Raw genomic sequence first — 230686 nt, 5'->3', positions numbered from 1 at the left:
CCAGGCGTATTTACGTTCGTTTGAACCTACTATCATAGGAAACCAGTTATGGCCAAATTCATGGTTAATTACACCCCACAATCTTTGGTTTTTACTCTTATAACTGCAGAATACAATCCCGGGATATTCCATGCCGCTAACCTGAGCCCCAACATTGGTAGCCACCGGATAGCTGTAGGGATACCATTCTTCGGAATATAATTCGATAGATTTTTTAACAAATTCGGTAGATCTTCCGTAAGCATTTTTTCCGGAACTTTCTACCGGATAAACTGATTGGGCAAGTGCTTTTTTTCCTTTTGGAAGTTTGATTCGTGCAGCATCCCAGATAAAGGCCTTTGAAGCGGCCCAGGCCACGTCACGACTTTGCTGCATTTTAAAATGCCAGGTGAGCATTCCTTTACCGTTCCCCTTCACATGTTGGTCATCCCTGATATCTTGAATAGAACGAATCGTTACAGTGGTATCACTTTTCCGGGCTTTCTCCAGCTGATTTCTTTCATTTTCGGTTAATACCTCTTTTGGGTTCTGCAGTTCTCCCGAACCTACCACTACCATATTGGCCGGCACGGTAATTTGGTAATCAAAATCGCCGTATTCAAGATAAAATTCACCGGTTCCAAGGTAAGGAAGAGTATTCCATCCATCCACCTCATCCAGAACTTCCATTCGAGGATACCATTGAGCGATAGTGTAGATCCAACCGTTTTTAGTATTTACCCTTCCCATACGGTCTTTTCCGTGCTCCGGGATCACAAAAGAATAGTCAATACTGATCTCCATTTCTTCGCCCTTGGCCTCCAGGGCTTCCGGGAGGCGTATTTGCATTCTGGTATCGTTCACTATGTAATCAGCTTTTAATGACTTTTTGCCCATTTTAATACTGACGTTATTAAGATCATATCCCTTAGTGAAAGTATGTACTCCATTGCGGTCTTCAGCAGGATACAGAGCGGAACCCCTGGAATCTTTTTTAAATGTGTTTTGATCGAGTTGTAGCCACAGAAAATCTAAATTATAGGGGCTGTTGTTAATGTAGGTAATGGTCATTTTTCCTTTAACAACTTGATTTATGGTGTCAAGGGTCGCCTCAATTTTATAATTCGCCCTGTTCTGCCAGTATTCAGGTCCGGGAATACCCGTAGCACTATGAAAGGCGGTAACCTGTCCCCTCATAAATAGAGGGCTGAAGACTTCATATTTGTCAAAAGTTGAATTTTGAGAGTTGTTTCGTGTTTGTTCCTGTTCCTGAGCCTTCATTGTAATTCCGCTCAAAAGGATCAGGAGAGTGAAAACTCGCATCAAAAATTTCATAAAAAGAAGAGATTTAAAATATGGATCGTAAAAATAACTTTAATATTTTAAAATTCTATAGATTAAGCACTGCATCCTGTAATCGAAGAAAAGATTCCTCTCAAAAATCTTTATTACCGAAGGATTTTCTTTAAGAGTTTTTTTCAATTTAAGTCTTTTCTGAAAAAATAATCCTCCTGAAATATTTCAGTTTTTTTTGGCAATTCCCTGACTTTTTTGGTGATGGAGCAGCGGGCTTCAAGAAATCTTAAGAATTATATTCCAGAAGTTTCAGGTCTTTTCCATCAAATTCGGCGTAAGTGTAGTGATTTATCCAATCGCCGGTATTGATGTAAATGGAATTTTCGCCAAGTTTAATTTCCAGCGGAAGATGCCTGTGACCAAAAAGAAAATAATCATAATGCCGGGATTCAAGTTTCCTTTTGCAGTATTGGATCAAAAATTCTTTGTCCTCGCCCAGAAACTCCATGTCTTCTTCGCCAGAGATCATTTTATTTTTTACCGAAAAATACTGGGCCAGCGGAACGCCAAGATCGGGATGAAGCCATCGATAAAGCCATTGGGAAAACGGATTGGTAAAAACTTTCTTCATCCGTTTATAGCCTTTATCACCTGGTCCGAGACCATCACCGTGCCCAATGAGGAATTTTTTAGAGTTGAATTCATATTCCTGAGGTGCATGATAAACGGGAATATTCAGTTCTTTTTCAAAATAATCGTTCATCCACAGGTCGTGGTTTCCCACAAAGAAATAAACAGGAATTCCTGAATCTTTAATTTCGGCCAGTTTCCCAAGCGTGCGTACAAAACCCTTTGGAACCACATGCTTATATTCAAACCAAAAGTCGAAAAGATCACCCAGTAGAAAAATGGCAGCGGCATCTTTTTTTATTTCATCCAGCCATTTAACAAAAATCACCTCACGATCTCGGCTGGCTTCCATAGTGGGAGCTCCTAAATGGTTATCGCTGGAAAAATAGACTTTTTTGCCTTCGGGTATCTTCATGGACAATGAATTCGGGATAAAGATAAAAGATTTCCCTGAATGGGCTTTAAGCAATTAGCCTTAAGCGAAAGCTAAAAGAGAGACTTCACAGGTTCTTGCCAGTCTTAAATTTTATGAGAAGCAGAGTCTTTCTTCTTGGCAGAGGGCTTGGATATTCTTTAAAAAAGATTCTGAAAATAGTTTAGGATGGCTTATAAATTCAACAGGATGAGCTAAGATATGAGATTTCTCACTTCGTTCGAAATGACTTGCAAGAACATACAGCTTTTAGCTTTAGTTATCAATCGCGTACCATTCGGCAAAGGAAGTGTCGGTTTCCTGAAGTTTTAACGAATGGAGCTTAATATGGGAAGGCAGGTGTTTATTGATCTTTTTTGCAAAATCAATGACCATATTTTCACTGGTGGGCTGGTAATCGACCAAAATCACATCATGACCACGATCTTTTAATTCTCTGGCGAGCTCAAGGTGTGGTGTATTCCTGTTGAAAACGGTTGCATGATCAAATTTGTCAACAATTTCTGATTTTACGATCTTTTTCAGGTCTCCAAAATCGATCACCATTCCAAATTTCACATTTTCGATATCGGTGATCGGTTCTCCTATTACCGTGACGCTGAGTTTATAGGAGTGGCCGTGTACATTTCGGCATTTTCCGTCATAGCCGTAAAGGGCATGTCCCGTTTCAAAAGAAAATTGTTTGGTGATCCTGATCTTGCTCATTTTACTCGTAATTTGAGTACAAAGATAATTGAAAAAATATGGCTGATATTTTAACATCAGCGATTTGATTTCTGATCTATATTTGCGAAATTTTCACCGTATGACTGAAACTCCTGAACTTTACGAACAGCTCGAATATGACGTGAACCCGCTTTATGAGAAGATCATTTCTGATCTAATTGAAAAGAAGTACAGCGTAATCGATCATTTTTTTGAACAGAACGAGGTAGCCCTCCTGCGAGATAGTCTGCTTGAGAAATATGAGGAAGATAACTTCAAGAAAGCCGCTATTGGCAATTTCACCAATGAGATCATAGAAAAATCTATTCGCGGAGATTTTATCCTCTGGATCAACGAGGAAGAAAAAGGAGAAGCCGAAAAACTGTTTTTCAATAAGGTAAATTCCCTGGTGGAATATCTGAATAGAACCTGTTTTATGGGAATTCTCACTAAAGAATTCCATTATGCGCTATATCCCAAAGGCACTTTTTATAAACGCCATCTGGATACTTTTCAGAATGATGGCCGGCGAAAGCTTTCGATCGTTTGTTACCTCAATTCAGAAGACTGGAAACCTGAAAACGGAGGCGAGCTTACTATTTATTTTGATGATAACGGAAGGGAAGATCAAGTGAATTTATATCCTTTTCCTGGCAGGTTGGTGATCTTCGAAAGCCAGGAGCTGGAGCATGAAGTAAAGGCTGTGGAAGTTCCCAGACTGAGCATTACAGGATGGCTTAAAACCAGGTAGTTATTTTTTTGATTTTCGGTAGATAAAAATACCAATCAGGATTAAGGCGATTATCAGCCAGAGCCCCATTCCATTTAAAAAACTGAAGAACGGTCACATATGTTCCTAAAGTTTTGGTAGTGAAGATACGGACCTCCGATCTTGTTTTTCTTTACTTGATTTCTATAAGGTTTCTTTTAAGTGAATAGACGCAAGGCAAAAATGCGATGTTAACCACTCGCAAAATTATTTCGTCGCTAAATATTCTCTTGCTGTAAGTACAGGTAATCTTGAATTTTTAAAATCTTTCTTATTTCTCGTGATTATTATATCCACGCCATTTTCAATTGCAGAATAATATTGCAGTCCATCCTCAAAATCAGAAAAACTTTCGTCACTTAAAGCGAGTTCGGTTATTTTATCATCAAGACTAAGAACTTCTACCAGCACCTTGAATTTCCTTAAAATTTCTCGTGCTTCTTTTGGAGATTTTAATTTTGTAAGAATGTAATTAGTGTTTGCAAAAGTTAAAGATGAAATTGTAAGTTGAAGTTGTTTTTTATCCGCTTGGGAGAATAAATTTGCCGCATCATCATAAAAATCCTTTCTTCCTGAGAGCAGATCTATGACAATATTAGTGTCAATCAATATTCTTTTCATTTATATTTCTCGATTAAATATTGAGTGTATTCTTCTTTTTCATCAAAATCATCATCTATTGAAATAACTCCGCTTAGGCTTTTAACCAATGGCGTAATCTCGCTTTTTTTCTCTTCTTTTTTTGTTAGCGAACCCAGGTATGATTCTATCAATTTTGATAAGCTAATATTATTTGATTTTGCATAATGTTTCGCAGATTCAATAATGTTACTGTTTAAACTTAAAGTGAGCTTTTTATCCATCGCCGATATGTTTTACGTGTAAATATAAATAATCATTACGTAATTTTTAAGCTAAATCTTGATTTTTACTTATGCCTCGCTCAAAATATCGCTATTCATTATTATTTTTATCCAGGTAGCGTTTTCGGTAACTGTAGCGTGCAAAAAAGAATATAAAAATAACCAGGGCAAGACCCAGCAGGTACCAAAAATTATCCTGCAGAAAATGTTCGATCGTCCAGCCCCATTCCTCATTGGGTGTTGCCGGTTTGTCCTGTGGTAATTCTGGTTGTTGTAAAGTCATGGTTTAATTTTTAAGGTTTTTCGAAGGATAATAAGTGCTATTATTCCGATGAGTAAGCCAAGGAACAGGAAAAGATTATCCATTAGAAAATTACCCAATTCTGCCCACATTCCTTCTATTTTTTGAATTTTTCGAGTGCCTTTTTGGTAAAATCGGAAAGCACAAGTTCACCTGAAATTGCTGCATTTTTCAACAGTAACTCACTCCAGTGATAGGTTCCTTGCCAGAAGACCTTTTTCATTTCATATAAAGCTTCTGGATTGTAAGAGGCAAGTTTTTCGGTAAATAATTCTAACTCTTTATCAAGTTCAGAAATATTTTCGAGAACTTTTGCGTACAATCCTTTTTCCTGTGCCCAGTAAGCATTTTTCCATTCATGGGCTGCCAGGCTCAGCTCAGCAAGTGCGGCAACACCAATTTTTCGTTCTACCGCAGGCGCAATAACAAAAGGTCCGATCCCGATACTTAGTTCGGAGAGTTTGATCGCTGCTGCTTCTGTGGCCATGGCATAATCACATGCGGCGATAAGGCCTACGCCACCGCCAACAGTTTTTCCCTGGATCCTGCCAATGATCAGTTTTTTACATTTCCGCATGGCATTGATCACATTCGCGAATCCCGAAAAGAAAAGTTTTCCCGCCTGCATATTGTCGATAGCCACCAGCTCATTAAAAGAAGCACCTGCACAAAAAGCTTTTTCGCCTTCCGATCTTAAGAGAATGATCTTTGCTGAATCTTCATCGGAAAGCTTTGAAATTTCCTTTTCCAGCCTTTCCAGTAAAACGGCTGGAAATGAATTACTCGCCGGATGGCCGAATTCTATGGTGGCAATGCCATTTTCAATATGAGTATATAAACTGCCGTCTTCGCGGTTGGTCATAATGATGTTTTTCTCAAAGTTAAGGATTAAGGCTTAAAGCGGGCATGTACTTAACAGATTCTAAACGTCCTTATGCAGATATTTTCTTCGGAAATAAATGACCAGCGTACTGCTTCTTATAAGCATCCAAACAAAAAATGCGATCCAAATTCCGTATAATTTGAGACCGAAGTAATCTGAAATGAGCAGGGCAGGGGTGAAGCCGAGAAAATTAGCAACTAAAAGCACATTCCGAAGGTATTTTGCTTCGCCCAGTCCTTTAAAAATACCATCGAACATAAAAGCAATCGCATTCACGGGTTGCATGAGAAGAACAATCCAGAAAACTGATGAAAAAAGCACTAAAACGGAAGCTTCCTTATTGAAAATTAAGCCAATCTGGTTATAAAGAACTGCACAAACAGCCATAAGGATCAATGCGATCAATACCGCATATTTGCTGATCCTTTTGCTTAATTCCCAAAGATTCTTGTAATCTTTCGCACCCAGTAATTTCCCGCCAATGGCGTTTCCCGCGTTGGCATAACCATCGATAAAAAAACTGAAAAACAGCCAGATATTCATCAAAATGCTCTGGGCGGCGATATAATTTTTCCCATAATCTGTCGCGTAAGCATTGGCAAGGTAAATGGCAAAATTAAGCGCTGCCGTTCGAACAAAGAGGTTTGCGGCCATGAGCAGCAGTCCTTTCATTCGTGGATTTATATTCCAACTCAGTTTTAAGTGAAAAGGGGTCTTTTTAAAAAAGAACCAGAAAGCCATTACCAGCATGACGCCCTGAGCGGTAAGACTTGCATAAGCAGCACCTTTGAGGTGCATGGGCGGAATGATCCCTTCAACTCCATACACCAGCAAATAGTCCAAGGCGACGTTAACTGCTGCACCGGTGAGGCTGCATTTCATGGCCCAAAGCGTATTCTGGAGTCCGCGAAAAACTCCGAAAATGGCAAAAGTGACAAGTGTAAGCGGATAGCCTAAGGCCCTTATCTGGTAGTAATCTTCAGAATATTTCAGAATGAGACCTTCCGCATTATAGGCGCTGAAAATTGCGCGTGCAAAATAGGCTGTGACGGCATAGATAACCAGGCTAAAAAGGAAATTAAAGGCAATTGCCTGGGGAATAAGCGTTTTTACCGCATGAAGGCGATTTGCGCCAAGATGCTGGGAAACTATCGCTGAAATGGCAGTTTTCGTCTGCGCTACGATCCAGATGATGGCTGAAAGAAAGGAACCAACAATTCCTGCCGCTGCGAGGGCCTCAATAGAATGCTCGTCAACATTTCCAATTACGGCAATATCGGTAAGGGAGATCAGCGGTTCTGCGATACCCGCGATGATAGCCGGAATAGCAATTCGATTGATATTTTTAAAACTGGTTGAATTATCCAATTTCCTTCAAATGAAAGGCAAATATAGAGGGATTCCTATAAAAATTAACCCTCAGTTTTTGTAATTGAGTTAGTAAAGGAGTTAATGAATCATTAAAACTTTCATTTTCAAGGTGGGAAAAATTTTATAATTATTAATTTAGCATGATTACAAATTTATCAGGCGCTACATTTACTGCCAGAGAACTCTACCTAAAGCACTTACTAAAAGCCTTAGATGCCATTTGTTTTAGTCTGGAAGTAAAAGACAGATAATTTTTACTAACCTATTTACCAGAATTAGATAGGGCTTCACCTATGGCAGATTATACGGCAAACCATCTCCTTCTTGATGATCATCCATTATTTTTTAATGTGAGTATTATGGATTATAAAAATGAGATAAAGAACCATGACCTAACTGGTTCAGGAAAAATTTATCTATGCTTTCTATATGGTGGTTTTTCCAAAATTAATTCCGACGGTTTTCAGCCAGAGCTGCCGAAGGTAAATATACAGCCGGTTGAAAATCACTTTTCTATGAGTGTTGATCCTGGAGCAAGATTGATTACAATGGGCATAAAGAGGCCGCAGTATTGGTACAATATAACTAAGCTAAAACTATCCAAAAAGAGTAAACCTCATTATAATTTTTATCGTGCAGTTCCTCCAGATATTCTGGATCCCCTTTATAAAGATTTTGAGGAAATGGAGAGTCCAAAAAAAATCCTTCGACGTATGGACAACACCCTCAAAGATTTTTACGGTGAATGGGGGAATAAGACTCCTATTGATGAACTTATTAATGAGATTTTAGAGAGGCATGGTAGAATTTCAATAAAAGAGATACTTGAAAAGTACCCAATAGCTCGCAGTACCCTCAATGCTTATTTCGACAAGTATATAGGTATAGCCCCGAAATTTTATATTAGGCTTATTCAATTCAATTATATTTTAAGAGAACATTTTATATATAAAAAATGCCTGGCAGATATTATTAGAGACTGGGAGTTTTATGATTATTCTCATTTTAAAAAAGATATGATGTTATTTACCGGTGTGTCGCCAACAAATGTTGAAGAGTTTCAAAATGATTCTATTAAAGGTTATTTTAATATTGATAGTCTTTTTAAAAAGATCAATTATGGGTAAGAATTGTTAAAAAAAGGACTTTTAAGGAATTCAAAATATTTACATATTTCAGAAAATTTGTTACATTTGCTGCCGCATGGGGGATTAGCTCAGCTGGCTAGAGCGCTTGCATGGCATGCAAGAGGTCATCGGTTCGACTCCGATATTCTCCACAAAAAAACCACCGATGAAAATCGGTGGTTTTTGTTTTTCAAATAGTGTTTAAAGTATTACTATAATTCCCCCATTTCCATCACTCGGAGGATTAGTGCTGGAATCACAATCTTTTGCAGGATCTGTTGCTCCAGGATGTACGCTACTATCATTATCATTACAGTCTGTGTTGTTTGTTACATAATCCTGCGGTTGTGAGCAGGCTTGTTTTGAAATGTCAGGATTACCGTAACCATCCCCATCTTTGTCATAATAGTAAGTGACTGGATTGGTGCAACCACCCCCGGAATTAGTACCCCCTCCGGCAACAGTGTTAGGATCACAATCCTTATCAGGATCTGTTGAGCTAGGTTTTATGGTTGGGTCACCATCATTACAATCCCCATCATATTCGGCATATCCCTCTGGAGCTTGAGAGTTACAGCTTTGTATAGAGCTTGATGTGCCAAAGCCATCGCCATCATTGTCCTGGTAGTAGGTGTATGGACTTGAACACGTGGTAGGGTCACAGTCTTTATCAAGATCTGTTGCGCCAGGATATGCGTCTGCATCATCGTCATTACAATCCCCTGGATCTGCCGCGTAACCTTTAGGAGCTTCAGAAGCGCAACTTTCAATATTGGTGTCTGCTGAATCAACACCAAATCCATCGCCGTCTCCATCATAATAATAGGTGGTTTTATCAAAACCTTCGTCAATGGCTCCATCACAGTCATTATCGATGCCATCACAAATTTCTTCGGCATCAGGGTTTACAAGCTTGTTGTGGTCATCACAATCATCGGCATTGTCAACATAACCTTCGGGAGTCTCACAAGCTTTTTTTGTATTTTCCGGGTCACCAAAGCCATCTACATCACTATCGAGGTAATGGATAGTCTCAGGATTTAGGTCAGGGTTTGTATCATCACAATCCCCCATTTCACCATAGCCGCATTCATTATCGGGCACATAGCCATCGTCATCCTGATCGTCCAGGCGTACATCACCATGATCAAGATGATCCTGTAATGCTTTGTCTGGTATTGTGAGAATCAGGTAGCTGTCATCTTCCTCGGAATAATGGCAAACAATCAAATCTTTTGGTTTGTCTGGTTTGTCTGGTTTGCCCGGAACATGGGCAGATGCATCATAATTTTCAACAGGCATCTGATCAATGGATTCCTTCTGGCAGGAAACTGCAGCAAATACTAATAAAAAAAGAAACACATAATTCTTCATAAGAATAATTTTAAGTTAGAAATTTTTTTGAATGAATTTTCAACCTAACGCTGGTAAGGTCGCGATGTAAGAATCAATATAAGTTAGGGAAGCTGTAATATTAATCTACATAGGTGAGGTACTCCTTGTACGCGATCATTGAAAACATTAGTTTCTAATTCAGAGAAAAAAACTAAGGATATTACGTAAAAAAGGATATGTAAAAATTTACATAATAGATTAACTGTTAATTAATTATGATGAATTACACTTAAAATAATGAATTATCTAATCATCTGAATCACTATCTCCGTATTCATCCCATAATTTTTTAGAATCGGTCTTTAAAAAATTAATGGTTTTGTCAAGTACATAATTGAATTCTTTCGGCAGGCTTTCCTTTTCCCAGGGATGTTTCGTCCCGAAAACATGGTCGGCGTTTTCTACCAGCAATAATTTGGGAGCGGGGCTCCATTCGAAAAGATTTCCGGCTTCGCCAATAGAAACACTGGTATCACTGCTGCCGTGGGCAATTAAATGCGGAATTTCCAGTTTTTTAGCCGATTTTTTAATATTCAGTCTTTCCCGGTTCTCCCTGAAGTTCTTATAAAACTGATAATGATGCGGCAGTTGCTGTTTGTTGCGGGAATTGGTAATATACTGCACTCCTTTTTTCTCCCAGGCCTCGAGCTTTTTACCTTCCGGAAAGCGCGATCCAAAATCGGATACCGAAGCGAAGGTGATGAGTTTATTTATCCTTTTTTCCTCGGAAGCCTTAATTACACAAATTCCGCCTCCTCTGGAATGACCAATGAGGTTTATATCGCTTACATCAACCTGCTGGGCGAATTTAAAATTGGGAAGAAGTATCCAGTCGATCACTGTTTGAAGATCATCGAGTTCTATAGTGTAATTATTATCGCCAAAAGCTTCAATATTTAAAAATTCTGTAGGATTTTCAGGGGTAGTGCCGTTATGGCTGAAGTTGAACTTCAGAAAAAAGAAACCTTCGTCGGCAAAACGTTCACCCATGATCTCCCATGCGCCCCAGTCTTTAAAACCTTTATAACCGTGGCAGAAGATAATTACAGGTTTGGGTTTCCCATTGTCTTTGAAAATTAGATCAACGAGGATGGGTTTATCACGCTTTCCATCGATGACGATGTTCTTTTCTTTAGAAATTTCCATAGCTTTTTTTAATTTCTTTCTCTATAAAGGGGATTTCGGGATCACAGATCTCGCAAATTAATTTTTTTACCTCTTCTCTGAAAACCGCGAGTGTTTCCTGAGTGATCAGACTGTCTTTTTTGCGGCTTCCCTTCTCTTTTTCAGCAAATTTCAAGAATCCGTTTTTTAGATTCTTAAAGGAAATAATTCCGGCTTCGGCCGGGAATTTAAGGTCTTTGCTTTCCGCAAGCAAGTTCACATAAGTTAAAACCTGAAAACATTTGGAGTATTTGTCATAATCTTTTGTTATTTCCGCCCACTCATCAATGGCGAGTTCGTATTCTATAACTTTTCCGGTTTTATAATCGATCACTGTGGGAATACCGTTGAGTAATTCGTAGCGATCTACTTTGCCGCGAAGATAAACCGGAAAATCCAGTTTTTCTACTGGAAGAGGTATTCGAAGATCTTTTTCTATCTGTATAATTTGGATCTCATCACCTTGCAGAAGGCGTTGTTGTTCAAATTTTAAGAAATTCTGAATATACCTTCGGGCCACTTCATAAATGAGCAAATTCTTCCCTTTATTAAGCCCAGAAGGACTATAAGTTTTGGCAAATTCCTCACTCACTTTTTTATCAAGTTCTCTTCGGAAAGAATTTATATCTTCTGATCTTAGATTTCTTCCTTCCAGCGGTAAATAAAAAGCTTCAAGCGTGTTATGAACCACCGTCCCGAGGGTATTGTATGCAACGGTTTCTTCAACTTCTTCCTGGTCTCTGATTCCCAAAATGTATTGAACATAAAAATCTAAAGGATTCCGAATATAAGAAGTCAAAGCGGAGGGCGAGAATCCCGAAGAGGCGAGCGACTTTATTTTTTCAAGGATTTCAGGAGTCTTATGAATTTCTTTTAACTGTTTTTCGAATTTTGGAACCTGCGGACTCACAAATTGACTTTCTAAATGATGCTTCTCCTGCTTTTCGACCAGAAGCTGGGTGATAAATCGGCTTTTTTCTCCGGAATTTAATCCTTCAACTTCAGTGTTATATAGTAAATAAACATTTTTTGCACGTTGAAGAAGCCGGTAGAAATGATAAGTATAAACCGCGTCTTTTTCAAGGTAAGTGGGAAGACCTTCCTGCTTTTTTAGATCGTAGGGAATAAAAGAACTTTCAGATTTTCCTGCGGGTAAAACTCCTTCATTTAATGAAGAAATGATCACTGTTTCAAAATCAAGAGCACGTGATTCCAACATTCCCATCAGCTGCAAACCTTTAAAAGGGCGGCCCTGAAAATCCAAAGTTTCGGTAGAAACAAGTTCTTTATAAAACCCGAAAAGAGTCCTCAGATTTTTAATATGGGGGTATTGTGAAGTAAGGTTCTGAAGTTTATTAAAAAGCCTATGAAAATGATAAAGGAATTCGAGTCCAAGTTTATCGTTTTTGCTTTTCAGGTCTTCCTTTATTTCATAAATTATCTTCTGAAGTGATTCCAGAAATTCAGGTACATTTTCCTTTTTTGGTTTGAAGCAGGCGTTTATGAGTATTTGGAGATCTTCAGAAAAAATTCCACAGATTTTATCAAAACTGAGATATACAAGATTTCCGGAATGAATTTCCCTGGTTAGCTGAGTTCCATATTCTTTTAATAGAGGCTGGATACAGGGATTATCTGTAATTGCCAGAACATCTTTATAATAGTAATTTCCTGTCCCGGAAGTATGTAATAAGAAGAGACTTTCAAATAGGGAATTTACCGGCGAATTCTTAACCGGGAATCCCATGGTAATATTCAATTCCTGTAATTGCGGCGGAAGGCTGTTCAACACCGGTAACAATAATTCTTCTTCTCCCAGCACTACGGCGGTATTTTCAAGTGTAGTTTGGTCAAAACCTCCCAGTAATTCTCCTATATATTTTGCCTGGCCAATGTTTTTAGGCACTCCCGTGATCTGAATATTTTTTGCTTTTGCGTATTGATTTCCAAAATTTTTAAATGGCTTGTTTTGGTAATATTCCCAGTCTTTGAGATATTTTCTTATAAAAATGGAAGCAGCATGAGACTGGTCATTATAAAATATTTCATCGAGGTCCCAAAAAACTTCTGCCTGTTCTTTTTTTAAGAGGAAATGAATAATTTCCTGTTCAGAACTATTGAGGGCATTAAAACCTATAAAAACAAAATGCCGGTTATTCTTTTTTGCGTATTGTTGAATTTTTTCAGCAGCTATGCGGTAAATCAATCCCTGGTAAGCAAGCCCATTTTCCAGCAGATTTTCCCTAAGAGTTTCATAATACTCGGGAAGTTTTTTCCAAAAATGAAGATATTTTTCTATCAATTCGGTTCGTTCCGGGCGTAGATACCAGTGTTTTATATCCTGTATCCCCGATAAATAATCGAAAAACGGCCTGTAATCTATTAGATAGCGATCAATTTCATTAAAATCATGAAGTAGATTCTGTGCCCAGCCGGAAAAAGTTTCGAAATCTTCGCGTTCCCCCTCAGGGGTAATTTTTGTGTAAGCCTCGTAAAACTCAAACAGGCTAATGGTATTATCGATAAGCTGAAGTTCACTAATCTGCTCGGTGAATTCTTCAATACTCAATACTTCGGGTGCGAAAAGGCTGGTTTCCGAAATTTTGGCCAGTTCGTTTAATAGAAATGCTCCCGCCCTTTTACTGGGAAGGACAAAAACCATTTCAGACAAAGGCATTGATGAAGTTTTCCTTAAATTCTCAAGTGTTTCCCTGATAAATGTAATCATGGGCCTAAAATAAAAAACGCCCCGCAAAGCGGAGCGTTTTAAGAGGGTTTTTACAACTCCTAATTACATATTTTTCTTTGTTGCAGAATCTTTCATCTCTTTGTCTTTATCTAAAGAGATTTCCACACGTCGGTTCTCCTGTCTACCAGCAGCAGTACTGTTAGTAGCGATAGGTTGTGTTTCACCATAACCTTCAGAGGTCAATCTATTAGAAGGTACTCCATGTTGTTGCAACCATTGTTTCACAGAAGCTGCACGCTCTCTGGAAAGCTTCATATTATAAGAATCACTACCAACACTATCAGTATGACCTTCTATATGGAAGACAGTTTGTGGATATTCTTTCATAATGTCCACGATTGATTGAAGAGCATCTTCAGATTCTTTACGGATAGTTGCTTTGTTGAAGTCGAAAAGAACAGTTTTTGAATATTCATTCAATTCTTTCATTACTTCAGCAGTTGGTTCTGGACATCCATTTGTAGATGCAGGACCAGCCTGTTCTGGACATTCGTCGTCTTTGTCAAGCACACCATCGCCATCACTATCAGGCCATGGGCATCCGTTATTATCTGCAGGACCAGCTTCATCTGGACAATTATCTTCGCTATCTTTTACTCCGTCACCATCAGCATCAGGACAACCGTTCATTGCGGCGATACCAGCTTCATTTGGACACTCATCGTCAGGATCTGCAATTCCATCACCGTCAGAATCCGGACATCCGTTAAATTCAGCTAAACCAGCTTCGTTCGGACAGGCATCCTTACGGTCTTCAATTCCATCGCCATCAGAATCTGGGCATCCGTTAAACTCTGCAAGACCTGGTTCTTCCGGACATTCATCGTCTTTATCATAAATACCATCCCCATCGGTATCAGTTCCACCAAAAACAAATTTAATTCCTGCAGAATGTTGAAAATGAGAGGCATTATCGGTATCAAAAATGTGTTTGTATTTTGATTCAATAGTTAAGGCAAGGTTATCTGAAAACCAGAAATTAAACCCTAATTGACCATTTAAAGTTGCGGCATCAAGATTTGAAATATTACTTCCAGCACTACTTTCTCCAATCCAGGTATAACCTCCGCCAACACCAAGATAAGGATCAAACCATCCATCGTTTAAAAGTGCTCTTAAGCTATAATCGAGAGATAAATCTGCGCTGTAATAAGAAAGATCTGAGAGTGATTGGTCGCCATATTTGTCAATTTTATTTATGGTTCCAGATAATTCTCCAACAAATCCGGCACCAATATAACGTGATACCGCAATTTTAGATAAGGCAGGTAAAATGTTCCAATGATCATTAGTATTAAAGTAATCTTCAAAGTTACCGCCAAGAGGGGCGTCTCCTCCTGTTGGATAGAAATCTACAGCATTAGCTCCTATAGTAATGGCCCAGGGATTATTTGCATCCTGTGCCTGTACAGAAGTATAGCCTGCTATAAGAAATAGAGCTAATACAATTTTGCTAAGATGTTTCATATTTAATAGTTTAGTTTTAAGTGTTAATCGTTAACAAAAGTATGCTGTTAGTGCATATTAACAAAGACAAAAATAATAAAGTTTTCTTAATTGCTGGGGCTTTTCGTTGGTTTAAACCTCATTTTAGTAACTGAAAATCAAAATAATTACGAATATTTTATTAATATTTATCTCCTTCCAGATTATGAAATTACTTTAAGTTCTCGCCCAACCTTTTTAAATGCCTCTATTGCTTTGTCAAGATGTTCTTTTTCGTGTGCAGCCGAAAGTTGCACTCTTATCCTTGCTTTTCCTTTGGGAACAACCGGATAAAAGAACCCGATAACGTAGATCCCTTCTTCCAGTAACATGTCGGCCATTTGTTGCGAGAGCTTTGCATCATGCAGCATTACCGGAACAATGGCTGCCTGTCCATCAATGATCTCAAATCCTGCATCTTTGATTCCTTTTTTAAAATAAGCCGTATTCTCCTTCAGTTTATTCCGAAGGCTACTATCTGTTTTTAGCATATCAAAAACCTTAATTGAAGCACCAACAATTGCCGGTGCCAGAGAATTGGAAAAAAGATAAGGTCTTGAACGCTGCCTTAAAATCTCTATAATTTCCTTTTTTGCAGTAGTATAACCCCCCATAGCTCCACCTAATGCCTTTCCTAATGTACCGGTGATTATATCTATTCGATCAAGCACTTTCTTTTCCTCAAGAGTACCAATACCATTTTCCCCTATAAATCCTGTTGCATGGCATTCATCAATCATTACCAAAGCGTCATATTTATCAGCGAGATCACAAATTTTATCTAGTGGCGCTACCAGACCATCCATAGAAAAAACGCCATCGGTTACAATAATTTTAAATCGGGCGCCATTTTCATCGGCTGCCTGTAATTGCTTTTCCAGATCGGCCATATTCCCATTTTCATACCTGTATCTTGCAGCTTTACAGAGACGCACTCCATCGATAATAGATGCATGGTTCAGGGAATCGGAAATGATGGCGTCTTCAGCGGTAAATAAAGGTTCGAAAATTCCTCCGTTCGCATCAAAAGCCGCCGCGTAAAGGATGGTATCCTCAGTGCGGTAAAATTCGGCGATCTTTTTTTCCAGTTCTTTATGAATATCCTGTGTTCCGCAGATAAATCTCACGCTGGACATTCCGAATCCATGAGTGTCCAGGGTGTCTTTTGCTGCCTGGATTACTTCAGGATGAGAAGAAAGCCCCAGGTAGTTATTCGCGCAGAAATTGATCACTTCCTGTCCGGTGGAAATTTTGATCACAGCGCCTTGCGGACTCGTTATAATCCTTTCTTTTTTATAGAGGCCAGCCTCTTTAATTTCTTCAATTTCCTTTTGTAAATGTTCTTTTATTGCTCCGTACATGATGTTTTTTTTACAAAGTTAATTTTCTTTTACGATTCTTATAATTACAGGATCATGAGTATAAACCAGCAAACACTGGTCAATTTCGAAGTTCATCTCTTTTAGCACACTGGCATATCCCAAAATTTGCTTCTCGTGATCATCTACAAAGCCTCCGGTTTTATAATCTATAATAGTGACTTTTTTTCCGCGGAAATTTAAGCGGTCAGGACGCAGCCTTTCACCATTTGGACTGATAATTTCCCGCTCATTAAAATTTTCTGAATCTTTTGAGTAATAATGAGAAAGCTGAGTGTGATTGATAATTTTTGAAACAATAGTCGAAATTTCCTGTCTTGACGCTTCCATTATAAGTCCGTTTACCACTGCCCAATCCATGGCAGCTTCAAGATCTTCTGAATGATCTATTTTTGAAAGTACCTCATGAATGATTTCCCCTTTTTCAATGGCTTCCTGCTGTGTACTATCCCATAAAGCCCCAGCACGGGTCACAATATTCACGGCCTGGTTCTGAACGGCAGAAGAATAAAAAGTCTCTGCTAATCTTACATTTTCTTTCTGTTCTTTTTGTTGTTTTGGACCTTCCTTCATCCCGAATTCAACCTTCCTTTTTTGGGAATCAGGTTTTTCCCTGTTCGCAAATTCCAAAAGCATATCAGGAATATTCGGATTTTTCTTCGGTTTTTCATTGTAATTACTTAATACATACAGTCTTTCCGACGCACGGGTGCAGGCAACATAAAAAACATTCAGGGTATCCAATTCGTTCTGACAAACCAATTGTGTATATGCCTGGGCCGCATCATCATCCCAGTTCAGCATTTTTGAGGAAGCATTTACATAAGCAATGGGAATGAGTTCGTCTTCACAATTTAGCCAAAGACAGTCTTTTCGAGTGTCCTGAAGATCTGAATTTGCAAAAGGATAAATCACCACTGGAAATTCGAGTCCTTTAGATTTATGTATGGTCATGATCTGAACAGCTCCCGAAGATTCTGGCGTTACGATACTGAGTTTATGCTTTTTCTGCTCCCATTTTTCAAGAAGAGAACTGTATGCGGAAGAATGTTTTTGAGAAACTTCAAAAACGAAATCCAAAAAGAATTGCAGATAAGCATCGGGTTTTTCTACAAGCTTAAAACTGCGAATAATATATTCCACACCTTCATACAAAGACTGCCTTTTCAGGAATTCGGGATCAAAATGAATTTCATATTCCTCTAACCACTCGTAAAAACTGCGTCCTGTTTTTTCTATATTCTGAAGAAAACTCTCGAAAATCGCTTCCTCTTTTAAATATTTTGAAGAGAGATAATCGAAAACTTCAAATTTCAGTAATCTATCTTCTTCTTTAAGCAATAGGGAAAGCACCGAAATAATAAAATTCACTTCTGCTGAATTTTTCAAAAGCAATGTCTCCGAAGAAACCACAGAGATTTCATGCTGACTCAGAAATTCAGCCACAAGCGCTCCCTGGTCACGCGTGCGGGTTAGGATGCAAATATCGCCGCGGTCAAAACCATCATTATCCAGCTCGAGAATAGATTCCAGGATTTGCTGAGGATATTTTTCGGTCTCTTCCTCCTTGCTGGCAGCTTCTATAAATTCAATATTTACATAACCGAAATCTCCAGTTTTGGGAGTTTGTCTGGAATTTTTGAAGAGCTCGGCATAAGCGGGAAAACTTATTTTTTCTGAAGCATAAGCAAAAAACGAGTTGTTGAAATTGACAATTGTTGAGCCGCTTCTGTAATTATCGGGAAGATTTACCACATTTGCATCTATCTGGAAAGGATTGATTTGGTTACTGCTCAGGCCAATTAATTGTTCTGCTCTTCCTCCGCGCCAGCGATAGATGCTTTGTTTCGCGTCCCCAACAAGTGTGAGGCCGGCATTCTCTTCTTTTCCGGAAAGGTTATGATCGATAAGCGGAATAAGATTTTCCCACTGCATCACTGATGTATCCTGAAATTCGTCAATAAAATAATGACGATATCTTTCACCCAGGCGTTCATAGATGAAGGGTGCAGGTTGATCTTTGACCTGTTCACTGATCTTTGGGTTAAATTCGGAGATCAGCATCATATTTCTTTCTTTTTTAATCGCGTCGATCTCTTTATTGATCTCATTCAGAAGTGATAACTGAACAAGATTTCTGCCTATTTCCTGATAATATTCCGCCTTGTAATAAAGTTTTTTCGCCTGATCGAATAATTCTGAAATTTTTGGCTGAAGGGCATCCAGTAGAATTTGTTTCTCTTTATCAACTCTTTTAGGATAGAGAGGCTTATCGTTAAGATTTTCTATCCATTTTGCATCAAATTTCAGTTCGTCCCCATTTTTCAGTTTTTTAAAATGTGTAACGAGGTATTTGCCGCTAAAATCACTGTCATCCAGGCTGTTTTCCCTCATAATTTCAAAGAATTCATCAGCGGTTTCCCTAATGGCTTCTTTTGTGGCGCGGAGTTTCTTATTCAGGTTAATTTCATATTCCCTGAAATCATCGAGCGTTTTTTCCTTTAAAACAGCTATGGCTCTCTGATTATTTTCATTGGTAAGCAGCTTCGAAATAATAAAAAGGTCACGACTAATATCCCAGCTTTTGTCATCATCGGTCTTGTTAAGGGTAAAATCGAGAAGTACCGAAGTCAATTTTTTATCACTCCCGGCTTTACTGATAAGACTGTCTACGGCTTCAGCAAGTATTTCATCAGTCTCCAGTTCAACCTCGAAATTCATTGGGATCCCCAGGTCGCGGGCAAAAGTACGAAGAACGCGATGAGTAAAACCATCAATGGTTGAGATCTCAAAAGCGGCGTAATTGTGAATAATGCTTTTAAGGATTTCAGCCGATTTCTTCCTGATCTCTTCAGGACTCAGCGAGGTTTCTTTTAAAATTTCGTTTAAAAGCGGATTATTTATAGCTGAGGTTTCTTTGTTTCTGAAAATAAGAAGAGAATCCAATATCCTTTTTTTCATTTCGCCCACCGCTTTATTGGTAAAGGTGATCGCGAGAATATTTTTATAAGAATCGGTTCTTTCCGAAGTAAAAAGAAGGGAGAGGTATTCCTTCACCAGGGTAAAAGTCTTGCCAGAACCTGCTGAAGCATTGTAAATATTAAAGGAGGTCTTCAAAAATGCTGAATTTTGCTGCTTATTTCTTTTTTTGCAATTTAATTAAAATGGAACCGGAAATCCCCTGTCTTTTAAGGATTTTATAACACTAAATAGTTTACAGGAAAGACCTGAATGTCTAACTTTGATAGAGTTTAAGTACTAATCATTAAAAATATAGAATATTATGTCTTTTGAGTTACCGAAATTAAAATATGCGTTTGACGCACTAGAGCCACATATCGATGCCAGAACCATGGAAATTCACCATGATAAGCACCACGGTGGTTACACTAAAAAGCTAAATGCAGCTATCGAAGGTACAGATATGGATGGAAAAAATATCGAGAATATTTTACACAATCTTGATATGTCTAACAGCGCCGTTCGTAATAATGGGGGTGGATATTATAACCACAGTCTTTTTTGGGAAATAATGTCTCCTAATGGCGGTGGAAAACCGGAAGGTGAACTTGCTGAAGCTATAGATAAAGAATTTGGTTCTTTTGAGGCATTCAAAGATGAATTTTCTAAAGCTGCTGCAGGACAATTTGGTTCCGGATGGGCCTGGCTTTGTGTTCATAAAGGAGGAAAATTAGATATTTGTTCCACTCCAAACCAGGATAACCCGATTATGCCTGAAGTTGGTTGCGGCGGTACTCCTATCCTCGGACTGGATGTTTGGGAACATGCATATTATCTACATTATCAAAATAAACGTCCTGAGTATATAGATGCATTTTTTAATGTTATAAACTGGAAAGAAGTTTCCAGCAGATATGCTAAAGCGAAATAATTTTTAATTTCTTGATATGGAAAGCCCCGCCGATTGCGGGGTTTTTTATTTGGCTGAATTTAAAACAATAAAAAAAGGTGGAATGTGATTCCACCTTTTTTTGCCCCAAATCTACCATGAACTTAACCTACTTATGCTATGGTCTTATAAAGATAGAAAGAAAGATCTTAGGATAATGAATTTTTAGATGAAAGGCTCGAAAATTAGTTAAACGGTTGATTATCTGTTTTTGGAATAAAATAAAACCAGATTTCCTTCTACGGAAAATAAAAAAAGGCGGAATATGATTCCACCTTTTTTTGCCCCAAATCTACCATGAACTTAACCTACTTATGTTATGGCAATACTAATGTAGATAGAAAAAACCTACACGCAAAGATTTTTAGATAAACTACCTAATTAATAGATGAAAAACATGAATTAATAGGCGCGGTCCTTTTTACCCTCATAGAAATTCATAAAAGCACGGTTTACCACGCGATTTCCTCCCGGAGTAGGATAATCTCCTGTAAAATACCAGTCACCCAGATTTTTAGGGCAGGCTTTATGCAAATTCTCAACACTTTGGTAGATCACCTTTACTTCAGCCTTTACCGAGTCCTCACTGAGTAAAGCAGCTATTTTATCAGATATTTGTTCATCGGTATAGGGCTCATAAATTTCTTTCACAAAATTCTGAACATCACTATCATCAAGGTCCACCTGCTTCTTACATTTCTCATAAACTTTTTCTACTATATCATAAGATCCTTCTTCTTTATGAAGTTCAAGAGCAGCCCGAAAAGCAACGAGGTCTTCCAGCCTTGCCATATCGATTCCGTAACAATCGGGATATCGAATTTGTGGAGCCGAAGAAACAACCACTATCTTTTTCGGATTAAGTCGATCCATCATTTTGATGATACTCTTTTTAAGAGTAGTCCCACGAACGATACTGTCATCAATGATCACAAGATTGTCATCGGGCTTTACAACTCCGTATGTTACATCATATACATGCGCCACGAGATCATCGCGGCTGCTATCTTCTGTGATGAAAGTTCGCAGTTTTACGTCTTTTATGGCGATTTTTTCGGTACGAAGCCGGTAAGATAAAATTTCCTTCAGGCGTTCATCAGTAAGGCTATCCTTTTCAGCAAGGATCGCTTCATTTTTTTGTTTATTAAGCTCATCCTGAGCGGCTTCGACCATTCCGTAAAAAGAAGTTTCAGCTGTATTGGGTATAAATGAGAAAACCGTCTTCACTGTATCGTGCTTGATGCTCTTTAACACCTCGGGCATTAGAAACCTTCCCAGATTTTTTCTTTCCTGGTAAATTTCAGCATCGCTTCCGCGTGAAAAATAAATTCGCTCAAAAGAACAGGCTTTTCTTTCCAGCGGCTCAATGATCTTTTTAATAGAGGTATCACCATTTTTTTTCGTGATGATAGCATGTCCCGGATCTAATTCGGTCACGGCTTCAAAAGGAACATTGAACACAGTTTGGATCACAGGCCTTTCTGAAGCTACCACCACCACTTCATCATCTTTATAATAATAGGCGGGCCTTATTCCTGCAGGATCGCGCAGGACAAAAGAATCACCATGGCCCATTAAACCGGCCATTGCATAACCGCCGTCCCAGATCTTTGATGATTTCCGAAGTATTTTGGCAACATTTAATTTTTCAGCAATTATTGGCGAAGCCTGGACCTTGGAATATCCTTCCTTTTTCAGTTTTTTGTAGAGCTTGCGAACTTCATCGTCAAGAAAATGTCCGATTTTCTCCATTACCGTGACAGTATCCGCTCTTTCCTTTGGATGCTGGCCAAGTTCTACCAAATTATTGAACAACCTGTTAACATTGGTCATGTTGAAATTACCGGCAACGATAAGGTTCCGGTGCATCCAGTTATTTTGTCTTAGAAAAGGATGCACGCTTTCGATACTATTCTTTCCGAAGGTGCCGTAGCGTACATGACCCAAAAGCACCTCGCCGAGATAGGGAATATTCTTTTTCTGAAGTTCTGTATTATCGGCATATTCAGGATGTTCTTTGATCTCATCATTAACCCGCTGATTGATCTGCTCAAAAATATCCTGAATAGGTTGCGCCTGATTCGAGCGAATCCTGCTGATATACCGTTCACCAGGAACTGTATTAAGTTTGATGCTGGCAAAACCCGCACCATCCTGACCCCGGTTGTGCTGTTTTTCCATCATTAGGTACATCTTATTGACCCCGTAAAACGCGCTTCCGTATTTCTCTTTATAAAAATCCAGAGGTTTAAGAAGTCTGATAAGGGCAATTCCGCATTCGTGTTTTAAAGCATCGCTCATTGTAGTGGGTTCCTTTTTGGGAATTTATAATATTGGTCACAAAAAAAGCCCCGTAATTACAGGGCAATAAATTTTAATCTATATGTGTTTGATACTGCGTTAACTTCCTGAACTCGGCCAGCCTTTCATTCACCTGTTTTCTGTCAAGTTTCTGCATACGCTCGGTACCGAATTTTTCCACACAGAAGGAGGCAAGGTTTGAACCGTAAATAATAGCGCTCTTCATATTTTCGAAGGTCACGTCATTGGTATATGCAAGATAACCTATAAAACCTCCAGCAAACGTGTCCCCGGCGCCGGTTGGGTCAAAAACTTCTTCCAGCGGAAGAGCGGGTGCAAAGAAAATTTGATCCCCGCGGAATAACAATGCTCCGTGCTCCCCTTTTTTTATTACCACATATTTAGGCCCCATTTCTTCTATTTTTCGTGCTGCTTTTACCAAAGAGTGTTCACCTGAAAGTTGTCTGGCTTCCTCGTCATTAATGGTGATCACATCTACCCGCTCAATCACTTTTTTTAAATCTTCCAGGGTATTGTCCATCCAGAAATTCATGGTGTCCAGCACCACAAGTTTAGGATCTTCGATCTGGTCGAGGACGCTAAGCTGGACAAGCGGATGCAGATTTCCCAGCATTACATATTCGGCATTTTTATAGTCTTTAGGAACCAGAGGCTGAAAATCGGAAAGAACGTTCAGCTGTGTTTCAAGCGTATCACGGGTATTTAAATCGTTATGATAACGGCCGCTCCAGAAAAAGGTTTTCCCACCTTTGACTATCTCCACACCGTCTATATTTATATTATTTTTTTTAAGTAATTCAAGATAAGAATCGGGAAAATCTTCCCCAACTATAGAGACCACCGCACTGTCAATATTGAAATTTGCTGCAGAAAGGCCAATATAAGTGGCCGCACCACCAAGAATTTTATCGGTTTTTCCAAAGGGAGTTTCAATAGCATCAAAGGCAACAGTACCTACAATCAGTAATTTGCTCATAATTGGTTTTAAAAAATATGCTGCAAATATACAGTTTGTTTTTCAAGAGCTAAACCCTTTAACGAATGAGTAATTCTTAACCCGAATATCCTGTATCGGGCAGGAGCTTTTTATTTTTTGAAGCCGCTACCGCCAATGCATCGCAACGTTCGTTCTGCGGATGTTCGTTATGTCCCTTTATCCACTGAAATTTCACCTGATGATTTCGATATTCCTTTAAAAAAGCCCTCCAGAGATCAGCATTTTTGCGATTGACGAAATTTTTTTTCTCCCAGCCGAAAACCCATCCTTTAGAAACTGCATCGGCTACATATTTTGAATCGGTGAAAACCACAGCCTGAATACCCGGTTTTTTCAGTTTTCGCAATGCTTCGATAACGGCCAAAAGTTCCATACGGTTATTCGTTGTATGGCTGAAGCCCTTTGAAAATTCCTTTTTATAAGGTTTTCCCACCCATTCCATCACGATTCCGTAACCTCCGGGACCGGGATTTCCTCTTGCGGCACCATCGGTATATATGTGTACAATTGGTTGTTCCACTATTTTTCGTCGAGAATTTTTTCGATTACCTCCGGGAAATGTTTGTATTCGAGTTGGTGGATTTTCTGCGCAAGGCTATCGGGAGTATCGGTATTTTCTAGTTGGGTGGTTGCCTGGAAAATGATTTCTCCTTTATCATATTCTTCATTAACATAATGAATACTAATGCCGCTTTCCTTTTCTTTATTGGCGATCACTGCTTCATGTACATTAGAACCATACATTCCTTTTCCACCGTATGCCGGAAGTAGAGCCGGATGAATATTGACAATTTTCCCGGCGAACTGCTGAAGGAATTTTTTCGGCAATAGCCATAAAAAGCCTGCCAGCACGATTAGGTCGGGCTTCATGTCTCTCACGACATTCAGTACCTCATGTGAATTATAAAGGGCATCACGATCAAAATGAAGCGCTTTGACGTCCAGATCATAAGCGCGTTTTAATGCACCGGCCGTTCGGCGATTGGAAAAAACGGCAATTACCCTGGCTTTATCTGAATTTTGAAAATATTTTATGATATTTTCGGCATTGGTTCCAGAGCCGGAAGCAAATATCACAATCTTCTTAAAATGGTCGCGGGGTTTGTTACTCAAAATAAGGCTCTTAACAATTATTAGGAAGTAAAATTAATCGGTTTCAATGAATTTGTGTAAATTACAAACACATTTTCTGAGTAAAAATCGGTTTTAAAATAAAGTTTTTTATTTTTGCCACCTAATCAAAATTAAAATAAAAAATTATGTCAGACATTGCATCAAGAGTAAAAGCTATCATCGTTGACAAATTAGGAGTTGACGAGAACGAAGTTGTAAATGAAGCCAGCTTCACCAACGACTTGGGTGCTGATTCACTAGACACAGTAGAATTGATCATGGAGTTTGAAAAGGAATTTGATATCCAGATCCCAGACGATCAGGCTGAAAACATTGCTACTGTTGGTCAGGCAATTTCATATATCGAAGACGCAAAAAAATAAAAATTAAAAACACCATATGGAGTTAAAGCGAGTTGTAGTTACAGGCCTTGGAGCCTTAACCCCAATTGGTAATAATCTTGAAGAATATTGGGAGGGACTGGTAAATGGAAAAAGTGGTAGTGCTCCTATCACTTATTTTGATGCCGAAAAGTTCAAGACTAAATTCGCTTGTGAACTCAAAAATTTCGATCCTCTTGACTACTTTGACCGCAAGGAAGTAAGAAGGCTTGATAGGTTTGCTCAGTATGCTATTGTATCTTCAGATGAAGCTATAAAAGATTCTGGGATAGATCTAAATACAGTCGATAAATACCGTGTAGGAGTGATCTGGGGTGCCGGAATAGGTGGTCTGGAAACTTTCCAGGACGAAGTGATCAATTTTGCGCAAGGGGATGGTTCTCCAAGATTTAATCCGTTTTTCATTCCTAAAATGATCGCTGATATTGCCCCTGGCAACATTTCGATTCGTCACGGGTTCATGGGAGCGAATTATACCACGGTTTCTGCATGTGCTTCTTCAGCCAATGCGATGATAGACGCCCTGAACAATATTCGTTTGGGATACAGCGACGTCATTGTTTCCGGCGGATCAGAGGCGGCTGTGACCCAGGCGGGAATGGGAGGTTTTAATGCAATGCATGCCCTTTCCACCAGGAATGAAAGTCCGGCAACTGCATCAAGACCTTTCGATGCCACCCGCGATGGGTTTGTGCTGGGGGAAGGCGGAGGCGCCCTTATTCTTGAAGAGTACGAGCATGCCAAAGCCAGAGGCGCGAAAATATATGCTGAATTGCTGGGAGGAGGATTATCATCTGATGCCTACCATATGACAGCGCCACATCCCGAAGGAGACGGTGTGGTTGCGGTGATGAAGAATTGTCTTCGAAATGCCGGATTGAAACCGGAAGATATTGATGCGATTAATACGCATGGAACCTCTACTCCATTGGGAGATGTCGCTGAATTGAAGGCGATTTCAAAAGTTTTCGGGGAACATGCCAAACACATTAATATTAATTCCACTAAATCCATGACCGGGCATTTACTGGGAGCAGCAGGAGCCATTGAAGCGATTGCCGCTATCCTTTCCATAAGGCGGGGAATTGTTCCTCCTACCATTAATCACGAGCATGTTGATGAGAATATAGATCCGGAACTAAATCTTACGCTAAATAAAGCGCAGAAGAGGGATGTAAAAATTGCGATGAGCAATACATTCGGTTTTGGAGGTCATAATGCCTGTGTTGTATTTAAAAAATTCGACGAATAATCTTTTTATGAGTGTTATTCGCAACATATTAAATTCCCGCTCTTCTAAAGGCGGGAATTTTTTTAATGTGGTCACCCAGATCCTCGGGTTCAAACCAAAAAACATTGCACATTATAAAAGAGCCTTCACTCATCGTTCTCTTAATCGAAAAGATGAAGAGGGAAATGCCATTAATTTTGAAAGAATGGAATTTTTGGGAGATGCAATGCTAAGTGCAGTGGTTGCGTCCCATTTATTTAAGGCGGTTCCTGGAGGAAATGAAGGCTATCTTACAAAAATGAGGTCAAAGGTGGTAAGTCGGAAACACCTTAACGAACTGGGAAAGGATCTCGGATTGATCGACCATATTGAAACCAATATCGCCAAAGATCAGTTTGGGGTTAATATTCATGGGAACCTTTTCGAGGCTTTGGTGGGCGCCATTTATCTCGACCGTGGCTACAAATACTGCCGAAGGTTTATTTATGACCGTGTAATAGATCCTTATGTAGATATTGAACAACTGGAAGGAAAAGTGATCAGCTATAAAAGCCTCCTTATAGAATGGTGCCAGAAGGAGAAAAAAGAGTTCGATTATGAAGTATATGAAGATACAGGAAATGATGAACTCAAACATTTTGCAGTAAAACTGCGAATCGATAAACGTGTAGTTGCGAAAGCACGCGCTACTTCGAAGAAAAAAGCGGAAGAGAAAGCCTCGAAAAGAGCTTATTATGCCCTGCAGAATAAAATTCAATAATTGATAATTTAAGGAAAAACTATAACGTTTTCGTAAAATATTACGGATTTTACGCTGCTTTTATAGTCTTTTTATTAATCAAATAGTATCTTTAGACTTTAAGATAAATGTTTATGCAATCGCATAAAATGCTGCTTGAAGTTGAAGAAGAACCATTTAGTCTCATCGCCATTTACGCTTCTATGGAAGGATTTAAAATGGCCTATCTTTTGAACAAGGTTCTGAAAATTCACCTGGAAAGAGAAAGGGAAGATGTAGATTTTAATTTTGATGATTATCGCGCTGCCTTTCCTCTTTACACTTTTAAAGAAGCCAGGACGCAATGTTCTTTTCACCTGGTAGCTAATAAATTCAAGGGCGAGCCTAAGAAAATAGTCAGTTCCGGGTCTTTATTTGATGAAGAGGAAATTAGTCCAAAGGAAGTATATTTAATTCCAGAATATAAAAAGGTAGATTATTTCCTTAAAATCGGTGAAGAAATAGAAGGTAAAGCTTTTTCCAGAATGCTTACAAAAATTGGAAAAATTCCCCAGGTCCAGGCTGCTTATGCGATCGAGCCAGAACTTTTAAAATCCAAACAAAATCTAATATTCGAATAAATGCCTACCAACAAAAAAACGAAAATTGTTGCCACTCTTGGTCCAGCGACCAGTACTAAAGATATCCTAAGGCGTATGCTGCAGGAAGGAGTGAACGTTTTCAGAATAAATTTTTCTCATGCCAATTACGATGATGTAAAGGAGCGAATTCGCATGATCCGTGAATTAAATAAAGAAGACGGATTTAATGCGGCAATCCTTGCTGACCTCCAGGGTCCTAAGCTCAGGGTTGGGGTAATGAAGGAAGAAGTAGTGGTTAATGAAGGAGATGAAATAATTTTCGCCACTGGTAAAGAATTCAAGGGAACCGCCAAAAGAGTCTATATGAACTATGACTCTTTTCCAGGTGATGTTCAGGCCGGGGAACGAATCCTTCTGGATGACGGAAAACTTATCTTTGAAGTGGTTAGCACCAACAAAAAAGACGAGGTTAAAACTAAAGTTATTCAGGGAGGGCCGTTAAAATCAAAAAAAGGGGTTAACCTTCCGAATACCAGTATTTCCCTGCCTGCACTAACAGAAAAGGACATAAAAGACGCGATCTTTGCCTGTGAGATGGATGTCGACTGGATGGCGCTTTCTTTTGTAAGACACGCCCAGGATCTTATAGAACTTCAAAACCTTATTAAAGAACATACGCAGTACAAAATCCCAATTATTGCCAAAATAGAAAAACCCGAAGGAGTCGCAAATATCGATAAGATTGTTGCCTATTGCGACGGACTTATGGTAGCTCGCGGTGATCTGGGAGTTGAAATTCCTGCTCAGGAAGTTCCACTTATTCAGAAAAAACTTGTACTTACGGCTAAAAAAGCGAGAATTCCGGTGATCATTGCTACCCAGATGATGGAAACCATGATCACCAGCCTCACACCCACCAGGGCAGAGGTAAACGATGTGGCCAACTCGGTGATGGATGGTGCTGACGCCGTGATGCTGAGTGGTGAAACCTCTGTGGGGCAATATCCTGTTCAGGTGATTCAAAAAATGTCACAAATTCTCGAAAGTGTGGAAAGTTCTCCGCTTATCAAAGTGCCACATGAACCACCTCATGTTCGCACCAAACGCTATATCACTAAAGCGGTTTGTTATCACGCCGCCCATATGGCCAATGAGATCAAGGCCAAGGCCATCTGTACACTAACAAATAGCGGTTACACGGCTTTCCAGATTTCGGCATGGCGACCAGAGGCTCATATCCTGGTATTTACTTCAAATATGAGGATCCTCAATCAGCTAAGCCTGCTATGGGGAGTAAAAGCTTTTTACTACGATAAGTTCGTGAGTACCGACGAAACCATTGAAGATATCAACAGGATGGCTAAAGAAACCCGTTTTGTAGAAGCCGGGGATTACACCATCAACCTGGCTGCGATGCCAATTACTGCAAAAGGAATGGTGAATACTCTTAGAGTTTCTGAAATAGAATAAGAGTGAAAAATCATTAAGAAGAGGCGGTCTGAAAAATCAAGATAACGTCATCCTGAATTTATTTCAGAATCTTAACTAATTGAAAATCCATAAGAAGCTGAATCAAGTTCAGCTTGACGAAAAAAGGTCTTTTTAGACAGCCTCTTTTTTATACAAAAAATTTAGTCGGTTTTAGAATTTGAATCTGAGCTGTACAGAAATTTCCTTTTTTTCTTCTTCTTTTTCGCCCTTTTCGGTATTAAGATTGGAAAGTGAAATTCCCAGGAGCCTCACAGAATCCTTCATTTTCTCCTGGTAAAGTAATTCCCGCGCTATTTCCAGGATAAGTTCCTTACTGGCGATGTAATTATTTATCGTTTTACTGCGGGTCTGGAGGGTGAAATCGCTATATTTTATCTTCAGGGTTACTGTTTTTCCTGCCACTTTGCTCTTCTTTAGCCTTTTTTCAATCTCTTCGGAAATATTTTCCAGGCGGTCGATCATAAAGATTTCTGAGGAAATATTTTCGCTGAAAGTTCTCTCTGCGCCCAGTGATTTCCTGATGCGATGAGGTTTAACTTCACTTAGGTGAATTCCTCGCACGACATTATAAAAGTGAGCGCCGCTCTTACCGAAATGTTCGGTTAAGAATTCTTCCGATTTTTCTTTCAGATCCTTTCCGCTGAAAATTCCCAGGCGGTACATTTTTTCGGCCGTCACCTTGCCTACACCATAAAATTTACGAATGTCCAGATTTTCAAGAAATTCAATTACTTCTTCCGGAGCAACTGTTTTTTGTCCGTTCGGCTTATTGATATCACTGGCGACTTTCGCGATAAATTTATTGATGGAAATTCCCGCAGAGGCATTCAGCCCTGTCTTTTCCTTTATCTTTTCCCGGATTTCCCGAGCAATGAGCGTCGCACTGGGATTTCCTTTTTTATTTTCTGTGACATCGAGGTAGGCTTCGTCCAGCGAAAGAGGCTCAACCAGATCGGTATATTCAAGAAAAATCTTCCTGATTTGTTGGGAGATCTCCTTATATCGCTCAAATCTTGGTTTTACGAAGATCAATTCCGCACAGTTTCTTTTCGCGATCACGCTGCTCATGGCGCTACGAACTCCAAATTTCCTGGCCTCATAACTAGCCGCACTTACAACTCCACGTTGTGAACTTCCGCCAACTGCCACTGGTTTCCCGCGCAATTCCGGATTATCGAGTTGTTCTACTGAAGCGTAGAAGGCATCCATATCTATATGTATGATCTTTCGGGTATGCTCCACACGGCAAAGTTACATCCAAAAAGAATTTTAAAGACTATTGAGTTAAAAATGGTATTTTTAGGAGGCGAAAAATTTTATTAAAAAAAGGTGGAATAGTATCTAAACGATGAAAAGCAGGACGAAGTCAGCAATAATTTTAGGAGCAACTGGTCTTACCGGCGGTACGCTTTTGCAACGACTGCTAAAAGATGATCGCTACCATAAGATCAAGGTTTTCACTCGAAACCATCTAAATACTAAAAGTGAAAAACTGGAAGAATACTTAATAGATCTTTTCGAACTTGAAAAATTCCGCGACCTTTTTACTGCTGATGAGGTTTTTTGTTGCGTGGGCAGCACACAGAAAAAAACGCCTGATAAAGATACTTACCGTAAAGTAGATTATGGAATTCCGGCTACAGCGGCCACACTCTGCAAACAGAATAAAATCCCTATTTTCATGGTGATTTCGGCTATGGGAGCCAATGAGAACAGCAGTATATTCTACAACAGGACCAAAGGTGAAATGGAAGGTGCTGTTCTTGATAAGAAAATAGATAAAACGCATATTCTTCGTCCGGTATTAATAGGAGGAGAGCGAGAAGATAGCCGGCCAATGGAAAAGGCTTTTAAAAAGATCATGAATTTGATCAATCCTTTACTTAAAGGAAAATTTAGAAAATATCAAAGTATTCATCCTGACGAAATTGTGGAAACCATGATTTATCTCGCGAATAACTCCTATAAATCGGTAATTCTGGAATCAGATGAAATAAAAGACGTGGCTCAAAACGCGAAAAGATGAATGAAATAGAGCGAAAATTTCTGGTAAAATCAGATAAATTCAAGGAAGAAGCACAAAAAAAAATTTCCATTCAGCAGGCCTATTTAAATACCGATCCCGCAAGAACCATCAGAGTACGAACCACCGGAGATAAGGCTTATTTAACGATTAAAGGAAAATCGAATAAAAGCGGAACTTCTCGTTTTGAATGGGAAAAGGAAATTCCTCTGGAGGAAGCTAAAGAATTGCTTAAAATCTGTGAGCCGGGTAAAATTGTGAAAGAAAGATACCTGGTTTCTTCAGGCAGGCATACTTTTGAAGTGGATGTTTTTTTGGAAGCACTCGAAGGTTTAATAATTGCCGAAGTCGAACTTCAGGACGAAAATGATGAATTTGAGATTCCTTCCTGGCTGGGAAAAGAAGTAACCGGAGATGTAAATTATTATAATTCGAGGCTGGTTGAAAAAGCTGCCCAAAAAGGATAAAATTATGTCCGAGCTTTTATTATCTGGATTAGATCATTTTTCTGCAAGACGCCGGACTGTCGCCATAACTGATCTCCGTTTTTGAAAAGGATCATTGTGGGGACTCCTCTTACCTGGAATTTACTCGCCAGCTGCTGATTTTTATCCACATCAATTTTTACAATTTTGAGGCTGTCACCCATTTCAGCTTTAACCTCTTTCAATATGGGCCCGAGCATTTTACAGGGTCCGCACCAGTCTGCAGAAAAATCTACAAGTACAGGCTTATCACTATTGATAATTTCATTAAAACTACTTTTCATAGCAGTGAATTTACCTATAAAAATAAGAAGAAATTTTCCTGTTTTTTAAAAGGAAAACATAAAATATGTCTGCAATTTCCAACTTTAAAGATCCTTTTTAGAAGAACCTTTTATTGCTTTTTGTGGTGAAAAAATCTTTTCCGGTACTAACTGAATTATACTGAAAAATTTAACTTTCAAATTCCTTGAAAAAAACCAGCCCTACATTTCAGTTTAAGGCTGGTTTTATCAACAACTAACTAAAAAACTATAAAGGTTTTATTGCCATCCACCACCAAGAGCTTCATAAAGCTTAACCATAGCCTTAAGTTGATTAAAGCGTGCATTGGTGAGCTCCAGCCTTGAATTCAAAGCATTTTGTCTTGCAGTAAGTACTTCAAGATAATTGGCGAGACCATTATTTAGAAGTTCCTGAGAATAATCTGTTGCCAGCGAATAGGCATTAAATTCTTTTTGTTTAACCACAATTTTTTCGGTTGCCGTTTTATACGAATGAAGGGCATCTGAAACTTCTTTAGAAGCAATAAGGATGGTTTTTCTAAAATTCAGCCTTGCCTGCTCCTGTTGTGATTGTGCAACTTCATATTGGGTTCTAATCTTTCTTCCGTTAAGGATAGGCTGGGCTAGGTTTCCGATAATCGTCGCGAAAAGAGAATTTGTATTGACAAGGGTAGCAGGATCGAGCGATTGCAAACCGGCAGTGGCAGAGATGCTCAGGCTTGGATAGAAATTCGTCCTCGCTAGGTTTGTGAGCTGGAAAGCATTCATAAAATTGTATTCGGCTGCGATAACATCAGGCCTATTTCTCAAAAGCTCAACAGGAACCCCAACGTTGAGATTGGTTGTTATTTCCTGTTCGGAGAGATCTGTTCTTACAATATTATTCGGAGCCTCACCCAGAAGTATTGAAAATGCATTTTCAAGCTGGTAACGCTGATCTTTCAGGTCTAATAAAATTCCCTGTGCATTGTATAACTGGGCTTCTGTTTGCTGTACGCCAACTTCGGTAACATTTCCGGCTTCTTTCAAAGCTTTGGTAGTTTCCAGGCTACTTGCACGGGTATCGATGGTCTCTTCGGTAATGCGAATTTGTTCATCCAGTGCCAGCAACTGGTAATAAGTAGTAGCAATATCCGCGATCAATCTTGTTTTCACGGCCTGATGAGCGGCCACAGTTTGCAGGGCTCTTGCCTGGTATGCTTTTTTCTGGCTGGTGATCTTTCCCCAGATATCGGCTTCCCAGGAAAGGTTGGCATTTATCTCATATTGATCCAGTGAACTGAAAAAATTTCCAAACTGGCTATTTGGGGCAAGTTCCTGGTGCGTGTATCTGGCATTGGTATTCAATGTTGGCAAATAACCCGCTTTTCCCTGTTTTACATAGGCTTCGGCAGCAATTATCTGCTGTAAGGCCACTCTAATATCAATATTATTCTGAAGGCCTTTCTCAATATAATCCTGAAGTATAGGATCATTGAACATTTCTCTCCATGAAACATTCGCCATATTAAGACTATCGGCAGGTAAATTATCAGAGCGGTAATATTCCTGCTTTACCACATCGGGCTGCTTATAATCTTTGGCGACGAAACATGACTGCAGGCTCAGGAGTCCGGCAATGGCAAAAATGGCTTTATATCTAAGTGCTGATCTCATTTCAGTTTTCGCTATTAATTTTTTTTCCAATTTTTTCCTGAAGCCACTGAAATACTATAAAAAGTATGGGAATTACAAATATTCCAAAGACGGTTCCTATAAGAAGACCTCCGGCGGCGCCTGTTCCTATAGAACGGTTACCTTCCGCGCCAACTCCATTTGCCAGGACCAGAGGCAGAAGGCCCAGTATAAATGCGAAAGAGGTCATAAGTATAGGTCTTAATCGTACACTAGCTCCTTCTATTGCTGCTTTGGTAATAGACATACCTTCCTGCCTTCGCTGCCTGGCAAATTCGACGATCAAAATCGCGTTTTTAGCCAGGAGTCCAATAAGCATGATGAGGGCGATCTGGAAATATATGTTATTTTGGAGGCCGGCTGCCCAGGTGCAGAGATAAGCGCCTGCAACCCCTATTGGCAAAGAAAAGATCACCGAAAATGGCAACAGGTAACTTTCATATTGGGCGGCAAGTAAGAAATAAACAAAGACAATACTGAGCAGGAAAATAATACCGGCCTGACCTGCCGTTGCAATTTCTTCGCGGGTAAGGCCAGAAAATTCCACATCGAAACCGGCCGGAAGATCCTTCGCGACCCTTCGTATGGCGTCGATGGTTCCTCCTGAACTTTTTCCGGCTGCAGCCGTTCCGTTTATGGTTATGGCGGTGAAAAGATTAAATCGTGAAATGGTTTGAGGTCCGTAGGTCCTGTTTAAAGAGACGAACTGGGAAATAGGAGTCATATCTCCTCCAGATGTTTTTACATACATACTGTTTAGGCTTTGCTTATCTACGCGATCTTCAGGTAGAGCCTGAACAAAAACCCTGTACTGCTTGCCAAAGCGACTGAAATTAGCCGTGTAATAACCTCCTACATAACCCTGAAGTACAGAAAGGATATCTTTTACAGAAACTCCGGCTTCTTTCGCTTTTGGAACATCAATATCTATTTGCAATTGTGGATAATTGGTACTGAAAGGATTTGAAGCATAAGCAACTTCTGGTTGTTGAATGAGATTGCCCACAAATTGATTGGCAGTGGCATCCAGCTCTTCCAGGGTGTGGGCACCACGATCGATCAGTTGCATCTCAAATCCGTCTGCACTACCAAACCCGGGGACACTTGGTGGAGAAAAATAGATGATCTTTGCATCACTTATAGCTGCCGATTTCCTATTCAATTTAGCGATGATACTATCAATTGAAGTTTCATCGGTCTCCCGTTCTTTCCAGTCATCCAGGATAATAAAGCCCATTGCATAAGAACTTCCTGAGCCGGAGAAAAAGTTACCTCCGGCTCTGACCGAAGCGGTACGAACTCCTTTAACATCCTGAGCAAGATCGTATAATTGCTGTGTTACCTCGTAAGATCGGTCAAGAGAGGAACCTGGTGGTAACTCTGCATTTACAAAAATTACCCCTCGATCTTCAGAAGGGACAAAACCAGAAGGAATTTCTTTGTTCGTCCAGTAGATCGCAAGGCCGGCAATGATCAAAATAAGCAGGCTTATCCATCGGTGTTTGGTGAGGAATCCCAGGGATTGGGTATATTTATTTCGTGTCGCCGCAAAACCCGCTTCAAAAGCAGAATGAAACCTTTGAAAGAAATTCTTCTTTTTGTCTTCCTCTTTTTTGGGTTTCAGAAAAACAGCGCAAAGGGCAGGACTCAGAGTTAGCGCATTTACAGCGGAAATTAAAATGGCAATGATCAGGGTTACCCCGAATTGCTCATAAAAAACTCCTGCAGGGCCCTGAATAAAAGTAATAGGAATAAATACTGCCGCCATGACCAGAGTAATGGAAACGATCGCGCCGGCAATTTCGCTCATTGCAGAAATAGAGGCTTTGCGGGCACTTTTGGCTCCTTCTTCCAGTTTCGCATGAACGGCTTCAACCACCACGATCGCATCATCTACAACAATACCGATTGCCAGAACTAAAGCGAAAAGGGTCAAGAGGTTAATAGAATAACCCAGTACCTTAAGGAAAAAGAACGTTCCGATGATAGAAACAGGCACCGCAATTGCCGGAATAATTGTCGATTTGAAATCCTGCAGGAAAATGAAAACCACGAGAAATACAAGTAAAAAAGCTTCAAAAAGTGTAGTTTTAACCTTATCCATAGAAGCGGTAAGGAACTTGTTGGTATCATAATTAATGATATAATCCATTCCTTCGGGAAAATCCTTTTTTAGCTCGTTCAGTTTATCATAGACCTTTTCGATAATTTCCTGCGCATTGGAACCAGGCGTTTGAAACACCCCAAAACTTAAGGCCGGATAGCCTTTAGACCTTGAAAGGGAAGAATAAGACTGTGCGCCCAATTCAACTCTTCCCACATCTTTCACTCTTAAAAACTCACCGTTGCTCTGGGTCTTAATGATTATATTTTCATATTGTTCAGCGGTACTGTAACGTCCGCTGTATTTTAAGACATACTCAAAAGATTCTCCGGAATTCTGGCCAAGGGCACCAGCAGCTGCTTCGAGGCTCTGTTCCCCAATGGCGTTAATCACTTCACCTGGTACAAGGCCGTAATTGGCCATTTTCGCAGGATCAAGCCATACTCGCATGGCATAATCTTTTCCTCCAAACACATTCACATTCCCAACCCCATTAATCCGTTGAAGTTCAGGTTTTACGTTTATATTCAAATAATTCTGAATAAAAACATCATCATAATCAGGGTTTTCAGAATAAAGACTGGCATAAAGAAGAGCAGAATTCTGAGCTTTTACAGTAGTAACCCCTGCACGAATCACTTCAGCAGGAAGCACTGAATTGGCTCTTGCCACACGATTCTGAACATTCACCGCTGCAATATCAGCGTCATATCCCTGCTCAAAGAAAACCTGAATGCTGGCGCTACCATTATTACTGGCACTGGAGGTAATATATTTCATTCCTTCCACTCCGTTTATTTCCTCTTCAATAGGGATGATCACACTTTGTATAAGTGTTTCGGCATTCGCACCGGGATAGGTCGCGTTTACCTGTACCGTTGGAGGAGCGATATCGGGATATTGGGTAACGGGGAGCTGGCTAAGACCCAGTAGACCCAGAATCACAATAATGATGGAAATTACAGTAGAAAGTACGGGGCGTTCTATAAATGTCTTTAACATGCTCTATTATTTGAAAACAGTATCAAATGATCCAGTGATACTATCAAGGCTCACTTCGCGAGGATTGATCTTCATTCCGGGACGCACCTTGTTAACGCCATTGGCAAGGATTAATTCGCCTTCCTGGACTCCGTCATTTTCTTTTACCACGTATAGATTTTTCACCTCTCCTTTCACCTGGATAGCTTTAGAAGTTAGGGTGTCGGCCTGCACTTTGTAAACAAAGGTTTGCCCCTGGCGTTCAAAAGTTGAAAGGCTTGGCACGACAAGCGCATTTTCAAAAGTATGGGGGACTTTAATAGTTCCGCTGCTACCATTTCTAAGGAGTCCGTTATTCTCAAATTTTGCCCTGAAATTGACTGTTCCCGTTTGTTGGTCAATGCTGCCCGAAACGGTTTCTATAGTTCCTTCTTTTTCATATTCCCGGGAATTTGCCATTAAAAGCTTCACTTTGGGCATATTCTGGATTTTTTCTGAAATGTTATCACCTTCGGCATTCTGCATGAAATCAAGGAAATCTTTTTCGTTCATCGAAAAATTCGCATAAACATCTTCTATTGAGGAAACAGTGGTCAAAGGGATTTGATCCTGCGGACTAACCAGTGCACCCTTTCTATAATTGATTTTTCCCACAACGCCATCAACGGGACTTTTAATATTGGAATACCCAATATTTGCAACAATACTATTGTAGTTGCTTTTTGCCTGCTGGAGCTTTGCTTTGGCAGTTTCAAGCTGCACCTCGCTGATAATGTTCTTTTCTACCAGGGGTTTTAGCTTATTGACCTCCACCTGCGCAGCATTAACATTTGCTTTTGCCGCTGCCGCATCCTGAGAAAGCGATTCGGTTTCCAGTTTGAAAAGGATTTGGCCTTTTTTAACTTCCTCGCCTTCTTCCACAAGAACATCTGTGATATAACCGGGAACTTTTGCCCGAACGCCGCTATTTACGGTTCCTTCAATAGATGCCGGATAAGAATTATAAGTAGTGACAGTCTTTCGCGGAATTTTAAGAACAGGATATGTAGGCGCCTGTCCCTGATTACCTGAACTTTCGTTGTTGTTACAGGCCAGTAATAGTGCTAAAAAACTTATTAAAGGAATGATCCTGATTAATTTCATCTTTTGGTCGATTAATTAATTGCCAGGCATTTTTGCGATGGCGGTTTCTAAATTCTTCTTTTGCGCCCGGAGATAGTTTCCATAATGATTGGTAAAATCTTTATTCTTCTGAAACTTCTCAGGATTGTTTTCTTTATTGTATTGGGTCAGTTCTTCAAACAGCTCCAGTTCTTTCTGGATTTTTTGAAGATGATCCTGTAATCTCATTTTCACATACTGCTTACTCGCTCTGAAATAGCGCCTTCGCTCGCCTGTTTTGGTAAAATATTCAGCACGGTTTAACTTTAATAACAAATTGAGCTGAGTAGAGACTGAACTTTTACTGGCTCCCGTAATCTGCACGATTTCTTCGAAAGTATGGCCTTCATTGGGCGAAAGTATCATGATCACATTGATCCTTGCGGCAAGAGGCGTTAAGTCATGTGTTTGTTCAAACAAGACTCCTATCTCCTCTATCAGCTTCTTCTTTTTCTCGGGACATCCCCTCATCATCTGAAAAATTGAGCTGCAAATATACAATGGGTTCGGTAAACACCGAACCAAACAAACCTAAAATTTATGATAAATCCGTTCCTTTTTTCTTAGACTGAATTAACTCAAAAGGTTTAAAAATTATCAGAAAAAAGAATTTTCTTCGAATAGAATCTGCTCTTAAACCGAATTTGAGCAGAATATTATTTGCTGTAAATGCCTATTTTAAGCTCCCCATTTTTATTCATCGTGGCACGGTACATTCCGGCTGTGTTGAATTCCATCACCACATTTCCATCATGATCAATAGCGACTATTCCTCCATCACCACCCAGTGCTGGTAATTTTTCCTGAATTACCTCATGAGCAGCTTGCTGAAGAGAGACTCCTTTGTATTCCATCAGGGCAGAAATATCATAAGCGACCACTCCACGGATAAAATATTCACCCCAGCCTGTTGAAGAAACGGCGCAGGTTTTATTATTGGCATAAGTTCCTGCTCCAATAATTGGGGAATCGCCAATACGGTTGTACTTTTTATTGCTCATGCCTCCCGTTGAGGTTCCCGCTGCCAGGTTACCGTCTTTATCAAGAGCGGCGCAACCAACGGTCCCAAATTTTTCATCTTTGATAAACGGATCGTAAAAGGCAGTTTTGTTATTTTTTTCCTTTTCCTCCCTTTCGCGGGCTCTTTCCATTGCCTTATAGCGTTTTTCGGTGTAGAAATAACTGGGATCTACCAGTTCCAGGCCCTGTTCTTTTGCAAATTGTTCTGCTCCTCTTCCTGATAAAAGCACATGGTCTGAATTCACCATCACCTGGTAAGCGAGGTTAATAGGATTCTTAACATTGGTTACTCCGGCCACCGCTCCGGCATTCAAAGTCTGGCCGTCCATAATAGAAGCGTCGAGTTCATTTTTACCTTCATTGGTAAAAACGGCGCCTTTAGCCGAATTAAAAAGCGGACTGTCTTCCATGACATTTATGGTACGCTTTACAGCTTCCACAGAGCTTCCGCCATTAGCAAGAATTTCATAGCCTGTTCTTATTGCCTCTTCAAGTTTAGCCCTGTAAGCCTGTTCCATAGAGTCACTCATATTTTCTTTCAATATAGTCCCAGCACCTCCATGAATAACGATCCCAAAATTTGGAATGCTGTCCTGCTCGGTTTGGGAAGTTGATTTTTCAGCGGAAATCTCCGTTTTACTTTCGGTGTCATTACAGGCGAAAAACGCGACTAGACTAAATAGAAGAAGAAGTTTTTTCATGTTTTTGGTAATTTGGAAGGGAAAGTTAAAGAAATTTCCGGTATTCCAGCCGAAGCGCTTTTTTGGAACTTTAGCAGGATATTTACTGCCGTATGGCGCATATTGCTTAATTTTAAGCTATAAATCAGAAAATTATGGCAGTCAACAAACCATTCAATTTAAATAAATGGATCGAGCAGAACAGGGAAAGCTTAAAACCGCCTGTTGGAAATCGTAATCTTTACAAAGAGTCAGGGGATTATATCGTTATGATCGTGGCCGGCCCAAATGCTCGAAAAGACTATCACTATAATGAAACCGAGGAGTTATTTTATCAACTGGAAGGGAATATAGAAGTTTATATTCAGGAAGACGGCGAGAAAAAGACCATGAAACTTGGACCCGGGGATATGTATCTTAATCCGGCCAAAATTCCTCATTCTCCAGTACGCCACGACGGTTCTATTGGCCTGGTGGTAGAGCGAAAGCGTATTAATGAAAAAGGAAAAGACGGCCTCATCTGGTACTGCGATAATTGCAATCATAAACTTCACGAGGTTTATTTTCCGCTTCAGGATATAGAAACCGATTTCCTAAAGCATTTTAGGGAATTTTATACCAATAAGAACCTCAGAACCTGTGATAATTGCGGGGAAGTCATGCCGGTGGATCCAAGATTTACTGCCGTCGAGGAATAGCGATTTATTTTTTCTATTTTCGCAAGAACTACACAAAATAACAGATAAAAACGCAATTTAATGAGTAAAATCGCTGAAGAATTCGGGATTCAACAAGCCCTGAAAGATCTAGGTTTAAATGAAATTAATAACGGGACTTCCACTGGAACAGATTGGTTTGGAAATGGTGATATTATCGAATCTTATTCTCCTGTAGATGGAGCTTTGGTGGGAAAAGTGAAAGCCACGACCAAAGACGATTATGAAAAAGTGATCACCACCGCCGAAAAAGGGTTTAAAGAATGGAGAACCTGGCCTTCACCAAAAAGAGGGGAAGTGGTTCGCCAGTTCAATGATGAACTAAGAAAATTAAAAGAACCGTTGGGAAAGCTGGTTTCTTATGAAATGGGAAAATCTTACCAGGAAGGCCTGGGAGAAGTTCAGGAGATGATTGATATCTGCGATTTCGCAGTGGGACTTTCCCGCCAGCTTCATGGACTTACCATGCACAGTGAGCGTCCCGGCCACAGGATGTACGAACAATATCATCCGCTGGGAGTGGTTGGAGTGATTTCAGCTTTTAATTTCCCGGTTGCGGTATGGTCATGGAATACGGCTTTAGCCTGGGTTTGTGGCGATGCCTGTATTTGGAAAGGTTCGGAAAAAACTCCTCTTACCTCGGTTGCCTGCCAGAATATTGCAGCGAGAATATTTGCTGAAAACGGCGTTCCAGCAGGAATCTCGTGCTTGATAACTGGAGATTACAGAGTGGGGGAAATGATGACAAAGGATGAACGTGTGCCGTTAATTTCAGCCACAGGATCCATCAGAATGGGAAAAATCGTGGCTCAGGCCGTGGCCGCAAGACTCGGAAAAAGTCTGCTGGAACTCGGCGGAAATAATGCCATTATTGTAACTCCTGACGCGAATATTAAAAATACCGTGATCGGAGCGGTCTTTGGCGCGGTAGGAACCTGCGGACAACGTTGTACGTCCACGCGTAGATTGATCGTTCACGAAGATATTTACGATAAGGTGAAAGATGCGATAGTTAACGCTTATAAACAGATAAGAATTGGAAATCCGCTGGATGAGAATAATCATGTTGGGCCGTTGATCGATAAAGACGCGGTGAAGAATTATCAAAATGCACTTAAAAAAGTGGTTGAGGAAGGCGGAAATATCCTAGTTGAAGGCGGAGTGCTTGAAGGCGAAGGCTACGAAAGCGGTTGTTATGTAAAACCGGCGATTGCTGAAGCTAAGAACGAATTCGAGATCGTGCAGCAGGAAACTTTTGCTCCGGTTCTTTATCTTCTGAAGTATTCGGGTGATGTTGGCAAAGCCGTTGAAATTCAGAATGGAGTAAAACAAGGACTCTCTTCAGCGATTATGACCAATAATTTGCGGGAAGCAGAAAGATTTCTTTCCGTAGAAGGTTCAGATTGTGGGATTGCCAATGTCAATATTGGAACCTCAGGTGCCGAGATCGGTGGCGCTTTTGGCGGTGAAAAGGAAACCGGCGGCGGCCGTGAATCAGGTTCAGATGCCTGGAAGGTTTATATGAGAAGACAAACCAATACCATAAATTTCACTACCGAATTACCTCTTGCACAAGGGATCAAATTCGACCTGTAGTTTAGTTTTTAAGTGCCGATTATCAAACCCGCTTCTATTTGGAGCGGGTTTTTATATTCTTCGCTCCCTGATTTTTTCAAAAAAAGTATGGCGGTAAGTGTCTCCCAGCGGCAGGCTGTCATCGCCAACCCAAACCTCAGAAGTATCAGTTTTACTTACCTTGGCGATGGAAACGATATAGGATTTGTGAGTTTTGATAAATTTTTCTGAAGGCAGGTTCTCCTCAAAATGCTTCAGTGTATTGTAAGTGACGATCTGTTCGTGTTTGGTGTGGATCACTACATAATTACGGATGCTCTCAAGGTAAAGGATCTCAGAAAAATCAACTTTCTGAAATTTGTTCTTTCCATCGGTCTTTACGAAAAAGAAATTTTCGGAAGCTTCATTTTCGTTGCTGTTATGCCTGTTTTCAGCCTTTAGTTTTTTTACTTTTTCAACGGCTTCCAGAAAACGGCTGAAAGAAATAGGCTTAAGCAGATAATCAGTTGCGTTCAGCTCGAATCCTTCCACGGCAAATTGGGCATAAGCAGTGGTAAAGATGACCTTCACATCACCCGAAATGAGTTTGGAAAGCTGTATTCCGGTAAGATCGGGCATTTGTATGTCTAAAAAGATGAGATCAGGACTGAACTTTTCGATTAGCTGAAGCGCTTCTATAGACTTGGTGGTTGTTGCCTCACATTCCAGATAGGGAACTTGGCGGATGTATTTTTCCAGGATTCGCAGCGCGTGAGGTTCATCGTCTATAATCAGGCATTTTAAATTCATAGCATCGGGATTTTCAGTTCGGCTTCAAATTTTCCATTTTCATTATTGATATTCAGCTTATAGTCTTGACCATACATCAGATCCAGCCTTTTTCTGATATTTTTATAACCGATACCAACCTCTTCGTAGCTGGTTTGTGTTTTGTAGAAATTAATAGTTTTCATGATAAGCCTGTTTCCTTCGGTTTTCAGAAGAATGCTCAAAGGTTTTTCCGGATCGTCAAGAATACCATGTTTAAAGGCATTTTCCACAAAATGTATAAGTAGAAGAGACGGAATTTGTTCATTGCTGACCGCATGAGGGAAATTAATAGTGATTTTCAGCTTATTGTCAAACCTTCGCTGAAAAAGATCGATATAGTTCTTCAGAAAAACGATCTCATCCTTTAAAAATACACGGTCATTCTCATCTTCATAGGTCACGTAGCGCAGCATTTCTGACAACTTCAAAATATCCTCGCTCAATTTTGGCGAGGTATCATAGAGGTCAGAATACATGCTATTCAATGTATTAAATAGAAAATGGGGGCTCAGTTGGGATTTTAAATTCTGAAGTTGTGCCTGTTTCTTTTCTATTTTCAGTTCCTGAAGCTGGCCCGTAGTGGTTACCAGTTTTTTTATCAGATAGAGAACAGTGCTTATGATAAGAATCCTTAAGGCGTAATAAGAATTGTCATAAAAATAATAGAGAAAATTGCGGGAATCGGCCGTGTAATTATGCATACCTGTAAATTGAAAAAGAACGATTTCCTCCAGAAAATATCTAAGGCCTGCAAAAGCAAATATCAGCGCTATAATGCCTCCCAGGAATTGAGCCCAGTTCTTTTGCGGAATGGTTCTCGGGGCGAGCCAGGCATAATTAGTATAGAAAATTGTCACTTCGAGAGTGGTAAATAGAAGAGTAGCTATTAAACGCCATAGGTCAGGATTATGATAATCCCGCAATACGTAATTCGAAAACTGATCCATGGCTATGAACAGTATCCAGAAAATAATGTGGTATGTAATCTCCTGTTTCCGGGTCATGGCTACAAATTAAAGACTTTCTGTCCTTTTTAATGGTTTTTCCCGTCTATATCAGCTTTTGACATGATCAAAACCCTTTTTCACACAATGAACCGGTTCTTTTTAGAAAAACCCTGATTGGTGGCAGAATTTCGCCGTTTCGTCAGAAAATGAATTTCTTAAAAGTATTTCGGCCTATTCTTGAACCGAAAATCAATTTATCATGAAAAAAACAAACATTATCTATCTCATCACATTTCTGTCATTTATTACTGTGCACGCCCAGCAGGTGATCTCTGGGAAAGTGACCTCGGCGGGCGAACCTCTGGCTTTTGCCACAGTAACACTGTCTCCGGGCGACTCCACGGCAGCACCTATTGCCTATGACTATGCCAACGAAAACGGGATCTTTAAGATGGAAGTAAAAAAAGAGTTTAAATCGGCAATTCTGAAAATAGAGGCTATGGGCTTTCAGGATTTTAGCCGAAGACTAAACAGCGACGAACTTCCACTTAAAAATTTAAAAATTCAGCTTAATGCTTCAAATAACGAGCTTAAAGAGGTCGAACTGATCGCTGAGAGTAGAAAGGCTATTAGTCTGAAAGACAATAAATTCATATTTGATGTTGAAAAAACGGGCCTCGGCGTTGCCAGTGACGGCCTTGAGGTGATGCAACAAATTCCTGGTATCAGCCTTGATCGCAATGAGAACATTCAGTTTCGCGGTAGCACAGGTGTTAAGATTCTCATTAATGGCAAGACCAGTTTTCTAAAAGTCGAAGCCCTGCGGGAATATGTGCGTTCGCTGAACGGAGAAGATATCCAGAGGGTCGAGATCATCGCCCAACCTTCTTCTCGTTATGAAGCGGAAGGGACCACGGGAATCATCAATATTGTACTCAAGAAAAAACGCAAAGCTGGAATTACAGGGCATGTCTATTCCTCATTCGGTTATGGTGAACATCCAAAATATCGCAACGGCGGAAACCTTTATTACAGCGATTCGCTATGGAACTTTAACTTGAATGCCTATTACAACGATACCCGTTCGGTAAATCACAGAAGAGTAGAGCAGGATATTTTAGATAAGGATCAAAAGATCGTACAGACCAATGAATGGCTGCCTCATACGCTATCGCGAAGCGCGAATTTCGGCGTGGAAAGATACCTGCCTCACAACCAGACTTTGAGTACTTCCTGGCGAATTCATTCTATGACAGGCGATGAACAAACCTATGGTAGTACCCATGAATACAGGGGAGTCAATCTTTACAAACAGGTTGACCTGAATAAAAAGGCCAATATTCCGGTCACCGATGTTACCGGAAATATTTTCTACCAGAATTCTTCAGATGACGGAAAAAGAAAACTGGAAGCGCAGCTGAATTACTCTTATTTCGATCAAAAGAATAATAACCTGCTTCAGAATAAATATGAAATAAACCCTGAAGGATCGAGCGATCTGGTACTTAATAACCTCAATAATCTGAAATATCATATTTTTTCAGGGAGGCTTGATTATACGGTGCCAGTCAATTCCAAGCTGAATTTGGAAACCGGTGCTAAATATTCGTCGGTGAATACCGGGTATTCCAATGATTATGAAGCTAATGACCCGGATCAGCTCTTTATCCCCGAAAACCTTCTTAATAATACTTTCAATTATAGTGAAGACCTGGTTTCAGCTTATCTACAGGGAGCGTATTCACTTGAAAACATCAGCTTTAAAGTCGGTTTACGTTCTGAATATATAAATTATACTGGCGAATCGAAAAGTGGAAAAAACAGCGATGAGTATATTTCTTTATTTCCGTCTTTCTCAGCCAGCCTGGAAAAAGGAAATCATCAGTATCAATTTTCATATAGCCGAAGAATTGGTCGTCCGGTGTATAAAGATCTGAATCCTTTTTATGAGTATATAGACCCTTATACCCTACAGCAGGGAAATCCTGATTTGCAACCGCAATTTTATCACAGTTTTCAGCTTAATTACGTCTATAATAACGCGTATACCGCCAGTTTTTACGGGTATCTCTATAAGGATAAGATCACAAGAGTGATCGATTTTGACAAAAACAGGAATTACACTACTTATTACCAGGCTAATGCCAGCCGCGGTAAGCGTTTTGGCCTTTCTGTGAATGTACCTTTTGACCCTAAAGACTGGTGGAAAATTCAGTTAAGCGGAGATGCCTATTATAGCTATGAAAAATCTGATATTCCAGGTTACGCCTACGCTAACGGAGGTTTTGGTTATAATCTTAACCTGTACCAGATGTTCAGTTTTGACCATGACTGGAACTTTCAACTGACTTCTTTTTACAGCGGCCCTTCGGAAAGTGGGAACACTAAAATTAAATCTTCCTATGATTTTAGCCTTTCTGGAAAGAAGCAGTTCTGGCAAAACAGGTTGCAGTTGGAAGCGGGCTGCCAGAATATTTTCAAAAAAGCCTACTGGCACAGCGTTACACGTCAGGATGAGGTCGTGACTGGCTGGGTGAATAGATGGGAAACCCGACAGTTTTCGATTAAACTCACTTACAATTTTGGGATGCAGAAAACGAAAAACATCAAAGACGCTTCTATTTCAGAAGAAAAAAGCAGAATGTAATCAATTTTGATTTGTTTTGTTAGTCCGAAGACCCGCTTCAGCTATGTAGCGGGTTTTATATTTGCCGATAGCGAATTTCATAATGCTTCACTTCTTTGTCGAACCTGACCATCATTTGCTGTGCTTTTTCTTTTACCACTGCCCGGGAAATATTTTCACCCGCGAAAGCCTTTATAGATTCCAGATTTTCCCATTCGGAAGTGAACATATATTCATTACCTGAAATATTCTTTTTTATACTCGCCCCGTGAAATCCTTTTAAAGCCGAAAGTTCAGGAAGAATCTCTTCTTTCAGGAAATTTTCATATTCTAAATTCTTATCGGGTTTTAATTCACAGGTCCATTGCCTTGCGATCATAATACGTGTTTTAATATTAAATAATAAATTCCGGTAAAATAGCTCTAAAATTTATCATAAAGGAATGATAAGGTTTTGCGCTGACAAAAGGAATTTTTTATTTTCGGATTTCAGTAAAAATTTTAAGCATGAGCGAATTTTCCACCGAGAAGGCAAAAGAAGAACACACCAAAAGAACAGAGGATTTTGAAGAAAAAGATGTTGAAAAAGTAATCGACAAAGAAGAAAAGATCCTTAGAAAATTTGAACACAAGGGTAAATTGCATCGATATATTGATGACGCAAAAATCCTTTTTTCGCTCGTGCGGGATTATGCCAGCGGATCTTACCGGGAGATTCCTTTTAATATTATAGCTGCTGTTGGCGCGGCCTTACTCTATGTGCTTTCGCCAATAGATCTTATCCCCGATTTTATTCCGGTGCTGGGTTACCTTGATGATGCTGCAGTGATCGCTTTTTGCCTTAATTTAATTGAAAAAGACCTCGCCAGTTACAAGGTCTGGAAGAACAGCGAGGTAGAATCTTAAGATTTGCTAAAATCGGTAACCAATATTGAGCCCGGCATTGAATTCAATGGCTGAGAATTTTTCTTTGACCGTATCGCTGAAGTTTCTGCCTAAATTAAGAAAAGGGCCTATTACAAAGGTGTCGTTAAAATTCCATTCATAACCAAGGCCGAACCCGATGATGAAAGAATCCATATCAATTATTTCTTTTCCAGTTGTTTCGGGGTCGATCATCCTGTCCTGCGTAAATTCTCCGGTGCGGTACTTTAAAAAAGGATTTACATACAGGCCTGAACCGGCATTATATTCTCCGAAATAATAATTATACCCCAGTTTAAAACTGGAAGTATTAAATTCCCTGCTTCCTTTTTCTGAATGATAGTTCATGCGGTCATTGATAAGGAAAACTCCCTCAACCGATTGATGAAAATCAAGGAAACGTTCATACCCGAATTCAACTGAAGCGATGGCTATGGTGTTTCCGATATTTAACTTTACTTCATTTAATTTTTCCGATGATTGGGAAAAAGCTTTTGTAAAAAGGAAGAGGCTTAAGATTAAGAGCAGTAATTTTTTCATAAATCGCAAATATGGCGTGAAAGTACTAATAAATTCAATAAAAAAAGTCCGCATTCAGCGGACTTTAAATTTTATAGGGTCATTAGAATTCTTTAAACCATTCCGTTAGCTTCCACCCATTTGAAACGGTGTGGATCCTGTGGAATGGAAATTCTATCAGCGATTCTCGACATCCTGTCGGGTAAATGCATCAGATAATCACGTGCCTTTTCGGCTTCATCGGTAAGGGAATTCATTTTATCAATTTCCCAGAAACTATTCAGTTTTTGTAAAATATCAATATAGTCATAAGTAGTATAAACTCCCAGGCGTTGCGCTGCATTCGAAAAGTTTTCAAAAGCTTCTGCAATTCCCTGGCCCGATTCCCGAAGAAATTGCGCAGGCATTACAATTTTCTTTTTCATCATATCCTGGAAAGCCAGCATCATTTCACTTGGGTCAATCTCAAAAATTGTCTTTACAAAATCGCGATAAGCCATATAGTGCCTCATTTCGTCACCGGCGATGATGTTACACATTTTTCCCAGCATCTTATTGCCTTTTTTCTTGGCTAACTGGCCCACCCTTTTATGGGAAATATTGGTCGCCAGTTCCTGGAAGCTGGTGTACACGAAGTTGCGGTAGGGATCCCTTCCGGTTCCAATATCAAAGCCGTCATTGATAAGGTGGTGGGTGGTTCTTTCTATTTCTTTCATATTTACCCTTCCTGAAAGGTATAAATACTTATTCAGGGTGTCGCCGTGACGGTTTTCTTCGCCGGTCCACTGGCGTACCCATTTAGCCCAGGCATTTTGTTCGCCACGGGATTTTCCATGTTGTTCCACACCTTCCATATCCATTAACCAGGATTCGTAGGTGGGTAGTGCTTCTTCAGTTACCATATCGGCTACGAGCACCACCCAGAAATCATAGCCAAGTTCTTTGGCTTCTTCCCGTATTTGATGTACTACTTCAAAACCTTCATCATTCTCAAGATTGGGGAGTAAGTCGGTGGGTTGCCATATATCTTCTACGGGAATGAGGTATTTATCGATGAAACCCTGAACCGATTTCTCGACAGTTTGCATTACCTCTAATCTCATATTTTTTAATGCCATCTATTTAATTTTAAAACGTTTAGGGCTTAATTGAATCTATTTTACTTAATTTCTATCAATTAGTATGCTGAAATATAAAATTTTTATAAAAATTTCCAATTAATTGAACTGCAAAGATATAAATAAGCAGGCAGAGCCCATACTAAAAAACACTTAATTTCTGCCCTTTTCCCCGGGATATAAGGTGTGCACGGGGTCACTTTGATAAAGTTCCTTGGTTTCCACGTCTATTGCCGAGATAGGACCTTTAAAAGCAGCGCCGGTATCTACATTCCAGACATTGGCTTTATGAAAGGGTTTGGTTTTGCCAATTCTGGTCACCGGAGTATGGCCAATATAGATTTCTTTGAAGTGTTGAAGCCTGCTTGGGAAAAAATCATCTTCTTTTTTTAGATCAGGATCCAGGGAAAGAACCATTTCCCAAAGTGTGCGGTCCCAGTAATAACCCGTGTCGTGATATTCATAATCTGGGCCGTGGAGATTGGTAAACCCGGCATGCACAAATAACCTGTTTTCATCATCTTTATAATAATTGAACATCTGGTGAAAAAATTCCATATGTGCCTCCAGTTGTTCATCGGTGAAGTCGCGGTATGCATCTATACTCGACTGGCCGCCATGTTCAAGCCATTTTTGATTAAGTTCCCCCGTTTCCAGCCATTTATGGGCAAGATCGTCATGATTTCCTCTTAAAAAGATACAGGAATTCTGCCTGGAAAGATCGATGAGGTAACTCACCGTATTTGCTGAATCGCTCCATCCGTCTACATAATCTCCCAGGAAGATGAGCTGATCATCAGGGGTGAGATCAATTCTTTCTAAAAGCTGAACAAGACCGCGTAAACCGCCGTGAAGATCTCCAATAACCAGTTTTCTACCCATATTAATTGTATTTCACCTTCCGCAAAATTCGCATACTTTCTTTATAAGAGTTGTAGATCTCAGGATCATACGCCTTAAGATAAGGTTTGGCTTCTTCGAGTTTGGTTAAAGCTTCTTTAAAATTATTCAAATAACATAATAAATAAGTAGAAGGCAGATTTCGAAGGTCTTTTTGCTGTTCTTTGTTGAGCTCATAACCTTTTTTCAATTTTTCTACCAGTGCTTTATTGGTGTTGTAGATGTGATAAAGCGTTTTTTTATCAAAGGCGGGGGGTTTAAAAAGAAGCTGACTTTCTATCTCATAGCTTCCATTATCCCTGAAATGAATGACCACCTCTTCAAGCGGATAATATTTAAACTGGTCGTGAAGTCCTAAATGCACATATTCCACAATTGTGAAATTGTCATTATCGAGGCTGATGCTCACTTCATCAAGATCTGAATAAAACAGCTTAACCTGTTCGTTTATAAGTTCTATATCTACTCTTGAGTAATAAATATCGCTGTGATTCTTTTTTTGTTTTCCCGCCCAACAAACCACAAAATATTCTTTAAAGACTTTATAGGCGGGATTATAATCTCTTCTTTTTTTCATGAAATCAAAAACGCCATCCAGGGTATGCTCGATATTGTTATGGGAATGATTTTCAATGGAAGCGACAATTTGGGAGTTTATATCTTTTATCTCAATATCAAAAACTTTGGGCATGCTAATACTCCCATCCCTAAAGAAGACCGAACCTCCGTAATATTTCCAAATATTTTTTCTGAAAGAGCATATTCTTCCGTGGTTAGGCCTGATGGTTACGAGCCCCACAACCAGTTCATCAGAAAGGTGCGGGAAGGGAATATTTTCATAGGAAATGATCGGGGGATTTGTAAGATAGGCATTGATGAGATTCTGAATTTTGCTGTCGTCAAAGAAATCGATGCCCACAATGCTATTATCTTCATCTTCAACGCCAATCACGATATACGAATTGTTCTCGGGATTGGAATTTGAAAGAGCGCAGATATGCTTTAAAAATTTAGCCTTCCCTTCTTTTTCGCCAATATTGAGTTGCCGCTTTTTATCATAAAAGCTGTTCTCGTCGTTATGCGCGAGCAGGTTTTTAATGAGAAGGCGTTTGTTGATCACTTCTTCTATTCTTTATTTAATATTCTTATTTTTTATTGAATTTGGACCCTCTTTTTTCTGAAGCTTTCAGGTAATTAAGAAATTTGGAAATTTGATTTCCAAGGACTTCTGCATTTTTTGTTATCTGAAGAAAATCTTCTTCTGAAATATGTTTTCTATCATAAGCCCTTTGCAACTGAGCCATGGTTTCATTATTTGATCCCCGAGCTATCGCCAGAAATTGAATGAATTCTTTATTTCCTCCCCTTCCAAAACCTTCTGCAATATTGTCCATTACCGAACCTGAAGAGGCATTAATTTGATCTCTCAATTTATAATCGTTTTTTAATTCAGTTTCCTGAATTAAATTCCAGATTCTCTGACATTGGACTCGGGCGAGATTATAAATTTCCAGGTCTTGAAAATTTTTGAAATGAGACATTTATAAAAAATAAGAATAAAGAATAATCAATTTTTATCAACGATAGTACTTGTTGCCTGCGCCGTAGGTAGAACGGTAAGATCAGCGATATTAACATGGTAAGGTCTTGTGACCACAAAATGAATGATATCGGCTATGTCTTCCGGCTTTAGCGGCTGAAATCCATCATAGACTTTTTCGGCTTTTTCAGTGTCGCCTTTAAAACGAACTTCACTGAATTCGGTATGCACAAGTCCCGGATTTACAGCGCCAACACGTATTCCGTTTCCGTTAAGGTCAATGCGCATACCCTGATTAATGGCATCAACCGCATGTTTACTTGCACAGTACACATTTCCTCTTGGGTAAACTTCTTTACCTGCAGTGGAACCAATATTTATAATATGTCCAGATTGCCTTTCGATCATTCCCGGCATCACCGCTTTACTCACATACAGCAAACCTTTTACGTTAATATCGAGCATAGCATCCCAATCATCCATATTTCCCTGCTGAATGGGATCCAGGCCGTGGGCATTTCCTGCGTTATTGACGAGAATGTCAATTCTACGGAAATCTTCTGGCAGGGAACCAATTTTTTCAAACACATCGTCTTTATTCCTCACATCAAAACTGAGGATGTGTACCTCTGTTTCCCCAGAAAGCTCCTGTTTTAGCTTTTCCAGCCTTTCCTGTCGCCTTCCGCAGAGAATTAATCTAATGCCGTTAAGGGCGAACCGTATCGCCGTTGATTTACCAATTCCGCTGGTAGCGCCTGTAATTAATGCAGTTTTCATAGCTTTAAAATATTATTTCAATTTACGATAGTTGGATTATTTTTGCCTTTTCCAAAAACTAAAGTAGGGTTAAGACCCGTTAAATTTCGTTAATAAAAAGAGATAATGAAAAATTTTGCATGGTGATTGCCGTTAAAAACCCAAAAACCAATAATATCTACTTATGAGAATTTTAAAGACATTTTATTTGAAGTATTTTTTAATCGCTGGCCTTATAATATTTGGATTAACCAGTTGTTCTGAAGATAATACCGATAATCCCGAATCCGGAACCGCTAATTTGACAGTCAGGATGACCGATGCGCCCGGAGATTATGATGCGGTCTTCGTGGATGTTCAGGATGTTGAAATTCATGTGCAAACCGATGGAACCCTGGAAGGAGATACTGACGGCGATGGATGGATTAGTGTTGGAAATGTAGACACTGGGGTCTATGATCTTTTAGGCCTTACAGGTGGAGTTACCCAGGTATTGGCTAATTCAGAAGTTCCAGCCGGATACGTGAGTCAGATGCGTTTAGTTTTAGGATCTGAAAATTCAGTGGTAATTGATGGCGAAACAAAATCATTGAATGTTCCCAGTGGCCAGGAATCCGGTTTGAAATTTCAAATAGACAAGGATTTTGTTGCCGGTGAAAACTATTCCTTTTTACTCGATTTTGATGTCGATAAATCGGTTGTGGTTACAGGAAATGGAGGTTATAACCTGAACCCGGTAATAAGAGTAAATACTGAAGCCAATGCCGGAAAGGTGGTAGGAACCGTTTTACCTCCAGCCGATTTTACTGCTGATCTTACCAGCCTTGTAGTGCTTAGTAATAATGATGTTACCATCTCAGCCTATACCGATGCCAATGGTAATTTCTCCCTTAATGGAGTTCCTGCCGGAACTTATAAATTAGAGGTCATTCCTGATGACGATTCTGGATTAAGTATCTACACCATTGATGAGGTTGTGGTAGAAGAAAACAGCACCAACGATCTGGGTGAAATTCAGTTATAATAAATAAGGATTTTTATATGATTTAAAGGCGACTCTTGGAGGGTCGCCTTTTTTTAACTTAAATTTAACGCCATTCAACTCAATAATGCACAATTTATGACGCTTACTTGTGAGCGTAAATGAACGTAAACTAAATCCGAAAACTCATGATGGAAAACGATTCATCAGTTGATATTTCCCGTATTAACGAAAAAATCGAAAAAGAAAGTGCCTTTGTTGACCTGCTAACCCGAGAAATGAATAAGGTCATCGTTGGGCAAAAACACATGGTAGAACGTCTTTTAATTGGTCTCCTTGGTCAGGGACATATCCTCCTGGAAGGAGTTCCAGGACTGGCAAAGACGCTCGCCATCAACACTCTTTCCCAGGCTGTTCACGGGTCTTTTAGTCGTATTCAGTTCACGCCAGATCTTTTACCTGCCGATGTGATAGGTACCCTGATCTATAATATGAAAGAAAACGACTTTAGTATTAAGAAAGGTCCTATTTTCGCTAATTTCGTACTTGCCGATGAGATCAACCGGGCTCCTGCCAAAGTGCAATCTGCCTTATTGGAAGCCATGCAGGAGAAGCAGGTAACTATTGGTGACGAAACTTTCAAACTGGACAAACCCTTTTTGGTAATGGCCACGCAAAACCCGGTCGAGCAGGAAGGTACATATCCGTTACCGGAAGCCCAGGTAGACCGGTTCATGCTTAAAACGGTTATTAAATATCCCCAGATTGCTGAAGAACAGCTGATCATTCGGGCCAATTTGAAAGACGGATTTGAAAAAGTGAACCCGGTAGTTGGTTTGGAACAGATCCTACAAGCGCAACAGGCCGTACGCGAAGTTTATATGGATGAAAAAATTGAAAAATATATCCTCGATATTGTCTTTGCCACCCGTATTCCTGAAAAATATAAGCTTGAGGATATCAAGCCTCTGATCAGTTTTGGAGCTTCCCCAAGGGGTAGCATTAACCTTGCGATCGCCTCAAAATGTTACGCGTTCATCAAGCGCCGCGGCTATGTGGTGCCTGAAGATGTTCGTGCCGTGGTGCACGATGTGCTTCGCCACCGTATTGGAATCACCTATGAGGCAGAGGCCGAAAATGTCACTTCAGAAGATCTTGTAAATAAGATCGTCAACGAAATCGAAGTACCCTAACAATTGACAATTATCAGTTAACAATGATCAAAATTGTTTATTGATCATTGCTAATTGTTCATTGATAAGCATGGATACAAAGGAACTTCTTAAGAAAGTACGGAAAATTGAGATTAAAACCCGCAGGCTGAGCGATCACGTCTTCGGCGGGGAATACCATTCTACCTTTAAAGGGCGCGGAATGACGTTCAGCGAAGTGCGCCAATATCAGTTTGGCGACGACGTAAGAAGTATAGACTGGAATGTTACCGCCCGTTATAACGAACCTTTCGTAAAAGTTTTTGAGGAAGAACGTGAGCTCACCATGATGCTGTTGGTGGATGTTTCGGGTTCTGAAATGTTCGGAACGCAGGAACAATTCAAAAAGGATGTAATTACTGAAATTGCTGCTACCCTTGCTTTTTCGGCTACCAAAAATAATGACAAAATAGGTTTGATGCTGTTTACCGACCAGATCGAACTCTATATTCCGCCTAAAAAAGGTAGGCTTCACGTGCTTCGCATCATTCGGGAATTACTGGAATTTAAACCAAAAGGGAAAAACACTGATATTGCGGGTGCATTGAAATATCTTTCCAATGTCATGAAAAAGAAAGCCATTGTTTTTCTGCTTTCCGATTTCCTGGCCGATGATTATCAGCAAACCCTTAAAATCGTGGCCGGACGGCATGATCTTACCGGCATCAGGGTCTATGATAAAACAGAAGAAAGCATCCCTAATATAGGATTGGTACAAATGTTGGATGAAGAATCAGGCGAATACATGACGGTTAATACCGGATCTAAGTCTGTTCGGAAAGCATATTCTCAATATTATTTAGAACGGATGGACTACTTTCAAAAGAGTTTTTCACTTAGCGGAGCGGGAATCATTAATAACCGAACCGATGAAAGCTATGTTAAAAAACTTTTGGGATATTTTAAAAGAAGAGGATAAAATAAAATGAACAGAAACGAAAAGAATCCATATCAAACAAGACAAGTCTCAGGCCTGCTGGGATTTCTGTTTTTTATGGCATTCCTTTTATTAGCCAATATAAGTTTTGCCCAGGATAAGGTATCTGCTATTGCCGATACCACACAGATAAAAATAGGTGAACAGATAAAATACCAAATTCAGGTAGATACAAAACCTGAAAATCTGGTAGTATTTCCAGAAGGAGACTCACTATTCGCTCCGATGGAACTGGTAGAATCAAAAGAAGCCGATACAATTCAAAATAAAACAGGTTACCGCCTGCTCAAAGAATATTTTTTAACCAAATTTGATTCAGGTCATTACGTAATTCCGCGGCAAAAAGTATTAATAGGAAACAATTCCTTTACCACCGATTCTATTCCCGTTGAGGTGAATACCGTGGCTGTTGATACTACCAAACAAAAGCTCTATCCTATAAAGCCTTCCATAGAAGTGCCGCCGCCATTTACAGTTCCAGACTGGGTTTGGTGGTTGCTCGGAATCCTCTTTCTTGCCGGCCTGGTTGCTTTTTTCATCATCCGTAGAAAGAAAAAGGCGGCTGAAGAGCCTGAATTGCCTCCTTACGAGCAGGCGATGGTGGAACTTGATCGGCTTGATCATTCAGATCTCCTGGAAAAAAGAGAGATCAAAGAATATTATTCCCAGCTGAGTTTTTCCGCAAGGAAATATCTCGACAGGAAAATTTATGATCGCGGACTCGAAAGTACCACCAATGAGCTTATTGCATATCTTGAAAAAGAACGGCAGGAAGGGCATTTAAATCTTACTGAAAATACCATTCGTGATTTCAGAAAAATTCTTGACAGGGCTGACCTCGCGAAATTTGCCCGCTCAAAGCCTGATGTGATCACGGCTAAAGAAGACCGTTCAAAAACTCAGCATATTATTGATGACCTTAAAGCTTCTGTTCCCGAGCCTACCGAAGAAGAACTTATGCAGGATGAGGCTTATATAAAAGAACAGGCCCGAAGGAAAAAGAGGAGACGTATCGTTTTTGGAATTATTGCCGGCGCGGTGGTAATTATTATTGGTATTTCGGCACTCATTGCGACTAAAGGCTTCGATTATGTGAAAGATACTTACATAGGCCATCCCACCAAAGAATTACTGGAAGGTGACTGGATTCGCAGTGAATACGGAAATCCACCGGTGGCTGTCACCACGCCTAAAGTTTTGATCAGGACCGATTTGCCACTTACTGAAGATGAAAAACAAATGATGCCAGGCCTGGAGAGTTTCGCTTACGGAAGCTTATTGAGCAATTTCTATACGGTTGTAAATACCGTGAAATTCAAGGGAGAAGTTAAGTTTGATCTGGAAAAGGCCCTCGATGGGATCTATGCAGAGCTTGAAAAACAGGGCGCTCAGAATATCGTAATGAAGCATGAAGATTTCACCACCGTGAACGGAGCTAAGGGGATGAAGGTTTTTGGAACACTTGACGCGAAAAATCCCGTAACCGGGAAAACTATTCCGAATGAATATGTGATTTTAAATTTTGCCGTAAAAGGAGGATTTGAACAGGTGATTGTAGTTTACAATGAAGACGATAAATATGCCGATGAAATTGCCGGGCGCATCATAAATTCGGTTGAATTATTAAATCTGGAAGAATAATGTTTGCAAATTTCAATTTTGAGAATCCGGAATTCTTTTGGCTGTTTTTACTGCTGCCAATCGCAATCGCATGGTATATCTGGAAAAGGAATAAGCAAACGCCCGAATTAAAGATCTCGAGTGTAAAAGGTTTTAAAGCCACGCCGAGTTTTCTTTCCAGGATCAAACCTGTCCTTTTTATTATCAGGTTACTGGTGCTGTCATTGATCATAACAGCCCTCGCGAGACCTAGAACCGTAGACGTTTCAACCCGAACCAGCAGCACCCGGGGGATTGATATTGTTATGGCGATTGACGTTTCCGCAAGTATGCTGGCTCGTGATTTTGAGCCAAACAGGCTGGAAGCTGTAAAAAATGTGGCCGAGGAATTTATAAAAGGCCGCCCGGGGGATCGAATTGGCCTGGTGGTTTTTGCGGGTGAAAGCTTTACAAAAACTCCCATTACAAGTGACAAGTCTATTGTTTTGAAATCGCTGGAGGACATTGAATATAACACCATGCTGGAAAACGGAACAGCGATAGGTTCCGGCCTTGCTACTTCCGTAAACCGGTTAAAAGATAGTAAAGCTGAGAGCAAAGTAATTATTTTACTTACCGATGGGGTTAATAATTCAGGATTTATAGATCCGCATACTGCCAGTGAACTTGCCGAAGAATTCGGAATTAAAGTTTATACCATTGGAGTGGGTAGTAACGGAATGGCCTTGTCTCCTGTGGCCATCATGCCCAACGGAAGGTTTCAGTTTGGAAATGTCCAGGTGGAGATCGATGAAGACCTGCTAAAACAAATCGCAGCCAAAACCAACGGGGAATACTTCCGGGCGACCGATAACCAAAAACTGGAACAGATCTATTCACAGATCGATAAATTGGAAAAAACCGAAATAGAAGAGTTCAAATATTACAATTATGATGAAAAATTTCGTCCGCTCATATTACTGGCAGGAGGATTGTTATTATTAGAAATCTTATTGAGGTTTACTCTTTTCAGAAGTTTTATTTAAATGTTTGTACTCGAAGAAAAAATATGGTTTTGGTTATTGCTGGCAATTCCGGTAGTAATACTTCTTTATTTGTTTTATAAGATCTGGCAGAAAAGGGCCCGCAGGCGTTTTGCAAACAATACCATGCTAAAGGAGCTTGCCCCTAACCGTTCACGCTCCAAACCGCTTTTTAAGCTGATATTAATTTTACTCGCTATTGCAAGCCTTGTGATAGCCCTTGTAAATCCGAAAATGGGAACGAGGCTGAAAACGGTTAAAAGAGAAGGTGTAGACATTGTTTTTGCCATTGATGTGTCTAAAAGTATGGATGCTGAAGATATCGCGCCTTCAAGACTGGAAAAGGCCAAACAATTGGTGAGCCAGATCATCAATAACCTTGGCAGTGACCGGATTGGGATTATTGCCTATGCCGGGGGTGCGGTACCCCAATTGCCAATTACCACCGATTATTCGGCGGCCAAAATGTTCCTGCAGTCATTGAATACCGATATGATCTCTTCCCAGGGAACGGCTATACGTGATGCTATAGATCTTGCTACCACTTATTACGATGACGACCAGCAAACCAATCGGGTGCTTTTTATCATCAGCGATGGGGAAGATCATGAGGGAAATATTGAAAACATTTCAGAAGAAGCTGCCAAAAAAGGAATAAGAATTTTCACCATTGGAGTTGGTACCGAAAAAGGAGGCCCTATTCCTATCAAGCAAAACGGGGTTGTTCAAACCTATAAAAAAGACAATCAGGGGGAGACAGTAATTACCAAATTGCACCCGGAAACCCTGAAAGAGATTGCCGAAAATGCCAATGGAGCCTATATTGACGGAACGGTAACTAACAAGGTTGTTGAAAATGTACAGGACCAATTACAAAATATTCAAAAGACCGAATTCGAAGCAAAGCAGTTTGCCGACTATGAATCTCATTTTCAATGGTTCCTTGGATTATCTTTGGCATTATTATTTCTTGATATATTTATATTACAAAGAAGTACTGCCTGGATAAAAAGGCTTAACCTCTTTAATGAAAGAAGGAAGAAAGGTTCAAAAAATGAAGAAGAAAAATAAATACAACTGGATTTTACTGTTTTTTATAGTGTTTTCTGCCAATATTTTCGCGCAGAAAGAGAATCCTGAAAAGATCAAAAAACAATCCAATAACTATATAGCCCGGGCACAGGATGCCCTTTCAGAAAACGATTTTGCCCATGCTGAGGCTGCATATCGCCAGGCCATAGCCAAAGATCCCAGCAATTCTATGGCAAAATACAATATGGGCAACCTTTACTATACCAAAGAAAAGGCTCCTTCAGCGACTGATCGTTTAAAACAGGCTGCAAAAGTGGCAGATTCCAAAGAAGATAAGCATCGTATTTATCACAATTTGGGGAATACCTTTATGAAACAAAAGAATTATCAGGAGGCCGTCAATGCTTTTGAAGATGCCCTGCGCAATGATCCAACCGATGATGAAACACGCTATAATCTCGCATTAGCAAAAAAAATGCTTGAAAAAGAAAAACAGAATAATAAAGATCAAAATCAGGATCAGAAAAACCAGGATAACAAGGATAAAAAAGATCAGCAGGACCAGCAGAATAAAGATCAGAACAAAGACGGCAAAGGTGGAGATCAGCAAAACCAGGATCAAAAGCCTAAAGACGAAGGTGAAAATAAAAAAGATAAAAAAGAAGGCGACCAGAACAAAGATCAGGAGAAAGAGAAAGGTGACCAGCAAAAACAAAAACCTGGTGAAGGAGATAAAAAGCAACAACAGCAGCCTAAACCCGTAAAAGGGCAATTATCGCCACAACAAATTCAAAATCTGCTCGAAGCCATGAACAATGAAGAGAAAAAAGTTCAGGATAAAATAAACGCTGAAAAGGCAAAAGGCGTTAAAGTTAAAACCGAAAAAGATTGGTAGTCCAGTTTAACCAGGATAAGAAGTACAGGAATAACACGATGAAAACAAAATATTTAATTTTAAGTTTTTTACTGTTTGCCGCCGGAATGCTTCAGGCTCAGGTGAGATTTGAAGCAAAAGTGAGCAGGGAAAAGCTGGGAATTAATGAAAGGCTCCGCGTAGATTTCGAAATGAATGAGGACGGAGATAATTTCCGGCCGCCATCTTTTAATGATTTTACCGTTGTTGGAGGTCCCAATCAGCGTATTAGTACCAGCATTCTCAATGGGAAAATGGAGTATTCCAAGACCTATAGTTTCTATCTTCAGCCTAAAAAAAGAGGAAAAGCGACCATAGGCCAGGCCGAGATAGAGATCGATGATAAAATTTACAAAACTTCTCCCGTCGCGGTGGAGGTTACAGCCGCGGTTGATAAACCTACCGATGGGAATAATACCGAAATCACTGCCGAGGATAATCTGCACCTGGTTGCTGAGGTTTCCAATACCAGTCCATACCTGAACCAGGCCATTACCGTGGTTTATAAATTATATGTGAGTCCGAGGGTAAGCGTGAGTAACTGGCGCGAGCTTGATAGTCCTAAATACAGCGATTTCTGGAGTCAGAATATCGATATTAACCAGCTACGGGTTGAAGAAGGTGAATACCAGGGAGAGCCTTACCGTTATGTAATTTTGAGAAAGACGATCTTATACCCCCAAAAGACCGGGGAGCTTAACATTGAACCTCTAACACTTTCTGTGGCGGTAGATGTGCCCAGCGACCGCCGGGATATTTTTGGCAGCCGTATATACAAAACGGTGAATAAAACAGTAGCTGCCGATAATAAGAAGATCGATGTAAAACCATTACCCGACAATAAACCGGCCGATTTTACCGGTGCGGTGGGTAATTTCGATTTCAGTGTTACCACCAATAAAAAGGAACTGAATGCAGGAGAAAGCCTGCAGGCCAAAGTACAGGTGAAAGGTAAAGGTAACCTGAAACTTTTTGATCTACCCGATCTTACTGCGCCACCGTCTCTTGAAATGTACGAGCCGGAGAGAAGCGAAAATGTAACTACCAATTTGCAGGGAATGCAGGGTAGCATTACTGAAACTTATACCATAGTTCCTACGAAAAAGGGGAAATATCCCATTCCTGCACTTTCCTTTTCCTATTTTGATCCTGAAACGGGCACTTATAAATCGGAGTCTTCAAACGACATCATGATCAATGTAGATAAGGGGCCGCTCGCCGGGAATGAGCCATCCGGAATTTCACCGGGAGTTAAAAAACAAAGTATTGCCACTAATGGAGCGCAATTCAGATTTATAAAACTGGACACCGATCTTAAAAAGATCAATGGTGATGATTTTCTTGGTTCGGGCGGATTTTGGGCTGCTTTAATTGCTCCTCTGGTGGTAATTCCGCTGTTTATCCTCTTCGGAAAAAAACGCGAGGAACGCGCCAATGACATCAAAGGTAACAGGATTCGACGGGCCGATAAACTGGCAAGAAAATACCTTTCTGATGCGAAAAGGAATTTAGGTGATCAGAAGGAATTTTACCTGGCCCTTGAGCGCTCCCTTCATAATTACCTCAAAGCCAAGCTGCATATTCAAACCAGTGAGATGAGCAAGGAACGTATTCAGGGAATTTTGAGGGAGAGAGCAGTAGATGAAGCCGCCGTTGAAGATTTTATTGGTTTACTGGCCAGTTGTGAGTTTGCGAGATATACTCCTGCATCTTCAGATGCCATGCAGCAGGATTATGAAAAAGCGGTTCAGGTAATTTCAACTCTTGATAAACAGTTGTAAGATGAAAAAGTTATTATTAATAGGGGTTTTATTGATGAGTTTCCTGGGATTTTCCCAGAATGAGCAGCTTTTTGATCAGGCGAATAAAGCATACCAAAATGGTAATTATGAGAAAGCTGTTGAAGATTATCAGAAGATCTTAGATAATGGGGAAGCTTCAGCCGAATTGTATTATAACCTTGCCAATGCACATTATAAGCTTAACCATGTGGCTCCCAGTATTTATTATTATGAAAAGGCGCTTCAGTTAAAACCCGGTGATGAAGACATCAGGAATAATATCGAATTTGCCCGAAATATGGCCATTGATGACATTGAAGCGGTAGAACAAACGGGAATGAGCGATCGTTTTAATAGTTTTCTTGCCACCTTCACGTATCATACCTGGGCCTGGATTGCAATTGGCTTTTCTTTGCTGTTCGTGATCTTATTTCTTTTCTATTATTTTTCCGGCAGACCTGTGGCCAAGAGGATCCTTTTCGGATCGGCAATTTTCTCCCTTTTCTTGTGTGTGGTTTCCGTTTTCTTCGCTTTTCAGCAACGCTCGTATATTGAAAATAACGAGTTCGCCATTGTCTTTAGCGAAGAAGCTGAAGTAAGGAATGAACCCAATATGCGTGGTGACGCCAGTTTTGAACTTCACGAAGGGGCCAGGGCGAAAGTTCTGGAAGATTACCAGGAATGGAGCCGGATTGAATTGGCAAATGGTGACCAGGGCTGGATAAAATCTTCTGATATTAAAAAATTATAGGATTTTTTGTAAAGCTTTGATCAGAATTTTCTGCTGAAAAAAATCTTTCCTTTTATTCCAAATCAATCGCTATTCTCATCGAGAAGGTCATTTTCTTTCACCTGTTTGATGATAGAAGGCAGAATAATGGGAGCGACCACTTCAACTGAAGGATACAAAATAGAATCGTCCAGCGTTTTCTGTTCAACAATTTCAACATGCTCTCGTGTAGCCTTAAAGAACATGATGATCACACTGGCAACAAAAGCGGCTTTCAGCAAACCAAAAATTCCCCCTAAAAACCGATTGATGAGCCCTAGTGCCGCAAAACTGGCAATTTTTGTAAGTGCTTTTCCCGCCAGGGAAACTACGAACACTATTAAAATAAAGATTAACGCAAAAGCAACGAGATTTAAATATTCCCTTTTCCACTCTATATAGTTGGAAAGTATGCCGCTAAGGAACTGTGAGAAATGTACTGCCCCATAAATCCCGGCAATGATCCCTACCAGCGAGGCAAGTTCAATAAAAAATCCCCGAAAGAATCCCCGAACCAATCCGTAGAGCAGAACCAGGGCTAAAATTATGTCGACAGAATTCATAAAATCAAATATAGGAATAAATTGAATCTAGATATTATATTTGCGATATGGCAAGAGATGAACAATTAAAGGAGCGATGGAAGACTGTTCAGAAAAAGCTTTCTGACCAGTTTGCAGATGGAGAATTGATGGAATTGGACGCTATAATTTATCTAATTGGGGTACAGGAATTAGGGCAGATTCACAGGCAGTTTAAAAAAGATCATAAAATCGATTTGATGCATGTTGCCATTTGTACACTTCTGGAGCCTTATGGTTACTATGAATTTGATTTTTATGACGATGAAGGCTGGCCGCATTTTAAGGTCACGGCAGAACTGCCAAGTTTGAAAGCAGGTGAGCAGTCGGTTTTAATGAAAGAAGCCATTGTAAGCTATTTTCTTAAAAAAGAATATATTTCGTAAATGAGTTTGTTCCTGTTTTTCGATTCATTTCCGAATGACAGCGGTCCTATCTATCAGGAGACCCTAGCGGGAAGATTTCCTGTAGAGCCATTCAACACCTACAGTAATCTGCTCTTTCTGGGAATTATCATTTATTTTTCGATTAAAGTCTACCGGAATATGGAAACGCATAAGTTCTTAGCCTGGAGCATGCCGTTTCTACTGCTTAGCTATATTGGCGGTACGGTATATCATGCCACTCGCAGCCACGATTTCTGGATGTACCTCGACTGGCTGCCAATTGTTGTGATGTGTTTTGCCGTTTCGGTATATTTTACAGCCAGGATAAAAACCAGCTGGAAAGGCAGGTTGTGGCTAATTCTCATTGTTCTGTTCCTGGTTGTGGGGATCAGGCTTATTCCCTGGGCGAGGAGTATAAAAACCTCGGTAGGATATATTGGTACCGCACTGGGCCTTTTACTTCCCATTTTCGTTTATATGTATACAAAGCATATGAAAAACTGGATTCTTATCCTTTTTGCCATTGTATGTTTTGGCGCAGCTATAACTTTCAGGGTGCTGGATAGGTTTATTTATATATTACCCATGGGAACGCATTGGCTTTGGCACAGCTTTGGTGCCTTTGCGGTGTTCTTTTTGATAAGTTACATTTATCGCGATCGCTTGCTGAAGTAAGTGAATTACCGAATATAGACTTAAAAGGAGGGGCTTTAGGAGTAAATTTTATTAAATTTGCGCTTCCGAAATGAAATTATCAATGATAGAAAAGATAAAAGCACATATTGCTGAGGTTGAAAGTTTTAATGCGAATTCTGCAGAAGAAATAGAATCTTTCCGAATAAAATATCTCGGGAAAAAAGGAATTCTCAATGACTTTTTTGCTGAATTCAAAAATGTGCCCAATGAGCAGAAAAAGGAGTTTGGACAGGCGGTAAATGAGCTTAAAACCGCGGCCCAGGCAAAAGTGAATGCTTTAAAAGAAGAACTTGAACAGCAGCAGGAAGAAAAAGGGATCTACGGTGATCTTTCACGGCCTGCAGAGCCTGTAGAGATTGGCGCGAGGCATCCTATTTCCATTGTAAAGAATCAAATAATTGAAATTTTCTCTAATATCGGGTTCAATGTCTCTGAAGGACCAGAAATGGAAGATGACTGGCATAATTTTACGGCCTTAAATCTTCCCGAATACCACCCGGCGCGGGATATGCAGGACACTTTTTTCATTCAAACAGATCCCGATATCCTCCTTAGAACGCATACTTCTTCTGTACAGGTGAGATATATGGAAGAAAACAAGCCGCCTATACGTACCATTTCACCCGGAAGAGTTTTTAGAAATGAAGCTATTTCAGCGCGTTCTCATTGTATCTTTCACCAGGTGGAAGGCCTGTATATTGATAAGAATGTTTCTTTCGCCGATTTAAAACAAACCCTGCTCTATTTCACCGAGCAACTTTTCGGAAACTCGAAAATCCGTTTGAGACCTTCTTATTTTCCATTTACAGAACCAAGCGCAGAAGTTGATATTTACTGGGGTTTAAAGAGTGAAGCCGATTACAGGATCACCAAAGGAACCGGCTGGCTGGAAATTATGGGCTGCGGAATGGTAGACCCGAATGTTTTGAGAAATTGTAATATCGATCCTAAAGAATATTCCGGTTTTGCTTTTGGGATGGGAATAGAAAGGATCGCTATGCTGCTTTATCAAATTGAAGACATCAGGATGTTCTTTGAGAATGATCTTCGTTTTCTTGAGCAGTTTAAATCTTCATTTTAGATGAAAAAATATGTTTTTTTCGCCCTGGCGATCCTAATTCTTGCCGTAATTATTTACGTCACTTTTATCATAGCGCTGATCAAAATTACGCTGGGAATCATTCTTTTAGCGGTTGCCGCAGTGATTCTTTGGATCATTTGGAATAAAATCAGGAAAAAGGCTGAAGAAAAATTTTGAAAAAGGATATTGAAATACCTGAAGTAAAAGGGGTTTTTGTTGCAGCCGTAAAAGAATTCAATGAAGAATTTCAGGGTGAAGAATGGAACGTGTATTTGATCAATGAAACTGAGAAGGAGCTTGAAATGGTTCTGGTGGTTTCTAAAGGTCATGACCTGAAAAAGAAAACTTCGGTCATGCGGCATAAAATGGAGAGACTTCCCGCCAAATCTTTCGCGAAAATCGAATATCTTCAGGATGATGTGCTAAAACTGAATAATGAGTTTCATGTGAGTTATTTTCTGAACTCGAAGATGTTCGATAAAAAATTTCATTTTCCGGCAGGAAGTCTAAGGCAGAACAAGCTAAAAGAGATCCCACTGATCCCGAATAAAGGAATCCTGGCAAAATAAAAGAGGCTATCAAAAATTCCTTTTTGGCAGCCTCTTTTTGTTAAGAAGATCTATTTTCTAATCTTCATGAGCTAAATAAAGCTCATTCTCACCTATTATTATTCGTTCATCAACAACGGCATTTTCATCAATAATGATGTTTCCGTCTACCTTGATGAAAACTTTGTCTGGATCATCTCCAATAAATTTAAGGGTGGCCCCATCGTTCAATCGAAGATCACCGGTGATATGCACATAACCAAAAAGATTGAAATGGCCTCCGTGGTTCACGATTAGGTCGGCCGGGTTTTCATCTGTCCCGATTTGGATTTGGCCTATGTGAGTATAAACTCCTGCCCAGTTAATATTTACAACCTGAGCAACGGTGGTAACTCCGCAGTAATTGAGGGTGCCGGCAACCTGTAGGCTATTGAAATCAAAATCTCCATGATAATCGGCATCATCATTACGGGTAACCACAAGGTTTGCGGAACCATTATATTCAGGAAATTGATTGCATTCTTCAAAATTATTTTTGGTGAACCAGTCTGGTTCATGTATTTCAGCTGAAGGCCCGGTAAAGAAATCCGGCTCGTGTATCATATAACTGATATCCGTAGTTTTCATTTCGAGATTAACATTATTAATCGCTTCTTCGGTTTGACAACTGCTAAATAAGAGCCCCAGAACGAAGCTCGTCATAATTACTCTTTTGTTCATGATAAGTTGGTTAATTAGAGATTTGGTACCTCTAAAGTAGTATAAAAAAATCTATATAAGGAATAAAAAATCCGCCAAAATCAATTTTTGTTAATTGGCGGAATAAAAAAATGTAAGAATTTTAACAGGAATTAATCCAGTTTATCTACCAGTTTATTAAAGACTTTTTTCGGATTTTTTCCTTCATAAAGAATGGCATAAACCGCATTTATAATAGGTGTTTTTGCCTTTTTAAGTTTGTTGATCTTATAAGCGCTTTCGGTGGCGTAATATCCCTCAGCGATCATGCTCATTTCCATCTGCGCGCTTTTAACGGTATAACCTTTACCGATCATATTCCCAAACATGCGATTTCGGCTAAAAATAGAATAGCCCGTAACCAGAAGATCTCCCAGGTAAGCGGAATCGTTTATATTCCTTTTCATTTTATGTACCTTCTTGATAAATTTTTTCATCTCCCTTATCGCATTGCTCATCAACACGCTTTGGAAATTATCTCCATAACCAAGACCATGTGCAATTCCTGCGGCGATGGCATAAATATTCTTCAGCATGGCGGCATATTCGGTGCCAATCACATCATCGCTGATCTTGCAGGTAATATAATCGCTGGCAAGATTATCGGCCATGACCTGAGCCTTCTCTTCATCGAGGCAGGCCACGGTGAGGTAGGAAAGCCTTTCCAGGGCGACTTCTTCAGCATGGCAGGGACCAGTGAGAACGCCGATGTTTTCCATGGGAACCTCAAAATATTCGTTGAAATGTTCTCCAACAATGAGGCTGGTTTCCGGAACTATGCCTTTAATGGCAGAAAAGATCACCTTGTCTTTTAAAGGAACTTTTACCAGGTCGAGTTCCCTTTTTAGAAATGCTGAAGGAATGGCAAAAATGAGATAATCTGAAACTTCTATTATTTTGTTGATATCGTTGCTCAAATTAAGCTGACTCACATCAAACTCGACAGAGCTAAGATAATTGGGGTTGTGTTCCTGTTTTTTGATATGTTCCAGCGCATAGACACTGCGCATATACCAATTCACTTTGTTTAAATTTTCACAAAGCATTTTAACAATCGCTGTGGCCCAACTCCCACCTCCTATAACACCAAAACTGGGTTTTTTATCCATAAATGTGCATTCTGTATCCAAAAATAATCATTTTTAAAAGGAACTAAAGTTTTTCGTGCAATTTGCAGGTTATTTTTGCGGATTTTTCAAAAAAACAGAAGGTTTCGATTTTAACATAAAAGCGGGAATTTCTCTACAATTTTACCCCGTTGTGCTTCGTTATAGATGTGTTCTTTTTGATTTCATTTTCTGAAAGAACATTTCTTAGTTTTTTTGGTTGGTTATTTAGTTGAGAAAAACCGTTTCGAAAGGAGCGGTTTTTTTCAATTTTGTTTTTTGCAAAATTTTAGCAGTGTCCTTCCAGATTAAGTAATCCTGCTTTTGTACATTTAAGAGTTGATCAGCTAAAAAACAGCAATGGGAATATTTTCTTTTATCAAAGATGCAGGCAAAAAGATTTTCGGAATAGAGAAAGCAAAAACCCAGGAAGCCGGTAAAAGCGAAAAAATTGAAAGGGAAGAACGACAGGAGAATGAAAGAGCAGCCCAAAAACTGGAACAAACGATCACTGAGCTTAACCTGAAGGTGGAAAACCTCGGGATATATATCGAAGATGATATGGCGACGGTTTCGGGGCTTGCAAAAGACCAGACCACACGGGAAAAAATTATTCTTGTCGTGGGGAATACTGAAGGAATCGCACAGGTAGATGATAGAATGGATGTAGAGAACACCGAGCCTGAAGCTGTTTTTCATACGGTTGAAAGGGACGATTCTTTAGAGAGTATTTCAAAAAAACATTACGGTGATCCTAATCAATATCCGCTGATCTTTGAGGCCAATAAACCTATGTTGCAGGATCCCGATAAAATATATCCGGGGCAGGTATTACGAATCCCGCCATTGGATGGAAAAAGATAAAAATAAATAAGGACTGTTTTAAATTCCTGGAGATATTAAACTGAAGGCAGTCGACGTCTTAAGGTTTGTAGTTCCGCAATAAAAAGCAGGTTCAATCAGCCAAAATGAATATCAAAAAGAGCTCAAAACAGTCCTTTATCTATAAAAATTCATTTCATCAATATATTCCCACACTTTTTCAGGTAATAATGGCCTGATATTCTTCCCTTTTTTGATCGCTTTTCTAATGAAGGTGGCCGAGATTTCCATAACAGGAGCTGCTATTGGATGGATTTTAGGATGGTTCCTGAATTTTTCTTCCATTTCACCTGCAGCGATTCGCGGATACACATATACATCATGATTTTCCAAAATCACCTCGTAGTTTTTCCATTTATGAAGACTCTTCAGATTGTCTTCGCCCATTATAGGACAAAATAGCCTCTCCGGGTATTTTTCCTGTAGGTGAGCAAGGGTTTTTATGGTATAATTGGGCTGGGGAAGATTAAATTCAATATTGCTTGGTTTTAGCTTTGGATAGTCCTCACAGGCGCGATAGACCATTTCGTAGCGATGATGATTGTCCAGCAGACTTTTCTTTTTCTTATGCGGATTATGAGGAGTCACCACCAGCCAGACTTCATCAAGATCTGAAAATTCTGCCATATGATTGGCAATTATAAGATGGCCTATGTGAATAGGATTAAAAGTGCCAAAAAATAAGCCGATCTTCTCACTCATTACGCGGGTTTTTCAGCGCCAACATAATTGGCTACCAGTTCGTAGGCTTCGTCAAGAGCAACTTCCAGGTTCTTGTTTTCTATTATAAAATCGAACTGTGGTGCGGTGGCAAGTTCAATAGACGCCTTTGCTACCCGCATATTGATCTTATCTTCGCTCTCGGTCTTCCTTTTCTTAAGCCTGATTTTTAATTCCTCGATACTTGGCGGTTTTACAAATACCGCCAGCGTTCTTTCGGGATAGATATTTTTAATATCCAGGCCTCCAACCACGTCTATATCAAAAATTACATGTTTTCCTTCTTTCCAGATGCGTTCTACTTCGCTTTTTAAGGTGCCGTAGAAATTATCCCGATACACTTCTTCCCATTCCAGGAATTCGTCATTTTTGATCTTTTGCTTAAAATCTTTAAGGCTCAGAAAATAGTAATCTTTCCCATCTACTTCATTTCCCCTGGGCTCACGGGAGGTTGCCGAAATTGAAAAATCCAGTTTCAGTTCCGGATGCTTTAAAAGGTGGCGTACTATCGTTGTTTTTCCGGAACCCGAAGGAGCGGAAAAAACGATAAGTTTTCCTTCACTCATCTAGAGTATGTTTAGAATTTGTTCTTTTATCTTTTCAAGTTCGTCTTTCATCTGCACCACCAGTTGCTGCATGGGAGCGAAATTTGATTTACTGCCAATGGTATTGATCTCACGGCCTATTTCCTGGGAAATAAAGGCGAGTTTTCTTCCATTCGAATCATCGGTTTTAAGCGTTTTTTCGAAATATTCCAGGTGATTGTCAAGTCTTACCTTTTCCTCGGTGATATCGAATTTTTCAATATAATAAACCAGTTCCTGCTCAAAACGGTTCTCATCGGCCTGTTCTTTTAGGTCTTCAATGCCTTTACGCAGGCGTTCCTTTACAGCCTCGACTCGCTCGGGATCCATTTTGATCACTTTATCAAGAAGTTGGCCGATATTAGAAATTCTCAGTTTAAGGTCTTTTTCCAAAGCTTCACCCTCATCTGTCCTGAAATTGTTGATTTCTTCAAGTGCTTCCCGAACGGCTTTTTCTATAGCCTTGAATTCTTCCTCATCGATCTCTTCTCTTTCGGTTTTGAGGGCATCCGGCATTTTTACTGCCATTTTAAGTAGTTCCACTTCAGATGCATTCACAATTTCCCGAAGCTGATGCATATAATTTTGCACGACTTCAGTATTGACATTGGTAGAAGTTTGTTCCCCGGTAAATTCCACATAAATTGATAGATCTACCTTACCGCGCTGAAGTGAATTGGAGATGATATTGCGCAGATCCAGTTCCTTTTCCCTGTATTGGGAAGGAATTCGGGCATTGAGATCGAAATTCTTGCTGTTAAGCGATTTCAATTCTACGGTGATTTTTTTATTGGGAATTTGAGTTATGCTCTTCCCAAAGCCTGTCATTGATTGGATCATACGGGTTTTTTAAAAGCTTGCGCAAAGATAATCAATTCTATAGCATCTCCAATTATGATGGATGGAGACCAAGCTGCTTTTTAGCAAATTCAATCGCTCGCTTTTCATGATAAAATGGGCCGTTTTTGGTAATAAAACCAACATGACCTCCATAAACAGGGGTTTCCAGGTGAAAGTAGGGTGAATGCTCTGCTTTTTTATACGGATAGCTCTCTTCGGAAAGGAAACTATCATTTTTGGCATTTATCAGAAGCGAAGGAATTTTAATTTTTTCAAGGGAATAAAGCGAACTGGCCTGACGGTAATAATCTGAAGCATTTTTATAGCCATGGGCTTTGGAAGTGTAAAGATCATCTATATCCCTGAGCGACCGGCATTTTTTAATCGCGACAGGATTAACTTTTTCCGGAAATTTTTCGGCTCGCTGCAAAAGTTGCTCCTTCAAATTTACAAGGAATCGCTGGGCGTATACAAAATTTCGCATTTTGTTGATGGCTCCCAGGGAACCGGCAAGGTCGCAGGGCACAGAAATGCCAATTCCCGAAACAATTTCCGAAGGTATTTTATCTCTTTCCGCAAGGTATTTCAGCACAATATTTCCGCCAAGACTAAATCCCAGCAAAACTATTTTTTCATATTTAGAAAGGGAGAGAATATGATTTATAATTTCTCCGAGATCATTGGTCACACCCGCGTGATAACTTCGGTACAGGCGGTTCATTTCTCCACTGCAACCGCGTAAATTCACTGAAATTGCATCCCAGCCTTTTTTATTAAAAACCTTTGCCATGCCTTTCATATATGGCCGGGTTGAGTTTCCGGCAAGGCCGTGTAATAAAATAATTGCTTTCCGGGAATTTTGCCCGGAATAAAACCAATCCAGATCGATAAAATCCCCATCTTTTAATTCCAGTCTTTCTCTTTCGGGAATGTCTATAGCTACCTTTCTTAAAGTAGCGGCATAGATAGTGGCAATATCAGCGTTTCTATAGAGCCTGGGCGGGATATAATTTGAAGATAAAAGCGGCATTCTTCAATTTTAGCATAAACTTAGAGAAAAACAGTTATGCGTGCCTATTTTTAATTGGTAGTTTTGAAAAAAAGAGCTTATGTACACCAAGAAATTTGAAATTCGCTGGAGTGATCTTGATGCCAATCGTCACCTCGCGAATTCGGCTTATATCAATTTTATGAGCCATACCCGAATGGGATTCCTTATGGAGCAAGGCTTTGGCCACCGTGAACTTTCTAAATTTAACCTGGGACCAATCGTTTTTTATGAACACATCTATTATTTCAAAGAAATCTTTGCCGGGCACCCTATTGTGGTAAGTCTTGAGCTGAAAGGCCTTTCAGAAGACGGAATGTATTTTGAATTTATCCATAATATTTATGACTATAAAGGGAGGCATTGTTCGAGTTGTGAAATGATGGGCTCATGGATTGACCTTGAAGAGCGAAAGCTTACCAGTCTTCCAAAGGAATTATATGAAAAGTTTGACCACATGAATAAAACTTCAGATTTTAGGATTCTCACCAAAGAAGATACCCGCAAATACGGAAAGAGACCGGTAGATTTAGACCCTGCTGAACTTGAAAAAATTCAATAATGGTTAATTCCCATATCTGGTACGCCTGTTATGGCTCCAATATAAGGAAGGCGCGTTTTCTCTGTTATATCCAGGGAGGAACTCCTTCTGGCGCGGTAAAATTCTTTGAAGGTTGTAAAGATAAAAGTGAACCTGTTGAGAGTCGACCATTTTTAATAGACCGGGAACTGTATTTTGCCAAGGAATCTATTGCCTGGAATGGTGGCGGTATCGGATTTTTAAAACCTAAAAAAGAATCAAAATTCCCTACTTACGGACGAATCTATAAAATCACACTCGGCCAGTTCAAAGACCTTCTCAGGCAGGAATTGCGGGTAAAAGACAATATTCAGGTTGATTTCAATCGTCTTGAATGTGATGGATTTTTTAACTGCCTACCCGGCGGGAGGTATGGACACCTGTTACACCTCGGAGAAATAGATGATCTACCGGTGATCAGTTTTAGTAGTGAAGCCTTTTTGCAAGATGAAATCAATCCACCAGCCAAAGCATATCTTTCCACGATCATAAAAGGAATAAAAGAAGTTTACGATATAAAAGAGGATGAATTGTTTGAGTATTTCAATAAGCTGGACGGAATTCATGGCACTTCGATTGCTGAAGATTTACCACAACTTGTGAAAGAACCGTTGTGATAGGCTGTGGTACTTCAAAACAGAAAGCTTTAATAATATCTCGCTTAACCTCAGTAAATTTTTTAAGTGGCTAACTGGTAATTTTTTTCTTTTTCATACTCACCATATAAACTCCCACAAATACCAGAACAGCAGCGAGGACCTTGACGGCGGTTAACTCATCGGCACCTACTGCAATGGCAAAGCTAATGGCGATCAAAGGCTGGAGGTAAATAAACGCGCTGATGGTTGCCGGAGAGAGTTGCTTTAAAGCGTAAACATTCAGCAAATAGGTTAAAAATGTGGTTCCTACAACAACATATCCCATTTTCCAGATAGCGTCAAAGGGAAGATCTGCCCATTCTACCGCGGTAAATTGACCAATGGTTATTGGTAAATTAATAAAAATGGCAATTAAGAACAGCCATTTCATTAAGGTTATCGCGCTGTATTTAGCTGTAAGAGGCTTTACAAGAATAAGATAGAGGCCGTAAGAAAATGCATTGACCAGAAAAAGGGTATTTCCCAGGGGAATATTAGGAGCATTCTGACTTTCTTCTTTACTGAATAGTACCAGCACCAAAGCTCCGCCCATCCCAATAATGATTCCCAGAGTCTTGAGCCAGGTGATGCGTTCCCCAATGAGAATAGAAGCCAGTATAAGTACCATTACTGGCGACAAAGTTATAATTACCGAGCTGTTAATAGGTGTGGAAAGGCTTAGCCCCTTAAAGAAAAATAGCATGTTGATCACCATTCCGAAAATTGCGCAGCCCAGGAGCCGCGGCCAGTCTGAAGTCGCGATCTTTTCTTTGGGAGACCAGATGCTAATGATCCAGAAAAGAATTGCCGCCCCGCTCACTCTCAATAAAATAAATCCGAAAGGCTGGATATAAGTAGGCATCACTCCTTTCGCAATGGTATGGTTAATACCATAAATGGCACTGGCAGTAAAAGCTGCAAGTATGGCAAGAGTCCTGCTACTCACTATGAATAGATTTTTTGGCAGCTTCTACTGTTTTTTTGGAATTGCCAATAAAAATTTCGTCGTTATTAATTAGTACCGGTCGCTTCAGGAAAGTGTAGTGTTCCAGGATTAAATTTTTATACCTTCCTTCATCGAGTTCTTCATTTTTAAGCTCTTTTTCTTTATACAATCTCGCTCTCCGGCTGAAAAGCGCTTCGTAACTTCCGGCAAATTCCCGCATCTGCTCCAGCTGGTCTTCAGTGATCTTTTCCTCTTTTATATCCTGAAGAATAAACGACGAGGGCGGTGCGAGTTCTTTAAGAATTCGCTGACAGGTATTGCAGGTGGAAAGGTGATAAATTTTTTTCATCCGGTTTTTTTAAGAAAAATTTTTGTGTCAGGAAAGATCCATAATCCTGAATTCAGAATGCAAAGAACGGGATTTTCTTACATTCAGCCGGAATTTTAATAAAAGCTTGAGGTTATCTGGTCATAGAAGAATCTGATATTTTCAGGAATTGCTGTATCTCTTTTTTGGGATACTGAAGGTTGAAATTACCGGCGGCATAAGATGCTATTTCATAGGCATTATAGTGTAGTAAAATCTTTTTTTGGGAAATTCCTATATTTTCAGGAAGACGGAATTTCTCATCTTCGAAGAACATTCCGGTGCTGTTGATATTTGAATCAGAGGGAATTTCGTATTTCTTTCGGAAGTCTTTTTCCACGAATTTTTTAAAATCATCTTTAAAGAGATCAGTAGCAGTTAGTTTTTTCCCGGTTTTGCGGTCGAAATTCAGATAATTAGTGCTGCGGTAGCCATGGGCACCTCCTGTGAACATATCGGTATCAAATTCCATAGAAATAATGTCGGCATCCTGATAAATGATCTTTCCGGTCACAGTTGCTTCCCATGGAAGTTCATATTCAGGAAATTCTTCCGCCGTTTCTTTATAATTCGCGATAAAATCTTCGGCAAGTTCTTCCGGTTTTTCAATTTTCTCCTCCTCCTGATAATCTACAATGCTTACCAGGAATTTTTCAATTTCCCGATTGATCTTTTCCGCCTGGTAGTCTGCACCTGAAGCCACGGGAAAAGTCAAGCTGATAAATGTACAATTGCCATTTTCAGGCGTACAATCATCCAGACTTTTGCTCAGGGATTTGGTTTGGAATGTAAGGGATGTTTCGGTTTTTTCTTCTTTTTTATCCTCCTTACAAGAGACAAGAAGCAAAAAAACGAGACAAAGGGAGGTGATTTTTCTCACAGCAAATTCCGTTAAATAACAGCATAAAGGTAAAGGCAATTTTGTGATTGCCCAATAGGCTCACTACATTTGTTTTTCAAAATTTTAGAAGATGAAATTCAACACAAAAACGATACACGGCGGCCAGGAAGAAACCGATCCAGCTTACGGTTCTGTAATGCCACCTATTTATCAAACCAGTACTTATTCGCAAACCACACCCGGTGGTCATAAAGGCTTTGAATATTCTCGTAGCGGAAATCCAACGCGAGCTGCTTTGGAAAGATCGCTGGCAAGCATCGAAAACGGGAATTATGGACTTGCATTTGGTTCTGGACTGGCAGCTATTGATGCGGTGATGAAACTTTTCAAACCCGGTGATGAAATCATTTCTACCAACGATCTTTACGGAGGTTCTTACCGCCTTTTTACCAAAATCTTTGAGAATCTTGGTATTAAATACCGCTTTATCGGAATGCAGGATGCGGCCGGTATTGAAGATCATATCAACGAAAATACTAAACTGATCTGGGTGGAAACGCCCACTAACCCGATGATGAATGTTATTGACATCGAAGCGGTTTCAAAAATTGCCAAAAAGCATGATCTTTTACTTGCTGTCGATAATACTTTTGCCACTCCTTACCTGCAACAGCCGCTGGATTTAGGTGCTGACATTGTAATGCACAGTGCCACAAAATATCTCGGCGGCCATAGTGATGTGGTGATGGGAAGTCTTGTGGTTAAAGAAAAAGAACTGGCTGATAAATTATATTTTATCCAGAATGCCAGCGGTGCAATTTGCGGCCCACAGGATAGTTTTCTTGTGCTTCGCGGAATTAAAACACTTCATCTTCGCATGCAGCGGCATTGTGAAAATGGGGAAGCGGTTGCTAGATTTCTGAAATCCCATCCGCGAGTTGGTAAGGTTTACTGGCCCGGATTTGAAGACCATCCTAATCATGAAGTAGCTAAAAAGCAAATGAAGGGCTTTGGCGGAATGATCTCTTTTACTACTAAAGAAAATTCCCTGGCCAGCGCCACAAAAATTGTCGAAAACCTTAAAGTTTTTACCCTGGCAGAATCATTGGGAGGCGTGGAATCTCTTGCCGGCCATCCCGCAAGTATGACCCATGCTTCCATCCCACAGGAAGAGCGCGCAAAAACAGGAATTGTAGATTCCCTAATACGGTTGAGCGTGGGTGTTGAAGACGAAGAAGACCTGGTGGCCGATCTAAAACAGGCCATAGAAGCCTAAATAAGGCTTGAATAAAAAATCAAAAAGCTGTCTTAAGAAATTTCGGCAGCTTTTTTTTAAAATATGGTTTGGAAAGCTTTAATCAGTTTATGTACTTCTTCCGAAGTATTATAATGAACAAGGCTTACACGAACCACTCCATTCTTTTCTTGAAGATTTAAGGCCTGAATGAGTTTTTTCGCGTAAAAATCACCAAACCTGATCCCAATTCTGAAATCGTCAACTTTTTTGACGATCTCATCACTTTTCATTTTTTGATGTATAAAAGAAATCGTGGGAACACGTTGTGAGGAATCGGCTTTTGGAATGCCAATGATCTGTATCTCCGGAATGCTGTTGAGGTAATTCAGTAATATTTCAGCAAGCGATTCTTCATGACCTGCTATCATTTCGAACGCCTTATCAAGTTTTTCTGAATGATTAATAGAAGTTTTTTCCGGAAAATGATGCTTGTATAGATCCAGGTAATATTCTGAAATTCCGAGCAAACTGTAGGTAAGTTCGAAATTATAATTTCCCGGCTGGAGTTTATAGGGAATTTCTTTTTTTCCGATGAAATAATGGTTAAGACTGTCCAGTTTCAGCAGCAAATTATATTTTCCGTACATCATTGCCAGGTGCGGCCCGTAAGTTTTATACCAGCTGAAAAAGTAGAAATCGACATCCAGTTCCCGAACATCTACCTTTCTATGCGGGGCATAAGCCACCCCATCTACACAAATCAGAGCACCGGCTTTATGAACTTCCTGTGCGATCTTTTTAATGGGATTGATCGTTCCCAGAACGTTCGAAGCATGGGTGACGGCAACAAGTTTGGTGCGTTCGTTCAATAACTTATGAAGATCGTTTATTTCCAGTTTGAGTGTTTGCGGATTCATTTTCCAGATCCTCACAACAATACCTTTTTCCTCAAGATCGGTCCAGGGCGAAACATTCGCTTCATGATCGGTATTGGTAACGATCACTTCATCCCCTTTTTTCCACTGTCGGCTAATGCTGATACTAAGGAGCCTGATAAGCATGGTAGTGGAGGAGCCAATAACAATCTCTTCGGCTTTGGAAGCATTGACCAGTTCTGCCAGTTTTGAGGTGGTGTATTTCAGTTTTTGGCCTGCTTCGGCTGAAACTTTATAAGAGGCACCAAGTTGCACGTTGTGATGGACGAGGTATCCGGTAATTCTTTCAATTACTTTTCCCAAAACCTGGGAACCACCGGCATTATCCATAAAAATGAAATTGCTCTGAAGTGCCGGAAATTGTTTTCTTACAAATTCTACATCCATATTTTACCTGGTATTCTTAGAGGGTGGCGTTCCTGTTTTATTAAGTAAACTTTCATTGAACAGTTCTAATATACGGCTATATTCGTCGGTCCAGCTGCTGGGCTCTACAAAACCATGATTTTCGACGGGATAAACTGCAAGTTCCCAATCATCCTTACCTAATTCTATAAGTCGTTGTGTAAGCCTTACCACATCCTGAAAATGGACATTTGTATCTACCATTCCATGGGCGATAAGAAGATTTCCCTGCAGGCCTTCTGCAAAATAAATAGGGGAAGAGCGACGATAAGCGATGGGATCTTCAGAAGGTTCATTCAAAATATCTGAAGTATATCCGTGGTTATAATGTGCCCAGTCTGTAACCGATCTCAATGCCGCGCCGGCTTTAAAAGTTTCGGGCTGGGTAAACATAGCCATAAGCGTGATGAATCCGCCATAACTTCCGCCGTAAATACCTACTTTATCGGGGTCAATATCATAATTTTCAATCAGGAATTTTACTCCGTCTACCTGGTCAGTCAGGTCTTTTCCGCCCATATGTCTATAAATTGCGGTTCTCCAGTCGCGGCCGTAACCTGCACTGCCCCGGTAATCAATGTCGATCACGGTGTATCCAAGATCGGTCAAAAGGTTATTGAACATATATTCCCTGAAATAGCTTGACCACCATTTGTGCACATTTTGAAGGTAGCCGGCTCCATGAACAAAGACAATAGCCGCGTTATTTTTCACCTTTTCATCGGGCACATATAACCTAGCGGGAACCATTTGCCCATCGCGGGCTTCAAATCGAATAAGCTGCGGTTTGCGCCAGTTGTAGGAAGCAAAGGCCTCTGACTGCCCATTTGTTACCTGCATAGGTTTGGCATTGGCTTTTGTCTTTTTTAAATAAAGTTCCCAGGGTTTATTCATATAAGAATAGCGAATTGCCATATATTTTTCATCCGGCGAAAGAGTGACCTCATTATTACCGGTCATAGAAGTAAGCTTCTCCATTTTTCCACCCATTAAAGGCATTCGGTAAAAATGGCGTTCGCCGGGATCGACTTCAGAAGAGGTGAAATACCAGTGTTTTTCATCATTAGAGATAAAGGAATCAAATACCTCATAATCGCCGGGCGTGAGATTTTTCTTTTTGCCGGTTTCTATATTAAGAATGTAAAGATTAGAATAACCCGTTTCTTCACTTTGAAAAAAGATGTACCTGGAATCTGGCAGCCATCCCAAAGTTTCACCGCCCCAGTACGTATAGCCTATTCCCGGGCCAGCGAGCCAGGCTTCATCACGCTGATGGTCCAGGTTTTTCACACTTCCGTCCTTCGGATCGATGAGCACGATCCAACGATCTTTATTATCGGTTGAACGCAGGTTGGCGATCAATTTTTTTCCGTCAGGTGAAAAATAAAAACTGGTTGGGATTACCTCTCTGGCTTCTTTTTTCCATTCTCTGTCGGGATAATCGGCAGCATAATCCGGAAGCGCGGAAATTCCCGGAAGATTGGTAAAATCGGGAATATAAACAGTGTCTTTTTCAAAATTATAGACTGCCAGTTTGGAGTGATAATCCATGTCTCCAACCTTGCTTCGAGAAGAAATGTCGGTGGTGTAACCGCTTTTATCAACATAATTAGGAACTTCGGTACTTTTTCCGTTTTCCTGTTTAATAAGATTAAATGCCGCATATTTGGCGTTCGGAGAAACTTTTAAAGTGCGAAGATCCTGATCATCCAAATAGAAAGTATAGGGCTCTTCTGGAGCATTTGACTCTCTGTACTCTTTGGCTTTTTCCTGTTTTTCATTACGCTCCCTGACTACCTGAAGTAAATCCAGGTTCTCTTTTTCCAGATATTCATTTTTAGCTGAAAGTTTTTCTTCTTTCTTCTTTTTAGGCGCCCCTTCATCGATATGTGTGAGCCTTTTTATAAATCCCGACTTGAGGTCGTAAACATAGGCGTTGTTTTTTGCGCGGAATGATAGCTCGTCATTGTCAATTAGAAATTCGGGATTTCTTATATCTGACGGAAGGTCAAGTAGCTCTTTTTTAGCTGAAGACTTTAGGTTATAGATAAAAAGATCCCCATTTTCGGAGTAAACCTTTTCCGTTCTTTTATCATTAAAATCACCATTTGAAGGAATACGATTACGTTTTTCTTCGGGAGAAACTTTAAGTATTTTCTGTGGGTTCTGTACCTTTATTTTGTAAATAGAATCTGATAAATTTCCTTCGGGATTATAATCAAAATAGATATTCTCACTTTCAATTCCCCAATTTACATCGCTGGGGAAGGTGCCCATCCAGAGCGGATCCTGCATGATTTTTTCAACACTTAATTCAGATTTTTGCGCATTTATGTTGGCTATAAACAGGAAGAAAATTCCGGCCAGGAGGGCCGTTTTTTTTGGGATCATTGCAGGTAAATATTTATGAAATTGAATAATGTATAAAGACTTAATTTAGAGGTGAGGCAAGATAATTAAAATTTGAAAATTTCGCGGATATCCATTGAAAATACTGGATAAAAGCATCTAAATACAACAAACAATGTTCCAGTTTTAGTGTCTATTCATTTGTGATACTTTTAATTTCTTCCGGGCTTAAATTTAAGAGTCCGGAGGCAGGAAGCCTTTTCAACATTTCCTTCCAGTTTTCATCTTTTTCGAAGATCTTCTGAAAAACAGTTTTTGCTTCTTCAAGCATCCCGCTATTGGCCATTGCGACTGCTTTCCAGAATTTCATTTCCAGGTTATCGGGGAACATTTTCTCTGCCGCACCGTATTCCTCAAGTGCTTTTTGGGTATTTCCGGCTTCCACGGCGAGATCACCATTATTCATATGCTCGTAGGCTCTTTCCACTTTCAGCAATCTCTCCAGTTCCTGAATAGGATTTTTATGGTCGTCAACCCTTAGGTCGATTTTTTTATCTTCCCAAAGCTTACTGGTTTTTTCGGGGCCAACCACGATAAGTGCAGCCGATTGTTTTCCGCGGATATCGCCTCCGGCTTTCTGCGCGGCCTTAAGGACTTCCATCACTCTTTCGGCCAGGGGATAATCAGAATACCTCATAAAAGCTTCTGCCATCGCCGGTACCACTTTATCGGTAAGCATCATATTGGCCTGCACCGAAAAGTTTTTTCCGGTGAGATCTTCGGCATATTCCACACATTTATCTCCGGTATAAGCTGAAACTCCTCCATTGGCATCGAGAAAAGCAACCTGCCTGTATGCCCGTCCTTCATCTTTTTCCACAAGTCGGGAGAGAGCTTCTCCGGCTGGAATTCCTTCAGCCATTAAATTTAATCCTTCCGGACCATATGCAGGATTTACGAATGACTGAGTGGCAACCACACCCACGCCCGCTCTTCCCCAGGGGACCAGTGCGCCAACCGAGAACCAGTGGCTTTGAACTCCAACGGCCATTTCACCGGTAATGGTATCTCGGGCTACAATAGAAAAAGTATGCGCAAAAGCCCCTTTTTCGGGATCTGCCTTCTGTGAATTAATAAAATGCGGACAAAGAGCAAGGGCAAAGATTAGTAGTTTCTTCATGGTTTTAAGATTAAAAAGCGCTCAGTTTTTGAAAATAATTTAAAAGCCGAAAGCAGCGGTATTTTCCTGTTCTGGTGCTAACTCAACAAAAATAAAAAATATCAGGATGAAAATTACTCATTCCTTTATAGTCATAACATTAAGGAATATTGGTCCTCCATCTACAGGATAACCTTCCACTTTTTCGGCTGTAAGCGTCACTTTTTTTCCTTCATATTTGTTGAGATCTACTTTTTCGCTTTTGAGAGCATATGTTTCATCATCAGTGATCAGCCGATGCGTTCCATACTGGTAGGAAGTAATCCCGGCAGGCTCAATAGTTCCGGTATACTCAGTCGCTACGGACTGGCTACTACTTCCGCAGGCAATGGCGAAAAGGAATATAATATTGAAACCTACGATAGATAATGTTTTCATGATCTTATTTTTATCTTCAATATAGCTGAAGTTTTACTGAAGAGAAAATTAAGTTTTGGAGAAGTAGTTTTATTTTCTGATTAAAGAGTTTATTTTTGTGCCCCTGAAGGCCTCATAGTTCAATGGATAGAATAGAAGTTTCCTAAACTTTAGATCCAGGTTCGATTCCTGGTGAGGCTACAACATAATTTAAACAATGCCCTCTTTATAGGCTCTACGAGAGGGCATTGTTATTTTGTGTCGACGGGTTGCCAACATCAGCGGCTTTTTTACGAATGTAAAGCTGGATGAACTTAATACTTTGACCAGGTTTTTAATTTCTTAATTGGATTTTTTCTAAACCTAAAGATGGCCTTATTTGATAATCTGTTCACCAATTGTCTGTTCTAAAAGGAGAAGCCGGCAGGCCTTCAGAATTATAGAGATTAGCAGTATCTGGGTTATCATCCCATCCATATCTTACTGCTACCGGATCTTTGACCTCCGGGCTATAAACAACCACCTGGTCTCCCTGAATCTCTGCCGTGGCCCACACGAATTCATGGTCCTTGCCTGCTATAGCAAAACCTTGCAGAGTTTTTCCTTTTGTCTTTAAACCTTCCGCGGTGTTGTTGAAGGAGATCACTATGGAGTCGCCGCTCACCCTTGAGGATTTGTACAGGGGTCCTCCGGGTACCACATCTTCGTTATAGGCTACTTTTCTTGCTGCCTGGGCTAAACGATCACCCACAGCTTTTTTGTTGAGCGGGTGAATATCATTCCACTCACCAACGTCAATAGTGACGGCCATTCCGGTATTTGGAACCGAAAGAGTCTGTGCCTGGGCTTCTCTTAAACGGGCCCAATTACTGTCTTGTGGTGTGTCTTTAGATTCCATAAAATTGGCTAACTGCACAAAGAGGAACGGAAGATCCTCCTGCCTAAATTTTTGTCTCCAATCTTTTATCATGGTGGTAAAGAGCTCCTTGTACTGGCCTGGGTTTCCCGTGTTTGATTCTCCCTGGTACCAAATCACCCCTTTCATTGTATAGGGTGTAATTGGATTGATCATCGCATTGTAAAGCCCTACCGGCTTCCAGCGGATAAAAGTTGGACTTTGAAGTGCCGGCATCGCGCCTCCCAGCTGGTATTTCCATGGACCTTTCAGGTCTATTTCGCGATTAGGAAAAACAAGTTTATAGGGTTTATCTGGTACAAAACCGCCTTGCCCGCTCTCGTTAATTACTCTAATAGTAAAAGTATTTTCACCGGCGTTTAAAACACCGGAGGGAATCTGGTAACGTCGGGGCGGATATTGATAAGTTGTATTTCCTACATAGGTCCCATTAACAAATACCGAATCGGCATCTACAATTCGCCCTAATAAAAGTTTAACAGGCTCTCCTTCTAAGTCCTTTGGAATTTCAACCTGGCGTTGAAACCAAACCGAGCCATTCTTGTTTCCCAGACCTGATGCCCAGTAGCCCGGAATTTTCATGGTGTCCCAGTTATTGGTCTTAGTTGTTCCATTAGACCATCCTTCGCGGACTCCTTTATCTTTTTCCTGTAGCTGTTCATACCATTGATGCATCCTTCTTGCATCAGATTCAGCAATGCTATCTCTGTAGGATTTATTCTGAAAACGTTGAAATTCTTCATAAGGAGCCGGAAACTTTTTCAGGGCTTCCTCACTTATCCAGGACTCAACAGGTGAACCACCGAGACTGGAATTGATGATCCCGATGGGAATTTGATATCGCGGATAAAGATTTTTCGCAAAGAAATAGGCTACAGCCGATAATTCGCGGATATTCTCCTGGCTCACTGGTGCCCAATGTCCGCTTTCCAGGTCCTGGTGTACTTCATTGAAATCATAGGTTTTGGGCACTTCAAAGAACCGTAGTTCGTTATTGGAGGCCGTTGCTATCTCATCTTCATAGCGGGGCTCTACTCTTGACATGGGTAATTCCATGTTTGATTGGCCCGAGGCTAACCACACATCCCCAACATAAATATCTTTTAATACTATCTCATTTTTACCTTTAATATTCATCTCAAAAGGGCCACCCGCTTTTAATCCTGAAATCGTCATTGACCAATCGCCATTTTGATCGGCCGTTGTGGTATAGGTCTTTTGTAAGAAGTGAATGCTTACAGGCTCTCCCTTTGAAGCCCAGCCCCATACATTTACATTTGAATTTCTTTGCAGAACCATTCCGTCGCTCACCAGTCGCGGAAGACGAACTTGAGCCTGGCTAATCTGAAAAAAGCATATTGAAATAAAAAGAAGCAGTAAATTTTTCATTCTATTGGTCTTGTTGTTCATCAGTAGTTGGTTCAGTCATGGCATCGAGAGTTCGTATGCTTCCGTCTTCATTAAATCTAAGTTCTGTCATTTTGATGCTTCTCAGGTATGTTTTTCCGCCAGAGAGAGAACTGTCGTGATAGAACAGATACCATTTTCCATTGTATTTTACAATAGAATGATGATTGGTCCAACCAAGAACCGGGTTTAGAAGAACGCCCTGGAAAGTGAACGGCCCATAGGGATTATCTGATGTGGCATAGACAATTTTGTGGGTGTCCCCTGTTGAATAAGAAAGGTAATATTTGTCGTTCATCTTATGAACCCAGGCCGCTTCAAAAAATCTTCGTTCATTATCTCCAACTTTGAGATCGTTACCTTCTTTATCCAGGATCCTTACGCTTCGCGGAGCTTCGGCAAAGCTGGTCATATCTTCGCTAAGCCGTGCTATTTTAGGCTGAAGAGCGGCTGCAGTATCAGCAGGGTATTTATCTTCATTGACATATTTCCCGGAAGACCATCTCTGAAGTTGGCCTCCCCAAATCCCACCGAAATACATATAATATTGTCCATCAGAATCCTGAAAAACAGCAGGGTCTATACTAAAGCTGTTCTCAATGGGTTTTGGTAGTGCTGTAAAAGGACCCGCCGGATTCTTTGAAGTAGCTACTCCAATCTTAAATATATTATCTTTATTTTTTGCCGGAAAATAGAGATAATAAGTGCCGTCTTTCTCGGCTGCATCTGGTGCCCACATTTGTCTTTTCGCCCAGGGCACATCCTTGATGTCAAGGGCTACCCCATGATCAACAACTTTAGCCCCTATGCTGTCCATGGAATAAACATGGTAATCTTTCATATCAAAATGACTGCCCTCATCATCTTCCGGGATTCCTGAATCGTAATCGTGAGAAGGATAAATGTATATTTTTCCATTGAAAACATGAGCAGAGGGATCGGCAGTATAATTGTCAGTAACAAGTGGTTCGGAATCTATTTTAAGAGGTTGTTGCTCCTCAAGACTGTCCTGTTTTTCTTCCGGGCTACTTTGTTGTTTCTGATTTTGCCCGCAGGATATTACCAATAGACCTGCCAGGGAAAGAAGAGAAAATCGGATTATTAAATTTTTTTTCATGGGAATAAGTTTAAAAGAAATAAAATTAACCGCCTCACTATGGGCTGATGAGGCGGTTTTAAGAAAAAATAAATTAAGATTTAAGATCTGCGATTAGTAAGAATTCGCGATGATCTGCTCATAAAGTTCCTGTTGACCGCTGATTTGTTCAGGTTCGCCATTTTCGCGGGCGATACGGCTCAAATCTTCTAAAGATAATTCGCCATTTTCGTATTTAGCACCGTTTCCTTTATCGAAAGATGAATATCTTTCTTTTCTCAACTTCTTGTAATTTGTTTTTTCAAGGATCTCATTTGCACAGATTAATCCTCTGGCAAAAACATCCATACCGGCGACATGGGCAATGAACTTATCTTTAAGATCGGTAGAATTCCTTCGTACTTTAGCGTCAAAATTAATTCCGCCATCTTTTATGCCACCGCCTTCAAGAATTACCAGCATTGCCTGGGTAATTTCATAGAGATTGATAGGGAATTGATCGGTATCCCAACCATTTTGATAATCTCCTCTATTCGCGTCGATACTTCCCAGCATTCCTGCATCTATCGCGACCTGCAACTCATGCTGAAAAGTGTGGCCCGCAAGAGTGGCATGATTTACCTCAATATTGAGCTTGAAATCATCTTGAAGTCCGTACTTGTTTATGAAGGATAAAGAAGTAGCGGCATCAAAATCATATTGATGCTTGGTGGGTTCCATCGGTTTTGGTTCAATGAAGAAGGTGCCTTTAAAACCTTGTTTCCTGGCATAATCCTTACAGGTATGAAGGAATTGTCCCAGGTGATTCAGCTCCCTTTTCATATTGGTATTGAGCAAGCTCATATAGCCTTCGCGTCCTCCCCAGAATACATAGTTTTCTCCGCTCAGAGCGATAGTAGCATCCAGGGCAATTTTAGCCTGACCGCCGGCATAGGCCAGCACGTCAAAATTGGGATTGGTAGCCGCACCATTCATGTAACGCGGGTTGCTGAAAAGATTAGAGGTACCCCAAAGCAGTTTTATACCCGTATCTTTTTGCTTCTGCTTGGCGTATTCCACCATTGTTTGAACACGTTTTTCATACTCTGATAGGCTGGGGGCTTCATCCACTACATCCACATCATGGAAACAGTAATAGGGTGTTCCAAGCTTAGCCATGAATTCGAAAGCGGCATCCATTTTATCTTTAGCCCGGGTAATTGGATCTTCACTTTTATCCCATGCAAAAGTTTCTGTGCCCGGACCAAATGGATCTGCTCCTGTGTTATTGAAGGTGTGCCAATAAGCAGTAGCAAAACGCAGATGTTCCTTAAGGGTTTTGCCGGCTACTTTTCTGTTTTCGTCATACCATTTAAAAGCCAGCGGATTGTCACTATCCCTGCCTTCAAATTTGACTTTGTCGATTCCTTTAAAAAATTTGTTTTCCATATTCTTTAAGATTCTATTTTTATATGTTGTTTCCAGTTTTCGTAAATATCTTCAAACTGATCCTTTAGTTCCTTTTTAGGTTCAAGACTCTCCAGAATTTGCAGATTTGCAAAGGCTTCATTCAGGTCATTGTAATAACCGAAACCGAATGCGGCTCCACGCGCTGCTCCTTCGGCTCCCGAAGTTTTGTATAGCTGAAGATTAGCCTGAGTGGTATTGCAAAAAATTTCCCTAAAAATGGGACTCAGAAAAAGATTGCCTTTTCCGGCGCGTACCACATCTCCATTGATTCCCAGGGATTTCATAACATCAAATCCATAATTCATGGCAAAAACGATTCCTTCGCATGCCGACCTTATGAGGTGGGCTGGTTTGTGAATGTTGAAATTAAGGTTTTCAATGCCTGAATTTACGGGACGGTTATTGAAGATCCTCTCAGCACCATTTCCGAAGGGATAAAATCTTAAGCCGTCACTGCCCGGGCCAACTTTTGCAGCTTCTTCGTTCAACAGGTCGTAGGATAACAGTTCCTTACAACCCAGGGAGATTGTTTTTCTAAGCCATTGGTAAAGAATACCCGATCCGTTTATGATACCAAGGATACCATTGCGTTTTTGATCGGCCTGGTTATTTACATGCAGAAAGGTATTGATACGACCTTGTTCATCTGAAATATCTTTATCTGTCACGGCATAGACTACGGCCGAGGTGCCAGCTGTGGTGGCGATCTCTCCCGGATGCAGAACATTGAGGGAAAGGGCGTTGTTAGGCTGATCTCCGGCACGATAGCTGATTACCGTTTCAGGGCTAAGTCCCAGCTCTTCCGCAATTTTTGGATGTATTTTGGCCTGCTTTCCAAAACAGGGAACAATCTCTGGGATCAATTCTTCAGACAAGCCCATCTTGTTTAGAACTCCATCTGCAATTTTACCGGCAGAAAAGTTCCAGAGCGCTGCTTCAGAAAGGCCGGTAGCGGTGGTTTGTGCCTGCCCGGAAAATTTTGCCGCAATAAAATCGCCGGGAAGCATCATGTATTTGGCTTTCGCATAATTTTCGGCTTCATGCGTTTTTACCCATTTCAGTTTAGAGGCTGTAAAATTACCGGGGCTTCCCAGGATCTCCTGGCGGCATTCATTCTGACCTATATTGTTAAAAGCTTCTTCTCCTATGCTTACCGCTCTGCTGTCACACCAAATAATGGAAGGTCGCAGAGGGTGCAGATTCTCATCTGTGAGAACAAGGCCGTGCATCTGGTAGGCAATTCCTATTGCACTTATTTTTTTTAGATTGATCTGATGTTTTTTAGCCAGTTTTTGGATGCCTTGTTTTACATATTTCCACCACAAATTTGGGTCTTGCTCTGCCCAGCCAAATTGTGGCGCCACTATCTCCATTTCAGATTCCGGCAGGGAAACTACGCAGATTTCCTTTCCTTTTTCTGCATCAAGCACAGAAAGTTTTATGGAGGAACTACCGAGATCTATTCCTAAAAAGTACATATGATTAGGGTTTTCTGGTTGTCAAATTTTTGATTGCATATAAGATTTAGTTGTTTCCAATTATCTTATAGTTCATATGACTACAAGTTTAGATATTAATTTTTACTTTAGCAATCTAATACCAGAAATTATCTAAAACGAACTTTATTAAAAGGACTGGTTTCCAATTAACAACAAAAGCTATGACCATAAAAAAGACTTTCATTAGTGGAGAAACCGATGAGGCATTAGAAGGCTCAGTTATGGATTCCATAACCATTGATTGTGTAATTTTTGGATTTGAAGAAGGGAGTCTTGAAGTGTTGTTGGTTAGGCACGGCAGGGGGATACGCGAAGGTGAATGGGGTTTGCCCGGGGGCTGGATCAGGCGGGATGAAAGTATAGATGAGGCGGCTTACCGACTTCTTAACGATCTTACCGGGGTAAAAAATGTTTACCTGGAGCAACTGAAGGCTTTTGGTGATCCCGATCGATTTCCTGCTGGAAGAGTGATCACCATTGGATATTATGCCCTGGTCAAGAAAGAGGGCAATCGCATTAAGGCAGGTTTTACGGCTTCAGAAGCAAGATGGTGTAAAATAAAAGAGGTGCCGGGGCTCATTTATGATCATAATAAGATTTTGAATTATGCCCTGGAGCAGCTTCAAAGCAGGGTCCGTAAAGAACCTATCGGTTTCAATTTACTTCCTTCAAAATTCACACTTCTGCAACTCATGCAGCTTTATGAAGAGATACTGGGGGTTCAAATGGATAAACCCAATTTCAGAAGAAAATTTCTGAAAATGAAACTTCTGGTAGATCAAAAAGAAAAACAAAAAGATGTCTCCCATCGCGCGGCAAAACTTTACAGCTTTGATGATGATGTTTATAAAAGGTTAACCCAACAGGGTTTTACTTTTGAATTTTGAAACCGATAAGAGCAGCTTGTTTCTTTTCAGACCAAAACTTCGATGGGAACATAAAAATTTAAAAGCTTCTGCTCGATATTTTAAAGAATTATCTCACCTGAAATTCAGCTTCTTTTACTTTGGGCATTCCCAGCTCCATGTTTCTCTGGTTTGGTGTTGAACCTCCAATATAAATCTTGAATTTTCCTTTTTCGATGATCTTTTTTCCTTCATTGGTGACCAATTGCATCATTTCAGGAGTAATTTCAAAGCTCACTTGTTTTGATTCTCCCGGTTCCAGTTGAATTCTTTTTATCCCAAAAAGTTGATACCTTGGAGCTTCTACCGAGGTTTGTTCATCGGCAACATATAACTGAACAACTTCCTGGGCAGGCATTTTTCCTGTATTTTTCACTGAAGTGCTTGCAATGAGAGAATTTCCTTTTTTGACGCTGATTTTAGAAAGACTAATTGGAGCATATTCAAAGCTGGAATAGCTTAGGCCATAGCCAAAGTCATACATAGGTTCAGCTTTCATATATTTATAAGTTCTGCCATTCATGCTGTAGTCCTGGTATGGAGGCAAATCTTCGAGTGATTTGGGAAAAGTGATGGGCAGTCGTCCGGAAGGGGAGACCTTTCCGAAAATTATATCAGCTACTGCATTACCTCCTTCTTCGCCCGGATACCATACCATAAGCACAGCATCGGCAAGCTCATGAACTTCTTGCAGGTTCATAGGACTTCCGCCGGTGATCACAACAATAACGGGTTTGTCTTTAGCGGCTTTACGAAGTTTTCGCAGGTATTCTATCTGGTTTTGAGGAATATTGTAATCCAGCCTGTCTCCAAAGGTCTCGGAGGCAATAGATTCACCTTCTTCTCCTTCCAGGATTCCGGAGATTCCCAAAACAGCAATAGTGGCATCGCTGTTACCGGCATTTGGCGAAGCCCAGTCTTCAGGATTTTTATTAGGAGTAGCTAAAAGGGTTCCCTGACGGTATTGCAGTTGACTTTCGGGACTAATTGCGCCGGCAATTCCTTCTAAAACGGTCACCAGGTTTGAATTTATACCGTGATAATTACCCAGGAGTACCTCTAAACTTGTAGCATTGGGACCGGTGATAAAATACTTTGAAAGATCATTTTTTAAGGGAAGCACTCCATCGTTCTTAAGCATTACAACTGATTCTATCGCGGTTTTTTTCGCCAGTTCGCGATTTTCTTTGGTGTTGATATCTTTAGCGGAAAGATCAGCATAAGGAGTAGCGTCTTCCGGATCAAATAAACCCAGTTTAAACCTCGTTTCCAGAAGGGTCGCAAGTCGCTTATCAATTTCTTCCTCCGAAACGAGCCCTTTTTTTACAGCTTCCGGTAAATATGAATAAGTGTTTCCGCAGTTTAGGTTTACCCCTGTTTTAACAGCAAGAGCAGCGGCTTCGGCAGGAGATTCCACTACATGATGACCGTTGTAAAGATCGGCAAGTGCACCACAATCGCTTACGATGTGACCCTTAAAATTCCATTGATCTCTTAATACATCCTGAATAAGATATTTGTTGGCGCAACAAGGTTCACCATTGGTACTGTTGTAAGCGCACATGATGGTTTCTACATCGGCATCTACCAGTGCGTGAAAGGCGGGCAGGTAAGTTTCCCATAGATCTTTTTGAGATGCTTCGGCATTGAATTCATGTCTTAGCTTTTCTGGGCCGCTATGGACGGCGTAGTGTTTGGCTGCTGCCGCGGTTTTCAGGTAATTTGGGTCATCCCCCTGCAGGCCTTTGACAAAAGCCACTCCCATTTGAGAAGTTAAAAACGGATCTTCGCCATAAGTTTCCTGTCCGCGGCCCCACCTGGGGTCACGAAAGATGTTGATATTCGGTGTCCAGAAAGTAAGTCCGCTGTATTGTTTGCGATAGCCTTTTTTTACGGCTTCATTATAATTGGCTCTGGCCTCATCTGAAATTGTTGTAGCAACTTTTTTAATGAGTTCGGGATCAAAAGTAGCTCCCATTCCGATGGCTTGTGGGAAAACCGTGGCTACTGCTGAACGGCCAAGGCCATGGAGCGCTTCATTCCACCAATTATATTCTGGGATTCCCAGGCGTTCTATTGCAGGACTGTTATTAGACATTTGTCCGGCCTTCTCTTCCAGGGTCAATCGATTGATTAAATCTTTTATTCTTTCTTCGGTGCTCAGGGACGTGTCCTGAAATGGGAGCTTATTTTCTACAGAAGTCTGCGCCTTCATAAAAAAGGAAGAGCATAGTAGTAGAAATGTAAAAATTCTCGTTAGTACTGAGTTTTCCATTGATATTTTCCAGGTAAAAAGTTGTTTTTTCGAAAGCAGGTGAATTTGAAGAAATTCAATATTATCGAATAAAGGTAAAAAAGTAAACTGAGAAACCAGTCAGATTAATTCTGATGGAACGAAATTTTACCTGTCTCTTTCGGGGTATTTGAATTCAGCAACAAAATCGCGGTACACATTCAACTACGATAGGATAGTTTTCAATTTAGAACCCTTGCAAATCCTCCTTAAAAAAACATTGTGTCTGGCAAATTCCAATGACTCTTCCCTTCCAATGTAAAACTTTCCTTTAGTGGACAAAACTTCTAAATATTTCGAAACATGATTCCTATCATATATTTCGGACAACTTTGTCTTTAATTTTACCCCAGAAATAAAAAGTTAATTTCACCATGAAAAAAATATTTAAATTCCGAAGAACCTATCTATGGTATGTGGCCGCACTTTTTCTTGGTGTGTCCCTGCAGTCCTGTATCTCTGATGCCGAAGGTTCTACTACTGAAATAAGTACAGTATCCTCAATGAAAGCCCAATTAACCGCTCCTCCATTCGTTCCCCCGCCTGTTGGAGCCAGGAAAGCTGCTAAATTAACCGTGGATATGGAGGTCATCGAAAAGGAAGGGGAAATGACAGACGGTGTAAAATATGTTTACTGGACCTTTAACGGTACCGTTCCTGGAAGCTTTATTAGAACCAGGGTTGGAGATGAAGTGGAATTTCATTTAAAAAACAATCCTAATAATAAGCTGCCTCACAACATTGATATGCATGCTGTTACCGGCCCCGGCGGTGGTGCTGTATCAACTTTTGTAGCTCCCGGACAGGAAAAGGTTTTCTCTTTCAAAACGCTAAATCCCGGACTCTTTGTTTACCATTGTGCCACTGCGCCTGTAGGGATGCACATTGCCAATGGTATGTACGGTCTCATTTTGGTTGAGCCTAAAGGTGGACTTCCTCCTGTAGATAAAGAATATTACGTAATGCAGGGAGATTTCTACACTAAAGGTAAATATGGCGAGCCCGGCCTGCAGCCCTTTGACATGGAGAAAGCTATTGATGAACGCCCTGATTACGTAGTGTTCAACGGAAAAGTTGGCGCTCTTAATGATGACAATGCTCTTACAGCTAAAGCCGGAGAGACAGTTCGCCTTTTCGTTGGAAACGGTGGACCTAATAAAGTATCTTCTTTTCACGTGATTGGGGAAATCTTCGATAAAGTACATGTGGAAGGTGGTGATCTTGTTAATGAGAATGTGCAAACCACGCTTATCCCTTCTGGAGGCGCAGCGATGATAGAATTCAAAGTTCAGGTTCCCGGAACTTATCTGCTGGTAGACCACTCGATTTTCAGAGCCTTTAACAAAGGAGCTCTGGGGATGCTCAAGGTTTCCGGTGAAAAAAATGCCAAAATCTATTCCGGTACTCAAATTGAAAGAACCTATGATCCTGACGGAACTTTAGCAAAAGCTAAACCCGCTGTTGAAGCTGGGGAAAAACTTGCGGAAGCTGCAAAAAAGTCCGGTAAATCTATCGAAGAACAAAAAGAACATGGAAAAAAGATCTTTATGCAAACCTGTTTCGCATGTCATCAGGCAAACGGGCAGGGAATCCCTGGAGCATTTCCTCCTCTTGCTAAATCAGATTATCTCAACAAAGATATTGCCAGGGCAATTGGTGTTGTGAAGCATGGCCTGAATGGCGAGGTTACCGTGAATGGAACTACTTTCAACAGCGCGATGCCGGCCCAAAGTCTGAGTGACGAGGAAATTGCAGATGTACTGACCTATGTTTACCATAATTTTGAGAATAACAAATCTGTAGTAACACCTGAGATGGTGAAAGCGCAGTCTAAATAATAAGAAAATGTTTAAAAAGATGCTCGATCATAAAAATGGAATTTTGGTAATGATGTTGAGTCTTGTATTTACAGCATCTTTTGCCCAGAAAAATTCAGAAATGGCCTTGGTTAAAGGGGGAGAATATATCCCCCTTTACGGGTCAGACTCTACACTCGTGGAGGTTGATGAGTTTTATATGGATAAATTCCCGGTGACTAATGCTCAATATCTTGAGTTTCTGAAAAATCATCCCGAGTGGGTGAGATCTGCGATTAAACCGCTATTCGCTGACGATAGGTATCTGGCCACCTGGGAAAGTGACCTTTCATTCGGAAAGGATAATTTACCTGATGCACCTGTTACTAATGTTTCCTGGTTTGCCGCTAAAAAATATTGCGAATGTCAGGGAAAGAGGTTGCCAAAAATGGACGAATGGGAATTTGTGGCCATGGCTGATGAAACTACTATAGACGCCCGGATCAAGCAGGATTTTAACCAGCGCATTCTTTCCTGGTACGAGACCGCCAACACCTATGCGAAACCAGTGGGCAGCACCTTCAGGAATTACTGGGGCGTGTATGACATGCACGGGCTGGTTTGGGAATGGACCATGGACTTTAACAGTGTACTGCTCTCTCCGGCTTCCCGTGGTAACGGAGGAGGAGACTCCAATCTTTTTTGCGGCAGCAGCGCAATTGGCGCTACCGACCTTATGGATTATGCGGCCTTTATGAGGTATGCCTTCCGCAGGAGCATAAAAGCGAGGTATGATATTAAAAACCTTGGATTCAGATGTGCTAAAAGCATCAACGATAAAAATCTATAATTATGAAAAAAATGATCCTGGCAGGTGTTTTGAGCTTACTATTGTTCGCTTCCTGCAATAATAATTCTTCAAAGAAGACTTCTAAAGTAATCGCTTCCAATGAAAAAGAAGCGGTTGTGAAAAATGATATTCCAGATATGTCTCTTTTCAATCTTTCCTCTACCTGGACAACCCAAAACGGGAAAGATATTAAGCTTGCAGATTTACAGGGAGACGTGTTGGTGATGGTGATGATCTATACTTCCTGTACCACCGCCTGTCCCCGCCTGGTGGCCGATATGAAAAATATTGAAGAGCGTTTGCCAGAAGCTGCCAAAAAGCATGTAAAAATGGTATTTGTGAGTATCGATCCTGAAACTGATACTCCTGAGCGGCTTAAAACTTTTGCACAGGATCGAAATATGGATCAGGATCCCTGGCTATTTCTTCGTTCCAGTGAAGAAAACACACGCGAATTTGCAGCTGTTGTGGCTGTGAATTACAAAGAGATCAATCCTATGACTTTCTCGCACTCCAATATTATAAGTGTTTTTAGCCCCAAAGGGGAATTGCTTTTCCAACAGGAAGGGCTTGGTGTAAATTCCGATGAAACTGTACAAAGTATTGAAACCGCGGTGAGCGAAATGTAACTATGGAAAGATGAAAAAAATAATATTCCTGGCGTTCTTCGGAATGCTCAGCCAGCTTAATTTTGCGCAGGAATTTAGCGCTGACCTGCAACTAAGGCCCCGATACGAGTTCAGGAACGGTTATAAAACCTTGCTGAATGATGCGCAGGAACCGGCGAATTTTGTTTCTCAACGCTCGCGACTCAACCTGGATTTTGCTGAAGAAAAACTGAAGCTGAAGTTCTCGCTTCAGAACATCAGGGTTTGGGGAGATGTGTCCACGCTGAATGTGAGTGATAAGAATGGGGTTCAGGTTTTCGAGGCCTATGGTCAGTATGCCTTCAATGACAGATGGAGCTTTAAAGCCGGGCGGCAGGTGATCTCTTATGATAATCAGCGTATTTTTGGTGAGGTAGATTGGGCCCAGCAGGCCAGGAGCCATGATGCGCTGGTGTTTTCTTTTAAAAATGCAGAAAAGCAGCAGCTGGACCTTGGAGCCGCTATAAATGCTGAAGGAGAAGACCTGGTGAGAAAACCTTACGAGCTCAATAACTATAAGAATTTTCAGTATGCCTGGTATCATCTTGATTTTGCCACTTCTGCCATAAGTTTTCTGGCGCTTAATACAGGCTTTGAATATATGAATGCCCTGCAGCAAACGCACACCGATTACCTTCAAACCTTTGGCTCTTATTTCAGTTTTAAAGGAACAAAGATCTTTGGAGATCTTGCGGCTTATGCTCAAACTGGCCAACGCAATGGTCTTGATGCCGAAGCATTTTATGCCGGTGCCAATCTAAACTATGCCTTCAACAGCAGCTGGGCGGCAGGTTTAGGTGCCGAATATCTCTCCGGAAAAGACTCCGACGATACTTCCGGAAAAATCAAATCTTTCGAACCGCTTTTTGGCACCAACCACGCTTTCAACGGCTATATGGATTATTTTTATGTTGGGAATCACCTGAATTCAGTAGGACTCTTAGATGCCTATGCTAAAATCAACTTTGCTACCGATAAGTGGAAATTTTCGGCCTTGCCACATGCTTTTTATGCTCCGGCACAACTCAGCGACAACAATGGGAATGAAATGCAGAATTACCTGGGAACAGAGATCGATCTTGTTGCAGGTTATAAATTGTACAAAGACCTTTCTCTCGCCTTTGGATACTCGCAGATGTTCGGTACCAACAGCCTGGAGGTTCTAAAAGGAGGAGATGCCGGAAATGTCCAAAATTGGTCCTGGCTTATGCTGAATTTCCATCCCTTACTGTTTCATATAAAATAAATAAAAACCAACCTCTTAGGGCCAAAACTGAAGCCCTTTTCCTGAATTGGAAATATCTTTAATTCAGGCTGTGAGGAATTATTCCGCTTGTCAGGCATTTTGCCACTAACTCAGTGGTATTGGTACAACCGCTTTTTTGCAGGACATTCCTTCTATGAGTTTTAATGGTATGCGGGGAAAGATTGAGTTCCCCGGCAATTTGTTCCGCATTTAAACCTTTGGATAATTTAATAACAACCTGTTTTTCCCTTTCTGTAAAGATTTCGGAAAAATCATTTTTTCTGTGATCGTAAGCTTCTGGATCAAATTTTCCTTCGGAAATATCGATATTCAAATAACATTTTCCACCATTCATATGAATAAAGGAAACCGTGTTGGTACTGGTTATCTTGAGGTGGGTGACATCTGTTTGAATGCATAAAACGTGTTCAGGTGCTCCGTTTTCCAGGACGCTAAGTGGAAATGCCTGGTACAGCATTATTCTAATATTTTCGTCTGCATCTTTCATCCGGTAAGAAAACATGTTTTTATAATCAAGAACATCTTCTTTATCCAGGAAAGAAGTGTAAAAATCACTGATTACCCTGCTCTTAAGTTTGATGCTTTTTATTTCTTCCGGAAGTATGGATTTAACCAGTTCCTGGACATTTATTTGTTCAGCATCTTTCCCAACAAAATTCTTTACTGAATCTGAAACATATTCCAGTTCGAAATTATGAAGATTCACGATATATAGATAGGAATTTCCCGGGGCAAAAATGGAGGCGAATTTTTTAAAATCGGCAGAAATTTGAAAAGGGCGATACTCTTTTACCTTACGGGAATACATCTCCTTCCAGTAATCTATGATTTTTTTGAGATCTTCTTGCATCAGGTCTGGTGATTCGAGTGCTAAAGATAGGAAATATAAAGCTTCCGAAAGAAGTCATACTTTTTCAAAAAATCTTTCGGCAAGCAAAAAGCCTCCAGAGAAATTCTGAAGGCTCTTTCGCCAAACTTCTGATCTAAATTGAAAATTGATCCACGTTAACGTTTGTACCCCAACATAACATTATGGAAGATTGGCCCTACCCGTGCTTCCGCATGGATCACATCCAATTTAAAAATCATTAATCTGGCGATGCTAAGATAAAAACGTGAAGTCTGTCATGAAATACCCTTAAAAAGGTATTTTTTCTTTCATTCAGGCTAAACAATCTGATTAAAAAATTGAAAAAGTATGAACACTTGTTAATATTTATGTTGATAATTGCTGACTTATAGAGAATTACAAAACCTGATATTGCGTAAATTGTACCTGCTGAAAAATGTTTTTTTTGAACCGCTTTTCTGTGTTCTCTTAAGCAATTTTTTGGCAGGCTTTTATCAACCAAAGACCCCAATCTTATGAGAATTTCTCTTCATCCTATCAAAAGCCTGGAAAGAGATATCAAGTTTTCCCTGGTTCATTCCTTTCTAAAACTTCTTTTTATCCTGGGCATTGCTTTTTTGGTATTCCTGATAACTTCTAAAACCTATGTTCCATCCGCGGGAATAAACACTTCTTATGAAATAATTCCGCAGGATACGCCACCGGCACCTTATTCATACCGGTCCTCCTAGGCAGGAGTTTCCTATTAATTTTGCTGAAGGTTTTACCTTTTTTAGCCTATTTCAGCTTTAGGTTTTTTATTAGAGGCTCAACCAAAACTTTTTCACGGCTCAGGATTTTTTTCTAAAAAAAGTAAAAAGAAAATTCAAAAATTTCATAATCTTCAAGGAGTTTGAGACGATTTGTTTGAAGATTTGTAAATTTAAGAAGCTTCAAAAAAAAAGGAAGATGAAAAAAACGGTATTCTTATTATTGATTTTTCTTGTTTTTACCAATTGCGCAGGCGATGAAAACGCCGAAAAACCCAAGGATCAAATTGAAGATCAGGTTCAGAAAGCCTACAACAAAATGTTTAAATCTTATGCCGAAGGAACCGACGATTTCTTTGAATATTACGAAGATGATTTCGTAAGAGTTGAGAGTGATGGCAGTATTCATACAGGGATTGATCAACCCAAAAAGGATTGGAACAGGTTTCTGAAAACCCATAAAGTAGAACTTCTAAATTATGAGGAAGACCCAAAAATGGTCATCGGCTCTGATCAGGTGGTCACCATAGGTAAGTTCAAAGAACTTTTTATCGAAAAAAAATCACAGGATACTACCAGGAATACCGGAGTTTATATTTCTTCCTGGAGAAAACAGCCCGATGGGAAATGGAAAATAAGCATGGATACATTTCACGCCGGATTGTAGTCATGAAGTATTTTCAAGATCATAATAAAGCTTTAACACTCCTTTCACTTTAATGCTAATATGACGTGAAATAACAGGGGATTAACATGCTTAATTTCTTAGGTGATGTAATTTTGGTGCAATAACCGAAAAAACACAAAGTATGACACTGAGAAAAGGAATATTATCATTTTTTGTGCTTCTGCTCTTCTCTTCAGGAATGAGCATTTACGCGCAGGATGATAATTATGATGACAATGACAATAATGAAAACCTTGTTGATCAGGACAAAAAAGAAGAATTAGTAAGGGACGCTAAACGCGCAAAAAAAGCCTTTATCGAAAACAGCAAGAATATGTCAGAGCTTTTTGATAGCGCCGTTGGATATGTGATTTTTCCGAATGTGGGCAAAGGAGCTTATATTCTTGGTGGAGCTGCCGGAAATGGAGTTCTTTTTGAGAATGGTAAGGTACAGGGTTTTGCAGAACTTCGCCAGGTAGATGTAGGTCTTCAAATTGGAGGTCAGGCCTACCGGCAGGCAATTTTGTTTCAAACCAAAAATGAGCTCAATCAATTTAAGAAAGGGAATTACAGCCTTTCGGGAAACGCTTCTGCAGTGATCCTTGAAAAAGGAAAGGCTAAAAATGTGGAATTCAATAATGGAAGAGCTATTGTAACCATGCCTAAAGCGGGTGCTATGGTTGAAGTCTCTGTTGGCGGACAGAAATTTGAATATGCCGAAGCAAAAGGTAACTGGAAATAATTTCAACCGGAATTTCTAACTCATATGCCCTGTGAAAGCAGGGCTTTTTTATTCAACTTATGAAAAAAAATAAACCTCTTTTAATTTTTGATGTTAATGAGACGCTTCTGGATCTATCACCTCTTGAAGCAGAAATAAATTCAGCTATGGGAAATGATCAGGCCTCTGCGGTTTGGTTTTCAAAATTGCTTCATTATAGCCTTGTAGAAACAGTTTGTGGGCACTATCATGATTTTAGTGAAATAGGCCTTAGAGTTTTTGAAATGATCCAGGAAAATTACGGCCGATCTCTTGGCAGCGAGCAAATTAAAAAAATGCTCTCCAGGATAAGTGAATTACATCCACATCCCGAAGTTCCCCGAGTTTTAAGGGAACTTAGGGAAAATTCTTTTGAGCTTATAGCCTTAAGCAATGGGAAACCTGAGATTCTAGAGCAGCAACTTAAATATTCCAATATTTCCCAATATTTTCAACATATCATAAGTATTGAAGAATGTAAAAAATACAAACCTCATGCGGCTACTTATAAATATGCCTTGAAAAAGGCAGATCGTGATGCCGATGATGCTTATATGATCGCAGCGCATGGCTGGGATATAGCCGGTGCAGCTTATGCGGGATTAAAAACCGTTTTTGTGGGACGCAAAAAACTTCCTTACCCTCTTGCACCGGAACCAAATCATATTGTTCAGGATCTAAAAGGATTAAAGGGAATTTTCACCAAATAAAGAAAACTCAAAATTTAAAATTAAAGGTGAAATTGAACCTGCCGCCATCTTCCCCGGTATAGTAACCTATATTACCGGTAAAAAAACTAAAAGCATTAACGAAGAACGAGCCACCATAATCATTGTGCCAGGCATTTGAATTATTATCATCCAGCCAGACCCGGCCATAATCAAAGCCCAGGCTTAATCCCAGCCTGATAGGAATAAAATTAGTTTTGAAAGAGGCAAATCCTGTTCTTAGGTCAATATTCTGATAAAAGGAATACTTTCCGTTAAAACGTTCATTTCTATAACCTCTTAAAGTATTTTCGCTTCCACCCCCAAGAACCGCTGCATGGTAAAATTCATAATTCTCACCAAGTATGGCTTTACCTCCTATACGGGTGGCAAAAACAGCCACACCACTGGGATGCAGGGGATAATCTATAGATAGCATGGGGCTTATATATCCAAATTCATTAGAATGTTCATCAATGTTTTTTTTGTAACCGGCGGTAAGATCTAATTCCATTCCTTCTGAAGGATAAGCTTCCCGATTTTTGCTGTAATAGTTATAATTAAGTTCTGCTCCACCGTAAAGCTGACTATCAAAAATTTCGTTATCAGGAGAAAAGTTTTCTCCAATAAAGCGATTTTGGTCATAAGCGACCTCAAAAGATTCGATCATCGGCTTAAAATAGAAGCTGCTTTTATCGTCATTTTTCCAAATGAGAGACGGAGCGAAATGCCATTGTTCAATTCGAATGCGATTGAAATCTCTCGAATCTTCATCTTTATCATACTCTGTTTCGTTTCCTGCACCAAAATAGTTCATTGTGAAATTTGGACTGGAATAGTAGGCATTAATCGCGACATTCCATTTATAAAGAATATTCGCGAACTCTCCATTGTATTCTATATCGAAACCATTGGTGGCAAAGAAATAATTTGCTGATAATTTCTGTTGAGTGGTAAAAGGATTCTGCACCAGCCCATAGGTTGTGTACACATTTGCCAGCCCGAGCTTTAAACCGGTGTCTGAGCTGAAATCTACTCCGGGAAGTAATTTATAATCCCTGATCATTTTTTTGAAGGGGTCGTAATGATTGATACTATAAGAGTCCACGAGCCATTTATCGGCTTCGGGAGTTTTAATGGTGTTTTCTTTGCTTTTATAATCATACAATTTTGCCCTTTCGTGATTTTTAAAATCATAGATATCATTTTCCTCACCACCCAAAACTTTCAATTTTATGAGATCATCGCCCTCTCCTTCTATTCTGAAAGTATCTTCACCATCCAGGCCATACAGCCATAGTTGACGGGTAAGATTTGAGGTATAGGAATGGTCAAAAACCTTTTCTCCATCTTCATTGATTATTTGTATGTTGGTGGCCCCAGCGGGTTTTCGCGTAATGAGGAAGGTGTCGTCATCTTCAGTGCCAATTATCATGTCATACTCCCGTAAATGTTCATAATACTGGCGGGCAATCTTCATTAAATTCGCTCTTCGGGCGATAAGCTTTTTTTTAATTTCTTTTATAGATTCATCTTTTGCTCCTTCAGGAAGCTGATTAAAAGCTTTTTCAATAAGCTCATTGTCTATTTCATCCTGAATATATTCCACCTGTTCTTTCCATTCTTGCCAGGTAGCAGTTTTTAAAAATGCTTTGTCTACCGGATATGCTTCCACATTGAACCATTTCGGATTATCGAGCATGGCATCGTAATTTTCCATTGGTCTTAATTCCAGGACTCCGAGCTTCAGTAATTTCACAAGAAAACCATCATATTTTGGAAAAGCATGGTCCCGGTCCCGGGGTATTGGCTCATATCTTTTCCTGTCACCTTCTTTATATTCAGCCCATCGCCACTGGTCAGGATGTCGATCCCAATCTCCTATGAGCATATCAAAAATCCTTGCCCTTATGTAGAGTTCCTGATCTACATAGGCATCTTTGTCTTCCTCTAATTCAAGCAGAAGATCTTTACTGCTAAGAATGTCGTCAGGATTTCCAAACTGCTCAAAATCCTTATTTTCATCCCCCACATGGGGTTGCCACATGAAAAGAGCATCTCCATAATCTTTATTGTAAATTCCCAGAGCTTTCTGTTTTGGAACGTAATAAATTTTAGGGGTAGCGTGTTTAATATTCAGCGAATCCATCATTGGGAAGGTGGCATAGGGAGCGTATGGATGAGCTGTGGTATAAAAATCCTGCACATATCTTTCAGCCACTGTATTTTGCAGGTAATCTTCAACATAATGCGTGGGAACCGATTTTTGCAAAAACCGTAAGGCACTTTTTTTAAGGGCTCTTAGAGTATATTCATGTCCTTCATCATCTCTAAAACGCAAAGACCTTGACTGGTGGCCGCCTCCTTCCCCCACAGGTTTTAAATTCCCAGGAATGGTATCCAGGAGGAGAACTGGAAATTCAATTTTACGGGAATAAATCGGGCGGTAATGTTCTCCCCATAGGGCCTTATATAACCAATTCTTATCTGTTTCTTCTTCGGAATAAATGGAAGCTTTTTTAGTTTTTCCAAATTCATCTTTTGAATGCCAGCTTACCTCTGATAATTTTGTTCGCTCTCTTTTTATTGGAGTAGTGAAAATTGGATTTTTTTTCCCGATTTCGTAGAATTCAGCTTCTGAGCTACCATCTTTGAAAGTGGTGACCCTGGCATATCCCAAATCATAAGCGGCAAAACCGCCTTTATCTTTTCGCACTTTTGCTTTTTCAGGATCTGAAGTGACTCCACTAATGATTTGCTCAATACCATCATCCTGAACAAATTGAAGGTTGCGGTCGTTGCCGGAAAGAAAAATTACATCATTGTAACGTGTGGCAAGGGTCTGTAATTTTTGTCTTAGTTCTTTGTATTTCGGATTACGAAAGTTTTGAGTACCGGCACCAATAATCCTTTCGAAAATCCCCTGTTTCGTATTGCTCATTATTGGGTGATGAATGGCAACAAGAATGATTTTTCCCTGGTTATCCTTGAGTTCATCGGCAAATTCCAGTATGAATTCATCGCGCGTTTTTAAATCACATTTGTTGTTGATATAAGGATGCTCATCCCAGTCTTCCAGATACCACTGTGAATCTACTGTCACCAGATGCACATCATCGTTTAAATCTTCACCTTCAATCGGGCAGCCGTCATTAGGCCAGAATTCTGCCCGGCTGTTGTCCTGTAAAAACGATTCGAGATCATCAATATTGTCTGGGGCATCCGCCTGCCATTCGTTTACTCCGGGGGTGAAAACAATTCGCCCTTTAAAATCTTGAAGCAGCTCCAGTAGATGTTTCTTTAAATCTTTTTGTACCTCCTTTCTTCCATCGTCTTTGTTTGGATAGCCATTTTCTGGAACGATATTTCCAATAATTAGTAGGGTCGCTGAATCTCCTTTTTTGGAGGCAGCATTGATGGCTTCAAATAATTTTTTATTGGTTGAGTTATCTCTTAAAGCGGTATTGGCGGTGATATAAACAGAATGAACACTTTCCTTTCCATCTTTTTTCTGCTGCGCGCTTCCGGTGAAGCTCGCCCAAAATAGAAACAAAAAAAGGAGAGATCTGAAATATATATGTGTAGGCATCTGATGTTCAGACATAGATATAGGCAGGAGTTTGATTGATTTTAAACAGTAGTTTTGTACATCTTTAACTTTCAAAATAATTTAATTTACACCTTAAAGAATAAGCCTTTATAAATATTTAACAGGTAAAACAAAAAATTTTGCTAATGAAAATGATGCACATATTAGTGTAAAATTTCTTTCTTTTATAGACGTTAGTTACCTTTCAGTGTTCAATTAAACCTCGATTTTGCAAAAGACACTTCTATTACTCTTTTCCCTTTTCTTTTTAAATGTTTTCGGGCAGGAATTACCTCCTGTGATCAATTATAATCCCAATGATTATGGGGGAGGTAATCAAAACTGGATGATCTCTCAGGGGGGGAATGGAAATTTTTATTTCGCCAATAGTATGGGGCTGCTTGAATATAACGGTGAAAAATGGAGTTTGTATCCCATTCCCAATAAAACTATTGTACGGTCTGTCAAAGCCTATCAAAACCAGATTTATACTGGCGCGTATATGGAAATGGGCTACTGGACAAGGAATGAGTTCGGAAAGCTGGTCTATACTAGTTTATTGCCCGATTTAAGGGATAAGATCAACGATGGTGAGCAATTCTGGCAAATTGATGAATTAAACGGAATGATCGTTTTTAGAAGTTTTGACGGAATATACTTCTATAGTCCCAAATTAGATAAGCTAACCAAGATGGAGAATCCATCGGGGGAACCTATTTCTCATATGTATAAGTTTCGCGGAAATTTATATTACCAACTGGTGAATAAAGGACTTTTTAAGATCAATAGTGGAAAGTCTGAACTGGTCATCCCTAATTCCAAATTGGGCGGCATGGCCATTATTGGTTTGTTCGAGAAAGATGGGCACTTATCTTTTATTTCAGGTAAGGATCAATTTTTCAAATGGGCTGACAATGAATTAATTTCCATATATGACGATTTGCCGGAGAAAATGAATCACCCTGGTATAATTTCTATGGCTTCGTTGCGAAATGGCGATCTTATAATCGGAACCGTGGGGAAGGGTATTTTTCAGATCGATAGAAATGGAAACATAATTAATGTCTTTAATCAGGAGAATGTTTTATTGAACAATACCGTTTTAAATATTTTTGAGGATAAAGATTCTAATGTCTGGGCAGGTCTTGACTATGGCATTAGCATGATTAATCTTAATTCTCGTTTCTCCTCTTTTCAGGATACAAGAGGAAGCATCGGTTCTGTTTATACTTCTTTTGAACAAGAAGGTAATTTATACCTTGGTACCAACCAGGGGCTTTATTTTCGGAAAAAGGGAGAAACAAATTTTAATTTAATAGAGGGGACCAACGGGCAGGTATGGAGCCTTGATGAGGTGGACGGAAAACTTTTTTGTGGTCATGATACCGGTACTTTCTTAATTAAAGACACAAAAGCAATTAAAGTTTGTGACCGTCTGGGAACCTGGGTTGTAAAAAAGTTCTATGACTCAACCTATGTCCAGGGTCATTATAACGGAATAAGTTTTTTACAGGAGAAAAATGGACAAATCATTGCATTACCAATGTTAGAAGGATTTCCGCATTCTTCAAAATTTATAGAAATTGACGATTCAGGTGATGTATGGATCAGCAATGAACACAAAGGGGTTTTTAGAATGCGAATAAATGATTCCCTGACTAAATATGATGAGATTAAAAATTATTCCTTTCCGAACGAATCTGGTATAACTTCCAGTATTTTTAAATTTAATGACACGCTTTATTACAGTTCTAAAGAAAGGGTTTACAAGTACAATCCCGAATCAGATGAATTTTCAGTCAATAACAATATCAATAAATCGCTCGCGGGAATAAAAAGGGTTTCTGGAAGAATGATCGTGGACGACGCGAATCACCTTTGGGGTTTTGCAGAAGACGGAATATTCTATATTTATCCGGCACCGTTAACTGCTAATTATGAACTGGAGTTTGTGTACATAGACCTTGCTAACCGAAATATTACCGTAGGATATGAAAATATTGAACATATAAATGACAATGATTATTTAATAGGGGTTGCCAACGGATATTTAAAATTTAATAAGGAAGAAGATTTAGAGAAAGATTATACTATTTCTATAGATAAGATCAACGCCAGCATTCTGGATTCTGTTTCAGAACCTGTGAGATTAGGATCTACTCCTAATTTTTCTGCTAGGAAAAACAACATAGTCTTCCAATATAGTGTGCCTGTTTATAACAAATTTCAGGAAGTCTCCTATAGTTACAGGTTAATAGGCCTTAGTTCAAACTGGAGTGGTTGGGAACATCAATCCAGTGCTATTTTCAAAAATCTGCCATTCGGTCATTACCGTTTTGAAGTCAAAGCTAAGGTGGGCAATAAGATTTCGAATATTTCAGGTTTTGAATTTGATATTGCCAGGCCTTATTACCTGAGCAATCTGGCTATATTGACATATGTGATTATTTTAATTCTTTTATTCCTTGCAACACATCTTATGTATAAGCGTCAACATGCGAAATTAATTGCTGAAAATGAAAGGAAAATAAAGTTAAAACACCTGGAAATTGAAAAAGAAATAATAAAGCTCAAAAATGAGAAATTGGAACAGGATATGGCTAATAAAAATAAAGAGCTGGCAGTTTCAACGATGAGCCTTATTAAAAAGAATGAGTTTTTAACCAGTATTAAAAATCAACTTAAAAATAAAGAAGAAACGCAGGAAATTAAATCGGTTATAAAAAATATAGATAAGGATATTAATGAAGAGGATAACTGGAAATTTTTCAAAAAGGCATTTAGCAATGCCGACAAGGATTTCTTCAAAAAAATGAAAGAAAAACACCCTGAATTGACATCAAATGATTTAAAACTCTGCGCCTATCTTCGCCTAAATCTTTCCTCAAAAGAAATAGCACCCTTACTTAATATTTCTGTAAAAAGTGTTGAAATCAAACGCTATCGTTTGCGTAAAAAAATGGATTTGGATCGGAACACCAATTTAACAGATTATATCATCAATGTATAAACTTAACAAGACCCAAAAGTAACTCTACATTAACTATACAAATGTCTTTTTTTCGAAATTTGAAAGAATAAGCGTAATTATTACGTAATCTCTGTAAGTACTAGGTTTAATTGCGATTAGAGCAATTTATATTTGCTTCCTTTAAGAATTTTTTAATTGTAGACTTTTTGTAAAGGTACTTTTGAGCTGGTCTTAACATAACTTTAATATATTGGCGTTTTAATTTTAACAATCAATCCAAATGAAGAGATTTACTTGCTTTTTAATTGCCTTGTTTGGCGGGTTATTTTCAGTGTTTGCACAAACCGTTCCAGTGACCGGTACAGTAACCGATGAAAATAATTTGCCTTTACTTGGAGTTAATGTATTGGTGAAGAATCAGAGTAAAGGAACGACTACCGATTTTGATGGAAATTACTCAATCGATGTAGCTCAGAATGATACTCTTGTTTTTTCTTATGTAGGATTCGTTAATAAAGAATTTGTTATCGATCATGCACAAACCCTTAATGTGGTATTAAAAGAAGATAAAAATAACCTTGATGAAGTAGTGGTTGTAGGTTATGGTACTCAAAAGAAAGGTTTAGTTACAGGTTCTAGCGTTGCGGTAGATGGCGACGAAATTGCGGCACTAAATACCGGGACAGCAATGGAAGCGCTACAAGGTCTTGCCGCAGGTGTAAGCGTTACAAGAAATAGCGGTGCACCGGGAGCCGGTACCAGGATAACCATTCGTGGTTTGGGAACAATAGGTAATTCAAGCCCTTTGTACATTGTCGATGGTGTAGCTGTAGGTAATATTGATTATTTGAACCCTTCAGATATTGCATCAATCAACGTATTAAAAGATGCGGCCTCTGCAGCCATATATGGTTCACGTGCAGCAAATGGTGTTGTTCTGGTAACTACTGTAAAAGGTCGTAGAAATAAACCGGCTCAAATTAGTTATAATGCTTACTATGGCTTCCAGAATATTTATAAGAATTTAGATCCTCTAAATGCCCAGCAGTATATGTATATTATGGATGAAGGTCGGGTTAATGATGGTTTAGCGCCAAATGATTGGCATGCTAAACTTGTGAATAACACCTGGCTGGAGAACAATTATCCTGGACTGGGAGCCCAATTAGGTGAAGATATCTGGACAGATCTTCAAAACGGTTGGGAAGGAACTAACTGGATCAATGAAATGACTCAGGAAGATGCTCCTGTTCAAAGCCATGCTATAAACATTACCGGCGGAAGTGAAGATATAATTTATTCGATGGGAGCATCGTATTTAGATCAGGAAGGTATGATTGGTGGTGATATAACCAATGCAGGTTTCAAAAGGTTCACCGCAAGGCTGAATACTGAAATGATATTAAAAAAGAATGATGAGCACTCAATTATTACAATTGGAGAGAATTTCACCTACACAAATATTGAAAACAGAAGTGTTGCAACCGGTAATATTTATTGGAACGATTTGCACAATGCTCTGGTTCAAAATCCTTTACAGCCTGCTTACTGGCAGCCTGCAATAGACAATAATATCAATGAGTTTGGTTTTACACCCACTTTAGAGGGAATAAGTACTAACCAAACGAATCCATTAGCCGTGATGTATTACCGCCATAACTATAACTATGGTAAAAATAATACGATTGTGGGTAATGTATTTTTGGAAATTGAGCCTATTAAAGATTTAAAATTTAGATCTACATATGGCACCAACGCCTGGTTTGGTCATAACAGATCTATGAATCCAACTTATCATTTAGGTACCCTTTACCAGGATGATGTTGACGGCGCTCAACAGAGTCAGTATTTCGGGAATGACTGGACATGGTCAAACACTCTTTCATATGATTTACAAATGGGAGACCACGAATTGAATGCTTTGATTGGTACCGAATTACTTCAAAACCAAATAAATAATGAAGTTGGTGGTTCAAGAAGTAATTTATTATTCCCTGGAAATCCTAAATATGCTTACGTAAACAATACGCAGAGCCCTGAAAGTATTAATGATATTAATACCTGGGGGGCTGATTGGGCTGCCGGTGGAGGTGGCTTAATGTCTTATATTGCAAGAGCGCAGTACAATTATAAAGAAAAATATCTTTTAGCTGCGACAGTACGTGCCGATGGTTCTTCAAATTTCGCGAAAGGTAATAGATGGGGAACATTTCCTTCAGTTTCTGCGGGTTGGGTTATGACAGACGAAGACTTTATGTCCAGTACTTCTGGTATTCTTGATTATGCAAAAATTAGGGCAAGTTGGGGACAAAACGGAAACCAGTCTATTCCTAATTTTATTTACTCATCACAAATTGCGTATGTATTCCCAGGTTATTTCTTTGGAGATACAAAACCAGTTTCAGGAGTAACATCCTATCCCGCAAGAGTAACGAATCCTGACGTTACCTGGGAAACTTCAGAACAGTTAGATCTTGGATTTGATGCTCGTATGTTTAATTCAAAACTTGCCATCACCTTTGATTGGTATAAAAAAACTACCAAAGACTGGCTTTTAGAAGCACCAATTTTGGGTACATCTGGTGCGGCAGCTCCATTTATTAATGGTGGGGATATCCAAAACTCAGGGGTCGAATTAGTATTAAACTGGAATGATGAATTTGGTGATTTCCAATATGGAGCAACTTTAACCGGCTCATATAATAAGAATGAGGTTACCAGAATAGCTAATACTGAAGGGATCATTCATGGGCCCAGTGATGTTCTGTCGCAGGGGACCAGTGAAATTTCCAGAGTTCAGGTGGGCCAGCCAATAGGTTACTTCTATGGTTATAAAGCCGATGGAATTCTACAAAATCAGGATGAAGTTGATGCTTATGTAACACCTGATGGTAATCCATATTTTGCTGACCAGCGCCCCGGAGATGTTCGATTTGTAGATCAAAATCAAGATGGCCTTATCAATGAAGCCGATAAGGTATACCTTGGAAATCCTAATCCTGATTTTGAAGCAGGTCTGCAGTTAAATTTAAAGTATAAAGGAATTTATGCTAATACCACCCTTTCCGGAAAATTTGGAATGCAGGTAATGCAATCTTATAGATCATTTTCTGATCAATTTACTCAGAATTATACCACAGCGATTTTCGATCGTTGGCATGGAGAAGGTACTTCAAATACCCTTCCAAGGTTGAGTTATACCTCCAATAGGAATACCCAGTTTATTTCTGATATTTTTATGCATGATGCAGATTATGTGAGAATTAATAATTTAACCCTGGGTTACGATTTCGGATCAAGGTTTGCTGATATTGCAGGGATAACAAATCTTAACCTGTACGTATCGGTGAATAACTTATATACCTTCACGGGTTATGATGGAATGGATCCTGAGGTGCGGTTTGGGCACGATGCCAGCTGGGCTTCAGGTATTGACCTTGGATTGTATCCACAGGCAAGAACAGTGATGTTTGGTCTTGGCATTGACTTTTAATATAAAAATTAGATTATGAAAAAAATAAAATTTTTAATAGCTATTGCAACAATGTTCGTTGCCATTAGCTGTAACGACTACTTAGATACAGAGAATATATACGGTAAAAGTTTGGAGACATATTACAAGACTCCCACCGATATAGAAGAGGCTATGGCAGGTGTATATAATGCGTTATATACTCCCAATGTATTTAGCAATGAAACAATTGCCGCTAACCTAATGTCAGATATGATGTTAGGTGGTGGTGGGCCCGATGATAAAGGGGCGAAGTGGGTTGACAATTTTGAAGACCCTCTTGAAGATACTTATCGTGATTTGTGGGTGCAATCGTATAATGGAATCGCCAGGACAAATGCTATTATTGAAAAAACGGTAGATGCTGATTTTTCTTCTTACTTCAGTAGTGAAGAGGAAGCACAACAATTTAAAGATCAGGCCATAGGTGAAGCTTTGTTTATGAGAGCATTCTACTATTTTAGACTGGCTAAATTCTTTGGAGGGGTACCGCTTATTGTGGCTATTGATGATCCTAAGGATGTCCCAAGAGCTTCTTATTCTGAAACTTTTGCGCAAATTGCTTCTGATCTAAAATTGGCTATTGAAACATTACCTGACGTTCCTTTCCCAAGTATTCCTACAACTGCGTACGGGCATGCGAATAAATGGGTGGCTGAAGCTTATATGGGTCGTGTCTATTTATTTTATACAGGCTATATGACCAATATGAATAATACCCCAACTAATGATTTACCCCTTGCAGACGGAGGATCTGTAGGAGCTTCAGAAGCGGCAGGATATTTAGAAGATATCATTAATAACAGTGGCTATGCTTTGGCTTCAGATTTTAGAAACCTTTGGCCATATTCATATGTAAATATTGCTGCGGGAGCACCTGTTTTGCCCTGGGCAGCAAATGAAGGATTGTCCTGGGTAGGTCAGGACGGAGCCAATCCAACTTTTGGTACTGGCAACTATGAAACTATGTTTGCACAAAGATTTTCTTTTGGTGATTGGGGATGGAATAATGGAAATATTTATACCAACAGGATGTCTTTATTTTCAGCTATACGCGGTAACTCTTTAGTACCTTTTGGTGAAGGCTGGGGATGGATGCCAGTAAACCCAAAATTATGGGCTAATTGGGATGATAATGATCCACGAAAAGTAGGTTCTATTATTCAAGTAGGACAGCCAGAACAGGGAACTGACAATTACTCCCTACCTGGTAACCAGGAGCAGGGAACAGGTCTTTTTAATAAAAAATACACTGCCTTACAATATCCTGATGAAAACGGTGCTGTAAAAGGAATGTTTGTACAATTATATAACTGGGGTAATGCCGATATGCAACTGATGCATGCGCAGGACTTTATTTTTATGCGTTATGCTGATGTATTATTGATGTATTCTGAAATTACCGGTGATGCAACAGGATTAAATGCTGTGCGGGCAAGGGCAGGATTAGATCCGGTTGCATACTCCTTGGAAGCTTTAAAAGAAGAACGTTTACACGAATTTGCTTTTGAAGGTTTACGTTGGTTTGATCTGGTACGCTGGGGAGATGTTGATTCAGCCTTTAATTATACAATCAATGTAAATAATTCCGGAACACCTGCTACTTATAAGGTGAATTACAGGCCTGAAACTAAAGGTTTGGTTCCAATACCGGAAACTGAAATTAGATTATCTAATGGAGCTTATGAGCAAAATCCAGGCTGGTAGAATAAATTTTAAACTTAAAAGTTAGAGATATGAAAATTAATAAAATTATAAGTCTACTAATTGTTTCTTTTGTTCTGCTTTTTTCAGCTTGTGAACCCCAAGTAGATGAGCAGGAACTACATAACACAACGAATGTTGAAGGTGTAGAGCTGGTAGCAACACAAAGCACCACAGGAGGAAATGAAATTACCCTGGAAATGGTAACCCCCGGGATTACCGGATATTGGGATTATAACCTGGGTAAAGCTCTTACGAATAGAACCACCTTTGTTTATCCAATTCCCGGAACAGCAAGTTTTACTTATGTAGGAACTTTAGGTAGTGAATTTTTCACAAAAACAATTGAGGTAGAAGTTGATCAACTTGACCATGATTTAGATCAGGACTGGTATGATCTCGTTGGTGATGATACAGCAGCCGGTAAAACCTGGGTTTTTGACGGTGGGCCACAACCTGATGGAAGACTTTGGTGGTTTATGTCACCTCCCAACGGCAAAGATGGTGCCTGGACTGTATGGTGGAACGCAGCTGGTGAGTGTTGTCCTCCGAGTGATGCCTCGGGCAAAATGAAATTTGATTTAGATGGCGCGGCTAATTACACTTATTATGCTGATCCAAACGCTGAAGGACAACCAGGAAGCTTCGTTCTTGATGTGGAAAACCAGAAATTGATAATAAACAATGGTAATATTTTAGGATCGGGAAATGAATATGGTGCTGTTGTAGGCAATCCTGCTGGAGTATATGAGATAGTTTCCTTAACAGAAGATCAACTGGTATTGTATGTTCCACATAACGGTTTTGATACTGGCTGGACCTGGGTTTTCAAACCTGAAGGATCCGGGGATACAGGTGATGGAGGTTCAGCCGGAATATCAAGTCTTCCAATAAGCTTTGATGACTCCGAAGATTATGTTAGCTCTGCTTCCGGAGTTGGTTTTAATGTGGTGACTAATCCTCAGCAATCTGGTATTAATCCTACTGAAACCATGGTTGGTGAAGTTGTCAATGCCGGAAGTCAATATGAAGCATTGACTATTTCTTTGGCTAATGCTATAGATTTTTCAGGCTCTAATAAGACTATAACAATGAAAGTTTATTCTGAAACTGCATTCCCGGTATTATTTAAACTAGAAACCGGTGTAAATGGTGAAAGAGCTAATGAGGTCCAGGTGAATCATGGTGGTACAGGATGGGAAGAATTAACTTTTGATTTTAATAATGCAGTAAAAAGTTATATCGATGGTAATCAGGGAGCCGGAGAGGCATTTGTTCCAACAGGACAATATGATAAATTCTCAATATTCCTTGATTTTGCTGGAACTACCGCCGGTACCTTCTATATAGATGATATCGAACAGAATTAGAAAGAAAAACACTGTTCTATATTTAAATTATTAAGTTTTGATCATCAGAATCCTGGCAGTTAGCTGCCAGGAAGATGATCTTGACCAGGTAACTATCACGGCGCGTTTAAATATTGTTGTACCGATATTAGTACAGACCGAAGAATAAGAACTTTTTAAAGTGAGCAGTTCAAAGTTCAAATAAGTATTTCTTCCAAAACTAAGCTGCTGCCTATTGAATTATTATCCTTTTTCAGAAGGAAAGGGAAAGAATATAAAAGAGGGCAATTTTGCCCTCTTTTTTTTAAAAACAGCCTCTTTATATTAAACGAACATGGCATGAATAAAATCTTCAAATATCAACAGGTTTTGATGCTTCTGATTTTAGCCTTATTACAATCATGTGACGCAGGTACTAATGAGGATATTCCTTCCCAACCAGAAAAAATCGTTCCGTCTAATTTAACTTTAGATATAACCATAGTTGGTGCTGATGAAAACAATCCTTATGGAGATGGATCTGGTGTTATAAAAGTTATTGCCAGTGCAACCGATGCCATAAAATACGAATTCGGGTTTGGGGATGGAACAGTGATGACGAATACCACAGGAACAGTTGAATATACGTATACGAAAAGAGATATAAACAATTATCTGGTATACGTCAATGCATATTCAAAGACCAATGATTTTACCAGAACTTCTGAAAAAATTGATGTTCTTGTGCAACGTGCCCCTTTTGATGAACTGGTTTTTTCTGATGAATTTGATACAGATGGAAGTCCTGATAATTCCAAATGGGGTTATGATATCGGTACAGGAAGTAACGGCTGGGGAAATGGAGAAAAACAGTACTATACCGATAGATTGGAAAATGTAAAAGTTGAAGGGGGATTACTGAAAATTACAGCAAAGAAAGAAAATTATGGAGGCTCAGCCTATACTTCAGCTCGAATCCTTACCAAAGGGAAATTTGATTTTACCTATGGTAAAGTTGAAGTTAGGGCTAAATTACCCTTTGGCGAAGGCACCTGGCCAGCCATCTGGATGTTAGGTTCAAATATTAATACGGCGGGTTGGCCTGCTTGTGGTGAAATTGACATCATGGAACATTGGGGGCATAATCAGGGTTTTGTTCAAAGTGCTGTACATACTCCTTCTAGTTTTGGCAACACCGTGAATCATGGGGCTCAAACTTTGAATGATGTTTCCACAGCTTTTCATGTGTATGCAGCTGAATGGGACGATCAGGAAATAGTTTTCTCAGTTGATGGTGTAGTTCATTATACCTATAGCCCTGCAGCAAAGAACTCGGAGACCTGGCCTTTTAATTCCAATCAGTTTTTAATATTGAATGTAGCTATGGGAGGAAGCTGGTTTGCCATAGATCCTGATTTTGAGTCCTCAACCATGGAAGTAGATTATGTAAGAATTTATCAATGATAAAATCAATCACATATTATTAAAATGATCTTCCTCCGTTTTAATCCTGGATAGGTGGATCTAAAGCTTAGGAAAACAGCCTAATAAAAACCGTAAAATGAAAAGCATCTTCTTAAAAGTTTTTTTGTTCTTTTCTCTCGCTTGTTTTTCACAGGAAAACTCAAAAATTAATTTCCTCCATACCCGGGATCAAAAAATAGTTGATGCCAACAATGAAAATGTCCTGCTTCGCGGAATTGGTCTGGGAGGTTATATGCTGCAGGAAGGTTATATGTTGAAGTTTCCTTTTCAACATCAGCAGCAGCACGTGATCAAAGAGGAAATTCAAAAATTGATAGGTGAGGAAAAAACCGAAGAATTCTACAATAAATGGAGAAATAATTTCATTCAGAAAGCTGATGTGGATTCTCTTAAAAAATGGGGTTTCAATTCCATCCGCCTTCCCATGCACTATAATCTCTATACACTTCCTGTAGAGGAGGAACCGGTTGTTGGAAAAAATACCTGGCTGGAAACCGGATTTAAAATGACCGATTCGTTGGTAAAATGGTGTAAAGCAAATGAAATTTATCTCATTCTGGATATGCACGCTACTCCGGGTGGACAGGGCCATGATTTGAATATTTCAGATCGCGATCCCTCCAAACCATCTCTCTGGGAGAGTGAAGCAAATCAGCAAAAACTCATCGCCCTCTGGAAAAAACTGGCCGAAAGGTATAAAGATGAATCCACTATCGGGGCTTACGATATCATTAACGAACCCAACTGGAGCTTTGAAGGTCGTACAGAAGGTGTCGAAAAAAACGGCGTAGCCGATACCGGCAACCAGCCTTTAAAAGATTTAATGGTGAAGATCACCAGTGCCATTCGGGATGTCGACCAGAATCATATTATCATCATTGAAGGAAATGGCTGGGGAAATAATTACAATGGGATACTGCCGCCCTGGGACGATAATATGGTGCTGAGTTTTCATAAATACTGGAATTTCAATACCCAAAAAGAGATTCAGAAATATCTGGATTATCGCGAAAAATACAACATTCCAATCTGGCTGGGGGAATCGGGTGAGAATTCGAATGTCTGGTTTGCCGATGCGATTCAACTTATGGAAGAGAACAATATTGGCTGGTGTTGGTGGCCGCTGAAAAAACTCGGTTACAACAATCCTTTGCAAATTAAAACTAATTACGGTTACCATGAAATTCTAGAGTACTGGCGCGGGAATCTTGAAAAACCTTCGGAAGAGGATGCCTATAAAGCTTTTATGAAGCTCGCCGAAAATACTAAAATTGAAAATTGCATCATTCATTATGGTGTGATCGACGCCATGATGCGCCAGCCGCATACCGATAAAATACGAAGTTTTGGGAAGATCGTAATTTCTGACAAAACGGAAATACCTGCTGTTCATTACGATATGGGCAAAAATGGGATCGCATACTATGATACTGACTTCGGAAACTATTATGTTTCTACAGGCGGGGAACGTACCCGATGGAATAACGGAAATATCTATCGTAATGACGGGGTGGATATTTTTGAAGATGAAACCGGGTTTTATGTGGGAGATACCAAAGAAAATGAATGGCTCCAGTATACCTTTCAGGTCGAAAATGAGGGGAATTACCGCATTTCTTTTCAGCTGGCTTCCAGTGCTGAAGGAAAGGCTGAAATTGTAGTGAATGACCGGAATTTAGGTGCTATTCATATTTCAGATACCTCTGATGAGTGGAAATGGTTCAGCCTGGAAAATGTGAAATTACAAAAAGGGAAAAATCAACTGAAATTTAAAATAGAGAATGGCGGTTTCCAATTCAGGAGTATCCGTTTTGAAAAACAATAATAGATTAATTCAAAAAAATAAATACTAATAGTCTGCTAAAACCAACAATAATGAAAAAAAGATATTTTCTAATCCTGTTTATAGTGACTTTTATAAGTCGCGGACAGGAATCGAACATTAAAAGCTCCGTAAAAAATGTTGAAACCAAAGTAGATTCGGTTCTTAACCTCATGACGCTTGAAGAAAAGATCGGGCAGATGGTTCAGTACAACGGAGGCTGGGATCTTACCGGACCCGCTACCAATGCCGGAAACAAGCAAAAAGAAGATCGTATTAAAAAAGGTTTGGTGGGTTCACTTTTGAATGTGCTTTCTCCTGAAGCTACTGAAAGCGCTCAACGCCTGAACATGGAGAATTCAAGATTAAAAATTCCTATGATGTTTGGTTATGACGTTATTCATGGGTACAAAACCATTTTCCCGGTACCTCTTGGAGAAACTGCCAGTTGGGATTTGGACGCGATGCAGGAATCTGCGAAGATTGCGGCCCTCGAAGCGGTAGCCGATGGAGTAAACTGGACTTTTTCGCCAATGATAGATGTTTCACGAGATGCCCGTTGGGGGAGGATCATGGAAGGTTCAGGCGAAGATCCCTATTTGACTTCACGGGTGGCTGAAGCGAAAGTTCGTGGTTACCAGGGAGAAAATCTTGCCGATCCACAAACTATCGCTGCGACAGCCAAGCATTTTGCAGGTTATGGTTTTGTGGAAGGTGGCAGGGATTACAATGTTGCCAATATTGGAAAAACTGAACTTAATAATTTCATACTTCCTCCGTTCAAAGCAGCTGCCGATGCCGGAGTAGCTACTTTTATGAACTCATTTAATACGGTTGATGGAACTCCTGCCACTGCAAGCGAATATCTACAACGTGAAATCTTAAAAGGAAAATGGGACTGGAAAGGATTTGTTGTTTCAGACTGGGGATCTATTGCCGAGCTTATTCCCCACGGAATAGCTAAAGATAAAATTGAAGCCGCCGAAATTGCCATTAAAGCCGGAAGCGATATGGACATGGAAGGCGGAGCCTATGAAACAGGTTTGAAAAAACTCGTGGAAGAAGGAAAAATTGATGAAAAAATTATTGATGATGCCGTTAGAAGAATTCTTCGGGTAAAGTTCAAAATGGGACTTTTTGAAGATCCATATCGTTATTCCAATAAAAACCTGAAATCGCAGGTCAATTATGAAGAGCATCGCAAAACAGCTCGTGATATTGCAAGAAAATCCATCGTACTACTTAAAAATGAAGGAAATCTTCTTCCTTTAAAACAGAATCAGAAAATAGCGATCATCGGGCCGCTGGCTGATGATAAGGATACTCCTATCGGAAACTGGCGTGCACAGGGAGAAGCGAATTCTGCAGTTTCAGTAGTGGAGGGAATTCGAAATCTGGGTCCTCGAAACATCAGCTATGCTAAAGGAGTAGACCTTGGAATGGGCGAAAAAAGTTTCCTTGTTCCTTTGAAGATCAATGAAACCGATCGTTCAGGAATCCCTGAAGCCGTGGAAAAGGCTAAAGCCGCCGATGTTGTGGTAATGGTCCTGGGTGAAGATGCTTTCCAGACCGGAGAAGGACGAAGCCAGACGAATATAGATCTTGCCGGTCTTCAAAAAGAACTTCTGAAAAAGGTTTATGAGGTGAACAAAAATATCGTTCTGGTTTTAATTAATGGCCGCCCGATGGAGATCACCTGGTCTGCTAAAAATATTCCAGCGATCGTGGAAGCCTGGCAGCTGGGAACAGAAAGTGGGAATGCCATTGCCGATGTGCTTTATGGAAAATACAATCCTTCAGGAAAATTGCCTGTTTCTTTTCCACATGCCGTTGGCCAGGAACCTCTGTATTATAATCATAAAAACACAGGAAGACCCTACACTCCCGGTGTGGTAACTTCTTCTCATTATACCGATATTGAAAATGGTCCTCTTTATCCTTTTGGTTACGGATTGAGCTATACCACTTTTAAATATAGTGCTCCACGGCTTTCTTCCGATAAAATGAATGCCGGAGATAGTATTTCGGTCAAAGTTGACGTTACCAATACGGGAAACCTTGCGGGCCGCGAAGTGGTGCAATTCTATTTAAGAGATAAAGTTGCCAGCCTGGCAAGGCCTGTAAAAGAATTGAAAGGTTTTAAACTGGTGGAGCTTGCTCCGGGAGAAACAAAGACGGTGGAATTCAATATTGATGAAAAAATGCTTGAATTCTATGATGCTGCCGGTGAATGGGTGACCGAACCAGGGGAATTCGAGGTGATGATCGGTGGAAATTCTGAAGAGGTACAAAACACCGACTTTGAATTCATAAAACAATAAAATCATGAATGTTGCGTACGGATTAATACTGCTTTTGCTGGGAAATATCTTTAGTCTTACGGCTCAAAAAGAGGTTATTTTCGAGGAAAATTTCAACGGGGACCACCTTGATATGGATACCTGGAATTATGAAGAAGGTGACGGCTGTCCCGATATTTGCGGCTGGGGAAATAATGAACTGGAGATCTATGATCGCGATTATGTGACTGTAGAAGACGGAAAACTTGTAATTACTGCGGCGAAGAAGGACGGAGAATACTATTCCGGAAGGATTACCACTAAAGACAAATTTGAGTTCAAATATGGTGAGGTTGAGTTTCGTGCAAAACTGGCTGCCGGGAAAGGCCTTTGGCCCGCAGTGTGGATGTTAGGTGCCGATATCGACCAGGTAGGATGGCCGGCAAGTGGAGAGATTGATATGCTGGAATACGTGGGAAGGGAGCCGCATATGGTTTATACCACGCTTCATACGCCAGCAGGCCATGGCGATGATGGCAGCTCCAAAAAGACGAAGATCGAAAATATTGAAGAAGGCTACCATACCTACAATGTGAAGTGGAATGAAAATTTTATTGAATTTTTCGTTGACGGAAATTCCCTGTATAAATTCACTCCGGAAGCCTATGATGAGGAAAATTATCCTTTCAGAAAAGATTTTTACCTGCTGGTAAACATGGCGATAGGCGGAAATTTTGGTGGCCCGGAAGTAGATGATTCGGTTTTTCCTGCCAAATTTTATGTTGATTATATCAAAGTGACGCAGAAAAAATAGACTTCAAACGGAATCTGGGCGAATAGTTTAAGCCATAACCCTCTTTTTTTAGTTCAGGTTCCGTTTTTCTATAAAAAAACGCTTTAAAAGAGCACCACATTCTTTTTCTAAAATTCCTGATTCTACTTCCGTTTTAGGGTGTAGTTGCACACCGAATTTTCTGTAACCGCGCTGAGGATCTTTGGCTCCAAACACAATTTTTGAGATCTGGCTCCAGTAAAGTGCGCCGGCACACATCTGGCAGGGCTCCAGGGTGATATACATCGTACAGTTTTGAAGGTATTTTCCGCCAAGGAAATCAGCTGCCGCGGTGATCGCCTGCATTTCAGCATGAGCGGTCACATCATTGAGAGTTTCGGTTAAATTATGTCCGCGAGCGATGATGCGGTCGTTGATCACTACCACCACGCCTACCGGGATTTCACCTTTTTCATAAGCGGTTTTGGCCTCTTCCAGAGCCTTTTTCATAAAATATTCGTCGTTATAGGGAGCTAACATCTTCGGAAATTTCCGGAAAGATAAAAATTTCAGTCCGCATAATGTAACTTTGCTCAGCATGACAAACGAAATTTTAAATAAGATCAAATCCCCTGAAGACCTTCGTAAACTGGAAAGGAAGGAGCTTCAGAAACTTGCTGCAGAACTACGCAGATATATCATTAATATTGTCGCGACCAAAGAAGGACATTTAGGTGCCAGCCTTGGTGTTGTTGAGCTCACTATCGCACTGCATTATAGCTATAACACTCCAGACGATCTTCTTATCTGGGATGTGGGACACCAGGCCTATGGCCATAAGATTTTAACTGGCAGGAAAAATATTTTTCATACGAATCGCCAGTTAAACGGTATAAGCGGATTTCCTAATCGGTCTGAAAGTGAATACGATGCCTTCGGCACGGGTCATTCTTCCACCTCCATTTCCGCGGCCTTGGGAATGGCGATCGCTTCTAAGTTAAAAGGAGAAAAAAGACATCATATTGCAGTGATTGGGGACGCATCTATTGCCAGCGGAATGGCCTTTGAAGGATTGAATCACGCCGGAGTGACCGATGCCGATCTACTGGTGATCCTGAATGACAATGCAATTGGGATCGATCCCAGCGTGGGCGCTTTAAAAGAATACCTTACCAAAGCCAGGATCGGCCATAAACCTGCCAGTAGTAATATGATCGAGGCGCTGAACTTCAAATATTTCGGACCTGTAGATGGTCATGATCTCGACGGGCTGATCGATATTCTTGAAGAAATGAAAACCATCGAAGGCCCCAAATTTCTGCATATTATAACAAAAAAAGGCAAAGGCCTTAAAAAGGCCGAAGAAGATCAGGTAAAATATCATGCGCCGGGAAAATTTGAACCGGAAACCGGCGAATTGCTCAAAAAAGAAACCAACGGCCTGCCTTCAAAATATCAGGATGTATTCGGATTGACGCTGGTTGAACTGGCTGAAAAGAATGAGAAGATCATCGGGATCACGCCAGCCATGCCTACCGGAAGTTCCCTTAAATACATGATGGAAGCTTTTCCAGAGCGCGCTTTCGATGTGGGAATTGCCGAACAGCATGCAGTAACCCTTTCGGCGGGAATGGCCACTCAGGGATTTACCGTTTTTTGCGCGATCTATTCAACCTTTTTGCAAAGGGCCTACGATCAATTGATCCATGATGTCGCTTTGCAGAATCTGCCGGTTATTTTTTGCCTTGATCGGGCCGGACTTGTTGGCGAAGATGGCGCCACCCATCACGGTGTTTTTGATATTGCTTATTCGCGTGCCATTCCCAATTTAATGATCGCCGCGCCCCGCAATGAAATAGAATTGCGGAATTTGCTTTATACCGTTCAGCTGGGAATTGAAAATCCCATTTTGATTCGTTATCCTCGTGGAAGAGGAGTTTTAAAAGAATGGAAACTCCCATTTCAGAAAGTTCCTTTCGGAAAAGGCGAACAGCTGAAAGAAGGTACTGAAATTGCCGTTTTGACCATTGGAAATATGGCAGCGAATGCTTCCGAAGCAATTCTGCAAATGAAAAATAATTCAAAAATCGCCCATTTTGATCTGCGTTTCGTGAAACCTCTGGACGAGGAGCTTCTGAAAAATATTTTTAAAAAATTCAAAATAATACTCACCGTGGAAGATGGAGTTAAAAAAGGCGGATTTGGAAGCGCAGTAATGGAATTCGCTTCGGAGCAGGGCTATAAAGGGCAAATAATTGTTTTAGGCGTACCAGATACATTTATTTTTCAAGGAAGTGTAACAGAATTACAAGAAATTGCCGGAATTCACGTTCAAGGAATAAGGCAAAAGCTGGAATCTCTGTTGTGATTTTTTTATTTTTGCAAATCTGAAAACCTGAACGAATTAATGAAGCTCCAAATCCTACTGATTTTTTCCCTTTTAATTAGTCTTAAATCATTAGCTACAGATTTTACCCATTTTGCGGTAAGTGATACCACGGCGACTGCTTCTAAAGATACTACCACCTCTGATACGATGCTGGTTTACTGGACCGAAAAGAATACTTTTGGGGTAAATCTTACCGAAGTAGCTTTTTTAAACTGGAACTCCGGTGGTAATAATTCGATTTCTGCTCTTTTCTATTCAAATTTTGAACGGGATTTCAAAAAGGACCTTACCCTGTGGAAAAATTCAGCTTCCTTGCGATATGGAATAAATGCCCAGGAAGGCCGCGAAATAAGAAAAACTGACGATGAGCTCAAACTGAGTTCTTCTTTTGGTTTCCGAAGCGACAGTACCGCGCACTGGTATTATTCCGGAAAATTCAGCTTTCATACACAGTTTTCCAAAGGTTATAAATATCCAGATCGCGAAAAAGCTATTTCAAAATTTATGGCTCCGGGATATACTTTCTTAGGGGTTGGGACGGAGTATTCCGATCCTGATGAAGATCTTACTTTGTATCTTTCGCCTCTAACTTTTAAATCTACCTTTGTTCTGGACCAACGCCTGGCCAATGAAGGGATGTTTGGTGTTACCCCGGCAAAGAAAGATGAGCTTGGGAACATCATCGAGAAAGGGGAAAATATGAGAACTGAATTTGGTTTCCTGGTTACTAGTGAGTACCACAAAGAGGTTTGGGAAAATATTAAACTTGATAATCAGCTTAGCCTGTATTCCGATTATCTGAATAATTTCGGAAATATCGATGTTGACTGGCAGCTCAACTTCAACATGAAAGTGAACGATTTTGTAAAAGCGAATGTTGGCTCCCATATTCGGTATGATGACGATGTGAAATACAAAGAAGACACCAATGGAGATGGAAAGCTGGAAACTTTTGGTCCCAGAATTCAGCTAAAACAAATGCTGGGAGTAGGCCTTGTTTATGAATTCTAAAGACTCTGTCCCTGGTATTTTTTAAAGGAAGCCACCGTCATTCCATCGGTTAACGAGGCGGTATAAGAACAGATTCCTATTAGTTTGCCATATACCGAATTTTTATCCTGAAGCGGCCTTAGCTCTGGGACCGATTTCAAAACCAACCTGGTGAAATTTGAATTTTCTTCCTGTCCTTCTGCCAGGAGTGCTTTTGTGTAAATGTCCAGCAAATAAGAAAGCATCCGGTAACCCGCAATTTCCTTACTGATCACTTCTTCGCTCTGGTAAATTTTTTCAATACTGATCTTAATGATATCTTTTATTTGCGCCTCGTAACTGCTCTTATCGAAAAGCGATTGATGAAATTGGCCATTTAGAATGGCTTCCTCATTTTTAAGGAAAATCTCAGCAGCTTCAGTGATTAGCGTGTTGATCGCGAGGGCGCGGAGATAAGCAAGCCGATCGGCAGTGCTTTTCAGCTGATTGTATTTGGAAGTGTTGATATTGTCTTTTACCAGTTTGATGAGGTATTCCAGCGCGTAATCTTCATCGATCAGCCCAAGGTTAATGCCGTCTTCAAAATCGATAATGGTATAACAAATATCATCGGCGGCCTCCACGAGAAAAGCCAGCGGATGCCGCGAATATCCGATATTTTGACCCTCACGGGTCTTTTCGAGTCCGAGTTCTTCAGCGACCTCTTCAAAAATTTCTTTTTCGCTTTGGAAAAATCCGAATTTCTTATCCCCGATTTTTGCTGAAGGTTTATGCGGAAGAGATTCCTTGGGATATTTTGTGAAAGCACCTAAAGTAGCATAGGAAAGCCTCAGACCACCTTCGATCCCAGGCCTGTTTTCGGTTAATATTTTGAATCCGTTCGCGTTTCCTTCAAATTTTATCAGGTCCTGATACTGTTCATCAGTTAGCTGTTCTTTGAATCTTTTACCATTTCCGTGGCTGAAATATTCGCCAATGGCTTTTTCTCCGGAGTGCCCGAAAGGCGGATTCCCAATGTCGTGAGCAAGTGCCGCCGCGGCGACTATGGCTCCAAAATCGTTCATCTGGTAACCGAAAGTATCTCGAAGATGCGGATGTTTTTCCAGCAGTTTTTGGCCGGTAAGTCTGCCCAAAGATCTTCCTACAACAGAAACTTCAAGGCTGTGGGTGAGACGGGTGTGGACAAAATCGGTTTTGGAAAGCGGGATGACCTGGGTTTTATCCTGAAGGCTTCGGAAAGCGGAAGAAAAAATGATCCTGTCGTAATCTACTTCAAAGCCCAGCCGGGTCTCATTTTGTTCTTTTCTAAGTCTTTTATGTTTGTCTCCGAATCTTTTTAATGATAGCAGCTGTTCCCAGTTCATAATAATAAATTTTCCCGGTGATTACGCCTATTTTCGATAATCTTAAATAGGATTTTTCCAAAAGTATTATAAACATTGAAAATAGCACTTCTAATTTTATAGGAGATTTCATTTTCATGTATATCTGCGGGAGCCCAAAAAAAAGAAACCGTCTGAAAAGTCTTTTTTACGTCAAGCTGAACCTACCTACCTGCAGGCAGGCTTAATTCAGCTTCTTTTTAAGATCCTGAAATAAATTCAGGATGACGATTTTTTAAACTTTTCAAACGGCCTTCTTAAAAACAATTATGGCAAAAAAAGGTCTAAGATCCGCACATTAAGCAGTCATCTCCCTCGCTTTCCTTACTTTGAGCGATCAGTGCCCGAAGTTCCTCCGGGGTTAAGGCGCCTTCGCCTTCAGGTTGGGAAACGATTTTGGTTTTGTTTTCCTGTAATTTTTCAGCGGCACGCGCAGGTACAGCTTCCTGTACAGGCTCTTTTTTAGTTTCTTTTTCGAGGGTGAATTTGATCGCGTCTACCGCGCTCTTGGTTCGCAGGTAATACATTCCTGTTTTGAGGCCGCTTTTCCACGCGTAAAAATGCATGGAAGTAAGCTTGCTGAAATTCGCATTTTCCATGAACAGGTTGAGCGATTGAGACTGGTCTATAAAATACCCCCGCTGGCGGGACATATCGATAATGTCTTTCATACTCATCTCCCAAACGGTCTTGTAAAGATCTTTAAGGTCCTGAGGGATCACATCAATTTCCTGAACCGAACCATTGTTTCGCATGATGGCATTTTTCACATCATCGTTCCACAAATCGCGGGAAACAAGGTCTTCCAATAGATGTTTATTTACCACGATAAATTCTCCGGAAAGAACGCGTCGGGTATAAATGTTTGAGGTGTAAGGTTCAAAAGCTTCGTTATTTCCTAAAATTTGAGAAGTGGAAGCAGTGGGCATTGGCGCTAATAAAAGCGAGTTTCTCACACCGTTCTTTTTAACCTGCTTGCGCAGTTTTGCCCAATCCCATCTTCCGCTGAGATCCTCGTCTTTAATGCCCCAGAGGTTGTACTGGAATTCCCCCTTGCTTATAGGTGAACCTTTGAATGTTGAATACGGACCTTCTTCTTTAGCAAGTTCCATAGAAGCCGTTACAGCCGCGAAATAAAGGGTTTCGAAGATCTCTTGATTTAACTTTTTAGCCTCGTCTGAAGTAAAAGGTAGTCGAAGTTTAATGAAAGCGTCGGCAAGTCCCTGTACACCCAATCCCACAGGACGATGGCGCATATTGGAATTCTCTGCTTCTTTTACCGGATAGAAATTGCGATCGATCACCTTATTCAGGTTTTTGGTAACCCTTTTGGTGATCTTGAAAAGTTCCTTATGATCGAATTCATCTCCTTTTACGAACATGGGCAGCGCGATGGAAGCCAGGTTACAAACCGCAACTTCATCTTTGCTGGTGTATTCTAAAATTTCGGTACACAGGTTCGAAGACCTGATCACTCCAATATTTTTCTGATTCGATTTCCTGTTCGCCGCGTCTTTATAGAGCATATAAGGCGTACCGGTTTCGATTTGAGATTCCAGGATCTTTTCCCAAAGCTCGCGGGCTTTTATGCTTCTGCGACCTTTACCTTCGGTTTCGTATTTTTCATACAGGTTTTCAAATTCTTCACCATAGGTGTCATAAAGTCCGGGGCACTCGTGCGGACACATCAGCGTCCATTTCCCATCTTCCTGAACACGTTTCATAAAAAGGTCGGGCATCCACATGGCGTAGAAAAGATCCCGGGCACGCATTTCTTCTTTGCCGTGATTCTTTTTCAGGTCAAGGAAATCGAAGATATCGGCGTGCCATGGCTCGACATAAATTGCAAAAGAACCTTTTCGCTTTCCACCACCCTGGTCCACGTAGCGGGCGGTATCATTGAACACACGAAGCATTGGCACGATTCCGTTAGAAGTTCCATTCGTCCCGGAAATGTATGATCCCGTAGCCCTGACATTGTGAATAGAAAGGCCTATCCCTCCGGCCGATTGCGATATTTTTGCTGTTTGCTTAAGGGTGTCGTAGATCCCCTCAATGCTATCGTCCTGCATCGTTAAAAGGAAACAGGACGACATTTGAGGTTTCGGGGTACCAGAATTGAATAAAGTAGGAGTAGCGTGCGTAAAATATTTCTTCGACATCAGCTCATAGGTCTCAATGGCCGCATCCAGGTCATCAATATGGATACCTACTGAAACCCGCATTAACATGTGCTGTGGTCTTTCGGCAATTTCGCCGTTGATTTTTAATAAATAGGAGCGCTCCAGGGTTTTGAAACCGAAATAGTCATAGCCAAAATCGCGATTATAGATGATCGTGGAATCAAGCTTTTCCTTGTTGTCCATGATCACTTTGTAAACCTCATCGGAAATTAGCGGAGCTTTTTCTTCGGTTCTCGGGTTCACGTACTCATAAAGATCGGTCATTACTTCCGAAAAGGTCTTTTTCGTATTCTTATGCAGGTTAGAGACTGAAATTCTAGCTGCCAGTTTCGCGTAATCGGGATGCGAGGTGGTCATGGTAGCGGCAATTTCTGCTGCCAGGTTATCGAGTTCGCTGGTGGTCACATTATCGTATAAACCTTCAATCACCCGCATGGCAACTTTTACGGGATCAACCAGTTCATTTAAACCATAACAAAGTTTTTTTACCCTTGCGGTAATTTTGTCGAACATCACCGGCTCTTTGCGGCCGTCTCTTTTTACTACATACATAGGCTCCTTTTTTTTAATAAATGAATTCCTTTTCAGAAAAGAGTGAAAATTTCCTGTCCAGCCTGAAAAGACCGGGTAAGGGATTCATCAGAAATGATTATTGAAATATTTTATAAAGGTCAACATGCGCCGCGTTGGGGGACACGGCGCAGTTGCGCTTTAGAAATCAGCATCAAAGCTAATCTCGTCTGATTCTTTGTCTTTATTCATTACACCCGCTTTCTGGTATTCGCTAACGCGTTTTTCGAAGAAATTGGTTTTACCCTGCAGGTTGATCATATCCATAAAATCGAACGGATTGGATACATTGTAAACTTTCTCACATTCCAGTTCTACCAGGAGTCTATCTGTAACAAATTCCAGGTACTGGGTCATCAGCTTAGCGTTCATCCCAATGAGGCTCACCGGAAGTGATTCTGTGACGAATTCGCGTTCTATATTTAGAGCGTCTACGATGATCTCTTTAATTTTTTCTTTTGGCACCTTATTGACGAGGTGGTTGTTGTGAAGATGAACGGCGAAATCGCAGTGCATACCTTCATCTCTTGAAATCAATTCGTTAGAGAAAGTAAGTCCGGGCATGAGTCCACGTTTCTTCAGCCAGAAAATAGAGCAGAAGGCTCCGGAAAAGAAAATACCTTCCACCGCCGCAAAAGCGATAAGGCGTTCGGCAAATGAATCAGATTCTATCCATTTCAGCGCCCAGTCGGCTTTTTTCTTGATCGCCGGAAAGACCTCAATTGCCTTAAACAGGTTATTTTTTTCCTTTTCATCTTTCACATAAGTGTCGATGAGCAAGGAATAGGTTTCTGAATGGATATTCTCCATCATGATCTGGAAACCGTAGAAGAACTTTGCTTCAGAATACTGAACTTCGTTCACGAAATTTTCAGCAAGGTTTTCATTTACAATTCCGTCAGAAGCGGCGAAAAAGGCAAGAATATGTTTTATAAAATAGCGCTCGTCTGCATTCAGCTTGTTGTTCCAGTCGTTAAGATCCTGGTGAAGATCGATCTCTTCAGCAGTCCAGAAACAAGCTTCCATTTTTTTATACCAGTCCCAAATGTCATGATGTTTAATCGGAAAGATCACGAAACGATCTTTATTCTCCTGCAAAATGGGTTCCTGCTGCGCCATGTTCTAAAATTTTTCGGTCTTTTTGGTTTTTAGTCAATTGTCTTTAACAAATATTTAAAAATGAGAAGGATAATGAAAGGTTTATGCGTAAAGCTTTTCAACAAAGTTTTCAACACGCTCAAAGCTTTGTTTTAATAGCCTTATCCTAAAAGACCATTTTAAAATATTGAAAAACAATAAGTTATAAATTGTTAATAATTTTAAGACCAATTAAAGAGTGGTGAAAAGATGAACTTATTAAAAGTGATCTTTATGAAGGAAAAACTCCTAAAAAAAACCAAAAAATATGACGATTTTCAGAGGAAATAATGGAAGGAAAAAATTATTTTTTTGATCCGGAAAGATCTGCTGCCACTTTTTCCAGTTCAGTATACCAGTCTTCTCCAAATTTTCTGATCAATGCCTCTTTGACAAATTTGTAGATCGGCACCTGTAATTCTTTTCCTAAAGAGCAGGCATCATCACAAATCTCCCAACGGTGATAATTTACTGCAGAAAATGAAGTGTATTCCTCCACGCGAACGGGATAAAGATGGCAGGAAACAGGTTTTTTCCAGGAAATTTCTCCCTGGTTATAAGCTTCTTCAATGCCGCAAAGAGCAGTGCCATTATCGTCAAAAGTGACGTAGGCACAATCGGCTCCATCGATTAGAGGTGTTTCAATTTCACCATTTTCACGAATGATGTATTTCCCTTGTTTTTCGATGGCTTCTATTCCTTCAGCTCTGAGAAAAGGTTTTACCCTGGGATAGATTTCCTCCAGAATCGAGGTTTCTTCTTCTTCCACGGGAGCGCCGGCTTCGCCATCGATACAACAGGCTCCTTTACAGGCAGAAAGGTTGCAAACAAAATCATTTTTAATGATCTCTTCTGAAACTAAAGTTTTTCCAAGCTGAAACATGCGGCAAAGATAATTTTCCAGTGCATTTTCTTTACAATTTTCGGGTAAATATTTACAGAAATTTAACGTGAGGGCATGTTAGTAAATCAAGAACTAAAGACTAATTTTGCCGGCAATTTTTTTAATAAGCTTATGTTTAATTTATTTGACTTCAGAGAAATATTTACCGCAGGAATGGTTCTTTTTGCGGTGATCGATATTGTGGGAAGTATTCCTATTATCATAGATTTGAGAAAGAAAACGGGTCATATCCAGAGTGAAAAGGCCTCGATTGTGGCAGGGATCATTATGGTCGTTTTTTTATTTCTGGGAAAGGAAATTCTGAATCTTATCGGAATAGATGTAAATTCATTCGCCGTGGCAGGTTCTTTTATCATTTTTTTCCTTGCCATTGAAATGATCCTTGGAATTAGTTTATATAGAGATGATGCTCCCGAAACCGCCTCTATTGTACCTCTCGCATTCCCGCTTATTGCAGGTGCAGGAACAATGACCTCGCTGGTTTCGTTACAGGCTGAATATCAAACGCCAAATATTATTGTAGCTATCATAATCAATATTATATTTGTATTCCTGGTGTTAAAATCTTCTGCACGTATTGAAAAGATTCTTGGAAGCCAGGGAATAAACGTTATCAGAAAAGTGTTTGGCGTGATTTTGCTGGCAATTGCCGTAAAACTTTTCGCTACGAACATCCAGAATTTATTTACATGAAGTATTTAATTTATACCATTATTTTTCTTGCGGTCGTGTTTATTGGAATTAGCATAAGCGAACTAGATTTTCGTGACCTTTTAAAAGGCGATAGTGCAAATGCCCTTATCGTAATTTTGACGAGCCTTTGCGTAATTGTTTTAATGGGAATAATAATGGTTTCCCGGAGCATTGCGAAAAAGCACAACTAATTTATATGGACTTTGATGTGTTAATTATCGGTGGCGGAGCTGCCGGAATTTCCTGTGCCCTGGTTTTAGGATCGGCTATGGAAAAACCTTACGCTGAAAACAAAAAAGCGGGAATTATCCTTCATCAGAAGGCCTCCCATTTAATGTCGGCTATGCTAAATAATGCCCTGGGGCCTGCGCCGGAAACTCCGGGAAAAGAAGTTCTTGAACAGGGAGTTAAGCAGCTTACAGAATTATATCCCGAAATAGTTCAGATCAAAAAAGAAAAAGTAAAAGAGGTCAAAGAGATTGAAGGAGGTTTCCAGATCGTGACCAATAAAAATAAGTACACTTCAAAAGAAATCGTTGTAGCCGTTGGCTATACCTCTCCCTTCCGAATAAAGGGACTGGAAGAATATCTCATTCCGCATAAAAAAGCAAAGGTCTCGAAAGATCGGGTACAGTTAAAAAATGAAGATCATTTAGTAAAAGAAGGTTTGTATGTGGCGGGAACTCTTGCGGGCTGGAGGAGCCAGTTTTCTATTGCCACAGGAAGCGGGGCTGCCGTGGCTACCGATATTCTTACCCAATGGAATGACGGCGAGCATACAAAAGTTCACGATAAATTATAGAAAATAATACAGGGTATTAAAAATCAGGCTTGCCACGGCTAATAAAAGGAAACCCTGGTGAAGGTTTTTGAATACCAGCGCTCTTTTAAGTTTACCGGTAAAAACCTTGTCTTCACTTTTCTGAATTTGTTCTTTTAGAAGTTCTTTAGACACATTAGAAGAATTCACTAAAATGTCTTTTTGAAGAAATAATAAAGTGCTGTTATCTAATAGCCGGAATGAAACGGCTATAACAAAAAATAACAATGGTAAAAAGAGCAGAAACGCCTGCATAAGATCTGAAAACTATCAACTGATTTCCAAATTATTGCTTTTGCTCAGACAATTCGATAACTTTTTCAATTATTCGATCATTGTCATTTAAATGCCGTTCAAATGCATTGGTTCCAAAGAGCTGCTGTGCCATTTCAGCTTTTATATATTTCTTAAGGAGCGGTTTATGTTCATAGGGAGCCATCTTCAGGCGGGGATCAATACTCCTGAGATAGCGATTGAATTTACTAACCATTTCCTCTGTAATTTCCACTTTATTTTCAAACTCTGCTTTAGAGATTGCATTATAATAGGAACGGTTTTCTTCTAAAAGATCAAAGACAAAACGGCTCATATATCCGCCACGAAGCAGGTAGGTAAGTTTTTCTTTTTCTGGATCGGTATTTTTCGGCACGAATACATCGGGAATAATCCCGCCGCCACCATAGACCACTTTGCCGCCCGGCGTAACATAACGTAAAGAATCATTTACATGAATACTGTCCTCACTATTAAGCTCTCCGTTTTTGTAACGCCGCATATAATCATTGAAATAGGCTTCATTCCCATGATCATAAGGCTTCTGAATAGATCTTCCGGTGGGCGTATAATAGCGTGCAATGGTTAGCCTAACGGCACTCCCGTCTCCCAGGCCCATTTCCCGTTGCACAAGGCCTTTTCCGTAAGATCTTCTTCCTACAATCGTACCCACATCATTATCCTGCAAGGCACCTGCCACTACTTCGCTGGCTGAGGCAGAATTTTCGTTTATGAGCACGTAAACTTTTCCGTTTTCGAATTTACCTTTCCGCTGTGCATAGGTATTTTCAATGGCGCCGCTTTTGTTTTTTGTGAAAAGAATGAGCTTTCCGTCTTTGATGAATTCATCAGCTACATTGATAGCTTCAGCCAGGTAACCGCCCGGATTATCCCGAAGGTCCAGGGCAATTTGCGCCGCTCCCTTATTCTTTAATTCATCTATCGCTTCGCTGAATTCATCAAAAGTTGTTTCTGCAAAACGGTTGATCTTAATATATCCAAGATTATCGGTAAGCATATAATACGAGTCTACACTTTTCAGCGGAACTTTCGCACGCTTTACATCAAAAGTGAGCAGGTCTTTAATGCCTTTTCTCAATACTTTTAAAGTGACTTTGGAATTTTCTTTTCCTTTTAACTGGGTGGTGAGGGAATCATTGCTGATGCCGCGATCAAAAAGTTTCTGGCCGTTTGCGTACAAAATACGGTCACCGCCTCTAATTCCAATCTTTTCACTCGGGCCTCCTTCCAGGGCTTTGATCACCACAATGGTATCGTTGATATTATAAAAACTAACGCCAATACCCACAAAATCCCCCTTCATATTCTCGCTTACCTGCGCATACTCATCTTTTGGAATGTACACGGAATGCGGATCAAGATTTTCAAGTATTTTGTTCACTGTCACATCCACGATACTGTCAGTATTCACGTCATCAACATATTCATAATCAATATAATCGATAAGGCGGTTGAGTTTCTGTTTTTTTGGATTTGCAGAAAAAAGCTCATCTGAAGTATCAAAATTCATTCTTGCGCCAATGAAAATCCCAATGGCGCAGGCGATGCTCAGCAAAAGCGGGGTATATATTTTATTTTTTCCTCTCAATCTTCCAGTTCTGTTATTTGTTCAAGTTCAACGCCGGCCTTTTCTAAAAATTGCAATCCGGAGTTATCCTTATAATCAATCTGGTAAACCAGTCTTTTTATACCGGATTGATGAATCAATTTGCTACATTCCTTACACGGCGACATGGTAATATATAAAGTTGCGTCCCGGCACGACTGCGTGGAACCTGCTACCTTTAAGATCGCATTAGCTTCAGCATGAAGAACATACCATTTGGTATAACCTTCTTCATCTTCACAATAATTTTCAAAACCTGTAGGCGTTCCATTATATCCGTCAGAAATGATCATTCTGTCTTTTACAATAAGCGCGCCAACCTGTTTTCTTTTGCAATGGGATAATTTGCTCCATTCGCGGGCGATCCGGAGATACGCCTTATCGTACTTCAGTTGTTTTTTCTTGTTCATTAAAAGATTTCAGCAATTTTTTTATTCTGAAAATTAGGCATCTGCAAAATAAAAGATTATTGGGAATTCTAAAGAATTTAAATTCAGGAATATTAAAGCGCCTGATAATTTTCTACCAGAATGGGCAGTACAATTCCTATAATGAGAGAACAGGTGACCAGGATCCAGTCTCTTTTTGAAACGTTGAAGATATTCTGAAAAATAAAAGCCAGGATCATTACTCCCAGTACTACAATGACCTGGGCCGATTCGATACCGAGCGTGAATTCGAGCAATGGCCAGATTTTGCTCTCAAAACCGGAAGTTATCATTTTGAAATCTGATGAAAATGCGAGTCCGTGAATTACCCCAAAGAAAATTGTGGAGAAATACAACAAATTATAATTGGTTTTTTGAGCCTTCTTCCCGGCGGTAAAAATGTCAAAAAGGGCAGTGAAAATTATGGTTAACGGGATGAGGAATTCCACATAGACGGTTTCGACCTTTACAATTCCGTAAACCGATAAAAAAAGAGAAACAGTATGGCCAATGGTGAAAAGGCTTACCAGCCATAAAACTTTTTTCCAGGTGTTGAAACCGTAAGAAGCCACCAGAGCAACCAGGAAAAGCAGGTGGTCGTAAGCCTGCCAGTCAAGAACGTGGAAGAGGCCAAGTTGAAAATAAAGCCAGAATTGAGACATATAGGGATTTTCTCAGAAACCGAAATTACAACATATTGCAGTATTTGCAAAAGGCTGCATTTTCTTTAAAAGAAAGTTTTTAAAAACAAAAAATCCCGCTGTTGGGCGGGACTGATAGGATCATTTAAGATTATTTATTCTTCGATTTGGTCCTGCTGCTCAGGAGCCTGGATAGAATCTACAACCGCAGTTGCAGTATCTGTTTCCTCGCTCATTTCAGCTTCTGAAGTCATTTCAGAAGGAGTTTCCTGGTTAACAGCTGCATCTTCAACAGTTTCTTCTGTACTTTCAGAAGTGTTTTCACGGCAGGAAATTACAGATACCATTAAAGAAAGTGCAAGAGCACCAAAAATAAATTTTTTCATTTTGTTATTGAATTAAAAATCGAGCGAATATAGATCAAAACTCTTTTCGTAAATTAAAATACCAAAAATAATTTTTGGCAAGTAAAAACCTGAAAAACAGTTATTTAAAACAAAAAATAAAGCTCTTTCATTTTTTTTAAAATGAAAGATTATTAAAATTCTTCCGGAGAATTCCTTTGCCACTTAAAAATTGCGTTAATTCATAGTCAATGGGAGTTCTTGATAAAATAAAATCGCAGGCGCATGCTCTTAAGAATAAGATGATTATGCTCCACCTTTCCACCAAACATCCAGCAACTCCATGGTACGCAAAACTCTTCATTTATTTAATCCTTGCTTATGCCTTAAGCCCAATAGATCTTATCCCGGACTTTATTCCTGTAATCGGGTTGCTGGATGATTTGCTATTACTGCCTTTTGGCATCTGGCTGGCTTTAAAAATGATCCCGGACCACGTAAAAAAAGAATGCATGCAGGCAGCCAAAGACTATAACTGGAAAAAGAAAAAGAATTTCGCTTTTGCAGTCTTTATTATTGTATGTTGGTTGATTTTTGCAGTATTTCTGCTGCGCCGATTTTTTTTATAAAAAAGAGTTTACTGGTCGTCCAGCGTTACCGCATCAGCCGAAGCACCGAGTTTTTTAAGGATCTCACCGATTTTTTCAGTCATTTTAGGAGGTCCGCAAACATAAAAATTACTGTCGAAATCCCTGATGTTCTCCCGAAGAAAATCCTCATCAATATAAGCGCTGGTGTATCGGGTATCATCCTGGTTGGTAATCACATAATGGGCATTTTCACCTAACATCCTGTCCAGTTCGTCTTTGAGAATGATATCCTTATCGGTTTTATTAGAAAAGAAAAGAATATTCCCGTCTATTTTATCCTTTTTGTTGAGTTCTCTTAAAATTGCCAGGTATGGTGTAATTCCGGCACCACCTGCAATAATATAACCAGGGCCTTTATACTCAATGGCGCCCCAGGTATCCCTTATAATAAGCTCATCGCCCGGTTTCAGAGTACCTAATTTTTTGGTCACCCCATCATGATCTTCATAAATTTTAATTGTGAATTCAAGATCTGGATCTTCGTTAAGACTGGTAAAGGTAAAAGGACGTTTTTCTTCCTTCCAATTTTCTTTATTGATGGAAACTTCGGTGGCGTGACCCGGCGTAAATTTATATCCCGTGGGCTTTTCCAGCCTAAATTGTTTCACATCATGAGTAACCTGACTTACCTGCTTGATTTTGACTTTGTGTTCCATTTTTTTCCTTTTAAGATAAGGGTAATTTTTTAAAGAAGCTATTCAAGCTTAACGTGCTGAAGAGGTTTTTTGCGATCGAGACCATTGGACTCAATTTATTAAGAAATTATTAGTAGGAAAATTCTAACTAAAAAACAGCCGATTTTGAGAGAAAAAAGACCTTAAAAACAGGTGAGAAAAATTAGAAATGTATTACGGCTAAGATATCGTATTGTTCAACGAAAAATTTTTGAAGCAAGGCTCTAAAGGATTAACTTTAAGTAGTTTATAGCAACAATTAAATATTAATCGTATGGAAATTATTACAGATTTTGTACACAACTACAAACGTTCGCTGGATGGTTTGCACATACTCGTTAAAATTCTGGTTACCCTAGCTCTGGCCTTTATTATTTTCGGTGTAATTAGTGCAGTTGTTAACGTTATTGCTTAGTTGTTTTCAAACCAAAACACTTAAATCTGAATTTAACCTACCGTCTTTCCTTCTTTTTTGTTTGACTTTTTAAAGTCAGGTTCTTTTATTGCCTTTTTTAGAAATACCTTTTTCTGATTATTCCATTTTTATTGAGTTCTTCCCAGCATTACCAAATGCAAATTCGTTCAAAAAGATGAATGGGTAACTAATTCTATTTTCTAACTTCTTTTGAAGATTTTAAATATCATTATTGCTGATAATCCTGTACGGCTATGTTTTTAAACAAAAAAAGCTCCTTTTAATTCTGATATAAGGAAGAGAGCGGTTTCTTTAATAAAACTGGGATTTGAGTTTTTAGGGCCTCTTTATTTGTGAAAGGATTGATTGCTATGTTTGATGCTCCGTAGGGGCCGTAAACTTTCGAGTCTGTAACGGAAAAAAGCCCAACTACCGGGGTATTGGTGCAACTTGCCAGATGCATTACGCCACTATCGGCAGCAATGAAAATAGAAGTATTTTCTATTACAGCGGGAATTTCTCTCAGGTCTTCGCTATAAAAGGTTTTGGCTTTAAAATCTATTTGGGAAACATTTTCTTTTGGCAAGATCTCCAGTAAATTGAATTCCCCTTGAAACTCTTCCTTTAAAAATTGATAGGTTTCATGCCACCAGCTTTTAGAATAACATTTTCCTCCTGTGGCAAAGGTGAAGAAAGCGATAGTTTCTTTTTGATTATTAAATAAATCCTGAAGCAGTACTTTTCCCTTCGCGATCTCCGCATCAGTAAGCTTAAGGTTCAGTTTTGGGATCGGTTTCGAAAAAGACACTCCCGTTTGTTCCCGAAGATTGTAAACCGGTTTTTTAGCGATATGAAAATAATCTTTCGGTACGGCCCGTCCAGTGAGAATTTCAGGATCATAGATCTTATAAGTGCTATTCGCAAATCTGGTAGCCAGCCTGCCCGATGAAGATTCGGGAACGGTATTTATAACCAGATCATATTTTTTGTTTCGCAATTTCACCCAGGAGGATAGATAGTTGCCTATTTTTTTAAAATGGTCTTTAGGAAGACATATAAAACCGGTGACCGAAGGATAATTCGAGTATATAATTTTGCCAACATTGCCTTTTAGAAATAGATCGATTTCACAATTTTCAAAAGTATTCTCAATTTCCTGGATTAAAGAAGAAATAAGAAGCTGGTTACCAAGACGATGGTTGGGCCTTATCACCAGAACTTTTTTAAAAGGCTTATTGGCGAGGCTCCCGGGAGGCGATGAAATACCAATGTTTTTGGTAAGTAGGTTCATCATGCCTTTTCTAAAAACATTGATTTTTTTGAGCATGTATTATGGGGACATTTTAAATGTCGACCAAAGATAGGGGACCAATCTTAAGAAATTCTTAAGATTAGATTATTATTTGAAGCAGATCATCTTTTTAAGAAAAATAAACTTGTACTCAAACAACGTCAAGATCTCATTCTTCATTATTTACGGTTGGTCAATTCCTTTATTTTTATTCAAATCTTAATTACAACCAGGTTTTTTTATTTCATTGAACATTGATTATTCCTTCGGCAATACAAAGGGTTACAAGGTGAGTGGAATTTTTACAGTCGATTTTTTCAAAATGTTTCTTTTATGAGTTTGGACAGTGTGCTCAGAAAGAAAAAGAATATTGCCAATTTCCTTAATACTATTTCCCCGTGCTATTTCCTGAATAATTTCTATTTCTCTTCGGGTCAAGATTTCTTTTAGGCTTTTAGATGTTTCGGATGGAAATTGCCTGTTTCTGTGGGAACGTTGTAAAATGACAGGCCGCCCTTAATATTAATAAAGGAAATGTCATTGGTGCTTCTAGGCGTTAAATGGGAAATATCACTATGGATACTTAATACATGAACAAATTGTCCTTCCTCATTTAAGGAGAGAGCTGTAGCCTGATGTAACATTATTTTCTCTTCTCCACTGGCCAATTTCATTTTGGTATGACTTCAGCAACAATCACTGCAACAACTTAAGCTCTTTGATTTCGCATTCTGAAATGCCTCCCGGCCTTCCTTATAGGCATACCAGGCAATTCCAAGACTTCCTAGGGCATCGATATAAGGAATATGCCAAAACTCATAAACCAGACTGGAGCCTAACAAGATGAAGGAAAGATAAAAACAGGTCTTGGTGCATTTTGCATCTGAGATGATAGGCTGACTTTCAAGCTTTTCTCCCACTTTCATCTTTTCCCGATACAAGAAATACATGGTCAAAATTGATATTCCGGCTACTATTATTCCCGCCAGGGTGCTCTCCGGTTCCGATTGGTTAAAAATGGCAATCACGGCACCCACAACCAGACCGGCGGTTAAGATATAAAGAGCTGTACCGGTAATTCTTAGCGCTGTGATTTCAAATTTATCCCTTTCCTGAATATCGCTGCGCTTCATTCTATAGATCATGTGGGCGATACCTACGCCCGACAAAACCTCCACAAAAGAATCTACGCCAAACCCGAATAAGGCCAGGGTTTCATCACTGGCTCCGAAAAAAGTCGAAGCCAGGCCTTCCAAAGTGTTATAGACAATGGTGATGATGCTCAGCCACAAGGCGTAATTCAGTTTTTTCTTAAATGTTTCTTTCTCCATAATATTAATGATGACTGCCGCCTTCACTTTTATTCATTTCGGCCATTAAATAATACGCATTATTATAGGCAAATTTAGTACCTGAAGGAAAATCTTTCAGAAATTTAACCTCGGTCCAGTTATCTTCTTTAGATCCCGGTAACACTTCCACAGGTTTAAAACTCCATTCATCACCTTCCTTTTCAGCTGTAAAAACAAAATTTTTGTCGCCTTTTGTGGCAATCGCGGCTTCAGGAAATGCCTTTGCACGAACGTCTTCCACGGCTATTTTGCCGCGCACATACATCCCCGGAATAAGATTCTCAACTTTTTCGTCAATTTCAGCATGCACATGCAGGGCTTTAGGCTCCTTCTCAAAATTTTTGCCAATAGATAAAATATTAGCTGTTAATTCCTTTTCAGGTTGAGAGGCAACCGTAAAATACACTTTTTGTCCTTTTTCAACCCGGGCTGCATCTTTTTCAAAAACCATCAGGTCGGCATGAACGTGGTGGGTATTGATGATTTCAAACATATTGGTTTGAGCCGGTACAAACTGACCGGTTTTGATATTTACCGCCTGCACCGCTCCGTTTATAGGACTGAGTACGGGAATTTGCTGCTGAATATTTCCATTTTTCAGACTCTCAGGATTGATCTTTAACTGTTTTAACTGTGCTTCCATTCCCTTTAAATGTCCTTTGGCACTTTCCAGTTCCGATTCAGCCTTTTGAAAGGTCTCACCGGAGCCAACGCCCGCTTCATACAATTTCTTTGGACGGGCAAAATCCTTTTCCAGGAATTTCAGCCTGATCATGGCATTGATATAATCGGTTTGTACCTTAATAATATCTGGATGGCTTAAATAGGCCAGCACTTCCCCTTTTTTAACCTCATCTCCCTCAATAACCTTTATCGCGCTCACATTTCCGCCAATCACCGGAGTAACCGTGGCTTCGCTCTGCGGTGGGACCTCCAGGTGACCATTTGCATCTACGTAACCGCTCATCACGCGAGTGGTAAGCGTATCTATTTTCATATCCAGCGCATCAAATTGAGCGGCGGTGATCATAACTTCAGGCTGAGCCGCTTTTTGTTGCTGAACCGGCTGCTCCTTGCTTTCCTGGTTTTCCTTTTGATTTTCGGCACATCCAAGAAAGATGATACTGATATTTAGAATAAGGATCTTTATAATTTTCATTTTAATATTATTTTCTGTTTAGATAAAATTCGATTTCAGCGAGGGCAAACTGGTAATTCCTGTAGGCGTCAATAGATTTCAATTCAGATTGCACGGCGAGGTCAAGGTTCTGGATCATTTCCACATAACCTATCGCGCCTTCATTAAAGGCCAGCAGCGTTCCTTTTCGCTGTTCCTCCAGCAGCGGTACCACTTCATCACGGTAAAACTCCCATGAAGATTTCCATTTTTGATATTGCTGTAAAGCAGACTCATATTCAGTGGAAACCTGTTCCTTTCGGAAACGTAAATTTTCCTCGGCCATTTCTCTTTCAATTTTAGCCGATTTTGCCTCGGCATAAGCTTTTCCAGAAAGTATGGGAATAGAGATTCCGGCCTGATAGCTGTAAAACCCGTTGGAACCGTTCACCTCCTGAATTCCGTATTGCAGATTGAAATTGGGAAGAAAATCGGCTTTTTCGGCCTTGAACTGAGCCGCCGCGACATCAACTTTCTTTTCAGACTTTTTGAGCAGCGGATGTTCGCTTAAATTTTCAGCTGGTATTTCGGTGGCTGCGAGTCTATTCGCATTAAAGTTTCCGGGAACAGTATAATTTTCGTCCCCTAACCATAGGTTTAGTTTTCTGATCGCCACCTCATAATCATACTTTGCCTGTTCCATTTCAATTTCAATTTCCTGGATCCGGTTTTTGGAAGTAAGCATTTGCAGTTTGGAAATGGCCTCTGTCTCATACCTAAGCGACACCGCTTTATCCAGGCGATGGTATAAAGAGTCCAGTTCACGATAAAGCAGAAGCTTCCTTTTTGCTGAAAAAGCCATGCTCCAGGCCTTCTTCACCTCCCGGCTAACTTCCAGCTGCGAAAGTTCATAAGAAGCGGAAGCAAGAGCTATACGCTGATTATGCAGCTTATTTTTAGCCGGAATTCCAAGAAGATCCATTTGCTGTTGCTGAAAACCTACCACCGTATAAATACCATTGTCGCCATTGAGTTCTTCGCCGCTGGTAAAAATATTTGTAGAGCCAAGATCCCAGGCCGATTTCTTCAGAGCTTTTTCCCGTTCAATTTTCCGCTTTTCATTTTTCAGAAGCGGATAATTTTCCATCGCCAGCTCCACTGCACGTTCTTTACTTATTGTGGGCTGTTCTTTCTCTTGAGCCCGTATTGTTCCGGAAAAACCAAGGCCAATAATTAAAGCAACCGTGGTTAATATTTGTCGGTTCATATTGCTTTTCATTTTTCGTTTTTCAACCCACCTGTACAAAATAGGAAGTATGAACAGTGTTAAAAGCGTAGAAGTAACCAGGCCGCCAATCACTACGGTTGCTAATGGTCGCTGAACTTCAGCACCTGCCGAATTAGAAATAGCCATGGGAAGGAATCCGAGAACATCGGTCAAAGCCGTTAACATGATGGGGCGAATCCTTCGTTTGGTTCCTAATGCGATTCGCTCTTCGATGTCGTCAATACCTTCGGCTTTCAATTCATTAAAACCGCTTATCAGGACCAGTCCGTTCAAAACTGCAACCCCAAAGAGAACTATAAAACCAACGCCGGCGGAAATACTGAAAGGCATGTCTCGCAGCCATAGGGAATAAACGCCGCCAATTGCCGCCAGGGGAATAGCTATGTAGATCATACTGGTTTGTGAAAATGATTTCAGGGCAAAATAGATCAGCACAAAAATGAGCAGTAGTGCAATGGGCACCACGAATTCAAGCCGTTTACGGGCTCGCTCAAAATTCTCGAATGCACCGCCATACCGAATGTAATAACCAGGAGGTAACTCCAGTTCAGCATCCAGTTTGTGCTGAATATCCTCAACCACCGATTTCACGTCCCTGTTCCTTATATTCACTCCCACATAGGTCCGCCTATTGGTATTGTCGCGGCTTATCTGCATGGGCCCGGACTGATAACTGATATTTGCCACCTCTTTGAGGGGGATCTGCGCACCAGAGGGAAGGGTTACATATAAATTCTGAATGTTCTCGATCCCGGTTCTGTCTTCAGGCTGAAGGCGCACCACCAGGTCGAAACGCTTTTCTCCTTCAAAGATGACCCCGGCTTTACCTCCCGCAAAGGCCGACTGGATTAAAGAATTCAGGTCTTCGATCTGCAGGCCGTACTGCGCAACTTTGTTTCGGTTATAGTTAACAGTGATCTGCGGAAGCCCGGCTGTGGCTTCCACCTTCATATCGGCCACCCCGTCTACATCACTAATTAGATTTCCTATTTCCTGCGCTTTTGAAGCCAGCAGATCAAGATCTTCCCCGTATAATTTTACGGCGATATCTTCCCGCACTCCGGTAAGCAATTCGTTGAATCTCATCTCTACCGGCTGGGTAAATTCATAGCTCACCCCTGGAATAATGCTTATGGTTTTTTTGATCTTATCGATGAGCTCGTCTTTGGTTTCTGCCGAAGTCCATTCAGATTTGTCCTTCAGAATGATAAAACTATCGCCAATATCCATAGGCATGGGATCGGTGGGGACATCAGAAACTCCAAAACGTGTGACCACCTGTTCTATTTCAGGAAATTCTTTCAGCAGCATTTTCTCGATTTTGGTGGAAGTTTGGATGCCTTCATCCAATGAACTTCCGGGCTGTAGGATCACGTGGAAAGCGATGTCGCCTTCATCCAATTGCGGGATAAACTCACCTCCCATTCGGGTAAAGAGAAAGGTCGCAATACCGAAAAGTAGCACGGCTAAACCGATAAGCAGTTTTCCTCTTTTCAGTGATTTTTTGAGAAGAGGGTCATACTTCTCCTGAAGCCAGATCACAAAACGGTCACCCCAGGATTTTTTTTCATTGGCCGATGATTTCAGAAATAAGGAAGAGATCATAGGGACATAGGTAAGACACAGGATCATCGCACCCATCATGGCAAAAATAAAGGTAAGAGCCATGGGTTTGAACATCTTGCCTTCAATACCCTCCAGGGCAAGGATAGGAAGGAAGACGATGAGAATGATAAGCTGACCAAAAAAGGCCGAATTCATCATTTTTTTGGCCGAAGAGGAAGCGATTTCATCTTTTTCTGCCTGCCCGACGCTTTTCGTCTTTAACATTCTTTGCTGAAGGATAAAGACCGTACTTTCCACTATGATGACTGCCCCATCGACGATAATTCCGAAATCTATGGCTCCCAGGCTCATCAGGTTTGCCCAGACATCGAAAATATTCATCATGATAAAGGCAAAAAGCAGTGACAAAGGAATGGTGGAGGCTACGATAAGCCCACCTCGCCAGTTCCCCAGCAAAAGTACCAGCACAAAGATCACGATGATACCGCCTTCAAGAAGATTACCTTTTACCGTAGAAGTAGTATCCTCTATAAGAGCGCTTCGATCTATAAAAGGCTTTATAGAAACTCCCTCTGGCAGGGATTTCTGTATCTGGACAACCCGATCTTTCACATTTTCGATCACGTTGTTGGAATTCGCGCCCTTCAGCATCATCACCATTCCCCCAACGGCTTCACCTTCGCCGTTCTTGGTAAGGGCTCCGTATCTTACCGCGCTTCCAATGCGTACTTCGGCGACATCATCGATGGTAATGGGAATTCCGTTAGAATTGGTAACGACAATATTCTCCAGTTCTTCCACGCTTCTGGCTAGACCTTCACCGCGTATGAAATTTGCCTGGTGATTCTTCTGAATATAGGCGCCTCCGGTATTCTGGTTGTTCTTTTCCAAAGCAGAAAAGACATCAGAAATACTCAACCCGATGGCCCGAAGTTCATCGGGATCGACGGCGACTTCATATTGTTTTATCTTTCCGCCCACGCCGTTCACTTCAACAACGCCGGGCACCATAGCCATCTGGCGCCGAACGATCCAGTCCTGCATGGTGCGCAATTCGGTGGGGGAATACTCATCTTTATGCGCGTCATCTACCTCGAGGGTATATTGAAAAATTTCGCCCAGCCCGGTGGAAATGGGCCCCATGGAGGGCTGGCCAAAGCCTTCAGGAATTTCTTCCTTAACCTGGTCAAGCTTTTCTCCCACCAGCTGCCGGGGAAGGTAAGTGCCCATGTCATCTTCGAAAACAATGGTTACTACAGAAAGTCCGAAACGGGATACCGAGCGTATCTCCTTAACTCCGGGAAGGTTGCTCATGGCGATTTCCACGGGATAGGTAACAAATTGTTCGATGTCTTCGGTACCAAGATTAGGTGCCTGTGTGATCACCTGCACCTGGTTGTTAGTAATGTCGGGTTGCGCATCTACGGGAACTTCGGTCATACTCCAGATTCCGGCTCCGACGAGCACAATGGTGAGCAACCCAATAATAAATTTATTATTGATTGAAAAATCAATGATTCTATTGATCATAAATAGATAGTTTAATTCGGTAAAATTTGAATTTGATCCTGACGGATAGTAGCGTCAGGACATACGTTTCCTATAACCGAATTAAACGCGTGGTGGCTGGAAGAAGAATTTAGGTAAGTCGTCTCCCAGATTGTAATAATGATTGGGAATGGAAGTTGAAATTTCAAAAGCCGCTAATTCCAGATCATTTCCTTCAAAACTGGTGATATGAACATGGCAGCAGTGACACTGGCACAAAGGGCTGCAGTCATCAGCTGTGGAAGCGGAATGACTCGAATTATCCAATTTATGAATCTCGGAATGGTCACCAGGCATTTCGGCAGCTGCATCTTCACAAGGAATAAAGACGAGTCCCAGAAAATAAAATGATAGTATTAAAGCTACTAATTTCACGGCGCAAATATAAAAAATTCTGGTACAAAGGAAACACCAGCATTTTCCAGTTTTGAAGGCGTGCCGGGATCAGTCATAAATTGATTTGAGGTGAGGAAAGGGGCCCGGTAAGAATAGACTTAATAAGAGCCAAAACATGAATTTATTAAAGATATTAAACCGGGATGGGGAAGTTGTTCTTATAAAAGAAAAAACCCATCAAATGCCGATGGGTTTTTAAAGTACTCGAGGCGGGAGTGTTCAAATTTCGGCTTAGGCCGCCAATTATAAGGCTTTCTGAGGTGTAATTTCGGAGTGCCCCCGAATTACCATCTTTAACTTTTCGTTAACAACTAAAAGGAAAATGTAAATAAATTGGATTTATTGTATAATAGATTGAAAATATCATTGAACTAGAACCCCTTCATATTTTTTAATTTAGTGGCATAACAAATCTTCATGAAATACAACTATTTTTTCCATCTACTAATCTGTATCGTGGCAGTTGGCTGCTCAGAACCTGATGTTCAGTTCAAAAATTTTAATGCCTCCGGCAAAGCCATCGATTATAAAGGAAGAGTTGAAAAATTGAACGACTCGGCGGTGGCGCTTATCAGTTCTGCCGCCTTTGCTGAAACCAAAGTCATTGGCGACAGTGCCACTCTTTACCTTTCCAGCGGAAACGATCAACACCATTATGTAGTGGTAGAACTCAACGGCCAAAACTCGAAGAGATACAAGGTAGATGGTTCGCCCATCTCGATAGATCTTGGTAATAACGACACTACTTTGGTTAGAATATTTAAGGCTAACGAAGCCCTAACCGGTGATGTCATCCTGAATAAAATAAGCGCTCAAAACCTTATTCCTGCTGAAGATCCAAAACAGCCGCTCATCGAGTTCATAGGAAATTCCATTACCTGCGGGATGGGAGCCGATACCAGGGAACTCTCATGCAGTGAGGGAGAGTGGTACGATCATCACAATGCCTACCTGGCCTATGGTCCCAGGGTAGCACGCGCGTTAAACCTGGATTTTCGGTTAAGTTGCGTTTCGGGAATGGGGATGTACCGTAACTGGAATGATGAAGACCAGCCCGTGATGCCCGATGTCTATGAGAATCTCCGGTTAAATGCCGATTCCACAAAAAAAGCTGATCTTTCCCGAAAGCCCGATATCGTTTCAATTGCTCTGGGTACGAATGACCTATCGTTTGGCGACGGAACCAAAGAAAGAAGCGATTTTGACCAGCAGAAATTCGTAGAAAATTATACGAATTTCACGAAAAGAATCTTTGAACTTTTCCCGGATACGCAAGTCGCATTGCTTACCAGTCCTATGGTTGGGGAAAAAGAACAGCAGGTGCTTCTTGAGAGCTTGAAACAGGTGAAGGAAAACTTAAAGAATCGCCCTATTTCCATTTTTGAATTTGACAATATGCAGCCTCACGGTTGTGACAGCCATCCCGATATAGATGACCATGCGAAAATGGCTCAACAGCTTATTCCCTTTTTTAAAGGCCTGCTTAAATTCTGATTTTATGAAAAAACTGCTCTTTCTCCTCGTATGTATTATTCCCTTGTATGGGTTTTCGAATATTAGTCTGCCTAAGATCTTTGGCGATAATATGGTGCTGCAGAGAAATACCGAGGTAAGTCTTTGGGGTTGGGCAAAACCCGGGGAAAATATAAAAATAAAGCTGAGTTGGAATTCTGACAATTTCGAAACCATGCCCGATAATTCCGGTTTCTGGAAAATTATGGTACCCACTTCTGATGCTAAAGGCTCACAAACAATCGAAATTCACGGCTATAATACAGTAAAGCTTGAAAATGTGCTTTTAGGCGAGGTGTGGCTCGTTTCAGGCCAGTCGAATATGGAGTGGAGCTCAGGCGCGGGAATCGATGGCGGAGAGGAAGCGATCAAGAATGCTGAAAATGATCAGATCAGGTTCTTTACGGTGAACCACCGCACTGCCGGGTGCCCGCAAAATGATCTCGACGGGCAATGGGTGTCAAGTACTCCCGAGACTATGAAAAACTTCAGCGCCATCGGTTATTTCTTTGCGCAGAAAATGAACGAGGAACTCAATGTGCCCGTCGGCCTTGTGAATGCTACCTGGGGTGGCACTCCCGCCGAACCCTGGATTCCCGCAAAAATGATTAAGAAAGACAGCATCCTAAACAAAGCGGCTGCGATGCTTCCCGATACTCAGTGGGGGCCTAATAAACCGGGATCGATTTACAATGCGATGATCGCCCCATTTACTTCCTATACACTTTCGGGGATACTTTGGTACCAGGGAGAGTCCAATACGCCTAACGCCGATTATTATCACGAAATTTTTACCACTCTAATAAAATCCTGGAGGGAAACCTTCGGAAAGGATCTGCCTTTCTATTTCGCACAGATCGCACCCTTCAGTTATGAGACCGCATATTCGGGAGTAAAAATAAGGGATGCCCAGCGAAGAGCTCTGGAACTTGAAAAAACGGGCATGATCATGACCAGCGATATAGGGAATACCGAAAATATCCATCCAAAGAATAAGAAAGAGGCGGGCTATCGCTTCGCCCGTCTTGTGCTGGCTGATAAGTTCGGTAAAAAGCTTCCGGCCTACGCTCCGCAGTTTTCCAATGCTTCATTAGAAGGGAAGAAGGTGATTATATCTTTTAACCATGCCGGGGGTCTATATGTTTCGAACGATAAAAAAACTCAATTTGAAATAGCCGGTGAAAATAGGGATTTTCAGCCCGCAACTTTCAGAATAAAAGGTGATAATATCATTTTAAATTCCCCTGTAAAAAAGCCAATGTATATTCGTTTTTCCTGGAGAAATACCAGTACGTCTAATATTTTCAATAATGCGGGCCTGCCTTTGTCAAGTTTCAGTGAAAAGCTGGAATAATCTACTCTTTCAGTTCAAAACTGGCTTTGGGATCATCTGTCTATCTTTTTCCATAAAACCTACTTAAGGCTGACTTAAAATAAGGTGCAGAATAATAGAATTATTTTAAATTTTGTTATCTCGAAAGAAGGACCAACAGCCAATCCTGTCCTTTTCCCGAAGAAGGCGTTTTGAAAATATTATTTTTGAAGATGTTAGATTCTGCAATCTCTATTGAAGTTCCTGAACGTGGGTTAAACCAATATCCTTCGGAAGTTTTAAAATTCAAATGGTCAAGATTTACCTGAAAGGATCGTCCTTCGGGAGTATAAAATAATGCAAAATCAGCTGCTTGTGAGGCAGCAACATAGGCTGTATCTTCAGGATTCTCACTACTAATAAGGTTCTGTGCTGGTTGCAATTTCTCCCATTCGAAGGACGTAAAAAATTCTCTTAAATATTTCATTTGCTGTGCTCCCGGCAATCCCATTGCTTTTTTCCATCCCAATCTGGCATCCAGTGATGGAATTTTACCTTCAGAATACATTTGCCAGATGTCATTGCTGCCATAGGTATAGCCAGCTGCTCCTGCCAGTAAACTCCAGTATGCCGAAATCCTTATATCTGTTGCGTCTAAACGTCCAAAATCTTCCTCTTCCCAAAATCTATCAGGAATATCCTCATAGCGTGCCTCGCCATTGATCACTGGCCGAATGAAGCCATGGCTGTCTCGATTTTGTATGTATTCATATTCTTTTGCGAGACTTGAATGGCCACTTTGGAACATATCAATATCCAGCCACTCCTCATCAATATAATTAGAAGCTATTTTCCCGCCTGAGGGATGGTAACTAATCAAATGATTCGGATCTTCTGTTTTGAGACCACGGGCAAGGCTGTTTATAATTTCATATTGTTCTTCGGTTTCCGGGACCCTGTCACCGCCCAGGATCCAAATGATATTTGAATTATTTCGGTACCTTTTTCCGAGCAGTAATCCATATGCTTCTGCATTTTCGGGAGTAAAAACTTCGGGGCCAATTCCCCACTTTTTGTTGAACTTGTCTCCCCAGGTTGGGAGCAATCCGATATAGAGGCCGCGTTTATCGGCTTCTTTGAGGAGAAAATCTAAGTGAGTAAAATATTTTTCATTAATTCTAGCCGGATTATTCTGTAAAAGAGGCTTTTCTCCGTATGCATTTGCGAGATTCAACCCATTTAGTTCAGCTAAAATAACAGTTTGAATTACCGAAAAGCCTTTTTGTTTTCGATCATCAAGGTATTTTATTATTTCCTCTCTGTTGAGGGTATGCAGCAGCTCCCAGGCCGTATCTCCCATCCAAAAAAAAGGTTCTCCTGTTTCGGTTTCTAAAAAATGGTGATCTCGGCTAATCTTCAAAAATGCTGTTTTTTGAGAATAGAAGGAAATAGGTATAAGAATGATAGCGGTCCATACAAAAAGCATCCTCAGCTTTTTAAAGGAAAAAAAGAAGATGGAAATAAGTTGAATTTCGCAGTTCATTTCAATTTTTTACTGTTTTAGAATTTACCATTTTATTATATTTTCTGATCAGACTAAGCGTAGAAGTATCAGAAGCAAAAACTGAATTTAAACCCTGGGGTTCCTGGGGAGGATCGGCACTAAAGTCATCGCCTTTTTCCCATTTTCCGCTTTTTTCGTTGGTATCGGCGAAACCGGCAAATCCCCAAAAATTAAGGCCGGCAAGAAAACCGTCTTCTTTAGCGCTGTTTTCAACCATTTCCATTAACACACTGTAGAATTCATTCCTGTTGGCTACCGAGGCATCTTTAGACAGACTTTCTTTTTCCCGCGGAAATCCAAATTCTGAAATAACGATGGGTTTATTGAGATCTTTGGCCACTTCGATATGTTCATTGATGTAATCACGGGCTTTTTCTATGGAAGATTTTAATGTTTCTGATTCATTATCTGCTGAATACCACTGCCAGTTCTTGGGCCACATATGCATGGTAAGATAATCGATTTTCGGGTTGGCGTGCAGCATCTTATAAGTGTCTATTTCCTGAAGATAACTCGCTTTGCCTTCGGCCCCGGTTGAAATAAGGGTGTTTGGGTCGAGTTCATCAAGCAAATCAACAACTTCCGCAAGCCACTCCTTAAAAGGCTCGCGATCCTGTTCCGTGAAAATTCGGGGTTCATTGGCCACCTGCCAGGACATAATGGTGTTGTCTTCGGTATATTTTCGGCCATTATAGGTATTGGTCCTGCCCAGGATGAATCTTATATGATCTTTAAAGGCTTCCCGGCAGGGTTTACAGGTATGAAACTTCTGAGTGTAATCAAAATAATCCTGCCAGGAATATTTTTCCAGGAAGGGGTTGGCAACTTCTCCGTAGCCGTTCCAGTTGAGATAGGCCGACATGCCTCCGCTCCATATCCAGTTATTGTTGAGGTAGAGAACGGCGTACATTTTTCTTTTAGCCATTTCCGCAAGCAAAAAATCAAGACCGTCCAGCAGGTCCTGATTATACTTGCCCTGTTCGGGTTGCAGTGCAGGTTTCACCTGGAAATCCTCATTTCCTCCCTCGGCGCCAACCAGGATCCTCAGGTTATCAATGCCCAGGCTGTCCATCATGTCGAGTTCTTTTATCAAACGGTCGCGGTCGCCAATGTTTCGCGCGGCAATAAGCGGCCCATACCAGTAATTGGCGCCCACAAAATAGTATGGTTTTTTTCCTTTATAAAATTGACCGTCTTTTACGGTAATGCGCTTGGTGCTGCTGCAGGACATAAAGCTTACCAGCAGGATGAGTAAGGCCGAAATTCGGAAAAAATTAAACTTATTCATCTGCCGGCAAATCATAAATATTAGACATATCCTCCAGCAACCAGGGTTCTGGCTTTTCGATAAAATCCATGAAATCCTCGGCTCCGTCGGTACCTGGTACCGGCACGGTATAGGTGTCGGCAGAATTCTGCCAGAACATCATAAAGCCGACTTTTATATCATTATCGGTAAGCACTTTGTATAACATATCTGAATAAAAATCGGGAGCAAGATAAGTTTCTGAAGGTGTAACAAAATACCCAGTCTCTGTAAAGGCCGGGATCTTCACCCTTTCTTCGGCAAGATCGGAAACCACCTGCAGTTTTTTATTCGCAATGCCTATTCTGGAACCATCCTGGGGAGAGAGGTCACCATAATTGTCCATTCCTACCACGTCTACGTAGGCATCGCCTGGATAGCGCTGTAAATAGGTAGTCTCGGTAGAATAGCTGTTATCGGGAGAAAAAGCGTAAAGCATATTGTCTACGCCCAACTCATCTCTTAAATATTCAACGGTAAAACGCCATACATCGATAAATTCCTGAGGACTGCTGTAAGCCGCACCCCACCAGAAAAAATCCTTGTCAAATTCATGAAATGGGCGGAAAATAATAGGAATTTGCTTCCCGTCTTCCCCCACAAGGCTTTTGGTGAATTCGGCTACCTTTTGGAGTTTTTTCTTGTAATACTCGTGGTTGGCACCGCCCGGCAGGATACTCTTGAAGGCGTTCTGCTTCTGGAATTCGGTCATTTCCGAAGTATAAAAATTATCGCCTTCATAGGGTTCGCGCAAATGCCAGCAAAAGATATTTACCATTCCTTTATTATAGGCATCGATGGCGTTTTGCTTTATCATTTGTTCCTGCTGGTAAAACCAGTTATTGGGCTGCCCGTTGTTCTGGTCATCGGTGATGAACATAAAATCTGAACCCAGCATCCCGGGATCGCTCCCCGTAAGTTTTTTGATATCGGAATAGCCATCGTTATCATTATAAAATGAACTGAAAGCATCCTGTTGACCAACGATGAAATTGCTATAGGAAATAGCCTTCAGATTATAGAAAAGCGCCACGGTTTCTGCAGTGGCCGAAGCATCTACCATATAGGAAGGAGTCTCGGAAGGCAGAAAACTGATGGTAGCTTCCTCATCCGGATTTTCCTCGGGTTCTTCAGGAGTTTCATCCGGATTTCCCGTATCTGGCGGTTTAGGCGTAGGTTCTTCGATTTCATCTTTTGAACAGCTGGTCATGATGAGACCCATAAAGAAAACCAAAAGGAAAATTCTATTTTTCATAGGTATGGTTTTTTAACAGTTTTATCAAAGCCCGGGAGGTATGGTAGGGCGCCTTCCACATGCTTACTTTATCTTCGCTGGTATAGGGATGGTTATTTTCATCGACTCTGAAATGCCATTCCCCGTGCTTTCTGTCTTTTATATGTTTTAGGGTATATTTCCAAATATCGCGCTCAGCCTTCCGGAAAATATCTTCCCCGGTAAGCTCAAACGCGTATTCCAGCCCAAGCATGGCTTCAACCTGCGGCCACCAGTGACGGTCGGTATCCGTCTTACCGCTGTCAAGATCCTTTTCATTGATGACGCCCGCATTTTTAATGTAGGCTTCTTTCAGAAAAGTTCTGGCCACTTCTATAGTAGTAGATGCAGCCTTTTGGATGAGTTGTTCATTCTTCACTGCCCTGGCCGCTTCGAGGATCAGCCACACGGCCTCAATATCATGACCGTAGGAAATAAGGTTATTGGCCCTTTTCCAGTTATCATCAAAGAAAAGCTGAAAATGCCAGATATTATCATATAAAAATCGGTTCAGAAATAAATCGACCAGATTTTCAAGCGCTTTTTTTTCTTTTTCACCTCCTTTTACCCGGAATAGATTGCCGTAAGCTTCCAGGATATGAAGATGGGTATTCATGGTTTTTGAAGAATTATCATCCTTTTCGCTCAGGCGCATATCTTTGATTGGCGACCAGTCGTGCTGGAAAGCTTCGTAGTATCCATTTTGATCGGGATCGAGCGCTTTTTCTTCAATTAACTGAAAAAGTTCTTCAGCCCATTCCAAAGCCTGCGCTTCTTTGCAGTATTCGTAATATTCCGACAAGGCATAGATAGCAAAGGCCTGGGCATAGATTTGCTTGCGGGTATTAATAGGCTTTCCTGTATGATCGAGTTCCCAGAAGACCCCGCCATTTTTCGTATCTCTGAAATTTTCCCTGAGATAGCGATAGGCCCTGGTGGCTAATTCTTTATAACGGTCATTCTTATAATGATTGCCGGCAGCAGAAAAAGACCACAGCAAACGGGTATTCAGAATGATCCCTTTAGGGGCTTTCTCTACTTTTTTATTGAAAAAATCTCTTTTTCCCATAAAACCTCCAAATTCTTCATCAATAGCATTTTCTTCCCAGAAATGGAGAATTTCCCGGAGTTCCTGCTCCAGGCTGGTCTTATAGGCTTGAGTTTTTTCAGCGATCATTTTTCCAGTTTTTTATTTTTATCTATCTGGCAGAGAATCTTTTCCACCGAAGATGCCGAGGTAAAATCATCCTGCGGGGTGTTCTTCACGTAATCGATCAGTTTGTCAATCGAAGAAACCGCTACATGTGAACGTGTGTCTGATGATGCGTAATAGATAAATATCTTCCCGTCATCATCTTTTATCCACCCGTTTGCAAAGAGTACGTTCGGGACATCTCCCACGGTTTCTTTATAATTAGGCGCCATGAAATAGCCTGCGGGCTGGTAGATGACCTTGGAAATATCATCAAGATCGGTCATAAACATATAGAGGGTGTATCTCAAGCCTCCGGCAGTATTCCGTACCCCGTGAGCCAGGTGAAGCCAGCCGTCTTCCGTTTTGATAGGAGCCGGCCCGAGGCCGTTCTTCATTTCGTAAATGGTATGATAGGCCTTCTGATTGATGATCCTTTCGTCTTCGAGATCTGGATTGGTGATATCTTTAATGTAGCCCAGGCCAATTCCGCCGCCGCTGCCCACTTCAATGAACCCATCCTGGGGCCTGGTGTACAGGGCATATTTGCCGTTTATGAAATCTGGATGCATCACCACGTTTCGCTGCTGGCCCGAAGAAGAAATAAGATCGGGGAGCCTTTCCCAGTTTACCAGGTCTTTGGTACGAGCGATCCCGGCGTTGGCAACCGCTGCTGTAGTATCGTTCGGATTTTTTTTGTCTTTTCTTTCGGTGCAGAAAATTCCATAGATCCAGCCGTCTTCATGACGGGTGAGGCGCATATCATAGACATTCGTATCTGGCTCGCCGATTTGAGGCATGACCACGGGTTTTTCCCAAAATTTGAAATTATCAACGCCATTCGGGCTTTCGGCCATAGCAAAGAAAGACTTCCTGTCATTGCCTTCCACCCTTACCGCCAGCACATAATTATCGTTCCATTTAATGGCGCCGGGATTAAAAGCAGCATTAATGCCAATGCGTTCGAGACCATAAGGATTGGTTTCGGCATCGAAATCATAGCGCCACTCCAGCGGGGTATGCGCGGCGGTTACCACGGGATGTTCATATCTTTCAAAAATCCCGTTCGAATCCTTTTGGGGAAAATTAGGGCGCTCGATCAGCTCGCGGTGGGTTTTTACCAGCCTGTCGAAATTCTGAATTCTTGTCGCCGGTTTATTTTTTTCTGTAAAATCCATATTTTACTCTTTTCTTCTAATATTATTTTCAACTTTTATTTTATCCCACCAGTTCTTTTTCAGAATTACTACACACACTATAAGTATGGCCAGTGAAACGAAAAGAGGTAAGCTTTGGTGCAGGATGAGGTATAAAGGGATCACTACCAGCAGGGTTTGAGCTACAGTGCCTAAAGCCACGTTGAATATGTCTCTTTTAAAATTCGTATTCCGGGTGAATTCGGGGTCCTCGGCTTCCACCTCGTCAGCGATGGGTTTCCAGAAGCCCCAGGGGCGGGTTTTTTTATAGAAATTCTTAAGTACTTCTATATTGGTGGGCGGTGCGGTATAGGTTCCTATAATGCTTCCGGCTATTGAAATCAACAGGATCACCGGGAAATAATACAGATCCAGCGTATCTGTGAATAAAGGGAAAATCAGTGCGGGAATAATACCCGAAAGCATTCCCCAGAAATAGCCTTCGCCGTTGAACCGCCACCAGTGCCATTTCAAAACGTTCGAAACGACATAGCTGCCGTAGAGGGCAGAAACGATCCACTGCAAAATTGAATTTACGTCCTGAACGAAAAATCCAAGAATGATACTTATGATCACTACCACGATACCGCTTCCGTAATTCATCAGTTTCACCTTGGAATGTGAAGCCTGCGGATTATAATGTTTTAAATAAATATCGTTCACCAGGTAAGCCTGGGCGGCATTTAAGGTTCCTGCGAAGGTAGACATGAAGGCGGCGAGCAGGCCGGCCAGCAACAAGCCCATCAGGCCTACAGGCACAAATTGCTGGATGGCCGCCGGTAATATTTTTTCAAAATCAAGGATCCCCGCCGTAGTAAGGTCAAGCTGCCCGTAAAATAAGACCGCGAGGATAGAAAAACCTCCCACCATTAAATATCGCGTGGGCATGAGGGCAAAAATGGCGAAGCCACTCATCTTTGCAGCCTCGAGAGGAGAACGCGTAGACAGGATCTTCTGCATATCGTAATTTGGTGCTGGGCCGGCTATACTCGCAAGAATTCCTTTAAAGAGCATCAGCATAAAAAAGATGGTGAATAAGGAATAGCCGTCGGAAAGGATCTTGGTGTTCACTTCATCAATAATTCCGCTCCAGTCCATATTAAGATGCCAGCCGAAGAACGGATTCATCCAGCCATCGGGCACATTCAACGTATGGTCGCCTATGGCCTGCCATGCTATAACGGCAATGGCTATGGAAGAGATGGTCATCACCGTGTATTGCAGCACATCGGTCCATACGATGCCCGACATTCCGCCCAAAACCGAGTAAAACACGGCGAACATGGTAAAAATGATACCGTAAAAATGAGGAATATAGGCCGCAGGTACGTGAAATGGAATATATTGAGAAACGATTTCCCAGGGAATGAATATTTCCACAAATTTTCCCAGGCCAATGAAGCCGTAGGCCAGGAAACCAAGACAGCTTAGAATTGCAAAGATCACGATGATAGTATGAGACCAGCGGCCTCCTTTGCCGCTATCGAAGCGGAACAGGATCCATTCGGCGCCGGTAGTGACGTTCGATCTCCTAAGCCAGGCCGAAAGGTATACCATCAGGAACACCTGATTGAAGACGGGCCAAAGCCAGGGGATCCAGATACTTTTAAAACCGTATACGAAGGTGAGGGTGACCAGCCACATGGTACCGGAAATATCGAACATACCCGAGGCATTCGATAGGCCCAGCATATACCACGGCAGACTTTTACCTCCCATTAAATAATCTTCCTTACTTTTTTGAGCTCTTTTTCTTAAAGCCAGACCAATGATAATGGTGCCCACCAAATAAAGAAGAATTATTGCAATATCGAAGCCCTGTAGCATAGCTTAAAATTTGATTTTTTGAACTTCATTTAGGAAAAGTGTTTCTTTCAATTCCTCGAATTTTTTAAAATTTTCTGCACTGATATCTTGAGGATAGGTCGAGAAATAATGATCTAATCTGGCATTTCTCCATAAAAGTACCCAGGCTATTCCCGAATCTTTTATTCCCGGATAAAGACTTTCTGTCCAAAAATTGGCATCGCTACCGGGAGTTGTGTTTCCGGTTTCAGTTAAAGCATAGAGTTTAGATTTCTGGAGTCCTTTTTCCTTGATTATGGCAATGTTGCGTTGGAGATTGGTAATATAGGCCTCTCTTCCGCCATAATTGTACACATCGGCGCCAAGTATATCTACGTAATCGTCACCGGGATAAAAACGTTCAAAATCTTCCCTGCTTTGCATAATATTGGGAGAATAGGCAAAAAGCAGGTTGTGAACGCCGTTTTCCTGAAGCAGCTGAAAACTTTGTCGCCAGAGGGCCTTGTATTCTTCGGGCGTACAATTTCCAGCTCCCCACCAAAACCAGTTTCCATTCATTTCGTGGAAAGGGCGGAATACCACCGGGATTGGATCACCCTTCTCATCGGTAAGCGATTTAAAGAAATCAGCCAGCCTTTTTATCCACAATTCGTATTTGCCTCTTTGAGTCCCCTCTTTTAAAATCGCCGCAACTGCCGGGGTTTTATCCCATGAACTTCCACCGGTGACGGGATTGTCAAGGTGCCAGCTACAGGTAATGATCGCTCCTCTTTTATGTATTTTTTTAATCTGATCGCGCATAGTGACAAAAGAAACCGTATCCAAACTAAAGGAATTTCCCAGCTCTATATGGCCAAGTTCATAGCCGTGAACCGCCGGAAGTTTTCCGGAAACATCCTTTATATCACTTCTGATTTCCATAGGATTCTGTTCCTGTTTCCAGTTTATGCCGTATAAAGTAGCATCCTGTTGCCCGAAGGCAATGCCTCTATCGGCAATTTCCTTTAATCTTAAATAAAGAATCCTGGCGCTTTTTGCTGTGTTTTTATCGGCTAGAGACAGGTTCTCAAGCTGTCTATGTTGTAAGGAATTACAACCGGTAAAAAGCAGAGCGATAAAAGATAGTATTATTAAAGTGATAATATTTTTCATGTAAATGTGTAGAAATCGGTATCGAATAGATTATTTATGTTATGAGTAATATTATCTTTTTATATATTTAACCTCACAAAAATTCAGAATTAATCAATATTGTTTCATAAAAGTTAAGGAAATCCAAAATTAACTTGCATAAGCATATTTATTTAATAGAATTTTGTCAATTCTTGATAAAATTTTTTCTGAAAAAATACTAACCACATGTATAAAAATGTCCATAGAGAAATAACCCCTCTTTCCCCGGCAGATAGTTTTCTGGTTTTTGACAGGGTAAAGGATGATTTTGATTTTCCTATTCATTTTCATCCGGAATATGAGCTTAACTTTATTTTAAACGGAGAGGGAATAAGAAGAGTTGTAGGGGACAGTATGGAAGAAATAGGGGATATCGAGCTGGTTCTGGTAGGGCCTAATCTACAGCATGGATGGGAATTGCACAGCTGTACCAATAAAAAAATACACGAAGTCACCGTCCAGTTTCATCAGGATTTATTTGATGCCAAGCTTCTAAGCCGAAGAATCATGAAACCCGTAAAGGATATGTTTGAAAGATCGGCTCATGGGATTTTATTTTCAAAAAAAATTTCTGAAGAGGTAAAACCGCGGCTGACCAAACTGTCAAAAATCGATAGTATAGATTATTTTCTGGAGCTTATTTCTATTTTATACGATTTGGCAAATTCAAGAAACCAGAGGTTGTTGTCAACGTATGTTTTTGAGAACAAGGATTTTGAAAATAGTGACAAAATCAAAAAAATTTATGAGTATGTCCAGAAGAATTATCAGAATAAAATAAGCCTCAAAGAAATTTCAGATCTTGTAAATATGAGTCCGGTTTCCTTCAACCGTTTTATAAAAAAGAGAACGGGAAAAACTTTTATAGAATACGTGAATGATACCCGAATCGGATATGCTTCGAGATGGCTTATAGAAAAGGAAATGAGTATTGCGGAGATCGCCTTTCGTTGCGGATTTAATAATATCGCGAATTTTAATCGGGTCTTTAAAAAGAGCAAGGACTGTACTCCCAGTCAGTACAGAGAAGAATTTAGCGGTATTAAGAGAGTTTTATAATAGTGTTTTCAAATAGCCATGAATAAAAATATATTCCTACTGGTCCTGTTCGGCAGTTTAAATTTCCATATGCTTTTTGCTCAACATGAGCCTGTTCTAAAGCACGGCAATCTTAGTTTACGAGGTGTGCAATTAGTAGATGAGAGCGGTAAAAGTGTTGAATTGCATGGAATGTCTCTTTTTTGGAGCCAGTGGCAGCCGCAATTTTATAATGAAACAACCCTGCTCCACCTAAAAAATAATTGGGGAATCGATATTATAAGAGCTGCCATGGGCATAGAACATGGAGGTTATCTGGAAAACCCTTTAAAGGAAAAAGAAAGAATTTTTGAGGTGGTAGATGCAGCTATAAAGCTAAATCTTTACGTCATTGTGGACTGGCACGACCATCATGCGCAAGATCATACGCAGGAAGCGATGGCCTTTTTTGATGAGTTGAGCCGGAAATATGGCAATTTCCCTAATGTTATTTATGAAATTTATAACGAACCGTTAGAAGTTTCCTGGTCTAATGTAATTAAGCCATATCATGAAAAAATCATTAGTGTAATTCGGGAAAATGATCCTGATAACCTAATTATTTGCGGGACGCCAAGATGGTCTCAAAAATTAATGGAAGCGGCTAATGACCCGATCCATGCTAAGAATATAGCCTATACCTTACATTTTTATGCAGGTACACATGGTGAGGAGTTGCGCTCTGAAGCCAGAAATGCTATAGCTCTGGGCTTGCCTGTATTTGTGAGCGAATTTGGAACTACGGAAGCAGATGGGGATGGGAGGGTTTACAAAGAAGAAACCCTGCAGTGGATTCAATTTATGCATGAACACCAGCTTTCCTGGTGTAACTGGTCTGTTGCAGATAAGGATGAAGGTTCTGCTGCACTGGTACCTGGAACGAATGCAGATGAGGTAAGTTTGAAAAGTCAGCTAACAGAATCGGGAAAATTTGTTAGGAAATTGCTCAGTCAGAAGAATAAAGAGTAGATAATAATTTACACTTATTACGGTGTTAACTGCACTATTTTAATAGAGCGTCGCTGATTAATATCTGTTTTTTAACACTTTCGAAAAAATAAGATTATGAAATGATAAAATAATATTAACAGAGGTTTAACTTTCCCTCTAATTTTGAGTATGTGAAAAAATATGGTTGAAATATGATAATGATTTAAAATAGATCATTGAATATTATGAATACTATAATAGTTGAATAAAATAGCCAATTGATTCTTATGCACATTAAATTACTTAAAAGTAAAAACGGTTTACCGCGAGAGGGAAAATTACTTTTAATAGTTCTCTTTTGTTTTTTTGCCCAACTAGGGGTGGCACAAAACACGGTGCGCGGAAATGTTACCGATACAAACGGTTTGCCTCTGCTTGGGGTAAATGTGATTGAAAAAAACACCAATAACGGTACCACCACTGATTTTGATGGCAACTTTGAAATACAGGTGGGGGATAATGCTGTACTCGTGTTTAGCTTTGTAGGCTTCGTTACCCAGGAAGTAAAAGTTTCCGGAGGGGAAAATTTAAGTATTACTCTCGACGAAGATTCTGAAAGCCTTGAAGAAGTTGTCGTAATTGGTTATGGTTCACAGCTGAAAGAGAATATCAGCGGTTCTGTTTCCAGGATTGATGCTGAGGAGCTGAATGATATTCCTCAGGTGAGTGTCGATCAATTGATGCAAGGTAGGGCCGCAGGGGTAATGGTCACCAAGAACTCAGGTCGTCCCGGGGCTTCAGTGTCGGTTAAAATCCGTGGAGTTAATACTATTACGGGCTCCAGCGAACCCTTGTATATAATAGATGGTGTTCCGGTTTCTGGGGATTCCAGGAATATAGCCACCAGTGGAAGATCAACTGCTGACGGGGAAGGAGAAACCGATGTTAGTCCTTTGGCAGCATTGAATCCTAATGATATCGAGTCTATCGATATTTTAAAAGATGCATCGGCTACGGCTATTTATGGATCGCGAGGTTCTAATGGTGTGGTAATTATAACCACAAAAAAAGGAAGAAAGGGAAAAGGGAAACTTAGCTATAGTACATACGCCGCTATTCAGCAGCCTACCAATAAAATTGATGTAATGAATCTTCAGCAGTATGCTGAATTGCAGAACACGATTGGGGCAATTTACGGCCTGAATCAGCAAATTGAATTTCTAAATCCCAGTTTATTAGGCCGGGGGACTGACTGGCAGGCTGAAATTTTTGACAATGCCATGCAGACAAACCATGAACTGTCTTTTTCAGGCGCTTCGGAAAAAATAGATTATTATATCTCTTCTTCCTATACCGATCAGGAAGGAACTGTTATAGGTTCAGGTTTTGACAGAATTACAGTTAGGGCTAATGTCAATGCTGAGATCAATGACTGGATAAAAACCGGTATCACCATGACCGGAAGTAGAACAAATGACAAAATTACTTTGAACAATGCCAGTAATGGTATTATTTCATTGTCATTATTAAATAATCCTGCCAGAGCAGTATATAATCCCGATGGATCATTCGCGGGGCCGGTTACTGCCGATGAGATCGCATTTGGTATAAGGAATCCGATTGCAGAAGCATTGAGTATAGACAATAAACTCACCAGAAACAGACTCTTTGGAAATCTTTTTGCAGAGTTTACAATTGCCGATAACCTTAGCTTCAGAACAGAATTTGGAGGAGATTTCGGGTATAACCTGAATGATCGTTTCCAGCCCACTTTTACTTATGGAGCCTTGGAAAGAGGTGAAAACAGCTTAAGCGTAAGAAGGGAAAACAATGATTTCTGGATCATAAAAAACCTTCTTACTTTCCATGATACCTTTAATGAAAAGCATGATGTGACCTTCCTTGCAGGGCAGGAAGTGCAGGAATCTTCCTGGGGAGGAGTAATAGCCCAGGACGGAGATTTTGTAAGCAATGATGTTCCGGTTCTTGGTACAGGAGATGCTAACGATTATACAGATCAGTATAAAGGTAGCTCAGCTCTGGAATCTTACTTCGGCCGTTTGATTTATTCTTTTGATAACAGATATAATTTAACTGCGTCCTTGCGGGCAGATGGATCTTCCAAGTTTGCCGAAGGACACAAATGGGGGTACTTCCCTTCAGTTTCTGCTTCCTGGAGACTTTCAAATGAAAGTTTTATGGAAGACTTTGAAGCCCTTCAAAATATTAAAATCTATGGAGGTTATGGTGAAGTTGGAAACCAGGCCATTCCAAATTTTGCATACGGTGTAAGATTGAATACTATAAGTACGGGCTTGGGAACAGGCTTTGAATTCGCTAATTACGAAAATCCCGATTTAACCTGGGAATCTTCTACCCAAACAAATATTGGAGTTGATTTTGGACTTTTAAATTCAAGATTAAATGCCACGGTTGAGGTGTATCGTAAAGTCTCAAAAGACTTTTTGTATCAACTGGCGGTGACTGATTTTGTGACCGGTGGGAATTCTCCCGGTGCCATTACCGCTCCCTGGGTAAATCTCGGCGAAATGGTAAATAAAGGCTTTGATATTACTCTGAGTTATTCCACGCTGGGAGAGCATGATTTTAACTGGAAATCATCTTTGACTTTTTCCCATTATGATAATAAGGTTACTGAACTCCTGGGAGATTTGACTATTAATGGAGATCTGAGTCTAAATGATTCTAATCAGAATATTACCCAGACTAAAGTAGGTGAGCCCGTTGGAATGTTTTACGGTTACCAGGTGGAAGGCTTATTCAGAACCACTTCTGATATAGAAGGGGCTCCAATTCAGTTTGGACGTCCGTTCGAAGATGCACTTTTCAGTTCAACCTGGCTTGGGGATGTTAAATTTAAAGATATCAACGGTGACGGAGTTATCAATAACGATGATAGAACCGTAATTGGTAACCCGCATCCCGACTTTACTTTCGGTTTCCAGAACAATTTCACTTATAAGGCTTTTGATCTTTCCATTTTCCTACAGGGATCTTACGGGAATGATATTTTCAATGCGGTAAATAGAACGCTTACGGCGGCCAATAGCTACTATGTGAACCAGGCGCCTTCTGTACTGGATTACTGGTCGATAGATAATCCGGATGCCAGCTCACCTCGTTTAGCGCGTAATGATACTCCAAACATTAATATTTCCGATAGATATATTGAAGATGGTTCCTATCTTAGAGTACAGAACCTAACCCTGGGCTATACCTTACCCGCCCGCACTACTAAAAAAATAGGACTAAGCTATCTTAAAATTTATGGCAGCGTCCAGAATTTATACACTCTAACCAACTATTCAGGATATGACCCGGAAGTAGGGAATTATAACCAAAATGCCCTGCTCATGGGGGTTGATAATGGGCGTTACCCATCGCCCCGAACATTTACAATGGGGCTGAATGTTGAATTATAAAAATATGAAGATGAAGAATTTATTCAAATCAAAGTTCTTGATGATTGGAGCTGCCATAGCTGTTTTGCTATGCTTCCCTTCCTGTAGCAAAGACTTTTTAGAAAGACCACCGGAAGATTCTTACAGTGTTGATACCTTCTATAAAACAGATGCTCAGGTAAGGGCTTCAACAAATCATCTATACTCCAAACCCTGGTATAATTTTATCACTAATGTAGCATGGGCAATTGGGGAGTTGAGTTCTGGTAACGGTCGCACATGGGATCCTCGAAATGCCGATTTTGACAACTTTGCCATCACCGGTGAGCATGGAACCCTTACTCAGGCATGGGAATCTCTGTATGCAGTAATTGCTCAGTCAAACTCGCTGATAAACACTTTACCTAAAGCTGTTGGGCCCGATGTTTCACCAGAGGTGTTGAACAACGCCCTGGGGGAAGCAAGATTTATAAGAGCTACCGCTTATTTTTATTTGGTGAGGATTTTTGGGTCCGTTCCAATCATCGCCGATAATACTGAGTATGTTTTAGAACCTGTGGTTCCAAGAAATCCGGTAGAAGATGTATATAAGTTCATTATAAGGGATCTTGAATTTGCGATGGAAAATCTCGAAGATAAAACAAGAGGTTCCAATTATGATGAAAATGCACGGGTTTCCAGTGGTTCGGCAAAAGCGATGCTATCTAAAATTTATCTCTACCAGGAAGACTGGTCTAAAGCCTATCAGCTTTCAGAAGAAGTTATCAATTCGGGGGAATTTAAACTCTACGGAGGGGATGCTGAAGATGGGGATCCTTCGGGAAGCTATTACGATCTTTTCCTAACCGCGAATGATAATAATCCCGAATCTATTTTTGCACTGCAGTGGTCTACTTCCGGGCAGTATGCAGAAGGGAATGGGTTACAGTCTCTTTTCGCCCAGGCCGGAATTACCGGGTTTTCTGATGGCTGGTCGGCTATCGGTCCATCTTTAGACCTTCAGGCTGCTTATGAAGATACAGATGAGGATTTAAGATATTATGCCACTATCATGGCCCCGGGAGCTTATTATCCCGATTTAAATGGGGGGTACACGGTTTCAGAAAATGTAAACCACCAGGGAACAAATGTGGGTATTAAAAAATATGTAGTAGGGAATCCATCCACGAATGGAGGAGGAGCCATGCAAAGTTATCCCAATAATACGTACATCTTACGATATGGAGAACTCCTTCTGATCAATGCGGAAGCAGCACTAAGAGGTGGCGGTCCATACGAAAAAGGTGTAGAATCTCTCAATAAAGTTCGTCGCAGAGCCGGGCTGGAAGATCTTGAAAACCCTACACTGGAAGATGTATTTCACGAGAGAAGAATTGAACTTGCTTTTGAATTCGAATGGTGGTATGATGTAGTTAGAAGAGGGCCGGAATTTGCTATCGATTACTTATCGAATACCGAAAGAGGAACCTTCAATAATGATACTGACCCTCCAACGGTGAACTCTGAACATTATACTCCAACGGCAGATGATCTACTGTTTCCTTACCCTAGTAATGAAACACAGAATAACCCTGCCTTACTTGAACCGCCGGTGCCATATGATTTTGAAGACGGACAATAAACTAAAAAATATAACATGAAAAAAGGAACATTAAATAAAGGATTCTTTTCCTTCATGATACTGCTAATTAGTGTATTTTCTTTAGTATCATGTGAGGATGAATTTGCTACGGAATCGATAGATTCAGCTAAAGAGCCTCCGGTAGTAACCAGCGTCTCAGAGGCCCGGGAAGATATCCCTGTGACCCAGGGGGTACTTGAAAATACATATATAATTCGGGGGAAGAATTTGGCTTCCTTAACAGAAATTTATTTCAATGGGGTACAGGCTGGCTTTAATCCGGCATTGACTACAGATGAGCTCACTTTTGTGACTATTCCTGAAAATGCACCCTACGTGGGTCAGAATAACAAGATGACTCTTGTTAATTTATACGGTACAACGGAATATGACTTTTCACTTCTTACCATTGAAGAGTATACCGAAGCTACTGTTGATGGAGTTAAAACGGTAACTCTTCATGGAGGGGATTTTTCTGAGACAACTAAAGTGACCTTCGTTTCAGGGTCTGAGGAGAACGGAAATTTAGTTGAAAGAGAAGCCGAAATTCTTTCAGTTTCTGAAACCGAAGTGACCGTAGCGGTGCCTTCCGGAGTAGAACAGGCTTATATTTATCTTGAAACATCAAGAGGCGCTGTGGCTCAATCGGAATCCTATGGATTTAGTTATTCAATTTTCATCGATGCTCTGAACCCAGATTGGGAAATGAGCCAGTGGGGTGGAACATTTGATGCTCAGAACACCGATCCAGCTTTAGGCGAATATTCGATAAAAAGCGTTAGAGAAGGATGGTCTGGTATTACATTCCTCGCTCCTGATATTCCTTTCGATCAATATGAAGCTATCACCGTATCTCTTTACGGGACCGGCGCTCCGGGCGATTCTGTGACGCTTGCGATCAATGATTTTGATGGAAATGCTACTCATCAGCAAATCGAACTTATTCCTGGGGAATGGAAGAAAGTTGTGATCCCTCTTTCGAATTTTTATCCGAATGGAGGAGAACCAAACACTATTTTCCGTCTGGATTTCCAGGAGTCTTCCAATACAGGTAAAGCACAGTATATATTTTATATAGATGATTTTGGTTTCCTGTAAAATCTGGAAAAAGGATAATTAAAAAACTATGAACGTGTCCCGGATATGGCTTCCGGGACATCTCAAAAAAACTGATAATAAAACACACACTCATGAAATTATCCAGAATATATTATTTGTTAATACTGCTAGTGTTGACAAGCTTGAGCTCCTGTGATGACGATGATGATATTTATCCTCAGTTAGGAGATGATCCGCGTAATTTAACGGAGATCATCACCCAAACCGATCAATTGTCAATGCTTTCTGAAGCCATGGTGCAAACCGGTTTGGATTCGACTTTTAGGAGCACCTCCACCTACACTGTTTTCGCTCCAAATAATGCGGCCTTTGAGAACTTAGATATGTCGGCATACAGTGACGAAGAGCTTGAAAATTTGCTGCTTAATCATGTAATCAGTACCGTTACGGCCGATTTCACCTCTACTTTAACCTCGGGTTATAAAACCACAATGGCAACGGGTCCCGGAGGGAACAACCTTAGCCTTTTCATAAACAAAAATGGCGATTTAACTCTTAACGGGACAGCTTCACTGGTAAGTGGCTCTTTTGATATTGGCTCTACCAACGGTGTCTTACACGTTATAGATAATGTACTGGTGCCGCCAACTGTAGTCACACAGGCGCAGGCAAACCCTGAATTTTCTTCTCTTGCTGAAGCAATTGAATTGGCTGATCTGGGTGATGCTCTTTCTTTAAATGACCCTGAAAGTGAAAATTATCCTCTTACTTTATTTGCTCCCACTAATGCGGCTTTTGAAAATTTAATGGCACAGCTTAATGGAGCCTTCGGATGGTCTAATTTAAGCGATGTGCCTACCGATGTGCTACAGGAAATTCTGATGTATCACGCAGTTACAGGTGAAAATCTGCGTTCCGATGCAATAGGTGGGGAAACTTATACTACGATGCAGGGGGGAACCCTTTCCGTAGGAGACGATCTTGTAATCACGGATGGAAGTTATGATACTGCCGGTTTTGGAATGACCGATATTCAGGCCATAAACGGTGTGGTGCATGGCGTGGATAAGGTACTTCTTCCTGAAAGCGTTTTTCAGGATATTCTTAGTGCCACGCTTGACATTAAAGAACGCAGTGAAGATAAAGGCTATACTACTTTCCTGGCAGCTATAGAAAAGGCTGGTCTTACCAGTGCCTTAACTTCGGAAGAATATACCGCCTTCGTTCCAAATAACGATGCATTTACCGCGCTGTTCGCTACTATAAATAATTTCGACAGCCTTGATGATTTTGATACTCCTGAAGAAATAGAAATTCTGAAAGAATTATTGAATTATCACCTGCATGCCGGAGTTCTCATGTCTAGCCAGTTGACTGACGGAGGAACGATTTCTACTGTGTATGGTGATGAAATAACTGCTGATCTTAGTGGAGAAAATGCAAGATTACGACCAAGTTTCGAAGAGGCAATCCCTTCTCAGATCGTAAATGCAAACGTAGGCGCAACTAACGGCGTCATTCATGAAATTAACCGGGTTCTCGTGCCTGCCGATCTGGTAAGCGCTCTTGGTATAGAAACTGCCGAAGGAGGCCAGTGCCCCGTAAAAGACGAAAGTCTGGTATTCTTTGACTGGAATGGAAAAGATCAATGGTGGGGAAATGTGACCCCTGAAAATGATGCTTCTCTTTCTCTGGATGGGGAAAGTTATGGTAGAGCCAATTTCCAGACAGGTGGCACCGGATGGGTTGACCTCTTCTGGAGAAATGATCATTCTACTTTCTATGGCGCCGACGTGGTAGGTACGAATATCAGTGACTATTCTCTCAAATTTGATATCAATGTTTTGGAACCAATTTCGGCAGGTAAATTCCGAATTCGTTTTCATGATGCCGATGGCAATGATGTATTCTATGACTGGCAGCCCTGGAACGATACCGGAGAACCCTTTGATACCGACGGTTGGGAAACCATTGAAATTCCTTTAGCTGAAATTGGGGTTACTGATTTTAGCCAGATTGATGCGGAATTTGGAATGGCATTCGAGGGTGCCGATGTGCTGTTGAATTTTGCCATCGATAATGTACGTTTTGATACTCCTGGTTGTGGCGGCCCAGATCCCGTCACAGATACCGATGCCGTATTCTTTGACTGGGATGGAAAAGATCCCTGGTGGGGAAATGTAAATGTTGAAAATGATGCCGCAATTACATTGGACGGAAGTAATTATGGTCGTGCCAACTTCCAGACCGGCGGTACAGGCTGGGTAGATTTATTCTGGAGGAATGACCATTCTACTTTCTACGGAGCTGATATGGTGGGCGCCGATGTGAATGATTATGTCCTGAAATTTGATATTTATACCATAGAACCTATTTCACAGGGTACATTCCGAATTCGCTTTCATGATGCCGATGGAGTAGATGCTTTCTATGATTGGGAGCCATGGAATGATAGCGGGGATGCATTTGATACCGATGGTGAATGGGAAACTGTCAGTATTCCCTTGTCAGTGCTCGGAGTGCCAGATTTTAGTCTTATAGATGCTGAATTTGGAATGGCTTTCGAAGGCGCGGATGTACTTCTCAATTTTGCAATAGACAATGTGAGATTTGAAAAATTGTAGTTTAATTGTTGTATTAGCTTAATAGTTCACGAAGAATATTCCCTGTTTATAGCAGGGAATTTCTTTTTTTGAAAATTTTAAAATAAATAGGAATGGTAAAAACTAAGTACTTCTTATTCATCTTTTTGTTCTGTATGGGCGCTAAGGGTTTCTGTCAAAAATTTGATGACCTTGCCCAAACGCCCCCTATGGGTTGGAATTCCTGGAATAAGTTCGCCTGCGACGTGAATGAAGAATTAATTCGTGAAACAGCCGATGCCATGGTGGCTTCAGGTATGAAAGACGCCGGGTATGAATATATCATCATAGATGACTGCTGGCACGGGGAGCGTGATGAAAAGGGTTTTATCCATGCCAATAAGGAAAAGTTTCCATCGGGGATGAAGGCACTCGTTGATTATGTGCACTCCAAAGGCCTGAAATTCGGGATTTATTCCGATGCCGGCTGGCAAACCTGCGGTGGAAAACCAGGCAGCCGCGGAAGGGAATACCAGGATGCTCAAACCTATGCCGAATGGGGCGTGGATTACCTGAAATACGACTGGTGCAATACCGAAGGGCTTAAGGCAGAAGGAGCATATCTCACCATGCGCGATGCACTTTATGAGGCGGGCAAACCTATCGTTTTAAGCATTTGTGAATGGGGTGACAATCAACCCTGGGAATGGGCTGAAGATATAGGCCACCTCTGGAGAACTACAGGTGATATCTACCCCTGCTGGGATTGCGAAGAAGATCACGGGGACTGGTCTTCCTGGGGAATCCTGCGGATTCTGGATATGCAAAAAGGACTTCGTAATTATGCCGGCCCCGGGCACTGGAACGATCCTGATATGCTTGAAGTGGGTAACGGGATGAGCACCAGCGAAGACAGGGCGCATTTTACGATGTGGTGCATGATCGCTGCGCCTCTCATAGCCGGCAATGATCTTCGAAATATGAATGAAACTACCCGGGCTATCCTTACTAATAAGGATGTGATTTCTATTAACCAGGACAGGCTTGGAGTTCAGGCGTTCAAGTATTCTGAAGATGACGGGCTGGAAGTCTGGGTGAAGCCCCTGGCAAATGATGAATGGGCGGTGACATTTTTAAATCGTTCAGAACAGGAAAGGAAAATAGATTTTAACTGGAAAGATCATCCCTTCGAAGACCCTGATTTTTCCTATAAGGTCGATTTCAATAATGCCCAGTATAAGCTATATGATGTCTGGAAGCATACATCAATGGGCAGCACACAAAAGGAATTGGAAGCCAGCCTGCCTTCTCACGATGTATTGACGCTGCGACTGAAAAGCTAAGAATTCAATTCTTTTCAAGCCTTTTGATGCAGTTCGTAAGTGCCCGGAAGTCATGGTAAGTGGCCTTCCAGATATGTCCTTTTAGATCGTTTTTAGTCTCGGGCCGGGTATCCTGGCCCCATTCATACCAGCCGCCAAACCGGTCATCCATTAAATAGGTCTTGGTATATTTCCAGAGTTGCTCGAAGTGATCCCGGTAGTTGTGCGGGTCATTAGGAAAAAGTTCGTCCATGAGCAGGAGGCTGTTCAGGCCTTCCGCCTGGGACCACCAGTTTTTATCGCTATTCACGATCTCCAGTGAATCGGCTCCTTTGAAATAATAACCGCCGTCATAAAATCCTCCTTTTTCCTTATCCCAGCCATTTTCCAGCGCATGATCTACCATCTTCTTTCCTCTGGCGATCGTTTTTTCAATATCATCCCTGTGCAGGGCTTCCGAGGCTTCCTTCATCAGGTAGGCGGTTTCCACATCATGCCCAAATGAAACATGGTCGAGATAGTAATGCTTCTGTATGTTTTCCCGGCTTTCATTCTGGAAACTCACTGCTTTCCAGTCGGGAGTGAAAAACAGGTTCATATAATTCCTATCGCTAACAATCCTGTCCCTTATGAGTAATAATAGTTCTTCCAGCCGTTTGGCTACCAGTTGATCGGGCCAAACATGGTATAGTTCGGTGAAGGCCTCGAGCAAATGGATTGAGCTGTTTTGATCTTTGTATCCCACATCAGAGGTGGAGGCAAAACTGCTGTCTCTCTCTATGGGAGTGCCATCGAGTTGCATAGACTGATAATAGCCTTTGTTCACCGGGTCATGGCTGTGTTTTTCCAGCCATAAAAAAGTCTTTTTTGCCATTTCCAAAGCCTCTTCATTTCCGGAAGCATCATAATAGGCCGCCAGTGCATAAAGTGCAAAGGAATTTCCATAGGCTGTTTTTTCTTCGCCTTCCTTTAGTATGGGTTTTCCATCTTTGGTCACCAAATTGTGAAATCCGCCATTCTTTTTATCCCACATCACCTCCTTTAAAAACTGAAAACCATGGTCTGCATACCGCAAATATTCGGCTTTCTGTTCAGGGTAGAGCTGCGAGGCTTTGGAGGTCGTCCATACATTCCTGGCCTGGGTCACGATCATTTTATCCTGCTTCTCACCAAGCTTGAAGTTATAGGTGATTTCACTGTAAAATCCGCCGTCCTCATTATCGATGGCCAAAGGATACCATTTATCGAGCAGATCGGTTTTCACGGCCTTTTTCATTTCATCAACAACCTGTTCATTCCTTTGATTCTCTTGAGCTATTACCGGATAGAATGGTAAAAGAAAAATCATTAAAAAAATGTTTAATTTCATTCTGAATAAGATTTAGTTTAAATATATGCGAAGCGGGAGAATAAGTTGCTATCCTGAAAAAATCCTATAAGGAATAGATAAAAAAGTATTAAGGCCGGGCAGGCTATTCAAGTAGTTTTATTTTCTAAAACCAATTCAATGAGTCGTTTTTTGTTCTTTTTTGTCTTTGCCGGGATCTGTGTTGCAAATGCTCAAAATCAGGCTGATACTCTTGACGATTTTCATATAAACGATCAGGAATACCTGGAAAGACGTGGGGCTAATGTCATGCTCGCTCACGATTTCTATCCGGAAAGCCATCAGGGCGGTGTGGGGATCATTCAAAATGGATTGCGCGTGGCTACCAATGGGGATCTTCGGCTGGAGCCTGCGCCCGGGCAGTGGCAGCCGGTTCCGAAGGTGGGCCAGCGAAAGGTGGATAGGCAGGAAAAGATCATCAGTGTGCGAATGCAGTATCCCGATTCTTCAAAAAACCGTACCGGTTTCAATCCCATAATTTATCCGGATTTGAATTTAAGCTATACTCTTAAAGTCAAACCAGAGGGAAAATCCTTTAAGATCATCATAGACCTCGATGAACCATTACCGGAAGACTGGGTGGGAAAAGTGGGGCTGAATATTGAACTGTTTCCGGGAATTTTATTTGGCAAGTCGTTCTATATGGATGATGAATTCGGAATTTTCCCCCGGCAGGCCGATGGTCCCGGATTTTACAATGAAGACGACGAATACCGGCTTCAGCCATTAGCCATAGGGAAAAAACTTGTCGTGGCGCCGGGCACTCCGGCACAAACGCTGACTATTCAGAATCTGGGAGAAAATAAGCTTGAATTGCTGGACGGAAGAGCCATTCACAGCAATGGCTGGTATGTCGTGCGCTCACTCGTTCCCCCCGGAAAGACCAAAGGAGCCGTTGAATGGCTGGTAACACCGAACGCTTTAAAAGATTATACCTATCAGCCGGTAGTTCAAATTTCCCAGGTTGGTTACCATCCCGGGCAGGAGAAAAAAGCAGTCATCGAAACCGATAAAAACACTACCGATCCGCAGCCGGTTCACTTGATGAAAATTGAACCTGAAGGCGGTTATTCCGAAGTATTGTCTAAAAAACCTGAAAAATGGGGCAATTTTTTGCGGTATAAATATTTCACCTTCGATTTCAGTGAAGTGAAGGAACCCGGGATGTACGTGATAAAATATTCCGGTTTTACTACCGTGCCGTTTAAGATCAGTAAAGACGTTTATAAAAGAGGTGTCTGGCAGCCCACCCTGGAATATTTTCTGCCGGTTCAAATGTGCCACATGCGTGTAAACGACCGCTATAAGGTGTGGCATGGCCTCTGCCACATGGATGATGCCCGCATGGCCCCCGTGGATACCAATCATTTTGACGGCTATCTTCAGGGGCACGAAACACTCACTAAATATAAAGGCGGGGAGCACGTTCCCGGCCTGAACATTGGTGGCTGGCATGATGCCGGCGATTACGATCTGAGGGTGGAGTCCCAGGCTTCAACGATTCAGGGACTGACGCATATTTACGAAATCTTTGATGTACAGTATGATAATACCAGCATCGATGAGAAAAATAGGCTGGTGGAAATCCTGCAACCCGACGGCATCCCAGATATCATTCAGCAAATTGAACATGGAGCGCTTTCGATTGTGGGTGGGTATGAATCCTTAGGCCGATTTTACAGGGGCATAATCTCCCCTACCAAGCGACAGTATGTTCTGCTGGGCGATCCCGTGAACCAAACCGATAACAAGATTTATTCTGAAAAAAAACCGAATGATACCACCCAAAATCAAGGAGGTTCCGACGATCGGGGGGTATTCACGGAGAACAATCCTCCCAGAGAGCTTGCCACGGCCGCTGCCCTGGCCGCTTCTGCACGTGTTTTAAAAGAATATGACCCCGAACTGGCAGCCAAATGCCTGCAAATTGCCCGTGAAACCTGGAATAGCGTCAACAGTAATTCCTCTCTCGATAAAGTAGACCTGGCGGCAGAACTGCTGCAAACAACCAGGGAAGAAAAGTACGCCGATTTCATATTAAAAAATAAGGATGATATTATTTCCAATTTCGGTGATACCGGCTGGAGAATCGGGCCCATCCTTTCACTCATCGGTAATAAAAAATTTACCACGGCCATGCAGGAAGCTGCCAGGAATTATTATAAAACCATAGAGGCAGAAGGTGAAAAAACACCCTATGGCGTTCCTTATGAACCCAATATCTGGGGTGCCGGTTGGGGAATTCAGAATTTTGGAATGAAACAATATTTTTTGCATACCAGCTATCCCGAAGTTTTTCCTGAAAAGTACCTGCTTGATGCGCTGAATTTCATTCTGGGAGCGCATCCTGGCGTGAATACCTCTTCTTTTGCTTCAGGTGTAGGGGCACGCTCCATTACACAGGCCTATGGGATGAACCGCGGCGATTTTTCTTTTATTCCCGGTGGAATAGGTTCCGGCACTGCCCTGATACGACCCGATTTCCCTGAATTGCTGGAATGGTCTTTCTTATGGCAACAAACGGAATATGTACTGGGCGGGGGAACCACCGATTATCTCTTTCTGGTGCTTGCGGCAGATAAACTGTTAAACGAAAAGCCATGAAAAAGCTAATTATTACTCTGGGTATTTTGTTTTCCACAATTTGCTGTTTCGCCCAGAAACCGGTTAATCCCAATGCTTCCGAGGAAGCCCGAGATTTACTGAATTATATTTATTCATTGGACGGTAAAATTTTATCGGGACAGCACAGCTATAACGAATCACCCGATGAGTTTTACGATCTAGCGTATAACATTACCGGAAAATACCCTTCCATTTTGGGAACCGATTTTTACTGGAATGGTAAGACAGATCCCGGTCCTCGCACCGTACAGGCAGCCATTGAAAATCATAAAAAAGGAGCCATCATTACCCTGATGTGGCATGTTGGAAGGCCAGGTGATGATCCTCCCTACGGTTGGAGTACTAGCGTACAGAATGAATTTAACGATAAAAAATGGCAAGAGCTGATGGAGCCGGGAACCAAAATTCATATCAAATGGCTTGAGCAGGTAGATAACCTCGCTTCCCATCTCATAGAATTGCAAAAGGCAGGCGTACCGGTATTGTGGAGACCTTACCATGAGATGAACGGAGTCTGGTTTTGGTGGGGGAATAATCCCGAAGGCTACAAAAAACTCTGGAAAATGCTTTATGACAGGCTTACCAATTATCATAAACTTAATAATTTGATTTGGGTGTGGAATGCCAATGCGCCGCGGGACATTCCTTTTGATGAGGCCTACGATTACCTCGATTTTTATCCAGGAGCAGACTATGTGGATGTCCTTGCAACCGATGTTTATCATTACGATTATGAGCAAAAAGATTATGAGTCTTTGCTCGAACTTGCCGATGGGAAACCAATAGCGCTGGGGGAAGTAGGCGAATTGCCTAAAACCAATATTTTGGAGAAGCAGCCAAAATGGTCGTGGTTCATGGTCTGGTCCAACTGGCTTACAACTGCTAACAGCAAGGAGCGTGTAAAAGAGATTTATAATTTTTCTAAGACGATAAACAGGGATGGAATTAAAAATTAGGTTTTTAATACTTATAGTTTTTTTTGGTTTTTACCAGCAGATTTTTTCCCAGGCCGAATTTGAAACCTGGGGAAATCTTAAGGGTATTCGTACGGAAGATGGTTTTTTGGAATTTGAGACCAGTTTGTTATTGTTAAATCAGTGGAATGATTCCTGGGAAACCCGGAAGGAAGGGCAGAAAACCAGTTTTCACCGCGAGGGAAATGAAAAGATTTTCGAATATGAAATGAAAAATTTCCACTGGCGAGAGTCGATAATTTCGAAAGAAAAATCGGTTAATATAAATGTAAGCCTTCAAAGCACTAAAGACACCCTTGTTAACGGAGCTTATTTCAGGATAAAACTGCCGCAGAGCTTTTTAAAGGATGGCAAACTAACCATTGAGCCGCTTAGCACGATGAGGCTGGACAGCCTTTCGGAAAAAGGTTTTAAAAACTTAATGTATAAAAATATTGTAAATGAGGTGGCGCTCCAGTCGGGAATAGGAAAAATAACGATAAGACCTTCATCTCCTGTGGAATTCAGCATTACCAGGGAAAAGGAACAAGCTATCCTGAATTTCGCTATAGCAAACGGAGAAATGTCTAAGGATAGCACTTACCAAAAGGACTTTGAGATGGAAGTTTCCGGAGGCAGTGGGAATTCACCAGTTACTTTGAAACTCTATCCCTCCCAGCCCGGAAAAAAATTTGACGGGATTGGCGGTAATTTCAGGCTGCAAAATCCAAAGGTAGATCCCGACGTGATAGATTATGCCCTAGAGAATTTACCGGTAAGCTGGGCCAGAGTAGAACTCCCCTGGCGACAGTGGGATCCCGATACCTTGAAAAATCCGTTGACAGACGCAAAAAAAGGAACACTGGATCCCAAAGTAAAAGCAGCCATGGAACTGGCACAGCGCCTTGATAAAAAAGGAATTCCCGTAATCCTGGCCACCTGGTTTCCTCCGCAGTGGGCGGTAAAAGGGGCGTTGACAAAGGGAGTCAATCTCGATGGCAGTCGAGGGAATCAGTTAGACCCCTCGCAAAAAGAAAAAATTTACGAGTCAATTACTTCATACATCAAATATCTTAAAGAAGAATATGGAGTTAAGGTGAAGATGTTTTCCTTCAACGAATCTGATCTCGGCATTGATGTAAGGCAAACTCCCGAGGAACAAGAGCAGTTGATCGCGGAACTTGGTGAGTATTTTAAAAAAGCCGGGTTGGAAACCAAGCTTCTCCTGGGTGATACGGCAGATGCGAACGGATATGATTTCACGGAACTAGCCTCTATAAATCCCGAAAGTCTTCCGTACATTGGCGGGGTTTCTTTTCATTCCTGGAGGGGTTACAGCAGAGAGAATCTCATAAAGTGGTTTGATATTTCAAACCGGGTTAAGGAGCCTCTTTTCGTTGGTGAGGGCAGTATCGATGCGGGAGCCTGGCGTTACCCTGAAATCTTTCAGGAACCGGGCTATGCTCTGGAAGAAATTAGAGTGTATTTAAAAATCCTGAAATATGCCCAGCCACTGAGTATTTTGCAGTGGCAGTTAACTTCAGATTATTCAATTTTGTCCGGCGGAGGAGTTTTTGGGAATAATGACGAAGATTTGCATCCTACCCAGCGCTTTTTCAATTTGAAGCAGCTTGGCACTACTCCAAAAGGGCTTCAAATTTTGCCCATAAACACCAAGGATCGTTTGGTCACCGCTACTGCTTTGGGAGATGGACACAGTAATTATGCGATCCATATGGTAAATGAAGGGAATCGAAGAAGCTTTGTCATTAAAGGAATCCCGGAACAGGTTAAAAAATTTAATGTGTATACTACTAATAGTGATGATTCATTTAAAAAGGGGAAAACACTTATTGTAAAGAATGGAGAGCTAAAATTCGAAGCGGAAAAGGCGAGCTTTATTTCACTTCTAACTAAAAAATTATAACTCATTTAATTAAAGAAAAATCTTATGGTTTTAAATTCAAATAACTTTTTTTCATTTGAAGCCAAGTGTAAAAAAATCAAATAAATGTCAGACAATTAATAAATATAATACGAACGCAAAATTTATAAATAATGAAATAACAAAAATAATTACCGCCCATTTAGGATAGACATTACCGTTTTTCATTATTTGTAATAGCTCCGATTTTGTCTGACAGTTAAGAGTTTTTTTAGGCATTTTGACTCTTGGAATAATTCTGATTTAGGGGCTCGTTTGGAGCCCCTTGACCATTCCAGTCATCAGACAGGTTATTCCTGACAGGTTGATCTCCACCAGAGCCTGTTTCCGCTTTACCTGCCTCTATTAAAGGTACGAAGTTTTCGGATTGTAAATCCAGCATTTTTTCATCAGCCAAATGTTTACTATCAAGCAATGTTTGCATCGGAGTTTTTCCAAAACAATGTTTTCCAGAATGGGTTCTTTCATTGTTGTAGTATTCTAACCAAACATCCAGATCTGCCTGTATTTCCTCAATGGAAGCATAGATCTTTTTCCTAAATGCAATGGCGTAGAACTCGTCCTGGATTGTTCTGTGGAAGCGTTCACAGATTCCATTGGTCTGTGGGCTTTTAGCCTTAGTTTTTGTATGGTCTATATCTTCAATAGCCAGGTAAAGCTGATACTCGTGATGCTCTCTATGACCACAGAATTCGGTGCCCCTATCTGTTAGGATCCTCAAAAGTCGTAGTTCTTGCTCTTCATAGAAGGGCAGTACCCGGTCATTTAGCATATCTGCAGCCACCAAAGCATTTTTACGATCATAAAGTTTAGCGTGAGCAACCTTGCAATAGGTATCAATAAAAGTCTGCTGATAGATCCTTCCAACTCCTTTGATGGTTCCCACATAATAGGTATCCTGGGCCCTAAGATAACCGGGATGATGAGTTTCTATCTCTCCGTGAGCTTTCTTTTCTTCCTTAGCCTTTTCCAGGGCAGTAAGCTGAGATTCTGTGAGAACCAATCCATCTTGAGACATCCTGGCTTCTAAATACTTTAATCTCTTTTTAAAAGTTTCCAGGTCATTGCGCAGCCAAACACATCTCACACCTGCCGGTGAAATAAAAACACCTTTCTTCTTCAGTTCATTTGAAGCTCGAAGTTGCCCAAAGGCAGGATAATCAAAAGCAATCTGTACTACTGCCTTTTCTACCTCTTCTTCAATTCTTTTCTTTAGATTAGGCTTTCTTCGGTTCAGTTCTCGTAATGCTAGTTCTCCTCCCTGATCGTAAAGATCTTTAAAACGATAGAAGCTGTCCCTGCTATATCCGAAAAGTTTACAGGCCTGGGATACGTTCCCTAATTGTTCTGCGAGTTGTAATAAACCTACCTTAGATTTAATTACCTTTGTTTCTGTATTCATTCTGACAGTTTTAAGGATTAATATTTATCTTTTAACTACTTTAAATATAATTCTTAACTGTCAGATTTTATCGTGGCTATTTCAGGTTAAATGCCCCCGCTCATTGGTCTTCTCTTCTTTAGCCTAAATTAACTACTTTTGGGATTATTTTTCTATCAATGAAATTAATTCATACCTTAAAGCAGCCATATACCTATTATTACAACCAAAAGGACCTTCCATTAGAAACTCTAATTGTTTTTACATTTTTCTTTTTTTTTACCTATTTATTTGAGCCTTTTAATGTCAACTCTTCTGAACATGTATTCAATTTCTTTTTTATATGTTCAATTCATGGGTTAGTTGCTGCATTCCTATTCTTTATATACTTCTCTATAAATAATTTAAGACCTGAAGAAGAAAAATGGAATTTGGGAAAAGAAATTACTCATCTCATATTTCTTTTGCTATTAGTTGGATTTGGCAATTATCTAATCAGGCCTATTATTTATAATAATCCTGATAATATTTCCATATTTTATTTATGGGAAGAAATATTACATACCTGGTTAGTAGGAATATTATTGATTCTCTTTATAATCCCATTAAACTTTATCAGATTATATAAAAGTAATTCAAAGAAAGCTGCCAAATTAGGAGCTTCGCCCTTTGAGCATACTATCACCTCAAAAACTTTCAGGATTCACACCCAAACACAAATAGACACCTTCGATTTAAATGTTGAAAAATTAATGTTTGCAAAAGCAGAAGGGAATTATGTAGAATTTGTTTTGGAAGGAGAAGACCTCCAATTAACAAAAGAAGTAAAAAGAATTAGTTTAAAAGAACTAGAAGACCAATTAAAAAATTGTAGTTGGATCGTTAAAACTCATCGTTCGTATCTTCTAAATCTTAATAAGATTGAGAAAATTTCTGGAAATGCGCAAGGTTATTCTATTCTACTTAATAATACAGATATTCAAATACCGGTCTCCCGAAGTAATTTAAAAAAATTCAACGTCGTCTATAACCAGTTTAAGTATCAATAGGTTGCAATTCATCACAAGAACTTGTTATTAGTAACAATCTCAGTTTTCGAGTGAGTTGAGATTTTACATTTGCCGCATAAATTATTTTGTTATGCGTAGATACGATTTAGATTGGCTTAGAGTAATTGTTTTCGGATTACTTATTTTTTATCATATAGGAATGTTTTTTGTGCCATGGGATTGGCATATTAAAAATAATAAATTATATCCCTGGTTAGAAATTCCAATGATTTTTATTAACCAATGGCGCTTGCCAATTTTATTTGTTATTTCTGGAATGGGAACCTCTTATGCTCTGGCAAAACGTACAGGTTTACAATTTATAAAGGAGAGGTTAAAGAGGTTATTAATTCCCTTAATATTTGGAATTCTAATAATTGTACCTCCCCAAATATATTTGGAAAGAATTTCGAAAGGCCAATTTTCTGGGAGCTATCTTCTATTTCTTCGTACCATGTGGAACACCGGACTCTATCCGCATGGGAATTTAAGCTGGCATCATTTATGGTTTCTGCCTTACCTTCTATGTTTCTCGCTATTATTGACTCCCATATTCATTTATCTAAGAAGCCATAGAAATAATATTTTGGTTAATTATTCAAAATTAGTTTTAAGGAAATCTACTGGATTTTTTTTGTTTGTTTTCCCATTACTTTTAGCGGAAATTTTTTTAAAACCGCAGTTTCCCCAGACCTTCTTTTTTATTAATGATTGGTTTACGATTGGATATAACTTGTTGTTGTTTTTTTATGGTTTTCTGTTTATATCAGTTGGAGAAGTTTTTTGGAAAACAGTTCAAAGAGATCGAAGAAAGCTTTTAGCCTTAGCAATTATCTCTTTTACAATATTACTTTGCGTTAAAATACAGATGCCTAACACTGTTGTTATAGAGCCATTTATCAGTGTCATTAATACAGGTAGTTGGATGTTGACCTTATTCGGTTATGCTTCGAAATACCTTAATAAATCACGACAGTCTCTATCTTATGCTAACAGAGCTGTATACCCGTTTTATATTTTACACCAAACTATAATCGTTGTAGTTGCATATTTCTTTCAAAATCTTGAATGGAACTTATTTACTAAATTCACTCTTATGGTAATTCTAACTTTTGGGATTACTTTTTTCATATACGACAGGATTATATTGAAGATTGAAATTATTCAACCTTTATTTGGAATTAAAGGAAAGGCTCGAAAGGAAAAAAAATTAAAAGAGATTTTTAGTTATTTACGAAATTATTAAGAACACAAGTGGAAATATTTAATCCGATATAGGTATAGGTGTCCAATTATGAGATAGACGTAGCAGATATTTCTATTTTGTTATTCTACCGGCATATTTAATTCAAGCATTAGAATTTTCCGATAAGAGATTTCAGTTACCATGCTCACTGGGCTTAGCGAAAAAACTAAGTGTAAACGATGCTTTGCATGATTTTGTGGTTTTTCGACAATTATATAAATAATATGGCCTGAGTTATTAGTTAATGGTTAGGTTTACCTTAATTTATCAATGGAACTGACAGGAACTGCAATATTTGTGATAATTTTTAGATGTAAGGATAGATAGACAACTTAAAAAGTGTATTGAGCGGTAAGAAAGAAAACTGCTGCCAGGGAAAAAAGCAGAATAATTTTTACTTTTAAAGTATGAATGATTTTATAAATCCTTTGGATGAATATCTGATTCCAATGTTTCCGCCCAATACGTTCCGTTTTCGTTCACCTGGCAGAAATACTTTGGATGAACTTGAAAATAATTATGTGTTTTTTCAAACCCGCACGAAGCTTAATGATGAGCTGGACTCAAACCCAGAATTTGTTGAGTTAAATGATGGCATTTATGAAGTTAATGAGCTTCGGAGCACCTTAAATCAATATGTACCAAATTCCATCACCAAAGACTACATAGCAAAATTGACCGATAAGGATTTAATGGTTTTCGCGAAAGCGAAAGTAAAACCCTATATAGAAAATACTGGCATAGCCTGCTTTACAATGTACCCAATGAATTATAAGCTATGGGCAGAATATTCCAAAAACGATAAGGGCTTATGCCTGCATTTTGATATGAATGAAGACAAACATTTTTTTGATGGCTGGCGACCAATTACCTATGTAAATGAATTAAAAAAGCAAGTGTTTAATGCCATTACAGACGATGAACACATTACTGAGCTCTTTTTCAAGAAAACAAAAAAATGGTCTTACGAGAAAGAACTTAGGGTTCTGAAGGACAAAATCGGCCAAGTCAAGTTTAAACCAATAGCTTTGAAAAATATCCTTATTGGTCACAAAGCCGATAACGATTTTATTGACCAAGTAATTGATGTCGTAAAAAGGAAATATCCTCAAATTAAGGTGTATCAACGCATTAAAAGAGATCCTGAATTACATCTTTCTTATGGTCTTTTATACGAGTAAACTCTATCGTAAACTTCTGTTTTCTCTAGAAACAAGCATCTAAAAAAAGAAAACCTTATATTTTCCTATTTTTATTTACTAAAATGAAATTAAAAAATAGTCCCTCAGAATTTCTTAATAAGAAGGTCCTTAATATGTTATCTATAGGAAATTATTGATAATACCGTAATATAATGGGATTAATAACTCGAAACCATTTGCAAAACTGGGCGGATACTGTTTTATCAAAGTCCACACTACCTTATCTAATTTCAAGGCTCATTAGAGCGACTTCACCAAAAAGTACCAGGGCAAAAATGGCCTGGGGTAGTGCAACCTACATCGGTGGCTGGGATGGTATAGTGAATTGTGAATCTGATACAGCTTACGTACCCCAGGGAGTTTCGTTATGGGAGCTTGGAACCGATTTAGATATTAAAGGAAAAGCAAATGGTGAATATGAAAAAAGGAAGGATAAACCTTTAAGCTTCGAACCAACAGAATGTGTTTTCATTTTTGTAACACCTCGATTATGGACAAAAAAGGATGAATGGATTGCTGAAAAAAAAGCCGAAGGGATTTGGAAAGATGTCCGAGTATATGATTCCGTAGATATAGAACAGTGGTTGGATGATGCATCATCTGTTTCAAGATGGTTTGCTTCCCAAAATGGTGTAGGTGCATCTTATCCCACAGATGGCATGATGACTGCAGACGAATTTTGGGAAGAATGGTCAGTTGGCCCCAATGGGATAGAACTTTTACCTGAAACCGTAATTGCTGGTAGAGAAATTGAAAAGGAAAAGTTACTAGCTATTTTGAATAGCGATCCGTCCCTTAAAGCTATTAAAGCTTCTACGAAAAATGAGGCGATCGCTTTTATAGTTGCTTGTGCAAAAAAATTTGGAGATGAATATGCGCAAGAATTCTTTTCTAAAGCACTAATTGTTGATACTGAAGGGAATTTTCGTTCTATAAAGTATAACAACGACTTAAACTTAAATCTTATACCAAGATTCGAAGACTACCAACCACTATACACTGCTGTGGGTCGAGGACATCACGTCCTTGTGCCTTTAGGTGCCGATGACGATTTCAACCAAGATACGATTACACTACCCACTATTGACAGAGATGGTCAGATTAAAGGCTTAACACAAAGTGGGGTCGAAAAGAATGAGGCTGAAAAATTTTCCCGTGAATCCGGTCGGAATATTACTATATTGAAAAAACTTCTTGGTTTTCCGTACAATAAAGCAAAATGGCTTACCGAACAAGATATTCGCGAGGTTATACCAGCCCTGTTAATTGGCAGGTGGGATGAAACATTCAAGGGAGATATAGAGCTTTTAGAAAAACTTGCTAAACAACCGTATGATGATTACAAGCAAGTCCTAAACAAATGGAAAAATTTGGACGAGTCACCCATATTACAAATTGGTGAAACTTGGCGACTGACGTCGCCTTTAGACTTATGGACAAATCTTGCTTCAAATCTTGTAATGAATGATTTTCAGCTGCTAAAAGAGTGTTTTGAAATGGCTTTCAAAAGTGGTAATCCAATTGCGAACCCAAAGAATGATGATTTTGCTTCGCGGTTTAATCAAAAACGAAAGTTTTCGGCCTGGTCGCGACAAGGTTTAACACAGTCCCTAATATTAATTGCTCGCTTGGGCGATAGTGTGAGTATTAACATTGGTAATCCACAAGGCTGGGTAGATTCAATAATTCAAGATTTGGTAAAAGATGCTACAGGAGAGCTTTGGATTTCACTAGACCGTGACTTACCTTTAATTTCAGAAGCGTCACCTAATAGCTTTTTGAAAGCCATCAAAGCCTCTTTAGAAAAGGATGAACCAGAAATAATGGATTTGTTTCAGGAAGAGGAAGGCTTTCTGCATAAAACAAGTCATCACACTGGATTGCTGTGGGCTTTAGAAAGTCTTGCTTGGTTTCCAGCTTATTTGAAAGATGCCAGTTTGATTCTGCTAATACTTGCACGACTTGACCCTGGCGGTCATTTATCAAATAGGCCAATAAATAGTATTGTAGAAATTTACAAACCTTGGCATCATCAAACTTTGGCTTCCATTGATGAAAGGATTCAAATTCTTAAGGAGGTCACTATTCAAGAAAAACAAAAAGGCTGGAATTTACTGATCAGATTGTTACCTAATAGCCATGGTGTAGGTCAATTCACACACAAGATGCGTTGGCGTATGTTTGATATGAACACTAACTTAACTAGAACCTATCAAGAAATTTGGGATACCCATACGGCTGTAGTTAAAATGTTAATAGAATTATTTGATAATGATGAAAAGAAATTCGCTCAAGTGTTAAAGGCAACAACGGAATTGAGTCCAAAAGATAGGAAACGAGTTTTGGATTGGGCTGAAGAAGTGCACCAGGTTGTCAAACAAGAAGAATTTACTACCTGGGAGACTTTGAGAAATATTTTATATCGGCATAGGTCTCATTCTGATACTAAATGGGCATTGCCAGAAGAAGAACTGAAGCGCTATGAAAGATTATATCATAAGCTTCAACCGGAGGATGTTGTAAAGCAAAACAGTTGGTTGTTCAATAACCATCATTTAGAATTTCCAGAAGGCTGTAAGTACGAAAAGCGTGATGGTGTTAACAGATATGCACTCAAACAAAATCAAGATGATGAGGCTAGGAAACAAGCTGTTGAAGAACTGATTGATAGTCTAGGTGTAGAGGAAGCTTTAGCCTTGCGAAATGATTTGAAGGAATTTTGGATTTTTGGTGACGCTTTTGCCAGAGTTAATCTTACTGAAGATGATGTGCTCTCAGTATGTAGCAGTCTCGAAGATGAAGACCCTTACATAAGATTTAGTCATGGTTTTATGTACCGTAAATCAGTTTTAGAAGGATTTGATTGGGTAAAATCATTATTTAATAAACTGAAGGAAGAGAGCTTTAGTCACAAAGTGCTTTCAAACGTATTGATTCCACTAGACCAAAATATGCAATTATGGAATTTTATTTCTGAACAGGATAAAGAAGTTCAGGATTTGTATTGGTGTAGTGTTTATCCACGTTTTTTGCACGCTACTGAAGATGAAGTTGAGTACGGGCTTAATCAACTTTTAAGTTACAAAAGGTTTTTTTCTGCCATCGATGTGGCTTACTTAAGGCCTGAAAAAGTCAAAAGTGAACTGTTGATTGAAATACTTGAAAAAGCCGTAACTCAAGAAGCAGATGAAAAAGCTAGATTCAAGGGGCACGAAATTGAGCGAATTTTCGAAGAACTGGATAAACGAGATATCGACCGGCCAAAACTGATTCAATTAGAATGGTATTACTTGGCGCTAATGGATTCTTATGGCTCAAATAGAAATCCAAAGAACTTAGAAGATGAGCTTGCCACAAACCCTTCATTTTTTATAGATGTGCTTAAGTGGTTATACCTACCAAAAGACCAAGAATTACTTGAAAAGGAAAAGGAAGATATTTCAGATGAAGTTTTTAGGTCCAGAGGAAAACAGTCCTATCATCTACTACATTCTTGGAAGAAAATCCCAGGATTACAAGAAGACAATACAATAGATAAAGAAGTCTTATGGGACTGGATTAAGAAAGCAAGAGAACTTGCTGTGGATGTAGAGCGCTTAAAGGTTGCTGATTCGGAAATAGGAAAACTTTTGGCACAGTACCCTGAGAATGTTCCAGAATGGCCAAACGAAACAATTTTTGAGGTTATTGAATCAATCAACAGTGACAGTATAAAACAAAATTATTCTTCTGGGATGTTTAATAAAAGAAGTTTTACTTCTCGAGGTGCTTTTGATGGTGGAGACATTGAACGTGAAAGAGCCTCTTATTTTCGAAAGTTGTCCGATGATTTCAAGTTCAAATACCCAAACGTTGCTCAAATCTTTGAAAATATGGCTAGAAGTTATCTTTTAGAGGCGGAGCGTCAAGATGAGGAGGCGGAGCGTCGTCGCCTGGAATATTAATATGTAATACTCCACATAATTTAAACCAATACTGTTGTTTTTAAGTTAATTTCGGTATTTGTTTTTCATTGGATTGCAAAAAAAATGCCTTCAAAATTCACGTTGGGGGCAGTAATACTTATTGCACATGATTCAGTCTTCGCATCTCATCCAAGCCTGATCTTGCGAGTGGTTCCTTTGTTGTTTTTATAGTGTACGGCAAAGCGTGAAGTAAAAACAAAATAGGGCGAACAACTACTTATAGGATTGTTCCAGCCATTTGCAATACACTTCTTTGATCTTGGAATTTTCAGAAAAATAAAATTGATAGGATTCTAACTCTGATTCAGAAACTGCCCGGTAAATTTCAAATCGCTGCGCTTCTTCAATTTTGTCAGAATAGATAAAGTAACCGAACATGATTAGCATTATTAGTAAACAGCTGCCAAAAAGAAGTAGAATATATTTTGGAATAAGACTGCTTTGCTTTAATTGAGTAGTAATACCCTTAAGTAACTCCTCTTTTTCATTATTGGCTTCCTTCTGGTTTCTAAGAAAATCTTTAAGGTTCTTATCTATAGCTGTAGTACTTATCGGAATGCTCATATCATTAAGCTCTTTTGATAATGCTTCTAGTTTTATAAGGGCATTTTTAAAATCGGCCATTTCATCGGCCATTAGTTCCATAATTTCATCCAGCTTTTTCATCTTTTAGTTATTTTAATATCCCATACCCAGTCCGGTATCAAGGCCTCTCTTGATCACCTGCTTGGCCAGATCTTTAGCTATTTTACCAGCCATGTTCGTGCTAAGTTCGACAGTATTATTTAGCAATTTTAAAGTTTGAGGGACTTCTCGGAGTCTAGTGTAACTATTATTCTGGGAAATCTCAGCGATCAGTTTACTACCGCTCATAGATCGGTGTACTTCGCTTCCTTTTAAATTGGCTCCTTTATACTCGAACCGAAACCCCTGCAGCTGGTTCGATTTGTTGATACTGGGTATGACCTTTACCTTACAAGCCTTCATTTTATCGATATATTCATCCAGTGATTTCGGCCTGGTTTCCATCACCTGTTGATGATGCTTTTGTATGACAAGACGTTGCCATTTTAATTCCTGGATTTTTTCCTGTTGTACTTCCCTTACCCGGGTTAGACCTAGTTGTTTGGCAACATTATCTGCTGCGATCTGGCTTCGTTTGCCAATAAAATTGTCTCTATAGGTTTGCCCGGTTAGACTAATTCGATTGGCATAGATATGAATATGAGTGTGCTGCTTGTCCTTATGTACAAAACCTATGGCCTGGTGGTTCTGAAGTTTCATTTCATTTATAAATCGTTGGGCAATTTTCTCCAGGTCTTTATGGCTTAATTCTTTACCATCTTTGATGGTAGGACTCACCACAAAACTTAAGGTGTTTTTAATGCACCTCTCATTCTGAGATTGAATGATCTGGAATTCTTCAGCGATTTGTTTGGGAGTATCACCCGCAAGGTGTTCTTTGAGTACCACTTCCGCCTCTTTCTCCTGGTTCCAGCCATAGGCTATAGACGCCTGGGTTCTTGATATGGATTGCCCCTTTCCGATCATCTTTTAAAATGGTAGAGGTGTTGTCGTATTTCTTCGGCCAGCGCTTCCACATTTTTAGCCAATTGAGGATCTCGCTTTTTAAACATATTACTGATTCGTATAAAATTGTTTTTATACTTTACCAGCATCTGGTAGCATTCCAGTTGTTCCGGGGTGAGTCTTTCTACAATATTAATTTTAAAGGCAGTGGCTCTTAGATATTCTGAAAGGGAAATTCCGGCCCTGGCCGCTCTTTTTTTGAGTAGCTTTTTCTCGTAGATCGAGCATCGAATCTGGATGACTTCCCGTTTCATTTTTAATCTTTGCAACCTCCGGGCGCAAAGCAAGATTGTCATGACAATGACACATCTTGCTTTGCTATTCAAAAAATGTTTTTAGGCTGTGGAAATTTGGTGTCCACAAGTTAGTTTTTCATTGAGGTCTTTATGGTTTTTATAGCGATGACTTTGGTCTTTTATATGGTGATAATGCTTTAGTAATTCGGTGGTATTTTTCTTTCCGGGTTTATCATTATCCAGATAGAGATCCACCGATTTGTACTTCTTAAAACATGAGATAATCCGGGGTAAAAATGAAAGTGAGTTTAAAACGATGATATCAGTACTTTCTATTTCCTTCGGATAAACTTCAGCAATGGATAACAGATCAAACATTCCTTCGCAAACAATCAGGTTTTCTTTTTTCTTTTGGAGATACGTATAAGTTTTAGGGGAGCTGGAGGTTTTAGAATAGAGGTTGCGAAGTTCCCAGCCACCTTTTTTATTCTGAAGTCCTATGGCGTAATAGGTTTTCCCGTGAGATTCATACCAAACTTCCTTGCAATAGGTTCTGGCTACTTCTAGGGAAATACCTCTGGATCGCACATACTTCTTTAGGTGACTTTGGGTGATCGTTTTGACTTTGATGATGGTATTTCTGCTCTTCTTTGTAGAAGTATCGGATACAGAACCCTGAAAGTTGTAAATCGGTAATTCGTCGGACAGGTACTCCAGGGCTTCACCAACCGAGCAATCGCATACTTGGCAAACCAGGTCAATGACGTTGCCACCTTTGCCAATTCCGAAGTCATACCATCGATTCAGTTTCAAAGACACTTTGAAAGAGGCCTGTGTTTCTGACCGAAGGGGACTCAGGAACCAGGCTTCTTTCTCCGTTCTCCTACTGGGAAAGTGCCCCAGTTTTGCCAGCGTGTCCACAATGCAAATATTGCGGGCTTTTTCACAGGTTAGTTTTCGCGCTCTCATGAGCCTTACTTTTAATGCTATCCAAACCAGTCGTATGGATTTGCAGTTGAATTGAAAAATATATAGTGATGTTAGTCTTATTCATTCTTTCTCTTTTTTACCTAAACAAAGCCCTCACCCATAGACGGGGTTTTGTTTAGGTAAGTAGTGAAAAGGCACGCTTCATTTTATATTTCAACAGCATTTCGAATGATGAAATTTTGACGGCTTTAGTATCTTGTACGTCTTTTCTTATGTTCTGTCATCATTTTCATTTTGATGACAGTTTGATGACAAAATGATGACAGCCTAAACCCTTATTATTACTGATGTTATTATACTTTGTCATCAATTCATCAAAAAAAAGAGAAAAACTATAAGTGTACCCTCCAATATTCTATTCAAAAATGATGAAACGATGACAGCACCCGGAAGCCCCCGTCACTATTGAGGATTCCTTGTCATCATTTTGTCATCAATTCATCATTTTTGTTTGACCTGGCATCATTTTGCCTCCTTAGGGTCTCCAAACTGCTGCTGTAAAAACATTTTATTTATGGTGAAATAACGTCCTTTAGCTTCTCTCCAGTTGATATCTCCATCGCCGTAGATCACAAATCGGAGGTAGCGGTTGGAATTGGGCTGATTGGTCAGGTTCCAGTCTTTTTTAAGTATTTTCCGGATTTGTGTGAGATCCGTACGTACCCTGGATTTACCCAGTGCATGTAAGGCATCCACAGGGCAGATTTTAATCTCCTCAGCATCATCCGACTCCATAAGAGTGAAAAGCAGACTTGCCAATTCCTTCTCTACCCGGCTTCTATTATTATAAACCAGCTGTCGTAAAGCTTTGGTCTCAATTTGTTCCGGCGTAAACCACATGCGTGTTTTCTTTGTAGTATGCATTTGTCGCCTAGTAAGGAAATAAAGAAAGGCCGGGATCTCCTGGCGGAGCTTTTCGAGGAATTCTGTTTCTTCCTTTTTAGCCTTTGGAACCTTCAGCACCCAAAACCGGGTTTCATGCTGATCGATCTTGATAAAGTTTTCTTCGTTGTTACTGCAGAGAATAAACTTCCCAAAAAACTCTACTTCCCGTTTATCCTTTCCTTTTGCTTCGAGCTTATTGTAATTGGTCGTGCTTAGGTATTTGATACGTTCGGTCAGCTCCTCTTTATTAAATAAAACTTCATCGATGCAGATCAGTAATTTGCTAGTCCAATCTGAATTGAACTGGCTGCTGAAATCATCATTGACTAAGTAGGTCAGGTTCCCCTGAAAGATATGCTTCAGCCATTTTAAAAAGGTGCTTTTTCCAGTAGAGCGTTCCTGGGAGACCAGGCACAAGATGGGAAGGATTTGAGTAGGCCGGGTAAAAAGTAATTGCAGGTAGTCCAATCCGAGTTCACTGTGAGTCCCAAAGATGTGATCTATGAATTCCAGGGATCGTTTAATGCTGCCTTCGGCTGGCTCATGACTAAGCGGAGCATAGGTATTATAAAAAGTATGGTAGGTGGATTGAAAATTTAAGTGATCGGGAATACAGGTGAAGCCATCATATTTTGGAATCTGACCCAGAAAGGTTTTACCATGATCCTGGCGAATGGTTTCCATAGTCCATGGAATCAAGCTATGATTAGTATGACCTGAAATGGTAGGTATTTGTACCTTTTTATAATACTGGGTACCGACCCGGATATAGGAACTTGGATCTTTCATCTTGTAAATTCATTACAGTCAAAGTATTGACAATACTTCAATGAAAATTACAAAAATGATATTTAAAATGAATATTATTTATAAAACATTTATTTTGATTGAAAATAATGTAAAATGGTAAGAAGATTAATTTTATTCCTACAGTAAATGAAACCTTTTAATATCATATGACCTCTTACCTAAAATTTTCCGTATTTGAGATTTTTAAACGAATTACATAGATCTTCGTAAAAAAGGAAAAGAAAAGTACTTCTCGAATTCACCGTTTAGGAAATCCATGTCACTATTTATTTGCCACCGATATCCTCTGCTTTAGAATGTTCATGTCTTCACTTAGTTTTTCATCTAGAATTTTGGCGTAATGCTGAGTTGTTTTAAGAGAACTATGGCCTAGCATTTTGCTGACTGATTCAATAGGAACTCCATTAGATAAGGTAACTGTCGTAGCAAAGGTATGCCTGGCCATATGAAAAGTAAGGTTCTTTTTAATTCCGCAGCTGTCGGCGATTTCTTTAAGATAGCTATTCATTTTTTGATTTGAATAAACCGGAAGTAGCTTCTTTTGGGGATATTCATTGCCTTGATATTTTTGAATGATTTTTTCGGCAACAGGGAGTAAAGGAATACTGCTCAAAACCTTCGTTTTAGTTCGTTTGGTTTTAATCCATAGATTTCCATCTATCCCTTTAACAATATCATTTTCGGTCAATTTTTGTACATCTGAAAATGCTAAACCAGTATAACAGGAAAATAGAAAAACATCTCTTACATGTTCCATTCTAGGAATTAAAAATTCCTTCTCCATTATTTTGATTATCTCCTCTTTATTTAGAAACTCACGATCAATTTTTTGAAGTTTTAATTTAAAATTGTAGAAAGGATCTTTATCTATCCAACCATTAGCGTATGCTACTCGTACAATCTTTTTTAAATAAGCGAGGTACTTAAGAGATGAGTTATGAGAAAGATTTACGACAGTTTTTAAGTAATAAATAAAGCTATTAATAAATTTAGTATCTAGATTATTAACAGGAAAATCATTGCTTTTGAAACTATCAGCGATAAAAAACTTCAGATGTTTCTGGGTTGTTTTATATCTCTGGAGGGTTCTAAAAGAGTAATCTTTTCCAACCAGCTTCTCCATTCTTTGATTGTGCTCATCAAACATTGCAAGAATGGACTTTTTGTTTTCCCCTTCTCCTAAATATTCATTCTTAATCTTAACCGCAGATATTTCCTCTCCCTCTTTTAGAAATTTTTGATAAATCTCGTGTATTTCATTTTTTATTATTTCAAGGCTTCTGTTAATCTGCCTTGCTTGGGAGGAGGTTCCGGTAACTTTATTTGCTTTTGCATTCCACTTTGAAAGCACAACTTTTCGGAAGGTACTGATTTCAGATCTCTGTCCGTTATAGGTAATTCGGAGGTAAATTGTGCCTTCAGTTGCTTCTATACCTTTACTCTTTCTGATGAAGAATAAGATTGAAAGTAAATTTTGCATCCTTTTCGTTTAAAAATTTGAAATAAATGTAGCTCAAATCAATAAAATAAAAAATGTGTAAAGGTTTATTTAACAGGTGGTTACGTGTAATTCGGGGGCACCTAAAAAAAATTTCTAAGTGTTCCCGAATTCCCCCCTTTTTAGTTGAATTTAGATGGTATTAAATGGATATGTTAAAAATTAAAAACCCCGTAAACACTGAGATTTACGGGGTTTTAATTCGATTTGATGTTTAAAAAGTACTCGAGGCGGGAATCGAACCCGCACTTCCGAAGAAACTGGATTTTGAATCCAGCGCGTCTACCAGTTCCGCCACTCGAGCATTATTTTAATTTTCTGAGCCTTTTTAATTTTTCCTTTCCAATACCAGATTTCCAGTATTTCTCTCTTTTTCTACCTTCTACTCTGTTTTCGCAAAGCTCGGTAAAAATTAGCTCAAAAGGAAGATAAGCTTTTGTTGTTTTTTCTCTTCCTGAATTATGTCGTTTAAACCGTTCTTCTATATTTTCTGTCATCCCTACATCTATGTAGTGATGATATATACTTGAAATAGCATAAACTGTAATCATTTTTTCAGCGCGCCTGCCTGTCGGCAGACAGGTCTACCAATTCCGCCCTGCCTGCCGAAAGGTAGGCACTCGAGCATAATTGGACGGCAAAAATATAAAAAAATTCACACAGTAAAATGCCCGCTGATAATTATTTGCAGAGATCTCTTGAGAATTTATATTTTATTCCAGCTAGAAAATCAGCGATACCACGGCGCCTACGTTTTCGGGCTTATCGATCTTGATCTTGCCACCATGCAATATCAAGATCTGGTCTTTGACCTCATCGGGAATGCTGGGGCCTTGGGATTTTTCGCCAATTTTCACACGTGGAGTGAGTTAAAAACTGTGAAGGAATCGGTAAAATTGACCTAAAAATATTGATTGCGCTGGAATTTGGCCTAAAAACGCTGTACTTTCAAAAATCTAAATTTGAGCGTATATTTTGAATAGCGTAATTGATTTTCTGCTAAACCTTGACAGCCACCTTTTCACCATGATCATGAATTATGGAATTTGGGTGTATGCTATTCTTTTCGGATTTATTTTTATTGAAACCGGCCTGGTGATCATGCCATTTCTTCCGGGAGATTCCCTTCTTTTTACTGCCGGGACTTTTTGCGCCGGTGTTCAGAATGATTCAGGGGAAACCGCGCAGCTTAGCCTGGCTGTAATTTTAATTGCCATGGCCGCCGCAGCTATTTTGGGCGACAGTCTTAATTATTATCTGGGTAGTACCGTGGGACTCCGGGTTTTAGGCTGGAAAGTTTTCGGAAAGCAGCTTGTGAGCCAGAAGAATATTGACAAAACACATGATTTCTATGCCAAACATGGTTCAAAAACCATCATCATTGCACGTTTCGTTCCTATTATCCGCACTTTCGCGCCTTTTGTGGCCGGGGTGGGTGATATGCACTTTAAAAAATTTATTCGTTATAATGTCATTGGCGGTACGGGATGGGTTGTACTACTTGTTTTTCTGGGTTACTTCTTCGGAAATTTGAGTTTTGTGAAGCAGAATTTTGAGATCGTTCTTTTAGGCATAATCATATTATCCCTGATTCCGGTGGCCGTGGAATTTATCAGGAATAAAAGAAAAAAACGAAAACAAAGAAAAGAGTAAGCCCTTTCAGCTACTTAACACTATTAAACCACTTTTTCCTGCTTATTCTTATTTCTGTTAGTGTGAAGGTGAAATGGCGCATAAAGCGGACAAAAACTTACGAGGCTCGTTAGCACAAGAATGCCTGCAAGAATTAGAAAAATTATTCCCCAGGTTCCTTCAACAACTTCTGTGGCGTAAAGGATCAATAGCGCAGCAGCAATTATCAGCCTGACAATTTTATCTGTTCTTCCCATATTTTTTTTCATGATCTTGTAAAGTTTAATTAATAACCATTAAAGGTCAGAAATAAAAAGTCCGAAAAAAGTGAGAAATATCAGAAAAAGAGGAATTGTTAGAGAAATATGCTAAATTCGAAATCTGTTTAAAAATAATGCATTATGATCTCACGAGGCTTACTATTAATTTGTTCATTTTTTATATTTCTTTCATCCTATGCCCAGGATGAAGTTTATGAATTGAGAATTTATCATTTAAAATTCGGAAATTCTGAAAAACCATTGCACGATTATTTTCAAAACGCGCTCATCCCGGCCTTAAATCGGCATGGGGTAAAATCTGTTGGTGCTTTTGAAGAGGCTTCGGCCACCTTACCAAAGAAATTATATCTGCTCATCCCTTATGCAAGTGCACAGGATTATGCAAATATGCCGGTTGAGCTACGAAAAGACGAGCAGTACCAGGCCGCTGCTAAGGCTTTTTGGTCAATTTCTCCGGAAAAATTTCCTTACCAGCGCTATGAAACCAGTGTGATGAAATCAACCACAGGTTTCCCACAATTAAAAACGCCTTCTGAAGATGCTCAATTCTTTGAGCTTCGTACCTATCATGGTTATAATGAAGACGCTCTGAGACGGAAGTTAAAAATGTTCAACCAGGATGAATTCGCAATTTTTAAAAATATTGATTTTCCCATTGTTTTCTTCGGAAGAAATATTGCCGGCGATCACATGCCTTCCCTGACCTATATGTTGGCGACCAAAGACAAGGCTGAGAATGCTGACAGGTGGCAAAAATTTGGAAGCGATGCCGATTGGAAACGAATCTCAGGAATGGAAGAATATGCGAATACGGTTTCCAATATCATTCAGACCTATTTGAAACCGCTTGATTTCTCGCAGCTATAATTGGGTTTGAGGGTGACCTTTTAGAAGATAGAATCCTGGAGGCATAAAGCTATTTTTTATGATCCAGCACGTAGTGGTTTCTTAAGATATCTTCCCCAAAATCATTTCCTTTTTCGCGCCAGATGGTGTGGATGTGATTTCCGTTTTTCTGGAAACCAACGTTATCATATTCAATTATAAAATCGGGCCCGTTGATGATGTAATAATGTGGTTTTTGATGTTGATAACTGCCAATCCACGCGAAATAAACATTATCAATACCCGATTTTTCGATTTTAGATAAATATTCAGCTGCTTTTTCGTGCTCCAGATTGTTGATATATTCTTCAATTATGAACTTCAGCAACTGTTTTTGCTTGGGATTCATCTGGCCGCTTTTAATTCCCTTATATTCGGTTAATCGGCCTTTGAAATTCGGATTAGTAATAATATCTGCTGGAACTTCCTCGCTCAGGGTGGCCATTGATTTCTGATCTTTGGTTAGAGAATTGATGAGGTGAAAGCCATAATCTTCTTCTTTATTCAGAATACGCAATCCGGCAAATTTGGTCGTGTGAACTTCGGCAGGATCGGTTCCCAGGAACATAGGTGTAAGGGAAAATTCATTTCCTGTAGCTGTTAAATTTAGAGAGATGTGGTGACCTTCCAGTTTCATACCCCAGGTCTCGGTTATATTAGGTTCTCCCCAGAAGGAAACGAAATAGTTTTCGTAGCCCCAGTTTAAATCCCTTATTTCCTGATAGGTTTTATCGTCAATTTCTTTTTTTCGGTGAGCCGTATCGTAGATTTCATTTAGAATATCATCCAGGGTCATGATGCTGGTGACTTTCAAATATCCCTGTGAACTCAGGATGTTTGAGAGAAGATGGTGGTATTTTATTCTGCTTTCTTCAGAAAGCTCTCCATATCTTAACCCGGGCCTTGGTGCCATTCCCACTGGAAGATTAGTCCATTTCGTACGCAAAGAATCCTCGAAGTCTGCGTTTATGATAGCCTGCTGTTTTTCAGATAAAGAATTTAGAAATTGATCGGCTTCTGTGATAATACTATCAACCGATTGACAAAAACAGGTCCCGGAAATTAGAATTCCAGCCAAAAATAAAGTCATTATATTTTTCATGGTCCTTGAATATTTCAAAAAAATTAGAGATTGGGGATTAAGTGAGGCTAAATTCCAAAACAGGAAAGATAAATCTTTTTAAGTTATAAAACCTTGAAAATTAATAAAATAAGAATGGGGTTTACAGGTAAATCTCTTTACATTAATGGATATCAGGTTATATAAAGGGTTTTTCAAACCGTACTTTTCTAATTCCGTGATCGGTATCGAATTCCTCTAATTTTGTAAATCCGGTTTGAAGGTAAAGATTAGTGGCAGGGCCATTGGCTGCGCCTGTTTCTACGGTGAAAAGCTTAGTTTTATAATTGCTGAAGGCAAAATCTACAAGTTTTTTCCCGATCCCTTTTCTGAAGAATTTAGGCTGAACAACCAGGCTTTGAATATGAACAGAATCTTTCTTTTCATCGATTTCCATCACGCCGGCCAGCTCCTTTTCCTCAAAAAAACCGAAAAATTCGTTGCTGCTTCCGGTAAATCCTTCAAGAGGTCTTTTCAGCGGAGGAAAGTCTGCTGCTTTTAAAAGTTCGGCTTCCACCGCATAAGAAACCTGAAAAACGGCGCGTATTTTTCTTGCGGTAGCTATATTTTGATGATCAAGTTTTTTGATCATAATATCAAATCTGAATTAATTCTTAATAAACTCCGCGGATATGATCATGAACTTTTTCATTATAAAACCGTGAGATCCTGTCTTTAAGATCTTCAGAAAGAGAAGGAAGTGAGCTTACCCTTGCATTACCTGCAATATGTTTCGTCGAGCTCGCACCGGGAATAATGGTAGAAACTTCTTCATGATCCAGGATCCACCTCAGGGACATTTCGGTGGGATTCATTGTTGACGGACAAATTTCTTTCAGCTCGTTCGCCAGTTCAACGCCTTTTTCAAAAGGAAGTCCGGCAAAAGTTTCGCCCACATTAAAAGCCTGTCCATCGCGGTTAAAATTTCGGTGGTCTTTATCAGAAAAGCTGGTGTCTTTGGAAAATTTACCGGTAAGGAGTCCGCTGGCGAGCGGCAGACGAACAATAATACCCACGCCTTTTTCTTTGGCTTTAGGTAATAATTCTTTGGCCGGTTTCTGCCTGAAAATATTAAAAATGATCTGTAAAGACTGAAGTCCTTCCTGCTCCAGGCAGAACAATCCTTCTTCCACACTCTCCACACTGGCACCAAAATTGGCAATTTTGCCTTCCTTTTTCAATTTCCTCAGCCATTCAAAGACCTCTTCTTTTTTCAATTCTTCAAAAGGAATACAATGGAGCTGAAGCAGGTCAATCCTTTCAACACCTAATCTTTTCCTGGAATCTTCCACGCAATTGCGCAGTGCCTTTTCAGAATAATGATCAGGAAAAATGTCACTTTTTCTTCCAAATTTAGTGGCAACTTTGACGTCGGCCTGGTTCTTCTTCAAAAATTCTCCAATGAGTTTTTCGCTGCGTCCATCGCCATAAACATCGGCTGTATCAAAAAAACTAATTTCATGCTTAACAGCAGTTTCGAGAATCTCTTCGGCCTTTTCTTTATCGATCTTTTCTCCCCAGTCTCCGCCAAGCTGCCAGCATCCCAGGCCAATTTCACTAATTTCAAATCCATTTCTTCCCAGTTTTCTTTTCTTCATCGATATTTATTTAGAATTTTACTACGAAATTTGATTGCCGTGAATTTAATTAATTTCAATAAAAATTTCCGATTCTTTCAGGACTTCCTGTTTTCAACGACCCGGGCAACAAATAATTTTTAAATTTGTAATAACTTACGCCAAACACAACAACACAACAATGCCTACCACCGAAGCAAAGATTTTTAATTGTAGCCAAAGCCGCGAACTAGCAGAGAAAATTGCCGAACATTACGGAAGCAAACTGGGTAACGTGATCACTTCTACTTATAGTGATGGCGAATTTCAGCCTTCTTTTGAAGAATCGGTAAGAGGATCCCGCGTTTTTATCATCGGGTCCACCCACCCGGGAAGCGACCATCTAATGGAAATGCTTTTAATGCTCGATGCGGCGAAAAGAGCTTCTGCAAGGCATATTACCGCGGTGATGCCTTATTTTGGCTGGGCTCGGCAGGATAGAAAAGACAAACCAAGGGTGCCTATCGCGGCCAAAATGATCGCCAGCATTCTCGAAACAGCGGGAGCTACAAGAATAATCACCATGGATCTGCATGCCGACCAGATCCAGGGATTCTTCGAAAAACCCGTGGATCATCTGTATGCGAGCACCGTTTTTCTTCCATATTTGAAAAGTCTTAATCTCGATAATCTTACCATTGCTTCGCCAGATATGGGAGGTTCCAAAAGAGCGTATGCTTATTCCAAAGCACTGGAAAGCGATGTGGTGATCTGTTATAAGCAGCGCGCCAAAGCCAATGTGATTTCTCATATGGAGTTAATTGGCGACGTTACTGGAAAAAATGTGGTTTTAGTAGACGATATGGTAGATACGGCAGGAACTCTTACGCGGGCAGCCGATTTGATGATGGAACGCGGGGCGCTTAGCGTTCGTGCCATTTGTACGCACCCGGTACTTTCTGGCGACGCTTATAAAAAGATCTCTAATTCCAAACTTCAGGAGCTTATAGTCACCGATTCCATTCCTTTAAGGGAAGAAAACCGAAAGATAAGAGTGGTGAGTTGCGCCGAACTTTTTGCTGATGTGATGAGAAGGGTTCAGGATAACCGCTCGATCAGCTCCAAATTCATTATGTAATCTGGAAGTACCAAGGAAGAAGGAAGTTAGAATAAAGAACTACGAATTATCTGTCAGGAGCGAAGCGACGAAGCAATCTCTCGTTTATTAGTGGTTGTAAAATGTATAGGGTATAAAGAATGTTTCACTTCGTTCGCAGTAAAATTATTCTTTAGCTCGTACTTTTAATTTCGTAATTCTAACTTCATCGTCTTTGCGAGGAGCGAAGCGACGAAGCAATCTCAACAATTAAAGAGTCATTTGTTTTTAGTAGCCTTGAGCTTTTGCTCATGGGTTACTGCAAAGATCTCAAGCTCTTTGCCTGTCACTTTTTTGAATAATTCCGATTTGCGTTCGGCTCCCCAGATCTCCAGTTCAGGGTCACCTTCAGTGGTGATTAGAAGTTTCACCTTTTCCTTACCGTTTTCAATTTCCAGGCTTTTCACATTTTGATAGTGGCTGCGATCAAGTCCATCAGCTATTCTCAATATTGCCGATAATTTCTTGATGCGTTTCCGAAGCGGCTTGTCGAGCTGTTTATAGAACGGATGCCTCTTCTTAGGTGTGGACCGCCTGTGATAACGGGCCACATTGGCCATAATATTGATCTCGTCATCGGTAAAACCTCGCAGATCTGAATTTCTGATGAGGTAAAGCGCGTGTTTGTGATGTTTTCTAAAGGAAATATAATAGCCGATATCATGCAGCAAAGAAGCGTAATTCAGTAATTCCCGGTCGTTTTCGGTGAGCTTTAGATCTGCCTGAAATTCGTCAAATATTTGAAGGCCCATATTGGCGACATGCGTGGAATGCTGTTCCATCCAGTTTGTCTTTCGCAGCAATTCATAAATGCTGCGCTTCCGCGGATCGGGAAAATTGGCTACCAGTGATAACTTTGGTTTTTCCTTATTGATAAAATCGATGATCATACCATCACGCAATGCGGCTTCTGAAATTTTAATATTCTGAATATTCAGTTCTTCGATCAGAAATTTCAGCAATACCATGCCCGGATTGATGATATCGACTCTTTTATCTTCCAGTTGTTTCTCTTTCAGCCTTTCCTTTTTATCCAGCCTGATGAATTTTTCATAAAAAGGAATGAATTCATCATCGTGAAAAACCAGTTCATTAAGAGTGATCGAAGCGTTGATCGAATTTCGGCTGGCGATCATCGCGGCTATGTTTTCCATGGTTCCTGAAGAACCGATCATCGTTTTCACCGAATGTTCCTTTACAATTTTTTCCACTTCTCCCAGGGTTTTCTGGTAGTGATCTTTTAAATTTTTGATCTCTTTTTTGGTAATGGGATCATGGCTCACAAATTTCGCTGCCATCCTTGCCACTCCAAGTTTCAGGCTGTTGTAATAAATGAATTCATCAACATTTCCTATGATAAACTCCACGCTACCACCGCCAATATCGACCATCAGGACCATTTCTTCTGAAAGGGCGATATTATGCCGAACCGCCAGGCCAATCATTTCGGCTTCCATTTTCCCTGAAATTGCCCTCGCCTTGATATCTACTTCATCGATCATCCTCTGGATAAAATCACCTCCATTCCGGGCCTCGCGAATCGCACTGGTCGCATAGGCTAGGATCTCTTCCACCTGCTGGCTGTCGCAAAGGAATTTAATGCGTTTCAGGGCATCAAGTCCGCGTTGCATGGCATCTTCGCTGAGGTAGTTGTCCATGCCTTTTTCGGCGAGAATGACCATTTCCTTCAGCTTATCGATAGTGCGAAAACTTCCGTCCGGATAGATATCCACGATCACGGCATGGAAAGAATTTGTCCCCAGGTCGATCGCGGCGATACGCTTTGTTGGCGATTCATTATCAGAAAAATCGGTCATAACAGGTTTATTGACGATGACTTCAATTTACTTAAAATTATGGGGATAGCATGATAAGACTTTGTGAAATGAATTTAGAGTTACGAAGTTAGGAAGTACGAAGGCAATTCTTTAAATATCGTCATGCTGAACCTGTTCAGGATCTTTTAATTAAGAGATACAAAAAAATAGCTGCCTCCTATAAATTTTACAATTATCAATAATCAATTCTTTAAACTCGTCATGCTGAACTTGTTTCAGCATCTTTTAATTAAATATTCTAGAAATAGGCATTTCAAGTGGAAATCCGAGAGCAAAAAGTTCAAAATTCAGAAGGGAAATAGAAGTAACAATAACCAATATGAAAGAATGATCCTCAATTTTAAATTTGTACTTTGTATTTTAGGAAACTTTTCTGCTTCAGCATTTTATAGATTCTAAAAAAGACTTACTTTTGCAGCCAGAAAATTTTTACGCAAATGAAGGCGGTTCATGAAGAACTTGACGACATTTGTTAACTAAAATCATTTTAAATGAAATCAATTACGATCAACGGATCTAAAAGAGAAAGCGTAGGCAAGAAGGCAACGAAAGCACTGCGTAATGCTGGACAGGTTCCTTGCGTATTGTACGGGGTAGAGGGTGATCCACTACACTTTGCAGCCGAGGAAATCGCATTCCAGAGCTTAGTGTATACTCCAGACGTACACACTGTAAAAATCAAGTTGGAGAGTGGAGAATCTTATGATGCCATCCTTCAGGATATTCAATTCCATCCTGTAACCGATGCCATCATGCACGTAGATTTCTACCAGATTTTCGAAGACAGACCTATTACTATGGAAATTCCTATCCATACCGAAGGTGTGGCTCGTGGGGTTAAAAACGGGGGAGTTCTTCGTTACAACCTTCGCCGCCTTAAGGTTAGAGGTGTGCCGGGAAATCTTCCAGATTATATCGTGGCTAACGTTACCAAACTTAAAATTGGTCAGAAACTTTATGTGACTGAGGTAGCCAGCGAAGATTACAAAATTCAGCATCCAGATAATACCGTAATTTGTCAGGTAAGAACTTCACGTAATATCATTGAAGATCTTGAAGAAGACGAAGACGAAGTAGCAGCAGATGAAGTTCCAGCTACTGAAAGTGAAGATGTGGCTGCAGTAAAAGAGGGAGAAGATAAAGAGTAACCTTTTTTAAACAATTATGAAGAAGCATTCCCCAACCGGATTCCGGTGTACGGAATGCTTTTTTGTTTTTATATAAATTTATCCCCTCGCTTTTTTCTGAAGAGAAAGTATCTGATTAATTTTATCTTTACTTACTAGGAACTAAAATTTTCATCAAATAATCTGAATGCTTTCATTCTTCGGAAGGATATTAGGAAAAAAAGAAACCGGGGAGAAAATAGACCCTATGAAGAAATTTTTGATCGTAGGCCTTGGAAACATCGGTCCCAAATACGAAAATACACGCCATAATATTGGCTTTAAGATTCTCGATAAACTTGCTGAAAAACAGGAAACTTCCTTTGAAACCCAAAAGCTTGGCGATGTCGCCACCTTCAGGTATAAAGGCCGTACTTTTATTTTGCTGAAACCCAGCACCTACATGAATTTAAGCGGTAAAGCCGTGAATTACTGGATGCAGAAGGAAAAAATCTCGCTGGAAAACCTCCTGATCGTTACCGATGATTTGAATCTCTCTTTTGGGACGCTTCGGCTAAAGACGAAGGGCAGCGACGGCGGTCACAATGGCTTAAAAGATGTGCAGGCACAATTGAATACCACAAAATACAATCGTTTCAGGTTTGGAATAAGCGATGAATTTTCCAAAGGTCAGCAAATTGATTATGTTCTGGGGGAATGGGAAGGTGAGGAAAAGAAGAAATTGCCCGAACGCTTGGAAACTTCCGCAGAACTTATTCTTTCTTTTGGTACCGCCGGAGTTTCAAATACCATGAATTCATTTAACGGAAAATAGGAATTTTGAAAGAATATAAAGGAGCAAATTCATTTAGCAGCGACCGGCAAACGGTAGTGACCATTGGGACTTTTGACGGGGTACATGCCGGACATCGAAAGATAATTGAACGCCTTGTGAATTCGGCTCATGCCAATCACCTGGACTCGGTGGTGCTAACTTTTTTTCCGCATCCTAGAATGGTATTGCAAAAAGAAAGCGGCATTAAACTTATCAATACCATCGCCGAAAAACGCCAGTTACTGGAGGAAACTGGGATTGATCATCTGGTAATTCATCCTTTTACCCACCAGTTCTCACGTCTCACCGCGCTGGAATTTGTGCGGGATATCCTGGTTCATAAGCTCAATGCTAAAAAAGTGATCATTGGCTATGACCATCGTTTCGGAAGAAATCGTACAGCCGATATCAATGACCTGCGAAAATTCGGCGAGGAATTTGGTTTTGAGGTAGAGGAGATCTCTCAACAAGACGTGGAAGAAGTGGCGGTAAGCTCTACAAAGATCCGCAAAGCCCTGGAAGAAGGAAAGGTGGAAAAGGCGAATTTGTACCTCGAGCATCCTTTCACGCTCACTGGAAAAATTGTCAGAGGCCGCGGAATAGGGAAAGATTTAGGTTTTCCCACTGCCAATCTTCAAATTGAAGAAGATTACAAGCTTATTCCCAAAAATGGAGTGTATACGGTGCGTTCTCTTATCGATGGCATTGCCTGTTTTGGAATGATGAATATCGGTACCAATCCAACTGTTGGTGGAAAGGAGCAGACTATAGAGACTTATTTTTTTGATCTTGATAAAGATCTTTACGGAAAAGAACTTCAAATTGAATTGCTTGTGCGTATTCGGGATGAAAAGAAATTTGACTCTGTAGAACAGCTGAAGATTGCCATGAAGCAGGACCGTGCCTTCTCGAAACAATTCATCAAAGACAATTATGCTTGACCGCTGGCTTTTTAAACGAATCGATAATTCGGGACTGGTAGTTTTCCGCGTTTTTTTCGGTTTGTTGATAGCCATCGAAGCTTTTCAGGCCATTTTTACCGGCTGGGTTCGACGAAATTTGATCGAACCTCAATTCACCTTTAATTTCATAGGATTTGATTTTTTGCAACCGCTCCCGGGCAATGGCATGATCTGGTATTACGCCATTATGGGGATATTCGGCCTCCTGGTAATGGTCGGTTTAAAATACAGGTTCAGCATGTTCTGCTACGGCCTGATGTGGACCGCTGTATATCTCATGCAGAAATCAAGCTATAATAATCACTATTATTTATTAATGCTGCTGTGCATGATCATGCTTCTTTTGCCGGCACATCGATGGCTTTCCATAGATGCCTGGCGAAATCCGGAAATCCGGCGTATTTCCATGCCACGCTGGGTATGGATTTTTATCGTGCTACAGCTCTGGATCGTATATACCTACGCTTCGATTGCCAAGATCTATCCCGACTGGCTTGATGGGACTTTCCCGGCTTATTTAATGAAAACTAAGAAGGATTACTGGCTGGTGGGCGGATTTTTACAGCACCCGTGGGTGCGATATGCCATTGCATATTTCGGCATTTTCTTCGATCTGCTGAATGTTCCTTTATTGCTGTGGAAAAGAACCAGAATTTTCGCCTTTATCGCCGCCATCTTCTTTCACCTGTTCAACAGTTTTATTTTCCAAATAGGAATTTTCCCTTATCTCTCACTGGCATTCATCATCTTTTTCTTTCCGGCGAAAACCATCAATAAGTTTTTCCTCAGGGGTAAAAAAGAGTATTATGATAAAGGTGAAATTATAATTCCTGCTTATCGAAATGCTTTAATCGCTTTTATGGCGATCTGGTTTATTATTCAAATTTCGCTGCCACTCAGACATTGGTTCATTAAAGACGATGTTTTATGGACCGAGGAGGGTCACCGACTTAGCTGGCGGATGATGTTGCGCGGGAAAAGCGGAACCGAAAGATTTAAAGTTGTGGAAAAGGGAACTGAGGACACCATTTTCATAGATAATAAAAAATACCTTTCCCGAAAACAATTGCACTCATTGTCTTCAAAGCCAGATATGATCTGGCAGTTTGCCCAACGACTTAAAAACGAATTTGCCGAAAAAGGCAAGGATGTGGAGGTTTATGTAGAAGGAAAAGTAAGCGTAAACGGGGATAAATTCCATCCTTTAATTGATCCTCATGTAGATCTTGCCGCTGAGAAATGGCATCATTTTAAGCATAACGACTGGATTTTACCTTCTCCTAAAGAATAATTCCATAGCTTTAATACTTTATCAACCAACCTCAATTTCATTCATGAGATTTAAAATATTATTTCTGTTTCTGATTGTCGGTTTTACGGCATTCGGCCAAAAAGATATTGTCATTGGAAAAACAATCACTTTTCATTCAAAAATTCAGAATGAAGATAGGTTGTTAGATATTCACCTTCCGAAAAACTATGAAAACAGCCAGAAAACCTATCCGGTAATGTACCTTCTGGACAGTTATTATAAATTCGACAAAGCTGTAGGGACTTTAAACAGTCTTGTTCTAAATGAATTAATTCCGGATATGATCATAATCGGAATTAGAAATACCAGGCGTAACCGGGATCTTACACCAGGCACCGAAATTTTAGATGATGCTAATAAAAAGAGACTTCCCAATGCAGGTGGAGCAGATGCCTTCACTGATTTTCTTGGTAAAGAACTTATTCCTTACGTAAATAAGAATTATCGAGCAGCGCCTTATAAAATTATTGTAGGTCATTCTTTGGGAGGTTTGTTCAACGTATATACTTTTTTTAAGGATCCGGAACTTTTTGATGCCTATTTGACTATCAGTCCGAGTTTGTGGTACGAGAATCCCATCCTTAAAAAAGAGCTTGGCGAGGTATTAAAAGATCACCAGGATATTCATTCAAAGTTTTACATGAGTATAGCGAATGAAGGGGGAACGATGCTGGGAAATACCTATATTCTTACAGGTAAATTCACCTCATATATTAAGGAGCATAACGACGTGGACCTGCAATTCAGGTTTGACCCTATGTTTGAGTATACCCACGGCACGGTTAGCTATCCCTCTATTTATAACGGATTAAAATTCATCTTCGCTGATTTACAATATGAGGTGCCCAGATCAAAAGAAGAAATTCTTGCAAAAGGAGGACCTCAAAAAGTGATGGAAGAAATTGAGTCTTATTATTCAGGACTTTCAGAGAAATACGGTTTTGAACTGAGCAGTGAAAATGCAATGACAGATCTTGGATTTGCCCTAATGAAAGAACCTGAATTTCTTGATGCGGCGGTTGAGGCTTTTAAATATAATACCGAACATTACCCAGATTCCTTTGATGCCTACTCCACTTTAGGGATGGCTTATGAAAAGAAGGGAGAGGTTGAGAAAGCAAGAAGGAATTATGAAAGAGCACTGGAATTGGTAAAAGCGACCGGTGACCCGGAATGGGAATTCTACCAAACCGATCTCGATAATTTGAATGCGAAGGAATAATACAATTTGCAGGTATTGATAAGCTACTATTTGTGCCCCGCTTTTCTTACATTTGCAGCTGATTTTAACGGATAAAAACTGACCTAATGTTACAGGTTTCCAATATTGCAGAAAACAGGGATGCTTATATCAAAGCCCTGAAAAAAAGAAATTTTGATGCCGAAGAGCTTTTCGATCAGGTTTTGGAGCTTGATGAAACCCGTCGTGCCACTCAGACAAAGCTCGATGATACCCTGGCCAGTTCCAACCAACTTTCTAAAGAGATCGGGTTGCTTTTTAAAACCGGAGAGCATCAAAAGGCGAATCTGCTGAAGGAGAAAACCGGAAAACTGAAAGAAGAATCCAAAGAACTTTCTGAAAAGCTCAGCAAAGCTATCGAAGAACTTCAGGCTTTACTTTATACAATTCCAAATATTCCGCATGAATCCGTTCCGGCAGGAAAAAGTGAGGAAGACAATGAAGAAGTTTATCGCGAAGGCGATATTCCTAAACTTGCCGAAGGTGCCTTGCCACACTGGGAACTGGCGAAGAAATACGATATCATCGATTTCGAGCTGGGGAATAAAGTGACTGGCGCTGGATTTCCTGTGTATAAAGGAAAAGGAGCCCGCTTACAACGCGCTTTGATCGCCTGGTTTTTAGATAAGGCTACCGAGGCCGGCTACACCGAATTCCAGCTGCCATTGATGGTGAATGAAGCTTCAGGTTATGGAACCGGTCAGCTGCCAGATAAGGAAGGGCAGATGTACCACGTTACCGCCGATGACCTTTATTTGATTCCGACAGCTGAAGTGCCTATTACCAACATGTTCCGTGATAATTTGATGACCGAAGATGATTTTCCTGTTAAATGTACGGGCTATACTCCGTGTTTCAGAAGGGAAGCCGGATCATACGGGGCTCATGTGCGCGGACTCAATCGGCTTCATCAGTTTGATAAAGTGGAAATTGTTCGGCTGGAAAAACCCGAAAATTCTTATGCGGCTTTAGACGATATGGTTGCGCATATAAAATGCCTTCTGCAAGAACTAAAACTGCCTTACCGCATTCTTCGTCTCTGCGGAGGAGACCTTGGTTTTACTTCTGCCCTGACCTATGATTTCGAGGTGTTTTCAACCGCTCAGGATCGCTGGCTGGAGATCAGTTCTGTTTCAAATTTCGAGACCTTCCAGGCCAATCGATTGAAACTGCGTTACAAGGATAAAGAAAATAAGAAAGAGCTGGTACATACGCTTAACGGCAGTGCGCTTGCATTGCCAAGAGTGCTGGCGGGAATTTTGGAAAATTACCAGACCGAAAATGGTATAGAAATTCCGGAAGTTTTAAAACCCTACTGCGGCTTCGACAGGATTGATTAATCCTTTTTAACATATTCTTCAAAAACAGCGCAAATGTTTATATTTACATATGCGCTGTTTTGTTTTTATAATGTTGTGCTTTTTAGGCGGATTGGTTGTCAATGCCCAGAACGACCAGCTCGCGAAGAACTTCTTTGAACAGGGGGAATATAAAAAAGCGCTTCGGGTATATCAGCAGTTATTGGAAGAAAATCCGGGGAATCCCGTCTATTTCGATGGCGTGGTTTCCTCGTATCAGCAAATGGAAGATTTCGCTTCCGCGGAAAAACTGCTTTTCGAACGTCTCAATAATAGTGCGAACAATCCTACCATTCTCATTGAACTTGGTCACAATTTCGACTTGCAGAACAAGGCTGAAAGAGCGACCCAATTCTATGATGAAGCCTTGCAAATTGTGGAAGGAAGACCAAATTTCGGCTATTCCATCGGCCGCGCTTTTGAACAGTATAATTTACTCGATTATGCAGCCAAAGCCTACAAGCGGGCAATGGAGCTCAGCGGTGATGGGAACTTCAGCCTCCAGCTTGCGCGGATAAACGGGGAACTGGGGAATACCGAAGAAATGTTCAGCAATTATCTCGATCTCATCGAAGACGACATGAAATTCTACGGAATTGCCAACCGGGAGTTCAGTCGTTATATCACCGAAGATCCTTCCAATGAAGCGAATGTTATTTTCAGAAAATTGCTTTTAAAAAGACTTCAGGAAAATCCCGATTTGTTGTACAACGAAATGCTGAGCTGGCTTTTTGTTCAGCAAAAAGATTATGGAAAGGCCTTCGCGCAGGAAAAGGCGATCTACAAACGAAGTGAAAAGAGCCTGCAGGGAATTTTGAATCTGGCAGTGATGGCAAAAGAAAATAAGGCATATGAAGATGCCAAAGAGATCATAAATTATACGATCGAAGAGTCACCATCCCGGATTTTTAATCTTCAGGCGCGTCATTTTTTAATAGGATTAGAAGAAGAAACAGCTTCAGAAAAAGAGCTCGAAAAGATAAAATCTGATTATGAAGCTTTGCTTTCAGAATATGGCGATATTCCCGAAACCTTTGACCTGAAGATCGATTATGCCAATTTCCTTGCTTTCAGATTAGATCGTAAAGATGAAGCCGTCGCTATCTTAAGACAAACAGAAAGCTTAGCCAGGTCCGATTTTAATAAGGCACAGGTGAAGATGGCGCTTGCCGATATTTTGGTCATGCAGGAAAAATTCAACGAGGCACTGATCTATTATTCCCAGATCCAGAACCTGGTAAAGAATGATGAAATGTCGCAAAATGCACGTTTTAAGGTAGCGAAAACGAGTTATTACAAAGGTGATTTTGAATGGGCGAAAACGCAGCTCGATATTCTTAAAGCTTCAACCTCGCAACTCATTGCCAATGATGCGATGGAGCTGAGCCTCTTTATCAGCGATAACACGCTGGAAGATTCTACACAGGTAGCCCTGAAAGAATATGCGAAGGCCGATTTACTGGCGTTTCAGAAAAAGAACAGGCAGGCCATCAATAAGCTAGATTCACTCCTGGTCAACCACAAAGGTGAGAAGATTGAAGACGAGGCGTTATATTCACAGGCCAAGTTGTACGAAAAAGAGCATGAATATAAAAAGGCTGAAGATAATTACCTGAAAATCATCAACCTGTACGGGAAAGATATTCTGGCCGATAATGCCAATTATTTCCTGGCCGAGCTCTATGCGAACCAGCTCAACGATCCTGAAAGTGCCAAAAAATATTACGAGCAAATTATCTTTAACTTTGCCGACAGTATTTATTTTGTGGAAGCACGAAAGAAATACAGGATGCTTCGCGGGGACAGCATCGAATAATCCCTAATTTAAAATTTTATCAATGTACATATACAACGTGACCATTAACGTTCAGGAAGATATTCATGATGATTGGGTAAAATGGATGAAAGAAGAACATATTCCTGATATGCTGGATACCGGAAAATTCTCCAAAGCGCTGATGACGAGAGTGATGGTGAAAGAACCTATGGGCGGAATCACCTATTCCATTCAGTACACCACCGAAAGCAAGGAAAAGCTTGAGCGGTATTATGCGGAAAACGCCGAAGAATTACGCGGAAAATCGAAGCCTTTTGAAGGAAAATTCGTGTCCTTCCGCACCGAGCTGGAGGTGATCAGCGAGCAATGATCAGAATTTTTCTGAAGAATAAAAGCTATGAAAAAGAGAAAGCCCCAATACAATCCTCATCGAGGAGATCAGGTACGCGCTAAAAAACATCTCGGTCAGCATTTTCTGAAAGATGAGAATGTCGCCTCGAAAATTGCCGATACCCTGAGCTATTCCGGTTATAATAAGGTGTTGGAGATCGGTCCGGGGATGGGGGTGCTTACCAAATATCTGCTTCAGAAAGATGCCGAAATCCACGTGATCGAGATCGATACCGAAAGTGTAGAATACCTGAAGGAGAATTATCCACAGCTTGAGAACAGGATCCATGAGAAGGATTTTTTGAAATTTGATCTTTCCGAAATCTTCGGCGAGGAACAGTTAGCCATTATTGGTAATTTTCCTTATAATATTTCTTCGCAGATCGTGTTTAAAATGCTGGAAATAAGGGAACAGATCCCAGAATTTTCAGGTATGTTCCAAAAAGAAGTTGCTAAACGTATCTGTGAAAAAGCGGGATCAAAAACTTACGGTATTTTAAGTGTTCTGGTACAGGCATTTTATGAGGCCGAATATTTGTTTACCGTTCCGCCTTCGGTGTTCAATCCGCCACCAAAAGTTGACAGTGGCGTTTTAAAACTCACCAGAAAACCTGATTTTCATTTGAAATGCAATGAGAAATTGTTCTTTCGTGTCGTGAAAATGGCATTTAACCAAAGACGTAAAACCTTACGCAATAGTTTAAAAAGTCTTAATCTTCCTGATAATTTGAGAGAAGATGCTATCTTTGATTTCCGTCCGGAACAGCTTTCATTTCAACAGTTTATAGACCTGACTTTAAAAATTGAGCCTTATGCAGTTTAAGATCAGTGAAGAATTAATTGAAAAAATCAAATTTCTCATCGAAGAAAGAAACGATGAGGAATTGCTGCTGCATCTTGAAGATGTCCACCACGCTGATATTGCCGAAATTCTAACGGAACTCAATTTAGAAGAAGCCACCTATCTTGTAAAATTACTCAACAGTGAACAGACCTCGGTTGCCCTTATGGAACTTGAGGAAGGGCTGCGGGAACGAATTCTGGAAAATCTTTCTCCGCGGGAGATAGCGAATGAGCTTACCCAGATGGACACCGATGACGCGGCCGATATCATTTCTGAACTCTCCCCTGAACTTCAACAGAATGTAATTGCCGAGATCGATGACGAAGAACATGCCGATCATATTGTTGAACTGCTGCGTTATGACGAAGATTCTGCCGGTGGTTTGATGGCAAAAGAGCTGGTTAAGGTGAATGAGAACTGGAGTGTGACCGGTTGTATGACCGAAATGCGCAAACAGGCCGAAAATGTCACCCGGGTACATTCGATTTATGTCGTTGACGACAAAAATAAGCTGAAGGGAAGACTCTCCTTAAAAGATTTGCTTACCGCGCCCAGTCATGCCAACATCAGTGATGTGTATATTCCGCAGGTAGATTATGTCACCGTTCATACCGAAGGGGAAGAGGTAGCCCGTATCATGCAGAAATATGATCTGGAAGCGATTCCTGTTGTTGATGAAATGGGTCGCCTGGTGGGTAGAATTACTATTGACGATATTCTGGATTTCGTTCGGGAAGAAGCCGAAAAAGATTACCAGATGGCGGCAGGTATCTCGGAAGATGTGGAGGCCGATGACAATCTTTTCAAGCAAACCCGTGCGCGTTTGCCCTGGCTGCTTATTGGAATGTTTGGAGGTTTGGGTGCGGCGAGTATCATTTCGGGTTTTCAAACCATTTTAACCGATTATAAGGAGCTGCTCATTTTTGTGCCTCTTATTCAGGCCACTGCGGGAAACGTCGGTGTACAATCAAGTGCGATCGTGGTACAGGGTCTGGCCAATGATACCCTGAAAGGAAATATGCTTTCACGTCTTTTTAAAGAATTTGGACTGGGACTTATCAACGGTCTGGCAATTGCCCTTATAGTGTTTGTTATAAGTTTTTACTTTTTTCATACCTCTATTACCGAATCCCTTAGTATAGGCATCGCGCTGATTTCAGTGATCGTTATCGCCGCATTAATCGGAACGTTTATTCCTATTCTTCTGGATAAAAACAACATAGATCCTGCGGTAGCGACCGGGCCATTTATTACGACCAGTAATGACGTTTTCGGTATCCTTACTTATTTCCTTATTGCCAAGGCTATTCTCGGGTTTTAACCTGATTTTTGCATTCAGTTCAAATCATTCTTTAACTTTGTAGTCGCGAAAATTCAGATAATCACTTCTGAATTTTTTAGAAACTGAAGTGAAAAACAAATCAGAAAAAATGATCATTCTTCACGCTGATACCAATCATCCGGCATTAATTAAAAAGCTGGCTGAAGCGGGACATCACAACATTGAAGCTTACCAGCAATCCAGAGAAGAAACTTTACAGAACCAGCATCTTTACGACGGGATCGTCATTCGAAGTCGTTATAAGATCGATCGTGAATTCATCGATGCTGCTCCAAACCTCAAATTTATTGCCCGCGTGGGTGCCGGTTTGGAAAGTATAGATGTGGATTATGCCGAAAAACATGGGATCAAACTTTTTTCGGCTCCTGAAGGCAATGCCAATGCGGTAGGAGAACATTCCCTCGGCATGCTGCTTTCCCTTTTTAATAAATTGAATAAAGCCGATAGAGAGGTACGAGAAGGCCTTTGGCAGCGCGAGGAAAACCGGGGTGTGGAACTCGACGGCAAAACTGTGGGATTATTCGGTTATGGAAATATGGGAAAAGCTTTTGCCAAAAAACTACGTGGTTTTGAGGTGGATGTGATCTTTTACGATATTAAAAAGGGAATTGCCGATGAAAATGCCCGGCAGGTAGAATACGATGAGTTCTTTGAAAAAGCCGATGTGGTAAGCCTGCACGTGCCTTGGACAGAAAAGACAAACCAGATGGTGAACAGCGAATTTATTTCGAAGTTCAGGAAACCTTTCTGGTTCATTAATACTTCAAGAGGGAAAAACGTTGTTACCGCCGACCTGGTGGAAGCTTTGAAAGAAGGTAAGATTTATGGCGCGGGTCTCGATGTGCTGGAATATGAAAAATCTTCTTTTGAAAGTCTGTTTTCAAATCCTAATAATATAGCCATTCGTGCTGCAGATCCTATTCCGAAAGCAATGCGTGAACTCATGTTTATGCCCAATACTTTATTGAGTCCGCATGTTGCCGGCTGGACAAAAGAATCTCACCGAAAGCTCGCCGAGGTGATCGCCGATAAGATCATTAAAGAGTTTGGAGAGGGCGATTATAAAGAAGAGCAATTATAAAAGGAATAAATTAATCCCTTCTGTTTAGAATAAATTAAAAAACCCGGAAAAAAGTTCCGGGTTTTTTTAGTCTATAGATCTGAAATTTCGATCAACGCCTGTTTAATAGGTTCATCACCTTCGAGGGCCTCGAATTCCATATTTTTCACTAACGGATCTGCCAGGCTCATCACCAAAAGAAAAGCCACGTCATCACGTGCAATTTCCCCCCTTTCATTTAATTTTTCAGCCACCTTAACTTTGGCAACTCCCATGTCGTGGGTAAGTCGTCCCGGGCGCACAATCGTGTAAGTAAGTCCGCTGGCTTTAAGGTGATCATCAGCCTTTTTCTTGGCTTTTAAATAATGTTCCAGCTCTTTATTTTCTTCGGGCTTATCGGTTCCCATTGCACTGAGCATGATAAATTTTTTAACCTTAGCCTTTTTTGCTGCATCTATCAGCTTTATTGCTCCATCCTGGTCAACGGCAGTAGTCTTCTCGGGACCTGTATGACCGCCCGAACCTGCGGCGAAGATCACCTTATCAATTCCTTTTAAGGCGTGGTCAACCTCCTTTTCCAAATCGGCATGCACTGTTTCCACTTCCATATCATCAAAGATCTGTTGCTGCGCTTCGTCTCTGATCATGGCAACAGGAGTAAAGTTTTGCGAGTTGTTAAGAATTTCTATAACTCGTTTTCCGGTATCGCCGGTAGCGCCGGCTATAAGTATTTTTTCCATAGTCTGTTTGTCTTTTTTACAATATAGCAATGAACGGAAAAAACACCTAAAAGGAGCGGGAGGTATAACTTAATCTTAACGTTCGTGTTTTATTTTGAGGTTTTAAGCCACCGGTTGAAATGCACTAAAAAACTAATTTTCTGCAGTTGTAATTAAACCCCCAGCTTTGTTAATTGTTAATTGATAAATATTAATTGTCAAACGTGTCCTGAATTCTTTTCTTCCAGTTCCTTCTGAAACTCTTCCATCACCGGTTTTACGGTACTTTCCGGAAGATCGGCGATACGAATGTACATGAGCCCGTCTACGGCGTTATTAAACAGCGGATCCACATTAAAAGCCACAACTTTCGCATTCTGCTTAATGTATTTTTTGATGAGCACCGGCAGTCGAAGGTTTTCGGTTTCCAGCTCATCGATGATCTTGTCGAATTTATTCAAATCGGCTTCACTTTCATCAAATACCAGGTCTTTATCGGCGTCTTTCAGCTTTACCTTAAATTCTTTTTTAGGCCTTACATACTGGGCGACATAAGGATCGTAATAGTTCGATTTCATGAATTCGATCATCAGCGATTTGGAAAAATTGCTAAACTTATTGCTGATGCTTACTCCACCAATGAGGTATTTATGCTCGGGAAATCTCAAGGTACAGTGCACAATTCCTTTCCATAAAAGGAATAGGGGCATGGGTTTTTGCTGGTATTCTTTAATGATGAATGCCCGGCCCATTTCGATCGACTGGCTCATCATCTGGTACAGCTCAGGTTCAAACCTGAAAAGATCCTGCAGATAGAAGCCATCAATTCCATGTTCGGCAAAAATTTCCTGGCCCATTCCCATTCGATAGGCTCCGGCTATTTTCTTTGCCTCGTTGTCCCACAGGAAAAGATGGTAGTAATAATCGTCAAACGGATCAAGGTCTGTGCTATTATTGGTGCCTTCACCCACTTCCCGAAAGGTGATCTCTCTTAATCGGCCAATTTCTGAAAGTATATGAGGGATGATCTCTTTTTTCGCGAGAAACACCTCGTAATTTTTGCTTTGAAGCAGCCTTTTATCCAGTCTTCTGCAGGTTTCGATCTCTTCGGTCATTAAAGACTGGCTTGTTTCCACGGCAATTTCCTTTGGTGATCTTGGCAATTTTAGTGTCTTCGGAATTTTTTCAAATAATTTCTTACGCTCATAAACATTGGCAAGCATATAGGTTTTTCGGCGTAAAAAAGCGGTAAATGATTCCAGATTTTCCTGTTGCGCCTGATCTTCAACAGAGATCTGGTTGCCAATTCTCACATATATTTTTCGCTTTTTCTGGGTCAGCATTTCGCTAGGCAGCTTGGCTGTTCTCAGAATATCGCTTATAGATGCCAGTCTATAGAAAAAAACGCTGTTCTTGGCATGAAAATAAATAGGGACCACCGGCACCTTTGCCTTTTGGATGAGCTTCATGGCTGCAGGTTCCCATTCTTTATCGACGATCATTTTTTTATCCCGATAGGTCGAAACCTCGCCGGCGGGAAAAATTCCCAGCGCTTTCCCGTCTCGCAAATGTGAAAGCGCCTCCTTCATTCCTCCAATACTCGATTTTGCTTCCTTGTGATTTTCAAAAGGATTCACAGGCATAATATTTGGCCGGAGCGGATCGAGCCTGTGCAGTAAAAAATTAGCGATGATCTTATAGTCTGAGCGTTGTTCAAGAAGCAATTTCATCAAAATCATTCCGTCAATTCCGCCCAGGGGATGGTTGGAAATGGTAATAAAAGGTCCGGTTTTCGGAATACGTTTCAGATCTTTTTCGGGAATTTCAAAGTCGATCTCGAAGCTTTGAAGAATGGAATCGATAAACGGCAAAGCCTCCATTTCCTTGCGTTTATCGTATTCTTTATTGATGCGGGAAAGCTTTGTAGTTTGAAGCACCACCCAGCCGAGACCTGTGCCCAGGAATCCCAGTTTGTCCAGGTTCATGACTTTAGCGACTTCTTTGGCGGTAACGATTCCCATATTGATCGGTTTGTTTAACCAAAAATAAGAAACCAAATTTAGTTTTCGGTAACCAGTTGCACCGTATTCTGAGTAAGTTGCTTTAAAAGTACTTTTTTATCCTTTTCTAGGTCTTGAATGGCCGCATCATCAAAATGCCTGATCGTATAGAGCGAAACCCCGGTTTTAAAGCTTACTTTGAATCTGGCTTTTAAATGCTGGATAAGCTTTTCCAGCTGGTTAAATCTGTTGTCCACGCATACGCGGAAGCTGATCGCGGAATTCTGTATAAGATCAACCTTCATCTGATATTGATGAAATAATCTGAAAATTTCTGAAATATTTTCCTCAACAATAAAGGAAAAATCCAGTGAAGAAAGAGAGATCAGTACCTGGTCTTTTTTCACAATGAAGCAGGGTACTTCCGGGATAAGTCTATGGCCTTTACTGACAGCCGTTCCTTCCTGTTTTGGATTCAGAAAAGAGCGGACAAAAAGCGGAATTTCCTTTCGCTGTAAGGGCTGAAGCGTTTTTGGGTGAATGACCGAAGCCCCGTAAAATGCCAGTTCGATCGCTTCCTCATAAGAAATTTGATGGAGCAGTTGTGTTTTTTGAAAAAAACGAGGATCGGCATTTAAAACTCCCGGAACATCTTTCCAGATGGTCACGCTTTTCGCATTCAAACAATAAGCGAATATAGCCGCAGTATAATCAGAGCCTTCGCGGCCCAGCGTGGTAGTGAAATTATTAGGATCTGAACCGATGAATCCCTGAGTGATGTTTAATTTGGATGCGTCCAGGTTTTTCTGAATGAGCTCCTGGGTCTTTTCCCAGTTTACCTGTGCATCGCGATAGGTGCTGTCGGTTTTTAAGAATTCCCTTGCGTCCAGCCAGTTTGCCCTGAAATTTTGAGAATTCAGGTATGCTGAAACGATCGTGGTTGAGATCAGTTCACCAAAGCACACAATCTGGTCATAAACATAATCATACTGCGTGGATTTATTATGGTTAAGAAAGTTTTGAAGTTCCCTGAAATGATTTTCTACCTGTAAATAAACAGGATCCTGTTTGCCAGGAAAAAGATCATCAAGAATGCTGAAGTGATATTCTTTAACTTCTATGAGGCTTTGAGGAACAGAAGCTCCGGCTAAATATTCTTTTAATACAACCTCAAAGGCATTGGTCGTCTTTCCCATCGCCGAGACCACGATGAGCTTGTTGTCGCTGCCAGTCTCTTTTAGAACATTGATCAAATTTCTGACTCCCTCGGCGTCTTTCACCGAGGCACCACCAAATTTGAAGACATTAATCACCTTTTTTTATGTTTTTTTTGATTCCACTTTCTTCCATGTGAACGGTCTTCCATGTCTCCTTGATCTTGGCGCCCGTATTTTCATAGAACTGGATGGCGTTTTCATTTCCTTCAGAAACTACCCATTCAATACGTTTAACGCCATGTTCATATCCATATTTTACAACTGCCTGATATAAGGCTCCTCCAAGGCCGGTTCCGCGCATATTTTCGCGTACAATAAGATCTTCGAGGTGAACCGTGCGTCCTTTCCAGGTTGAGAATCTGAAATAAACGAGTGCCATACCCTCAATCCTTCCAGCAACTTCAGCGACAAAACATTTGAAATTGCCATTTTCAAACCCCTCTTTTTCAAGGTCTTCAACGCTGACTTCCACGTCATCCAGATGATTTTCGTGTTCTGCCAGTTCCTTGATGAGTTCCAGGACGAAAGGCATATCTTCTCTTCGGGCTTCGCGTATTGTATAATCCATTATTTTTGGCTTTTCACAAAAATACGGATTGCTTTTCACACAAATATTAATCTCCTCTTAAAGCCTGCCTTTATTTTCAAGATATTTCAGCATGGCTTCTTCGTGCATCTGCACCGTATCCCAGTCTTCCAATACATCCGCACCGCTGTTTCGGTAGAAATCGGCGGCGGGTTTATTCCAGTTAAGTACCACCCATTCGATACGTTTTACTTTCTGGTCGGCTGCAAATTGGATGACCTCTGTATACAAAGCTGAACCAAGACCCTTTCCGCGGTAAGCCTCGCGAACGATAAGATCTTCAAGATGAACGGTCTTTCCCTTCCAGGTGGAATATCTGAAATAGATCAGTGCCATACCCTGGATCTTCCCGTCGGCTTCGGCTACAAAGCAGTGAAACGCCGGATTTTCACCAAAACCATCCCGTATTAGATCATTCTCATCGATGATGACCGCATCGGGTTCTTTTTCAAAAATTGCCAGTTCATTGATCAGTTCCAAAACAGCGCCCATATCTTTTTTTTGCGCCTTCCGAATGTTAATTTCCATATAATTTGTTTTAAACTAATGTAAACATTGCGAATAATATTTACGAAAACGATGTAGTAACTTCAAAAATTGATAATTTAGCTGCCTAATCATAAATCAGAGACATGCCAACACCCAAACAAACCCTGGGAGAATTCATCATCGAGAACCAGGCCGATTTCCCATATTCTTCCGGAGAACTTTCAAGATTGATCAATTCACTGCGACTGGCAGCAAAGGTAGTAAATCATGAAGTTAATAAAGCCGGATTAGTAGATATCCTCGGTGCAAATGGCGAAACCAATGTACAGGGTGAGGACCAGCAAAAGCTCGACGTGTATGCCAACCGAAAATTTATCCAGACTCTTACCAACAGAGAAATCGTATGTGGAATCGCTTCTGAAGAAAGTGATGATTTTATACAAATTTCAGGACAAAACCGGGATAATAAGAATAAATATGTAGTGTTGATGGATCCGCTCGACGGAAGCTCAAATATAGATGTGAATGTGTCGGTAGGAACTATTTTTTCTATCTATAGAAGGGTTACTCCCATTGGAACTCCGGTACAGCTTGAAGATTTTCTGCAGCCGGGGAACCTTCAGGTGGCAGCAGGTTATATTATTTATGGAACTTCTACCATGCTGGTTTATACTACCGGTCACGGGGTAAACGGTTTTACGCTCAACCCGGCTCTGGGTAGCTGGTATCTTTCACATCCGAACATGAAATTTCCTGAAAACGGATCAATTTATTCCATAAATGAAGGAAATTATGTGCATTTTCCCCAGGGAGTGAAAGATTACATAAAATATTGCCAGGAAGAGAAGGAAGACCGGCCTTATACTTCCAGGTATATTGGCTCGATGGTTTCAGATATTCACAGGAATATGATCAAGGGAGGTATTTTTATCTATCCCAAAACCTCAAAAGCACCTGAAGGAAAGTTAAGATTGTTATACGAATGCAATCCCATCGCTTTTATTACGGAACAGGCCGGAGGAAATGCCAGTGATGGTTTTCAGCGTATATTAGATATTAAACCTGCAGAATTACACCAGCGCACCCCTTTCTTCTGCGGAAGCAAAAAAATGGTCGAGAAAGCTGAAGAATTTATGAAAAGAAGTGATGAGAAAAATCAGAGTCACGCCCTTTCCTTTTCCAGTAAATAACGGTAGTCTTCGAAACTCAGCTGCCCGCTGAAGATCTGAATGGATCGTTTGATAATACCTTCTGAAGCCTGACTTGAAAAGCCAAGACCGATAGCGTAACGTTTGACAAGTTCAGATTCTTCTTCGTCAATATCATGATCGGCATAAATGATCCTGAAAAGATCGTGCAGTCTTTCAAGCCTTTTTTCCACGCTGTTATACCCAACTAAAGGGAAGAGTTTTGGGTTTTCCATCACTTTGGAATATTCCTCTTCGCTGATGTCGAGTTTTCGGGCAAAACGGCGTAACAGCGCTTCCTCCTTTTCATTGATCTCACCGTCTATCGCGGCGAGATTTACGATAGAAGCAAAGTGGCTTAAATTTCTTAAATGCTCTCCTGAGCCAAACAAATCTGAAAAAGACATTCTAGTAGTTTTATATACAAATATAAAGAAACACAAAGCTAAAAAACATCAAAAACAGTAGAAAATAGGCTGATCTTTAGCTAATCTTTTCTTAATCGCTTCCGCGAAAAAACGCAAAGTTTTAAATTCAGTTTTCCTCAGAAATGGATATATGAAAACACCTTTACTGGTATTTAATGACAAAGGTATTTACTGCGCTGCCGCCGACGTATATCTCGATCCCTGGCGCCCGGTGGAAAAGGCCATCATTTCTCATGGCCATGCCGATCATGCTCGTTGGGGACATAAAAAATACATCACGCACCAAAGCAATGTTCCTGTTATCAAGCATCGATTAGGTGATATTGAAGTAGCCGGAAAAGAGTGGAATGAAACCTTTAACATTAATAATGTGAAATTTTCGCTGCATCCTGCAGGGCATATCATCGGTTCATCTCAAATCCGGGTGGAGCATAAGGGCGAAGTCTGGGTTTTTACAGGAGATTATAAAACTGAAGATGACGGCGTGGCGGTGCCCTACGAGCCGGTAAAATGTGACACTTTTATTACTGAATGCACCTTTGGACTGCCCGCTTTTAAATGGACGCCACAGGAGCAGGTGATGAACGATATCAATGAGTGGTGGCAACAGAATAAAGAGGATGAAAGGACTTCAATTTTATTTGGTTATTCTCTCGGAAAAGCCCAGCGTTTGCTGAAACATCTGGATACTTCCATCGGGAAGATTTATACCCACGGAGCAATTGAAAATATGACGGAAGTTCTAAGGTCTCAGGCTAATTTTCCGGAAACTATCAGAATTACCCGCGAGACCAAAAAGGAGGAAATTAAAGGAAATATTGTTCTCGCTCCACCCAGCGCTCACGGCTCGACCTGGATCCGGAAGATGGTTCCGTATGTGACCGCTTCGGCCAGCGGCTGGATGACTTTTAGAGGTGCACGCCGAAGAAGAGCGATCGACCGCGGATTTGTACTTAGCGATCACTGTGACTGGCAGGGACTGCTGACCTCCATCAAAGAAACCGGCTGTGAAAAAGTGATCTGTACGCATGGTTATACCGATATTTTTTCCCGGTATCTGCGGGAACAGGCTTATGACGCGCGAACCGAAGAAACTCAGTATGAAGGAGAAACCGGACAGCTGGAAAGCGATAAGGAAAAGGATAATGAGTAAGGAAAAGATCAAATCGGTTAAAAAGACAGAGAGCATCCAGGATTCTGATCAGGGTGGAATGGCGGCATTTGCCGAACTCATCCGGAAACTTGACAGCACTAATAAAACCAGCCTTAAAGTCGACGCGCTTACCGAATATTTCAAAAACGCACCGCCAAAAGATAAGGTTTGGACCATTGCGATTCTCAGTCATCGCCGGCCGCCCCGTCCGGTTAATACTACTTTGATGCGGGAATGGGCTTCAGAACTGGCAAATATCCCACTGTGGCTTTTTGAGGAATCTTATCATATTGTAGGCGACCTCGCTGAAACCATCGCGCTGGTCATTCCAAATTCCGAAAGTACCACCGAAAAATCACTCAACCAGTTCCTTCAGGAAATTGTCGATTTGAAACCGCTTTCAGAAGAAGAAAAAAAAGAATACCTGTTCGAAAACTGGCGAAATCTTAATTACTACGAACGCTTCGTTTTTACCAAACTTATTACGGGAAGTTTCCGCATAGGGGTGAGTCAAAAGCTCATGACAAGAGCTCTTTCAAAAGCTACCGATATCGATGAAGATATTCTCGCGTATAAGATGATGGGAAACTGGGATCCTTCGAAAACCAGTTTCAATAGTCTTATTCTGGAAGAAAATGAGGAGGATTATTTGTCCAAACCCTATCCGTTCTATTTGGCCTATGCGATTGAGGACGAACCGGAAGAACTTGGCGATCCGTCAATCTGGAGCGCCGAGCATAAATGGGATGGGATCCGCTCCCAGGTGATCGTGCGCAATAATGAGCTTTTCGTTTGGAGTCGTGGCGAAGAACTTGTCACCGATAAATATCCCGAATTCGAGGCATTTGTGGGAGTGATTCCCAACGGAACGGTGATCGACGGGGAAATTCTCCCTTTTCCGAAAGGGCAAATTGGAACTTTTAAAGACCTGCAAACCCGAATCGGGAGAAAGAACGTGACCAAAAATCTGCTTAAAAAAACACCTGTAATTCTGAAGGCTTATGATCTGCTGGAATGGGATGGTGAAGATATCAGGGAAATGGCTTTTGAGGAAAGGCGGAAAATTCTTGAAAGATTACACCAGGAGGTCTCTGCGGAAAAATTTCCGTTACATCTTTCCGAATATATCACTTTTGAAAGCTGGAAAGAAGCTGCGGAAGAGAGAGAACGAGCGCGGGAAGTCATGTCGGAAGGATTGATGCTGAAAAGGCTTGATTCACCTTACCTGGTGGGCCGAAAAAAAGGTGACTGGTGGAAATGGAAAGTAGATCCGCTTACCATCGATGCGGTTTTAACCTACGCCATGCGGGGGCACGGGAGAAGAAGCAATCTTTTTACCGATTATACCTTCGGACTCTGGGATGAGGAAAAACAGGAACTTGTGACTTTTGCGAAGGCTTATTCGGGCTTAACCGACGAGGAGTTCCGAAAATTAGATGCCTGGATCAAGAAAAATACCCTGGAGAAATTCGGGCCGGTACGAAGCGTAACGCCACATCACGTTTTCGAAATTGCTTTTGAAGGCATCGCCGAATCAAAACGTCATAAAAGCGGCGTAGCGACAAGGTTCCCCAGAATTTTGCGATGGCGAACCGATAAAAAAATAGAAGATGCCAACACCCTCGAAGATCTCAAGGCTTTGATCCCCTGATTTTTTTAGAAAAATTTTAATAATGCAAAATTAAAAATGGTATTTATATTGTTATTCCATCAATGTTTTTAACTGTTTCGTGCAACTAAAATTTGTTCAAAATGAAAACTAAATTTTTTATGCTGGCAATACTTCTTCTAAGTCTTACAAGTTGTAACGCTCAGGATAAAAAGGAAAAGAAAGAAACTGAAGAACAGGCCAAAACTGCTCAAAATGCTCCTAAAGGAAGCTGGAAAGTAAACAGGGAATTCGATGAGAACGGAAACCTGATAAGCTACGATTCCACCTATGTTTATTCGTATAACACGATCAATGGTGATACGATCTCTGATGCGCAAATGAACAGAATGATGCAGAATTTCCGCCAGTATTTTCAAAGCAGCGGAATGAATGACCAGTCGGCTTTATTTGAATCGTTTTTCAATGATTCTATTCCCGAAAATGATTTTTTGAATCGCGGATTTTTCAGTCATCATATGAATTCAAAAGATTTTATGGACCAGGTGCGGAAAATGGATTCGATCCACCAGGAATTTATGAAACATAATTATCCGCAGTTCTTTTATAACGGGCATCAACCAATAATTCCGAGGGTAGAAGAACCGAAAGGAAAATCAACACAGGGAAGTACCTGATAAAAAATAAAAATATTGAGCTGTCTGAAAAAAAGACTGTAATATTCAAAAGACGATCTGTTAACCTGAATTTTCCATAAATCATGATCGCTGAATATTATAAGAATGGCTTATTTTTCAGACAGTTTTCTTTTAAATTGACTCCATCTACTAATAAAATATGAACAAAAAGGAACTTGTAACTTTAGCTGAAAACTGGTTTGCCGGTCAGGATTGGAAGCCTTTCAAGTTCCAGAAAGATACCTGGGATGCTTATCTCCAGAAGAAGAATGGTCTGCTTAACGCGCCTACAGGCAGTGGAAAGACCTTTGCGCTATGGATTCCTATTGTTCTGGAGTACATTCGAAAAAATCCCGATTACACAACCAAACATAAAAGTGGTTTAAAGGCGGTTTGGATCACACCGCTGCGAGCTCTTTCCGTAGAAATTGAGCAGGCTGCAAGCCGGTTTGCAGAAGAGATGGGAACACAGTTTACGGTGGGGATAAGAACCGGAGATACACCTCAAAAAGAACGGGCAGCGCAAAAAAAATCGATGCCAGATTTGCTCATTACTACTCCCGAGAGTTTGCATTTACTGCTTTCTTCCAAAAATTATAAAAAACAATTCAAGAATTTAAATGCTATTGTCATTGACGAATGGCATGAGTTGCTGGGCAGCAAACGCGGAGTACAGGTAGAACTGGCGCTTTCAAGATTGAAAACCATTTCTAAAGATCTTCGAATTTGGGGGATCTCGGCTACGATTGGGAACCTCGAGCAGGCCCGAGAGGTTTTATTGGGACCCAATTCTGAGGCACTGAAAAATTCGGTGATGATCAAGGCCGATCTTAAAAAGAAAATCGAGGTAAGATCGATCATTCCCGACAAAATGGAAAAGTTTCCGTGGCGGGGTCATTTAGGATTACACCTGATCGATGAGGTCGTTCCCATTATCAAAAATTCAAGAACCACGCTGCTTTTTACCAATACCAGGTCGCAGTGCGAGATCTGGTTTCAGAAACTGCTGGCGAAATATCCTGAGCTGGCCGGGGAGATCGCCATGCATCACGGGAGTATCAATAAAGAAACGCGTCTTTGGGTGGAGCAGGCCATCAGGAATGAAAGTCTGAAGGCTGTGGTTTGTACCTCCAGTCTTGATCTGGGAGTCGATTTTGCGCCAGTTGAAACCATAGTTCAGATTGGCGGTCCTAAAGGAGTAGCGCGATTTCTTCAGCGTGCCGGGCGCAGCGGGCATCAGCCCGGAAAAGTGAGCCTGATCTATTTTTTGCCTACCCACGCAATTGAACTTATCGAGGCTTCAGCGCTTCAGAAAGCCGTTGAAAAGAAGGCGGTGGAAGATCGAATTCCCTATCTCATGAGTTTTGATGTGCTGGTACAGTATTTGAACACTCTGGCGGTTTCCGACGGTTTTTATCCAAAAGAGATCTTTCCCGAAGTGGCTTCGACTTTTTGCTTTCAGGGAATTACCGAAGAAGAATGGCAGTGGATCCTCAATTTCATCACCAAAGGAAGTCAGAGTTTACAGGCTTACGACGAATATAAAAAAGTGGAGATCGAGGAAGACGGAAAATTCAGGATCAACGATCGAGGCGTGGCCATGAGACACCGGCTGCAGATAGGGACCATTGTGAGCGATGCGATGCTGAGTGTAAAATATATGAAGGGCGGTTATATCGGGACGATCGAAGAATGGTTCATTTCAAAACTGAATCCCGGCGACTCCTTCACCTTTGCGGGACGGACTTTAGAACTGGTTAGGATCAAAAATATGCAGGTTCTGGTTCGGAAATCTCAAAAAAAGAATTCAAAGATTCCCAGCTGGCAGGGAGGAAGAATGACATTTTCTGCACAGATGAGCGAGCTTCTACGGGAAGAAATGTATGAAGCCTCAAAGAAAACCAACAGAGGTACATCCCGGGAATTAAGATCCTTAAAGCCTATTCTGGAAAGGCAGAAAAAAGAATCCATCATTCCAAATAGCCAGGAATTTTTAATCGAAACTTTTAAAACCCGCGAAGGTTTTCATGCCGTTTTTTATCCTTTTGAAGGAAGATTTGTTCATGAAGCGCTCGCAAGTTTGCTGGCTTATAGAATTAGTTTGTTGTCACCTATCAGTTTTTCCATCGCCTTTAACGATTATGGTTTTGAACTGCTTTCAGACCAGGAGATCGATATGCAGCAGGTCATCGATAATAATCTTTTTTCGGAAGAATATCTGATGGACGATCTTTATAAAAGTCTGAATGCAACCGAAATGGCCCGGCGTAAATTTCGGGATATCGCGGTAATCGCCGGACTTGTTTTTACCGGTTATCCTAATAAACTGGTGAAAAGCAAACACCTGCAGTCAAATTCGCAGTTATTATTCAGCGTTTTCAGGGATTATGAGGAAGATAATCTGTTATATCAACAGGCTTTTCGGGAAACTTTCGAGCATCAGCTGGAAGAAGGTCGTTTAAGATTGGTTTTGGAGCGGATTGCGGAACAGAATATTGTATGGCGAAAATGTGAAAAACCCACGCCTTTTTCGTTTCCTATTATTACAGACCGGCTGAGGGAAAAACTGTCTTCCGAAAAACTGGAAGACCGAATTCGAAGAATGCTACAGCAATTTGAAGATTGATTATTTTTTCAACTGCTCATCTAAATAATGACGCACTATTTCCGTAGTGACGCCAAAAGCAACATGAGCGAAAAGTTCATTAAGCTGCATACGAATAGGGGTGTCGGTAGGTTTAGGCTCCAGCCCTAAAATTGGCAGGGAAGTTTCATGAGTGGTCGTCCAGGTGGTGAGACCAAAAACAACCCCGTCAACAGGTCTCAATCCATGGCGGTCTTTTTTTCCATAGCCATAAGCGGCGCCGAGAGAACCGCCAAAAGGAATATTTACGAGCTGCTCTGCGAGGGCTTCATTTCGAGTGCTGACCGGAGTGCCTGTAATTTTTGTAGAAAGATCATCCACTATTTTAATTTGGGCCGAACGATCTTCGACCTGGCGAACAGGAAGAAATTGTTCAATAATGCTTTTTAACGCGGAGCCAGCAAGTCCGCCAACAAATCCGGCGATGAGACTTCTGCTTGTATTTGATAGATAGGAATCTTTCTGAAAGAAGGTTTGAACGCTCATAATCTTTTCGTTTTCACTCTTAAAGCTATTTATTCAACCAGTTTTCTGCAATCATTTAACAAGTATTTGACATTAAAAAATTCAAATTTGGTATTTTTGAGTATGAGCGAAAAATTGAATATTGCCTTCATTCAGGCCAATTTGAAATGGGAAGATTCCGAAGCGAATCGAAGTTTATTTTCCGGGGAAATCGATAAAATTTCTAAGGAAACCGATTTGATCATACTTCCTGAAATGTTCACCACTGGTTTTAGCATGAATGCTGAAAAGCTGGCTGAGCCTACCAGAGGAGCCACCTTGGAATGGATGCAGCAGCAGGCGAAAAAGAAGAAATCCGCGGTAACCGGAAGTGTAATCATTTCTGAAAATGATAATTATTACAACCGGTTGTTTTTCGTGTTTCCCGACGGAAATTATAAGCTTTATGACAAGCGACATACCTTCACCCTGGCCAAAGAAGATGAAACTTATACCGCCGGAAGGCAACGCCTCATTGTGGAGTATAAAGGCTGGAAAATTTGTCCGCTAATTTGCTACGACCTTAGATTCCCGGTTTGGGCACGAAATACCGAAGATTACGACCTGCTAATTTACGTTGCGAACTGGCCAAAAAAACGGGTGAACGCCTGGGATACTTTGTTAAAGGCAAGGGCCATTGAAAATATGAGCTATTGCATAGGCGTTAACCGTACGGGCGAAGACGGCGATGGTTATGTGTATAATGGCCATTCTGCGGCTTATGATTGCCTGGGTAAAGAATTGACTCCCCTCGATCGTTCTGAAGAATTCACTGCTGAAATTTCTATCGATAAAGCAAGCCTTTACGAGACCAGGAAAAAGCTGAAATTTCTTCAGGACCGTGATACTTTTAGTCTAGATTTATAGTTTCGTTTACATCCCAATTGGCGCGAACGTTAAGAGTATCGGAATAATATTTAATGATTTCCGGCTGTTTTTTCTTTAAAAAATCGCCGGTGTCCCACTCTTTGTTTCCATTTTTGTCGTAGATCACCCTGAGCAGAAAATCGCCCGGAGTCAGGTAAGGAAACTCAAAGGTATTTCCACTCTCCGCATATTTTTCTGCCAAAACCTGCCCTTTAGTAGACGTTAACTGAACAATGACCGGATAAGACCTGATATTGGGAATGGTGGCTACGATCCTACCGTAATCTGAAGGGCCTTTTGTTTTAAAATTTTTCTTTATAGTATCATTGGTGGCCTTGAAAAGATCTTCAATGGCTCCGGGAAGTGCGGTTACCTGGTAATTGTTCTCGGTAGTTTTATTAAATGAAATCTGAAGTTCATTTCTTATTGGAAGAAATTTTGCGGTAAAAGGCACATCTGCAGAATCTTTGTCAAGAATTTTTATCAATTCAGGCTGGTAAGCTGAAATAGGAGTATTTGCGGTGAACTTTAGATCTTCTTTGATCCCAATGCTTCCTGAAGGTTCAGCGGTAACCTTCAGCGAATCACGCTCAAGTTTGGCAATTCTTGCCCAAACAGTATCGAGGGTGGTGGGAGTAACAACTTCGAAAGAAAGACTATCGATTTCGGGTTTTATATTATACCAGTAATTTACACTGTCTTTGTCTTTCACTTTGGTGATTCGATACTCATAATCTGGAGGCTTGTTATTCAGCAAATTTATTTTAAGGCTATCGAGTTCAGTAGAACCTTCGTAACCAAATAAAATTTGATGTCCCTTAACCTGGGAAGGCCTTTTAGGTTTGAAAGGAAGTTTTTCCTTGAATACCGTGATCTCATAAGTGCTATCGGTAGGAATGGTGATGGGTTCAGCCACGAATCCAATTTTCTCACTTTTAGGATTGTAGAGATAGTTGTTGTTTTTATCAATTATCGCGACCATTTTGTAGGTGCCTTCCTTTAAATTTTCTAAGTTAAAGGTGTAGGTACTGTCTTTGGAATAAGTTACATACCTGGGCGTTTTTTTATAAACCGCAGAATCGGTGTAAGTAGAATCCAGCTCATATAAAAAGATCGAAACCGGTGCTGGAGGAGCCTTAAGGCTTGCATCTTTTACTTTACCAGAAACCGAAAGTGAATCTATATAATCTCCGGTGGAAAAGACATATTTGAAATAATTATTGGAGTTGCCTTCATTGTTGTCGATGATGCTTTTTCCGAAATTAATGGTGTAGGTAGTATTTTTTTCAAGAGTGTCAAAAATTTCAATTTTGATATCTTTTCTGGCTGTGCCCAGAGGCATGATATTCGGTTTGGGATCCATTGGCGGTGAAATGATGATCTGCTGTTGAGGTTTGTCCAGCTTGATATATTCATCAAAATAGATGCGGATCTGCCTGGCATCGAAATGGATACTATAATTCTCGGGATTCGCACGAATGAATTTTGGCGGATCTTTATCAACAGGTCCTCCCTCCGGCATTCCTTTTTTTGCGCAACGCACCACCGTAAAAGCTAAAAGTATCACCAACAGGTAACCCGGAATTCTAATTTTCATAAACTAACTGCTATGGAATCACAAAGAAACGATTATTTTGATTTATCACATAAATCTAATCGGTTATTGCCATGGTGGCGATGCTGATTTTTACACCGGGAATTTCCTGCAGCTTCAGCGCACAGGCCTCTAAAGTGGCTCCTGTGGTAACAAGGTCATCTACAATAAGAAGATTTTTGTTTTCAGCTTTTTTAATATTCTGAAGTGAAAGACTTTCATTGATTTTGCCGCCGCGGGCAATCCTGTTTTTTAGTGTTTGGGTTTCAGAAGCTGTGATTTTCAGAAGAATATCATCGGCATATTCGGCTTTTATGGCTAGAGCTATTTCCTTTCCAAAACCTTCCACCTGGTTATAACCTCGTTTTTTAAGCCTGGATTTATGCAACGGAACCGGAATTACCAGGTCAATTTTCCGGTATTCAGAAATTTTTGAAATTTCACTTCCCAGCCATTCTCCAAGGAAATTTCCTATCTCTTTTTTTCCGCGATATTTAAGCTCATGAATGAGTTGCTGCACGCCGGCTTTTTTTCTGAAATGTAGCAAAGCAGTAGCGTTTTCAACCTTTGCACGACCATAAAATACTTTTTTTACAGGGTTCTCGTTATCAAAATGATAGCGGGTAACCGGCAGATCATGCAAACACGCGGTACAGATAATTCTTTCATTCTTCAGGAGTTCTGCCTCACAAATGTGGCAAACCGGAGGGTATAAGAGGTTAACGAAATCGTGAAACATTTGTTAAGAGCTTGTTGCTTACCTTGTTAATCGACTAAATTTACAAACTAAATAACTATAAACGATGACAGAAAAGAAAAGCAATACCGCATTGAAAATCCTTACCGGTGTGCTTGCTGTGGCACTAATTGCCCTCAGTATTTATACTATTAAATTTTACAATGAGGAAAAAGAAAACGAAAAAGTACTGCAAAAAGAAAAGTCAGTTATCGAAGATGAACTTAATGACCTGATCGTAAAATACGATGAAGCGATCAAAGAAAACGAGGTTATGGACCAGGATCTGGTCAATGCACGAGACCGTATCGCGCGATTACTGGATTCGGTTAAAGATAACGAAGCGAACCTAGTACTTATTTCCAAATATCGCCGGGAAATCGGGAACCTGAAAGCCGAAAAAGACAGGCTCTTCAGGGTCGTGGACAGTCTTAGTGCGCAAAATCAGCAGCTTTCTACTTCACTTGACAGTACTAGCGTGGCCTTAAAGGAACGCACGAAATTATCAGATTCACTGCAAAATACAAATCAGGACCTGAATACCAAGGTCAATAAAGCCTCGAGGCTAAAAATTGCCCGGTTAAAAGCTGAAGGAGTGATTGTTCGCAACAGTGGGAAAATCATTGAGAATGATAATAATCGTCGGGTTGATCAAATTCGAACCTGTTTTACCTTAACGGCAAACGACCTTGTAGAGCCGGGTGAAAAGAATTTGTATGTACAGGTTTATAATCCCGATAATGAGCTGGTGGGAGATCGCATTGTCGTGCAGCATGAAGGTGGAACCATGGTTTACAGTGCCGCATCAAAAGTGTATTACGAAAATGAAGAACTTGACGTGTGCATCCTGGCAAAAGCTAAAGAAGATAAACTTAAAGAAGGCACCTATAAGGTCTATGTTTATAACGATGCACTTCTTCTGGGAACTGCAAGTTTTACTCTCAAATAGTCTTAATTAATAATTTACAGGGCCGCCTTGGATAAATTCAGGGCGGTTTTTTTATTTTTGCGGCATGGCAAAACAAGAAGATAGTTTTAAGAACGTGATCTCCCACGCAAAGGAGTATGGTTATATTTTCCCTTCCAGCGAAATCTATGATGGTTTGAGTGCCGTTTATGATTATGGCCAGAACGGGGCAGAATTAAAGAAAAACATAAAAGAATACTGGTGGAAAAGCATGACGCAGCTGCACCAGAATATAGTTGGGATCGATGCGGCGATACTGATGCATCCCACTACCTGGAAAGCTTCAGGGCATGTAGATGCGTTTAATGATCCGCTCATAGATAATAAAGATTCCAAAAAAAGGTATCGCGCCGATGTTCTGGTAGAAGATTATGCGGAAAAACTTCTTCAAAAAGCTGAAAAAGAGATCGAAAAAGCCAGCAAACGCTTTGGCGAAGATTTCGATGAGGAAATGTATAAAGAGACGAATCCGCGTGTAAAAAGATATTTGGGAGAGCGAAAGGAGATCCTGGAAAGACTCGCCAGATCTTTAACAAATGAAGACCTGGCTGATGTAAAGGCATTGATAGAAGAACTTGAAATAGCCGATCCTGACACAGGTTCTAAGAACTGGACAGAAGTACGACAGTTCAATCTAATGTTCGGGACCAAATTGGGAGCTTCAGCCGAAACTGCTACCCAATTATACCTAAGGCCGGAAACGGCACAGGGGATTTTTGTCAATTTTCTGAATGTTCAGAAAACCGGAAGAATGAAAATTCCTTTTGGCATCGCTCAGATAGGAAAAGCTTTCCGGAATGAAATCGTAGCAAGACAGTTCATATTCAGGATGCGCGAATTCGAACAAATGGAAATGCAATTTTTTGTTCGTCCGGGAGAGGAACTGGAATGGTACGAGAAATGGAAAGAAATAAGATTAAAATGGCATCGTTCCCTTGGATTGGGAGATGAAAATTACCGTTTTCATGATCATGAAAAGCTGGCCCATTATGCCAATGCCGCAGCCGATATTGAATTTGACTTCCCATTTGGTTTCAAAGAACTGGAAGGAATTCATTCAAGAACAGATTTCGACCTGAAGGCCCATGAGGAGTATTCAGGTAAAAAACTGCGTTTCTACGATCCTGAATTAAAGGAAAATTATGTGCCCTATGTGATTGAAACCTCTATTGGCCTGGACCGTATGTTTTTAGCGGTACTTTCTTCCTCTTTAAAAGAAGAGGAACTGGAAGACGGAAGTATGAGAACGGTTTTAAAACTTCCAGCCGTACTGGCTCCCACAAAAGCGGCCATCCTTCCTTTGGTGAAAAAAGATGGGTTGCCAGAAATGGCACAAAAGATCGTTGATGATCTTCAATGGGATTTTAAGGTGCAGTATGATGAGAAAGATGCCATTGGACGGCGTTACCGCAGACAGGATGCAGCCGGAACACCACTTTGTATCACTGTGGATCATGAATCTTTGGAGGATAATACTGTGACCGTTCGGTTTCGGGACAGCATGGAGCAGAAGCGTGTAAAGGTGGAAGAGCTTAATTCTATAATCGAAAAAGAAACCGACTTCAAAAGCTGGATGAAAGGCTGGACCAACTAAAAAACACCTGTTTTTTAGCAATTTTTTAAGAAAGGCATTGGATAAATCCTATTGCCTTTCGGTTTTAAATCTGATGATAATCCCTATTTTTAAGAAATTTTTGAAGAAGCCTTTTTCCTGATGAAAAAATACCTGTCCCTTTTCTTTATCTTTTTTGTACTAATTTTTGCTGAAGCGCAAACGCCGAAACAGGCAAAAGCTGTTGCGGTTACTACTGCGAAAGCTGTGCCTTCCGGTCCTCTTTCCAAAGCAAAATTGATTCCTCCAAGAACCGATTTCAGATTATTTGAAGAAGAGCAAGAGCATCCGGGTAATAAAATTGTACCAGGAAAAGGGCTGCCCAAATATAAAGATCCGGTTATGCAATCTAAGATGGGAACTATAAAATCCAGGGCTCCCATAAGGACTTTTACCGGTGCTACCACGCAATCCACACCCAGTGATCCAACTGGTGCACTTGGGCCCAATTATTATGTAAATGCCTGGAATACTGCTTTCGCTATCTGGGATAAACAGGGAAATCAAGTGGTGCCACCAGCTTCTTTAGAAAGTATAGGAGGTGTTTTTGCTGGCGAGGATGATGGGGATCCAACAGTGATTTATGATGAAGCGGCAAACAGGTTTGTGATTATGCAGTTCAGTACGGGTCCTGAAAGCCCTTACAATAGTCCTACCCCCGGTGCATTTTTGATTGCCGTCTCTAAAGGCCCTGATCCTGTTAACGATGGCTGGTATACTTACCGGTTCAATACAGGAATAACGCCAGATTACCCGAAAATCTCCGTTTGGAGTGATGGATATTATATCACCACCAATTCAGATCCATTGCATGTTGCCAGCGATAAAATCCCAACTATTTTTACCGTTGAAAGAGATAAAATGTTGAAAGGAGAAGATGCTCAAATGGTTTCCTTTCCTCTTCCAGGTATCAATAATAATGGATTTTACAGTCCTGCAGGATTTCATGTAGTTGGGCCCGAATTGCCGCCACCCGGGAATTCACCTATTATTTATTTTCAGGATGATGCCTGGCAGGCTGTAAACGAGGATCATTTAAAAATATGGCTGATTAATGTGAAGTGGAAATATCCTTTTTCCTCTACCATAGAATTAAGTCAGGAGTTGGGAAGTGCAGATGGGGTTTCACCATTTGTATCTAATTTTGATGAGGGTGAATTTAAAAATTTAAGCCAACCTTCAGGACCTGATATTGATGCTCTTCAGGGTGCGGTGATGTATATGACGCAATATCGAAGGTTCAGTGATCACAATTCGGTAGTATTGAACTTTGTTGTTGATACCGAACCTTCCGAAGCTGAACATGCGGGCATCCGCTGGTACGAATTGAGACAATCAAAATATGGCCAACCCTGGACTGTTTATCAGGAAGGAACTTATGCTCCCGAC

At 40.4% G+C, this 230686-nt stretch carries 197 protein-coding genes, 3 tRNA genes and 3 pseudogenes (2 of these 203 running past the window's edge); 98 read left to right on the top strand and 105 right to left on the bottom strand.

Features of this window, described 5'->3' with window-relative positions; all coding sequences use genetic code 11:
* From C7S20_RS05280 to C7S20_RS05270, 3 genes are all read right to left on the bottom strand, one after another.
* A protein-coding gene (locus C7S20_RS05280; protein WP_107011501.1) for a M1 family aminopeptidase crosses the window boundary here: on the bottom strand, positions 1-1314 show its 5' portion. Its footprint begins 1314 nt before the window's first position; 1314 of the gene's 2628 nt are visible here — the first part of the coding sequence; its start codon is at positions 1312-1314; its stop codon lies beyond the left edge, outside the window.
* A gap of 247 nt (positions 1315-1561) precedes the next feature.
* The gene (locus C7S20_RS05275; protein ID WP_107011500.1) at positions 1562-2320 is read right to left on the bottom strand and encodes a UDP-2,3-diacylglucosamine diphosphatase; all 759 of its coding nucleotides are present in this window, start codon (positions 2318-2320) and stop codon (positions 1562-1564) included.
* A 273-nt stretch (positions 2321-2593) separates the two neighbouring features.
* Positions 2594-3043, bottom strand: a complete 450-nt coding sequence (locus tag C7S20_RS05270; RefSeq protein WP_107011499.1) for a 6-pyruvoyl trahydropterin synthase family protein — start codon at positions 3041-3043, stop codon at positions 2594-2596.
* Between the two features lie 100 nt (positions 3044-3143).
* On the opposite strand from C7S20_RS05270, the gene C7S20_RS05265 reads away from it, so the two are divergent.
* Complete coding sequence (locus tag C7S20_RS05265) at positions 3144-3794, top strand: 2OG-Fe(II) oxygenase (protein ID WP_107011498.1); 651 nt, start codon at positions 3144-3146, stop codon at positions 3792-3794.
* A gap of 225 nt (positions 3795-4019) precedes the next feature.
* Here the strand turns inward: C7S20_RS05265 and C7S20_RS05260 are convergent, their stop codons facing one another.
* The 5 genes from C7S20_RS05260 to C7S20_RS05240 form a co-directional block, all read right to left on the bottom strand.
* Positions 4020-4433, bottom strand: a complete 414-nt coding sequence (locus C7S20_RS05260; RefSeq protein WP_107011497.1) for a type II toxin-antitoxin system VapC family toxin — start codon at positions 4431-4433, stop codon at positions 4020-4022.
* Positions 4430-4675, bottom strand: coding sequence for a DUF6364 family protein (locus C7S20_RS05255; RefSeq protein ID WP_107011496.1), 246 nt, complete (start codon positions 4673-4675; stop codon positions 4430-4432). Before C7S20_RS05255 ends, C7S20_RS05260 begins: the two co-directional genes overlap by 4 nt.
* A gap of 91 nt (positions 4676-4766) precedes the next feature.
* Positions 4767-4958, bottom strand: coding sequence for a hypothetical protein (locus tag C7S20_RS05250; protein ID WP_107011495.1), 192 nt, complete (start codon positions 4956-4958; stop codon positions 4767-4769).
* Positions 4959-5073: 115 nt separating this feature from the next.
* A complete protein-coding gene (locus C7S20_RS05245; protein WP_107011494.1) occupies positions 5074-5841 on the bottom strand; it encodes an enoyl-CoA hydratase/isomerase family protein in 768 nt (255 codons plus the stop codon).
* Between the two features lie 57 nt (positions 5842-5898).
* Positions 5899-7227: an MATE family efflux transporter gene (locus tag C7S20_RS05240; RefSeq protein WP_107011493.1), complete on the bottom strand. Its 1329-nt coding sequence runs from the start codon at positions 7225-7227 to the stop codon at positions 5899-5901.
* A gap of 296 nt (positions 7228-7523) precedes the next feature.
* On the opposite strand from C7S20_RS05240, the gene C7S20_RS05235 reads away from it, so the two are divergent.
* Complete coding sequence (locus C7S20_RS05235; protein ID WP_107011492.1) at positions 7524-8357, top strand: helix-turn-helix domain-containing protein; 834 nt, start codon at positions 7524-7526, stop codon at positions 8355-8357.
* A 78-nt stretch (positions 8358-8435) separates the two neighbouring features.
* Positions 8436-8509: transfer RNA gene (locus C7S20_RS05230), tRNA-Ala, on the top strand.
* Positions 8510-8558: 49 nt separating this feature from the next.
* On the opposite strand, the gene C7S20_RS05225 is transcribed toward C7S20_RS05230, so the two are convergent.
* The 7 genes and pseudogenes from C7S20_RS05225 to C7S20_RS19915 form a co-directional block, all read right to left on the bottom strand.
* Complete coding sequence (locus C7S20_RS05225) at positions 8559-9731, bottom strand: putative metal-binding motif-containing protein (protein ID WP_107011491.1); 1173 nt, start codon at positions 9729-9731, stop codon at positions 8559-8561.
* A 267-nt stretch (positions 9732-9998) separates the two neighbouring features.
* On the bottom strand, positions 9999-10898 hold the full coding sequence (locus C7S20_RS05220) for an alpha/beta hydrolase family protein (protein WP_107011490.1): 900 nt from the start codon (positions 10896-10898) through the stop codon (positions 9999-10001).
* On the bottom strand, positions 10885-13593 hold the full coding sequence (locus C7S20_RS05215) for a PD-(D/E)XK nuclease family protein (protein ID WP_227009107.1): 2709 nt from the start codon (positions 13591-13593) through the stop codon (positions 10885-10887). Before C7S20_RS05215 ends, C7S20_RS05220 begins: the two co-directional genes overlap by 14 nt.
* Before the next feature lie 114 nt (positions 13594-13707).
* On the bottom strand, positions 13708-15132 hold the full coding sequence (locus C7S20_RS05210; RefSeq protein WP_107011488.1) for an OmpA family protein: 1425 nt from the start codon (positions 15130-15132) through the stop codon (positions 13708-13710).
* A 182-nt stretch (positions 15133-15314) separates the two neighbouring features.
* Entirely contained in the window at positions 15315-16511 is a 1197-nt protein-coding gene (gene kbl, locus C7S20_RS05205; RefSeq protein WP_107011487.1) for a glycine C-acetyltransferase, read from the bottom strand.
* Between the two features lie 18 nt (positions 16512-16529).
* On the bottom strand, positions 16530-18923 hold the full coding sequence (locus C7S20_RS19920) for a UvrD-helicase domain-containing protein (RefSeq protein ID WP_479873609.1): 2394 nt from the start codon (positions 18921-18923) through the stop codon (positions 16530-16532).
* Between the two features lie 480 nt (positions 18924-19403).
* Positions 19404-19658, bottom strand: a pseudogene (locus C7S20_RS19915) (UvrD-helicase domain-containing protein); the annotation flags it as partial.
* Between the two features lie 154 nt (positions 19659-19812).
* Here C7S20_RS19915 and C7S20_RS05195 point away from each other — a divergent pair.
* A complete protein-coding gene (locus C7S20_RS05195) occupies positions 19813-20421 on the top strand; it encodes a superoxide dismutase (RefSeq protein WP_107011485.1) in 609 nt (202 codons plus the stop codon).
* Between the two features lie 420 nt (positions 20422-20841).
* On the opposite strand, the gene C7S20_RS05190 is transcribed toward C7S20_RS05195, so the two are convergent.
* The 4 genes from C7S20_RS05190 to purN form a co-directional block, all read right to left on the bottom strand.
* On the bottom strand, positions 20842-22740 hold the full coding sequence (locus C7S20_RS05190; RefSeq protein ID WP_107011484.1) for an amidophosphoribosyltransferase: 1899 nt from the start codon (positions 22738-22740) through the stop codon (positions 20842-20844).
* A 73-nt stretch (positions 22741-22813) separates the two neighbouring features.
* The gene (locus tag C7S20_RS05185; protein WP_107011483.1) at positions 22814-23737 is read right to left on the bottom strand and encodes a PfkB family carbohydrate kinase; all 924 of its coding nucleotides are present in this window, start codon (positions 23735-23737) and stop codon (positions 22814-22816) included.
* Between the two features lie 76 nt (positions 23738-23813).
* Positions 23814-24278 carry a ribonuclease HI gene (gene rnhA / locus C7S20_RS05180; RefSeq protein WP_107011482.1) on the bottom strand — a complete coding sequence of 155 codons (465 nt, stop codon included), beginning with the start codon at positions 24276-24278 and terminating at the stop codon, positions 23814-23816.
* A complete protein-coding gene (gene purN, locus C7S20_RS05175; RefSeq protein WP_107011481.1) occupies positions 24278-24871 on the bottom strand; it encodes a phosphoribosylglycinamide formyltransferase in 594 nt (197 codons plus the stop codon). The genes rnhA and purN overlap by 1 nt, the downstream gene beginning before the upstream one ends.
* A gap of 146 nt (positions 24872-25017) precedes the next feature.
* Here purN and C7S20_RS05170 point away from each other — a divergent pair, with 146 nt between their 5' ends.
* From C7S20_RS05170 to pyk, 5 genes are all read left to right on the top strand, one after another.
* Positions 25018-25254 (top strand): acyl carrier protein, encoded by a 237-nt coding sequence (locus tag C7S20_RS05170; RefSeq protein WP_013069791.1) that lies wholly within the window; start codon positions 25018-25020, stop codon positions 25252-25254.
* Positions 25255-25270: 16 nt separating this feature from the next.
* Positions 25271-26524, top strand: a complete 1254-nt coding sequence (fabF, locus tag C7S20_RS05165) for a beta-ketoacyl-ACP synthase II (protein WP_107011480.1) — start codon at positions 25271-25273, stop codon at positions 26522-26524.
* 7 nt (positions 26525-26531) lie between these two features.
* Positions 26532-27263, top strand: a complete 732-nt coding sequence (gene rnc / locus C7S20_RS05160; RefSeq protein WP_107011479.1) for a ribonuclease III — start codon at positions 26532-26534, stop codon at positions 27261-27263.
* Positions 27264-27376: 113 nt separating this feature from the next.
* Positions 27377-27862: an IPExxxVDY family protein gene (locus C7S20_RS05155; RefSeq protein WP_107014103.1), complete on the top strand. Its 486-nt coding sequence runs from the start codon at positions 27377-27379 to the stop codon at positions 27860-27862.
* On the top strand, positions 27863-29293 hold the full coding sequence (gene pyk / locus C7S20_RS05150) for a pyruvate kinase (RefSeq protein WP_107011478.1): 1431 nt from the start codon (positions 27863-27865) through the stop codon (positions 29291-29293). It begins immediately after the preceding gene.
* 171 nt (positions 29294-29464) lie between these two features.
* On the opposite strand, the gene dinB is transcribed toward pyk, so the two are convergent.
* A complete protein-coding gene (gene dinB / locus C7S20_RS05145) occupies positions 29465-30556 on the bottom strand; it encodes a DNA polymerase IV (RefSeq protein ID WP_107011477.1) in 1092 nt (363 codons plus the stop codon).
* A 106-nt stretch (positions 30557-30662) separates the two neighbouring features.
* Between dinB and C7S20_RS05140 the strand changes: the two genes are divergently transcribed.
* Both C7S20_RS05140 and C7S20_RS05135 read left to right on the top strand, forming a co-directional pair.
* Positions 30663-31340, top strand: a complete 678-nt coding sequence (locus tag C7S20_RS05140; protein WP_107011476.1) for an NAD(P)H-binding protein — start codon at positions 30663-30665, stop codon at positions 31338-31340.
* A complete protein-coding gene (locus tag C7S20_RS05135; protein WP_107011475.1) occupies positions 31337-31804 on the top strand; it encodes a CYTH domain-containing protein in 468 nt (155 codons plus the stop codon). Before C7S20_RS05140 ends, C7S20_RS05135 begins: the two co-directional genes overlap by 4 nt.
* A gap of 2 nt (positions 31805-31806) precedes the next feature.
* Here C7S20_RS05135 and trxA read toward each other — a convergent pair whose 3' ends face one another.
* The 6 genes from trxA to C7S20_RS05105 all read right to left on the bottom strand — a co-directional run bounded on the left by trxA (position 31807) and on the right by C7S20_RS05105 (position 39747).
* Positions 31807-32106, bottom strand: a complete 300-nt coding sequence (gene trxA, locus C7S20_RS05130; RefSeq protein WP_107011474.1) for a thioredoxin — start codon at positions 32104-32106, stop codon at positions 31807-31809.
* A gap of 258 nt (positions 32107-32364) precedes the next feature.
* Complete coding sequence (locus tag C7S20_RS05125) at positions 32365-33762, bottom strand: efflux transporter outer membrane subunit (protein WP_107014102.1); 1398 nt, start codon at positions 33760-33762, stop codon at positions 32365-32367.
* A 1-nt stretch (position 33763) separates the two neighbouring features.
* Entirely contained in the window at positions 33764-36886 is a 3123-nt protein-coding gene (locus C7S20_RS05120; RefSeq protein WP_107011473.1) for an efflux RND transporter permease subunit, read from the bottom strand.
* Between the two features lie 6 nt (positions 36887-36892).
* The gene (locus C7S20_RS05115; RefSeq protein WP_107011472.1) at positions 36893-38008 is read right to left on the bottom strand and encodes an efflux RND transporter periplasmic adaptor subunit; all 1116 of its coding nucleotides are present in this window, start codon (positions 38006-38008) and stop codon (positions 36893-36895) included.
* Between the two features lie 15 nt (positions 38009-38023).
* Positions 38024-38500: a GbsR/MarR family transcriptional regulator gene (locus tag C7S20_RS05110; protein ID WP_227009106.1), complete on the bottom strand. Its 477-nt coding sequence runs from the start codon at positions 38498-38500 to the stop codon at positions 38024-38026.
* A 182-nt stretch (positions 38501-38682) separates the two neighbouring features.
* Entirely contained in the window at positions 38683-39747 is a 1065-nt protein-coding gene (locus C7S20_RS05105; protein ID WP_107011470.1) for an isoaspartyl peptidase/L-asparaginase family protein, read from the bottom strand.
* 134 nt (positions 39748-39881) lie between these two features.
* Between C7S20_RS05105 and C7S20_RS05100 the strand changes: the two genes are divergently transcribed.
* The gene (locus C7S20_RS05100) at positions 39882-40424 is read left to right on the top strand and encodes a 3-hydroxyanthranilate 3,4-dioxygenase (protein ID WP_107011469.1); all 543 of its coding nucleotides are present in this window, start codon (positions 39882-39884) and stop codon (positions 40422-40424) included.
* A gap of 60 nt (positions 40425-40484) precedes the next feature.
* Positions 40485-42038, top strand: coding sequence for an L-piperidine-6-carboxylate dehydrogenase (amaB, locus tag C7S20_RS05095; protein ID WP_107011468.1), 1554 nt, complete (start codon positions 40485-40487; stop codon positions 42036-42038).
* Positions 42039-42089: 51 nt separating this feature from the next.
* Here the strand turns inward: amaB and C7S20_RS05090 are convergent, their stop codons facing one another.
* Positions 42090-42806 carry a LytR/AlgR family response regulator transcription factor gene (locus C7S20_RS05090; RefSeq protein ID WP_107011467.1) on the bottom strand — a complete coding sequence of 239 codons (717 nt, stop codon included), beginning with the start codon at positions 42804-42806 and terminating at the stop codon, positions 42090-42092.
* Complete coding sequence (locus tag C7S20_RS05085) at positions 42803-43831, bottom strand: sensor histidine kinase (RefSeq protein ID WP_107011466.1); 1029 nt, start codon at positions 43829-43831, stop codon at positions 42803-42805. The genes C7S20_RS05090 and C7S20_RS05085 overlap by 4 nt, the downstream gene beginning before the upstream one ends.
* Positions 43832-44033: 202 nt before the next feature.
* On the opposite strand from C7S20_RS05085, the gene C7S20_RS05080 reads away from it, so the two are divergent.
* Positions 44034-46421, top strand: a complete 2388-nt coding sequence (locus C7S20_RS05080; protein WP_107011465.1) for a TonB-dependent receptor — start codon at positions 44034-44036, stop codon at positions 46419-46421.
* 55 nt (positions 46422-46476) lie between these two features.
* Here the strand turns inward: C7S20_RS05080 and C7S20_RS05075 are convergent, their stop codons facing one another.
* Positions 46477-46779: an antibiotic biosynthesis monooxygenase family protein gene (locus C7S20_RS05075; protein ID WP_107011464.1), complete on the bottom strand. Its 303-nt coding sequence runs from the start codon at positions 46777-46779 to the stop codon at positions 46477-46479.
* Between the two features lie 347 nt (positions 46780-47126).
* On the opposite strand from C7S20_RS05075, the pseudogene C7S20_RS19725 reads away from it, so the two are divergent.
* Positions 47127-47231: pseudogene (locus tag C7S20_RS19725) on the top strand (YkvA family protein); the annotation flags it as partial.
* 81 nt (positions 47232-47312) lie between these two features.
* Here the strand turns inward: C7S20_RS19725 and C7S20_RS05065 are convergent.
* The 6 genes from C7S20_RS05065 to C7S20_RS05040 all read right to left on the bottom strand — a co-directional run bounded on the left by C7S20_RS05065 (position 47313) and on the right by C7S20_RS05040 (position 52178).
* Entirely contained in the window at positions 47313-47864 is a 552-nt protein-coding gene (locus C7S20_RS05065; protein WP_107011462.1) for an autotransporter domain-containing protein, read from the bottom strand.
* Between the two features lie 92 nt (positions 47865-47956).
* Positions 47957-48961 (bottom strand): acyl-ACP desaturase, encoded by a 1005-nt coding sequence (locus C7S20_RS05060; protein WP_107011461.1) that lies wholly within the window; start codon positions 48959-48961, stop codon positions 47957-47959.
* 153 nt (positions 48962-49114) lie between these two features.
* Positions 49115-49843, bottom strand: a complete 729-nt coding sequence (locus tag C7S20_RS05055; protein ID WP_107011460.1) for a metallophosphoesterase family protein — start codon at positions 49841-49843, stop codon at positions 49115-49117.
* A gap of 1 nt (position 49844) precedes the next feature.
* Entirely contained in the window at positions 49845-50981 is a 1137-nt protein-coding gene (locus tag C7S20_RS05050) for an ATP-binding protein (protein ID WP_107011459.1), read from the bottom strand.
* A 25-nt stretch (positions 50982-51006) separates the two neighbouring features.
* On the bottom strand, positions 51007-51402 hold the full coding sequence (locus C7S20_RS05045) for a four helix bundle protein (RefSeq protein ID WP_107011458.1): 396 nt from the start codon (positions 51400-51402) through the stop codon (positions 51007-51009).
* Positions 51403-51428: 26 nt separating this feature from the next.
* Positions 51429-52178 (bottom strand): SDR family NAD(P)-dependent oxidoreductase, encoded by a 750-nt coding sequence (locus tag C7S20_RS05040; protein ID WP_107011457.1) that lies wholly within the window; start codon positions 52176-52178, stop codon positions 51429-51431.
* Positions 52179-52365: 187 nt separating this feature from the next.
* Here C7S20_RS05040 and C7S20_RS05035 point away from each other — a divergent pair, with 187 nt between their 5' ends.
* The 9 genes from C7S20_RS05035 to C7S20_RS04995 all read left to right on the top strand — a co-directional run bounded on the left by C7S20_RS05035 (position 52366) and on the right by C7S20_RS04995 (position 62406).
* The gene (locus C7S20_RS05035; protein ID WP_227009105.1) at positions 52366-53181 is read left to right on the top strand and encodes a DUF4382 domain-containing protein; all 816 of its coding nucleotides are present in this window, start codon (positions 52366-52368) and stop codon (positions 53179-53181) included.
* Positions 53182-53327: 146 nt separating this feature from the next.
* Positions 53328-54332, top strand: coding sequence for an AAA family ATPase (locus C7S20_RS05030; RefSeq protein ID WP_107011455.1), 1005 nt, complete (start codon positions 53328-53330; stop codon positions 54330-54332).
* 70 nt (positions 54333-54402) lie between these two features.
* Positions 54403-55269: a DUF58 domain-containing protein gene (locus C7S20_RS05025; RefSeq protein ID WP_107011454.1), complete on the top strand. Its 867-nt coding sequence runs from the start codon at positions 54403-54405 to the stop codon at positions 55267-55269.
* A 6-nt stretch (positions 55270-55275) separates the two neighbouring features.
* The gene (locus tag C7S20_RS05020) at positions 55276-56928 is read left to right on the top strand and encodes a cytochrome c-type biogenesis protein (RefSeq protein ID WP_107011453.1); all 1653 of its coding nucleotides are present in this window, start codon (positions 55276-55278) and stop codon (positions 56926-56928) included.
* Positions 56928-57932: a vWA domain-containing protein gene (locus tag C7S20_RS05015; RefSeq protein WP_107011452.1), complete on the top strand. Its 1005-nt coding sequence runs from the start codon at positions 56928-56930 to the stop codon at positions 57930-57932. Before C7S20_RS05020 ends, C7S20_RS05015 begins: the two co-directional genes overlap by 1 nt.
* Positions 57933-59000, top strand: coding sequence for a vWA domain-containing protein (locus C7S20_RS05010; protein WP_107011451.1), 1068 nt, complete (start codon positions 57933-57935; stop codon positions 58998-59000).
* Positions 58984-59856 carry a tetratricopeptide repeat protein gene (locus C7S20_RS05005; protein WP_227009104.1) on the top strand — a complete coding sequence of 291 codons (873 nt, stop codon included), beginning with the start codon at positions 58984-58986 and terminating at the stop codon, positions 59854-59856. The genes C7S20_RS05010 and C7S20_RS05005 overlap by 17 nt, the downstream gene beginning before the upstream one ends.
* Positions 59857-59894: 38 nt before the next feature.
* Positions 59895-61655, top strand: coding sequence for a BatD family protein (locus C7S20_RS05000; protein ID WP_107011449.1), 1761 nt, complete (start codon positions 59895-59897; stop codon positions 61653-61655).
* A 1-nt stretch (position 61656) separates the two neighbouring features.
* Complete coding sequence (locus C7S20_RS04995; protein WP_107011448.1) at positions 61657-62406, top strand: tetratricopeptide repeat protein; 750 nt, start codon at positions 61657-61659, stop codon at positions 62404-62406.
* A gap of 62 nt (positions 62407-62468) precedes the next feature.
* Here C7S20_RS04995 and C7S20_RS04990 read toward each other — a convergent pair whose 3' ends face one another.
* Positions 62469-62987 (bottom strand): CvpA family protein, encoded by a 519-nt coding sequence (locus C7S20_RS04990; RefSeq protein ID WP_107011447.1) that lies wholly within the window; start codon positions 62985-62987, stop codon positions 62469-62471.
* 47 nt (positions 62988-63034) lie between these two features.
* Between C7S20_RS04990 and C7S20_RS04985 the strand changes: the two genes are divergently transcribed.
* From C7S20_RS04985 to C7S20_RS04970, 5 genes are all read left to right on the top strand, one after another.
* The gene (locus C7S20_RS04985; protein ID WP_107011446.1) at positions 63035-63391 is read left to right on the top strand and encodes a PHD finger domain-containing protein; all 357 of its coding nucleotides are present in this window, start codon (positions 63035-63037) and stop codon (positions 63389-63391) included.
* Positions 63392-64066: a hypothetical protein gene (locus tag C7S20_RS04980; RefSeq protein ID WP_107011445.1), complete on the top strand. Its 675-nt coding sequence runs from the start codon at positions 63392-63394 to the stop codon at positions 64064-64066. It abuts the gene before it with no gap.
* Between the two features lie 82 nt (positions 64067-64148).
* The gene (gene pheS / locus C7S20_RS04975) at positions 64149-65168 is read left to right on the top strand and encodes a phenylalanine--tRNA ligase subunit alpha (protein WP_107014101.1); all 1020 of its coding nucleotides are present in this window, start codon (positions 64149-64151) and stop codon (positions 65166-65168) included.
* Positions 65169-65345, top strand: coding sequence for a hypothetical protein (locus tag C7S20_RS19660; RefSeq protein WP_193510794.1), 177 nt, complete (start codon positions 65169-65171; stop codon positions 65343-65345). It begins immediately after the preceding gene.
* Positions 65342-65737, top strand: a complete 396-nt coding sequence (locus C7S20_RS04970) for a hypothetical protein (RefSeq protein WP_107011444.1) — start codon at positions 65342-65344, stop codon at positions 65735-65737. Before C7S20_RS19660 ends, C7S20_RS04970 begins: the two co-directional genes overlap by 4 nt.
* A gap of 57 nt (positions 65738-65794) precedes the next feature.
* Here C7S20_RS04970 and C7S20_RS04965 read toward each other — a convergent pair whose 3' ends face one another.
* Both C7S20_RS04965 and C7S20_RS04960 read right to left on the bottom strand, forming a co-directional pair.
* Entirely contained in the window at positions 65795-66436 is a 642-nt protein-coding gene (locus C7S20_RS04965) for a hypothetical protein (RefSeq protein WP_107011443.1), read from the bottom strand.
* A 131-nt stretch (positions 66437-66567) separates the two neighbouring features.
* Positions 66568-67563: an NAD(P)H-dependent glycerol-3-phosphate dehydrogenase gene (locus C7S20_RS04960; RefSeq protein WP_107011442.1), complete on the bottom strand. Its 996-nt coding sequence runs from the start codon at positions 67561-67563 to the stop codon at positions 66568-66570.
* A 357-nt stretch (positions 67564-67920) separates the two neighbouring features.
* Here C7S20_RS04960 and lysM point away from each other — a divergent pair, with 357 nt between their 5' ends.
* Positions 67921-68424 (top strand): peptidoglycan-binding protein LysM, encoded by a 504-nt coding sequence (gene lysM, locus C7S20_RS04955; protein WP_107011441.1) that lies wholly within the window; start codon positions 67921-67923, stop codon positions 68422-68424.
* Between the two features lie 135 nt (positions 68425-68559).
* On the opposite strand, the gene nadD is transcribed toward lysM, so the two are convergent.
* The 4 genes from nadD to C7S20_RS04935 are packed head-to-tail and all read right to left on the bottom strand — an operon-like array spanning position 68560 to position 71616.
* Complete coding sequence (gene nadD, locus C7S20_RS04950; protein ID WP_107011440.1) at positions 68560-69144, bottom strand: nicotinate (nicotinamide) nucleotide adenylyltransferase; 585 nt, start codon at positions 69142-69144, stop codon at positions 68560-68562.
* The gene (gmk, locus tag C7S20_RS04945; RefSeq protein WP_107011439.1) at positions 69144-69728 is read right to left on the bottom strand and encodes a guanylate kinase; all 585 of its coding nucleotides are present in this window, start codon (positions 69726-69728) and stop codon (positions 69144-69146) included. Before gmk ends, nadD begins: the two co-directional genes overlap by 1 nt.
* Entirely contained in the window at positions 69729-70586 is an 858-nt protein-coding gene (locus C7S20_RS04940; RefSeq protein WP_107011438.1) for a YicC/YloC family endoribonuclease, read from the bottom strand.
* Between the two features lie 52 nt (positions 70587-70638).
* The gene (locus C7S20_RS04935; protein ID WP_107011437.1) at positions 70639-71616 is read right to left on the bottom strand and encodes a YheT family hydrolase; all 978 of its coding nucleotides are present in this window, start codon (positions 71614-71616) and stop codon (positions 70639-70641) included.
* 79 nt (positions 71617-71695) lie between these two features.
* On the opposite strand from C7S20_RS04935, the gene C7S20_RS04930 reads away from it, so the two are divergent.
* Both C7S20_RS04930 and C7S20_RS04925 read left to right on the top strand, forming a co-directional pair.
* On the top strand, positions 71696-72196 hold the full coding sequence (locus C7S20_RS04930) for an acyl-CoA thioesterase (RefSeq protein ID WP_107011436.1): 501 nt from the start codon (positions 71696-71698) through the stop codon (positions 72194-72196).
* Positions 72196-72831: a hypothetical protein gene (locus tag C7S20_RS04925; protein ID WP_107011435.1), complete on the top strand. Its 636-nt coding sequence runs from the start codon at positions 72196-72198 to the stop codon at positions 72829-72831. Before C7S20_RS04930 ends, C7S20_RS04925 begins: the two co-directional genes overlap by 1 nt.
* Before the next feature lie 70 nt (positions 72832-72901).
* Here the strand turns inward: C7S20_RS04925 and C7S20_RS04920 are convergent, their stop codons facing one another.
* From C7S20_RS04920 to C7S20_RS04910, 3 genes are all read right to left on the bottom strand, one after another.
* Positions 72902-73798 carry a DMT family transporter gene (locus C7S20_RS04920; protein ID WP_107011434.1) on the bottom strand — a complete coding sequence of 299 codons (897 nt, stop codon included), beginning with the start codon at positions 73796-73798 and terminating at the stop codon, positions 72902-72904.
* Positions 73791-74147 (bottom strand): arsenate reductase family protein, encoded by a 357-nt coding sequence (locus C7S20_RS04915; protein WP_107011433.1) that lies wholly within the window; start codon positions 74145-74147, stop codon positions 73791-73793. The genes C7S20_RS04920 and C7S20_RS04915 overlap by 8 nt, the downstream gene beginning before the upstream one ends.
* Before the next feature lie 112 nt (positions 74148-74259).
* The gene (locus tag C7S20_RS04910; RefSeq protein WP_159039870.1) at positions 74260-75045 is read right to left on the bottom strand and encodes a DUF3298 and DUF4163 domain-containing protein; all 786 of its coding nucleotides are present in this window, start codon (positions 75043-75045) and stop codon (positions 74260-74262) included.
* Positions 75046-75136: 91 nt separating this feature from the next.
* Here C7S20_RS04910 and C7S20_RS04905 point away from each other — a divergent pair, with 91 nt between their 5' ends.
* Entirely contained in the window at positions 75137-76282 is a 1146-nt protein-coding gene (locus C7S20_RS04905; protein WP_107011431.1) for a cystathionine gamma-synthase, read from the top strand.
* Between the two features lie 56 nt (positions 76283-76338).
* On the opposite strand, the gene C7S20_RS04900 is transcribed toward C7S20_RS04905, so the two are convergent.
* The 4 genes from C7S20_RS04900 to C7S20_RS04885 all read right to left on the bottom strand — a co-directional run bounded on the left by C7S20_RS04900 (position 76339) and on the right by C7S20_RS04885 (position 81529).
* Positions 76339-77565 carry a cysteine desulfurase-like protein gene (locus tag C7S20_RS04900; RefSeq protein ID WP_107011430.1) on the bottom strand — a complete coding sequence of 409 codons (1227 nt, stop codon included), beginning with the start codon at positions 77563-77565 and terminating at the stop codon, positions 76339-76341.
* Between the two features lie 3 nt (positions 77566-77568).
* A complete protein-coding gene (locus tag C7S20_RS04895) occupies positions 77569-79974 on the bottom strand; it encodes a S9 family peptidase (RefSeq protein WP_107011429.1) in 2406 nt (801 codons plus the stop codon).
* A gap of 151 nt (positions 79975-80125) precedes the next feature.
* Positions 80126-81112: a DUF1028 domain-containing protein gene (locus C7S20_RS04890; RefSeq protein ID WP_107011428.1), complete on the bottom strand. Its 987-nt coding sequence runs from the start codon at positions 81110-81112 to the stop codon at positions 80126-80128.
* Between the two features lie 117 nt (positions 81113-81229).
* Entirely contained in the window at positions 81230-81529 is a 300-nt protein-coding gene (locus tag C7S20_RS04885) for a hypothetical protein (protein WP_107011427.1), read from the bottom strand.
* Positions 81530-81637: 108 nt separating this feature from the next.
* On the opposite strand from C7S20_RS04885, the gene C7S20_RS04880 reads away from it, so the two are divergent.
* Positions 81638-81709: transfer RNA gene (locus C7S20_RS04880), tRNA-Arg, on the top strand.
* A gap of 190 nt (positions 81710-81899) precedes the next feature.
* On the opposite strand, the gene C7S20_RS04875 is transcribed toward C7S20_RS04880, so the two are convergent.
* The 4 genes from C7S20_RS04875 to C7S20_RS04860 all read right to left on the bottom strand — a co-directional run bounded on the left by C7S20_RS04875 (position 81900) and on the right by C7S20_RS04860 (position 87854).
* Positions 81900-83813, bottom strand: coding sequence for a sialate O-acetylesterase (locus tag C7S20_RS04875; protein WP_107011426.1), 1914 nt, complete (start codon positions 83811-83813; stop codon positions 81900-81902).
* Position 83814: 1 nt separating this feature from the next.
* On the bottom strand, positions 83815-84948 hold the full coding sequence (locus C7S20_RS04870; protein ID WP_107011425.1) for a glycoside hydrolase family 43 protein: 1134 nt from the start codon (positions 84946-84948) through the stop codon (positions 83815-83817).
* 93 nt (positions 84949-85041) lie between these two features.
* Entirely contained in the window at positions 85042-86355 is a 1314-nt protein-coding gene (gene xylA / locus C7S20_RS04865; protein ID WP_107011424.1) for a xylose isomerase, read from the bottom strand.
* A gap of 5 nt (positions 86356-86360) precedes the next feature.
* A complete protein-coding gene (locus C7S20_RS04860) occupies positions 86361-87854 on the bottom strand; it encodes a xylulokinase (RefSeq protein WP_107011423.1) in 1494 nt (497 codons plus the stop codon).
* 182 nt (positions 87855-88036) lie between these two features.
* Here C7S20_RS04860 and C7S20_RS04855 point away from each other — a divergent pair, with 182 nt between their 5' ends.
* Positions 88037-88762, top strand: a complete 726-nt coding sequence (locus tag C7S20_RS04855) for an NUDIX hydrolase (RefSeq protein WP_107011422.1) — start codon at positions 88037-88039, stop codon at positions 88760-88762.
* A gap of 88 nt (positions 88763-88850) precedes the next feature.
* Here the strand turns inward: C7S20_RS04855 and C7S20_RS04850 are convergent, their stop codons facing one another.
* On the bottom strand, positions 88851-91055 hold the full coding sequence (locus C7S20_RS04850; RefSeq protein ID WP_227009103.1) for a glycoside hydrolase family 3 N-terminal domain-containing protein: 2205 nt from the start codon (positions 91053-91055) through the stop codon (positions 88851-88853).
* Positions 91056-91447: 392 nt separating this feature from the next.
* On the opposite strand from C7S20_RS04850, the gene nirK reads away from it, so the two are divergent.
* From nirK to C7S20_RS04830, 4 genes are read left to right on the top strand one after another with little or no spacing between them, the layout of a single operon-like run.
* Complete coding sequence (gene nirK, locus C7S20_RS04845) at positions 91448-92911, top strand: copper-containing nitrite reductase (RefSeq protein ID WP_107011420.1); 1464 nt, start codon at positions 91448-91450, stop codon at positions 92909-92911.
* A 7-nt stretch (positions 92912-92918) separates the two neighbouring features.
* On the top strand, positions 92919-93719 hold the full coding sequence (locus C7S20_RS04840; RefSeq protein ID WP_107011419.1) for a formylglycine-generating enzyme family protein: 801 nt from the start codon (positions 92919-92921) through the stop codon (positions 93717-93719).
* A 2-nt stretch (positions 93720-93721) separates the two neighbouring features.
* Entirely contained in the window at positions 93722-94348 is a 627-nt protein-coding gene (locus tag C7S20_RS04835) for an SCO family protein (protein WP_107011418.1), read from the top strand.
* Positions 94349-94358: 10 nt separating this feature from the next.
* Entirely contained in the window at positions 94359-95612 is a 1254-nt protein-coding gene (locus tag C7S20_RS04830; RefSeq protein WP_107011417.1) for an alginate export family protein, read from the top strand.
* A gap of 58 nt (positions 95613-95670) precedes the next feature.
* On the opposite strand, the gene C7S20_RS04825 is transcribed toward C7S20_RS04830, so the two are convergent.
* Positions 95671-96483, bottom strand: a complete 813-nt coding sequence (locus C7S20_RS04825) for a response regulator transcription factor (RefSeq protein ID WP_107011416.1) — start codon at positions 96481-96483, stop codon at positions 95671-95673.
* Positions 96484-96998: 515 nt separating this feature from the next.
* On the opposite strand from C7S20_RS04825, the gene C7S20_RS04820 reads away from it, so the two are divergent.
* From C7S20_RS04820 to C7S20_RS04805, 4 genes are all read left to right on the top strand, one after another.
* Positions 96999-97214: a hypothetical protein gene (locus tag C7S20_RS04820; RefSeq protein ID WP_107011415.1), complete on the top strand. Its 216-nt coding sequence runs from the start codon at positions 96999-97001 to the stop codon at positions 97212-97214.
* A gap of 217 nt (positions 97215-97431) precedes the next feature.
* On the top strand, positions 97432-97899 hold the full coding sequence (locus C7S20_RS04815; RefSeq protein WP_107011414.1) for a YybH family protein: 468 nt from the start codon (positions 97432-97434) through the stop codon (positions 97897-97899).
* Between the two features lie 142 nt (positions 97900-98041).
* Positions 98042-98641: a lipid-binding SYLF domain-containing protein gene (locus tag C7S20_RS04810; RefSeq protein WP_227009102.1), complete on the top strand. Its 600-nt coding sequence runs from the start codon at positions 98042-98044 to the stop codon at positions 98639-98641.
* 59 nt (positions 98642-98700) lie between these two features.
* Positions 98701-99369, top strand: coding sequence for a haloacid dehalogenase type II (locus C7S20_RS04805; protein WP_107011413.1), 669 nt, complete (start codon positions 98701-98703; stop codon positions 99367-99369).
* 7 nt (positions 99370-99376) lie between these two features.
* Here C7S20_RS04805 and C7S20_RS04800 read toward each other — a convergent pair whose 3' ends face one another.
* Positions 99377-102970, bottom strand: coding sequence for a bifunctional metallophosphoesterase/BamA family protein (locus C7S20_RS04800; protein ID WP_159039869.1), 3594 nt, complete (start codon positions 102968-102970; stop codon positions 99377-99379).
* Positions 102971-103184: 214 nt separating this feature from the next.
* Here C7S20_RS04800 and C7S20_RS04795 point away from each other — a divergent pair, with 214 nt between their 5' ends.
* The 8 genes from C7S20_RS04795 to C7S20_RS04760 all read left to right on the top strand — a co-directional run bounded on the left by C7S20_RS04795 (position 103185) and on the right by C7S20_RS04760 (position 118869).
* On the top strand, positions 103185-105965 hold the full coding sequence (locus tag C7S20_RS04795; protein ID WP_227009101.1) for a triple tyrosine motif-containing protein: 2781 nt from the start codon (positions 103185-103187) through the stop codon (positions 105963-105965).
* A 241-nt stretch (positions 105966-106206) separates the two neighbouring features.
* Positions 106207-109419 carry a SusC/RagA family TonB-linked outer membrane protein gene (locus C7S20_RS04790; protein ID WP_107011411.1) on the top strand — a complete coding sequence of 1071 codons (3213 nt, stop codon included), beginning with the start codon at positions 106207-106209 and terminating at the stop codon, positions 109417-109419.
* Positions 109420-109530: 111 nt separating this feature from the next.
* On the top strand, positions 109531-111144 hold the full coding sequence (locus tag C7S20_RS04785) for a RagB/SusD family nutrient uptake outer membrane protein (protein ID WP_236994927.1): 1614 nt from the start codon (positions 109531-109533) through the stop codon (positions 111142-111144).
* A gap of 29 nt (positions 111145-111173) precedes the next feature.
* The gene (locus C7S20_RS19655; RefSeq protein WP_193510793.1) at positions 111174-112511 is read left to right on the top strand and encodes a hypothetical protein; all 1338 of its coding nucleotides are present in this window, start codon (positions 111174-111176) and stop codon (positions 112509-112511) included.
* 318 nt (positions 112512-112829) lie between these two features.
* The gene (locus tag C7S20_RS04775; RefSeq protein WP_227009100.1) at positions 112830-113933 is read left to right on the top strand and encodes a glycoside hydrolase family 16 protein; all 1104 of its coding nucleotides are present in this window, start codon (positions 112830-112832) and stop codon (positions 113931-113933) included.
* A gap of 97 nt (positions 113934-114030) precedes the next feature.
* The gene (locus C7S20_RS04770; RefSeq protein WP_107011409.1) at positions 114031-115779 is read left to right on the top strand and encodes a cellulase family glycosylhydrolase; all 1749 of its coding nucleotides are present in this window, start codon (positions 114031-114033) and stop codon (positions 115777-115779) included.
* A 50-nt stretch (positions 115780-115829) separates the two neighbouring features.
* Positions 115830-118097: a beta-glucosidase BglX gene (gene bglX / locus C7S20_RS04765; RefSeq protein WP_107011408.1), complete on the top strand. Its 2268-nt coding sequence runs from the start codon at positions 115830-115832 to the stop codon at positions 118095-118097.
* 4 nt (positions 118098-118101) lie between these two features.
* Positions 118102-118869, top strand: coding sequence for a glycoside hydrolase family 16 protein (locus C7S20_RS04760; RefSeq protein ID WP_107011407.1), 768 nt, complete (start codon positions 118102-118104; stop codon positions 118867-118869).
* Between the two features lie 48 nt (positions 118870-118917).
* On the opposite strand, the gene C7S20_RS04755 is transcribed toward C7S20_RS04760, so the two are convergent.
* Entirely contained in the window at positions 118918-119367 is a 450-nt protein-coding gene (locus C7S20_RS04755) for a nucleoside deaminase (RefSeq protein WP_107014097.1), read from the bottom strand.
* A 58-nt stretch (positions 119368-119425) separates the two neighbouring features.
* On the opposite strand from C7S20_RS04755, the gene dxs reads away from it, so the two are divergent.
* Positions 119426-121195 (top strand): 1-deoxy-D-xylulose-5-phosphate synthase, encoded by a 1770-nt coding sequence (dxs, locus tag C7S20_RS04750; RefSeq protein WP_107011406.1) that lies wholly within the window; start codon positions 119426-119428, stop codon positions 121193-121195.
* 39 nt (positions 121196-121234) lie between these two features.
* Entirely contained in the window at positions 121235-122227 is a 993-nt protein-coding gene (locus tag C7S20_RS04745) for a DUF3078 domain-containing protein (protein ID WP_107011405.1), read from the top strand.
* Here C7S20_RS04745 and dgt read toward each other — a convergent pair.
* The 4 genes from dgt to C7S20_RS04725 form a co-directional block, all read right to left on the bottom strand.
* Complete coding sequence (gene dgt / locus C7S20_RS04740) at positions 122224-123570, bottom strand: dGTP triphosphohydrolase (RefSeq protein ID WP_107011404.1); 1347 nt, start codon at positions 123568-123570, stop codon at positions 122224-122226. The genes C7S20_RS04745 and dgt overlap by 4 nt on opposite strands.
* Positions 123571-123872: 302 nt before the next feature.
* The gene (locus tag C7S20_RS04735; RefSeq protein WP_107011403.1) at positions 123873-126323 is read right to left on the bottom strand and encodes a ribonucleoside-diphosphate reductase subunit alpha; all 2451 of its coding nucleotides are present in this window, start codon (positions 126321-126323) and stop codon (positions 123873-123875) included.
* A 159-nt stretch (positions 126324-126482) separates the two neighbouring features.
* Complete coding sequence (locus tag C7S20_RS04730; protein ID WP_107011402.1) at positions 126483-127460, bottom strand: ribonucleotide-diphosphate reductase subunit beta; 978 nt, start codon at positions 127458-127460, stop codon at positions 126483-126485.
* 322 nt (positions 127461-127782) lie between these two features.
* The gene (locus tag C7S20_RS04725) at positions 127783-128361 is read right to left on the bottom strand and encodes a DUF3109 family protein (RefSeq protein WP_107011401.1); all 579 of its coding nucleotides are present in this window, start codon (positions 128359-128361) and stop codon (positions 127783-127785) included.
* A 132-nt stretch (positions 128362-128493) separates the two neighbouring features.
* Here C7S20_RS04725 and C7S20_RS04720 point away from each other — a divergent pair, with 132 nt between their 5' ends.
* Genes C7S20_RS04720 through C7S20_RS04710 form a run of 3 tightly spaced genes read left to right on the top strand, consistent with a single transcriptional unit; the run spans position 128494 to position 129877 of the window.
* Positions 128494-129075, top strand: coding sequence for a MarC family protein (locus C7S20_RS04720; RefSeq protein ID WP_107014096.1), 582 nt, complete (start codon positions 128494-128496; stop codon positions 129073-129075).
* A complete protein-coding gene (locus C7S20_RS04715) occupies positions 129072-129266 on the top strand; it encodes a hypothetical protein (protein WP_107011400.1) in 195 nt (64 codons plus the stop codon). The genes C7S20_RS04720 and C7S20_RS04715 overlap by 4 nt, the downstream gene beginning before the upstream one ends.
* Positions 129267-129271: 5 nt before the next feature.
* Positions 129272-129877 carry an FAD-dependent oxidoreductase gene (locus C7S20_RS04710; RefSeq protein WP_107011399.1) on the top strand — a complete coding sequence of 202 codons (606 nt, stop codon included), beginning with the start codon at positions 129272-129274 and terminating at the stop codon, positions 129875-129877.
* Here C7S20_RS04710 and C7S20_RS19720 read toward each other — a convergent pair.
* The 5 genes from C7S20_RS19720 to C7S20_RS04685 all read right to left on the bottom strand — a co-directional run bounded on the left by C7S20_RS19720 (position 129872) and on the right by C7S20_RS04685 (position 133250).
* Positions 129872-130045 carry a hypothetical protein gene (locus tag C7S20_RS19720; protein WP_227009099.1) on the bottom strand — a complete coding sequence of 58 codons (174 nt, stop codon included), beginning with the start codon at positions 130043-130045 and terminating at the stop codon, positions 129872-129874. The genes C7S20_RS04710 and C7S20_RS19720 overlap by 6 nt on opposite strands.
* 136 nt (positions 130046-130181) lie before the next feature.
* Positions 130182-131777 (bottom strand): S41 family peptidase, encoded by a 1596-nt coding sequence (locus tag C7S20_RS04700; protein ID WP_107011397.1) that lies wholly within the window; start codon positions 131775-131777, stop codon positions 130182-130184.
* Entirely contained in the window at positions 131774-132205 is a 432-nt protein-coding gene (locus tag C7S20_RS04695) for a deoxycytidylate deaminase (RefSeq protein ID WP_107011396.1), read from the bottom strand. Before C7S20_RS04695 ends, C7S20_RS04700 begins: the two co-directional genes overlap by 4 nt.
* 92 nt (positions 132206-132297) lie before the next feature.
* The gene (locus C7S20_RS04690) at positions 132298-132885 is read right to left on the bottom strand and encodes a HupE/UreJ family protein (protein ID WP_107011395.1); all 588 of its coding nucleotides are present in this window, start codon (positions 132883-132885) and stop codon (positions 132298-132300) included.
* A 134-nt stretch (positions 132886-133019) separates the two neighbouring features.
* Positions 133020-133250, bottom strand: coding sequence for a hypothetical protein (locus C7S20_RS04685; RefSeq protein ID WP_107011394.1), 231 nt, complete (start codon positions 133248-133250; stop codon positions 133020-133022).
* 209 nt (positions 133251-133459) lie between these two features.
* Between C7S20_RS04685 and C7S20_RS04680 the strand changes: the two genes are divergently transcribed.
* Positions 133460-133837 (top strand): YkvA family protein, encoded by a 378-nt coding sequence (locus tag C7S20_RS04680; protein ID WP_227009098.1) that lies wholly within the window; start codon positions 133460-133462, stop codon positions 133835-133837.
* Between the two features lie 8 nt (positions 133838-133845).
* On the opposite strand, the gene C7S20_RS04675 is transcribed toward C7S20_RS04680, so the two are convergent.
* Entirely contained in the window at positions 133846-134514 is a 669-nt protein-coding gene (locus tag C7S20_RS04675) for an FAD-binding oxidoreductase (protein WP_107011393.1), read from the bottom strand.
* Between the two features lie 292 nt (positions 134515-134806).
* On the opposite strand from C7S20_RS04675, the gene C7S20_RS19650 reads away from it, so the two are divergent.
* A complete protein-coding gene (locus C7S20_RS19650) occupies positions 134807-134947 on the top strand; it encodes a hypothetical protein (RefSeq protein ID WP_193510792.1) in 141 nt (46 codons plus the stop codon).
* Positions 134948-135227: 280 nt separating this feature from the next.
* Here C7S20_RS19650 and C7S20_RS04670 read toward each other — a convergent pair whose 3' ends face one another.
* The 7 genes from C7S20_RS04670 to C7S20_RS04640 all read right to left on the bottom strand — a co-directional run bounded on the left by C7S20_RS04670 (position 135228) and on the right by C7S20_RS04640 (position 143484).
* Positions 135228-136274: a glycosyltransferase family 9 protein gene (locus tag C7S20_RS04670; RefSeq protein WP_107011392.1), complete on the bottom strand. Its 1047-nt coding sequence runs from the start codon at positions 136272-136274 to the stop codon at positions 135228-135230.
* 246 nt (positions 136275-136520) lie between these two features.
* Entirely contained in the window at positions 136521-136676 is a 156-nt protein-coding gene (locus C7S20_RS19950; protein ID WP_159039868.1) for a response regulator transcription factor, read from the bottom strand.
* A gap of 8 nt (positions 136677-136684) precedes the next feature.
* Entirely contained in the window at positions 136685-136912 is a 228-nt protein-coding gene (locus C7S20_RS04660) for a hypothetical protein (RefSeq protein ID WP_107011390.1), read from the bottom strand.
* A 12-nt stretch (positions 136913-136924) separates the two neighbouring features.
* On the bottom strand, positions 136925-137569 hold the full coding sequence (locus tag C7S20_RS04655) for a cation efflux transmembrane domain-containing protein (RefSeq protein WP_107014094.1): 645 nt from the start codon (positions 137567-137569) through the stop codon (positions 136925-136927).
* A 4-nt stretch (positions 137570-137573) separates the two neighbouring features.
* A complete protein-coding gene (locus tag C7S20_RS04650) occupies positions 137574-138749 on the bottom strand; it encodes an efflux RND transporter periplasmic adaptor subunit (protein WP_107011389.1) in 1176 nt (391 codons plus the stop codon).
* A gap of 7 nt (positions 138750-138756) precedes the next feature.
* Entirely contained in the window at positions 138757-143091 is a 4335-nt protein-coding gene (locus C7S20_RS04645) for a CusA/CzcA family heavy metal efflux RND transporter (protein ID WP_107011388.1), read from the bottom strand.
* 81 nt (positions 143092-143172) lie between these two features.
* On the bottom strand, positions 143173-143484 hold the full coding sequence (locus C7S20_RS04640; RefSeq protein ID WP_107011387.1) for a DUF6660 family protein: 312 nt from the start codon (positions 143482-143484) through the stop codon (positions 143173-143175).
* A 438-nt stretch (positions 143485-143922) separates the two neighbouring features.
* Here C7S20_RS04640 and C7S20_RS04635 point away from each other — a divergent pair, with 438 nt between their 5' ends.
* Together C7S20_RS04635 and C7S20_RS04630 are read left to right on the top strand one after the other, a co-directional pair.
* On the top strand, positions 143923-144999 hold the full coding sequence (locus C7S20_RS04635) for an SGNH/GDSL hydrolase family protein (RefSeq protein ID WP_107011386.1): 1077 nt from the start codon (positions 143923-143925) through the stop codon (positions 144997-144999).
* Positions 145000-145003: 4 nt separating this feature from the next.
* Positions 145004-146371 carry a sialate O-acetylesterase gene (locus tag C7S20_RS04630; protein WP_159039867.1) on the top strand — a complete coding sequence of 456 codons (1368 nt, stop codon included), beginning with the start codon at positions 145004-145006 and terminating at the stop codon, positions 146369-146371.
* Positions 146372-146486: 115 nt separating this feature from the next.
* On the opposite strand, the gene C7S20_RS04625 is transcribed toward C7S20_RS04630, so the two are convergent.
* The 7 genes from C7S20_RS04625 to C7S20_RS04595 all read right to left on the bottom strand — a co-directional run bounded on the left by C7S20_RS04625 (position 146487) and on the right by C7S20_RS04595 (position 155818).
* The gene (locus tag C7S20_RS04625) at positions 146487-147749 is read right to left on the bottom strand and encodes a glycoside hydrolase family 140 protein (RefSeq protein WP_227009097.1); all 1263 of its coding nucleotides are present in this window, start codon (positions 147747-147749) and stop codon (positions 146487-146489) included.
* A gap of 124 nt (positions 147750-147873) precedes the next feature.
* Positions 147874-149181 (bottom strand): glycoside hydrolase 5 family protein, encoded by a 1308-nt coding sequence (locus C7S20_RS04620; protein ID WP_107011383.1) that lies wholly within the window; start codon positions 149179-149181, stop codon positions 147874-147876.
* On the bottom strand, positions 149174-150454 hold the full coding sequence (locus C7S20_RS04615) for a glycoside hydrolase family 26 protein (protein WP_107011382.1): 1281 nt from the start codon (positions 150452-150454) through the stop codon (positions 149174-149176). The genes C7S20_RS04620 and C7S20_RS04615 overlap by 8 nt, the downstream gene beginning before the upstream one ends.
* Positions 150444-151649, bottom strand: a complete 1206-nt coding sequence (locus tag C7S20_RS04610) for an AGE family epimerase/isomerase (protein ID WP_227009096.1) — start codon at positions 151647-151649, stop codon at positions 150444-150446. The genes C7S20_RS04615 and C7S20_RS04610 overlap by 11 nt, the downstream gene beginning before the upstream one ends.
* The gene (locus C7S20_RS04605; protein WP_107011381.1) at positions 151646-152842 is read right to left on the bottom strand and encodes a glycoside hydrolase family 130 protein; all 1197 of its coding nucleotides are present in this window, start codon (positions 152840-152842) and stop codon (positions 151646-151648) included. Before C7S20_RS04605 ends, C7S20_RS04610 begins: the two co-directional genes overlap by 4 nt.
* Positions 152843-152845: 3 nt before the next feature.
* The gene (locus C7S20_RS04600) at positions 152846-154687 is read right to left on the bottom strand and encodes a sodium:solute symporter family protein (RefSeq protein WP_107011380.1); all 1842 of its coding nucleotides are present in this window, start codon (positions 154685-154687) and stop codon (positions 152846-152848) included.
* A gap of 3 nt (positions 154688-154690) precedes the next feature.
* Positions 154691-155818: a glycoside hydrolase family 26 protein gene (locus C7S20_RS04595; protein ID WP_107011379.1), complete on the bottom strand. Its 1128-nt coding sequence runs from the start codon at positions 155816-155818 to the stop codon at positions 154691-154693.
* Between the two features lie 207 nt (positions 155819-156025).
* Here C7S20_RS04595 and C7S20_RS04590 point away from each other — a divergent pair, with 207 nt between their 5' ends.
* The 7 genes from C7S20_RS04590 (at position 156026) to C7S20_RS04560 (ending at position 167873) form a co-directional block, all read left to right on the top strand.
* Positions 156026-156898 carry an AraC family transcriptional regulator gene (locus tag C7S20_RS04590; protein ID WP_107011378.1) on the top strand — a complete coding sequence of 291 codons (873 nt, stop codon included), beginning with the start codon at positions 156026-156028 and terminating at the stop codon, positions 156896-156898.
* A gap of 18 nt (positions 156899-156916) precedes the next feature.
* Entirely contained in the window at positions 156917-157885 is a 969-nt protein-coding gene (locus tag C7S20_RS04585) for a glycoside hydrolase family 5 protein (RefSeq protein ID WP_107011377.1), read from the top strand.
* 248 nt (positions 157886-158133) lie between these two features.
* A complete protein-coding gene (locus C7S20_RS04580) occupies positions 158134-161289 on the top strand; it encodes a SusC/RagA family TonB-linked outer membrane protein (RefSeq protein ID WP_107011376.1) in 3156 nt (1051 codons plus the stop codon).
* A gap of 10 nt (positions 161290-161299) precedes the next feature.
* Complete coding sequence (locus C7S20_RS04575) at positions 161300-162889, top strand: RagB/SusD family nutrient uptake outer membrane protein (RefSeq protein ID WP_159039866.1); 1590 nt, start codon at positions 161300-161302, stop codon at positions 162887-162889.
* Positions 162890-162904: 15 nt separating this feature from the next.
* Complete coding sequence (locus C7S20_RS04570) at positions 162905-163987, top strand: hypothetical protein (RefSeq protein WP_107011374.1); 1083 nt, start codon at positions 162905-162907, stop codon at positions 163985-163987.
* A gap of 92 nt (positions 163988-164079) precedes the next feature.
* Positions 164080-166572, top strand: coding sequence for a glycan-binding surface protein (locus C7S20_RS04565; RefSeq protein WP_107011373.1), 2493 nt, complete (start codon positions 164080-164082; stop codon positions 166570-166572).
* 92 nt (positions 166573-166664) lie between these two features.
* Positions 166665-167873: a glycoside hydrolase family 27 protein gene (locus C7S20_RS04560; RefSeq protein ID WP_193510791.1), complete on the top strand. Its 1209-nt coding sequence runs from the start codon at positions 166665-166667 to the stop codon at positions 167871-167873.
* Positions 167874-167877: 4 nt separating this feature from the next.
* On the opposite strand, the gene C7S20_RS04555 is transcribed toward C7S20_RS04560, so the two are convergent.
* Entirely contained in the window at positions 167878-169200 is a 1323-nt protein-coding gene (locus C7S20_RS04555; RefSeq protein WP_227009095.1) for an AGE family epimerase/isomerase, read from the bottom strand.
* 159 nt (positions 169201-169359) lie between these two features.
* Between C7S20_RS04555 and C7S20_RS04550 the strand changes: the two genes are divergently transcribed.
* The 3 genes from C7S20_RS04550 to C7S20_RS04540 are packed head-to-tail and all read left to right on the top strand — an operon-like array spanning position 169360 to position 174744.
* On the top strand, positions 169360-171843 hold the full coding sequence (locus C7S20_RS04550; RefSeq protein ID WP_107011370.1) for a glycoside hydrolase family 9 protein: 2484 nt from the start codon (positions 169360-169362) through the stop codon (positions 171841-171843).
* The gene (locus C7S20_RS04545; RefSeq protein WP_107011369.1) at positions 171840-172820 is read left to right on the top strand and encodes a glycosyl hydrolase; all 981 of its coding nucleotides are present in this window, start codon (positions 171840-171842) and stop codon (positions 172818-172820) included. Before C7S20_RS04550 ends, C7S20_RS04545 begins: the two co-directional genes overlap by 4 nt.
* A complete protein-coding gene (locus tag C7S20_RS04540) occupies positions 172804-174744 on the top strand; it encodes a glycoside hydrolase (protein ID WP_107011368.1) in 1941 nt (646 codons plus the stop codon). The genes C7S20_RS04545 and C7S20_RS04540 overlap by 17 nt, the downstream gene beginning before the upstream one ends.
* Before the next feature lie 394 nt (positions 174745-175138).
* Here the strand turns inward: C7S20_RS04540 and C7S20_RS04535 are convergent.
* Positions 175139-176164, bottom strand: a pseudogene (locus C7S20_RS04535) (IS481 family transposase); the annotation flags it as partial.
* Positions 176165-176322: 158 nt separating this feature from the next.
* Here C7S20_RS04535 and C7S20_RS04530 point away from each other — a divergent pair.
* The 4 genes from C7S20_RS04530 (at position 176323) to C7S20_RS04515 (ending at position 183584) form a co-directional block, all read left to right on the top strand.
* The gene (locus C7S20_RS04530; RefSeq protein ID WP_107011367.1) at positions 176323-177192 is read left to right on the top strand and encodes a LytR/AlgR family response regulator transcription factor; all 870 of its coding nucleotides are present in this window, start codon (positions 176323-176325) and stop codon (positions 177190-177192) included.
* Positions 177193-177283: 91 nt separating this feature from the next.
* Complete coding sequence (locus C7S20_RS04525) at positions 177284-178438, top strand: acyltransferase family protein (protein WP_107011366.1); 1155 nt, start codon at positions 177284-177286, stop codon at positions 178436-178438.
* A 407-nt stretch (positions 178439-178845) separates the two neighbouring features.
* The gene (locus C7S20_RS04520) at positions 178846-179619 is read left to right on the top strand and encodes a DUF2971 domain-containing protein (RefSeq protein ID WP_107011365.1); all 774 of its coding nucleotides are present in this window, start codon (positions 178846-178848) and stop codon (positions 179617-179619) included.
* 173 nt (positions 179620-179792) lie between these two features.
* Positions 179793-183584: a hypothetical protein gene (locus tag C7S20_RS04515; RefSeq protein ID WP_107011364.1), complete on the top strand. Its 3792-nt coding sequence runs from the start codon at positions 179793-179795 to the stop codon at positions 183582-183584.
* Between the two features lie 234 nt (positions 183585-183818).
* Here the strand turns inward: C7S20_RS04515 and C7S20_RS04510 are convergent, their stop codons facing one another.
* From C7S20_RS04510 to C7S20_RS04475, 8 genes are all read right to left on the bottom strand, one after another.
* The gene (locus C7S20_RS04510; RefSeq protein WP_107011363.1) at positions 183819-184271 is read right to left on the bottom strand and encodes a DUF6730 family protein; all 453 of its coding nucleotides are present in this window, start codon (positions 184269-184271) and stop codon (positions 183819-183821) included.
* A 12-nt stretch (positions 184272-184283) separates the two neighbouring features.
* Entirely contained in the window at positions 184284-185156 is an 873-nt protein-coding gene (locus tag C7S20_RS04505) for a relaxase/mobilization nuclease domain-containing protein (RefSeq protein WP_107011362.1), read from the bottom strand.
* On the bottom strand, positions 185153-185449 hold the full coding sequence (gene mbpA, locus C7S20_RS04500) for a mobilization protein MbpA (protein ID WP_107011361.1): 297 nt from the start codon (positions 185447-185449) through the stop codon (positions 185153-185155). The genes C7S20_RS04505 and mbpA overlap by 4 nt, the downstream gene beginning before the upstream one ends.
* An 81-nt stretch (positions 185450-185530) precedes the next feature.
* A complete protein-coding gene (locus C7S20_RS04495; RefSeq protein ID WP_107011360.1) occupies positions 185531-186400 on the bottom strand; it encodes a toprim domain-containing protein in 870 nt (289 codons plus the stop codon).
* 483 nt (positions 186401-186883) lie between these two features.
* On the bottom strand, positions 186884-188095 hold the full coding sequence (locus tag C7S20_RS04490; protein WP_107011359.1) for a primase-helicase family protein: 1212 nt from the start codon (positions 188093-188095) through the stop codon (positions 186884-186886).
* Between the two features lie 283 nt (positions 188096-188378).
* The gene (locus tag C7S20_RS04485; RefSeq protein WP_107011358.1) at positions 188379-189596 is read right to left on the bottom strand and encodes a site-specific integrase; all 1218 of its coding nucleotides are present in this window, start codon (positions 189594-189596) and stop codon (positions 188379-188381) included.
* A gap of 240 nt (positions 189597-189836) precedes the next feature.
* Positions 189837-189918 (bottom strand) — tRNA-Leu (locus tag C7S20_RS04480).
* Between the two features lies 1 nt (position 189919).
* Positions 189920-190165, bottom strand: coding sequence for a GIY-YIG nuclease family protein (locus C7S20_RS04475; protein WP_107011357.1), 246 nt, complete (start codon positions 190163-190165; stop codon positions 189920-189922).
* A 147-nt stretch (positions 190166-190312) separates the two neighbouring features.
* Between C7S20_RS04475 and C7S20_RS04470 the strand changes: the two genes are divergently transcribed.
* Entirely contained in the window at positions 190313-190519 is a 207-nt protein-coding gene (locus C7S20_RS04470; protein WP_107011356.1) for a hypothetical protein, read from the top strand.
* 70 nt (positions 190520-190589) lie between these two features.
* Entirely contained in the window at positions 190590-191267 is a 678-nt protein-coding gene (locus tag C7S20_RS04465) for a DedA family protein (protein WP_227009094.1), read from the top strand.
* A 23-nt stretch (positions 191268-191290) separates the two neighbouring features.
* Here C7S20_RS04465 and C7S20_RS04460 read toward each other — a convergent pair whose 3' ends face one another.
* On the bottom strand, positions 191291-191515 hold the full coding sequence (locus C7S20_RS04460) for a YgaP family membrane protein (RefSeq protein WP_107011354.1): 225 nt from the start codon (positions 191513-191515) through the stop codon (positions 191291-191293).
* A 132-nt stretch (positions 191516-191647) separates the two neighbouring features.
* Between C7S20_RS04460 and C7S20_RS04455 the strand changes: the two genes are divergently transcribed.
* Positions 191648-192394 carry an NIPSNAP family protein gene (locus C7S20_RS04455; protein ID WP_107011353.1) on the top strand — a complete coding sequence of 249 codons (747 nt, stop codon included), beginning with the start codon at positions 191648-191650 and terminating at the stop codon, positions 192392-192394.
* Positions 192395-192443: 49 nt separating this feature from the next.
* On the opposite strand, the gene C7S20_RS04450 is transcribed toward C7S20_RS04455, so the two are convergent.
* The 3 genes from C7S20_RS04450 to C7S20_RS04440 form a co-directional block, all read right to left on the bottom strand.
* Positions 192444-193514 (bottom strand): DUF3500 domain-containing protein, encoded by a 1071-nt coding sequence (locus C7S20_RS04450; protein ID WP_107011352.1) that lies wholly within the window; start codon positions 193512-193514, stop codon positions 192444-192446.
* 157 nt (positions 193515-193671) lie between these two features.
* Positions 193672-194124: a GNAT family N-acetyltransferase gene (locus tag C7S20_RS04445; protein ID WP_107011351.1), complete on the bottom strand. Its 453-nt coding sequence runs from the start codon at positions 194122-194124 to the stop codon at positions 193672-193674.
* Positions 194125-194146: 22 nt separating this feature from the next.
* Positions 194147-195130 carry an aldo/keto reductase gene (locus C7S20_RS04440; protein ID WP_107011350.1) on the bottom strand — a complete coding sequence of 328 codons (984 nt, stop codon included), beginning with the start codon at positions 195128-195130 and terminating at the stop codon, positions 194147-194149.
* A 160-nt stretch (positions 195131-195290) separates the two neighbouring features.
* On the opposite strand from C7S20_RS04440, the gene C7S20_RS04435 reads away from it, so the two are divergent.
* Positions 195291-196226 carry a ribose-phosphate pyrophosphokinase gene (locus C7S20_RS04435; protein WP_107011349.1) on the top strand — a complete coding sequence of 312 codons (936 nt, stop codon included), beginning with the start codon at positions 195291-195293 and terminating at the stop codon, positions 196224-196226.
* Positions 196227-196462: 236 nt separating this feature from the next.
* On the opposite strand, the gene C7S20_RS04430 is transcribed toward C7S20_RS04435, so the two are convergent.
* Entirely contained in the window at positions 196463-198061 is a 1599-nt protein-coding gene (locus tag C7S20_RS04430; RefSeq protein ID WP_107011348.1) for a Ppx/GppA phosphatase family protein, read from the bottom strand.
* A gap of 512 nt (positions 198062-198573) precedes the next feature.
* On the opposite strand from C7S20_RS04430, the gene C7S20_RS04420 reads away from it, so the two are divergent.
* From C7S20_RS04420 to C7S20_RS04370, 11 genes are all read left to right on the top strand, one after another.
* A complete protein-coding gene (locus C7S20_RS04420; protein ID WP_107011346.1) occupies positions 198574-199230 on the top strand; it encodes a 50S ribosomal protein L25/general stress protein Ctc in 657 nt (218 codons plus the stop codon).
* Between the two features lie 166 nt (positions 199231-199396).
* A complete protein-coding gene (gene pth, locus C7S20_RS04415) occupies positions 199397-200023 on the top strand; it encodes an aminoacyl-tRNA hydrolase (protein WP_107011345.1) in 627 nt (208 codons plus the stop codon).
* A gap of 5 nt (positions 200024-200028) precedes the next feature.
* The gene (locus C7S20_RS04410; protein ID WP_107011344.1) at positions 200029-200964 is read left to right on the top strand and encodes a bifunctional riboflavin kinase/FAD synthetase; all 936 of its coding nucleotides are present in this window, start codon (positions 200029-200031) and stop codon (positions 200962-200964) included.
* Positions 200957-202276, top strand: a complete 1320-nt coding sequence (locus tag C7S20_RS04405; RefSeq protein WP_107011343.1) for an HTTM domain-containing protein — start codon at positions 200957-200959, stop codon at positions 202274-202276. The genes C7S20_RS04410 and C7S20_RS04405 overlap by 8 nt, the downstream gene beginning before the upstream one ends.
* A gap of 43 nt (positions 202277-202319) precedes the next feature.
* Positions 202320-203519 carry an alpha/beta hydrolase-fold protein gene (locus C7S20_RS04400; RefSeq protein ID WP_107011342.1) on the top strand — a complete coding sequence of 400 codons (1200 nt, stop codon included), beginning with the start codon at positions 202320-202322 and terminating at the stop codon, positions 203517-203519.
* An 86-nt stretch (positions 203520-203605) separates the two neighbouring features.
* Positions 203606-204877, top strand: a complete 1272-nt coding sequence (serS, locus tag C7S20_RS04395) for a serine--tRNA ligase (protein ID WP_107011341.1) — start codon at positions 203606-203608, stop codon at positions 204875-204877.
* A 49-nt stretch (positions 204878-204926) separates the two neighbouring features.
* Positions 204927-206711, top strand: a complete 1785-nt coding sequence (locus C7S20_RS04390; RefSeq protein ID WP_107011340.1) for a tetratricopeptide repeat protein — start codon at positions 204927-204929, stop codon at positions 206709-206711.
* 22 nt (positions 206712-206733) lie between these two features.
* On the top strand, positions 206734-207042 hold the full coding sequence (locus tag C7S20_RS04385; protein ID WP_107011339.1) for a DUF4286 family protein: 309 nt from the start codon (positions 206734-206736) through the stop codon (positions 207040-207042).
* A 27-nt stretch (positions 207043-207069) separates the two neighbouring features.
* On the top strand, positions 207070-207885 hold the full coding sequence (gene rsmA / locus C7S20_RS04380; protein ID WP_107011338.1) for a 16S rRNA (adenine(1518)-N(6)/adenine(1519)-N(6))-dimethyltransferase RsmA: 816 nt from the start codon (positions 207070-207072) through the stop codon (positions 207883-207885).
* Positions 207875-209227: a magnesium transporter gene (gene mgtE / locus C7S20_RS04375; RefSeq protein WP_107011337.1), complete on the top strand. Its 1353-nt coding sequence runs from the start codon at positions 207875-207877 to the stop codon at positions 209225-209227. Before rsmA ends, mgtE begins: the two co-directional genes overlap by 11 nt.
* 109 nt (positions 209228-209336) lie before the next feature.
* The gene (locus C7S20_RS04370; RefSeq protein ID WP_107011336.1) at positions 209337-210329 is read left to right on the top strand and encodes a 2-hydroxyacid dehydrogenase; all 993 of its coding nucleotides are present in this window, start codon (positions 209337-209339) and stop codon (positions 210327-210329) included.
* Between the two features lie 71 nt (positions 210330-210400).
* Here C7S20_RS04370 and C7S20_RS04365 read toward each other — a convergent pair whose 3' ends face one another.
* The 5 genes from C7S20_RS04365 to C7S20_RS04345 all read right to left on the bottom strand — a co-directional run bounded on the left by C7S20_RS04365 (position 210401) and on the right by C7S20_RS04345 (position 215358).
* Positions 210401-211048, bottom strand: coding sequence for an SDR family oxidoreductase (locus C7S20_RS04365; RefSeq protein WP_107011335.1), 648 nt, complete (start codon positions 211046-211048; stop codon positions 210401-210403).
* Between the two features lie 197 nt (positions 211049-211245).
* The gene (locus C7S20_RS04360) at positions 211246-213048 is read right to left on the bottom strand and encodes a GNAT family N-acyltransferase (protein ID WP_107011334.1); all 1803 of its coding nucleotides are present in this window, start codon (positions 213046-213048) and stop codon (positions 211246-211248) included.
* Positions 213049-213086: 38 nt separating this feature from the next.
* A complete protein-coding gene (locus C7S20_RS04355; RefSeq protein WP_107014092.1) occupies positions 213087-214337 on the bottom strand; it encodes an aspartate kinase in 1251 nt (416 codons plus the stop codon).
* Positions 214333-214812 (bottom strand): GNAT family N-acetyltransferase, encoded by a 480-nt coding sequence (locus tag C7S20_RS04350; protein WP_107011333.1) that lies wholly within the window; start codon positions 214810-214812, stop codon positions 214333-214335. The genes C7S20_RS04355 and C7S20_RS04350 overlap by 5 nt, the downstream gene beginning before the upstream one ends.
* A gap of 57 nt (positions 214813-214869) precedes the next feature.
* Positions 214870-215358 (bottom strand): GNAT family N-acetyltransferase, encoded by a 489-nt coding sequence (locus C7S20_RS04345; RefSeq protein ID WP_107011332.1) that lies wholly within the window; start codon positions 215356-215358, stop codon positions 214870-214872.
* 104 nt (positions 215359-215462) lie between these two features.
* Here C7S20_RS04345 and fbp point away from each other — a divergent pair, with 104 nt between their 5' ends.
* On the top strand, positions 215463-216509 hold the full coding sequence (gene fbp, locus C7S20_RS04340) for a class 1 fructose-bisphosphatase (protein WP_107011331.1): 1047 nt from the start codon (positions 215463-215465) through the stop codon (positions 216507-216509).
* Here fbp and C7S20_RS04335 read toward each other — a convergent pair.
* Positions 216482-216913, bottom strand: a complete 432-nt coding sequence (locus tag C7S20_RS04335) for a tellurite resistance TerB family protein (RefSeq protein WP_107011330.1) — start codon at positions 216911-216913, stop codon at positions 216482-216484. The genes fbp and C7S20_RS04335 overlap by 28 nt on opposite strands.
* Before the next feature lie 151 nt (positions 216914-217064).
* Here C7S20_RS04335 and C7S20_RS04330 point away from each other — a divergent pair, with 151 nt between their 5' ends.
* The 4 genes from C7S20_RS04330 (at position 217065) to C7S20_RS04315 (ending at position 222999) form a co-directional block, all read left to right on the top strand.
* Positions 217065-218087: a ligase-associated DNA damage response exonuclease gene (locus tag C7S20_RS04330; RefSeq protein WP_107011329.1), complete on the top strand. Its 1023-nt coding sequence runs from the start codon at positions 217065-217067 to the stop codon at positions 218085-218087.
* A 58-nt stretch (positions 218088-218145) separates the two neighbouring features.
* The gene (locus C7S20_RS04325) at positions 218146-219738 is read left to right on the top strand and encodes an ATP-dependent DNA ligase (RefSeq protein ID WP_107014091.1); all 1593 of its coding nucleotides are present in this window, start codon (positions 218146-218148) and stop codon (positions 219736-219738) included.
* A gap of 101 nt (positions 219739-219839) precedes the next feature.
* Complete coding sequence (locus C7S20_RS04320) at positions 219840-220373, top strand: hypothetical protein (RefSeq protein ID WP_107011328.1); 534 nt, start codon at positions 219840-219842, stop codon at positions 220371-220373.
* Positions 220374-220533: 160 nt separating this feature from the next.
* The gene (locus C7S20_RS04315) at positions 220534-222999 is read left to right on the top strand and encodes a ligase-associated DNA damage response DEXH box helicase (protein ID WP_107011327.1); all 2466 of its coding nucleotides are present in this window, start codon (positions 220534-220536) and stop codon (positions 222997-222999) included.
* On the opposite strand, the gene C7S20_RS04310 is transcribed toward C7S20_RS04315, so the two are convergent.
* Positions 223000-223503 carry a DUF1440 domain-containing protein gene (locus tag C7S20_RS04310; protein WP_107011326.1) on the bottom strand — a complete coding sequence of 168 codons (504 nt, stop codon included), beginning with the start codon at positions 223501-223503 and terminating at the stop codon, positions 223000-223002.
* A gap of 102 nt (positions 223504-223605) precedes the next feature.
* Here C7S20_RS04310 and C7S20_RS04305 point away from each other — a divergent pair, with 102 nt between their 5' ends.
* On the top strand, positions 223606-224388 hold the full coding sequence (locus C7S20_RS04305; protein ID WP_107014090.1) for an amidohydrolase: 783 nt from the start codon (positions 223606-223608) through the stop codon (positions 224386-224388).
* Here the strand turns inward: C7S20_RS04305 and C7S20_RS04300 are convergent.
* Complete coding sequence (locus C7S20_RS04300) at positions 224372-225985, bottom strand: Ig-like domain-containing domain (protein ID WP_107011325.1); 1614 nt, start codon at positions 225983-225985, stop codon at positions 224372-224374. The genes C7S20_RS04305 and C7S20_RS04300 overlap by 17 nt on opposite strands.
* 55 nt (positions 225986-226040) lie before the next feature.
* Complete coding sequence (locus tag C7S20_RS04295; protein WP_107011324.1) at positions 226041-226721, bottom strand: ComF family protein; 681 nt, start codon at positions 226719-226721, stop codon at positions 226041-226043.
* A gap of 64 nt (positions 226722-226785) precedes the next feature.
* Between C7S20_RS04295 and C7S20_RS04290 the strand changes: the two genes are divergently transcribed.
* From C7S20_RS04290 to C7S20_RS04280, 3 genes are all read left to right on the top strand, one after another.
* Complete coding sequence (locus tag C7S20_RS04290) at positions 226786-227667, top strand: hypothetical protein (protein WP_107011323.1); 882 nt, start codon at positions 226786-226788, stop codon at positions 227665-227667.
* A 64-nt stretch (positions 227668-227731) separates the two neighbouring features.
* On the top strand, positions 227732-229279 hold the full coding sequence (locus tag C7S20_RS04285; protein WP_107011322.1) for a glycine--tRNA ligase: 1548 nt from the start codon (positions 227732-227734) through the stop codon (positions 229277-229279).
* 120 nt (positions 229280-229399) lie between these two features.
* Positions 229400-230686: the 5' portion of a GEVED domain-containing protein gene (locus C7S20_RS04280; RefSeq protein ID WP_227009093.1), read on the top strand. Its footprint extends 1701 nt past the window's final position; the window shows 1287 of its 2988 coding nt (coding positions 1-1287); its start codon is at positions 229400-229402; its stop codon lies off the right edge, out of view.

The organism is Christiangramia fulva (genome assembly GCF_003024155.1).
GTDB classification, from domain to species: Bacteria; Bacteroidota; Bacteroidia; order Flavobacteriales; family Flavobacteriaceae; genus Christiangramia; species Christiangramia fulva.
The sequence above is the reverse complement of the archived record's forward strand: the minus strand, read 5'-3'. Positions and strand labels throughout refer to the sequence as shown.

Coding starts and splice junctions, on each gene's coding strand:
- C7S20_RS05275 (WP_107011500.1), bottom strand. CDS start 2,320: ATGAAGATACCCGAAGGCAAAAAAGTCTATTTTTCCAGCGATAACCAT.
- C7S20_RS05270 (WP_107011499.1), bottom strand. CDS start 3,043: ATGAGCAAGATCAGGATCACCAAACAATTTTCTTTTGAAACGGGACAT.
- C7S20_RS05265 (WP_107011498.1), top strand. CDS start 3,144: ATGACTGAAACTCCTGAACTTTACGAACAGCTCGAATATGACGTGAAC.
- C7S20_RS05260 (WP_107011497.1), bottom strand. CDS start 4,433: ATGAAAAGAATATTGATTGACACTAATATTGTCATAGATCTGCTCTCA.
- C7S20_RS05255 (WP_107011496.1), bottom strand. CDS start 4,675: ATGGATAAAAAGCTCACTTTAAGTTTAAACAGTAACATTATTGAATCT.
- C7S20_RS05250 (WP_107011495.1), bottom strand. CDS start 4,958: ATGACTTTACAACAACCAGAATTACCACAGGACAAACCGGCAACACCC.
- C7S20_RS05235 (WP_107011492.1), top strand. CDS start 7,524: ATGGCAGATTATACGGCAAACCATCTCCTTCTTGATGATCATCCATTA.
- C7S20_RS05225 (WP_107011491.1), bottom strand. CDS start 9,731: ATGAAGAATTATGTGTTTCTTTTTTTATTAGTATTTGCTGCAGTTTCC.
- C7S20_RS05220 (WP_107011490.1), bottom strand. CDS start 10,898: ATGGAAATTTCTAAAGAAAAGAACATCGTCATCGATGGAAAGCGTGAT.
- C7S20_RS05215 (WP_227009107.1), bottom strand. CDS start 13,593: ATGCCTTTGTCTGAAATGGTTTTTGTCCTTCCCAGTAAAAGGGCGGGA.
- C7S20_RS05210 (WP_107011488.1), bottom strand. CDS start 15,132: ATGAAACATCTTAGCAAAATTGTATTAGCTCTATTTCTTATAGCAGGC.
- kbl (WP_107011487.1), bottom strand. CDS start 16,511: ATGTACGGAGCAATAAAAGAACATTTACAAAAGGAAATTGAAGAAATT.
- C7S20_RS19920 (WP_479873609.1), bottom strand. CDS start 18,923: ATGAGGGAAAACAGCCTGGATGACAGTGATTTTAGCGGCAAATACCTC.
- C7S20_RS05195 (WP_107011485.1), top strand. CDS start 19,813: ATGTCTTTTGAGTTACCGAAATTAAAATATGCGTTTGACGCACTAGAG.
- C7S20_RS05190 (WP_107011484.1), bottom strand. CDS start 22,740: ATGAGCGATGCTTTAAAACACGAATGCGGAATTGCCCTTATCAGACTT.
- C7S20_RS05185 (WP_107011483.1), bottom strand. CDS start 23,737: ATGAGCAAATTACTGATTGTAGGTACTGTTGCCTTTGATGCTATTGAA.
- C7S20_RS05170 (WP_013069791.1), top strand. CDS start 25,018: ATGTCAGACATTGCATCAAGAGTAAAAGCTATCATCGTTGACAAATTA.
- fabF (WP_107011480.1), top strand. CDS start 25,271: ATGGAGTTAAAGCGAGTTGTAGTTACAGGCCTTGGAGCCTTAACCCCA.
- rnc (WP_107011479.1), top strand. CDS start 26,532: ATGAGTGTTATTCGCAACATATTAAATTCCCGCTCTTCTAAAGGCGGG.
- C7S20_RS05155 (WP_107014103.1), top strand. CDS start 27,377: ATGCAATCGCATAAAATGCTGCTTGAAGTTGAAGAAGAACCATTTAGT.
- pyk (WP_107011478.1), top strand. CDS start 27,863: ATGCCTACCAACAAAAAAACGAAAATTGTTGCCACTCTTGGTCCAGCG.
- C7S20_RS05140 (WP_107011476.1), top strand. CDS start 30,663: ATGAAAAGCAGGACGAAGTCAGCAATAATTTTAGGAGCAACTGGTCTT.
- C7S20_RS05135 (WP_107011475.1), top strand. CDS start 31,337: ATGAATGAAATAGAGCGAAAATTTCTGGTAAAATCAGATAAATTCAAG.
- trxA (WP_107011474.1), bottom strand. CDS start 32,106: ATGAAAAGTAGTTTTAATGAAATTATCAATAGTGATAAGCCTGTACTT.
- C7S20_RS05125 (WP_107014102.1), bottom strand. CDS start 33,762: ATGAGATCAGCACTTAGATATAAAGCCATTTTTGCCATTGCCGGACTC.
- C7S20_RS05120 (WP_107011473.1), bottom strand. CDS start 36,886: ATGTTAAAGACATTTATAGAACGCCCCGTACTTTCTACTGTAATTTCC.
- C7S20_RS05115 (WP_107011472.1), bottom strand. CDS start 38,008: ATGAAATTAATCAGGATCATTCCTTTAATAAGTTTTTTAGCACTATTA.
- C7S20_RS05110 (WP_227009106.1), bottom strand. CDS start 38,500: ATGATGAGGGGATGTCCCGAGAAAAAGAAGAAGCTGATAGAGGAGATA.
- C7S20_RS05105 (WP_107011470.1), bottom strand. CDS start 39,747: ATGAAAAAACTTCTTCTTCTATTTAGTCTAGTCGCGTTTTTCGCCTGT.
- C7S20_RS05100 (WP_107011469.1), top strand. CDS start 39,882: ATGGCAGTCAACAAACCATTCAATTTAAATAAATGGATCGAGCAGAAC.
- amaB (WP_107011468.1), top strand. CDS start 40,485: ATGAGTAAAATCGCTGAAGAATTCGGGATTCAACAAGCCCTGAAAGAT.
- C7S20_RS05090 (WP_107011467.1), bottom strand. CDS start 42,806: ATGAATTTAAAATGCCTGATTATAGACGATGAACCTCACGCGCTGCGA.
- C7S20_RS05085 (WP_107011466.1), bottom strand. CDS start 43,831: ATGACCCGGAAACAGGAGATTACATACCACATTATTTTCTGGATACTG.
- C7S20_RS05080 (WP_107011465.1), top strand. CDS start 44,034: ATGAAAAAAACAAACATTATCTATCTCATCACATTTCTGTCATTTATT.
- C7S20_RS05075 (WP_107011464.1), bottom strand. CDS start 46,779: ATGATCGCAAGGCAATGGACCTGTGAATTAAAACCCGATAAGAATTTA.
- C7S20_RS05065 (WP_107011462.1), bottom strand. CDS start 47,864: ATGAAAAAATTACTGCTCTTAATCTTAAGCCTCTTCCTTTTTACAAAA.
- C7S20_RS05060 (WP_107011461.1), bottom strand. CDS start 48,961: ATGGCATTAAAAAATATGAGATTAGAGGTAATGCAAACTGTCGAGAAA.
- C7S20_RS05055 (WP_107011460.1), bottom strand. CDS start 49,843: ATGGGTAGAAAACTGGTTATTGGAGATCTTCACGGCGGTTTACGCGGT.
- C7S20_RS05045 (WP_107011458.1), bottom strand. CDS start 51,402: ATGTCTCATTTCAAAAATTTTCAAGACCTGGAAATTTATAATCTCGCC.
- C7S20_RS05040 (WP_107011457.1), bottom strand. CDS start 52,178: ATGAAAACTGCATTAATTACAGGCGCTACCAGCGGAATTGGTAAATCA.
- C7S20_RS05030 (WP_107011455.1), top strand. CDS start 53,328: ATGATGGAAAACGATTCATCAGTTGATATTTCCCGTATTAACGAAAAA.
- C7S20_RS05025 (WP_107011454.1), top strand. CDS start 54,403: ATGGATACAAAGGAACTTCTTAAGAAAGTACGGAAAATTGAGATTAAA.
- C7S20_RS05020 (WP_107011453.1), top strand. CDS start 55,276: ATGAACAGAAACGAAAAGAATCCATATCAAACAAGACAAGTCTCAGGC.
- C7S20_RS05015 (WP_107011452.1), top strand. CDS start 56,928: ATGTTTGCAAATTTCAATTTTGAGAATCCGGAATTCTTTTGGCTGTTT.
- C7S20_RS05010 (WP_107011451.1), top strand. CDS start 57,933: ATGTTTGTACTCGAAGAAAAAATATGGTTTTGGTTATTGCTGGCAATT.
- C7S20_RS05005 (WP_227009104.1), top strand. CDS start 58,984: ATGAAGAAGAAAAATAAATACAACTGGATTTTACTGTTTTTTATAGTG.
- C7S20_RS05000 (WP_107011449.1), top strand. CDS start 59,895: ATGAAAACAAAATATTTAATTTTAAGTTTTTTACTGTTTGCCGCCGGA.
- C7S20_RS04995 (WP_107011448.1), top strand. CDS start 61,657: ATGAAAAAGTTATTATTAATAGGGGTTTTATTGATGAGTTTCCTGGGA.
- C7S20_RS04990 (WP_107011447.1), bottom strand. CDS start 62,987: ATGAATTCTGTCGACATAATTTTAGCCCTGGTTCTGCTCTACGGATTG.
- C7S20_RS04985 (WP_107011446.1), top strand. CDS start 63,035: ATGGCAAGAGATGAACAATTAAAGGAGCGATGGAAGACTGTTCAGAAA.
- C7S20_RS04980 (WP_107011445.1), top strand. CDS start 63,392: ATGAGTTTGTTCCTGTTTTTCGATTCATTTCCGAATGACAGCGGTCCT.
- pheS (WP_107014101.1), top strand. CDS start 64,149: ATGATAGAAAAGATAAAAGCACATATTGCTGAGGTTGAAAGTTTTAAT.
- C7S20_RS19660 (WP_193510794.1), top strand. CDS start 65,169: ATGAAAAAATATGTTTTTTTCGCCCTGGCGATCCTAATTCTTGCCGTA.
- C7S20_RS04965 (WP_107011443.1), bottom strand. CDS start 66,436: ATGAACAAAAGAGTAATTATGACGAGCTTCGTTCTGGGGCTCTTATTT.
- C7S20_RS04960 (WP_107011442.1), bottom strand. CDS start 67,563: ATGGATAAAAAACCCAGTTTTGGTGTTATAGGAGGTGGGAGTTGGGCC.
- lysM (WP_107011441.1), top strand. CDS start 67,921: ATGGGAATATTTTCTTTTATCAAAGATGCAGGCAAAAAGATTTTCGGA.
- nadD (WP_107011440.1), bottom strand. CDS start 69,144: ATGAGTGAGAAGATCGGCTTATTTTTTGGCACTTTTAATCCTATTCAC.
- gmk (WP_107011439.1), bottom strand. CDS start 69,728: ATGAGTGAAGGAAAACTTATCGTTTTTTCCGCTCCTTCGGGTTCCGGA.
- C7S20_RS04940 (WP_107011438.1), bottom strand. CDS start 70,586: ATGATCCAATCAATGACAGGCTTTGGGAAGAGCATAACTCAAATTCCC.
- C7S20_RS04935 (WP_107011437.1), bottom strand. CDS start 71,616: ATGCCGCTTTTATCTTCAAATTATATCCCGCCCAGGCTCTATAGAAAC.
- C7S20_RS04930 (WP_107011436.1), top strand. CDS start 71,696: ATGTACACCAAGAAATTTGAAATTCGCTGGAGTGATCTTGATGCCAAT.
- C7S20_RS04925 (WP_107011435.1), top strand. CDS start 72,196: ATGGTTAATTCCCATATCTGGTACGCCTGTTATGGCTCCAATATAAGG.
- C7S20_RS04915 (WP_107011433.1), bottom strand. CDS start 74,147: ATGAAAAAAATTTATCACCTTTCCACCTGCAATACCTGTCAGCGAATT.
- C7S20_RS04905 (WP_107011431.1), top strand. CDS start 75,137: ATGAAATTCAACACAAAAACGATACACGGCGGCCAGGAAGAAACCGAT.
- C7S20_RS04900 (WP_107011430.1), bottom strand. CDS start 77,565: ATGGATGTAGAATTTGTAAGAAAACAATTTCCGGCACTTCAGAGCAAT.
- C7S20_RS04895 (WP_107011429.1), bottom strand. CDS start 79,974: ATGATCCCAAAAAAAACGGCCCTCCTGGCCGGAATTTTCTTCCTGTTT.
- C7S20_RS04890 (WP_107011428.1), bottom strand. CDS start 81,112: ATGAAGAAACTACTAATCTTTGCCCTTGCTCTTTGTCCGCATTTTATT.
- C7S20_RS04885 (WP_107011427.1), bottom strand. CDS start 81,529: ATGAAAACATTATCTATCGTAGGTTTCAATATTATATTCCTTTTCGCC.
- C7S20_RS04875 (WP_107011426.1), bottom strand. CDS start 83,813: ATGAAAAATTTACTGCTTCTTTTTATTTCAATATGCTTTTTTCAGATT.
- C7S20_RS04870 (WP_107011425.1), bottom strand. CDS start 84,948: ATGAAAAAAAATTTAATAATCCGATTTTCTCTTCTTTCCCTGGCAGGT.
- xylA (WP_107011424.1), bottom strand. CDS start 86,355: ATGGAAAACAAATTTTTTAAAGGAATCGACAAAGTCAAATTTGAAGGC.
- C7S20_RS04860 (WP_107011423.1), bottom strand. CDS start 87,854: ATGTACTTTTTAGGAATAGATCTCGGTAGTTCCTCCATAAAACTTTCT.
- C7S20_RS04855 (WP_107011422.1), top strand. CDS start 88,037: ATGACCATAAAAAAGACTTTCATTAGTGGAGAAACCGATGAGGCATTA.
- C7S20_RS04850 (WP_227009103.1), bottom strand. CDS start 91,055: ATGGAAAACTCAGTACTAACGAGAATTTTTACATTTCTACTACTATGC.
- nirK (WP_107011420.1), top strand. CDS start 91,448: ATGAAAAAAATATTTAAATTCCGAAGAACCTATCTATGGTATGTGGCC.
- C7S20_RS04840 (WP_107011419.1), top strand. CDS start 92,919: ATGTTTAAAAAGATGCTCGATCATAAAAATGGAATTTTGGTAATGATG.
- C7S20_RS04835 (WP_107011418.1), top strand. CDS start 93,722: ATGAAAAAAATGATCCTGGCAGGTGTTTTGAGCTTACTATTGTTCGCT.
- C7S20_RS04830 (WP_107011417.1), top strand. CDS start 94,359: ATGAAAAAAATAATATTCCTGGCGTTCTTCGGAATGCTCAGCCAGCTT.
- C7S20_RS04825 (WP_107011416.1), bottom strand. CDS start 96,483: ATGCAAGAAGATCTCAAAAAAATCATAGATTACTGGAAGGAGATGTAT.
- C7S20_RS04820 (WP_107011415.1), top strand. CDS start 96,999: ATGAGAATTTCTCTTCATCCTATCAAAAGCCTGGAAAGAGATATCAAG.
- C7S20_RS04815 (WP_107011414.1), top strand. CDS start 97,432: ATGAAAAAAACGGTATTCTTATTATTGATTTTTCTTGTTTTTACCAAT.
- C7S20_RS04810 (WP_227009102.1), top strand. CDS start 98,042: ATGACACTGAGAAAAGGAATATTATCATTTTTTGTGCTTCTGCTCTTC.
- C7S20_RS04805 (WP_107011413.1), top strand. CDS start 98,701: ATGAAAAAAAATAAACCTCTTTTAATTTTTGATGTTAATGAGACGCTT.
- C7S20_RS04800 (WP_159039869.1), bottom strand. CDS start 102,970: ATGTCTGAACATCAGATGCCTACACATATATATTTCAGATCTCTCCTT.
- C7S20_RS04790 (WP_107011411.1), top strand. CDS start 106,207: ATGAAGAGATTTACTTGCTTTTTAATTGCCTTGTTTGGCGGGTTATTT.
- C7S20_RS19655 (WP_193510793.1), top strand. CDS start 111,174: ATGAAAATTAATAAAATTATAAGTCTACTAATTGTTTCTTTTGTTCTG.
- C7S20_RS04775 (WP_227009100.1), top strand. CDS start 112,830: ATGAATAAAATCTTCAAATATCAACAGGTTTTGATGCTTCTGATTTTA.
- C7S20_RS04770 (WP_107011409.1), top strand. CDS start 114,031: ATGAAAAGCATCTTCTTAAAAGTTTTTTTGTTCTTTTCTCTCGCTTGT.
- bglX (WP_107011408.1), top strand. CDS start 115,830: ATGAAAAAAAGATATTTTCTAATCCTGTTTATAGTGACTTTTATAAGT.
- C7S20_RS04760 (WP_107011407.1), top strand. CDS start 118,102: ATGAATGTTGCGTACGGATTAATACTGCTTTTGCTGGGAAATATCTTT.
- C7S20_RS04755 (WP_107014097.1), bottom strand. CDS start 119,367: ATGTTAGCTCCCTATAACGACGAATATTTTATGAAAAAGGCTCTGGAA.
- dxs (WP_107011406.1), top strand. CDS start 119,426: ATGACAAACGAAATTTTAAATAAGATCAAATCCCCTGAAGACCTTCGT.
- C7S20_RS04745 (WP_107011405.1), top strand. CDS start 121,235: ATGAAGCTCCAAATCCTACTGATTTTTTCCCTTTTAATTAGTCTTAAA.
- dgt (WP_107011404.1), bottom strand. CDS start 123,570: ATGAACTGGGAACAGCTGCTATCATTAAAAAGATTCGGAGACAAACAT.
- C7S20_RS04735 (WP_107011403.1), bottom strand. CDS start 126,323: ATGTATGTAGTAAAAAGAGACGGCCGCAAAGAGCCGGTGATGTTCGAC.
- C7S20_RS04730 (WP_107011402.1), bottom strand. CDS start 127,460: ATGGCGCAGCAGGAACCCATTTTGCAGGAGAATAAAGATCGTTTCGTG.
- C7S20_RS04725 (WP_107011401.1), bottom strand. CDS start 128,361: ATGTTTCAGCTTGGAAAAACTTTAGTTTCAGAAGAGATCATTAAAAAT.
- C7S20_RS04720 (WP_107014096.1), top strand. CDS start 128,494: ATGTTTAATTTATTTGACTTCAGAGAAATATTTACCGCAGGAATGGTT.
- C7S20_RS04715 (WP_107011400.1), top strand. CDS start 129,072: ATGAAGTATTTAATTTATACCATTATTTTTCTTGCGGTCGTGTTTATT.
- C7S20_RS04710 (WP_107011399.1), top strand. CDS start 129,272: ATGGACTTTGATGTGTTAATTATCGGTGGCGGAGCTGCCGGAATTTCC.
- C7S20_RS04695 (WP_107011396.1), bottom strand. CDS start 132,205: ATGAACAAGAAAAAACAACTGAAGTACGATAAGGCGTATCTCCGGATC.
- C7S20_RS04690 (WP_107011395.1), bottom strand. CDS start 132,885: ATGTCTCAATTCTGGCTTTATTTTCAACTTGGCCTCTTCCACGTTCTT.
- C7S20_RS04685 (WP_107011394.1), bottom strand. CDS start 133,250: ATGAAAAAATTTATTTTTGGTGCTCTTGCACTTTCTTTAATGGTATCT.
- C7S20_RS04680 (WP_227009098.1), top strand. CDS start 133,460: ATGGGAGTTCTTGATAAAATAAAATCGCAGGCGCATGCTCTTAAGAAT.
- C7S20_RS04675 (WP_107011393.1), bottom strand. CDS start 134,514: ATGGAACACAAAGTCAAAATCAAGCAGGTAAGTCAGGTTACTCATGAT.
- C7S20_RS19650 (WP_193510792.1), top strand. CDS start 134,807: ATGGAAATTATTACAGATTTTGTACACAACTACAAACGTTCGCTGGAT.
- C7S20_RS04670 (WP_107011392.1), bottom strand. CDS start 136,274: ATGCTCAAAAAAATCAATGTTTTTAGAAAAGGCATGATGAACCTACTT.
- C7S20_RS04660 (WP_107011390.1), bottom strand. CDS start 136,912: ATGAAATTGGCCAGTGGAGAAGAGAAAATAATGTTACATCAGGCTACA.
- C7S20_RS04655 (WP_107014094.1), bottom strand. CDS start 137,569: ATGGAGAAAGAAACATTTAAGAAAAAACTGAATTACGCCTTGTGGCTG.
- C7S20_RS04650 (WP_107011389.1), bottom strand. CDS start 138,749: ATGAAAATTATAAAGATCCTTATTCTAAATATCAGTATCATCTTTCTT.
- C7S20_RS04645 (WP_107011388.1), bottom strand. CDS start 143,091: ATGATCAATAGAATCATTGATTTTTCAATCAATAATAAATTTATTATT.
- C7S20_RS04635 (WP_107011386.1), top strand. CDS start 143,923: ATGAAATACAACTATTTTTTCCATCTACTAATCTGTATCGTGGCAGTT.
- C7S20_RS04630 (WP_159039867.1), top strand. CDS start 145,004: ATGAAAAAACTGCTCTTTCTCCTCGTATGTATTATTCCCTTGTATGGG.
- C7S20_RS04620 (WP_107011383.1), bottom strand. CDS start 149,181: ATGAATAAGTTTAATTTTTTCCGAATTTCGGCCTTACTCATCCTGCTG.
- C7S20_RS04615 (WP_107011382.1), bottom strand. CDS start 150,454: ATGAAAAATAGAATTTTCCTTTTGGTTTTCTTTATGGGTCTCATCATG.
- C7S20_RS04610 (WP_227009096.1), bottom strand. CDS start 151,649: ATGATCGCTGAAAAAACTCAAGCCTATAAGACCAGCCTGGAGCAGGAA.
- C7S20_RS04605 (WP_107011381.1), bottom strand. CDS start 152,842: ATGGATTTTACAGAAAAAAATAAACCGGCGACAAGAATTCAGAATTTC.
- C7S20_RS04600 (WP_107011380.1), bottom strand. CDS start 154,687: ATGCTACAGGGCTTCGATATTGCAATAATTCTTCTTTATTTGGTGGGC.
- C7S20_RS04595 (WP_107011379.1), bottom strand. CDS start 155,818: ATGAAAAATATTATCACTTTAATAATACTATCTTTTATCGCTCTGCTT.
- C7S20_RS04590 (WP_107011378.1), top strand. CDS start 156,026: ATGTATAAAAATGTCCATAGAGAAATAACCCCTCTTTCCCCGGCAGAT.
- C7S20_RS04585 (WP_107011377.1), top strand. CDS start 156,917: ATGAATAAAAATATATTCCTACTGGTCCTGTTCGGCAGTTTAAATTTC.
- C7S20_RS04580 (WP_107011376.1), top strand. CDS start 158,134: ATGCACATTAAATTACTTAAAAGTAAAAACGGTTTACCGCGAGAGGGA.
- C7S20_RS04575 (WP_159039866.1), top strand. CDS start 161,300: ATGAAGAATTTATTCAAATCAAAGTTCTTGATGATTGGAGCTGCCATA.
- C7S20_RS04570 (WP_107011374.1), top strand. CDS start 162,905: ATGAAAAAAGGAACATTAAATAAAGGATTCTTTTCCTTCATGATACTG.
- C7S20_RS04565 (WP_107011373.1), top strand. CDS start 164,080: ATGAAATTATCCAGAATATATTATTTGTTAATACTGCTAGTGTTGACA.
- C7S20_RS04560 (WP_193510791.1), top strand. CDS start 166,665: ATGGTAAAAACTAAGTACTTCTTATTCATCTTTTTGTTCTGTATGGGC.
- C7S20_RS04555 (WP_227009095.1), bottom strand. CDS start 169,200: ATGATTTTTCTTTTACCATTCTATCCGGTAATAGCTCAAGAGAATCAA.
- C7S20_RS04550 (WP_107011370.1), top strand. CDS start 169,360: ATGAGTCGTTTTTTGTTCTTTTTTGTCTTTGCCGGGATCTGTGTTGCA.
- C7S20_RS04545 (WP_107011369.1), top strand. CDS start 171,840: ATGAAAAAGCTAATTATTACTCTGGGTATTTTGTTTTCCACAATTTGC.
- C7S20_RS04540 (WP_107011368.1), top strand. CDS start 172,804: ATGGAATTAAAAATTAGGTTTTTAATACTTATAGTTTTTTTTGGTTTT.
- C7S20_RS04530 (WP_107011367.1), top strand. CDS start 176,323: ATGAAATTAATTCATACCTTAAAGCAGCCATATACCTATTATTACAAC.
- C7S20_RS04525 (WP_107011366.1), top strand. CDS start 177,284: ATGCGTAGATACGATTTAGATTGGCTTAGAGTAATTGTTTTCGGATTA.
- C7S20_RS04520 (WP_107011365.1), top strand. CDS start 178,846: ATGAATGATTTTATAAATCCTTTGGATGAATATCTGATTCCAATGTTT.
- C7S20_RS04515 (WP_107011364.1), top strand. CDS start 179,793: ATGGGATTAATAACTCGAAACCATTTGCAAAACTGGGCGGATACTGTT.
- C7S20_RS04510 (WP_107011363.1), bottom strand. CDS start 184,271: ATGAAAAAGCTGGATGAAATTATGGAACTAATGGCCGATGAAATGGCC.
- C7S20_RS04505 (WP_107011362.1), bottom strand. CDS start 185,156: ATGATCGGAAAGGGGCAATCCATATCAAGAACCCAGGCGTCTATAGCC.
- mbpA (WP_107011361.1), bottom strand. CDS start 185,449: ATGAAACGGGAAGTCATCCAGATTCGATGCTCGATCTACGAGAAAAAG.
- C7S20_RS04495 (WP_107011360.1), bottom strand. CDS start 186,400: ATGAGAGCGCGAAAACTAACCTGTGAAAAAGCCCGCAATATTTGCATT.
- C7S20_RS04490 (WP_107011359.1), bottom strand. CDS start 188,095: ATGAAAGATCCAAGTTCCTATATCCGGGTCGGTACCCAGTATTATAAA.
- C7S20_RS04485 (WP_107011358.1), bottom strand. CDS start 189,596: ATGCAAAATTTACTTTCAATCTTATTCTTCATCAGAAAGAGTAAAGGT.
- C7S20_RS04475 (WP_107011357.1), bottom strand. CDS start 190,165: ATGATTACAGTTTATGCTATTTCAAGTATATATCATCACTACATAGAT.
- C7S20_RS04460 (WP_107011354.1), bottom strand. CDS start 191,515: ATGAAAAAAAATATGGGAAGAACAGATAAAATTGTCAGGCTGATAATT.
- C7S20_RS04455 (WP_107011353.1), top strand. CDS start 191,648: ATGATCTCACGAGGCTTACTATTAATTTGTTCATTTTTTATATTTCTT.
- C7S20_RS04450 (WP_107011352.1), bottom strand. CDS start 193,514: ATGAAAAATATAATGACTTTATTTTTGGCTGGAATTCTAATTTCCGGG.
- C7S20_RS04445 (WP_107011351.1), bottom strand. CDS start 194,124: ATGATCAAAAAACTTGATCATCAAAATATAGCTACCGCAAGAAAAATA.
- C7S20_RS04440 (WP_107011350.1), bottom strand. CDS start 195,130: ATGAAGAAAAGAAAACTGGGAAGAAATGGATTTGAAATTAGTGAAATT.
- C7S20_RS04435 (WP_107011349.1), top strand. CDS start 195,291: ATGCCTACCACCGAAGCAAAGATTTTTAATTGTAGCCAAAGCCGCGAA.
- C7S20_RS04430 (WP_107011348.1), bottom strand. CDS start 198,061: ATGACCGATTTTTCTGATAATGAATCGCCAACAAAGCGTATCGCCGCG.
- C7S20_RS04420 (WP_107011346.1), top strand. CDS start 198,574: ATGAAATCAATTACGATCAACGGATCTAAAAGAGAAAGCGTAGGCAAG.
- pth (WP_107011345.1), top strand. CDS start 199,397: ATGCTTTCATTCTTCGGAAGGATATTAGGAAAAAAAGAAACCGGGGAG.
- C7S20_RS04405 (WP_107011343.1), top strand. CDS start 200,957: ATGCTTGACCGCTGGCTTTTTAAACGAATCGATAATTCGGGACTGGTA.
- C7S20_RS04400 (WP_107011342.1), top strand. CDS start 202,320: ATGAGATTTAAAATATTATTTCTGTTTCTGATTGTCGGTTTTACGGCA.
- serS (WP_107011341.1), top strand. CDS start 203,606: ATGTTACAGGTTTCCAATATTGCAGAAAACAGGGATGCTTATATCAAA.
- C7S20_RS04390 (WP_107011340.1), top strand. CDS start 204,927: ATGCGCTGTTTTGTTTTTATAATGTTGTGCTTTTTAGGCGGATTGGTT.
- C7S20_RS04385 (WP_107011339.1), top strand. CDS start 206,734: ATGTACATATACAACGTGACCATTAACGTTCAGGAAGATATTCATGAT.
- rsmA (WP_107011338.1), top strand. CDS start 207,070: ATGAAAAAGAGAAAGCCCCAATACAATCCTCATCGAGGAGATCAGGTA.
- mgtE (WP_107011337.1), top strand. CDS start 207,875: ATGCAGTTTAAGATCAGTGAAGAATTAATTGAAAAAATCAAATTTCTC.
- C7S20_RS04370 (WP_107011336.1), top strand. CDS start 209,337: ATGATCATTCTTCACGCTGATACCAATCATCCGGCATTAATTAAAAAG.
- C7S20_RS04365 (WP_107011335.1), bottom strand. CDS start 211,048: ATGGAAAAAATACTTATAGCCGGCGCTACCGGCGATACCGGAAAACGA.
- C7S20_RS04360 (WP_107011334.1), bottom strand. CDS start 213,048: ATGGGAATCGTTACCGCCAAAGAAGTCGCTAAAGTCATGAACCTGGAC.
- C7S20_RS04350 (WP_107011333.1), bottom strand. CDS start 214,812: ATGGATTATACAATACGCGAAGCCCGAAGAGAAGATATGCCTTTCGTC.
- C7S20_RS04345 (WP_107011332.1), bottom strand. CDS start 215,358: ATGGAAATTAACATTCGGAAGGCGCAAAAAAAAGATATGGGCGCTGTT.
- fbp (WP_107011331.1), top strand. CDS start 215,463: ATGCCAACACCCAAACAAACCCTGGGAGAATTCATCATCGAGAACCAG.
- C7S20_RS04335 (WP_107011330.1), bottom strand. CDS start 216,913: ATGTCTTTTTCAGATTTGTTTGGCTCAGGAGAGCATTTAAGAAATTTA.
- C7S20_RS04330 (WP_107011329.1), top strand. CDS start 217,065: ATGAAAACACCTTTACTGGTATTTAATGACAAAGGTATTTACTGCGCT.
- C7S20_RS04325 (WP_107014091.1), top strand. CDS start 218,146: ATGGCGGCATTTGCCGAACTCATCCGGAAACTTGACAGCACTAATAAA.
- C7S20_RS04320 (WP_107011328.1), top strand. CDS start 219,840: ATGAAAACTAAATTTTTTATGCTGGCAATACTTCTTCTAAGTCTTACA.
- C7S20_RS04315 (WP_107011327.1), top strand. CDS start 220,534: ATGAACAAAAAGGAACTTGTAACTTTAGCTGAAAACTGGTTTGCCGGT.
- C7S20_RS04310 (WP_107011326.1), bottom strand. CDS start 223,503: ATGAGCGTTCAAACCTTCTTTCAGAAAGATTCCTATCTATCAAATACA.
- C7S20_RS04305 (WP_107014090.1), top strand. CDS start 223,606: ATGAGCGAAAAATTGAATATTGCCTTCATTCAGGCCAATTTGAAATGG.
- C7S20_RS04300 (WP_107011325.1), bottom strand. CDS start 225,985: ATGAAAATTAGAATTCCGGGTTACCTGTTGGTGATACTTTTAGCTTTT.
- C7S20_RS04295 (WP_107011324.1), bottom strand. CDS start 226,721: ATGTTTCACGATTTCGTTAACCTCTTATACCCTCCGGTTTGCCACATT.
- C7S20_RS04290 (WP_107011323.1), top strand. CDS start 226,786: ATGACAGAAAAGAAAAGCAATACCGCATTGAAAATCCTTACCGGTGTG.
- C7S20_RS04285 (WP_107011322.1), top strand. CDS start 227,732: ATGGCAAAACAAGAAGATAGTTTTAAGAACGTGATCTCCCACGCAAAG.